At 29.9% G+C, this 230686-nt stretch carries 189 protein-coding genes, 5 tRNA genes, 2 pseudogenes and 1 riboswitch (2 of these 197 running past the window's edge); of the genes and pseudogenes, 90 read left to right on the top strand and 106 right to left on the bottom strand.

Annotated elements, in window-relative coordinates; genetic code table 11:
* From thrA to cysD, 12 genes are all read right to left on the bottom strand, one after another.
* Positions 1–838, bottom strand: partial view of a bifunctional aspartate kinase/homoserine dehydrogenase I gene (thrA, locus tag SY27_RS13155; protein WP_045971006.1) — the 5' portion only. 1574 nt of this gene lie to the left of the window's left edge; the window shows 838 of its 2412 coding nt (coding positions 1–838); the start codon lies at positions 836–838; its stop codon lies off the left edge, out of view.
* A 4-nt stretch (positions 839–842) separates the two neighbouring features.
* On the bottom strand, positions 843–1832 hold the full coding sequence (locus tag SY27_RS13150; RefSeq protein WP_045971177.1) for an alpha/beta fold hydrolase: 990 nt from the start codon (positions 1830–1832) through the stop codon (positions 843–845).
* Positions 1833–1900: 68 nt separating this feature from the next.
* Positions 1901–3193: an O-acetylhomoserine aminocarboxypropyltransferase/cysteine synthase family protein gene (locus SY27_RS13145; protein WP_045971004.1), complete on the bottom strand. Its 1293-nt coding sequence runs from the start codon at positions 3191–3193 to the stop codon at positions 1901–1903.
* A gap of 517 nt (positions 3194–3710) precedes the next feature.
* On the bottom strand, positions 3711–5165 hold the full coding sequence (locus SY27_RS13140; protein ID WP_045971002.1) for a TSUP family transporter: 1455 nt from the start codon (positions 5163–5165) through the stop codon (positions 3711–3713).
* Positions 5158–5970 (bottom strand): DUF2490 domain-containing protein, encoded by an 813-nt coding sequence (locus SY27_RS13135; protein ID WP_045971000.1) that lies wholly within the window; start codon positions 5968–5970, stop codon positions 5158–5160. Before SY27_RS13135 ends, SY27_RS13140 begins: the two co-directional genes overlap by 8 nt.
* Positions 5915–7555, bottom strand: coding sequence for an NADPH-dependent assimilatory sulfite reductase hemoprotein subunit (locus SY27_RS13130; RefSeq protein WP_045970998.1), 1641 nt, complete (start codon positions 7553–7555; stop codon positions 5915–5917). Before SY27_RS13130 ends, SY27_RS13135 begins: the two co-directional genes overlap by 56 nt.
* 53 nt (positions 7556–7608) lie before the next feature.
* Positions 7609–9309, bottom strand: a complete 1701-nt coding sequence (locus SY27_RS13125) for a sulfite reductase flavoprotein subunit alpha (protein WP_045970996.1) — start codon at positions 9307–9309, stop codon at positions 7609–7611.
* The gene (gene cobA / locus SY27_RS13120; protein ID WP_045971175.1) at positions 9299–10117 is read right to left on the bottom strand and encodes a uroporphyrinogen-III C-methyltransferase; all 819 of its coding nucleotides are present in this window, start codon (positions 10115–10117) and stop codon (positions 9299–9301) included. The genes SY27_RS13125 and cobA overlap by 11 nt, the downstream gene beginning before the upstream one ends.
* Before the next feature lie 81 nt (positions 10118–10198).
* The gene (gene cysK / locus SY27_RS13115) at positions 10199–11110 is read right to left on the bottom strand and encodes a cysteine synthase A (RefSeq protein WP_045970994.1); all 912 of its coding nucleotides are present in this window, start codon (positions 11108–11110) and stop codon (positions 10199–10201) included.
* 26 nt (positions 11111–11136) lie between these two features.
* Positions 11137–11964 (bottom strand): serine O-acetyltransferase EpsC, encoded by an 828-nt coding sequence (gene epsC, locus SY27_RS13110; protein ID WP_045970992.1) that lies wholly within the window; start codon positions 11962–11964, stop codon positions 11137–11139.
* A 21-nt stretch (positions 11965–11985) separates the two neighbouring features.
* Entirely contained in the window at positions 11986–13218 is a 1233-nt protein-coding gene (locus SY27_RS13105; protein WP_045970990.1) for a sulfate adenylyltransferase subunit 1, read from the bottom strand.
* A 52-nt stretch (positions 13219–13270) separates the two neighbouring features.
* The gene (gene cysD, locus SY27_RS13100; protein ID WP_045970988.1) at positions 13271–14176 is read right to left on the bottom strand and encodes a sulfate adenylyltransferase subunit CysD; all 906 of its coding nucleotides are present in this window, start codon (positions 14174–14176) and stop codon (positions 13271–13273) included.
* Positions 14177–14762: 586 nt separating this feature from the next.
* Between cysD and metK the strand changes: the two genes are divergently transcribed.
* Positions 14763–16013, top strand: a complete 1251-nt coding sequence (gene metK, locus SY27_RS13095; protein WP_045970986.1) for a methionine adenosyltransferase — start codon at positions 14763–14765, stop codon at positions 16011–16013.
* Positions 16014–16085: 72 nt separating this feature from the next.
* Here the strand turns inward: metK and SY27_RS13090 are convergent, their stop codons facing one another.
* The gene (locus SY27_RS13090) at positions 16086–18788 is read right to left on the bottom strand and encodes a TonB-dependent receptor (protein ID WP_045970984.1); all 2703 of its coding nucleotides are present in this window, start codon (positions 18786–18788) and stop codon (positions 16086–16088) included.
* Between the two features lie 101 nt (positions 18789–18889).
* Positions 18890–19726 (bottom strand): GLPGLI family protein, encoded by an 837-nt coding sequence (locus tag SY27_RS13085; RefSeq protein ID WP_045970982.1) that lies wholly within the window; start codon positions 19724–19726, stop codon positions 18890–18892.
* Between the two features lie 119 nt (positions 19727–19845).
* Here SY27_RS13085 and SY27_RS13080 point away from each other — a divergent pair, with 119 nt between their 5' ends.
* Both SY27_RS13080 and SY27_RS13075 read left to right on the top strand, forming a co-directional pair.
* Entirely contained in the window at positions 19846–21324 is a 1479-nt protein-coding gene (locus SY27_RS13080) for a sensor histidine kinase KdpD (protein ID WP_045970980.1), read from the top strand.
* The gene (locus SY27_RS13075; RefSeq protein WP_045970978.1) at positions 21314–21994 is read left to right on the top strand and encodes a response regulator transcription factor; all 681 of its coding nucleotides are present in this window, start codon (positions 21314–21316) and stop codon (positions 21992–21994) included. Before SY27_RS13080 ends, SY27_RS13075 begins: the two co-directional genes overlap by 11 nt.
* 4 nt (positions 21995–21998) lie before the next feature.
* Here SY27_RS13075 and SY27_RS13070 read toward each other — a convergent pair whose 3' ends face one another.
* Positions 21999–22883, bottom strand: a complete 885-nt coding sequence (locus tag SY27_RS13070) for a GLPGLI family protein (protein WP_045970976.1) — start codon at positions 22881–22883, stop codon at positions 21999–22001.
* Positions 22884–23017: 134 nt separating this feature from the next.
* Here SY27_RS13070 and SY27_RS13065 point away from each other — a divergent pair, with 134 nt between their 5' ends.
* The 3 genes from SY27_RS13065 to SY27_RS13055 all read left to right on the top strand — a co-directional run bounded on the left by SY27_RS13065 (position 23018) and on the right by SY27_RS13055 (position 25078).
* Complete coding sequence (locus SY27_RS13065; protein WP_045970974.1) at positions 23018–23803, top strand: hypothetical protein; 786 nt, start codon at positions 23018–23020, stop codon at positions 23801–23803.
* Positions 23803–24417, top strand: a complete 615-nt coding sequence (locus tag SY27_RS13060) for a deoxynucleoside kinase (RefSeq protein WP_045970971.1) — start codon at positions 23803–23805, stop codon at positions 24415–24417. The genes SY27_RS13065 and SY27_RS13060 overlap by 1 nt, the downstream gene beginning before the upstream one ends.
* Positions 24418–24487: 70 nt before the next feature.
* Positions 24488–25078, top strand: a complete 591-nt coding sequence (locus SY27_RS13055) for a carboxymuconolactone decarboxylase family protein (protein WP_045970969.1) — start codon at positions 24488–24490, stop codon at positions 25076–25078.
* A 36-nt stretch (positions 25079–25114) separates the two neighbouring features.
* Here the strand turns inward: SY27_RS13055 and SY27_RS13050 are convergent, their stop codons facing one another.
* From SY27_RS13050 to ruvC, 5 genes are read right to left on the bottom strand one after another with little or no spacing between them, the layout of a single operon-like run.
* Positions 25115–25618: a hypothetical protein gene (locus SY27_RS13050; RefSeq protein ID WP_152640764.1), complete on the bottom strand. Its 504-nt coding sequence runs from the start codon at positions 25616–25618 to the stop codon at positions 25115–25117.
* Between the two features lie 8 nt (positions 25619–25626).
* Positions 25627–25992: an MmcQ/YjbR family DNA-binding protein gene (locus tag SY27_RS13045; RefSeq protein WP_045970964.1), complete on the bottom strand. Its 366-nt coding sequence runs from the start codon at positions 25990–25992 to the stop codon at positions 25627–25629.
* A gap of 13 nt (positions 25993–26005) precedes the next feature.
* A complete protein-coding gene (locus SY27_RS13040) occupies positions 26006–26788 on the bottom strand; it encodes a cyclase family protein (protein ID WP_045970962.1) in 783 nt (260 codons plus the stop codon).
* A 12-nt stretch (positions 26789–26800) separates the two neighbouring features.
* Complete coding sequence (gene hemW / locus SY27_RS13035; RefSeq protein ID WP_045970960.1) at positions 26801–27934, bottom strand: radical SAM family heme chaperone HemW; 1134 nt, start codon at positions 27932–27934, stop codon at positions 26801–26803.
* Positions 27935–28489 carry a crossover junction endodeoxyribonuclease RuvC gene (ruvC, locus tag SY27_RS13030; protein WP_045970958.1) on the bottom strand — a complete coding sequence of 185 codons (555 nt, stop codon included), beginning with the start codon at positions 28487–28489 and terminating at the stop codon, positions 27935–27937. It lies immediately after the preceding gene.
* A 74-nt stretch (positions 28490–28563) separates the two neighbouring features.
* On the opposite strand from ruvC, the gene SY27_RS13025 reads away from it, so the two are divergent.
* Both SY27_RS13025 and SY27_RS13020 read left to right on the top strand, forming a co-directional pair.
* The gene (locus SY27_RS13025) at positions 28564–29463 is read left to right on the top strand and encodes a lysylphosphatidylglycerol synthase domain-containing protein (RefSeq protein ID WP_161794156.1); all 900 of its coding nucleotides are present in this window, start codon (positions 28564–28566) and stop codon (positions 29461–29463) included.
* 71 nt (positions 29464–29534) lie between these two features.
* Positions 29535–30560: a glycosyltransferase gene (locus tag SY27_RS13020; RefSeq protein WP_369793065.1), complete on the top strand. Its 1026-nt coding sequence runs from the start codon at positions 29535–29537 to the stop codon at positions 30558–30560.
* Positions 30561–30570: 10 nt separating this feature from the next.
* Here the strand turns inward: SY27_RS13020 and SY27_RS13015 are convergent, their stop codons facing one another.
* Positions 30571–31056 carry a hypothetical protein gene (locus SY27_RS13015; protein WP_317236313.1) on the bottom strand — a complete coding sequence of 162 codons (486 nt, stop codon included), beginning with the start codon at positions 31054–31056 and terminating at the stop codon, positions 30571–30573.
* 113 nt (positions 31057–31169) lie between these two features.
* Here SY27_RS13015 and SY27_RS13010 point away from each other — a divergent pair, with 113 nt between their 5' ends.
* Positions 31170–31670 carry a DUF456 domain-containing protein gene (locus tag SY27_RS13010; RefSeq protein ID WP_045970952.1) on the top strand — a complete coding sequence of 167 codons (501 nt, stop codon included), beginning with the start codon at positions 31170–31172 and terminating at the stop codon, positions 31668–31670.
* A 526-nt stretch (positions 31671–32196) separates the two neighbouring features.
* On the opposite strand, the gene SY27_RS13005 is transcribed toward SY27_RS13010, so the two are convergent.
* The 7 genes from SY27_RS13005 to SY27_RS12975 all read right to left on the bottom strand — a co-directional run bounded on the left by SY27_RS13005 (position 32197) and on the right by SY27_RS12975 (position 40181).
* Positions 32197–32270 (bottom strand) — tRNA-Asp (locus SY27_RS13005).
* A 270-nt stretch (positions 32271–32540) separates the two neighbouring features.
* Positions 32541–32614 (bottom strand) — tRNA-Asp (locus SY27_RS13000).
* An 85-nt stretch (positions 32615–32699) separates the two neighbouring features.
* Entirely contained in the window at positions 32700–33626 is a 927-nt protein-coding gene (locus SY27_RS12995) for a DUF58 domain-containing protein (RefSeq protein ID WP_045970950.1), read from the bottom strand.
* A gap of 138 nt (positions 33627–33764) precedes the next feature.
* A complete protein-coding gene (gene trxA, locus SY27_RS12990; RefSeq protein ID WP_026717477.1) occupies positions 33765–34082 on the bottom strand; it encodes a thioredoxin in 318 nt (105 codons plus the stop codon).
* Between the two features lie 109 nt (positions 34083–34191).
* Complete coding sequence (locus SY27_RS12985) at positions 34192–34776, bottom strand: peroxiredoxin-like family protein (RefSeq protein ID WP_045970945.1); 585 nt, start codon at positions 34774–34776, stop codon at positions 34192–34194.
* A gap of 68 nt (positions 34777–34844) precedes the next feature.
* Complete coding sequence (dnaE, locus tag SY27_RS12980; RefSeq protein ID WP_045970943.1) at positions 34845–39365, bottom strand: DNA polymerase III subunit alpha; 4521 nt, start codon at positions 39363–39365, stop codon at positions 34845–34847.
* A gap of 129 nt (positions 39366–39494) precedes the next feature.
* Positions 39495–40181, bottom strand: a complete 687-nt coding sequence (locus SY27_RS12975; RefSeq protein WP_045970941.1) for a DUF6252 family protein — start codon at positions 40179–40181, stop codon at positions 39495–39497.
* A 171-nt stretch (positions 40182–40352) separates the two neighbouring features.
* Here SY27_RS12975 and SY27_RS12970 point away from each other — a divergent pair, with 171 nt between their 5' ends.
* Genes SY27_RS12970 through SY27_RS12960 form a run of 3 tightly spaced genes read left to right on the top strand, consistent with a single transcriptional unit; the run spans position 40353 to position 42180 of the window.
* On the top strand, positions 40353–40883 hold the full coding sequence (locus tag SY27_RS12970) for a 30S ribosomal protein S16 (protein WP_045970939.1): 531 nt from the start codon (positions 40353–40355) through the stop codon (positions 40881–40883).
* A gap of 22 nt (positions 40884–40905) precedes the next feature.
* Positions 40906–41433, top strand: a complete 528-nt coding sequence (rimM, locus tag SY27_RS12965) for a ribosome maturation factor RimM (RefSeq protein ID WP_045970937.1) — start codon at positions 40906–40908, stop codon at positions 41431–41433.
* Between the two features lie 33 nt (positions 41434–41466).
* Entirely contained in the window at positions 41467–42180 is a 714-nt protein-coding gene (locus tag SY27_RS12960) for a tRNA1(Val) (adenine(37)-N6)-methyltransferase (protein WP_235270975.1), read from the top strand.
* 5 nt (positions 42181–42185) lie between these two features.
* Here SY27_RS12960 and dgt read toward each other — a convergent pair whose 3' ends face one another.
* Positions 42186–43526: a dGTP triphosphohydrolase gene (gene dgt / locus SY27_RS12955; RefSeq protein WP_045971169.1), complete on the bottom strand. Its 1341-nt coding sequence runs from the start codon at positions 43524–43526 to the stop codon at positions 42186–42188.
* Between the two features lie 197 nt (positions 43527–43723).
* Positions 43724–43916: riboswitch (cobalamin riboswitch) on the top strand.
* A 183-nt stretch (positions 43917–44099) separates the two neighbouring features.
* Here dgt and metE point away from each other — a divergent pair.
* A complete protein-coding gene (gene metE / locus SY27_RS12950) occupies positions 44100–46424 on the top strand; it encodes a 5-methyltetrahydropteroyltriglutamate--homocysteine S-methyltransferase (RefSeq protein WP_045970935.1) in 2325 nt (774 codons plus the stop codon).
* 77 nt (positions 46425–46501) lie between these two features.
* Here the strand turns inward: metE and SY27_RS12945 are convergent, their stop codons facing one another.
* From SY27_RS12945 to SY27_RS12930, 4 genes are all read right to left on the bottom strand, one after another.
* Complete coding sequence (locus tag SY27_RS12945; protein WP_045970932.1) at positions 46502–46726, bottom strand: hypothetical protein; 225 nt, start codon at positions 46724–46726, stop codon at positions 46502–46504.
* A gap of 117 nt (positions 46727–46843) precedes the next feature.
* Positions 46844–49231, bottom strand: coding sequence for a ribonucleoside-diphosphate reductase subunit alpha (locus tag SY27_RS12940; protein ID WP_045970930.1), 2388 nt, complete (start codon positions 49229–49231; stop codon positions 46844–46846).
* 217 nt (positions 49232–49448) lie between these two features.
* A complete protein-coding gene (locus SY27_RS12935) occupies positions 49449–50426 on the bottom strand; it encodes a ribonucleotide-diphosphate reductase subunit beta (protein ID WP_045970927.1) in 978 nt (325 codons plus the stop codon).
* Between the two features lie 267 nt (positions 50427–50693).
* Positions 50694–51260 (bottom strand): DUF3109 family protein, encoded by a 567-nt coding sequence (locus SY27_RS12930; protein WP_045970925.1) that lies wholly within the window; start codon positions 51258–51260, stop codon positions 50694–50696.
* Positions 51261–51395: 135 nt separating this feature from the next.
* Between SY27_RS12930 and SY27_RS12925 the strand changes: the two genes are divergently transcribed.
* The 3 genes from SY27_RS12925 to SY27_RS12915 are packed head-to-tail and all read left to right on the top strand — an operon-like array spanning position 51396 to position 52826.
* Positions 51396–51971: a MarC family protein gene (locus SY27_RS12925; protein WP_045970923.1), complete on the top strand. Its 576-nt coding sequence runs from the start codon at positions 51396–51398 to the stop codon at positions 51969–51971.
* A gap of 17 nt (positions 51972–51988) precedes the next feature.
* Positions 51989–52189: a hypothetical protein gene (locus tag SY27_RS12920; RefSeq protein WP_045970921.1), complete on the top strand. Its 201-nt coding sequence runs from the start codon at positions 51989–51991 to the stop codon at positions 52187–52189.
* Between the two features lie 28 nt (positions 52190–52217).
* Positions 52218–52826, top strand: coding sequence for an FAD-dependent oxidoreductase (locus tag SY27_RS12915; RefSeq protein ID WP_045970919.1), 609 nt, complete (start codon positions 52218–52220; stop codon positions 52824–52826).
* 1 nt (position 52827) lies between these two features.
* Here the strand turns inward: SY27_RS12915 and SY27_RS12910 are convergent, their stop codons facing one another.
* The 3 genes from SY27_RS12910 to SY27_RS12900 are packed head-to-tail and all read right to left on the bottom strand — an operon-like array spanning position 52828 to position 55435.
* Positions 52828–54408, bottom strand: a complete 1581-nt coding sequence (locus tag SY27_RS12910) for a S41 family peptidase (protein ID WP_045970916.1) — start codon at positions 54406–54408, stop codon at positions 52828–52830.
* A gap of 9 nt (positions 54409–54417) precedes the next feature.
* Positions 54418–54843 (bottom strand): dCMP deaminase family protein, encoded by a 426-nt coding sequence (locus SY27_RS12905; protein WP_045970914.1) that lies wholly within the window; start codon positions 54841–54843, stop codon positions 54418–54420.
* A gap of 1 nt (position 54844) precedes the next feature.
* The gene (locus SY27_RS12900; RefSeq protein ID WP_045971167.1) at positions 54845–55435 is read right to left on the bottom strand and encodes a HupE/UreJ family protein; all 591 of its coding nucleotides are present in this window, start codon (positions 55433–55435) and stop codon (positions 54845–54847) included.
* A 177-nt stretch (positions 55436–55612) separates the two neighbouring features.
* On the opposite strand from SY27_RS12900, the gene SY27_RS12895 reads away from it, so the two are divergent.
* Complete coding sequence (locus SY27_RS12895) at positions 55613–56044, top strand: TerB family tellurite resistance protein (protein ID WP_045970913.1); 432 nt, start codon at positions 55613–55615, stop codon at positions 56042–56044.
* A gap of 36 nt (positions 56045–56080) precedes the next feature.
* Here SY27_RS12895 and fbp read toward each other — a convergent pair whose 3' ends face one another.
* Positions 56081–57085, bottom strand: coding sequence for a class 1 fructose-bisphosphatase (gene fbp, locus SY27_RS12890; protein WP_045970911.1), 1005 nt, complete (start codon positions 57083–57085; stop codon positions 56081–56083).
* A 124-nt stretch (positions 57086–57209) separates the two neighbouring features.
* On the opposite strand from fbp, the gene SY27_RS12885 reads away from it, so the two are divergent.
* The 5 genes from SY27_RS12885 to SY27_RS12865 all read left to right on the top strand — a co-directional run bounded on the left by SY27_RS12885 (position 57210) and on the right by SY27_RS12865 (position 66859).
* Positions 57210–57677, top strand: coding sequence for a GNAT family N-acetyltransferase (locus tag SY27_RS12885; protein WP_045970909.1), 468 nt, complete (start codon positions 57210–57212; stop codon positions 57675–57677).
* Between the two features lie 32 nt (positions 57678–57709).
* Positions 57710–58963: an aspartate kinase gene (locus SY27_RS12880; protein WP_045970908.1), complete on the top strand. Its 1254-nt coding sequence runs from the start codon at positions 57710–57712 to the stop codon at positions 58961–58963.
* Positions 58964–59124: 161 nt separating this feature from the next.
* Positions 59125–62523, top strand: coding sequence for a hypothetical protein (locus SY27_RS12875; RefSeq protein ID WP_045970906.1), 3399 nt, complete (start codon positions 59125–59127; stop codon positions 62521–62523).
* A gap of 68 nt (positions 62524–62591) precedes the next feature.
* On the top strand, positions 62592–66101 hold the full coding sequence (locus SY27_RS12870) for a T9SS type B sorting domain-containing protein (protein WP_045970904.1): 3510 nt from the start codon (positions 62592–62594) through the stop codon (positions 66099–66101).
* Between the two features lie 2 nt (positions 66102–66103).
* A complete protein-coding gene (locus tag SY27_RS12865; protein ID WP_045970902.1) occupies positions 66104–66859 on the top strand; it encodes an enoyl-CoA hydratase/isomerase family protein in 756 nt (251 codons plus the stop codon).
* A gap of 13 nt (positions 66860–66872) precedes the next feature.
* On the opposite strand, the gene SY27_RS12860 is transcribed toward SY27_RS12865, so the two are convergent.
* On the bottom strand, positions 66873–67475 hold the full coding sequence (locus SY27_RS12860; protein WP_045970900.1) for a 2OG-Fe(II) oxygenase: 603 nt from the start codon (positions 67473–67475) through the stop codon (positions 66873–66875).
* 90 nt (positions 67476–67565) lie between these two features.
* On the opposite strand from SY27_RS12860, the gene SY27_RS12855 reads away from it, so the two are divergent.
* The gene (locus tag SY27_RS12855) at positions 67566–68015 is read left to right on the top strand and encodes a 6-carboxytetrahydropterin synthase (protein ID WP_045970897.1); all 450 of its coding nucleotides are present in this window, start codon (positions 67566–67568) and stop codon (positions 68013–68015) included.
* A gap of 53 nt (positions 68016–68068) precedes the next feature.
* Here SY27_RS12855 and SY27_RS12850 read toward each other — a convergent pair whose 3' ends face one another.
* The 5 genes from SY27_RS12850 to SY27_RS12830 all read right to left on the bottom strand — a co-directional run bounded on the left by SY27_RS12850 (position 68069) and on the right by SY27_RS12830 (position 74675).
* Entirely contained in the window at positions 68069–68743 is a 675-nt protein-coding gene (locus SY27_RS12850) for a hypothetical protein (RefSeq protein ID WP_052705329.1), read from the bottom strand.
* Positions 68744–68863: 120 nt separating this feature from the next.
* Complete coding sequence (locus SY27_RS12845; RefSeq protein ID WP_045970896.1) at positions 68864–70990, bottom strand: prolyl oligopeptidase family protein; 2127 nt, start codon at positions 70988–70990, stop codon at positions 68864–68866.
* Positions 70991–71094: 104 nt separating this feature from the next.
* Complete coding sequence (locus tag SY27_RS12840; protein WP_045970895.1) at positions 71095–71670, bottom strand: hypothetical protein; 576 nt, start codon at positions 71668–71670, stop codon at positions 71095–71097.
* A gap of 21 nt (positions 71671–71691) precedes the next feature.
* Positions 71692–74070 carry a TonB-dependent receptor plug domain-containing protein gene (locus tag SY27_RS12835; RefSeq protein WP_045970894.1) on the bottom strand — a complete coding sequence of 793 codons (2379 nt, stop codon included), beginning with the start codon at positions 74068–74070 and terminating at the stop codon, positions 71692–71694.
* Positions 74071–74336: 266 nt separating this feature from the next.
* Positions 74337–74675 carry a hypothetical protein gene (locus SY27_RS12830; protein WP_152640763.1) on the bottom strand — a complete coding sequence of 113 codons (339 nt, stop codon included), beginning with the start codon at positions 74673–74675 and terminating at the stop codon, positions 74337–74339.
* A 106-nt stretch (positions 74676–74781) separates the two neighbouring features.
* On the opposite strand from SY27_RS12830, the gene SY27_RS12825 reads away from it, so the two are divergent.
* Complete coding sequence (locus SY27_RS12825) at positions 74782–75417, top strand: hypothetical protein (protein WP_152640762.1); 636 nt, start codon at positions 74782–74784, stop codon at positions 75415–75417.
* Between the two features lie 71 nt (positions 75418–75488).
* Here SY27_RS12825 and SY27_RS12820 read toward each other — a convergent pair whose 3' ends face one another.
* The 4 genes from SY27_RS12820 to SY27_RS12805 all read right to left on the bottom strand — a co-directional run bounded on the left by SY27_RS12820 (position 75489) and on the right by SY27_RS12805 (position 80130).
* Positions 75489–76478 (bottom strand): aspartate-semialdehyde dehydrogenase, encoded by a 990-nt coding sequence (locus SY27_RS12820; protein WP_045970891.1) that lies wholly within the window; start codon positions 76476–76478, stop codon positions 75489–75491.
* A 154-nt stretch (positions 76479–76632) separates the two neighbouring features.
* Positions 76633–77031 carry a large conductance mechanosensitive channel protein MscL gene (gene mscL / locus SY27_RS12815; RefSeq protein ID WP_045970889.1) on the bottom strand — a complete coding sequence of 133 codons (399 nt, stop codon included), beginning with the start codon at positions 77029–77031 and terminating at the stop codon, positions 76633–76635.
* Positions 77032–77088: 57 nt separating this feature from the next.
* Positions 77089–79533 carry a bifunctional UDP-N-acetylmuramoyl-tripeptide:D-alanyl-D-alanine ligase/alanine racemase gene (locus SY27_RS12810; RefSeq protein WP_045970887.1) on the bottom strand — a complete coding sequence of 815 codons (2445 nt, stop codon included), beginning with the start codon at positions 79531–79533 and terminating at the stop codon, positions 77089–77091.
* Entirely contained in the window at positions 79534–80130 is a 597-nt protein-coding gene (locus SY27_RS12805; RefSeq protein WP_045970885.1) for a thymidine kinase, read from the bottom strand.
* A 102-nt stretch (positions 80131–80232) separates the two neighbouring features.
* On the opposite strand from SY27_RS12805, the gene SY27_RS12800 reads away from it, so the two are divergent.
* The 6 genes from SY27_RS12800 (at position 80233) to SY27_RS12775 (ending at position 86123) form a co-directional block, all read left to right on the top strand.
* A complete protein-coding gene (locus SY27_RS12800) occupies positions 80233–81054 on the top strand; it encodes a hypothetical protein (RefSeq protein WP_045970883.1) in 822 nt (273 codons plus the stop codon).
* 3 nt (positions 81055–81057) lie between these two features.
* Positions 81058–81417, top strand: coding sequence for a DoxX family protein (locus SY27_RS12795; protein ID WP_045970881.1), 360 nt, complete (start codon positions 81058–81060; stop codon positions 81415–81417).
* Between the two features lie 10 nt (positions 81418–81427).
* Positions 81428–82105, top strand: coding sequence for a 16S rRNA (cytidine(1402)-2'-O)-methyltransferase (gene rsmI / locus SY27_RS12790; RefSeq protein ID WP_045970879.1), 678 nt, complete (start codon positions 81428–81430; stop codon positions 82103–82105).
* Positions 82106–82637: 532 nt separating this feature from the next.
* A complete protein-coding gene (locus SY27_RS12785) occupies positions 82638–83066 on the top strand; it encodes an OsmC family protein (protein WP_045970877.1) in 429 nt (142 codons plus the stop codon).
* 94 nt (positions 83067–83160) lie between these two features.
* Positions 83161–84852: a single-stranded-DNA-specific exonuclease RecJ gene (recJ, locus tag SY27_RS12780; protein WP_045970876.1), complete on the top strand. Its 1692-nt coding sequence runs from the start codon at positions 83161–83163 to the stop codon at positions 84850–84852.
* A 2-nt stretch (positions 84853–84854) separates the two neighbouring features.
* Positions 84855–86123, top strand: a complete 1269-nt coding sequence (locus SY27_RS12775) for an MFS transporter (RefSeq protein WP_045970875.1) — start codon at positions 84855–84857, stop codon at positions 86121–86123.
* Here SY27_RS12775 and SY27_RS12770 read toward each other — a convergent pair.
* Complete coding sequence (locus SY27_RS12770) at positions 86120–86863, bottom strand: UDP-2,3-diacylglucosamine diphosphatase (RefSeq protein WP_045970874.1); 744 nt, start codon at positions 86861–86863, stop codon at positions 86120–86122. The two genes, SY27_RS12775 and SY27_RS12770, sit on opposite strands and share 4 nt — an antisense overlap.
* Before the next feature lie 172 nt (positions 86864–87035).
* Between SY27_RS12770 and SY27_RS12765 the strand changes: the two genes are divergently transcribed.
* The 3 genes from SY27_RS12765 to SY27_RS12755 are packed head-to-tail and all read left to right on the top strand — an operon-like array spanning position 87036 to position 95520.
* Positions 87036–92648 carry a gliding motility-associated C-terminal domain-containing protein gene (locus SY27_RS12765; protein ID WP_082084358.1) on the top strand — a complete coding sequence of 1871 codons (5613 nt, stop codon included), beginning with the start codon at positions 87036–87038 and terminating at the stop codon, positions 92646–92648.
* Positions 92649–92701: 53 nt separating this feature from the next.
* Positions 92702–93637, top strand: a complete 936-nt coding sequence (locus tag SY27_RS12760) for a type IX secretion system membrane protein PorP/SprF (protein WP_045970871.1) — start codon at positions 92702–92704, stop codon at positions 93635–93637.
* Between the two features lie 17 nt (positions 93638–93654).
* Positions 93655–95520 carry an OmpA family protein gene (locus SY27_RS12755; protein ID WP_045970868.1) on the top strand — a complete coding sequence of 622 codons (1866 nt, stop codon included), beginning with the start codon at positions 93655–93657 and terminating at the stop codon, positions 95518–95520.
* 98 nt (positions 95521–95618) lie between these two features.
* On the opposite strand, the gene SY27_RS12750 is transcribed toward SY27_RS12755, so the two are convergent.
* The 7 genes from SY27_RS12750 to SY27_RS12720 all read right to left on the bottom strand — a co-directional run bounded on the left by SY27_RS12750 (position 95619) and on the right by SY27_RS12720 (position 102461).
* Positions 95619–96419, bottom strand: coding sequence for a TIGR00266 family protein (locus SY27_RS12750; protein WP_045970867.1), 801 nt, complete (start codon positions 96417–96419; stop codon positions 95619–95621).
* A gap of 130 nt (positions 96420–96549) precedes the next feature.
* The gene (locus tag SY27_RS12745) at positions 96550–97509 is read right to left on the bottom strand and encodes a fasciclin domain-containing protein (protein WP_045970865.1); all 960 of its coding nucleotides are present in this window, start codon (positions 97507–97509) and stop codon (positions 96550–96552) included.
* A gap of 22 nt (positions 97510–97531) precedes the next feature.
* Positions 97532–98416: a hypothetical protein gene (locus tag SY27_RS12740; RefSeq protein WP_045970863.1), complete on the bottom strand. Its 885-nt coding sequence runs from the start codon at positions 98414–98416 to the stop codon at positions 97532–97534.
* A gap of 142 nt (positions 98417–98558) precedes the next feature.
* Positions 98559–99293: a monofunctional biosynthetic peptidoglycan transglycosylase gene (gene mtgA, locus SY27_RS12735; RefSeq protein ID WP_045970861.1), complete on the bottom strand. Its 735-nt coding sequence runs from the start codon at positions 99291–99293 to the stop codon at positions 98559–98561.
* A gap of 1 nt (position 99294) precedes the next feature.
* Positions 99295–100407, bottom strand: coding sequence for an FAD-binding oxidoreductase (locus SY27_RS12730; RefSeq protein WP_045970859.1), 1113 nt, complete (start codon positions 100405–100407; stop codon positions 99295–99297).
* 103 nt (positions 100408–100510) lie between these two features.
* Positions 100511–101197, bottom strand: a complete 687-nt coding sequence (locus SY27_RS12725; RefSeq protein WP_045970857.1) for a DedA family protein — start codon at positions 101195–101197, stop codon at positions 100511–100513.
* A 1-nt stretch (position 101198) separates the two neighbouring features.
* Positions 101199–102461 (bottom strand): dicarboxylate/amino acid:cation symporter, encoded by a 1263-nt coding sequence (locus SY27_RS12720; protein ID WP_045970855.1) that lies wholly within the window; start codon positions 102459–102461, stop codon positions 101199–101201.
* A 237-nt stretch (positions 102462–102698) separates the two neighbouring features.
* Here SY27_RS12720 and SY27_RS12715 point away from each other — a divergent pair, with 237 nt between their 5' ends.
* The 3 genes from SY27_RS12715 to SY27_RS12705 all read left to right on the top strand — a co-directional run bounded on the left by SY27_RS12715 (position 102699) and on the right by SY27_RS12705 (position 108892).
* A complete protein-coding gene (locus SY27_RS12715) occupies positions 102699–106334 on the top strand; it encodes a GEVED domain-containing protein (protein WP_052705327.1) in 3636 nt (1211 codons plus the stop codon).
* Between the two features lie 116 nt (positions 106335–106450).
* Positions 106451–108346: a S9 family peptidase gene (locus SY27_RS12710; protein ID WP_045970853.1), complete on the top strand. Its 1896-nt coding sequence runs from the start codon at positions 106451–106453 to the stop codon at positions 108344–108346.
* Between the two features lie 33 nt (positions 108347–108379).
* The gene (locus tag SY27_RS12705) at positions 108380–108892 is read left to right on the top strand and encodes a hypothetical protein (RefSeq protein WP_317236314.1); all 513 of its coding nucleotides are present in this window, start codon (positions 108380–108382) and stop codon (positions 108890–108892) included.
* Positions 108893–108928: 36 nt separating this feature from the next.
* On the opposite strand, the gene accC is transcribed toward SY27_RS12705, so the two are convergent.
* From accC to pdxA, 6 genes are all read right to left on the bottom strand, one after another.
* Positions 108929–110281, bottom strand: a complete 1353-nt coding sequence (accC, locus tag SY27_RS12700; protein WP_045970851.1) for an acetyl-CoA carboxylase biotin carboxylase subunit — start codon at positions 110279–110281, stop codon at positions 108929–108931.
* A gap of 80 nt (positions 110282–110361) precedes the next feature.
* On the bottom strand, positions 110362–110850 hold the full coding sequence (gene accB / locus SY27_RS12695; protein ID WP_045970849.1) for an acetyl-CoA carboxylase biotin carboxyl carrier protein: 489 nt from the start codon (positions 110848–110850) through the stop codon (positions 110362–110364).
* 25 nt (positions 110851–110875) lie between these two features.
* Positions 110876–111874: a beta-ketoacyl-ACP synthase III gene (locus tag SY27_RS12690; RefSeq protein WP_045970847.1), complete on the bottom strand. Its 999-nt coding sequence runs from the start codon at positions 111872–111874 to the stop codon at positions 110876–110878.
* A 163-nt stretch (positions 111875–112037) separates the two neighbouring features.
* Positions 112038–112232 carry a 50S ribosomal protein L32 gene (rpmF, locus tag SY27_RS12685; protein WP_045970845.1) on the bottom strand — a complete coding sequence of 65 codons (195 nt, stop codon included), beginning with the start codon at positions 112230–112232 and terminating at the stop codon, positions 112038–112040.
* A 9-nt stretch (positions 112233–112241) separates the two neighbouring features.
* Positions 112242–112775 carry a DUF177 domain-containing protein gene (locus tag SY27_RS12680; protein WP_045970843.1) on the bottom strand — a complete coding sequence of 178 codons (534 nt, stop codon included), beginning with the start codon at positions 112773–112775 and terminating at the stop codon, positions 112242–112244.
* 93 nt (positions 112776–112868) lie between these two features.
* Entirely contained in the window at positions 112869–113906 is a 1038-nt protein-coding gene (gene pdxA / locus SY27_RS12675; protein WP_045970841.1) for a 4-hydroxythreonine-4-phosphate dehydrogenase PdxA, read from the bottom strand.
* Between the two features lie 59 nt (positions 113907–113965).
* Between pdxA and SY27_RS12670 the strand changes: the two genes are divergently transcribed.
* Positions 113966–114556, top strand: coding sequence for a riboflavin synthase (locus SY27_RS12670; protein ID WP_045970839.1), 591 nt, complete (start codon positions 113966–113968; stop codon positions 114554–114556).
* 8 nt (positions 114557–114564) lie between these two features.
* Here the strand turns inward: SY27_RS12670 and SY27_RS18705 are convergent, their stop codons facing one another.
* From SY27_RS18705 to SY27_RS12645, 6 genes are all read right to left on the bottom strand, one after another.
* Positions 114565–114774, bottom strand: a complete 210-nt coding sequence (locus SY27_RS18705; protein WP_152640761.1) for a hypothetical protein — start codon at positions 114772–114774, stop codon at positions 114565–114567.
* Between the two features lie 444 nt (positions 114775–115218).
* The gene (locus SY27_RS12665; protein WP_045970837.1) at positions 115219–115578 is read right to left on the bottom strand and encodes a hypothetical protein; all 360 of its coding nucleotides are present in this window, start codon (positions 115576–115578) and stop codon (positions 115219–115221) included.
* A gap of 4 nt (positions 115579–115582) precedes the next feature.
* Positions 115583–115969, bottom strand: coding sequence for a hypothetical protein (locus SY27_RS12660; RefSeq protein WP_045970836.1), 387 nt, complete (start codon positions 115967–115969; stop codon positions 115583–115585).
* A 21-nt stretch (positions 115970–115990) separates the two neighbouring features.
* Positions 115991–116347, bottom strand: a complete 357-nt coding sequence (locus SY27_RS12655; RefSeq protein ID WP_045971159.1) for a DUF3127 domain-containing protein — start codon at positions 116345–116347, stop codon at positions 115991–115993.
* A 2-nt stretch (positions 116348–116349) separates the two neighbouring features.
* Entirely contained in the window at positions 116350–116847 is a 498-nt protein-coding gene (locus SY27_RS12650) for a hypothetical protein (protein ID WP_045970834.1), read from the bottom strand.
* A 7-nt stretch (positions 116848–116854) separates the two neighbouring features.
* Positions 116855–117562, bottom strand: coding sequence for a hypothetical protein (locus SY27_RS12645; protein ID WP_045970832.1), 708 nt, complete (start codon positions 117560–117562; stop codon positions 116855–116857).
* Positions 117563–117668: 106 nt separating this feature from the next.
* Here SY27_RS12645 and SY27_RS12640 point away from each other — a divergent pair, with 106 nt between their 5' ends.
* On the top strand, positions 117669–117893 hold the full coding sequence (locus SY27_RS12640; RefSeq protein WP_045970830.1) for a helix-turn-helix domain-containing protein: 225 nt from the start codon (positions 117669–117671) through the stop codon (positions 117891–117893).
* A 118-nt stretch (positions 117894–118011) separates the two neighbouring features.
* Here SY27_RS12640 and SY27_RS12635 read toward each other — a convergent pair whose 3' ends face one another.
* Both SY27_RS12635 and SY27_RS12630 read right to left on the bottom strand, forming a co-directional pair.
* Positions 118012–118446, bottom strand: coding sequence for a RadC family protein (locus SY27_RS12635; RefSeq protein WP_045970828.1), 435 nt, complete (start codon positions 118444–118446; stop codon positions 118012–118014).
* Positions 118447–118804: 358 nt separating this feature from the next.
* On the bottom strand, positions 118805–119200 hold the full coding sequence (locus SY27_RS12630; protein ID WP_045970826.1) for a hypothetical protein: 396 nt from the start codon (positions 119198–119200) through the stop codon (positions 118805–118807).
* A 281-nt stretch (positions 119201–119481) separates the two neighbouring features.
* Here SY27_RS12630 and SY27_RS12625 point away from each other — a divergent pair, with 281 nt between their 5' ends.
* From SY27_RS12625 to SY27_RS12590, 8 genes are all read left to right on the top strand, one after another.
* Positions 119482–119772 carry a helix-turn-helix domain-containing protein gene (locus SY27_RS12625; protein ID WP_045970824.1) on the top strand — a complete coding sequence of 97 codons (291 nt, stop codon included), beginning with the start codon at positions 119482–119484 and terminating at the stop codon, positions 119770–119772.
* Positions 119773–121239 (top strand): DUF2779 domain-containing protein, encoded by a 1467-nt coding sequence (locus tag SY27_RS12620; RefSeq protein WP_045970822.1) that lies wholly within the window; start codon positions 119773–119775, stop codon positions 121237–121239. It abuts the gene before it with no gap.
* A 5-nt stretch (positions 121240–121244) separates the two neighbouring features.
* Positions 121245–124007, top strand: coding sequence for a type I restriction-modification system subunit M (locus SY27_RS12615; RefSeq protein ID WP_045970820.1), 2763 nt, complete (start codon positions 121245–121247; stop codon positions 124005–124007).
* Between the two features lies 1 nt (position 124008).
* Positions 124009–125193, top strand: coding sequence for a restriction endonuclease subunit S (locus SY27_RS12610; RefSeq protein WP_045970818.1), 1185 nt, complete (start codon positions 124009–124011; stop codon positions 125191–125193).
* 27 nt (positions 125194–125220) lie between these two features.
* A complete protein-coding gene (locus SY27_RS12605) occupies positions 125221–128349 on the top strand; it encodes a type I restriction endonuclease subunit R (protein ID WP_045970816.1) in 3129 nt (1042 codons plus the stop codon).
* A 186-nt stretch (positions 128350–128535) separates the two neighbouring features.
* Positions 128536–130335 (top strand): DUF262 domain-containing protein, encoded by a 1800-nt coding sequence (locus SY27_RS12600; RefSeq protein WP_045970814.1) that lies wholly within the window; start codon positions 128536–128538, stop codon positions 130333–130335.
* A gap of 127 nt (positions 130336–130462) precedes the next feature.
* Positions 130463–130702 carry a hypothetical protein gene (locus SY27_RS12595; protein WP_045970812.1) on the top strand — a complete coding sequence of 80 codons (240 nt, stop codon included), beginning with the start codon at positions 130463–130465 and terminating at the stop codon, positions 130700–130702.
* 12 nt (positions 130703–130714) lie between these two features.
* On the top strand, positions 130715–131881 hold the full coding sequence (locus SY27_RS12590; protein WP_045970810.1) for a hypothetical protein: 1167 nt from the start codon (positions 130715–130717) through the stop codon (positions 131879–131881).
* Between the two features lie 47 nt (positions 131882–131928).
* Here SY27_RS12590 and SY27_RS12585 read toward each other — a convergent pair whose 3' ends face one another.
* The 8 genes from SY27_RS12585 to mce all read right to left on the bottom strand — a co-directional run bounded on the left by SY27_RS12585 (position 131929) and on the right by mce (position 138075).
* The gene (locus tag SY27_RS12585) at positions 131929–133017 is read right to left on the bottom strand and encodes a DUF3871 family protein (protein WP_082084357.1); all 1089 of its coding nucleotides are present in this window, start codon (positions 133015–133017) and stop codon (positions 131929–131931) included.
* Positions 133001–133867 (bottom strand): AAA family ATPase, encoded by an 867-nt coding sequence (locus SY27_RS12580; RefSeq protein WP_045970808.1) that lies wholly within the window; start codon positions 133865–133867, stop codon positions 133001–133003. Before SY27_RS12580 ends, SY27_RS12585 begins: the two co-directional genes overlap by 17 nt.
* 56 nt (positions 133868–133923) lie before the next feature.
* A complete protein-coding gene (locus SY27_RS12575) occupies positions 133924–135156 on the bottom strand; it encodes a site-specific integrase (RefSeq protein WP_045970806.1) in 1233 nt (410 codons plus the stop codon).
* A 69-nt stretch (positions 135157–135225) separates the two neighbouring features.
* Positions 135226–136119, bottom strand: coding sequence for a hypothetical protein (locus SY27_RS12570; protein WP_045970805.1), 894 nt, complete (start codon positions 136117–136119; stop codon positions 135226–135228).
* 2 nt (positions 136120–136121) lie between these two features.
* Positions 136122–136418: a helix-turn-helix domain-containing protein gene (locus SY27_RS12565; protein WP_045970803.1), complete on the bottom strand. Its 297-nt coding sequence runs from the start codon at positions 136416–136418 to the stop codon at positions 136122–136124.
* A gap of 124 nt (positions 136419–136542) precedes the next feature.
* A complete protein-coding gene (locus tag SY27_RS12560) occupies positions 136543–137427 on the bottom strand; it encodes a hypothetical protein (protein ID WP_045970801.1) in 885 nt (294 codons plus the stop codon).
* A gap of 114 nt (positions 137428–137541) precedes the next feature.
* Positions 137542–137615: transfer RNA gene (locus SY27_RS12555), tRNA-Ile, on the bottom strand.
* 58 nt (positions 137616–137673) lie between these two features.
* Positions 137674–138075, bottom strand: coding sequence for a methylmalonyl-CoA epimerase (mce, locus tag SY27_RS12550; protein WP_045970799.1), 402 nt, complete (start codon positions 138073–138075; stop codon positions 137674–137676).
* A 111-nt stretch (positions 138076–138186) separates the two neighbouring features.
* Between mce and rbfA the strand changes: the two genes are divergently transcribed.
* The 10 genes from rbfA (at position 138187) to SY27_RS12505 (ending at position 148542) form a co-directional block, all read left to right on the top strand.
* Positions 138187–138579: a 30S ribosome-binding factor RbfA gene (gene rbfA, locus SY27_RS12545; RefSeq protein ID WP_045970797.1), complete on the top strand. Its 393-nt coding sequence runs from the start codon at positions 138187–138189 to the stop codon at positions 138577–138579.
* 4 nt (positions 138580–138583) lie between these two features.
* The gene (locus tag SY27_RS12540; RefSeq protein ID WP_045970795.1) at positions 138584–139789 is read left to right on the top strand and encodes an ABC transporter permease; all 1206 of its coding nucleotides are present in this window, start codon (positions 138584–138586) and stop codon (positions 139787–139789) included.
* A gap of 334 nt (positions 139790–140123) precedes the next feature.
* Positions 140124–140196, top strand: a tRNA-Met gene (locus tag SY27_RS12535).
* A gap of 237 nt (positions 140197–140433) precedes the next feature.
* On the top strand, positions 140434–141639 hold the full coding sequence (locus SY27_RS12530) for a site-specific integrase (protein ID WP_045970793.1): 1206 nt from the start codon (positions 140434–140436) through the stop codon (positions 141637–141639).
* Between the two features lie 163 nt (positions 141640–141802).
* Positions 141803–142678: a hypothetical protein gene (locus tag SY27_RS12525; RefSeq protein ID WP_045970791.1), complete on the top strand. Its 876-nt coding sequence runs from the start codon at positions 141803–141805 to the stop codon at positions 142676–142678.
* 185 nt (positions 142679–142863) lie between these two features.
* Positions 142864–143730, top strand: coding sequence for an AAA family ATPase (locus SY27_RS12520; RefSeq protein ID WP_045970789.1), 867 nt, complete (start codon positions 142864–142866; stop codon positions 143728–143730).
* Positions 143708–144391 carry a DUF3871 family protein gene (locus tag SY27_RS19205; protein WP_255350303.1) on the top strand — a complete coding sequence of 228 codons (684 nt, stop codon included), beginning with the start codon at positions 143708–143710 and terminating at the stop codon, positions 144389–144391. The genes SY27_RS12520 and SY27_RS19205 overlap by 23 nt, the downstream gene beginning before the upstream one ends.
* A gap of 22 nt (positions 144392–144413) precedes the next feature.
* Positions 144414–144764: a DUF3871 family protein gene (locus SY27_RS19200; protein ID WP_255350302.1), complete on the top strand. Its 351-nt coding sequence runs from the start codon at positions 144414–144416 to the stop codon at positions 144762–144764.
* Positions 144765–144867: 103 nt separating this feature from the next.
* On the top strand, positions 144868–145875 hold the full coding sequence (locus SY27_RS12510; RefSeq protein ID WP_045970787.1) for a Hachiman antiphage defense system protein HamA: 1008 nt from the start codon (positions 144868–144870) through the stop codon (positions 145873–145875).
* 9 nt (positions 145876–145884) lie between these two features.
* Positions 145885–148542, top strand: a complete 2658-nt coding sequence (locus SY27_RS12505) for a DEAD/DEAH box helicase (protein WP_045970785.1) — start codon at positions 145885–145887, stop codon at positions 148540–148542.
* Positions 148543–148612: 70 nt separating this feature from the next.
* Here SY27_RS12505 and SY27_RS12500 read toward each other — a convergent pair whose 3' ends face one another.
* A complete protein-coding gene (locus SY27_RS12500) occupies positions 148613–152284 on the bottom strand; it encodes a YecA family protein (RefSeq protein ID WP_045970783.1) in 3672 nt (1223 codons plus the stop codon).
* A gap of 468 nt (positions 152285–152752) precedes the next feature.
* Here SY27_RS12500 and SY27_RS12495 point away from each other — a divergent pair, with 468 nt between their 5' ends.
* The gene (locus SY27_RS12495; RefSeq protein ID WP_045970781.1) at positions 152753–153139 is read left to right on the top strand and encodes a hypothetical protein; all 387 of its coding nucleotides are present in this window, start codon (positions 152753–152755) and stop codon (positions 153137–153139) included.
* Positions 153140–153195: 56 nt separating this feature from the next.
* Positions 153196–153630, top strand: coding sequence for a JAB domain-containing protein (locus SY27_RS12490; protein WP_045970779.1), 435 nt, complete (start codon positions 153196–153198; stop codon positions 153628–153630).
* Between the two features lie 148 nt (positions 153631–153778).
* Here SY27_RS12490 and SY27_RS12485 read toward each other — a convergent pair whose 3' ends face one another.
* On the bottom strand, positions 153779–154009 hold the full coding sequence (locus SY27_RS12485; RefSeq protein WP_045970777.1) for a helix-turn-helix domain-containing protein: 231 nt from the start codon (positions 154007–154009) through the stop codon (positions 153779–153781).
* A gap of 82 nt (positions 154010–154091) precedes the next feature.
* On the opposite strand from SY27_RS12485, the gene SY27_RS12480 reads away from it, so the two are divergent.
* From SY27_RS12480 to SY27_RS18275, 3 genes are all read left to right on the top strand, one after another.
* The gene (locus SY27_RS12480) at positions 154092–154553 is read left to right on the top strand and encodes a surface-adhesin E family protein (RefSeq protein ID WP_045970775.1); all 462 of its coding nucleotides are present in this window, start codon (positions 154092–154094) and stop codon (positions 154551–154553) included.
* Between the two features lie 205 nt (positions 154554–154758).
* A complete protein-coding gene (locus tag SY27_RS12470) occupies positions 154759–155385 on the top strand; it encodes a hypothetical protein (RefSeq protein ID WP_045970771.1) in 627 nt (208 codons plus the stop codon).
* A 46-nt stretch (positions 155386–155431) separates the two neighbouring features.
* Positions 155432–155848, top strand: coding sequence for a hypothetical protein (locus SY27_RS18275; protein ID WP_052705325.1), 417 nt, complete (start codon positions 155432–155434; stop codon positions 155846–155848).
* Positions 155849–156229: 381 nt separating this feature from the next.
* On the opposite strand, the gene SY27_RS12460 is transcribed toward SY27_RS18275, so the two are convergent.
* A tRNA-Leu gene (locus tag SY27_RS12460) sits at positions 156230–156309 on the bottom strand.
* Positions 156310–156485: 176 nt separating this feature from the next.
* On the opposite strand from SY27_RS12460, the gene SY27_RS12455 reads away from it, so the two are divergent.
* The 4 genes from SY27_RS12455 to SY27_RS12440 all read left to right on the top strand — a co-directional run bounded on the left by SY27_RS12455 (position 156486) and on the right by SY27_RS12440 (position 159396).
* Positions 156486–157427, top strand: coding sequence for a ribose-phosphate pyrophosphokinase (locus SY27_RS12455; protein ID WP_045970768.1), 942 nt, complete (start codon positions 156486–156488; stop codon positions 157425–157427).
* Positions 157428–157486: 59 nt separating this feature from the next.
* Positions 157487–158095, top strand: a complete 609-nt coding sequence (locus SY27_RS12450; RefSeq protein ID WP_045970766.1) for a 50S ribosomal protein L25/general stress protein Ctc — start codon at positions 157487–157489, stop codon at positions 158093–158095.
* Positions 158096–158243: 148 nt separating this feature from the next.
* Positions 158244–158810, top strand: a complete 567-nt coding sequence (gene pth, locus SY27_RS12445) for an aminoacyl-tRNA hydrolase (RefSeq protein WP_045971152.1) — start codon at positions 158244–158246, stop codon at positions 158808–158810.
* A gap of 46 nt (positions 158811–158856) precedes the next feature.
* Complete coding sequence (locus SY27_RS12440) at positions 158857–159396, top strand: hypothetical protein (RefSeq protein WP_045970764.1); 540 nt, start codon at positions 158857–158859, stop codon at positions 159394–159396.
* Between the two features lie 44 nt (positions 159397–159440).
* Here SY27_RS12440 and SY27_RS12435 read toward each other — a convergent pair whose 3' ends face one another.
* The gene (locus SY27_RS12435) at positions 159441–162671 is read right to left on the bottom strand and encodes a reprolysin-like metallopeptidase (protein ID WP_045970762.1); all 3231 of its coding nucleotides are present in this window, start codon (positions 162669–162671) and stop codon (positions 159441–159443) included.
* A gap of 223 nt (positions 162672–162894) precedes the next feature.
* Here SY27_RS12435 and SY27_RS12430 point away from each other — a divergent pair, with 223 nt between their 5' ends.
* The 6 genes from SY27_RS12430 (at position 162895) to SY27_RS12405 (ending at position 170680) form a co-directional block, all read left to right on the top strand.
* The gene (locus tag SY27_RS12430) at positions 162895–165738 is read left to right on the top strand and encodes a T9SS type A sorting domain-containing protein (protein ID WP_052705323.1); all 2844 of its coding nucleotides are present in this window, start codon (positions 162895–162897) and stop codon (positions 165736–165738) included.
* 102 nt (positions 165739–165840) lie between these two features.
* On the top strand, positions 165841–166773 hold the full coding sequence (locus tag SY27_RS12425; RefSeq protein WP_045970760.1) for a bifunctional riboflavin kinase/FAD synthetase: 933 nt from the start codon (positions 165841–165843) through the stop codon (positions 166771–166773).
* Complete coding sequence (locus SY27_RS12420; RefSeq protein WP_045970758.1) at positions 166770–168068, top strand: HTTM domain-containing protein; 1299 nt, start codon at positions 166770–166772, stop codon at positions 168066–168068. The genes SY27_RS12425 and SY27_RS12420 overlap by 4 nt, the downstream gene beginning before the upstream one ends.
* Before the next feature lie 77 nt (positions 168069–168145).
* Positions 168146–168592, top strand: a complete 447-nt coding sequence (locus tag SY27_RS12415) for a hypothetical protein (protein WP_045970756.1) — start codon at positions 168146–168148, stop codon at positions 168590–168592.
* A 64-nt stretch (positions 168593–168656) separates the two neighbouring features.
* A complete protein-coding gene (bioB, locus tag SY27_RS12410; RefSeq protein ID WP_045970754.1) occupies positions 168657–169742 on the top strand; it encodes a biotin synthase BioB in 1086 nt (361 codons plus the stop codon).
* 74 nt (positions 169743–169816) lie between these two features.
* Positions 169817–170680: a cupin-like domain-containing protein gene (locus SY27_RS12405; protein ID WP_045970752.1), complete on the top strand. Its 864-nt coding sequence runs from the start codon at positions 169817–169819 to the stop codon at positions 170678–170680.
* A 32-nt stretch (positions 170681–170712) separates the two neighbouring features.
* Here SY27_RS12405 and SY27_RS12400 read toward each other — a convergent pair whose 3' ends face one another.
* Both SY27_RS12400 and SY27_RS12395 read right to left on the bottom strand, forming a co-directional pair.
* Positions 170713–172101, bottom strand: a complete 1389-nt coding sequence (locus SY27_RS12400; protein WP_045970749.1) for a dipeptidase — start codon at positions 172099–172101, stop codon at positions 170713–170715.
* Between the two features lie 117 nt (positions 172102–172218).
* Positions 172219–176184, bottom strand: coding sequence for a hypothetical protein (locus tag SY27_RS12395; protein ID WP_045970747.1), 3966 nt, complete (start codon positions 176182–176184; stop codon positions 172219–172221).
* 105 nt (positions 176185–176289) lie between these two features.
* On the opposite strand from SY27_RS12395, the gene SY27_RS12390 reads away from it, so the two are divergent.
* Both SY27_RS12390 and thiL read left to right on the top strand, forming a co-directional pair.
* Positions 176290–176760 (top strand): regulatory protein RecX, encoded by a 471-nt coding sequence (locus SY27_RS12390; protein ID WP_045970745.1) that lies wholly within the window; start codon positions 176290–176292, stop codon positions 176758–176760.
* Between the two features lie 68 nt (positions 176761–176828).
* On the top strand, positions 176829–177878 hold the full coding sequence (thiL, locus tag SY27_RS12385; protein WP_045970742.1) for a thiamine-phosphate kinase: 1050 nt from the start codon (positions 176829–176831) through the stop codon (positions 177876–177878).
* A 72-nt stretch (positions 177879–177950) separates the two neighbouring features.
* Here thiL and SY27_RS12380 read toward each other — a convergent pair whose 3' ends face one another.
* Positions 177951–179492 carry a glycine--tRNA ligase gene (locus SY27_RS12380; protein ID WP_045970741.1) on the bottom strand — a complete coding sequence of 514 codons (1542 nt, stop codon included), beginning with the start codon at positions 179490–179492 and terminating at the stop codon, positions 177951–177953.
* Positions 179493–179551: 59 nt separating this feature from the next.
* Entirely contained in the window at positions 179552–180382 is an 831-nt protein-coding gene (locus SY27_RS12375) for a hypothetical protein (protein WP_045970739.1), read from the bottom strand.
* 196 nt (positions 180383–180578) lie between these two features.
* Between SY27_RS12375 and SY27_RS12370 the strand changes: the two genes are divergently transcribed.
* Together SY27_RS12370 and SY27_RS12365 are read left to right on the top strand one after the other, a co-directional pair.
* The gene (locus SY27_RS12370) at positions 180579–181127 is read left to right on the top strand and encodes a ComF family protein (protein WP_235270972.1); all 549 of its coding nucleotides are present in this window, start codon (positions 180579–180581) and stop codon (positions 181125–181127) included.
* A gap of 66 nt (positions 181128–181193) precedes the next feature.
* Positions 181194–182807 carry an Ig-like domain-containing protein gene (locus tag SY27_RS12365; RefSeq protein WP_045970735.1) on the top strand — a complete coding sequence of 538 codons (1614 nt, stop codon included), beginning with the start codon at positions 181194–181196 and terminating at the stop codon, positions 182805–182807.
* A gap of 38 nt (positions 182808–182845) precedes the next feature.
* On the opposite strand, the gene SY27_RS12360 is transcribed toward SY27_RS12365, so the two are convergent.
* A complete protein-coding gene (locus SY27_RS12360; protein ID WP_045971148.1) occupies positions 182846–183613 on the bottom strand; it encodes a nitrilase family protein in 768 nt (255 codons plus the stop codon).
* Between the two features lie 100 nt (positions 183614–183713).
* Between SY27_RS12360 and SY27_RS12355 the strand changes: the two genes are divergently transcribed.
* Positions 183714–185987, top strand: coding sequence for an aminotransferase class III-fold pyridoxal phosphate-dependent enzyme (locus SY27_RS12355; protein WP_045970733.1), 2274 nt, complete (start codon positions 183714–183716; stop codon positions 185985–185987).
* A gap of 69 nt (positions 185988–186056) precedes the next feature.
* Here the strand turns inward: SY27_RS12355 and SY27_RS12350 are convergent, their stop codons facing one another.
* From SY27_RS12350 to SY27_RS12330, 5 genes are all read right to left on the bottom strand, one after another.
* Positions 186057–186818, bottom strand: a complete 762-nt coding sequence (locus SY27_RS12350) for a succinate dehydrogenase/fumarate reductase iron-sulfur subunit (protein ID WP_045970731.1) — start codon at positions 186816–186818, stop codon at positions 186057–186059.
* A gap of 6 nt (positions 186819–186824) precedes the next feature.
* Positions 186825–188834 carry a fumarate reductase/succinate dehydrogenase flavoprotein subunit gene (locus SY27_RS12345; RefSeq protein ID WP_045970729.1) on the bottom strand — a complete coding sequence of 670 codons (2010 nt, stop codon included), beginning with the start codon at positions 188832–188834 and terminating at the stop codon, positions 186825–186827.
* Between the two features lie 17 nt (positions 188835–188851).
* Positions 188852–189715, bottom strand: a complete 864-nt coding sequence (locus SY27_RS12340) for a succinate dehydrogenase cytochrome b subunit (RefSeq protein ID WP_045970726.1) — start codon at positions 189713–189715, stop codon at positions 188852–188854.
* A gap of 137 nt (positions 189716–189852) precedes the next feature.
* Positions 189853–190728, bottom strand: coding sequence for a hypothetical protein (locus tag SY27_RS12335; RefSeq protein ID WP_052705321.1), 876 nt, complete (start codon positions 190726–190728; stop codon positions 189853–189855).
* A 94-nt stretch (positions 190729–190822) separates the two neighbouring features.
* Complete coding sequence (locus tag SY27_RS12330; protein WP_045970724.1) at positions 190823–192304, bottom strand: helix-turn-helix domain-containing protein; 1482 nt, start codon at positions 192302–192304, stop codon at positions 190823–190825.
* A gap of 121 nt (positions 192305–192425) precedes the next feature.
* Between SY27_RS12330 and aceB the strand changes: the two genes are divergently transcribed.
* The 3 genes from aceB (at position 192426) to SY27_RS12315 (ending at position 195781) form a co-directional block, all read left to right on the top strand.
* Entirely contained in the window at positions 192426–194027 is a 1602-nt protein-coding gene (gene aceB / locus SY27_RS12325) for a malate synthase A (protein ID WP_045970722.1), read from the top strand.
* A 21-nt stretch (positions 194028–194048) separates the two neighbouring features.
* Complete coding sequence (gene aceA, locus SY27_RS12320) at positions 194049–195335, top strand: isocitrate lyase (RefSeq protein WP_045970719.1); 1287 nt, start codon at positions 194049–194051, stop codon at positions 195333–195335.
* Between the two features lie 197 nt (positions 195336–195532).
* Positions 195533–195781: a hypothetical protein gene (locus SY27_RS12315; protein ID WP_045970716.1), complete on the top strand. Its 249-nt coding sequence runs from the start codon at positions 195533–195535 to the stop codon at positions 195779–195781.
* A gap of 50 nt (positions 195782–195831) precedes the next feature.
* Here SY27_RS12315 and SY27_RS12310 read toward each other — a convergent pair whose 3' ends face one another.
* Positions 195832–198630 (bottom strand): sialidase family protein, encoded by a 2799-nt coding sequence (locus SY27_RS12310; protein WP_045970714.1) that lies wholly within the window; start codon positions 198628–198630, stop codon positions 195832–195834.
* Between the two features lie 119 nt (positions 198631–198749).
* On the opposite strand from SY27_RS12310, the gene SY27_RS12305 reads away from it, so the two are divergent.
* The 4 genes and pseudogenes from SY27_RS12305 (at position 198750) to SY27_RS12290 (ending at position 202841) form a co-directional block, all read left to right on the top strand.
* Positions 198750–199340 (top strand): Crp/Fnr family transcriptional regulator, encoded by a 591-nt coding sequence (locus tag SY27_RS12305; RefSeq protein ID WP_045971143.1) that lies wholly within the window; start codon positions 198750–198752, stop codon positions 199338–199340.
* Between the two features lie 67 nt (positions 199341–199407).
* A complete protein-coding gene (locus tag SY27_RS12300) occupies positions 199408–200700 on the top strand; it encodes an aminopeptidase P family protein (RefSeq protein WP_045970712.1) in 1293 nt (430 codons plus the stop codon).
* Positions 200701–201426: 726 nt separating this feature from the next.
* Positions 201427–202491, top strand: a pseudogene (locus tag SY27_RS12295) (hypothetical protein); the annotation flags it as partial.
* Entirely contained in the window at positions 202491–202841 is a 351-nt protein-coding gene (locus SY27_RS12290; protein WP_045970708.1) for a hypothetical protein, read from the top strand. The pseudogene SY27_RS12295 and the gene SY27_RS12290, both read left to right, overlap by 1 nt.
* A 684-nt stretch (positions 202842–203525) precedes the next feature.
* Here SY27_RS12290 and SY27_RS12280 read toward each other — a convergent pair.
* Complete coding sequence (locus tag SY27_RS12280) at positions 203526–204134, bottom strand: superoxide dismutase (protein ID WP_045970704.1); 609 nt, start codon at positions 204132–204134, stop codon at positions 203526–203528.
* Between the two features lie 106 nt (positions 204135–204240).
* On the opposite strand from SY27_RS12280, the gene SY27_RS12275 reads away from it, so the two are divergent.
* The 5 genes from SY27_RS12275 (at position 204241) to SY27_RS12255 (ending at position 213905) form a co-directional block, all read left to right on the top strand.
* Complete coding sequence (locus SY27_RS12275; protein ID WP_045970702.1) at positions 204241–207399, top strand: exodeoxyribonuclease V subunit beta; 3159 nt, start codon at positions 204241–204243, stop codon at positions 207397–207399.
* Positions 207400–207430: 31 nt separating this feature from the next.
* The gene (kbl, locus tag SY27_RS12270; RefSeq protein ID WP_045970700.1) at positions 207431–208627 is read left to right on the top strand and encodes a glycine C-acetyltransferase; all 1197 of its coding nucleotides are present in this window, start codon (positions 207431–207433) and stop codon (positions 208625–208627) included.
* Between the two features lie 101 nt (positions 208628–208728).
* Positions 208729–210132: an OmpA family protein gene (locus SY27_RS12265; RefSeq protein ID WP_045970697.1), complete on the top strand. Its 1404-nt coding sequence runs from the start codon at positions 208729–208731 to the stop codon at positions 210130–210132.
* 67 nt (positions 210133–210199) lie between these two features.
* A complete protein-coding gene (locus SY27_RS12260) occupies positions 210200–212986 on the top strand; it encodes a PD-(D/E)XK nuclease family protein (RefSeq protein ID WP_045970695.1) in 2787 nt (928 codons plus the stop codon).
* Between the two features lie 76 nt (positions 212987–213062).
* Positions 213063–213905, top strand: a complete 843-nt coding sequence (locus SY27_RS12255) for a mechanosensitive ion channel family protein (protein ID WP_045970694.1) — start codon at positions 213063–213065, stop codon at positions 213903–213905.
* 11 nt (positions 213906–213916) lie between these two features.
* On the opposite strand, the gene SY27_RS12250 is transcribed toward SY27_RS12255, so the two are convergent.
* The 5 genes and pseudogenes from SY27_RS12250 to SY27_RS12230 form a co-directional block, all read right to left on the bottom strand.
* A complete protein-coding gene (locus SY27_RS12250; protein WP_152640759.1) occupies positions 213917–214702 on the bottom strand; it encodes an alpha/beta fold hydrolase in 786 nt (261 codons plus the stop codon).
* A 326-nt stretch (positions 214703–215028) separates the two neighbouring features.
* Positions 215029–215568: a hypothetical protein gene (locus SY27_RS12245; protein ID WP_045970690.1), complete on the bottom strand. Its 540-nt coding sequence runs from the start codon at positions 215566–215568 to the stop codon at positions 215029–215031.
* A 275-nt stretch (positions 215569–215843) separates the two neighbouring features.
* On the bottom strand, positions 215844–216359 hold the full coding sequence (locus SY27_RS12240) for a hypothetical protein (protein WP_045970688.1): 516 nt from the start codon (positions 216357–216359) through the stop codon (positions 215844–215846).
* Positions 216360–216361: 2 nt separating this feature from the next.
* Positions 216362–216724 carry a hypothetical protein gene (locus SY27_RS12235; RefSeq protein WP_045970686.1) on the bottom strand — a complete coding sequence of 121 codons (363 nt, stop codon included), beginning with the start codon at positions 216722–216724 and terminating at the stop codon, positions 216362–216364.
* A 122-nt stretch (positions 216725–216846) separates the two neighbouring features.
* A pseudogene (locus SY27_RS12230) lies at positions 216847–217419 on the bottom strand (RHS repeat domain-containing protein); the annotation flags it as partial.
* A 468-nt stretch (positions 217420–217887) separates the two neighbouring features.
* Between SY27_RS12230 and SY27_RS12225 the strand changes: the two are divergent.
* The gene (locus SY27_RS12225; protein WP_045970682.1) at positions 217888–218883 is read left to right on the top strand and encodes an IS110 family transposase; all 996 of its coding nucleotides are present in this window, start codon (positions 217888–217890) and stop codon (positions 218881–218883) included.
* Between the two features lie 59 nt (positions 218884–218942).
* On the opposite strand, the gene SY27_RS12220 is transcribed toward SY27_RS12225, so the two are convergent.
* From SY27_RS12220 to gdhA, 8 genes are all read right to left on the bottom strand, one after another.
* Positions 218943–219506, bottom strand: coding sequence for a hypothetical protein (locus SY27_RS12220; protein WP_045970680.1), 564 nt, complete (start codon positions 219504–219506; stop codon positions 218943–218945).
* A gap of 63 nt (positions 219507–219569) precedes the next feature.
* Entirely contained in the window at positions 219570–220220 is a 651-nt protein-coding gene (locus tag SY27_RS12215) for a JAB-like toxin 1 domain-containing protein (protein ID WP_045970678.1), read from the bottom strand.
* Positions 220221–220841: 621 nt separating this feature from the next.
* Positions 220842–221690 carry a hypothetical protein gene (locus SY27_RS12205; protein ID WP_045970674.1) on the bottom strand — a complete coding sequence of 283 codons (849 nt, stop codon included), beginning with the start codon at positions 221688–221690 and terminating at the stop codon, positions 220842–220844.
* Between the two features lie 787 nt (positions 221691–222477).
* Positions 222478–224376, bottom strand: coding sequence for an amidophosphoribosyltransferase (locus tag SY27_RS12195; protein ID WP_045970672.1), 1899 nt, complete (start codon positions 224374–224376; stop codon positions 222478–222480).
* 83 nt (positions 224377–224459) lie between these two features.
* A complete protein-coding gene (locus SY27_RS12190) occupies positions 224460–225386 on the bottom strand; it encodes a PfkB family carbohydrate kinase (protein WP_045970671.1) in 927 nt (308 codons plus the stop codon).
* A gap of 206 nt (positions 225387–225592) precedes the next feature.
* Positions 225593–226306, bottom strand: coding sequence for a DNA repair protein RecO (recO, locus tag SY27_RS12185; protein ID WP_045970669.1), 714 nt, complete (start codon positions 226304–226306; stop codon positions 225593–225595).
* Positions 226306–228591: a two-component regulator propeller domain-containing protein gene (locus SY27_RS12180; protein WP_045970667.1), complete on the bottom strand. Its 2286-nt coding sequence runs from the start codon at positions 228589–228591 to the stop codon at positions 226306–226308. Before SY27_RS12180 ends, recO begins: the two co-directional genes overlap by 1 nt.
* A gap of 114 nt (positions 228592–228705) precedes the next feature.
* Positions 228706–230049, bottom strand: coding sequence for an NADP-specific glutamate dehydrogenase (gdhA, locus tag SY27_RS12175; protein ID WP_045970664.1), 1344 nt, complete (start codon positions 230047–230049; stop codon positions 228706–228708).
* A gap of 215 nt (positions 230050–230264) precedes the next feature.
* Here gdhA and SY27_RS12170 point away from each other — a divergent pair, with 215 nt between their 5' ends.
* Positions 230265–230686, top strand: the 5' portion of a protein-coding gene (locus SY27_RS12170) for a hypothetical protein (protein WP_045970662.1). 358 nt of this gene lie beyond the right edge of the window; the window shows 422 of its 780 coding nt (coding positions 1–422); its start codon is at positions 230265–230267; its stop codon lies off the right edge, out of view.

Raw genomic sequence — 230686 nt, 5'->3', positions numbered from 1 at the left:
CTTGATTATCTGGATTAAACGTATTCAATATTCTTAATGGAATATTTTTTTCAACTAATGGAATAATCGTTTTAGCATGTAATATATTAGCTCCAAAATTTGCCAACTCATTTGCTTCATTAAATGATAGTTTTTCAATTTTTCTTGCATTGGTTACAAGTTCTGGATTAGCTGTAAAAATTCCATCAACATGAGTGTAATTTTGAAATTCTTGAGCATCTAAATAGTTTGCTAACAATGAAGCAGTATAATTACTTCCATTTCTTCCTAATGTTGTCGTTTCTCCATTTACTGTTGAAGCGATAAATCCTGTAACAATATTAACTCCTTCTGGCTGATTATTAAAAAAAGTAATTACATTCTTTTTTGATATTGCATCTAATGGTTGTGCATTCCCAAAATTATTGTCTGTTTTTATAAGATTACGTGCATCAACAAAGTTTGCTTTTATGCTTTTTTCATTTAATAAATATGAAAGGTATTTTGCTGATATTAATTCACCTATTGCAATAACTTGATCTTTTATTCTACTACTAAAATCTCCCAATAAACTTACTCCTTCCAATAGTTTATCTAATTGAGAAAATTCATCTGTAAAAATAGTATTTGATAATCCGTTGTTTTGATATATTTTAAACGCTTCTAGTTCTACATTATAATTTACTCCTTTTTGTGCTTTATCAAGCAAATCTATTAATTCATTTGTAGCATTTGATCTAGCTGAAACCACAACCACAACAGCTTCATTACTAAAATATTTTTGTGCAATAATTTGAATTACTTTTTCTAAACCTTCTTTATTTGCAAGAGATTTACCTCCAAATTTTAATATTTTCATTCTTTTAATTATTTATATAAGTTATATTGAATACATTATCCAAAATCTCATTAAGTTGTTTATATTCAATCAAAAAAGCATCGTGCCCATGAATAGAATTTATTTCGTGATACTGTATGTTTTCTTTTAAAAATTTTAGTTTTTCATATGTTTCTCTATCCTCATTTGCTACAAAAAAATAGTCTGTATCGATTGAAATAATATGAATGTTTGATTTTATTTCTTTAATTATTGTTTCTACTTCTTTTCTTCCTCTAGTGATATCATTTGTCTTTAATAAATGATTCATCAGTTTATAAGCTTGTAATTGAAACCTACTTTCTAACTTTTCTCCATGATGATTTAACCAATTTTCAATTTCAAACAATGAGTTACCTGAGTTGATTTTTCTTTTAAATTTATATTTTAATGACTGAGGTGTTCTGTAAATCAACATTGCATGTATTCTAGCGTCATGTATTGGATTTGAAGAATTGTTTAGAATACTATCTTGTACTAAAACATTAGCAATCATCCAGTCAGTTGCTTTCCAATCGGTTGCAATTGGAATAACATTTTTAATTAAATTGGGTTCTATCACTGTCATTTCCCATGCTATTGCTCCTCCTAAACTTCCTCCAATAACTGCAAAAAGAGATTCTATATTTAACTGAAAAACAACTTTCCAAAAAAGTTTTGCCACATCTCTGATTGTATATTCTTTATAATCATTGATAAGGTTTTCACTGTTCCCATCAAAACCATTTCCTGGAATATTTATAGCTAAAATGGTATAATAATCAGTGTCGATTGTTTTACTTTTTCCTATTAAATCATTCCACCACCCTTTTTCACCTATAACATTTGAATTTCCAGTTAACGCATGATTCACAAGAACAACTGGTGCTGTTCCTAATTGTTGTCCAAAAGTTTGAAAAAAAACAGATGTATTATGTCGTACATTTTCATTTTCAAGAATCCAATTTTCAATTACTATTTCTTTTAACTCAGTCATATTTAAAATCATAAAATTCGTTTGGGATTATTTTTAAAATAAAAGAACAGAATCAATTCTTAAAAAAATTAAACAATACTTTCTATCGCAATTGTTTCAAACACGGCTTTTAAATCGGCTTTTAAATCTTCGATATCTTCTAAACCAACTGATAATCTGATTAAATCTTTAGATACTCCTGTTGATAATTGTTCTGTATCTGATAATTGTTGATGAGTAGTACTTGCAGGATGAATAATCAATGATTTTGTATCCCCTATATTTGCCAAAAGAGAAAACAATTTAGTATTGTCGGCTACTTTTTTAGCTGCTTCAAAACCACCTTTAAGTCCGAAAGTAACTATTCCACTTTGTCCTTCTGGCAAATATTCTTTAGCCAAATTATGATATACTGAATCCTCAAGTCCTGGATAATTTACCCAAGCAACTTGCTCTTGATTTTTTAACCACTTTGCTAGAGCCAATGCATTTTCACTATGTTTTTTAATTCTAATAGATAATGTTTCTAAACCTTGTATGGTTTGAAAAGCATTAAACGGACTCAAAGCAGCTCCAAAATCGCGCAGCCCTTCAATACGCACTTTAGCAATATATGATGCAGCTCCTAATACTTCATAATATTTTAGTCCGTGATAACCCGCAGAAGGTTCTGTAAATTCAGGAAATTTACCATTACTCCAATCAAATTTACCAGCATCAATAATAACTCCTCCTAATGAAGTTCCATTACCTGTTATATATTTTGTTAAAGAATGAATTACGATATCAGCACCGTGAGCAATTGGATTTAACAAATATGGAGTAGCAACTGTATTATCTACTATAAAAGGAATTTTATTTGATTTTGCGACAGTTGAAATTGCTTTTAAATCTAGCACATCTAATTTTGGATTACCTAAACTTTCTGCAAAAATCACCCTTGTATTTTCTTTGATTGCATTATCAAAATTTTCTGCTTTTGATGGATCAACAAACGTGGTTGTAATTCCAAGTCTAGGAAGTGTTACGCTTAATAAATTATATGTTCCTCCATATAAACTACTTGATGCTACAATATGATCACCTGCTTTAAGCAATACTAATAAAGCTGTAGAAATTGCTGCTGTTCCAGAAGCTGTAACAACTGCACCTAAACCTCCTTCTAACTGCGCTAATCTTTGCTCTAAGACATCATTTGTAGGATTATTTAATCTTGTATAAATATAACCTGCTTCTGTAAGTCCGAAAAGATTAGCTGCATGATCTGAATTATTAAACACATAAGAAGTTGTTTGATAAATTGGCACTGCTCTAGTTCCTGCATTTGTTGAAACATCGTGTCCGGCATGAAGTGCATTTGTTGAAAATTTTTGTGTACTCATTTTTTTATTTTTTTATTTATTATTATTTTGTGATTTGCGTCCCAAATAAAAAGTCCTTTGGGCAATTTTACCAAAAGGACTGTTTAAATATGGAACATAATTAAAATTAAGTCTTTCGCTTTTGGCAACGGGAAACCATAGTGCACATGCACATCATATTATAAAACATATCCATATTCTTTATTTTCATATTTGTTAATTATTATTAATAAAAATTTATTTTTACTTTTCAAGTACAAAAAAGCCTCCATTTAAAACAGAGGCTTTTGTACTTTTAAATTTAAAAACTATACAATACATTGCCTCTGCGAATTTCTCCACATTATCATCAACATATTACACATTTTAAAACTCATCTTTATCCTTTAAATTATCTCTGCAAAAATAGATTGTTTTTCTAATATAAAAAAATAAATAGATTATTTTTCTAAATTTTGTTATATTAAATAATTTTAAATGAAAAAAAATCTAAAATAACAATGATAAACAATTTTTAATTCTAACAGATTAACATTCTTTAAATTATCTTAACGAACACCCTTATACTAAACACTATAACCAAGAAAGCAACCAATATTAACGCTGCTTTTTTAGGCAATTTCCCTGCTAATCTTGCTGCAATAGGAGCTGCAACAATTCCTCCGAGAATTAGTCCTAAAATAATATACCAATGACTAACTCCCAATGATGTAAAAAATACAATTGAAGCAGACATTGTTACAAAAAATTCAGCTAAACTAACTGTTCCAATGACATATTTTGACTTTCTCCCTTTTGCTAATAATGTAGATGTCACAATAGGTCCCCAACCTCCTCCACCGAAAGCATCCATAAAACCACCTGAAAATCCTAAAAATCCTAAAAATTTTATTTTTTTCTTCAATTGAATTTTTTTAAAAGCCAAGACTAATAATCGAATTCCAATAATAAAAGTATAAGATGAAAGAACTACATAAGCTATTTGTTCGTATTCATTTCCTAAATATATAAGCAAATACGCTCCTAGAACAGCTCCTAAAATTCCAAAAATAGCTAACCAAACAAGCATTTTCTTATTTACATTACCGAATTTATAATGTGAATATCCACTTATTGCACTGGAAAACATTTCCGCTGTGTGAATACTACCACTTATTGCTGGCAATTTAACCCCAAGAAGCATCATACTCGTTGCACAAGTTACACCATAACCTAATCCAACAGCTCCATCTATTAATTGGGCAATAAAACCTATTAAAAGCATATAATAAAACTCATTTGGGATATAATTTAATCCTTCTTTAAAAGACGAAAAAGACACATATGTAGACAATCCGAAACCAACAAAAAACATAAGAAAAGACAGTGCTAATGTGAACACTAATCTTTTGTATTTTTTCTGACCACCTTCTTTTTTAACACCTTCAAATCCTTGTGTTAATTTATTCAAATCGTTTAACTTTTCTTGAAAACTCCCTTTATGATTTGCTCTAAACTTATTTAAACTTTCCACACTATTTTCAATATCATCAGGAATTATTTCTGTAAAATATTCTCTCATTCTACGAGCTAGAACTGGCGACTTTCCATTAGTTGAAATTGCTATCTTAACACTTCCTTTATTCACAATTGAACCTAAATAAAAATCACACAAAGCAGGTTGATCAGCTGCATTAACTTTTATTCCTCTTTCTTTTGCTAAGTTTCTAACTTCCAAATTCACTTCTGAACTATCTGTTCCAATAATTACAAAATCTATATCATTAAGATCATCCTTCTCAAAAGGTCGTTCAAATGATTTAATATTAGAATGTTTTTCTATAACTGCTTTCAATTTTGGATATATAATAGTTCCCACTATAGTTATAGCAATATTAGAATTTTGCCTCAATAATGTTTCTGTTTTTTCTAAACCTACGTTTCCACCACCTACTATTAAAAAATGAGCCGTTTCAGTTTTAAGAAATACTGGAAATAATGTATTATTACTCATGTTTATTATTTTTAAAAGAAAGTTTATGAAACAATGAAAACCTAACAATATCTCTATTATAAAAATCAACACTTGACGATTGTTGTTGAAACCAATTCATATATCCAATTTCTACTGAAATTGACGGATTAATAACATAATTCAATCCTAAATAAATTCTATTCTGATCAAATGTGTTTTTCACAATTTTTTTCCCAACGTTTAGCATTACTTCGTCCTTTATTTTTAAAATAACTTTATCTGATTTTTCTTTTTCAAATAGTAAAAAATCTAAACCTAACTGATATCTAAATCTGAAATTAGAAAACTTATACTCATTTGTTCTATGATCATCTTTTAGAACATTAAAGAATCGTGCTTCTAGTTTATACCTTTGTAAAATTGTAAAAAATGAAACTTTTTGCTTATTGCTAATTCCAACATCTGGTCTTAATTCGGGAATTACTTGTTTACTTTCTGAATTTGGATTATGTGAACTTTGCAAAAAAAATGTAAGTCCAACAGATGAATTCCATTTATCTATTAATTTTCTTTCTAGATTAGTTCTAAAAACCAATTGATGTTGGGCTGTTGGTTTTACAAATTGCCTTTCTTGTATTTCACTTTTTAAATTCCAGTTATCATTTATGTTTAAAATATTATAATATCCGTACCAAATTAATTGCTGTTTTGTTATATTTTTTTGAGCTTGAACTGCTTTTTGGGAAAGTAAAAGCATGAGTATTACTTTCCCAATTAGTTTTATTTTTTTAAAGAATTGCTCTAAATGCAAAATCCCCAAAGGTTTCGCCTTGATTTCTTTCATTTACGTATCTCCCTAACAATGAGTCTACTTCTTCTAAAATCTGAGACTCTGTCTGCTTTTCTTTGTATAATTTATTCAATCGTTCGCCATATCTATCTCCTCCTAACATAAAATTATACTGTTCTGGTCCTGTCCCAATGAATCCTAATTCAGACACATACGGCCTTCCACATCCATTAGGACAACCTGTCATACGAATAGTAATTTCATCATTTTGTAAATTATATTTTTCTAAAATAGGTTCTATTTTTGTAACCAAAACAGGCAAGTATCTTTGTGCTTCTGCTAATGCTAATGGACATGTAGGCAAAGCAACACAAGCCATGGAGTTCTTTCTTAAAACACTATCTTCTTTTGCAATATTAAATTGCGTAATTAATTGCTCAATTTTGACTTTATTTTCATTTGAGATTTCTCCTAAAATTAGATTTTGATTCCCAGAAAATATAAAATTAGACACATTCAATTTTGCTACTTCATATAAAAATTCTTTCTGATATGGTTTAATTACACCATGTTCTACAAAAAGAGTATAGAACCATTTTCCTTCATGATTTTGTTCCCATCCGAAACGATCTGAGCGTTCTGTAAATTCAAATGGTTTTTCTGGAGCTAATTTAAATCCGATTCTTTTTTCCAACTCTTCTTTAAATCCTTCTACAGTTAATTTATCAACTGTGTATTTCAAACGAGATAATTTTCTATCTACACGATTACCAAAATCTCTTTGAACTGTTAAAATCTCATAAACCGCTTTTAATGTTTTTTCTTCCGTATCAGTAAATCCAATAATACTTCCTAATCTTGAATATGTATTTGGATTTCCGTGTGTTGTTGCCAAACCACCTCCTATAGCAATATTAAATCCTTTTAGCTCATTGTTTTCTACGATTGCAATTAAACCAATATCATTTGTAAAAACATCCACATCATTACTAGGAGGAATAGCAATTGCTATTTTAAATTTTCTTGGCAAATATCTATCTTCATATAATGGATCTGCTTCAGATGAACGTTCATATATTTTTTCACCATCAATAAAAACATCATAATATGATTGTGTTTTAGGCAACAACAAAGTCGAAATTTTGTCAGCATATTCATAAATTTCTTTATGTAACGGTGATAATTGCGGATGAGAACTTGCAATAACATTACGATTCACATCTCCACAAGCTGCTATTGAATCTAATTTTGCAACATTAAAAGCTTGAATAGTTGGTCGTAATTGATGTTTTAAAAGCCCATGTAATTGTAACGTTTGACGCGTCGTTATTTTCAATGTTCCTGTTCCGTATTCTTCGGAAATATCATGAGTTGCAATCCATTGTTCTGCATTAATAACACCTCCAGGAATTCTTAAGCGAATCATGAAAGAGTATAATTTATCTAATTTTTTCGCTGCTCTTTCTGCTCTACGATCTCTATCGTCTTGAACATACATTCCATGAAACTTCACTAATGTTTCATCATCTGGACGAACATTTCCTGTGTGATTATCTAAATCAATACTTTCTTTTAACGTACCTCTAAGTCCGTCACTTTTTGTTTTTATAGCTTCTATTGGTGACAATTTTTCGCTCATTTTGTTCTATTTTAAGTTTATTTTTTTTGGTCTTATTGAATCTTAAACCAATATTAATACACGTCTTTTTGATATTTTCCAGCAACTTCTAAGTCCTCCAAAACTTGTTTTGCTTCTTCTAATGATATATTTCTTTCCTGAACTAAAACATCAAGAATAGCATTTTCAACATCAGTACTCATTGGATTTTTTTGTCCACAGATATACAAACTTGCTCCATTTTCAAGCCATTTATTGAATTCATTTGCTTTTTCACGAATACGATCTTGTACATAAATTTTCTTTTCTTGATCTCTTGAGAACGCAGTATCTAATTTTGTCAAGACTCCTGTAGTAATCCATTCCTGAATTTCAGTTTGGTAATAAAAATCTAAGACAAAATGTTGCTCACCAAAAAACAACCAATTCTTTCCTTCTGCTCCAGTAGCATCTCTGTGCGCAATAAAACTTCTAAATGGAGCAATTCCTGTTCCTGGACCAATCATGATTATGTCTGTTTCTTCGCTTGGTAATCTAAAATTCTGATTTTTATGGATGTAAAAATCTATCTCTGTATTAATAGGATAATCTGCTAAAAACTGAGATGCCAATCCTGTTTTAAGAACTTCACCAATTTTAAATTTATTAAGATTTACGGTTAAATGTACTTCTCCATCGTGAGCTTCGGCCGATGATGATATTGAATACAATCGTGGAGCAATCGGTAATAAAACTGATATTAAATCTTCTATTTTTATTGATTTTGCATTAGGATATTGTTTTAAAACATCAATTAAATCTGCTTTTTCAAACTTAATATCTTCTTTTAAAAGTACCGACAATTGTTCTATAGAACGTTTACTTAATCCTTTTATATTTCTTTCTAAAAACCAGTTTTCAACAGTATTCTTTTGATCTTTTACTGTGATTTCTGTAGAAGAATTAAGTTCAAAATAATCTATTATAAACTGAACATCATTTTTACTGTTTTTTGGAATAATTCCAAGAGCATCACCTGGTTCATAATTAATTTCATCTTCAGATGACAACTCTATATGATATGTTTCTTTTTTAGAACCTACATCATTCAGGATAATTTTAGTACTTATTATTCCTTTGTAATTTTTTTTATGTTCGGTTGTGTCGCCTTTTACAACAGAAGCAACGTTAGTAGCCACAACTTCTTTCTTAAAGACAGATTGTAACTCTTTTTCCCAAACTAGAACATCTGGAGCAAAATCTACATCTGCTTTCACTAAAGGCAATAACCTTTTTGCTCCTTTTTGAGACAATACCTCATCGAGTAATACTCCTGCATTACAAAAAAGAGGATAAGAAGAATCTCCTAATCCAAAAACGGCATAAGATGTTCCACTCAAATCTAATGAAGTACTTTTTATATATTCATAAAATTCAACTGCATTTTGCGGAAACTCACCTTCTCCTTGTGTACTCATCACAAATAAAACTAAGCTTTCCTTTTCTAATTTAGCTTTGTCATATTGAAACACATCGATCGATTTAGCTTGTATTTTATTTTTCTTAAAAGCAGCTAATAACTGAGAGGCTATTTTTTTAGAATTACCTGTTTCTGTACCATAAATAATTAAAGGTTTGACTGCAACACTTTCAAGAACAGGAATTACAGGAGCTTGCGTTCCTATAAGATTCTTGTCTAAATATCCTGCTAAATATCCTTTTGTCCAGATAATCTCTTCTTTAGATGCACTTTGCACCAATTGTTGTAATAAGTTTAGTTTAGTATCAGATAGCATTTTGAAATAATATTTTATGATTATCGAAATAGGATTCTGTATTGTTTTTTTCAGAAAACCAAGCAAATTTTTGATGTAGGTTTACCACATTTCCTACAATTAATAAAGTAGGTACATATTCAAATTCGGGAAGTTCTTTCGTTTTCAATTCTTCAAATGAAAAAACTGTTGTTCTTTGATCTGGTGTTGTTGCTTGTTGCACAATTGCGATTCCTTTATTTTTATCAATTCCATTATTTAACAATTGATTTGATAGAGAGTTCAAGCGTTGTCCACTCATGTAAAAAACAAGCGTATCTTCTGTATTTGCCCAGTCTTTCCATTGTTCGTTTTTTACATTTTTAAGATCATACAATGTTAAAAAGCGTACACCTCTTGAGTATTCTCTAGCAGTCAAAGGAATTCCTGTATAAGCCGCAGCACCAAAAGCCGCAGAAACACCAGGAACTATTTCATAAGGAATACCATTTTCAACTAGCACATTTAACTCATCCAATACATTAGAAAATAGCGACACATCACCTCCTTTTAATCTTAAAACCAATTTCCCTAATTGGGCAAACTCAACCATTAAATCATTAATATCTTTTTGTGGTGTATGAATTCCTTTTGAACATTGCTTTCCTACATAAATTACTTCTGCATCTTTTCTTGCGTACTCGTCAACTAAAACAGGAGAAACAAGTCTATCTGTTAAAACCACATCAGCAATTTGAAGATATTTTAATGCTTTTAAACTGATTAAATCAGGGTCACCAGGACCAGCACCAGCCAATATCACCTTTCCTTTATTTGAAATTTGTATCATATTTTCATTAGAATATAATTCTATTACTCTATAGAACAAGTAGAGTAAATAGCACTATAAAATTTAAATTATTAATTTATTTTAGAACAATCCTTCTACTGAAAGGTATCGCTCACCTGTATCATAGTTAAATGTTAAAATAATAGCATTATCTGGTAATGATTCTATTTTTTTAGCCACCGCTGCCAAAGAAGCTCCTGTAGATATTCCTGCTAAAATCCCTTCTTTTAGGGCAATATTTTTCGCGAATTCAAAAGCATCTTCTTTTGTTACTTGAATAACTTCATCAATAAGATTAGCATCATAATTTCTTGGGACAAACCCAGCTCCAATTCCTTGCAATGGATGTGGTCCTGAAGCACCTCCACTTAAAACAGGAGACAATTCTGGCTCAACTGCAATTACTTTTAAATTTGGAAATTTTTGTTTTAAAACCGAAGCTACCCCAGTTATATGGCCACCTGTTCCAACCCCTGTAATAATATAATCTAATCCTTCTGGAAAATCTTGAATAATTTCTACCGCTGTTGTTGTTTTATGTGCTTCAACATTTGCTGGGTTTTCAAATTGCTGAGGAGACCAAGCGTTAGGTATTTCTTTTACCAATTCATTTGCTCTTTCAATAGCTCCTTTCATTCCTTTTTCACGAGGAGTTAATTCAAATTCAGCTCCATAAATTTCCATTAACTTTCGTCTTTCAATACTCATGGATTCTGGCATAACTAGAATTACTCTATATCCTTTTACCGCAGCCACTAGAGCTAATCCGATTCCTGTATTTCCAGAAGTAGGCTCAATAATAACACTATTTTCATTCAACAACCCTTTTGCTTCTGCATCTTCAATCATTCCTAATGCAATACGATCTTTTATACTGTTTCCAGGATTAGTTCTTTCTAACTTTATCCAAACATTTTTATTTTCACCATATAATCTATTAATCTTTACTACTGGTGTGTTTCCAATGGTTTGCAAAACATTTTCTACTCTCATAATTATTTATTTTTATTTTTACTTATTTATATACTAAAATTAATAGGCTCTGGAAATTGATTTTTTGATTTTATAACAATTTCACTTTTATGGAATACTAATGATTGAGAAGGTATTGATTCTGTTATCCAAACATTCCCGCCAATAATTGCTCCTTTTCCAATTGTTGTTTTTCCTCCTAAAATTGTTGCATTTGCATAAACAACCACTTTATCTTCAATAGTAGGATGCCTTTTCTCCTTTGCTTTATCTTTACTTACACTTAAAGCTCCTAATGTTACTCCTTGATAAATTTTCACATCATCTCCTATTACTGTTGTTTCACCTATAACAACTCCTGTTCCATGATCTATAAAAAATCTTTTTCCTATTGAAGCTGCTGGATGAATATCTATTCCTGTTTTACTGTGTGCATATTCCGAAAAAGACCTAGGCAATATTGGAATTTCTTTTTTCCAAAGTAGGTTTGCAATACGATAAATTACGATTGCAAAAAAACCAGGATAAGTTAAAAGAACTTCATCTTTTGATTTTGCTGCTGGATCAAATTCAAAAACAACTTTTAAGTCTGATAAAAAAGTTTCATGCAAAACAATTACATCTTCAAAAAAATCAGTCGCAGTGGATACAGCTTCCGTTGAAGATAATCCGACTTGTGTTAAAAATTGTGTCATTTTTTCTTCTAACTCAACTTTTTGCCTTTTAAAAAAAGCATACTCCTTATATTCTTCGTTGATGCAAAAAATCCAAGAAAAAAAACTTTCTATCCAATATTCCACTTCTTTTTTATCAAAACATATTCTTGTTTGTAAAAAATTAGATTTGTATAATAATTTTATTCTATCATTTTCCATTTAATCTTTATTTCTCAATTTTTACAGAAACATTAAAGCTCCAACAGTATTAAAACTTGTTTCATCTATTAAAATCGCATTTCCTGATTTTGGATTATCTGTGAATGAATCATAGAACAAAGGTTGATTTGTTTTTATGGTTATTTGAGCTATATCATTCAGTTTTACCTCATCTGCACTAACAAATTCCCAATCATTTACATTCCATTTTTGATTAATCGATTGAATTTTAACTCTAACATTTTTAAAACGATGTTGTAAAATATACGTTTTTCCTATTTGAAGAGATGTATCATCTAGCCATGAAATCCAAGTATTAATTTGATTAGACTCAATTGGAGTTTCATCAACTTTTACGATAGTATCTCCTCTACTAATATCTATATTGTTTTCAAAATGAAGCACTACATTTTCTCCTGCTGAAGCTTTTTCAACAACATTGTTGTTTTTTTCAATATTTACGATTGTTGTTTGAATATTTGCAGGCAAAATTGAAACTTTATCTCCTATTTGGTAAACACCACTCAATACTAAACCAGCATAACCTCGATAATCATGATACACTTCATCTTTTGGTCTAATTACCCATTGTACTTGAAAGCGAGAAACTAAATTTTCTGTTGAATTTATTTGAACTTCTTCTAAAGTTTCTAAAAGAGATTTCCCATCATACCAAGGTGTTTCATTTGATTTAACAACAACATTATCTCCTGCCAAAGCACTAACTGGAATATAATCTATTTCATTATAATTTAACTGTTCTTTTATAATTTCAAAATCAGACTTAATTTGATTAAAAACAGTTTCCGAATAGTTAACCAAATCAATTTTATTTATAGCTAAGATAGCCTTTTGAATTCCCATTAAAGAACCAATACTAGCATGACGTTTTGTTTGTTCTGTAATTCCTTTTCTTGCATCAATTAAAATAATAATCAAATCAGAATTTGAAGCACCTGTTATCATGTTTCTAGTGTATTGTTCATGTCCAGGCGCATCGGCAATAATAAATTTTCTCTTCTTGGTTGAGAAATATTTATATGCAACATCAATTGTAATCCCTTGTTCTCTTTCTGCTCTCAGTCCGTCTGTTATTAATGACAAATCAATATCAACACCTTCTTGTTTTGTTTGTTTTTGTAAAACACCCAATTGGTCTGTATGAATACTATCTGAATCATACAATAGACGCCCTATTAATGTACTTTTCCCATCATCTACATTTCCTGCTGTAATAAATCGTAATGTGTTCATTTATATACTTTTTTTAAAAGTTTACTAACTTTAATTTTTACTTCCTTTTCTTTTAAAAATACCCTTGTTTTTTACGATCTTCCATTGCAGCTTCTGAAAGTTGATCGTCTAATCTGGTTTCTCCTCTTTCACTTAAACGTGTTTTAACAATGTCATCTATTATATCTTGTATTGTTTCTGCTTTTGAAGGCACAGCAGCCGTACATGTCATATCTCCTACTGTTCTATATCTTACATTTTCCACTACTACCGTATCTCCTTCAAGCGGCTGAATAAACTGTGATGTTGCTACTAGTCTATCTTGATACACAATACATTCTCTTTCATGAGCGAAATATAAGTTAGGTAACTCAATATTATATTTTTGAATATAATTCCAAACATCTAATTCTGTCCAATTACTAATTGGAAAGACACGAACATTATTTCCTTTTTGGATTTTACCATTAAGAATGTTCCATAATTCTGGTCGTTGTAGTTTTGGATCCCATTGTCCAAAATCATCTCTTACAGAAAAAATACGTTCTTTAGCTCTTGCTTTTTCTTCGTCTCTTCTTGCTCCTCCAATACATGCATCAAAATTATTATCTTGAATAGCATCTAAAAGTGCATACGTTTGTAAAGAATTTCTAGACGGGAACCTTCCTTGTGTTTCTTTCAAATTATACTTTTTAATACTATCTTCTACAGATGCAACTATTAATTTTTCTCCAATTTTATTTACTAGATAATCTCTAAAAGCAATAGCTTCAGGAAAATTGTGTCCAGTATCTATATGCACTAAAGGAAATGGAAATTTTCCAGGACGGAATGCTTTCAATGCTAAATGAACCAATACTATTGAATCTTTTCCTCCTGAAAATAGTAATGCAGGATTTTCAAACTGTGCAGCCGTTTCTCGAAGTATGTAAATTGCTTCACTTTCTAATTGTTCTAAATAATTACTATTGTTTGTCATTTCTTTATCTAAATATTATTTTATTAATCAGTGTAAATGAGAGTTATAAAAAAAGCCTCCACAAAATGCAGAGGCTTCAATTGGCTATTTTAAATAATTAACTTTTAGGCAATAGAATGTCTCTGCGGATATTTCCACATCATACAACACATATTGCAAAAAAATATTTCCATTGTTCTTTATTTACGGAGCAAATTTAGAATTATTTTCTTTATAAAAAAAATAAATAGATTAATTTTCTAAACTTTGTTAAAAATAATACTAAAAAAAGAATTTAAAACAAATATCCAGGCTAAATTTAGAATTATTTTTTACAAAACTACTTTTTTTTAGATTCTAAAAATAAAATTTAAATTAAATTAAAAAAACACTTGATATTCAATTCGATTACTTAAATTTGCACTCTATAATAAGAGGAGAAATTTGAACTGATTGCAACCTCTATTCTTTGCTTAACCAAGAATTTAATAAATTCTATATTGTATTAAGATAAGGAATAAAAAATGCTAAAGCAGTACAATTACTACTACTTTAGATTTTCTGCAATTTAATTTTTCTTCATTTAATTTTAAAAAATATATAGAATATGGCTTATTTATTTACGTCAGAATCTGTGAGTGAAGGACATCCAGATAAAATAGCTGACCAGATTAGTGATGCATTAATTGACAACTTTTTAGCATTTGATTCAGAATCTAAAGTAGCTTGCGAAACTCTTGTAACTACAGGACAAGTAATTTTAGCTGGTGAAGTAAAATCAAAAATTTACTTAGATGTTCAACAAATTGCGCGAGATGTAATTAAAAAAATTGGTTACACAAAAAGCGAATATATGTTTGAAGCTAATTCTTGTGGAATTTTATCGGCAATACACGAGCAATCGGCAGATATTAATCAAGGAGTTGACAGAGCTACAAAAGAAGAACAAGGAGCAGGTGACCAAGGAATGATGTTTGGTTATGCAACTAATGAAACTGCTGAATACATGCCTTTAGCACTTAAGCTTTCACATGAAATTCTTCAAACTCTAGCAGAATTAAGAAGAGAAAATAATGAAATTACTTATTTAAGACCAGATGCTAAATCTCAGGTTACATTAGAATATAACAACGAAAACAAACCTGTTCGTATTGATGCTATTGTGGTATCTACACAACATGATGAATTTGCTGATGAACCAACAATGCTTGCAAAAATTAAGAAAGATATTATTGAAATTTTAATTCCAAGAGTCATTGCAAAAAATTCTCAGTATGCACATCTATTTAATGATGCTATTAAATATCACATTAATCCAACAGGAAAATTTGTAATAGGTGGACCTCATGGAGATAGTGGATTAACAGGTAGAAAAATTATTGTAGACACTTACGGAGGAAAAGGTGCTCATGGTGGCGGTGCTTTCTCTGGAAAAGACCCAAGCAAGGTTGACCGATCTGCTGCTTATGCAACAAGACATATTGCTAAAAACTTAGTAGCTGCTGGTGTTGCTGAAGAAATTTTAGTACAAGTTTCTTACGCAATTGGTGTTGCTGAGCCAACAAATGTATATGTAAACACTTATGGCACAAGCAAATTATCGTTATCAGACGGTGAAATTGCTAAAAAAGTAGCTGAAATTTTCGATATGCGTCCTTACTTCATTGAGCAACGTCTAAAATTAAGAAATCCTATTTATAGTGAAACAGCAGCTTATGGCCACATGGGAAGAACTCCTCAAGTTGTTACTAAAACTTTTAAATCGCCAAATGGTGAAGAAAAAACAGTTGAAGTTGAATTATTTACTTGGGAAAAACTAGATTTTGTAGACAAAGTAAAAAGTGCTTTTAACATCTAATTTTTAGAGAAATATATAACACACAAAAGACCTGCAATTGCAGGTCTTTTTTTTATCTATATAGATTAATAGCTATAAATTATACTTCATACTCAATATTATATATCTTGGCTGAACAATATAACTTGAAAAACTATTTGTACCTCCTAATTGATTGAAACTATTACTATTTAGAGCTTTTGTATTTAATAAATTTGTTCCTGAAAGTTTCCATTCAACTTTACTATCTTTTTTTTGATAAGTTAAACTTGAAGACAAGAAATCATATTCTGTATCTATTGTTTTTGCTCTATTTCTATTATGATAAAAACTATATTCTGAAACAAAAGAAAAAGCATTCAAAAAATAATATTCTAATTCTACTGAGGGATTATCTGTGTAAAAAACGCTACTTGAATTATCATTTATACCGTACGTGTATTGTAAACTTATATTTGGTATCTTTTTATAATTTGTAGAGAAGCGTACATTATAATTTTGAGAAAATGATTCTGTTGTTTGAACTTTTTCTTCTGTTGAAGACAACACTCTAATATTATTAAATTTACTCCAGTTTAAATTAAATCCTGCTGAAGCTTTATAATATTTTGCAAAAGACCTTCCATAATTTGCAGATCCTGAAAATGTTTCATCTGCAAAATTAGAATCTATATTTACTGAAGATGTTACTTGATTTGCACTTGTAAGCAATGCTTTATTTTTAATTGCATCTACCTGTCTTGTATATGATATATTTGCAAATATATTTTCAAAATTAAACATATTGTATTTGAAATAGCGAAGACTATGCACTTGTGATAGTGAGTTTTCTAAAAGACGGTTTCCGCTAAATAAATTATTATAGTTAGAAAAAACTAACCCTTCTGCAAGCTTCACAATGTCTGTAAAATTATTTGACAATGAAAAATTATACGTTAAGTTTTCTGATTTTTTAATTTGATACTGCGCATAAAAATCGGGTAAAAATCGATTAAAACTTTGTTTATTTTGACCTCCTAATTGAATATCTTTTGTATTATAATTATGTACACTAAACCCTGGATTAAAAGTAAATTTTCCTGTTATAAATTTATAATGAAGTCCTAAAAAAACATCATTAAACGCATAACTTACATCATTATTACTTTCTTCCGAATTTAAATCGTTTACTGCTTGATTATCTAAAACTTGAAAAATATGCGAATCAAAATTCTGATATGAATATGTATTTCCAACTGTTACGTTTATATTGCTTTTTGGTGTAAGCATATAATAATAATCAAACTTAATGTCTGTTTTATTTGTTTTCACAAAACGCTTTTGAGAAACATCGTCACGTACTTGCATGGTATTGTATTCTGACCCTAAATTAAATGCCAAGTTTTGCAAATTTGCATTATAAAAAGGATCTTCTTGTTGATACAAATGCTGAGTTTCAAATGCAAAAACATTCTTGTCATCAAGTGTATAGTAGTAATTTAAATTTTGATTTATACTGAATGGTTTTTGTTTTTTATTTGTATAAATATCTCCTAACTCGGTTGAAGTTACACTTTGATTCTCTTTTTGATTAGAAAACTTCACAATTGCATCATAATCAAAATGTGTTTTTGCAGAAGGAATATAACTAGAACTTAATTTAAAAATTCCTAAATCGCTTTTTTGTCTTGAAATATCTTCTTTTTCTTCCACACTATTTGCAGAAGCTCCTTCTGGCAAATCATTTACAGAATTTGTTTGTACATCTGTTTTATTTCCTAAAAAAATTCCAAAACCACTTAGAGTCCAAGATTTTGAAGGATTATAACTAAAATTAGCTGCTCCAAATTTAGTATCAATATTTGCTGCTTGATTATTTCTTAATCCTAAAATTCCTAAATCATTTGAAGAAACATTAAAACTAGAACCTCCTTTTCTCATCATACTTCTAAATCCACCTGTAAATTTAAAATAATCGCGCATTGTAAGAGGAAGTTCTCCAATATTATTAATGTTACCAATAACATTTATACTATATTTTGGACTATAATAAAACAATTTTGGGTTTACAATATATCTATCTTCTTTATGCCCAACTCCAATTCCTGCTGTGAAATCGCCAAACCAAAAATTCTTTTTGCCTTCTTTTAGCTTAATATTTATAGCAATATTTTCGTCATTATTTTCAAGTCCTTTTAAATTAGACACTTCATTGTAATTTCTTAATACTTGAATTTTATCTAATGCATCTGCTGGAATATTCTTTGTAGCAATTTTTGTATCTCCATCAAAAAAATCCTTTCCTTCAACCATTACTTTCTGAACTGTTTTCCCTTCCACTTGAATTTCTCCATCTTTATTTACTTCTACTCCTGGCAATTTTTTCAAAACATCTTCTAATTTACGTTCTGTTCCATTTGTAAAAGAATCAGAATTATAAATAATCGTATCGCCTGATATGGAAACTGGCATTTCATATACTACTTCCACATCATTTAACTGCACACCTTGAGCCATTGAAATATCATAAGTCATATTACTGGATGTTGTTGAGACATTTTTTTCAAAAGACTGAAAACCAATATAGCTTGCTTTTATTTTATACGATGTATTCGTTTTTAAGTTTAAAATAAATTTACCATTTTCATTAGTAATTGCATAAGCATCCATAGCTTTTGTATCGTTGTTAATAGCCATAACATTTGCCATTTCCAATCCAAGTCCTGTACTATCTTTAACAATACCTTCAAAGCGGATATTTTGAGAAAAACCTATTGAAGTAATAAGTAAAAAGGCAATTATAAGATTATTATTCATTTTTATAGTATTCGTTTATCATATAAGAAGAAGTCGAGAATTATATTATTTTGTTACATCATAAAACCTATTTTAGTTAGACAATTACAAACTAATAAGGTTTAATTCATTTTAATTTCGATAACTCCATCTTCATTCATCATACTTTTTATTTTTTTCTCTTGTATTTCATCAAATTCTTTTTGATTTACTTTCTTGCCATTTTTCGGAGCTTTTATTTCAATTTTATCACTTGGATTTAATACAATTTTTGAACATAAATATGTTGTATTTGATTCATGAAGTTCTAAAATTAATCCTGGTAATCCCCAATATTTACCTGGACCATTTGAAACTGGAATTTCCATTGTGTACCAAGCTTCAATTATTTTTTCTTTAGGTTCACTTAAACTAAAAAAACTAGTTTTATCTCCTTCTTTCTTTTTCTTAAACTCTTCATATTCCTTTATTTCTTTTTCTGTTACAGGAAAAATAATTTGGGCTTTAAAGCATGTATAATTTCCTATTTTTTTCTGTTCATTTGTTATCTTCCAATCGAATTTTTCCAATGAATCAATTACTAAAAATTCTTTTCCAAAAATATCTTTATCTGTTATATAATACTTTTTTTTAAAATCTTTGTAAAACTTAGAACCATTACCACCAGAAAAACCCACATCAACTCTAATTCCTCCTGAAGAAGGATTAGTAACCGCTAATTTTTCTTCCTCTTGATAAATTGACTCTGTGCTTGTAAATTTTAGTTCATAAGTCTTTTCAAATGCTTTCTTCATTTTTTCCATCATTCTTTCTTTTACATCTGGTGTAATATCATCCCCAGAAATATTAAAGTCTTTCATTTGAGTTTGAGAAGAGTAAAAAGCAATTCCTTGAAAGTTTTGTGCAAAACTATTAGTTACAATAATTAATAATACTATTCTAAAAAGTAAATTTTTCATTTTGATTAATTTAAAATTATGTAAGCAAATTAAGTTCATTGACTTTTAATAATGCGTTAAACTTTGTTAACGTATGTTAACGCAAAATTTTATACTCATATAGTTGTTATTTTTGAAAAATGAAACTGAATACAAAAAAAATATTTGCATTTATCTCTATAATAGTCATATCTACTATTTGCTTACAATTCTATTGGAATTATAAAAATTTTACAGCTAATGAAGAAAGGCTAAAAAACGAGATACAAATTGCTTACGACAATTCATTAGAAATATATTTTGATGAAGCTTCAAAAGAAACCTTCATAAGTGTATTTAGTACAGATTCTACTGTTCAAATTGAAGACTTTATTGAAAAAATTAAGACTGATTCCTTCTTTGGAAAAAAATTAAAAGAACAAAAAAAATCTTTTACCCCTATAAAAGAAAGCACAACGGATATGTCTTTTAAATTTGAAGAGACAGAAAACAACATTAAAAAACCAATCACGCCTAAAGACGTAAAGGTGAAAGACATAATTGTTTTAAAAGGTAAAAAAGCTATAGATTCCATTGGAGGAATAGAACAATTCCCTAACAAAATAACTATGTCTTTTGTGAATGACACTATAAAATATAAAACTTTAGATTCTATTTTCAAGACTGAATTACATAGAAAAAATATAGTTTTAAATTATGAATTTAATCATTTAAAAAAAGACTCTTTATTTTACATCTATTTAAAAAAAGAAGAAAAACTTCCTTTTAAAATTAAACCAAATTCAACTTATCTCAAGCCAAATGAAACAATTAATCTTAATTATAAGTATTCCAATAAGATATTAATAAAGAGAATGAGTGGTGAATTAACATTATCTATTATATTTTCTATAGCTGTAATTGGATGTTTATTTTTTCTTCTTTATATTATTAAAAAACAGAAAAAAATTGACGAAATAAAAAATGATTTTATAAACAATATTACTCATGAATTTAAAACTCCCATTACAACTATAGCTGTAGCCTTAGAAGGCATGAGTAAATTTAATCCTGAAAATGATACTATTAAAAATGAAAAATATATTTCCATGTCATTTAATCAACTAAACAAATTGGAAAACATGGTTGAAAAAATACTTGAAACAGCTACTTTAAATACCAATGAATTACAATTAAACTTAGAAGAAATAAATTTGATTCCTTTTGTAAAATCTATAATTAAAAAATATCAAAATATCACAGACAAGCAAATTGATTTTATTTTTAATACTGATAAAATTTTATTTAGAGCGGATCTATTCTATCTAGAAAATGCTATTTCAAATTTAATTGATAATGCTATTAAATATGGTGGGAATTTTATTGAATTAAATTGTTATGTAATTGAAAAAAATATAATTATTGATATAAAAGACAATGGAAATTCAATTTTAAAGTCACAAGAAAAAAAAATTTTTGAGAAATTTTATAGAGTACCTAAAGGCAACATTCATGATGTAAAAGGATATGGTATTGGGTTGTACTACACTAAAAGTATTATACAAAAACATAATGGGACAATTGAATTAATTAGAAATAACAATACAATATTTAGAATAACTTTACCAAATGAACACTAAAATTAAAATACTTTTAGCAGAAGATGAAGTTTCATTGGGCATAATTATCAAGGAAAGTTTAGAAAGCAGAAACTTTATTGTTACTTTATGTGAAAATGGTGAAGTAGCGCTAGAAAAATTTAAAAAATCAAATTTTGACGCATTGGTTTTAGATATTATGATGCCTAAAAAAGATGGATTTAATGTCGCAGAAGAAATTAGACAGATTAACAGAACAATCCCAATACTATTTTTAACGGCTAAATCTCAAACAGAAGACGTTGTAAAAGGGTTTAAAATTGGTTGTAATGATTACATTAAAAAACCTTTTAGTATTGAAGAATTAATTGTTAGAATAATTTCTCTAACGAGTAGACAGCAACAAGTTTCAAAGAAAACAAATTATACTCTTGGAGAATATCAATTCAACATAGAGAATCAACTTTTGACACATAAATCGGCAACATTTAAATTAACAAACAGAGAATCATTACTTCTTGAATTATTAATCCAGCATAAAGGTGAGATCATTAATCGTGAGATTATTCTAAATACTGTTTGGGAGAATGACGACTTTTTTAGTGGAAGAAGTATGGATGTTTTTATCACTAAACTGAGAAAAAAATTAAACCTCGACCCAACCGTTGAAATTATCAATAGTCGTGGTCGAGGTTATAAATTGATTGGATAATATTTTAATGAAATCCTCCTCTACTTCCTCTGCCTTGACCGCCATACATTTCTCTCATCTCTTCTATTTTTTTCTTTACAATTTCGTCATATTCTTGTTGACTTACTTCTTTTCCTTTTGAAGATGCTTTTATTTCAACTTTATCTTTTGAATTTAAAATTATTTTAGAACACAACAAAACAGTTGTTCCATCATTAACTTCTAAAATCAATCCTGGCAAACCCCAATATTTATCTGGGCCTTGATTAATTGGAATTTCTGGACAATACCATGCTGTAATTGTTTTTTCTTTTATTTGCTCTATATCATCGCTCATAAAATTTGTTTTTTTGCTAGACGCTATAGAATCTTTTTTCTTCTTTTCTTCTTCTTTATTCCCTCTCATTCTAAAATTTCTGAAATCTGTAGCATCTGTTTTAACAACCGCAGTAGCTTTAAAACAAGTGTAATTACCTATCATTTTTGTTTCTCCAGACATTTGCCATTTGTATGTTGTTAAAGTATCTTTTATTAAAAATTCTTTACTAAAGAATTCTTTATCTACAACATATGTTTTTTCTTTTACATTTTTATATTGCGTTCCACCACCTCCCATCATTGAAGACATGATTCTTCCACCACCTTGTTGTCCAGGAGCATCTAATTTTTCTTCTTCTTTATAAATTGAAGCAGTTTTGTCAAAATTTAGTATAAATGTTTTTTCAAACATTCTTTTCATTCTTTCTTCAATGTTTTTCTGCATTTCAGGAGTAATTTCTCTATTTCCTCCAAAATTTTTCATCATTTCTGCTGTACTTGTTTTTGACTCATAAACAGCAACTCCTTGAAAATTTTGAGCATTACTAAACATTGAAACAAGCAATAACGAAGTAATAATTATTTTTTTCATTCTAACTAAATTAAATTTATCATAAATATAGACTAACCTATTTTACATTTGTTACAATCCTCTTCATTAATTATAAAGTAAATATATTATCTTTAGACATCATTTTTATATTAAAGTTTAATTTAAACACTGAAATGAAACTTATTTTTTCCTTATTTTTTCTCTCATCTTGGTCTATCTTTTTCTCTCAAGAAAGAATTCAAACAACAATAATCGACTCAATAAGCATCACTGCTAAAATAATATACGAGTTCGATAACAATGTTACATACTATACTAAAGAAAATGTATTCTACAAAAAATCTGAAAAGAAAGAATATGAATATAATAATTTTTCATTGGGAACTATTTCAAAAGTAGACTTATATAATCCTTTACAATTAATCTTATTTTATCAAGATTTTAATACTGTGGTTTTATTAGATAATCAATTAACAGAAATATATAGAATAAACGGAAATAATTTAGATACTCCTATTAGTTTTGGAGCAACAGGTCAAGCAAGTCAAAATCAAATTTGGTTTTATGATTTCTTTACACAAAAAATAGGATTATACAATTTCAATATTAATACTATAAAATATATTTCAACACCACTTTCTAAAGCTATTAAATATTATCAATCAGATTACAATAATTTTTATTGGATAGATGAAGAAAATAATTTTTATCAAATTTCTTTATTTGGGAAAATCACTTCTTTTGGAACAATTCCGCTATATGATAAAATACAAATAACAAACGATAAAAACATTTTGTATAAAAAATCTCATGAATTATTTTTTCTAAACCTTAAAGAAAATAAATCTTATAAAATTGACATTTCTAAAAATTCATTTGATAATTTTTATTATAAAAATGGAATTTTATCTATTTTTACAACAGATAAAGTTATTAACTATAAAATACAATTACCGTAATGCATATAGCTGTTGCTGGAAATATTGGAGCTGGAAAAACTACACTAACAAAATTATTGGCTAAACATTTTAAATGGGAAGCTCATTATGAAGATGTTGTAGATAATCCTTATCTAGATGATTTTTATCATCAAATGGAACGTTGGAGTTTTAATTTACAAATCTATTTCCTAAATAGTCGTTTTAGACAAGTATTACAAATTAGAGAAAGTGGAAAAACAACAATACAAGACAGAACAATTTATGAAGATTCGCATATTTTTGCCCCTAATCTTCATACTATGGGATTAATGACAAATAGAGATTATAAAAACTACAAGTCTTTATTTGATTTAATGGAAGGATTGGTTGGTTCACCTGATTTATTGATTTATTTAAGAAGTTCTATCCCTAATTTAGTTAACCAAATTCATAAAAGAGGTAGAGATTATGAAAACACTATTTCTATTGATTATCTAAGCCGACTTAACGAACGATATGAAGCTTGGATAGAGACTTATGACAAAGGAAAACTAGTTATAATTGATGTAGATAATATTAATTTTGTAGATAATCCAGAAGATTTAGGAAATATAATTAATCGAATTGACGCTGAGATTAATGGATTATTTTAACATATTGAACAAAAAATTAAATATAACTTATAGCATTATTTTATTATTTTAGCAAAAAGATAAGAAAAATATGCCATTAGTAACACCATTATCACCAGATCACGATAAAGAAACTCAAGAATTAGCAACTTTTTTCAATGAAACATTAGGCTTTTGTCCAAATTCAGTTTTAACAATGCAGCATAGACCTGCCATTTCTAAAGCATTCATCAATTTGAACAAAGCAGTAATGGAAAACAAAGGAAGAGTAACATCTTCTCTAAAAAGAATGATTGCATGGGTAAGTAGTAATGCAACAGGTTGTCGTTATTGTCAAGCACATGCAATAAGAGCAGCAGAACGATATGGAGCAGACCAAGAAAAACTTGATAATATTTGGGAATACAAAACACATAGCGCTTTTTCCGATGCTGAACGAGTTGCATTAGATTTCTCATTAGCAGCATCTTTAATTCCAAATGCAGTAACTGAAGATATAAAAACAGAGTTATACAAGCATTGGAACGAAGGAGAAATAGTAGAAATGCTAGGTGTTATTTCATTATTTGGTTACTTAAATAGATGGAATGACTCTATGGGAACAATACTTGAAGAAGATGCTATTGAAAGCGGCAATCAATATTTAGAAAAGACAGGCTGGGAAATAGGAAAACACAAATAAAGCAAAAGGCTATTCAATTAATAATGAGTAGCTTTTTTATTTTTTCCTAATTGGAATATTAAAGGTAATCGACAATTGATGTTTACCAACATTGGGAAAAGGTTGATTACGAATTGAAACATTATATCCATAAGATAAAAACACATAGCTAAGTAATCCGAAACCTATTTTTGGAGTTAGTACTACATCTTTCTCATTGAAATCTGTTTGATATTTTGCTTCTAAGCCTATAGCACCAAGCATAGTTATAATTTCATACCCTGTTTTCAAAGCATATACATTGTCAAAATTTGAAGTTTCAGGTAACCATTCTAACGCTACATAATATCCTTTTGAAAGATATCCTGTACAACCGACTCTTGTAATATGTTTAGCATAGCCTAATTCTGAATAAAAAGCATGATTTACTCCAAGACCTAAACGAATTTCATTTGTTTTTGTAATTTTCACTTGAGTATTTATATTCGCTACAAACGTACTATCTTGTGAAAAACAGTATATTGAAAAAACAACCAAAAGCAACACCATTATTTTTTTCATCAAATCCTTTATTTTGATTCTATTTCTTCTCGATTTTTTTTTGTTAAACTAGCAAAAACTAGTTCATAAGAATGATTAATTAGTTCAATCATCATTTTATTAGAAACATCCGAATTAAAAAACACCGTATTCCAATGTACTTTACTCATGTGATAGCCTGGTTTTATTCCTTCATATTCTGCACGAAGTTCTAACGCTCTTTCTGGGTCACATTTTAAATTTAAAGAAGGATTTCCTGCTTCCCAATTTTTTAGTGAAGTTAGACAAAACATTTTACCTCCAACTTTAAACACCAAAGTATCTTCATCAAATGGAAAGTGTTCAGTTACTCCCTTTTTTGACTGACAAAATTCATATAATTGTTGAATATTCATTTGTTAAGAATGTTTAAATGTGAAATATTTCATATAAAACAGGTTTACTCGGTGAAGCATCATTTTCAAAAGAAGCTATTTGTAAATTCAACATGTAATTCCCATCCAAGATACTATCATCAACATAAATCATTTCAGTAATTGTACATTCAAACCTAGCATCTTTATTAACTTCGTTTATGTTTTTTAAATTCCAAAAAGCTTTATGGGCTACTAACTTTCCTTCATCATGTTCTCTATCTACACTTGGTAAATCAATTAATAAATGCTGAATTCCTTTTTCTTTTATAAAAACAGCAGCTTCTTCTAACAAATATGGTGGATTTGTATTAGAATATTTCAAATGTTTTTTGCTTTCTAAATTAGGTAAGGTTCTAATTATAATTGCTTCTGGAAACTCTTCCTTTGACTCATCGAATGCTCCTGAAATACTATCTTTTGTAATAACAAAATCTTCTCCTTTTTCTTTTGGAATTATAGAAATAACTTTAGCTGTAAAGAAAAACTGTTTCAAACATTGATTTATACTATAAAAATCGCGAGTAATATGTCCCAAACATTCTGTGTGCGTTCCATGCGCATGCGGATTGAAGAATATATTGTTAAAGTTTGTTGAAGATTTTCCTTCTGAGACTTTACCTATCCAATCTCCCATTTCCACAGGTTTAATCTCTGGAATATTTTGATACCAAGCAATAGGATTTTCTTCATCATTTGTTAATGGAATCGAAATATCTAATGGTTGAGACAGATTAATTTGTAAAAGCTGATTTTTATAAGAAATTGTAGTTTTCAATTTAGAATAATTTTATTCCAAATTTAGCAAAAACAAATCACTTGCAATTCCATCACATAAAAACTTTCCTTTTTTTGTAGTTTTCAAAATTCCATCTTGAACAATCAATAAACCATCTTCTAAAAACCTTCGCATTTGTTGGTTTAAGTAATCAATATAGGTTTTTCCGAACTCTGTTTCAACTTTTATTAATGAAACACCCCAAATTGTCCTTAATCCAGTCATGATATACTCATTATAACGATCTGTTACAGTCAATTTCTCTGTTTCTATAGGTAATTTATTTTCTTGTATTGACTTAATATAAAGTGAATTGTTAGAGATATTCCAACCTCTATTTTCTCCATCATAACTATGCGCTGATGGTCCAATTCCTATATATTTTTTACCTAACCAATAACTTGAATTATTCTTAGAAAAGTAGTTTTCCTTACCAAAATTAGAAAGCTCATAATGAATAAAACCATTCTCCTGAAGCGTTTCGACTAAAATATGAAAATGTTCTTGAGCCACTTCGTCATCAGGTTGATTAATGATTCCTTTTTTGATGAATTTTTCTAGAGCTGTTTTAGGTTCAACTGTTAAAGCGTAACTTGATATATGTGGAATTCCAAAGGAAAGCGTTTTCTCTATATTTTGTTTCCATTTTTCATTGCTCATATTTGGAACACCATAAATCAAATCTAAAGAAATATTATCAAAATATTTTGTTGCAATTTCTAAACATTTCTCAGCCTCACTAGCATTATGCGCACGATTCATTAGTTTTAAATCGTCTTCAAAAAAAGATTGAATCCCTATTGATAGTCTATTTACTTTATTCTTAGACAATTCAATTATTCTTTTTTCTGTTAAATCATCTGGATTAGCTTCTACTGTAATTTCAGGATTTTCAATTACTTTGTAATTCTTATAAACTTCATCAATTAAGAATTTTATATCTTCAATCGGCAATATACTCGGAGTTCCACCACCAAAATAAATGGTTTCAATAGTTTCATTTTTTGCTTCATTTTTTCGCAAAACAATTTCTTTTGCTAATGCCAAAATCATTTCGTCTTTTTTCTTTAACGAAGTTGAAAAATGGAAATCGCAATAATGACACGTTTGTTTGCAAAAAGGGATATGAATATAAATTCCTGACATTTATTTTTTAATTCTTGATTCATTTTGTTTCACAAAAGCATCCCAACCTGAATAACTTTTACCAACTTCAACTTTGCCCGAATTAAAGAAATGACAAACTGCTGCTGCTAAACCATCTGTAGAATCGAGGTTTTTAGGCAATGTTTTTAAACCTAAAAGTTGTTGAAGCATTTTGGCAACTTGCTCTTTACTTGCATTTCCATTTCCAGTGATAGCCATTTTTATTTTCTTTGGCTCATATTCTGTAATTGGAATTTGACGTGATAAACCGGCGGCCATTGCAACACCTTGAGCTCTTCCTAATTTTAACATTGATTGTACATTTTTACCAAAAAAAGGAGCTTCAATTGCAATTTCATCTGGATGATATGTTTCAATTAGTTCAATTGTTCTTTCAAATATAATTTTCAACTTTGTATAATGATCATCATATTTATTTAGAATTAATTCATTAAGTTGAAGAAATTCCATTTTTTTATTGATTACTTTAATCAATCCAAATCCCATAATGGTTGTTCCTGGATCAATTCCTAATATGATGCGTTCGTTTGCCAATTTTTCTTTTCTTTGTAGTGATGATTACAATTCCAGACAAAGCTAAACAATTCTTGCTACTTATACTCAAACTTTTGATTGTATGTACTGCTTTCTATTACATATTTTCTCACTTTCAAAATAAAAAAACAGATTGGAATACTTTAATAAGCTATTTAGATTTTACATCAATTATAATCTTATTACTATTTTCTATCTCAAATTGGACTTTAGAAATATTAAAGTGGCAAAATTTAATTTCTTATTTTAAAACTATTTCATTTTTAGAATCAACTAAACAAAGCTTAGGTTCTTTAACCGCTTCCATTTTCACTCCTAATAGAATAGGTGAATATGGCGCAAAAATGTTATATTATCCAAAAGAAAACGCTAAAAAAATTATGTTTTTAAATTTTATTAGCAACGGCTCTCAAATGGTAATAACTTGTTTTTTTGGACTTTTTGGTTTTTTAATTTACAGCCTTAATTTTACCTTAACTAAGAGTAGTTTCTGGATAAACTTTAACCTTAATAATACTCTTTTGGCTTTTCTAGGAGTATTGACATTCCTTTTTATACTCTTTTATATTTTCAGAAAAAAAGAATTTTATGGTCTTTCAGTTCAAAAACTCTTTACAAAAACAAAGGAATTTCCAAAACAGTTATGGATAACAAACTTTCAATTATCTATTATGAGATACTTTGTTTTTTCTCATCAATTTTATTTTTTGTTAATCATTTTCAATTGTAACATTTCTTATTCTTTAGCCTTAGCAACTATTTTTATAATGTATTTGTTCGCATCTATTATCCCTAGCATTCAGTTTATGGATATAGCAATAAAAGGAAGTGTAGCTCTTTTTTTATTTAATAATTTCAATATTGAAAGCTGGAAAATAGTAATTATAACCTCTTTAATGTGGATTTTTAATTTAGTCATTCCTGTTTTAATAGGTAGTTATTTTGTTTTACAATTTAAACCTCAAAAAACATGATATCCCTTCTTTTTATAATCCTTTTTACTTACGTATTTTTCATTGTTGCGCTAATTTTTGGATTTACCAAAATGAAACCTATAATATTTTATGACAGTTCTATAAAAACTAAATTTTCTATTGTAGTCCCTTTTAGAAATGAGGCAGAAAATTTACCAAAACTACTTGCATCTCTTTCGTTTTTAGATTATCCTAAAGAATTATATGAAGTGATGCTTGTTGATGACGATTCTGATGATGATATTTTGATTACAAATTATAATTTTTACTTTACAATAATTAAAAATGAAAGAAAATCTAATTCTCCAAAAAAAGACGCAATAGAAACTGCAATAAAAACAGCTAAACATGATTGGATTATAACTACTGACGCTGATTGCTTAGTTGAATCGAATTGGTTAAAAATTTTAGACAACTACATTCAGCAAAGTCAGAAAAAGATGATCGCTGCTGGTGTTTATTACTTACCTAAAAAAGGTTTTCTACATGCTTTTCAAAATTTAGATTTTTTGAGTTTACAAGGAGTTACTATTGGAAGTTTTGGAATTGAATTACCTTTTATGTGTAATGGTGCAAATTTTGCTTATCGCAAAGATTTTTTTTATGAATTAAATGGTTTTCAAGGGAATGAAAAGATAGCTAGTGGTGATGATGTTTTTTTATTACAAAAAGCAATTGAAAAAGAAAAAAATGCTGTAGGATTTTGCATGCATTATCAAAGCACTGTAAAGACACATAGTGCTGATAAATGGTCGAATTTGTTTTTTCAACGAGTAAGATGGGCTTCAAAAAGTACGGGTTATTCTTCTTTTTTTGGCAAAACAATAGCGTTACTTGTTTTTGGAATAAACCTAATCTGGGTTTTATCTTTTATGTTATGTGTTTTTAATTTATTTCCTTTATATTCTTTTTTATTTTATGCTGGAATAAAATTTTTAATCGATTCTATATTATTATTTCAAGCTTCATCTTATTTCAAAACCAGAATAAGTTGGCTTTTATTGAGTTCTTTTTTATATCCTTTTTTTAGCACTAGCGTAGCTATATACTCTTTGTTTGGAAAATACAAATGGAAAGGCAGACAATTTAAGAAATAAATCCTAAAAGCTACTCTGCTATATTGATAACAACTGGTAAAATAAATTGTGATTTTACTTTTATCCCTCTTTTTATAGCTGGTTCTATTGGTGGAAAATCAGATAAACGAACTTGAAGAATACTATCAATTACTTTTATATCGTATGATATACTGTCATTTGGTTTTTGGATTTCAAATTTCAAAGTAGCATCTGGATTAATCGTTACTTTTACATCTATAGTATCTATCTCTGGATATAAAATTTGTAATGTATCAGCACTTATTCTTTCTTGAATACTTTGTATTATATTTTCAAAAAAGCATTGTTTTTGTAATTCTTTATCCATAATAGAATCGCAAGAGAAAGCAGTTGGAAATTGATCTACTTCTTTCCAGTTTATCTTTTCTAATTCTTCTTGCAATAACTCATCTTTATCAGGAACTTTTTTATCAAAAAGCTGACAAGAGGTTACGATTAAAGCTAAAAATAATACTATTCTATATTTTTGCATCATCTATCTAAAACAGTTCTTTATTGTATTACTAAATAATATTTGTAATAATAATTATTTATAATTGAAGGATAAAAACAAAGTTATAACTTTGTTAGAGATTAACTAAACAATATATGGAATACTTTTTCTTAATTACAGGTTTTTGCTTTATGATCATAGGAATATTAGGTAGTTTTTTACCTGTATTACCTGGACCACCTATTAGTTGGATTGGGTTACTATTACTTTATTTAAGTCCTGAAATTGAAAATAATTATTGGATTTTAAGCATTACATTAGTCATCGCAATAACAATTACTGTCCTTGATTATATTATTCCTGCTAAAGGGACAAAACGTTTTGGAGGAAGTAAATACGGAATTTGGGGAACTAATATTGGATTAATTATTGGGCTAATAGCTCCTATTCCATTTGGATTCTTAATTGGTCCTTTTTTAGGCGCTTTTATTGGAGAGATGATTTATGACACAAAAGATCACAATAGAGCCCTAAAAGCAGCTACTGGTTCTTTAATAGGCTTCTTAGCAGGTACATTTATTAAATTCGTTATAACAATCGCTTATCTTGGTTTATTTTTAGGATTAGTATGGGATAATTGGCATGTTTGGTTCTAACAAGCAATATTAAATACTCAAATCCTATTCGTATGTTTCTTATAATAGTTTAATTTCAAGAACTTAATAAGCTTATATGTTATCTCTAAATTTTGATTATTTAATTTTACTTTTATTTTTTTGTCCTTACAAAACAGTGTCGCATTAGTGTCGCATTCCCTTTAAGAGCGCTTAATTGAAAAAATAAAATGCAATACAATCCAAAAACATACATAATCATTAAATATAATGATATGTAGATAGATTAGAAAAATAGTAAAAAACATGAATAAATAAGTAAATTCTAATTTTACTCTTTTTGACATTCAAAGCAACTGAATCTATTACGTTAGTAGTTCTACACACATAATATTTGTTTTTATTATAGTCTATCTATAAAGCTAATAGGAATGCTAAATAAATTTTAAAGAGTTACAATTTACAATAGAGTATAAAAAACAATTCTTATATTTAGGTTATGTGATATTTCTTGAAGTATCTAAAAACAAAAAAAAGCACTTCATTTCTGAAGTGCTTTTTCATTAAGCGGTCTGGACGGGACTCGAACCCGCGACCCCATGCGTGACAGGCATGTATTCTAACCAACTGAACTACCAAACCAGTGCTTTATTGCAGTGCAAATATATTTAAAAATTTACTATTTCATAACATCTTTTATGTTGTTTTTTTGGTATTTTTTTATAGACTAATTCTTTTAATCAAAAAAGCCATCCAAATTCTGAAACAAATCAGAATATATGGAAAGCTTTTCATTGGTCTAACTACTAAACCTGCCATGCGTTACAAAGGCATGACTAAACAACACAACTATTTTAGATACTTTTATGGGGCAAAAAAGCACCTCATTTCTGAAGTGCTTCTCCCATTAAGCGGTCTGGACGGGACTCGAACCCGCGACCCCATGCGTGACAGGCATGTATTCTAACCAACTGAACTACCAAACCATTGCTTTATTGCGGTGCAAATATACAACGCTTTTTCATTTCTCCAAATGTTTTTACAAAAAAAATAAAAACATTTTTACAAAAACTAACCAAACTTCTGTTTTTCAGCTAAATAAGTCGAAATTATTTTTTCAAAATTTTCTCCTACAGAAACAGGCACATATTGAATTCTATACTGCATACATGTATTAGCAATATCATTGAAATATTTTAAAACTTGTTTCTCATACTCTATTTTAATATTTTCCGAAAATAAATTTACCGTTTCCCCCGTTTCTACATCAACAAATTTTTTAGGTGTATTATCAAAATCAAATGTTAGCTCGGTCTTTTTATCATATACATGAAAAACTACTACTTTATGTTTATTGTGTTTTAAATGTTGTAGTGCTTTAAAGATTTTTTTTTCATCTTCACTCTGAAACATATCCGTGAATAGGATTACCATTGATCGCCTATGTATATTTTCTGCTATTTGATGTAAAAAAGAAACAGTATCGGTTGTTTTAGAATCTTCTCCTTTTTTTAAAGTATTTTCTAATTTGTCTAACAACATTCTATGATGTCTATCACTTCCTTTCTCTGGAGAATAAAACTCGTATTCATCTGAATAAATACTAAGTCCTACTGCGTCTCTTTGCTTTTTTAAAATATTCATTAAAACGGCTGATGCCAAGACAGAAAATCCAATTTTGTTTTCATAAAAAAGTTGATCTTTCTGAAGCACAGGATAATGCATTGAAGAAGAATTATCTAAAATAATATGACACCTAAGATTCGTTTCTTCTTCATATCTTTTTGTGTACAATCTGTCTGTTTTTGCAAAAAGTTTCCAATCTATATGCTTAGTACTTTCTCCCGAATTATAAATTTTATGTTCTGCAAACTCCGCAGAAAAACCATGAAACGGACTTTTATGCATTCCCGATATAAATCCTTCTACTACTTGATTAGCTAGTAATTCAAGATGTTTAAAACTAGATATTTTTTCTAACTGACTTTCTATCTTCATATACCAAAGATATTGAAAAGATTATTACTTTTAAAGCATCAACTAAAAATAGACTAGTACATTTTTATCATTAAATCATAATAATAGAAACAAAAAAAGCCCAACATGAGTTAAGCTTTTCTTCATTATAATTATTTATTACAATAATGCATCAATTGCATCTGTATAGGTCTTCTTAGGAGCAACTCCTACTTGACGACCTACTACTTCTCCATTTTGGAATATTAATACTGTTGGAATATTTCTAACTCCGTATTTTGCAGCAAATTCTTGATTTGCATCTACATCAACTTTACCAACTACTGCTTTTCCTTCATATTCTGAAGAAACCTCATCAATAACTGGCCCAACCATTCTACATGGTCCACACCAAGCTGCCCAAAAATCTACTACTACTGGTTTATCTGATTTTAATACTACTTCATCAAAAGTAGCATCTGTTATTGCTAATGCCATATTTTCTTTTTTTAAAAATTTAATTTGAAAAAACAAATTTAATCAAATATTTGAATTTGAACGCACTGATTAAATTAGTTTTACTTATAGGACTATATAAAAAATTAATCTATAAAGATTTCAAAACCGATAATAACAATTCTCCTTTTAATCTTTTCGAATAGTCTGGATTTATATATAAAAACTCTATTTCTTTTTTATCATTAATAACATAAACCGTTGGAACAGGCAACCAATTTGTGTTTTTCCCGTCTGAAAATTTACCTAACATTTTCCCGTATTTTTCAGGAGCTGAAAACGCAATACCTACAGCTTGAGAAAATTTACCTTCACTATCAGAAACTAACTTATATGACAATTTACCTTTTTCTTCTGTCTCTTTTAAAAATTCAGGAGCATCTGGACTAACTGCTATTATCTGATATCCTAAATCTATTATTTCTTTTTCTATTCCTTGCATGTCTGCTAATTGTGCATTACAATAAGGACACCATCCTCCTCTATATACAACAATTATAGATTTTTTAGAAAATAACTTATCTGTTTCCAATGCTTTACCTTCTAAATCAACCAAAGTAGTGTTAGGTATTTTTTCTCCTATCAATAACGGTGAAATATTTTGTGGAGAATCTGCTACTTGAGCATTAATTGAAAATGACACACATACCAATAAGGTCGTAATTAAATTTTTCATTTTTGTCTTTTTTATTTCAAATACAAAATTAACAGTTCCTTAATCAACATAGTGTTGTCTGCCTAACATTAATTGAGTTTAAAATTAATTTGTCTATTTTCTAATTCTTGTAATAATTCGTTAGAAATTTTAACTTTCATTTTTCTACTTGCCATACTCAATTTGGTCACAACTTTAACTTCTTCAACCTCTGTAATTGTTGGTGCAATTTCCATTTGTTCAACCATTTCATCTGATTCTATTTCATCACTCACATCAACAATTTCATTTTCAACAACCTCAACAACTTGCCTTTTAACTTTTTCTAGCTCCATTACTTCTATAGATATTGGATTATCGCCTGCTTCTCTTTTAAAAAGTTCAAACAAAGACTGAATCATGTTTTCCTGAAGTTCTAAAACATTAAACTGAAGAATTATTTTTTTAGCAAACGTAGTCAAAACATCTTGAAGATATTGAATAGCTACAAACTGAACTCTAGGATCTCCTTTCTTTCCTTCTTGATTAGTCCAACCATCTTTAACCACTAATTTTAAAAAAGTAAAATTATTTTGAATTAAAAAATGACGAAACTTCAAATATTCTTCACCAAAAATTCGAAATTCAAAACTTTCATCATAGCCTTCTAATGTAAACATTGCCCATCCTTTTCCGTTTTTAGCAACACGGTGTTCTACTTTAGTAATAATTCCTCCTATACTTATATTTTTTCCCACAAAAGCCGTTAAATCTTTTAAATCTTCTAATTTAGCATTACAGAAATATTTCATCTCATATTTATAATCATCAAGTGGATGTCCTGAAATATAGATCCCTACAACTTCTTTTTCTTTTGCCAATTTTTCCATTGTATTCCACTCATCACATGGCGGAACAATTGGCTCTGGAATTTGCACTTCTGAAGACTCTCCAAACAAACTTACTTGCGATGAATTTTCATTTTCTTGAAATTTAGCACCATATTTTACTGCTTTTTCTAAAAAAGTAATTCCATCTCCTTCATCATGAAAATATTGTCCTCTATGTGTTTCTCCAAATCCATCAAATCCTCCTGCTAACGCAAGGTTTTCAAATGCTTTTTTATTGGCTGCACGCAAATCAATTCGTTTAGCTAAATCAAAAATTGATCTATATTTTCCTTCTTTTCTATTTTCAACAATAGTATTTACAGCTCCTTCTCCAACCCCTTTAATCGCTCCCATTCCAAAACGGACTGCATAATCTTCATTTACTGTAAATTTATAATATGATTCATTCACATCGGGTCCAAGAACTGCTAAGCCCATTCGTTTACATTCTTCCATAAAAAACGAAACTTGCTTAATATCATTCATATTATTAGAAAGTACCGCTGCCATATATTCAGCAGGATAATGCGCTTTAAGATAAGCTGTTTGGTAAGCAATCCAAGCATAACAGGTAGAGTGTGACTTGTTAAATGCGTAACTCGCAAAAGCTTCCCAGTCTTTCCAGATTTTCTCCAAAACCGTTGCATCATGGCCTTTAGCAGAAGCTTGTTCTACAAACTTAGGTTTCATTTTATCCAAGACATCCTTTTGTTTTTTACCCATTGCTTTACGCAGTACATCGGCTTCACCTTTTGTAAAATCAGCTAACGACTGCGACAAAAGCATCACCTGCTCTTGGTAAACTGTAATTCCGTATGTTTCAGCTAAATACTCTGCACAAGCTTCTAAATCGTATTTGATTTCTTCTTCACCATTTTTTCTACGAACGAAAGAAGGAATATACTCCAATGGTCCTGGACGATACAATGCATTCATCGCGATTAAATCACCAAAAACAGTTGGTTTTAAATCCTTCATGTATTTTTGCATTCCAGGTGACTCGTATTGAAAAATTCCAACTGTTTCACCTCTTTGGAATAACTCATACGTTTTCTGATCATCAATCGGAAAATTATCAGGATCAAGTTGAACTCCCGTTCTATATTTAACTAACTTAACAGTATCTTTTATTAATGTTAAAGTTTTTAACCCTAAGAAATCCATCTTCAATAACCCAGCACTTTCCGCAACCGAGTTATCAAACTGAGTAACATATAAATCAGAATCTTTTGCTGTTGTAACCGGCACGAAATTAGTAATATCAGACGGTGTTATAATAACTCCACAAGCATGAATACCTGTATTTCGCATAGATCCTTCTAACACCTTAGCCTGCTGAATAGTTTCTCCTGCTAAATCTTCTGCTCCTGCAATTTCTATTAATTCTTTAACTTTATCAAATTCTTCTGAACGCAAAGCTTTTTTAACTTCACTTTCATCTTCTGCTAAAAAACGAGCCAAATTCCATTTAGAAGGCATCATACCAGGAATCAATTTCGCAATTCTGTCTGCTTCAAATAAAGGCAAATCTAACACACGAGCTGTATCACGAATTGCTGATTTCGTAGCCATTTTACCATAAGTAATAATTTGCGCTACTTGATTCGCTCCATATTTTTTAATTACATAATCCATTACACGACCGCGACCTTCATCATCAAAATCAATATCAATATCAGGCATAGATACACGATCTGGATTTAAGAAACGCTCAAAAAGCAAATCATACTTGATTGGATCTATATTCGTAATTCCTAAGCAATAGGCAACCGCAGAACCCGCAGCAGAACCACGACCTGGTCCTACCGAAACATCCATTTTTCGTGCTTCGGCAATAAAATCTTGTACAATTAAAAAATAACCCGGATAACCTGAATTTGAAATTGTTAACAACTCAAAATCCAAACGTTCTTGAATTGCTGGTGTAATTTCACCATACCGCTTTTTTGCACCTTCCATAGTAAGGTGTCTCAAATAAGCATTTTCACCACGAACTCCACTATCAGCTTCGTCTTCAATCACTATAAATTCTTGTGGAATATCATATTTCGGAAGTAATACATCACGATACAACGAATACGTTTCCACCTTATCTATAATTTCTTGAATATTGATAATCGCATCAGGTAGATCAGCAAAAAGCATTTTCATTTCCTCTCCTGACTTGTAATAATACTCCTGATTTGGCAATCCGTATCGATAACCCCTTCCACGACCAATGGGTGTTGCTTGTTTTTCCCCATCTTTTACACATAATAAAATATCATGTGCATTAGCATCTTCTTTATTTAAGTAAAAAGTATTGTTCGTTGCTATTAATTTTACTTTATGTTTTTGAGCAAAAGCAATTAAGGTTTGATTTACCCTATTCTCATCTTCTTGATTATGACGCATGATTTCAAGATAAAAATCCGCACCAAATTGTTCTTTCCACCAGATTAATGCTTCTTCAGCCTGATTTTCACCAATATTCAGAATCTTACTAGGAATTTCACCATATAGATTCCCTGATAAAACCATTATATCTTCTTTATATTTTTCTATAATTGTTCTATCAATTCTTGGCACATAATAAAATCCAGCAGTATAAGCCAATGAAGCCATTTTTGCTAAATTGTGATATCCTTTTTTGTTTTTAGCCAACAATACTATTTGATAACCATTGTCTTTTTTAGTTCTATCTAAATGATTTTCGCAAACATTAAACTCACATCCTACAATAGGTTTTATTTCTACTTCATTAGATTCTTCTCCTGCTTCTATTGCAGCTTCTATTTTTGCTTTAGCAGCTTTATTATGATTCATTACAGCGCTCACAAAATGAAAAGCTCCCATCATATTTCCAGTATCGGTCATTGCAACAGCAGGCATCTTATTTTTTGCTGTAGCAGATACTAAACTTGAAATAGCAATAGTCGATTGCAAAACGGAAAACTGAGTATGATTATGCAAATGTGCAAACTTAGCCTCTTTTAAATCGTTTTTATCCGATTCTGAAATGGTAGTTTGCGTATTTTCTTGTTCAATTTTTTGAAGCTTTCTTCTAATTTCATCAGAAGCTGCTTTTAAATTAATATGTTTTAATCCAACAAGTTGAATTTCTCTTGGATTATTTTCTTTAAATTTATTAAAATAATCAGGCGTTACATCAAGCTCTTCTTTTGTAAATACCTCACGCTTGATTAATTCGAGAAAACATCTTGTTGTTGCTTCTACATCGGCTGTTGCATTATGCGCTTCCGAAAAAGGAACTCCAAACAAATATTCATGCAATTCTGTTAATGTTGGTAGTTTGAATTTACCTCCTCTACCACCAGATAATTTTAATAATTGCGCTGTAACTTCAGTACAGGTATCTAAAACTGGTTTTTTAGACATCTCTGATTCTGTATTCATTCGATGAAACTCACATCCCATAATATTGACATCAAAACCTACATTTTGTCCTACAACAAATTTAGCCTTAGACAAAGCAATATTAAATTTTTCTAAAACCTCACTTAGAGCAATCCCATTTTCTTGCGCTAATTCTGTAGAAATACCATGAATACGTTCTGCATCATAAGGAATATTAAACCCTTCTGGCTTCACTAAATAATCTTGATGTTCCACTAAATTCCCCATATCATCATGTAATTGCCAAGCAATTTGGATACAACGAGGCCAGTTATCTGTATCAGTTATAGGAGCGGACCAACTACGAGGTAGTCCAGTAGTTTCTGTATCAAAAATTAAGTACATCTATCTAATAATTAGGTAAAAAACAAAGATACGGTTTAAAAGAAATTGACACAATTTTAGTTGTTAACAAGAACTAAAAAAACCATCTGAATCCAGATGGTTTTTAAACTAAACATTTTATATATTTTATTAATTCAAAGGAATTTTAAAGAAAACTCCTTGAGAAAAAGTAACTACATCCCCATCACTATTTACTGCATTCAACTTAAACTTTCCTGTAAAAGTTCCATTTTCAACTTTCTCAATTACAACTTCACCATTACTTTGTTGCACATTTAAAACTCTAAAAGTAGCATTGTTATTACCTCCTTGAACAGTAACAAGATCTCCAGATCTATAATCTGCTCCTCTTGCCTTTATTGAATCACTTGAAATAGACCCATTTGAATTCACTTTGATTTTAAAAACTAACCCAACTCCTGTTCCTCCTGTAGTTTGAGCAGAGTCATCCAACACATAACCTGTTCCAGAATTCATTTTTTTAGTACTAAATACAGGTCCGGAAACCACACTTGTTTCATATTCTTCAACATTATTTGCTGTTCCTATTGAATAACTTGCTGAATTAGCCGAATTAGTTGTACCTAAAATATACGTCCCAATTCCTGTTGAGCTTGTTTTTAAGATTAATTCTTCAGCTCCTCTATACGCTTTAATTATCAATCCACCATTACCATCCATCGAAACACTAGTTTCTCTAGCTTTCCAGTGTGTATCATTTAATTTTGCTTGAAAAGCTGGAGTGTTATCTTGTGTTTCATTAACACATGAGGTTAATAAAACAACACTCATTAAAATTGTTACTATTTTCTTCATTTTATATCTAATTTTTAAGCAGTAAGAGACAAAAATAATTTTTTTAATTTAAACTACACCTAAAAAACAAAAAAATATTTCCAATTAAGATAGAACATTGTAAAACAAAGTTTTGTATATTTGCGCCCTTAAATAACTGAGGTCGGGAACCTCTAAATTAATCAAAAGATTATGCCTGTAAAAATTAGATTACAAAGACATGGTAAAAAAGGAAAACCTTTTTACTGGATTGTAGCGGCTGATGCTCGCTCAAAAAGAGATGGTAAATTCCTAGATAAAATAGGAACTTATAATCCAAACACTAACCCAGCTACTATCGATTTAAATTTAGATAGCGCTGTTCAATGGTTACACAACGGTGCTCAGCCAACTGACACTGCAAGAGCTATTTTATCTTATAAAGGTGCTTTACTAAAACACCACCTAGATGGAGGAGTTCGTAAAGGTGCTTTAACTCAAGAACAAGCTGATGCTAAATTAGCAACTTGGTTAGATGAAAAAGCAGGAAAAGTTGATGCTAAAAAAGATGGTTTAAGCAAAGCGCAAGCTGACGCTAAAGCTAAAGCTTTAAAAGCTGAAACAGAAGCAAACGAAAAACGTATTGCTGCTCAAGCTGAAGCATTAAAAGCTGAAGAAGTAGCTGAGGCTACAACTGAAGAAGCTCCGGCTGTTGAAGAAAACAATGAAGAAACTGAAGCTTAATTTTTAATATTAGATCGTAATCATGCATAAAAAAGATTGTTTCTATTTAGGCAAAATTGCGAGAAAATTTAGCTTTAAAGGTGAAGTCTTACTCTATTTAGACACAGATGAGCCTGAATTGTATCAAAATTTGGAATCAGTTTTTGTTGAATTAAACAAAACACTGGTTCCTTTTTTTATTGAAAAACGATCACTTCACAAAGATAAATTTTTACGCGTTAGATTTGAAGATGTAAAAAATGAAGCTGATGCTGACGCAATTATGAATTGCGAAGTTTATCTTCCTCTTTCTATGTTACCAAAACTAGAAGGCAATAAATTTTATTATCATGAAATCATTGATTTTGATGTAGAAGATGTTCGTCTTGGAAACATTGGAAAAATGAAAGGAGTAAATGACAGCAATGCCCAACCTCTTTTTGAAATTACTAAAGGAGAAATTGACATTTTAGTTCCAATGATTGATGCTTTTATTGTCAAAATTGACAGAGCTAATAAAAAGGTTATCTTAAACACACCTGAAGGACTAGTAGACCTTTATTTAGGCTAAAAACACAATTCCAAACTATTATTATATCTATAAATGAGCACTACTTTTAATTTTAAACAATTTAAAATAGAGCAAGATCGTTGTGCTATGAAAATAGGAACTGATGCTGTTTTATTAGGTGCCTGGACACCTATAATAAATAATCCATATAACATTTTAGATATTGGCACAGGTACTGGAATTTTATCTTTAATGCTTGCTCAAAGGAGCAATGCAGAACAAATTGACGCCCTTGAAATTGACGAAAATGCTTATGAGCAAGCTACTGACAATTTTGAAGAATCACTTTGGAACGATCGTTTATTTTGTTTTCATGCTGGATTAGATGAATTCATGGATGAACCAGAAGACGAGTATGATTTAATTATTTCAAATCCCCCTTTTTATTCGGAAGATTATAAAACCGAAAATGCACAAAGAGATTTAGCTCGTTTTGAAGAGGCAATGCCTTTTGAAGATTTAGTAGAAGCTGCCGATTTATTACTTTCAGAAAACGGAATATTTTCTGTTATTATTCCTTTTAAAGAAGAAGCTCGTTTTTTAGCTTTGGCAAACGACTTTGAATTATACCCTTTAAAAATCACTCATGTTAAGGGAACACCAGCAACTGAAATCAAAAGAAGTTTAATAGCGTTTACTCGTATTAAACAAACTACTTTAGTAGACGAACTTGTTATTGAAACAGCGCGCCATCAATATACCTCTGAATATATAGAATTAACTAAAGATTTTTATTTAAAATTCTAGATAATTTAATTTCTATTTCCTTCAATAATATTATACATTTCTAAAGCCTTTCCATCGGTTAAAAGAGACACGAAATGACAAATATGCAACAATTGATCGTACACTTTTTCTTTTTGATGTAAAAATCGTTCTGGCAATAATTTTAGAATAATAGTATCATAATTTGAAGCTTTTCCTCCAATTTTATTATGATATGCTGTACAAAATTTATCCAATAACGTATTGATAATTTTATATCCTACTACTTCTTTCTGAACTACTTCTCTACATTGATACACATTTTTGACACTAATTTGAATAATATCATTCATTTGAGCTATATATTGACTTTTATCCATCAAAGAATAAGGAAATTCCCCTTTTAGAATAGCTTCTTCATTTTCCATAAAAACTTTTACAGCATCACTGATTAAACTACCAATTGCCAGAGCCCTTAAATAACTGATACGGTCTTCTTTAGTCGTTAATTGGTTGTATTTTTTAGTATCAATTCCATTTTTAACCAATTTTATTAGGTATTCCAATGCAAATTCTTCCTGAATGAGTCCAAGATTAATTCCATCTTCAAAATCGATGATAGTGTAGCAAATATCATCCGCTGCTTCAACCAAATACGCTAAGGGATGACGTTCAAAACCGATATCATTTCCTGTTTTATTTGAGATCATACCTAGTTCTTTTGCTACATCACTAAAAGAAGCTTTGTCTTGTTGGAAAAAACCATATTTTTTATCACAAATTCTAAAAGTTGGTTTTTTGGGTAAACTTTCTTTTGGATATTTCATAAAAGCCCCCAAAGTAGCATACGAAATACGCAAAGAACCTTCAATACCTTCTCTAGAAGTGGCCAAAACCGAAAAACCATTGGCATTTCCTTCAAAATCTATTAAATCTTGCCATTCTTTGTCGGTTAACTTGTCTTTGTATTGCAATCCATTTCCAGTTTTAAAATATTCACCAATAGCTTTTTCTCCAGAATGTCCAAAAGGAGGATTTCCAATATCGTGAGCCAAAGCAGCAGCAGCTACAATGGCTCCAAAATCGTTCATATGATAACCCGATTCTTTTAAATAAGGATGTTTTTCTATGACTTGTTTTCCAACTAAACGTCCAATCGAACGTCCTACTACAGAAACTTCCAAACTATGTGTCAAACGATTGTGCACAAAATCAGTTTTTGAAAGCGGAATTACCTGTGTTTTATCTTGCAAACTTCTAAAAGCAGATGAAAAAATAATTCTATCATAGTCTACCTCAAATCCTAAACGCGTATCATCTTGTTCCTTTCTCAGTCTTTTATTTGTATCTCCTTGACGTTTTAAAGATAATAACTGCTCCCAGTTCATTTTTTTTATCATACTCTTATAAAAGTTTAACCTTAATATTTCAGTTTCAAAGATACTGAAATAGATATATTTTTAAAGCAGCTTTAATAGTGTTATTATTTGTAAATGTTATAGAAGTAACAAATTCGCAAAAACAAAAACATTTTTCTAATTAATTTTATAATACTTTTGTGCAGAATTTAAGTTCTTAATTTATTTCTTCATCAACCGATAGAGGTTTTACTTAACTGTAGATTAATAGGGAATCGTGTGTAAATCACGAACTGTCGCGCAACTGTAAGTAACACAAAAAGTTTTTATCTGAAATAAGATCCACTGTTTGCTTTGCAAATGGGAAGGACGGTAAAAATGTTACAAGTCAGGAGACCTGCCTTTATTGAATTGACAATGCTTTCGCGATTTGAAGCAATAGTCTGGATTGATACATTCTCACACGACAATATAATTATATTCTATTTTGTTGTGCGTTTACCTATACATGTATTTATTCTATCTATTTCCTTTATTTCAAAAAACATTTGAAATGCATCAAGAGCTTTTTTAACTGATTTATTCATTTTAAAAGCAAAAAAAATGCTAACAAACAATCTAGGTTACCCGCGAATTGGTAACAACAGAGAATTAAAAAAAGCCTGTGAAAATTATTGGTCAGGAAAAATCACATCTGATGCACTAATAGCTGTTGGAAAAAGTCTCCGTAAACAAAATTGGCTATTACAATCAGAAGCTGGAATAGATCTTATTCCTTCTAATGATTTTTCATTTTACGACCAAGTTCTTGATTTATCACTTACACTTGGAGTTATTCCGGCTCATTACTCAGAATTTGAACAAAGAAACACCGAGTTAGACTTGTATTTTGCTATGGCAAGAGGTGCACAAAAAGACGATCAAGATGTTAAAGCGATGGAAATGACAAAATGGTTTGACACAAATTACCATTACATTGTTCCTGAATTCACAAAAGATCAAGAATTTAAGTTATACTCTGAAAAAATAATAAGTGAATTTATCGAAGCTAAAGAATTAGGAATTACAACCAAACCTGTTCTTATTGGTCCCGTTTCTTATTTACTTCTTGGAAAGGAAAAAGAAAAAGGATTCCACAGAATTGATCTCCTAGATAAATTACTTCCTGTTTATTTTGAAATTTTAAAAAAACTTGAAGATGAAAATGTAGAGTGGATACAATTTGATGAACCTTTTCTAGCGTTAAATTTAACGAATATTGAAAGAGCCGCTTTAATTCATACTTACAAAGAAATAAACAATCGCTTTCCAAATATAAAAATCATCCTAGCTAATTATTTTGATTGTTTTGGAGACAACTTAGAGACAGCTCTTTCTCTTCCTGTACACACTCTTCATTTAGACTTGGTTCGCTGTCCATTACAATTAGATGATATTTTAAAGTCTACTTTTATTTCTAGTAACACCTTCCTTTCATTAGGCGTTGTTGATGGACGAAATATTTGGAAAAACGATTTCCAAAAGACATTATCTCTTATTAAAAAAGCATCCAATTTATTAGGCAAAGAAAGATTACTAATTGCCCCTTCTTGTTCCTTAATACATTGTCCTTGTGACTTAGATCTTGAAACAAATGAAACCTCTTTAACACCAGAAATCAAACAATGGCTTGCTTTTGCAAAGCAAAAAATAAATGAAGTTGTTTTACTCAAAAAATTTGCATCTGGCGAATTAGAAACAACAAACAACACTCATTATAATGAGAACAATAAAGCTAATCAAAATCGTAAAACAGCCACAATTATACACAATGAAACTGTTAAAAACAGAGTAGGAAAGATTAACGAAAAAGACTCTCAAAGAGAAAACCCTTTCTCAATAAGAAGACAAAAACAAATAGAAGTATTAAATCTACCTTTGTTTCCGACTACTACGATAGGCTCATTTCCACAGACCACAGAAGTTCGTAGTTGGAGAGCAAAATTTAAAAAAGGAGAAATAACCGCTCAAGAATATGATAATTTAATTAAAATAGAAACAGAAGAAACTATTCGCTTCCAAGAAGAGTCTGGAATTGACGTTTTAGTTCATGGTGAATTTGAGCGTAATGACATGGTGGAATATTTTGGAGAACAACTAGATGGTTTTACTTTCACTAAAAATGGCTGGGTTCAAAGCTACGGAAGCAGATGCGTAAAGCCTCCTGTTATTTATGGTGATGTTTCTCGTCCGAATCCAATGACTGTTAAATGGGCTGAATTTGCTCAATCACTAACTCCTAAATGGGTCAAAGGAATGTTAACTGGTCCTGTGACTATTTTACAATGGTCATTTGTTCGTAATGACCAACCTAGATCAACAACATGTACTCAAATAGCTCTTGCTATCCGTGACGAAGTAGTAGATTTAGAAAAAGCAGGTATTAAAATAATTCAAATTGACGAACCTGCTATAAGAGAAGGACTACCATTACGAAAAGAAGATTGGGCAACTTATTTAGATTGGGCAATTAAAGCTTTTAGGATTTCAGCAAGTGGTATTAAAGATGACACACAAATTCATACACACATGTGTTATAGTGAGTTTAATGATATTATTCAAAATATTGCAGATATGGATGCTGATGTAATTACCATAGAATGTTCTCGTTCACAAATGGAATTATTAGATGCTTTCGCTAATTTTAAATACCCCAATGAAATAGGCCCAGGAGTATATGATATTCATTCTCCTCGTGTTCCGTCTAGTAAAGAAATGTCCCATTTATTAGAAAAAGCAGCAACAGTTATTCCTGCTGATCAATTATGGGTAAATCCAGATTGCGGTTTAAAAACACGTCATTGGGATGAAACTAAAAAAGCTTTAATTGAGATGGTTGCAGCTGCTAAAGAGATGCGATTATTGATAAAAAAAGAAGTTCTTTCTTAATAACTATGAACAACACAGCCAAACAAGTTAATTTATGTTTGGCTGTGTTTTTATTTCTAATAATATTCAATTCCAAATTAAGGTTTATCATTTGCCAAAAAGAAATCTTTTGATTTTTTTGGATATTGAGCATAGTTGATATCACTAGGATTTTCTATTATTGATTTGATATTTATTTCATCTCCTATTTTAAATTTTGCAATTGTGTATTTATAGTCTAACAAATATTCTCCACAAAAGAAATTTCCTTTTTCATCTTGTTCAATAATCCCTGTATACACTCCTTTACTTTCTTTAGACATGGCGTTTTATTTTTTGACAAAGGTACGAATTGTAATGCAACTTTTATTATAAAAGAAAACAGCCATGTGTTGATGGCTGTTTTCTTTACTCTATTATCTTTATTCTTAACTCTATAATTAAGAACCACACATTTCACAATCATCTGGTTCAGCATTCTTAGAACGTTCTAACATTGCTTTAAACTCATCTGTTGACATTTCAGATTTTACTTCAACTGGAACTTGTTCTGGTTTTTTGTCATTATTTAAAGTAAACTTAATTGCATCTACCGCAGATTTTGTTCTTAAATAATACATTCCTGTTTTTAAACCACTCTTCCATGCATAAAAATGCATTGACGTTAATTTTGCCATTGTTGCTCCTTCCATAAATAAATTTAAAGATTGAGATTGATCTATAAAATATCCTCTTTGACGAGACATATCTATAATATCTTTCATACTCAATTCCCAAACTGTCTTATATAAATCTTTAATATCTTGTGGAATAACATCTATATTTTGAATTGATCCATTATTACGCATGATTTCTTGTTTTAAATTATCATTCCATAATCCTAAACTAACTAAATCATGTAATAAATGTTTATTTACAACTATAAACTCTCCTGATAACACTCTTCGCGTGTATATATTTGATGTATATGGCTCAAATGCCTCGTTATTTCCTAATATTTGCGATGTAGATGCAGTTGGCATTGGTGCTAATAATAACGAATTACGAACTCCTTTTTCCATTACTTCTTTTCGTAAAGAAGCCCAATCCCATCTTCCTGATAAATCTTCGTCTTTTAAACCCCACATATTGTACTGAAACTCTCCTTTTGAAATTGGAGATCCTTCAAAAGTAGAATACGGTCCTTCTTCTATAGCTAGTTCCATTGAAGCTGTAACCGCAGCAAAATAAATTGTTTCGAAGATTTCTTGATTTAATTTTTTTGCTTCATCACTTGTAAATGGCATTCTCAATAAGATAAAAGCATCTGCTAAACCTTGAACTCCTAAACCAACTGGTCTGTGACGTAAATTTGAATTTTCAGCTTCTTTTACAGGATAATAATTTCTATCAATTACTTTATTTAAGTTACGCGTAATTCTTTTCGTTACATCAAATAAAAATTGATGGTTAAATTCCCCATTCTCAATAAACATTGGTAATGAAATAGAAGCTAAATTACATACTGCTATTTCATCTTCAGAAGTATATTCTAAGATTTCAGTACATAAATTTGACGAACGAATAGTTCCTAAATTTTTTTGATTTGATTTTCTATTTGCTGCATCTTTATACAGCATATAAGGTGTTCCTGTTTCAATTTGCGATTCTAATATTTTTTCCCAAAGCTCACGTGCTTTTATTGTCTTTCTTCCTTTTCCCGCCTTTTCATAATTCGTATACATTGTTTCAAACTCTTCACCATACACATCATACAAACCTGGGCATTCATTTGGACACATTAACGTCCACGTTGCGTCTTCTTCAACGCGCTTCATAAACAAATCACACATCCACATTGCAAAAAACAAATCTCTTGCACGCATTTCTTCTTTACCATGATTTTTCTTCAAATCTAAGAAATCAAAAATATCAGCATGCCATGGTTCTATGTAAATAGCGAAACTCCCTTTCCTTTTTCCTCCTCCTTGATCTACATAACGTGCTGTATCATTAAACACTCTCAACATAGGTACAATTCCATTTGAAGTACCATTTGTTCCACGAATATAAGAACCTGTTGCTCTTACATTGTGAATAGACAAACCTATTCCTCCGGCAGATTGTGATATTTTAGCCGTTTGTTTTAACGTATCATAAATTCCATCAATACTATCATCTTGCATAGTTAGCAAGAAGCATGATGACATTTGTGGTTTTGGCGTTCCTGCATTAAACAATGTAGGCGTTGCATGTGTGAAAAATTTCTTCGACATTAATTCGTACGTTTCAATTGCCGAATCAATATCATTTAAATGTATTCCAACAGAAACACGCATTAACATGTGCTGTGGTCTTTCTGCTATTTTACCATTTATTTTTAATAAATAAGAGCGTTCTAACGTTTTAAATCCAAAATAATCATAATTAAAATCGCGATTATAAATAATGGTTGAATCTAATTTTTCAGCATTCTCCATGATTACATTATACACTTCATCAGAAAGCAATGGTGCTTCTTGACCTGTTCTTGGATTCACATAATGATACATCTCTGTCATTGTTTCAGAGAAAGATTTTGTTGTATTTTTATGTAAATTTGAAACTGCAATACGAGCTGCTAATTGTGCATAATCTGGATGTGCAATTGTCATTGAAGCGGCTGTTTCTGCTGCTAAATTATCTAATTCAGAAGTTGTAACACCATCATATAATCCTTCAATTACACGCATAGCAACTTTTACAGGATCTACTAGTTCATTTAGCTCATAGCATAAAAATCTTATTCTATCAGTAATTTTATCAAACATTACTGGCTCTCTTCTACCGTCTCTTTTTACTACATTCATTTTACAGCTTTTATATATGGTTAATTGCCAAAACTATATTTATTTTCCAGTTTTGATGGAAATAGAATTTCATCATTAAAAAATATATTATACTATATATTAACAATGATAAACTCACCTTCATTAGAAAAAAGGTTTTTCTAAAAGATATGTTTCTAGATATTCTAAATTATTGTTTCGTAAATAAACAATAAGAAATTAATAAATTAAATTGATTTTAAAAATCTGCGTCAAAACTAATTTTTCCAGATTCCGTATCATTATTCATTACTCCCGCTTTTTGATATTCGGCTACTCTTTTTTCAAAGAAATTAGTTTTTCCTTGAAGTGATATCATATCCATAAAATCAAATGGATTTGAAGAATTATATACTCTTTCACAACCTAACTCAACTAGTAATCTATCAGTAACAAATTCTAAATATTGAGTCATTAAATTTGCATTCATTCCAATTAAGCTAACTGGCAATGATTCTGTAACAAATTCCCTTTCGATATTTAATGCATCCACAATAATATCTTTAATTCTAGTTTTAGGGACTTTATTTATTAAATGATGATTATGTAAATGCACGGCAAAATCACAATGCACACCTTCATCACGAGAAATTAATTCATTTGAAAATGTTAATCCAGGCATTAACCCTCTTTTTTTCAACCAAAAAATAGAACAAAATGCTCCAGAAAAGAAAATCCCTTCTACGGCAGCAAATGCAATTAATCTTTCAGCAAAAGAATCTGACTCAATCCATTTTAAAGCCCATTCTGCTTTTTTCTTAATTGCAGGAAACACATCTATTGCATGAAACAATTTATCTTTTTCTACTTCATCTTTAACATAAGTATCAATTAATAATGAATACGTTTCACTATGAATGTTCTCCATCATAATTTGAAAGCCATAGAAAAATTTTGCTTCCGCATATTGCACCTCATTAACAAAATTTTCTGCTAAATTTTCATTAACAATTCCATCAGAAGCTGCAAAAAAAGCTAGAATGTGTTTAATGAAATACTTTTCATCATCATTTAATTTAGTATTCCAGTCTGTGATATCTTGATGTAAATCAATTTCTTCAGCAGTCCAAAAACTAGCCTCCATTTTCTTATACCATTCCCAAATATCATGGTGTTTTATTGGAAAAATAACAAAACGGTCTTTGTTTTCTTGTAAAATTGGTTCGACTACCGACATAGTTGTTTGATTTAAACGGATTTAATTTTTAGATTTATTACTTTAACTTGGGACTACAAAGTTTGCAATTTGTAATGGAAAATAAAAGTCAAACTTATTCACAATTAGAGTAAGTTTTTAACAACGAGTAAAATTTTTCTTACTCAAAAATAATTTCATAATTAATTGAAAATCAATTTATTATATTTTTAAAAAATCATTAACAAATAGACGTTAACAGCAGTAAACACATTTGCTAAGAGGTTTTTTTTACAAAAAAAACAAGCCTTATTTTTTCAAATCTAAAGCCACTTTTTCTAATTCGTCATACCATTGTTGCCCAAATTTTCTCACTAAAGCTTCTTTAACAAATTTATATATTGGAACTTCTAATTCCTTACCTAAAGAACATGCATCTGAACAAATGTGCCATTTATGATAATTTACGGCTGCAAAGTCTGAATATTCCTTTACACGAATAGGATATAAATGACAAGAAACTGGTTTTTTCCAGTCTATCAACCCTTGATTATATGCTTGTTCAATTCCACAAAGAGCTGTTTTCCCATCAAAAATAACATAAGCACAATCTTTACCTTCGATCAAAGTTGTTTCAAACTCCCCATCTTCAGTAGTTATAAATGTACCTTGTGCTTCAATGGCTTCAATTCCTTCTGGGCGTAAAAAAGGCTTTACCTTTGGATAAATTTCTTTTAATATCTCTGTTTCACTTTTATCTAATGGAGCACCTGCATCTCCATCAATACAACAAGCTCCTTTACAAGCAGAAAGGTTGCATACAAATTCTTTTTCTAAGATTTCTTCCGAAACAATTGTTTTATTAAGCTGAAACATAATAATATTATTAAAGTTGCAAAGGTACACTTTTGAATTTAGATTTTATATTGAAACAAGAATAATACCATTATTGGAAATATCCATATATTTTTCTCATACATATTCTCTATCTTTGCAAAAACTAAGAGAAACATGACCTTTGACTGGAAAGAAATTTTTACTATAAGCATGATTTTATTTGCCGTAATTGACATAATAGGAAGCATTCCAATTATAGTTGACTTACGAAGTAAAGTTGGACATATTCAATCTGAAAAAGCTACAATAGTTGCTGCAATTATAATGATTGCTTTTCTTTTTGTAGGTGAAGAAATTTTAAAACTAATTGGAATTGACGCAAATTCTTTTGCTGTTGCAGGAGCTTTTGTTTTATTCTTTTTAGCATTAGAAATGATTTTAGGAATACGATTATATAAAGAAGATAATCCTACAACCGCCTCAATAGTACCGATTGCTTTTCCTTTAATTGCTGGAGCAGGAACAATGACTACTATATTGTCGCTAAGAGCAGAATATGAAAAGATAAACATTATTATTGCAATTATTATAAATGTAATTGTTGTGTATTGTGTTTTAAAATTATCTGGCAAAATTGAAAAGTCGTTAGGTCAAAATGGATTAGGCATTATTCGAAAGATTTTTGGTGTAATCTTATTAGCTATTGCGGTTAAATTATTTGCTGCGAATGTAAAAGGGTTATTTACTTAACAATAAATTTATTAAACATGAAAATATTCAGCATCATCGTAATTGTTTTAGCAGTAATACTTATTGCTTTCAATCTTACAAAAGTTAATTTTAATAGCCCATTTGAAGGAAATAGTTCTGTAGCGTTAATTGGAATTGTATCTGGTTTCTGTGCTATTATTTTAATGTTAATCTATTTAATTTCTAAAAAGATAGAAAACAAAACAAAAAATCATTAAATCTTTTTTTTCTTAAAAATCACATTTCATGTATGACGTTTTAATAATTGGTGGTGGTGTTTCTGGCGTTTCCTGCGCTTTACTTTTAGGTTCTGCTTCCAATAAACCTTTTGCTTCTGATAAAAAAATAGGAGTAATTGCTCATCAAAAAACTTCCTCATTACAAAATGCGGTTTTTAATAATGTTTATGGAATTCCTGTTGGAAAACTAGGTTCTGAATTATTAACAGAAAGTTTAGATCACCTAACAACAGTTTACCCACATGTTGAACAAATTTTAAATGAGAAAGTCTTTAAAATTTCAGGTGAAGCTGGAAATTTCCAAATAACAACTAACTCAAAAACTTATAATTCAAAAATTATTGTTATTGGAATTGGCTCAGGAAGCCCTTTCATAATTGAAGGACTAGAAAAATATGTCATTTCGCATAAAAAAGCAGCTCCAGAAAAAAATAGAATTCAACTAAAGAATGATGATCATTTCGTAACAGAAGGGATTTACGTTTGTGGTACTTTAGCTGGACAAAGAAGTCAGTTAGCTATTGCTTCTGGAAGTGGTGCAAGTGTAGCTGGTGACATTTTAACTTTATGGAATAATGGAAATCACGCACAGGTTCATGATGCATTAGGAAAATAGTTTATTCTATTTTTTCAGATTCTATTTCCAAAACTTTTTTAATCATAGCATCTTCAGAAAGAATAATTTCATAATAACTATTTTCATCAAAAACTTGCCTTACAAATTCTGCATATAGGTATTTTAAAATTTTCTCTTTTTGGCTATAATTAATTAGTATTCCACTATCAGAAACATATTTTTTAAACGCATTTAAATATTTATCTGTATCCGTTACTTCTTTTTGGAGTTCTTCTTTAGTCAGAGAATTAAAGAATTTTCTATCCCTGTCTAATTGCTCAAAAACAAAATAACTAACAATTCCTGATCTCATTATCATGAATGTTGCTTCTTCTCCATGTTTTGCCTGAAAGGGTACAAAAATATCTGGTGTTATTCCGCCACCACCATAAACAATTCTTCCTTTTTTAGTTTTAAATTTTAAACTATCTGCTACTTTAATACTATCTGCTTCATAAAGTTCTCCACTTTGAAAACGTTTTTCAAATTCATTAAAATAGCCTTCTGCTTTGTCATCGTATGGTTTTTGAATAGAACGTCCTGAAGGAGTGTAATAACGAGCAACTGTTAAACGCACAGCAGAACCATCTCCAAGAGGCATTTCTCTCTGAACTAATCCTTTTCCAAAAGATCTACGTCCCACAACAATTCCTCTATCATTATCTTGAATTGCTCCAGCTAAAATTTCACTTGCTGAAGCACTATTTTCATTAATTAAAACAAACACTTCTCCTTTTTCAAAGTCTCCTTTTTCAGTAGCAAATGTTTTATCTTCTCTTCCTTTTTTGTTTATTGTTTTAACAACTAATTCTTTATCTTTTAACAATTCATCCGCTATTTGAACAGCTACTTCAAGATATCCTCCTCCATTATCTCTTACATCAATAATTATTTTCTTAATTCCTTGCTTTTTAAGAGCCATTAATCCTTCATGAAACTCATCATAAGTTGTTTCTGCAAATCTGTTGATTTTAATATAACCAACATCACCAGAAACCTTTAAAGCGACGTCTACACTTTTTATCGGAATAACATCTCTTTTTACTTTAATTTTTAATTTTTGATTTGTTTCTTTTCTATAAAGTGTAATTACAACTGTAGAACCTCTCTCTCCTTTTAATCTAGAAAACAAACTGTCATTTTGAAGTTTTTTATTAAATAACTGATGATTATCTGCAAATAACAATCTATCTCCTGCTTTTATTCCTGCTTTTTCAGAAGGTCCATTCTTTATGGTTTTTATGATAGCAACGGTGTCTTTGTACATATAGAAATTGACTCCAATTCCTACAAAATCGCCTTTCATGCTTTCTGTTACTGCTTGTAGCTCATTTCTACTTATATAAACAGAATGCGGATCTAAATTTTCAAGAATACCGTTTACTGTTAAATCGACTATTGAGTCTGTATTAATCTCGTCTACATACTCTCTCTCAATAAAATCGATTAATTTATTAAGTTTATTTCTTTTAGAACTTTTACTTAAAAAATTATTCTGATTAGATGAGTTTAATTTACTTCCCAATAACAATCCTATCGCAACAGCCATTGCAATAATAATAGGGAAATATATTTTACTCATTTTTTTCACTTAACTAAGGTCTTCTAATAATTCTACTTCAACACCTGCTTTTTTTAAAAAATCCACACCCGAAGTGTCTTTATATTCTTCATGATACACTACTCTTTTTATTCCTGATTGATGTATTAATTTACTACAATCTTTACACGGAGAGAGTGTTATATATAATGTTGCATTTTCACATGATTGTGTTGACCGAGCCACTTTTAGTATTGCATTCGCTTCTGCATGAAGCACATACCATTTTGTAGTTCCGCTTTCATCTTCACAACAATTTTCAAATCCTGTTGGAGTACCATTATATCCGTCAGAAATAATCATCCTATCTTTTACAATAATTGCGCCAACTTGTTTTCTTTTACAATATGATAGTTGTCCCCATTCTTTTGCTATTCGCAAATAGGCTTTATCATATTTGTTTTTTTTTTGTTTCATATTAACTCCAAATTTCACTTTCTATTATCATTGGTAAAACTACTCCAATTATAAAAGCAGACATTACTAATGCCCAATCTCTTTTAGAGAATCTAAAGAAAGTTTGCACAATATATGCCAATATTAACACTATAAAAACTACTATTATTTGAGCTGTTTCAATTCCTAAAGCAAATTCTAATAAAGGTAGTAATTTATCCGATGCTTTTCCTGGAAGGATAGTCTTAAAATAATTTGAAAAACCTAATCCATGTATAATTCCGAAGAATAATGTAATTATTGCTACAAAAGATATACTTTCACTTTTAGAAGATTTACCAGCAGTAAATAGATGAAATAATGCTGTAACCAATATTGTTATTGGAATTAAAAACTCGACTAATGTCGGTTTAATATACACTACTCCATATACTGACAAAAGCAAAGACAATGTATGCCCGACTGTAAATAAGGTAACTAATAAAAAAACACGTTTCCAATCTTTAAAAGCGTAGGGCACCATTAAAGCAATTAAAAACATAACATGGTCATAAGCATGAATATCTAAAACATGATTGAGACCTACTTTGAAATATAACCAAAATTGAGACATAACTATTATTTTTTTTGGGGAACCCAAACTTACAATTTATTTTATAAAAATAGAATTGCTTTACAAACAACTTACCATTTATTTTTAATGTTTTAATTGTTAAATCATAAAATTTAATTTTTTGGATATGCTAAAAATAAAATAATGTGTAATTTTGCACAACTTAAAACAAATATTATGTCATTTTCAGATTTATTTGATAACGAATTTAAAAATAGAAATAAAGGTCATTTTTCTGCAATTGTAAGAGTTGCGCTTTCAGACGGAGCTCTAACATCTGAAGAAAAAGAATTCTTAGACAAATTAGCTATTAGACTAGAGATTTCCAGAGCAGAATATGAAGAAATTTTAGAGAATCCTTCAAAATACCCAATCAATCCTCCTGTTCTTCATATACAAAGACTTGAGCGTTTATATGATTTAGCACGTATGGTTTATGCCGACCATGTTTTAGGACCAAAACAAAAACAAATTTTAACTCGTTTTGCATTAGCTTTAGGATTTACACCAAGCAATGTAAATTATATTGTTGACAAAGCACTATCATTGTTAGTATTAAACGTAGATTTAGATACTTTTATTTACGAAATGCAGCACATGAACAAATAAGAACAAAAAAGCTCCAAAATTTTGGAGCTTTTTTATTTATACATTTTTCATAAATTCTTCTGCTTTCGCAACCATATTTTTACTACCACAGAAAAAAGGAACTCTTTGGTGTAATTCTGTAGGCTTTATTTCCATTATTCTATTATATCCATCTGATGCTTTTCCTCCTGCTTGCTCCGCCAAAAATGCCATTGGATTACACTCATACAACAAACGCAATTTACCATTAGGTGCTTTTGAACTTGTAGGGTAGATATAAATCCCTCCTTTTATCATATTTCTATGAAAATCAGACACTAAACTTCCAATATATCTAGAAGTATAAGGTCTATCTCCTTCTTCCATCTGACAATATTTCAAATAATTTTTTACCCCTTGAGGGAAATGAATATAATTCCCTTCATTAATTGAATAAATTTTTCCATCTGGTGAAAATTGCATATTAGGATGTGACAAATAGAATGTTCCTATAGCAGGATTTAAAGTAAATCCATTAACACCATGTCCTGTAGTATAAACAATCATTGTAGAAGTTCCATAAATAACATATCCTGCTGCTACTTGATTAACACCTGGTTGTAGAAAATCTTCTAATTGCACAGGAGTTCCTACTGGAGTGATTCTTCTAAACACTGAAAAAATGGTTCCTACAGAAACATTAACATCAATATTAGACGAACCATCTAATGGATCCATTAAAACAACATATTTATTATTATGGCTTTTATCTCCTCCTGCTACTGTAATAAAATCGTCATTCTCTTCAGATGCAATTCCACAAACGATTTCTCTATTTATTAATGTTTGTATAAAAGTATCATTAGCAAAAACATCTAATTTTTGCTGATCTTCTCCTTGAATATTTTGTTCGCCCGCAGCTCCAACTATATCAACAAGACCAGCCTTGTTAACTTTATAGTTTACTACTTTAGCAGCTAAGCGAATTGAATTAATGATTCTTGATAATTCTCCTGTTGAATATTGAAAAGATTCTTGATTCTCAATAATAAATTCTCCAAGGGTTGTATTTCTTTCTTCCATTACGAATAAGATGTAGTTGTGTTTATCGCACAAATATCGGTTTTTTTGTGAAATGAATAAATAATTTCTCATTATGTTTTTCTTAATCTTATTTTTGCACTGTTTTCATTCTAAATTAAGACTCATGATTATAAGACAAGGAAAAAAGGAAGATATGGCTAGCGTACTAGAACTCATTCAAGAATTAGCCGATTTTGAAAAAGAACCCGATGCTGTAGTTATTTCTGTCAAAGATTTAGAAAGAGATGGCTTTTCAGAAAATCCTTTATTCAAAACTTTTGTTGCAGAAGTAGATAATGAAATTATTGGGATTGCATTATATTATTATAGATACTCTACTTGGAAAGGAAAAACAATACATTTAGAAGATTTAGTAGTAAAAGCGAACAAAAGAGGCACTGGAGCAGGATTTGCTTTATATTCAGAAATTATAAAACAAGGAAAAAAAGACAATGTTAGACGAATAGAATGGAATGTTTTAGACTGGAACACTAATGCAATTGATTTCTATAAAAAAAGTGGAGCAAAAGTTTTAGATGACTGGAAAGTAGTGCAAATGGACGAAAAAGGAATAACTGATTTTTTAAAATAAAGTATAATACTAAAATCTTAATACTCTTAAGAATGAAAATTTTTAAATTTGGTGGTGCATCGGTAAAAGATGCAAATGGCGTAAAAAATGTAACTTCAGTTCTAGAACAAGTAGGTTATGAAAACACATTAGTTATTGTCTCTGCTATGGGAAAAACAACTAATGCTCTTGAGGTTGTAATTAAAAATTATATTGAAAAGTCAAATGAATTAAATGCATCTGTTCAAGAAGTAAGGAAATACCACAATCAAATTTTATTAGATTTATTCGAAGACGAAGATCATGAAGTATTTTTCGCCGTGAATGCCCATTTTGATGATTTAGAATATTTTTTAAGAAGCAATAAATCTCCAAATTATAATTTCGTATACGATCAAGTTGTAAGTTATGGTGAAATCATATCTACCACAATTGTAAGCTATTATTTTAACTATAAAGGATTAAGCAATACTTGGCTTGATGTTCGTAATTTTATTAAAACAGACACTAATTACAGAGACGCTAATGTTAATTGGGAACAAACTCAAGTATTAATTACAAAAAAAATAGAAAAAGGAACATTATATATTACGCAAGGTTTTCTAGGATCCGATCCAAATAATTTCACTACTACATTAGGCCGTGAAGGTTCTGATTATACTGCCGCTATTTTTGCTTACTGTCTAGGCGCAGATAGTGTAACGATTTGGAAAGATGTTCCTGGTGTATTAAATGCTGATCCACGCTATTTTGAAAATGCTGTATTATTAAACCAAATATCATATAGAGAAGCAATAGAATTAGCTTTTTATGGTGCTAGTGTAATTCACCCTAAAACATTACAACCATTACAACAAAAAGAAATTCCTTTATTTGTAAAATCATTTATAAATCCGCTTTTACCAGGAACAAGTGTTTCAAAAGGTTCCGATTTAGAACCACATTTACCTTGTTATATTATCAAGAAAAACCAACTTTTACTTTCGCTTTCATCTTTAGATTTCTCATTTATAATGGAAGAACATATTAGTGAGATTTTTGCGCTTTTCCATCAACATAAATTGAAGGTAAACCTAATTCAGAACTCTGCTATTAGTTTTTCTGTTTGTATAGAAGATAAATTCAATAATTTTAATGATGTAAAAAGTATATTAGCTAAAAAGTTCAAAATCACTTTCAACGAAAATGTATCACTTTATACCATCAGACATTTTAATGAAGATGCAGCTCAAATAGTTGAAACAAACAAAACTGTTTTATTAAAACAAATTTCAAGAGAAACATTACAAATAGTAACTAAAGAATAATATTTTATTTTTTTAAATACTCTTAAAAACACAGTCTCTTATTTTAAATATTTAAAATAAGAGACTGTGTTTTTTCAATATAACATTAACAGAAATTAAATATAGAATCAAAACTTTCCAACAATAAGTACTACTTTTGAAAAATATGAGTTATAGTATTTATGATACGGAAATGGATTTTATGGTTTTTTCTATTTATATTTTCAAGCACTTTTGCTCAGGAAATACAAACACCATATAAATCTAAAAAAATTATTGCATCAAGGGATACTATTTCAATTGAGAAAGTCAGTATTAATAAATCCTTTTTTAAGATTTTAGACAAAAAAGGAATAGCTATAGATTCTACTTTTTATAAAGTAAATTTTCAAAAAGCAACACTTGTATTTAATGAAAATTTTACTTCTACCGACACTTTAGAAATAAAATATTTAAAATTTCCAGAGTTCATTACAAAAGAATATTCTATCTATGATGATTCAAAAATAGTTCCAAATGAAGCAGGACAACTATACACCATAAAAGAAATTGACAGACAACCTTTTAAACCATTTGATGGATTAAATACGTCTGGAAGCATTTCTCGCGGAATAACTATTGGAAACAATCAGAATACAGTTGTTAATTCTAATTTAGATTTACAAATAACTGGGAAAATTTCTGATAAAGTCAGTTTACGCGCTTCCATTCAAGATAGCAACATTCCACTTCAAGAAGGTGGTTACTCTCAAAAACTGGATGAATTTGATCAAATCTTCATTGAATTATTCTCTGACAATTGGAACATTAGAGCTGGTGATTTATTCTTAGAAAACAGAACTTCTCAATTTCTCAATTTTAATAAAAAAGTACAAGGTCTTTCCGCTCAATTTACACTTGGTACACCTGAAAAAAAGACATCTATTTTTGGTTCCGCAGCTTTAGTTCGTGGACAATACGCACGAAGCACTTTTACAGGACAAGAAGGAAATCAAGGTCCTTATAAATTAAAAGGAAATAATGGAGAACTCTTTGTTTTAGTCATTTCAGGATCTGAAAGTGTTTATGTAAATGGTATTCTTTTAGAACGCGGAGAAAACAAAGATTACGTTATTGATTACAATGCAGGAGAAATTATTTTTACATCCCTTTTCCCTATTACTTCAGAAATGAGAATAAACATAGAATATCAATTTACAGATAGAAATTTTACTCGTTTTTTAGCTTATTCGGGTGTAATGCACGAACAAGAAAAATTTAAAATAGGCGGTTATATTTATTCTGAAAATGATGTAAAAAACCAACCTTTACAACAAAATTTATCCGAAGACCAAATTGCTATTTTAAAAGAAGCAGGTGATAATCAAAATTTAATGACAGCTCCTTCAGCTTATGCAGATTCTTTCTCCGAAAATAAAATTTTATATAAAAAAATCCTTTTTGGAACAACCGAAATTTTTGAGTATTCCAATAATCCAGAAGATGAATTATACAATGTTCGCTTTTCATTTGTAGGTCAAAATTCAGGAAATTACATTTTGATTAACAATAACGCTATTGGAAAAATATACGAATATGTTGCTCCAATATCTGGAATTCCACAAGGAAGTTTTGAACCCATAATTACTTTAGTTGCTCCAACAAAAATTCAGATTGCAACTGTTTTAGGAGCATATAATCCTTCTGAAAAAACAAATATAGACTTTGAAATAGCAGTAAGTAATAATGATAAAAATCTTTATTCTTCAATTGACGACAATAACAATCAAGGTGTTGCAGGAAAAATAAATGCAGCACAAAGAATATTCACAGGAAAATATAATCTTAATGCTTTTGCTAATTTTCAATTAGTCAACAAAGATTTTAAAACAATAGAACGTCTATATAATATTGAATTTAACAGAGATTGGAATTTAACTACTCCATTAGGAAATCAAACCTTATTAATTAGCGGGTTAAACCTAGATTTAAAGAAAAATGGATCTGCTAAATATCAACTTGAAAAATTAGATTTTTCGGATAATTTTTCAGGCACAAGACACATTATTCAATCAAACTTAAAATTTAACAAAACAAGAGTAAATACCGATTTTAGCACTTTAAATAGTTCAAGTAAACTTTCCAACTCTAATTTTATCCGAAATCAATCTCTTATTAAGCATCATTTCCATAAAAACTGGATTGGTGGTTCATTTAGATATGAAAGCAATAAAGAGAAAACAATCTTAACAAATGAATTAAGTAATTTAAGTCAACAATTTACAGAATATGGAACTTTTATTGGCAGAGGAGACTCTACAAGAGTTTATATAGAATTGGGTTATCTAAACAGAACTAACGATAGCATTCAAAATGGAATATTAAAAAGAGTGAATCAATCTGACTCTTACTATTTAAAGTCGCAATTAATTAAAACCGATAAAAGCAATTTAAGTCTTTTTCTAAATTATAGAAACTTAAAATATGATGATCAATCTAGAAAAAACGAGCCTTCATTAAATTCTAGAATTCTATACAACGATTCTTTCTTTAACAATTTACTACAAAGCTCATCTAGTTACGAAACGACTTCTGGAACAATTGCCCAACAAGAATTTACCTATTTAGAAGTAGAACCTGGGCAAGGTGTTTATACTTGGAATGACTACAACAACAATAATATTCAAGAATTACAAGAATTTGAAATTGCACCCTTTCCTGACCAAGCAAAATATGTAAGAGTGTTTTTACCTAATCAAATTTTCGTAAGAACACATCAAAACAAATTTTCGCAATCATTAAATTTTAATGGTTCCGTTTGGCAGAATGAATCTGGTTATAAAAAAATGCTTTCTCATTTCTATAATCAAACTTCTTTTTTAGTAGAAAGAAAAATTACTCGAAACGAAAGTAGTTTTAATCTAAATCCTTTTTCTAAAAACGAAAATATTGTTGGGTTAAATAATAATTTCAGAAATAGCTTATTTTACAATAGAGGTAAACAAAAACATTCTATTACTTATACTTATTTAAACAATCAAATTAAAACATTATTAAATATTGGTTCACAAGAAAATAAAATTTATTCACACCAAATTCAATATGCTCACTTAGTAAATAAAAGTTGGTTAATTCAATGTAATTCAAACACAGGTAATTCAAAAAGTAAATCTGAAAATTATAACAGTAGAAATTTCAACATCAACAGCCTCAGTCTTAATCCAAAGTTATCTTATCTATTTTCAAAAAACGCAAGTTTAGATCTCTTTTTTGAATATAAAAATCAAGAAAACACTATAAATGCATTAGAAATATTAAACCAAAAGCAAATGGGAACATCTTTTTCTTTCAATAGCGAAAAAGGATTTACTATGACAGGAGAATTCTCTCTTTATAACAACAATTTTTCTGGAAATCCATTATCTCCAGTTGCTTTTCAAATGCTACAAGGATTACAAGCTGGAAAAAATAGTGTTTGGCGATTATTTCTTCAAAAAAACATTACACAATATTTAGACATTAATATTAACTATCAAGGAAGAAAATCTGAAAAAAGCAACACAATACACAATGGAAACATTCAATTAAGAGCTTACTTTTAACATTTTTACTAAAAATAATATCTTAAAGTTGTTAACTTTACGAAATTTAATTTTTGATCCCAATTCAAATGAAAAAATTACTACTGCTAACTATTCTATTAACTAATTTTATCTCATATTCTCAGCTTAGTAATAAGCATTGGTTACCTCCTTTACATGCTAATGAAGATCAAGACACGAATTTAATACAAGACCATTATGTGTACTTGTCAACACCAGAACCGACCCCTTTTCTGGTTACAATAACTGATGGTCTTGGAATCCCAATTAACGGATCTCCATTTACAATTTCTCAAGGGAATCCCATAAGAGTATTAATTGGTAATAGTCAACCTTCAATAATGTTTCTAGATAAATCAGAGGTTGGATCTGTCAGTTCTAAAGGATTAATATTAGAAGGGATTTATGATTTCTATGTTAGTTTTAGAGTTCGATCGACAAATCATGCAGAATTTTTATCTTCTAAAGGGTTAACCGGAGCTGGAAAAATATTTAGATTAGGAAGTTTACCTCAAACGGATTTTGGAGGAATTAGAAATTTTGTATCTAGCTTTATGGCAACCGAAGATAACACTTCTGTTTCTTTGTCTGATTACGACCCAAACATTCTATTTATTAATGGAAACAACACATTAGTTACGCCTAATCAAAGTTTTAATTTAAATAAGGGAGAAAGTGTTGTTATATCTGGATATTCTATATCTCAAGCTAATCTAAATGGCTTTATAGGGGCTTTACTTACTTCTGACAAACCAATAATTGTTAACACAGGAAATCTGGCAGGAGGAATGTTAGCACAACAAGATGGTCAAGATTTCAATTTAGATCAAATTGTTCCTTTAGAACAGGTAGGAACTGAATATGTAATAATGAGAGGGAATGGCAGTAATGATTCTGAACAACCTCTAGTCATTGCTCACGAAGATAATACAGAAGTTTTTGTTAACAATCTCCCTTTCCCTATTGCAATTTTAAATGCTGGTGACTATTATCTAATCCCATCAAGTAATTTTCAAGGTACAAATTCAAACAGAAACATGTACATCAATAGTAGTAAACCTATTTTTCTTTATCAAATTGTAGCAGGTAGTATAAGTGACGCTACAAGTGGGTTTTATTTTATCCCACCTTTAAATTGCTTTTGGCAAAAAAGTGTAGATTTAATTCCAGATATTGAAAGAATTGGCCCTGTTGATAACTTTAATGGAAATATTATAATTGCTACTGAAACAGGATCAATTATAACAATTAATGATATTGTTAGCACCGCGACACCTATTCCTGTTTTAGGTAACCCAAATTGGATTACATATAAAATCCCTAATTTAACAGGAAATGTGAAAATTGAATCAACTGGAGCATTAGCAGTAGGTGTATTTGGAGCAAGTGGAAATTCTGGATATGGCGGTTATTTTTCTGGTTTTGGTAGCTTACCTAGAGATAGTGAAACAATAATATGCAGTAATGCAACTGTCGATTTGTTTGATAGAATTCCTGGAAACCCTGATACAGGAGGAACATGGTCATATAATAGTATTCCAAGAATTCCCAATAACGGACTTTTTGATCCTTTAACAGATCCTATTGGCAACTATGTATATACTTTCACTAAAACTTGTAATGGAGACACTAGAATTTTCCCTATAACTATTTCAGTTACAGAGATTCAAATAGCTCCATTTGCAGGAAACAACACTACAAAAACATTTTGCGCATCTGAAAGTCCGTTTGATTTATTTGCTCTTCTCGGCACAACAAATGCTTCTGGGAATTGGACGTTAAATGGATTACCTAGAGCAAACGGGATTATAAATCCTAGTATAGATCCAGCAGGAGATTATGTATACACAATCCCTGCAACTTCAGCTTGTGAAGCTGTTTCTACAACAGTTAATGTAAATATATATAGCTCACTACAATTAACAAATACTATTACCAACATTGAAACGTGTGATGATACTATAGATGGAGACACAAGCGGAGAATCTTTATTTACTCTAACAGACAAAGACAACCAAATAACAAATAATGCAACTGGATTAACCGTCAAATACTATGAAAATGAAATAGATGCTGAAAATGAAGCGCTAAATAATATAACATCAATAAGAGCGACAACAAGTAAAACTATCTATTTCAGATTGACAAATCCAAATGGATGTTACATCGTTTCTTCATTTAATCTAATTGTAAATCCATTACCTGTAATATCAAATGAAGTAACATTAAGTCAATGCGACACAAACAATGATGCCATTACCGATTTTAATTTAACTGAAGTAAATAGCATTATATCAACAGACACAAATTTATTTTTTAGCTATCATTTATCACAATCTGGAGCAGTCAATAACACTGCTTTAATAACTAACGAAACAACTTACACAGCTTCTAATGGTAATACCGTTTGGGCTAGAATAGAAACCACTAAAGGCTGTTTTAGAACAGCAAAAGTAAACTTAGTTGTTTCTGCTACAACTCTTACTTCAAATGATCATCTAGACATATATGAATGTGATAATTACATAAACACCAATGACCCTGAAAATGATGGCTTTGATTATTTTAATTTCAATAATACTAATGGCTCAATAAATGTAATCAATTATTTTAAAAATTTATTCCCTACAAATCAACGACCAAATCTAATTGTTACATTTTATGAGAATGAAACAGATGCTTTAGCTGAAGAAAATCAAATAACAAACATAAGTAATTACAGGAATAACACAGTTAATACTCAAACAATATGGGTAAGATTAGATAGTAATTTAAATAATGCCTGTTTTGGATTAGGACCATATTTAACTTTAAATGTAATTCCAGTTCCTGATGTTGATTTAGGCTCAAGCTTTGTATTGTGTGTAGATCCAATCACTAGCTTAGGCTCTCATATTGTAGATGCAACACCTACAACAAATGGAAGTTATTCATACACTTGGAATCCTTCAAATCCAAATACAGATAACTTAGGAAACGAAAATCATTTATTCAATATTACTCAAGCAGGAACCTATTCAGTAATTGTTACAAATAATACTACGGGTTGTCAGAATTCAGATACCATTCAAGTTATCATTTCTTCAGAACCTACCCAATTTGAAGCGAATATAATAAACCCTATTCTTTCAACAGGTCTTTCAACTATAGAAACATTCGCTTCTGGTGGTTTTGGAATTTATGAATATAGTTTAGATCAAATAGAATGGCAAACAAGCCCTATTTTTACAGATATTCCAAATGGAAGTTACATTGTATATGTAAGAGATATTCAAGGCTGTGGTATATTATCATCGAGTTCTTTGTATGCAATAACCTATCCTAATTTTTTCACACCAAATGGAGATGGATATAATGATTTTTGGAATATTTCAAATCTAGCTGAAACATTTGAACCAAAAATTTATATTTTTGACAGATATGGTAAACTAATTAAACAAATTAACCCTTATGGTAATGGATGGGATGGGACATTTAATGGACAAAACTTACCATCTACTGATTATTGGTTCAAATTAGAATACGTAGAAAATGGCACAAATAAAGAATTTAAATCACATTTTAGTTTAAAACGTTAATCATGGAAGGAACAATAAACACCGAGATAAAAAATAATATTGCTACTATTTCTTTCTTTCATCCAGCAGGAAACTCCTTCCCTAGTTCCCTTCTAAAAAAACTTTCAGATGAATTCAAAAGCTTAGGAAACTCTAACAAAATTTCAATAATTATATTAAAAAGCGAAGGAACAGGAGCATTTTGTGCTGGTGCATCTTTTGATGAATTATTGGCCGTGTCAAATCTTACAGAAGGAAGTTTGTTTTTCTCTGGTTTTGCAAATGTCATAAATGCTATGCGAAAATGCCCAAAACTTATTATTGGAAGAGCACACGGAAAAGCTGTTGGTGGTGGTGTAGGACTTTTGGCTGCTTGCGACTATGTATTTGGAACACATTCCGCAGATATCAAACTATCAGAGTTAGCTATTGGTATTGGTCCTTTTGTAATTGAACCTGCTGTAACCAGAAAAATAGGAAAAACAGCCATGTCTGAAATGACTTTAGAGCCTACAGCATGGAAACAAGCTACATGGGCATTAGAAAAAGGTCTTTTTGCTAAAATCTATCCTACTATTGACGAATTAGATTTAAACTTAAACACTTACACTAAAACACTTTCTAGCTATAACCCTGAAGCTTTATCTGAAATGAAAAAAGTTTTATGGGAAAAAACAGAAAACTGGGACACTTTGTTATTAGAAAGAGCAGCCATTTCAGGCAAATTAGTCCTATCTGATTTTACAAAAAAAGCTTTATTGCAATTCAAAAAGCAATAAAGCTTTTTGAATTTTATAACTTCCTCGTTTTTAACCAACCCGTAATACTCACTCTCTTTTGTTCTACAGGTTTTACTTCGTGTTCTAAAACATGGCTTTCAAAAACAACAACTCTCCCTTTTAAAGGGTAAATAGTAATCTCTTCATTAGGTTTATAGATAACCAATTCTCCTCCAAATTCAGGACTCCAATCTTCATGATTTAAATAACACACAATAGACAAACGTCTACTATCATCATTCTGAAAAGTATCCAAATGTCTTTTATAAAAAGTCCCTTTAGGATACAATGCATAATGAAATTCGCGCTCCCTAATGCCTAAAAAACAAGTTCTATTTAAATAGCTAGTAAAATCAGAAATTCTATCAAAAAAAACTTTCTCTGCTCCTACTGCTTCTTTTTCATCAATCCAAGAAATAAAATCACCTCTAATAGATTTTACAATTTGTTCATTAAAGACATTCCCTATTGCCGCTTTCTTAAATTCATCTTCTTCATACTTTAAAAGCAGAATATCCCTAAGATTTTCAACTTCTTTTTCTTCAAAGAAATCATCCACAATACTATATTGTTTTTCTAATAAATCTTGAACAATTTTCTCAAATACATCTTCCATTTAATGGCTTATTTTTAGAGCTACAAATATAACAGGAATTAAGTCTAATAGTTCCTTAAAATAATTATTACCTTTGCTTTTTTATATATTATGAATAAAATAAGAATTACGAAGCAATTTTCATTTGAAACAGGTCATGCTCTTTATGGGTATGATGGTAAATGTAAAAATGTTCATGGTCATAGTTACAAACTTTCTGTTACAGTAATAGGAACTCCTATTGCTGACAAAAGCAATGTAAAATATGGAATGGTTATCGATTTTGGAGATTTAAAAAAAATTGTAAAAGAAGAAATAGTTGATTTATTTGATCATGCTACTGTTTTTAACAAAAATACTCCACATATTGAACTTGCAAAAGAACTAGAAGACAGAGGTCATCATGTTATCCTTGTAGAATATCAACCTACAAGTGAAAATATGGTTATTGATTTTGCAGAAAAAATAAAAAGTAGACTACCAAAGGAAATTAAACTCTTTTCACTGAAACTTCAAGAAACAGAAACTTCTTTTGCAGAATGGTTTGCTTCTGATAATTAACAAAAATCCCTTTCAAAATTTGAAAGGGATTTTTTATTAATATGATTTTTATATTAGAATTGATATCCTATTCTAATTCCTCCAAAAATATCCGTAACGAAATCAGAACCTTTACTACCTGGATTAACAATTGTATCTAAATTATTTCCCTGTTTTGTTGATGTTTCACCATCTTTAACTTTAGTAGAAACAAAATTTAATCCTGCCTCAACACCTAAATATACTTTTTGAGCAATATAATAATCTGCTCCTGTAAAAATAGCTGCTCCAAATCTAGAATTTTTTTGTTCTGTTTTAATATAATTACCATTATCAGCAACTATTTCATCTGAATCTTTACCAAAACCAACAATCAAATCTACACCACCATAAGTAGATAGCCTATTAGAACCTGCAAAATGTTTTTCAACACCTACCTTAAAAGAATTATTGTTATTATTAGTATTTCTAATACCATTCACAACAAAAGGATTATCAACTGTAGAAGTTAACTCATCTTTTTCATTATCAATGCTCACGCCTAATCTAAGACCTATATCTTCTTTTAAAAAGTATCTAAACTTAAGAAGTCCACCTCCTAAATTAAAATTAGCATTATTTAAACCACCTGTCAAACCTACTTCAGTTGTTACAGTTCCTTCTAAAGGTTTGTAAGATGTCGATTCCTCTTGAGCGTTTATAAAATTAAACACTGTCAACGCAAAAGCGCATAAAACGATTTTTTTCATTTAGATTTTAAGTTTTAAATATTGTTTGTCCTGCAAACATACTTTATTCTCTAATATTATAATAATTTTATGCACTTTTTTTTCAAACTACATGTTTTTTAGTTTCTTATCTGTTTAAAATTACTCCTTTAATTCTCTTACTCCCATGTTATACAAAGTAAACACTTGCATATCAACATGTTCTTGAATAATTGCACTTACTGATTTCCCAGCACCATGCCCAGCATTTACATCAATACGAATTAAAACAGGATTATCCCCTGTTTGTTTCGCTTGTAGTTCCGCAGCAAATTTAAAACTATGCGCTGGAACAACTCTATCATCATGATCACCAGTCATTACCAATGTAGCTGGATATTTTGTTCCTGCTTTCACATTATGCACAGGAGAATATGCTTTTAAATAGTCAAACATTTCTTTACTCTGCTCTGAAGTTCCGTAATCATAAGCCCAACCAGCTCCTGCTGTAAAAGTATGATAGCGTAACATATCTAAAACACCAACACCTGGCAACGCTACTTTTATTAAATCTGGACGTTGAGTCATAGTAGCTCCAACAAGCAAACCTCCATTTGATCGTCCAGAAATTGCTAAATAATCAGATGTTGTATATTTTTCTTTTATTAGATATTCTGCAGCAGCAATAAAATCATCAAAAACATTTTGTTTTTGCATTTGAGTTCCTGCATCATGCCATTTTTTACCATATTCACCACCACCACGTAAGTTTGCAACAGCATAAACACCTCCATTTTCTAACCAAACAGCATTAGCAATACTAAAACTAGGTGTTAAACTAATATTGAATCCTCCATAGCCATATAACATTGTTGGATTTTTACCATTTAACTCAATTCCTTTTTTATATGTAATAATCATAGGAATTTTTGTCCCGTCTTTTGAAGTATAAAAAATCTGCTTTGATTCATAGTCTTCCGATTTAAAATCCACATTTGGTTTTTGGTATACTACTGATTCTCCAGATTTTGGATCAAAAGAATAAATTGTTCCAGGAGTTGTATAATTTGTAAAAGAAAAATATAAAGTAGCATCTTCTTTTCTTCCACCAAAACCACCAGCAGAACCTATTCCTGGTAATTCAATATCTCTCACTAATTTTCCGTCGTAATCATATTGTTTAATATATGACACTGCATCTTTAATATATTTAGCAAAAATATAATTACTCCCTGTTGAAATAGATAAAACATTTTCAGTTTCTGGAATAAAATCAACCCAATTAGCTTGTTTAGGGTTTGACAAATCAAAAGTCACTACACGTTGATTAGGCGCATTATAATTAGTAGACAAATAAAATTTTGTTCCTATATTATCAATTACACCATTATCACTATCAAAATTATTTACAATATTTACTATTGGACCATTTTTTACTAAATCTTTATAGTACAACTCATTTCCTGAAGTTGAATTAGATCCTGAGATAATTAAATAGTTTTCATCCTCGGTAACATATCCACCAACATATCTTCTTTTTTCATTTTGTCCAAAAATCAACTGATCTTCTTTTTGAGAAGTTCCTAACTTATGAAAATACAGTTTATGCTGATCTGTTTTCGCAGATAGCTCACTCCCTTTTGGTTTATCATAACTTGAATAATAAAATCCTTCATTTTTATACCAAGAAACACCACTAAACTTAATATCTACAATAGTATCTCCTATTATTTCTTTTGTTTCTGCGTTTAAAACAACTACTTTTCTCCAATCACTTCCGCCTTCAGAAATAGCATAAGCTACTAAAGAACCGTCTTTTGAAAAATTAACACCTCCTAAAGATGTAGTTCCGTCTTTTGAAAACGTATTTGGATCTAAGAAAATTTCTTCTTTTCCTGCCTCATTCTTTCTGTATAAAACAGATTGATTTTGCAAGCCATCATTTTTATAAAAATAAGTGTAATTCCCTTCTTTAAATGGAGCTGAAATTTTTTCATAATTCCATAATTTTTCCATTCTTTCTTTCAATTCTTTTCTAAATGGAATTTTTTCTAAGTATCCGAAAGTAACTTCGTTTTGAGCTTTTACCCAAGCTTCTGTTTCTGCACTTCTATCATCTTCAAGCCATCTATATGGGTCTTGAATTTGTTCTCCAAAATAAGTGTCTAAAGTATCTACTTTTTTAGTTTCAGGATATGTAACACTCATGTCTACAATTTCTTTAGGTTCTTCTTTCTTACAAGCAACAAAAGCAGTCGCGACTAAGAGTAAGGTTAAGCTTTTTTTCATTTATTAATTTTTAAGTTGTTTTACAAAAATAAGGGTTTTAAATGTTAAGTTATGTTAAAAAAAACCTCTGAAAATTCAGAGGTTTAAAAAGGGTGTTCTAAAACTTAATCTACCACGACCGGAAAACTCACTTCAGCATCAGTAGAGCCACCTGCATTTGTTATATCTCCATTTGAAACTCCATTTGCTGACTTATTTGGCAGATGTCTTAAAGTCACTGTTAGATTTCCAGTTGAACCAGATGTTCCTGCAACAAGACTAAACTCAAGACCTATTGGTTTTCCATTTGCATCAACATTTAATGCATCATACGTTATATTCCCAATACTTGCAGGTAATTGATAAAAAACCTGATGATCTTGTCCTTCTGCTTCTACCTCTTCTGTTATATTTCCTACTGGATTCTCTAATTCGTTTAAAAACTCAACACTTCCAGTATAACTTTCACCTGCAACTAAATTCCCTCCCGTTAAAATATATTCTGGAGGATTTGGACCATCTCCGTCTAAATCGGTTGATTTCATAACAATACTTGACGAGTTACTACTTAATAAAGTTATTTGAACAGTAGTTATAACTTCTTCTTCATTTACAGGCGCAGGAGAATCATCATTTGAACACGATGTTAGAAATAAAAATGATGAAATAAAAAGTGCTGAAAATTTTAAATTATTTTTCATAATTTGATTCTTTAATGTTTTTTAAAAATTTAATTTAATTTGAAATTGAAAATTCCTACCTAACTCGTCAACAAAAAAACGTTGCCTATTTAGATAATCTCTATATGTTGTGTTTAATATATTTTGAACAGAAAATGTAGTTGTTAAACTATTTTTTTTACTAATTTTAAAAGTCATTTCATTAGAAAAATGCAATAAATGATACCCCTTTGGAGGAGAGCTTATATCTACTAAAACAGGAGTTAGTACATCATCAACAATAATATTAGTATTAAAATTATTATTTGGGTATTGAGTTTGACGAAAAACCAATTCGCTTTTTAACTCCATAATCCAGTTATGCCAATCTTCTTTTCTATATTGAATTTTATTATTTAACGAAAAAGGAGGTATATCGATTAAATCTTCTTTATCCGATAAATTTCTTCCGCTTACATAAGCAAAACTAGCTTCATGAGAAAAATGTTCAGAAATTTTCCAATCTGAATTAAAATCAATCCCTACTAGCAAAGCATCAGATTGCTCAAATTCCCAAACAGGAAAAGCACCCCTAATTGTCGTTTCAAATCCTATAGGTCGCAAATACATAAAATTTGAAATATGATTTACAAATGGATTAACCTGAAAAACAAATGATTTCCAATTTTTCTTTAAAGTTGTATTCACTTTAAAAGCTTGCTCTCTCTTTAAACGTAAATCTCCTAGTTCAATTTGACCAGTAGAATGATGCAATCCATCACTAAACAACTCTGAAGGATTTGGATTTCTAGACGCTAAACTCAAATTAACCAACCACTCAATGTCATGATGGAATTGCTTTCTTAATCCTATACTACCTGTCAAATTATGATAATTAAATCGTGGCTTAGTCAACCATTGATTTCCTTCTTCACCAACAATAAAATTTGAAAACATAGCATTATATCCACGTTCTTCCCATCTAGATTTTAAATAATATTTGGTTGCTTCAATAGTAGTAAAATCATATCGCAAACCTGATTCTAAAACAAGAGAATTATTAATCGAATAACTAGCAATTCCATAATATCCAAAATCTAATTTTTCATAACTTGGAATAAGTGGACGAATTCCTGTATTTGGATTTGCAAAATTATTTTGATACCCAAAATTAACCCCAGTTTTCAATTTCCAATCTTCGAAAGATGTTTTATAATCAATTAGAAAAGTATGTGTTGCTAGCTGTAAGTCTAAAGCTGCCTTATTATTAGCGCTACCCCTTCTCACATCAAATTCTAATCTATTATTAAATTGAAAAGCATATTGAAAATCTAAAGAACTAGCATCATTTATCCATTGTTGATAATTTAACTTAACTAAATGATGTTGTACTTCTTGTTTCGGAGCATCTAAATCATAAGTAAAATTACCTTTTACACTAGGAACTTTATTCGTAATTGAATTGTACAAATCATTTACATTACCAATATGAGATGCCTTTATAATCCCAATTTGTGCATTGTAAAAACTATACATAACATTGAAATTATATTTTTCTTTAGCATATCGAATACTTCCTGAAAAATTTTGTTCTCTATTACCTGAATTTGAAAGAATATAATTTGGTGTTTCTCTATCTCCTAAATACTTAAAAGTCCCTAAGGCATTCCAACTCCATCCATACACATTCCCCTTTTGAATGTTTGAACTTATGCTTCCTCCTCTTCCATTAGATGCTACACCTAAAATTGTTTTTCCTACCAAAGTATCTTTTCGGATTATTTGAGGTTCAACAATAACAACTCCTCCAATAGCATCTCCTCCATATTGCAAAGCAGAAGCACCTTTAATGACGGTAATTTTACCTGCGGAATTTACATCAAAATTTGGAGCATGCTCTGTTCCCCACTGCTGATCTTCCAAACGAACATTATCATTAATAATTGGCACTCTAGTACTATGCAATCCATTAATAACAGGCTTTACAATTGTACTTCCTGTTTTCAAAATAGAAACTCCAGAAATCTCTTTTAATGCATCACCCAGTGTTTGACTACTATATTTTTCAATAATTTTACCTTTTATAACTTGCTCATTACTACTTTCACTCTTAGTATTTTTACTTTGTTGAACAGAAATAGCATCAAGTTTAACAACATCAGGAAACAATTGACGATTAATAGTCAAACCTATTGTAAGATTTATCATTTCATCAATAGGCTTATAACCTATATATGAAATATACATTTTTTGATTTCCTTGTGGAACATCTTTTAAAACATAAGTACCATCAATAGATGTTGAACTTGTTTTATTAGCAATATGGATATGGACATCTCTTAAAGGCAAACCATTTTCATCAGTAATAACTCCACTGATAGTCAGTTGAGAAAAACTTAAATAACTTACAAATAAGAAAAATAAGATATAATTGAATCGCATTTTCTTAGTTTAAAAATATAAACACACCGTATTATTTTTAATAATACTATTAAGAACACATTTTAAGGTAAAGTCTTTTTAATGACTACCTTCTATAAGTTGCTATTATAACAACTTAATAACTATAACCATTTAAATATTGTTTTTGAAATCTATTAAAGATAAACAAAACAGATTTAAAAGTATACCATGATGAAAAACAAGCTTTTTTACTTGAATTGTCATTTGCATATCATCAAAATATTGGTTAATAGGGTTTTAGTATATTAAATTAATGTGGGAGGACCTCTTAAATAGAATGAGTTTCTATTAAGAATAGTAATATTATTATTATTACTATATAGGTAAGGAATTTCTAAAACAGGAGGAAATAACGAGTATGTAAAAATTTCAGGAGAAAGAAAACTTGCAAACTTGAAATCACAAACAGGACAACTTTCTTTATCTGAAATAATTTTAGCAAATACACCTTTCGATTCTTCAGAAGAAATCGATTTTATTTCTTTATGACTATGATGAGAAAAAGTATGAAGTGACTGATAGCTAACAGCAAATAAAACTGACAGCATCAATATAAAGTTCACTATTACTATTTTTTTCTTCATTAACGACAAATATACTAAGTTTTATTGAAGAGTTTGTTTTATAAAAATTTTTTATGAAATAAAAATGAGATATTTTTGTCATACAACAATAAACACAAAAATTATTATGAAAAAATTATCTCTCCTAGTATTAGGCTTACTTTTCTTCTCTTGTAGCAGTGACGATTCAAATGACACTCCAGATGACAGTTCAAATACTGTTGCATTTTTCAAGGCTAATCTTACCAATTTAAGCGTAAACTACACTCAAGACAATAGCAATTCACCATCACATTTCAATCAATTTATTGTTGGATACAGTGGTAATGGCTCAAACAAGTCATTTTATTATAGTTCAACTATGGAGCCTTTGGGTCTTAACGACTATCCTTCATTAGACATTACATTACATCATATGTATCAATCAACAGATGAAAGCACAGAAACAACCAGTTTTAACACTATTTTTAGTAACAAACCAACTAACTTCATTACATCAGACCAAGACTTTAACTGGACAAAAGGTGTTAGTGTTACTTACACAGACAACAATGGTGACTCATACTCTACCCTAAGCGGAAGCCAAACTGGAAGTACTATTAATTATACTTCAACCGTTGCAGGAACAAATAGCCTTACAGGATTACAAACACAAACTGTTTCTGGAACTGTAGCTTGTAAATTATACAAAGATAGTGACCCCTCAATTATAATTAACCTAACATCTGGTTCTTTTAAACTAGTTTTTCAAGAATATGATTAAAACTTCAATAGACATTAATAAAAAGAGGCTTTGTTTAAAAAAACAAAGCCTCTTTTTATACAAGTTTTAAATTACACCAAACTATTTGCCACTAAATATTCTGCAATTTGAATAGTATTTGTAGCTGCGCCTTTTCTTAAATTATCAGCAACAATCCACATATTTACAGTATTTGGTTGGCTTTCATCTCTACGAATTCTTCCCACAAAAACATCATCTTTCCCTTCTGCATACAAAGGCATTGGAAAAGTAAACGTATCCGTATTGTCTTGAACTGTCACCCCTGAAGTAGCATGCAAAATCTGACGAACTTCAGCAACATCAAAATCATTTTCAAATTGAACATTAACTGCTTCACTATGACCACCAACAACAGGAATTCTAATAGCAGTAGCTGTTACAGCAATAGTTCTATCATTAAGAATCTTTTGAGTTTCACGCACTAGTTTCATTTCCTCTTTTGTATAACCGTTTTCTTCAAAAACATCACATTGAGGAATTGCATTTCTATGAATCTGATATTTATAAGCCATTTCACCCTTAACATCAGAATACTCATTTTCTAACTGTTGTACTGCTTTAACACCAGTTCCTGTAATTGACTGATAAGTAGACACCACAACACGTTTAATTTTATATTTTAAATGTAATGGAGCTAAAGCCATTACCATTTGAATTGTTGAACAATTTGGATTTGCAATAATTTTATCCTCTTTTGTCAAAGAACTTGCATTTATTTCAGGAACCACTAATTTTTTTGTAGCATCCATTCTCCACGCTGAAGAATTATCTATAACAGTTGTCCCTACTTCGGCAAACTTTGGAGCCCAAATCAAAGAAGTTTCTCCGCCTGCAGAAAATAGAGCAATCTCTGGTTTCATATCCACAGCTGTTTGCAATCCAACTACTTTATAAGTTTTCCCATTCCATTCCACTTCTTTACCAACAGATTTTTCTGAGGCAACAAGAATTAATTCAGTTACTGGAAAACCTCTTTCTTTTAATACTTTAAGCATTATTTCGCCTACCATTCCGGTAGCACCTACTACGGCAACTCTCATTTTTTTAAAATTTAATATTACAAAAGTATATAATATTCTTTTGTTCTATCCTTGAAATTACAAATTTCACAAAATTTAAACAAAACAAACTATTTTATAAAAAAGAACCCCGAAAATATCGGGGTTTAGTTAGAATATATAATGTAGCGGTAATCTATTTTTTTAATAAATCTCTAATTTCTGCCAACAATTCTTCTTGAGTTGGACCTGCTGGAGCTGGAGCCGCTTCTTCTTTCTTCTTCATTGCATTCACTCCTTTAACAATCATAAACATCACAAAAGCAACAATAACGAAATCAATTACATTTGTTAGAAACTCCCCCCATAAAACAGCAACTTCTCCTTCTAAAACACCTTCTGCATTTGCAACACCTTCATGAATAACAAACTTCATTTCTTTAAAATCTGATTTAAAAATCAAACCAATTAACGGAGAGACAATTCCTCCTGTAAAAGAAGAAACTACTTTATTAAAAGCAGCACCCATAACGAAACCTACAGCTATATCAACTAGGTTTCCTTTCATTGCAAAATCTTTAAATTCTTTTAACATACCTAAAAAATTTTTTGGATTAATTATCACGAAGATAATAATTTTTTAACATTTCATTTAATTTTTATAATAGACTCTTTTTACCCGTTTTGAAATTCCTGTTAAAACTTCATAAGCAATTGTGTCTATTGCCTTTGCAATCTCAGTCACTTTAAGATAATCTCCAAAAACAATTACTTCATCACTCGGTTTACAATCTATATTTGTTACATCAACCATCATCATATCCATGCAAATATTACCTAAAATAGTAGCTTTTTGATTTTTTATCAAAACGTATCCTTTCTCATTTCCCCAAGCTCTTCTAATTCCATCAGCATAACCTATTGGAATTGTAGCCACACGTATTTCTTGATCCACTCTATATTTCCTGCTATAACCAATACTTTCTCCTTCTTTAATTATCCTGATTTGAGAAATAACACTCTTCAGCGTACTCACATTTTGAAGATTACTATTTTCAATTTGAGAATTTCCAACTCCATATAACCCAATTCCCAAACGAACCATTTCTAACTGCATATTACTATAATTAAAAATCCCTGAAGTATTCAATATATGTCGAATAGGTTTTATTTCTAATGCATTAATAACTTCATTAGAATAATCAGTAAAACGACTAAATTGTAGCTTTGTAAAGTCATCAAACGAAGTATCATCTGAAGCCGCTAAGTGAGAAAAAACACTTTTAATTTGAACAAAATTATTATTTTTTAAAAGAGAAATTAATTCTGGTAATTGAGCTTCTTCAAAACCAAGTCTATGCATTCCTGTATCCAACTTAATATGTATAGGATAAGACGCAATATTTTTCTCTTTCACTAATTTTAAAAAAGCTTTCAATCCTGTAATTGAATATATCTCTGGTTCTAAATCATAAGCAATCATAGCATTAAAACTACTATTTTCAGGATTTAAAACCATAATAGGCAATTTTATTCCTGCTTTCCTAAGTTCAATTCCTTCATCTGCAAAAGCAACTCCTAAATAATCTACTTTATTATGTTCTAAAAGCTTTGCTATTTCAAAACCTCCATTGCCATAACCAAAGGCCTTAACCATAACCATTATTTTAGTTGTTGACTTCACCTTCGATTTATAAAAATTAAGATTGTGAACTATTGCATCAAGATTTATTTCAAGTACTGTTTCATGATTTTTTTCTTCTAACAAAACAACAATTTCATCGAAGTTAAAACTACGTGCACCTTTAATTAATATTGTTTCATTCTGAAATGATTCCGTATTAAATTGCTTTAAGAATTTAGCTGTTGAATGAAAAGAAATCACATTTGGTAATTCTTTTAAATATTTAGAAATAGTCTCTCCAATAACAATAACCCTATCAATTTTATTGTTTTGAATAGCTAATGCTACTTTCTTATACAACTGTTCAATTGGCAAACCTCCTTGAAAAATATCTGAGAGAATGATTGTTTTTTTCTGATATTGCTTTTGCTGTTCTAAAAAATCCAATGCCATTTTCAAAGACTGATAATCAGAAGAATAAGAATCATCAATCAAAACACAATTATTTATTCCTTTTTTAGCCTGTAATCTAATCTCAACAGGATATAGATTCTGAACACTGTTAATAATAGTTTGAACATCAACATTTAAATATAACAAAACAGAAATACAATGCATTGCATTTGACAAAGAAACAGCATCTTCAAATGGAATTGTAACACAAAAAGAATTACCGTTATAAAAAACATTCAACTTCGTTACACCATCATCCTTTTCTGCAATTTTTTCAGCATACACAGTCGCTTCATTATCAATAAAACTCCAAGTAAAAACAGCATTAACAATGTGTTTTTCAACTTCTTCATTTTTTTGAAGTACAACAACTTCACAATTTTTAAAAAGCCTTACTTTTTCAGCTATTTTTTCAGATTGATTCTCAAAGCCATCATCATGAGCCGTTCCAATATGAGTAAAAACGCCTATATTGGGCTGAATAATTGCTGCTAATTTTTCCATTTCTCCTTTTTGAGAAATTCCTGCTTCAAAAATTCCCAAATTATGATTTTCATTAGCTCCAAAAATAGATAATGGAACACCTACTTGTGAATTATAACTTTTCGGACTCCTTACTATTGAATAATGTGAACTTAATAAAAAATTCAACCATTCCTTCACTATTGTTTTCCCATTACTTCCTGTAATACCTATCACAGGAAAATGAAACAACTTTCTATAATATTTTGCTGTTTGTTGTAGTGCTAATGTTGTATCAGAAACAATTAAAAAAAGAGCTTTATCTTTAACATCATTAGGAATATGATCTACAACAAAGCACCTAACACCACTTTCTATAAGTTCCCCAATATAAGCGTGAGCATCATGGTTTTGACCTTTCAAAGCAAAAAACAATGTCCCAGAATTATTTTGCATAGATCTACTATCAATTGAAATATTCTCAATGATAAAGTCTTCAAAATCACCACTAATTTGTGCTGTAATTTCGGTAATTATACTTAAAATAGAAAAAGTCATTTATAATTTCCCTTCTTTATTTTCTTTCATTGCTTTAAAGAAAGCCGCACGACTCAAAGGTTCATACTCTTCCGTTTCACCTAACAAAACCAATTTACTATCTTGTGATTTTCTAAAACTATAATTAGCCAAGTTCCCTGTTCTAGTACAAACAGCATGAACTTTAGTTACATATTCTGCAGTTGCCATTAAGTTAGGCATTGGCCCAAAAGGATTCCCTTTAAAATCCATATCTAACCCAGCTACAATTACTCGTATACCACTATTTGCCAAATCATTACAAACTGAGACAATCTCATCATCAAAAAATTGTGCTTCATCAATACCTATAACATCACAACCTTGTGCTAAAATACGAATATTCCCTGCAACAGGAACCGGTGTAGATCGTATTTCATTTGCATCATGAGACACAACCAATTCGTCATGATAGCGAGTATCTACGGCTGGTTTAAATATTTCTACTTTCTGTTTGGCAAATTGCGCTCTTTTTAAACGTCGAATTAATTCTTCAGTTTTTCCTGAAAACATAGACCCACAGATAACTTCTATCCAGCCAAATTGTTCAGATTGATTTACGGTATTTTCTAGAAACATTTTGTATCTTTCGGTCGATTAATATTATTTTCTGTTACTTTTGTAAACAGAACAAATTTATTAAAAAACCAACCATATATTCAATTTCTATTCTATAAAGTTATGAAGAAAAAATTAGAAGCCGAATTAATCAGCATAGCACATCGCGTTTTAAAACTAAAAAATCGTTCTGAAACCAAACAATTACAGTTAGAAGCCAAGAAGATATACGAAATGTTAACTGTTCTCTCTTTTTATGAAGATAATTTTGAAACTCTAAAAAATGAAATTTCACAAGAAGAACTTGAAACAAAATTAGAAAACCCTATTGTTTCTAACAATATAGAAGTCCACACAAAAGCAGAAAACGACATTATACCTGTTCAAGAAACAGAAAACAATACGACAAAAAAACAATTTGAAGAACCTAAACCTTCTGAAGAGAAAAAAGAAGAAATTCAAAAAGAAGAAAATAATGGAACCGCTCAGCCAGCATTATTTGATGGTGTTCTTATAGAAGATTACAAAGAAGTCGACTTTGTAAAAGTAGAAGAAGTTCCAAAAGAAGTTGAAAAAATAGCCGATTTAACTTTTGAAAAAGCAGTAGAAACAATTGCAGAACCTGTTCAAGAAGAAACAAAAATCATAGAAAAAGAAAAAACTTCTAACGTTGTAAATGAAGAGCCTAAAACTATGTCTCTAAATGATCGACTTACAAGAGGAATCAATATTGGATTAAACGACAGGATTGCCTTTGAAAAAAAACTATTTGGCGGAAATCCAGACGATCTTAATCGTGTTCTTTCACAATTGAATACATTTGATTCTTTTGAAGAAGTAAAAGGATTCATAAATGATTTTATAAAACCAGATTACAACAATTGGGATGGAAAAGAAGAATATGAAACTCGTTTTTTAGAAATAATAGAAAAAAAATTCAACTAAAAAATGAATAAATATCTAAGAATAGCATATTGGATTTTTACAGCACTATTTTGTGCTTTAATGCTATATTCTGCTAATATGTACCTTAGTAATTACGAAATGGTAAATGGCTTTTTTGTAAATTTAGGCTACCCTACATATCTAATATACCCACTAGCTATTTTAAAAATAATTGGTGTAATTACAATACTTACAAACTTTAATAAAACATTAAAAGAATGGGCTTATGCTGCTTTCTTCTTTGAAATCATTTTAGCATTTTTTGCACATTATATGATAAAAGATGGAGGGCAAAAAACTGCACTTATTGCAATGATTTTATTATTGACTTCCTATTTTTTATATAAAAAAACAAGAAAATAAAGAAAAGAAAATGGGTAAATTATTCCTTGTACCTACACCTATAGGTAATCTAGACGACATGACTTTTAGAGCGATTAAAACACTCAATGAAGTCGATTTAATCCTAGCAGAAGACACGCGAAATAGTGGAAAATTATTAAAACATTTCGAAATTACCACACAAATGCATAGTCACCATATGCATAACGAACATAAAACAGTAGAAAACTTAGTCCAAAGAATGCAAGCAGGCGAAACCATCGCTTTAATCAGTGATGCTGGAACACCTGCCATTTCTGACCCAGGCTTTCTATTAACCCGAGCTTGTGTAGAAAATGGAATTGAAGTAGAATGCTTACCCGGAGCAACAGCCTTTGTTCCTGCTCTAGTAAACAGCGGGCTACCAAATGATAAATTTGTTTTTGAAGGATTTCTTCCCGACAAAAAAGGAAGACAAACTCGTTTTCTAGCCTTAGCTGAAGAAACTAGAACCATGATATTCTACGTTTCTCCTCACAAACTAAATAAAACACTAGCAGAATACATTCAATATTTTGGAGAAGACAGACGTGTTTCTGTTTCTCGAGAAATTTCAAAATTACACGAAGAAACAGTTCGTGGAACAGCAGTAGAAGTACTACAACATTTTGAAACAAAACCAGCAAAAGGAGAAATTGTAATATGTGTTGCAGGAAAGAGCATGAAATAATTATATTATCATTTTACAAAATTAAAGAAAAGAGGCTTAACTTTTTTTGTCCATTCAAAGGTCATAACTCCAAACCAGATAAAGCGAAGTATTAAAGGCTATATGACATAAGACCACATTCTAATTATCATTATCTAACCCCAAATCAAGCTCATCTATAATCAGAGAACTTGAAGAAAAGATGGAAGAATTATAATAAAAAAGATAACTATGAAAAAGTAGTTGTATAGTAAATTTAGGATTAAAAATTATATTTGTATAGCTAAAGCAGGATTAATTTAATAATCTGTATAGTTATTTTAGGACGAGTCAAAGACGGTGATACTCCCTATCAACCCCGTATATACCCCTTATCAAAGTCGTAGTTGTGGTACCCCATGACTTATTTTCTTTTGCGGTTTTTAGTAAAAAATAAGTGAATGACAACAAAAAATTAAACTTACAATAGACATTCTCCTCACAAAACATTCAGAAAAAAATAGTCCTATACGACCAGTTTCTGTAACTTTGTTTTCAAAAAAAAAAACAAAATATGACAACACACAATGTAATAACAACCTGGAAAGGAAAAATGCAATTTGAATCCACTAACCCAAGTGGAGAAACCATTACAATTAACGCTAGTCAAGAAAATGGAGGAGAAGGAGAAGGCTTAAGACCAAAAGCATTAATGCTTTCCGCTCTAGCAGGTTGCTCAGGACTAGATATTGCATCATTAATTGAAAAAATGAAACTAAAGGTAGACCATTTCAAAATAGAAACAAATGCAGATCTTACAGAAGAACATCCTAAAACATACAGTAAAGTATTGGTAGAATACCATTTCTTTGGGAATAATTTAAATGAAGTCAAATTAAAGAGAGCAGTAGGTTTATCCGTAGATAAATATTGCGGAGTTATGGAAATGTTTCGTCAGTTTACCACTGTTGAAACCAAAATTCATTATCACAACACTTTATAAAAATTCAAAAAAAGTGCTATTATTACATCAATTCATATTTATTTGTAATAAACAAATCCACATATAAGCCAAAATAAATTTAAAATTCAAAACCATGCGCTGGAACCTAAAATCAAAACCACAAAAAAACAAAATACAAACCTTACAAAAAGCACTTCATGTTGATGAAATTATTGCAATCCTACTACTTCAAAGAGGTATTGAAACTTACGAACAAGCCAAAGCTTTTTTTCGACCTACACTAAACGATTTACACAATCCATATTTAATGAAAGACATGGATAAAGCTGTTGAACGAATAGAAAAAGCAATTACAGATAATGAAAACATCATGATATTTGGCGATTATGATGTAGATGGAACCACAGCCGTATCACTAGTATCAAGCTACCTAAAAACATTACAACCCAACATTGCAACTTACATTCCAGATCGTTATACTGAAGGATATGGAATATCATACAAAGGAATTGATTTTGCAGAAGACAATAACATTACACTAATTATAGCATTAGACTGCGGCATTAAATCTATTGACCATATAAATTATGCTAAAGAAAAAAAAATAGACTTTATAATTTGCGATCATCACAGACCTGGAAACACACTACCCGATGCAGTAGCTATACTAGACCCTAAACGCGAAGACTGTTTATACCCTTATGACGAACTTTGCGGTTGTGGCATCGGCTTTAAACTCATACAAGCTCTTGGACAAAATCGCAATCAAACCATCGAAAATTTCATACCATACCTAGACTTAGTTGCAACAGCAATTGCAGCCGACATTGTTCCAATGACAGGAGAAAACAGAATCTTAGCAAAATTTGGAATGGAAGTCATAAACACAAATCCAAGACCAGGAATTAAAGCCTTAATTCAAAACAGAAAAAAACAAACACTAACCATAACAGATGTAGTTTTTATTGTTGCTCCCAGAATTAATGCAGCAGGGAGAATAAAACACGGTAATTATGCTGTTCAATTACTAACAGAATTTAACTTAGAACAAGCTACAGAATTTGCATCAGAAATTGAAGAATTCAACACAAACAGAAAAGGACTAGACAAACAAATCACAAAAGAGGCCTTGTCACAAATTGAAGAAAACAAAGAACAAGATCGATTTTCTACAGTTGTATATCAAGAAAATTGGCATAAAGGTGTTATTGGAATCGTAGCCTCTCGTTTAGTCGAAAACTATTACCGCCCCACTGTAGTTTTTACAAAAAGTGGAGATAAATTAGCCGCATCCGCACGTTCTGTTCGCGATTTCGATGTCTATAATGCCTTAGAAGCATGCTCAGAACATTTAGAGCAATTCGGCGGTCACATGTATGCTGCTGGAATGACCTTAAAAGAAGAAAATTACAAAAACTTTAAAGAAGCATTTGAAAAAACAGTTAAAAACACCATACACCCCAATCTACTGATCCCAGAAATAACAATTGATACAGAAATTAACTTTTCAGACATTACACCAAAACTCATTCGTATAATAAAACAATTTGAACCGTTTGGTCCACAAAATATGCATCCAGTCTTTATGTCTTCCAATTGTCACGACACAGGTTATGGTAAAACTTTAGGAAGCGAAGAAGAACATTTAAAACTATTTGTTAAACAAGATAATGAAGAAGCTATCGCAGGAATCGGCTTTGGATTAGGAAAACACTTATCTTTGACACAAAATAAAAAACCATTCCAAATAGCATATATTTTAGATGAAAACGAATGGAACGGAAAAACTAGCTTACAAATAAACATAAGAGCAATAAAAGCTTAAAAATGAAGAAAAAAGATCCGTATGCAGCATTACGTTTTAAAGAATTTCGCTTTTTTTTAAGCATGCGTTTTGCCATGGTTTTTGCATGGTCAATGCAATTTGTTATTATAGAATGGGAAGTATATAGCCTCACAAAAAACCCTTTATCATTAGGAATAATTGGCTTAATGGAAATCATTCCAGCCGTTTCAATGGCACTATTTGCAGGACATATTGTTGATCAAAGTGAAAAAAAAGGACTCCTAATAAAATGTCTTTTAGGATTTTCCATAATTAGCTTAGGTCTATTTTTAATAACAATTCCCAGTATTGTTAATTCACTTTCCATAAACAATATATTAACAATAATTTACATTTTAGTCTTTTTTGGCGGACTAGTCAGAGCCTTTATTGGTCCAACTGTGTTCTCTTTATTATCTTTAATAGTTCCAAAAAAAAATTACCCAAATGCTGCCACATGGAGTAGCTCCACATGGCAATTAGGTTCCATGTTTGGTCCAGCCTTAGCTGGAGTTTCTATTGGATTAATTGGAGTACATTGGTCCATGTGTTTAGTATTTACTTGTACATTATTTGCATTAATTAGTCTAATACAAATTTCAAAAAAACCAATCTTAAATCCTAAAATTGGAGAACCAATCATGCAAAGCTTAAAAGAAGGCGTTCGCTTTGTGTTTAAAAATAAAACAATATTAGGAGCTATTTCATTAGACATGTTTGCAGTATTATTTGGAGGAGCTGTTGCTCTATTACCCATTTTCGCACAAGACATTTTAAAAGTTGGCTCAGAAGGTTTTGGAATACTTAGAGCAGCGCCCGCAGTAGGATCTATTCTTACCATGATTATTGCAGCTTATGTGTCTTTGAATAAAAATGCAGGAGTTAAGTTACTAACTTCCATATTCATTTTTGGAGTAAGCATTATCGTTTTTGGAATATCCGAAATATTTTGGATCTCTGTAGTTGCCTTATTCTTAAGCGGTGTTGCCGATGGTGTATCTGTTGTAATAAGAAACACTATACTACAATTACACACGCCTGACAATATGAGAGGAAGAGTTTCATCTGTAAACTCTATTTTTGTAGGTTCTTCAAACGAACTTGGCGCTTTTGAAAGCGGACTTACCGCAAAATTAATGGGAGTAGTTCAAGCAGTTGTTTTTGGAGGTTGTATGACTATTGGAACAGTAATAACAACAGCATTAATAGCTCCTTCTTTTAGAAATTTAGATTTAGAAAAAGAAGTAGAAGAATTAGAAAAAGAAAACTAGCTCTTATTATATTCTTTCAACTCAAATATTTCCCCATCAAAAACTCCATATGTAAAATAACCAATCCAATCGCCTAGATTAGCATATTTAGATTTTTCACCAACATCAACAATCATAGGCAAATGACGATGTCCAAAAATAAAATAATCATAATGTTTGTATTCCAATTTTCTTTTTGCATATTGAACCAGCCATTCATTCTCCTCTCCAAGAAACTTAACATCCTCAGCTCCCGAAATTAATTTGTTTTTAACAGAAAGATATTGAGCTAATCGGACACCAATATCAGGATGCAACCAACGAAACAGCCATTTTGAAAAAGGATTAGTAAACACCTTCTTCATCCTCTTATATCCTTTATCTCCAGGACCTTTACCATCTCCATGACCTATTAAAAAAGTTTTCCCATTAAAAACAAATTCTTTATTATCATGATAAACAGGAATATTTAATTCTTTCTGAAAGTAATCATCCATCCATAAATCATGATTTCCAACAAAAAAATAAATAAGAATTCCAGAATCTCTTATTTCAGCTAATTTTCCTAAAACCCTAATAAATCCTTTTGGAACAACTGTTTTATATTCAAACCAAAAATCAAATAAATCACCCAACAAAAAAATAACATCAGCATCTTTTTTCACTTGATCTAACCAAGCAATAAACTTCAATTCTCTTAAAAAACTTTCTTCAGAGTTAGGTGCACCAAAATGTTGATCAGAAGCAAAATAAATCTTCATTTTTTTGTCCAATGGTTAGGCTATTTAAATTTCATACAAAAGTAATGAAAATAAACAATCATTAAACTGCATTTTATCGATGTTATTATACATTTTATCGACAGATGTTTAATAGCATCAATTAATTGTTAACTTTGGATTATTAATCAAATTTTAACTAAAAAATTATAGAATGAAAAAATTATTACTTTTTTTCATGTCGATGTCTACTTTACTTTCCTTTGGGCAACTATCCGAAGGGTTTGAAGGGACTTCGTCACCAGCACCACCTCCTGGTCCAAGCACGTGGACATTAACATCGGGAGATTGGTCTGTACTTGACAATTCGATAGGAACCGCTGAAAGATGGAGATTAGCTCCCGCTACACAACAATATGCTGGCACAAGAGCCGCATATTTAAATAAAGAAACTGTTGTGTCTGGAACTACAGCTGAAGATTGGCTAGTAACCCCACAAACAACCATCCCTGCAAATGGACAAATTCGTTTTTATACAAAACTTACTCAGCCCGGGAATCAAGGAAGTATATATACTATTAGAATTTCAACTACATCACAAACCGATAGGTCAACTTTTACAATTGTTCAAACATGGGATGAAGCTCAAATAATGGGAGGAATTCTTATTGGAGAGCAGACAACTTATACACAAAAAATAATTGACTTATCAGGTACTATTTATGAGAATCAACCTGTATATGTTGCTTTCGTAATGGAAAACAACAATGGAGATAGATGGTTTATAGACAACGTAAACATTGATGCTAAATGTTTAGACAATACAAATTTAGATGCTACACCATTTGGTGATCATGCAGAATTAAACTGGATAAGCCCTTCAGGTGCTACACAATGGGAAATAGAATATGGTCTGGATGGATTTACTCAAGGAACAGGAACTACAATTACTGTAAATACAGCTCCACCTTATGACTTAACAGGTCTAGATCCTTTAACAGATTATTGTTACTATGTAAGAGCAGTTTGTAGTTCAGACAATATAAGCGAATGGACGGGGCCATTTTGTTTTAGTACCACCGAACTTCCTCCTGGTTGTGGAGGTAATTTTGTTGACCCAGGTGGCACAACAGCTAATTATGGAAATAATGAAGACTCCATTATCACTATATGCCCAGATAACATTGGAGATTATATAACTGTAACATTCAATTCTTTCAATACTGAAGAAAATTGGGATGCACTATATGTATTTGACGGAACATCAATAACTTCCCCTCAAATAGCAAGCACAAATGGGCCAGGAAATGTCCCTGGAGGCTTAGCAGGAGGGTACTGGGGTACAACAATCCCTGGTCCTTTTGAAGCAACAAATCCTGACGGTTGTTTAACCTTTATGTTTAAAAGTGACGGAAGCGGAACTAGAACAGGATGGGTAGCCGATATTGTTTGTGCCCCTATCCCAACCTGTCCTAAACCAACTAACGTTACATACACTTCTGTTTCTCCTTCAAGCGGAAATATAAATTGGGATCACGCTATTGGAGCTACTGCTTGGGATATATACGTAGTCCCATCTGGCTCTCCTGCTCCTGATCCAGGAACAACTCCAACATACTCAAATATAGCCTCAGCAGGCCCTCCATATTCGTTTTTAGCCACTGGGTTAGATTCATTTACAACTTATGATGTATATGTAAGAGCAATATGTAGCCCTACAGATACTAGCAATTGGTCAAATACTTCCACCTTTACAACTGCACCCGATTACTGTGCTGGAGATCATTTTTATGATCAAGGTGGACCAACAGGAAACTATTTACCAAACCAAAATGTCACAACTACAATTTGTCCTGACACCCCTGGAAATGTTGTAACTGCATTTTTCAACTCTTTTAATCTTGCTACAAACGACATACTAACCGTATACAATGGAGATAATACGTCTGCCCCAGTATTAGGTACTTTTACAGGAACTACTTTACCTCCAATATTAGTATCAAGCGCTGCAAATGGATGTTTAACATTCGATTTCACTTCAAATGGATTTACAAATTTAGCAGGTTGGGATGCAACTATTCAATGTACACCACCTCCAACTTGTCCTGCTCCAACTGACTTAATTACAACTTCAATTTCAGAAGAAGGAGCTACATTGGAATGGACTGAAACAGGAACATCTGGTACATGGCAAATAATCATACAACCTGTTGGAAGTGGATACCCTACTCCTCCTTACACAAATGCATTACCATCATATCCTTTAACTGTAACATCAAATCCATACACAATAACTGGTTTAGATGCAAATACAGAATATGAATACTATATACTATCAGATTGTGGAGGTGGAGACTTTAGTTTTTGGACTGGACCTAAAAAATTCACAACGTTATTCCCTGGTTGTGGTGGATCAACTCCTGCAGGAGATGTTATTCCAGAAGCTGCTCCCGTATGTAATTTAAATGGATATTGTGGAAACACGTCACTAGCATACAATGACGAAGGAGATTGGCCTGAATTAGATACTGCATTTTGTGGGTCAATTGAAAACAATTCCTTCCTAACTTTCCAAGCAACATCTACTTCAATTTCTATGGATGTTCTAGTAGGAAACTGTATCAACGGAAGTGATATTCAATTTATGATATTCAGTGCCGCAACTCCAGGTAGTGGACCAATCGATGTTATTGATTGTTATTTTCAAATGACTGTTGGTACAAATTCACTAAATTTTAATGGATTAATTCCTGGTCAAAACTATTATTTAATGATCGATGGTTTTGCTGGAGCTCAGTGTGACTACTCTGTTACTGTAACATCTGGAGGCTCTACAACTACTGATGTAGACATAACACAGGAAAACACAACTATATGTATAGACGAAACTTTAACACTTGATACTACCGGAGGGAACGGAGTATATAATTGGTCACCAGCAACGGGACTAAGTGCAACAACAGGAACTTCAGTTATATTCACACCTACGGCACCTGGAACATACATAATTCAAGTTGAGTCAACAGATCAAAATTCATTATGTGCTACTTCAGATTTTATTGAAGTAACCGTTTTAGAAAAAACAATTCCTACATTTGCTATACCAGGACCATTCTGTCTTGGAGCAACACAAGAAATATTACCAGACACTTCTAATAATGGAATTCAAGGTACATGGTCTCCTTCTGCTACAATTGACACTTCAACAGCAGGCGTATTCCAATATACTTTTACTCCTAACGCTTCATTTCAATGTGCAGAAGTTGTAGTTATCGAAATAGAAATAATAGCAACATGTACATTTAATAGTATTGCTACAGCAGTTCATATCCAAAACTGTGAAACGCCAGCAACTGGAGAATTTTATAACGTTACAGGTTCTGGATCAGTAAGTATTGGCCCTGCGTCAAATATTTACACTAATAATGATTATGGAACGTACGTACAAGGCTCAGCAAATCTAATACTTCAAGGTGCTGAATTAAAATCTTTTAAAACATCAACTTCAAATGTTTGTAATGCTAATCTATATTACAAGGTATATGAATCATCAGTAGATCCTAATACTATACCTTTTTCAAGTATAGGATTAACTTTATTTGATGATTGTATCGCAGGGACATTCCCAACAGGAGGAACTTGTAATTCAGGAGATCAAAAATGGAGAAATATTTCTTCATCTATTGATTTAACAACTTCTCCTCCTGGTAATTATATTATTGAAGTTTACTTTGATTTAGTAGGAGACCACAATAGTACAACTGACTGTGATGATACTGTTTTGGTAAACAATGGAGGAAATAACTTTATTGCAACTTTCTCTATTCAAAGCGCTCCAAGTTTTACTACCACAAATGAAGAATGTAATAGCTCAAATGCTACAATTATAGCTTCTGGATTTAATCCTGGAGAAGTATATAACGTAACTTATGATGATGATACAGTTACAGTTGGTCCAGCAAACTTTACAGCAAATCCTAATGGAGAAATCATAATTACAGGTTTAAATGCTGGAACATATACAAATTTCAATTTTGAAATTAATGGATGTACAACAACAGATGTGAGTTCACTAACGATAACTAATTTTTCTCCTTCTATTTCTCAAATAACATCAAATTCTCCAATTTGCTTTGGTTCAGATGCTATTTTTGTTATTGAAGGAACACCAAATTATTCTTTAGACTATACAATAAATGGAGGAACAACACAAACATCTGTTTTTGATGCTTCTGGAAGTTTAACAATTACAGTTGTAAACCCTGCTGTAGGAAATGTTGATTTAGGATTATCAGCCATTTATAACTCTGCTTGTAATATAACTTTATCTGATATTAGCACTGTTATTGTTAACCCATTACCTGTAATCAACAGCATTACACCTGCTAGCGAAACAACTTGTATTGGCAGCGATGCTACATTTATAATTGATGGCACACCAGATTCAACTGTTACTTACAACATTGACGGTGGAACTAATCAAACTTTAGCACTAGATGGAACAGGATCATATACATTAGTAGTTCCAACACCTTCATCAACAGTTGAGGTTTCAATAATTAGCATAACAAACACGACAACTAATTGTACAAATACACTTACAGGTATCAGTGCAAGTGTAGCGGTAATAACAGTTCCTGTCCCTACTGCTGACTTCCCACTTTGTACTAATTCTACAACGACTATTGAAGTGACTTCACCATTAATCGAACAAATAAACACTACTTCTGACTTATTTATATCTGAGGTTACAGATTCACAATCTGGATCATTAACTTATGTTGAAGTATATAATGGAACAGGAGCTTCAGTTGATTTAAGTAATTATAAGTTAAAAGTTTATACTAATGGAAACCCTTCTGTAAATTGTGATCTTCCATTAAGTGGTACATTAGCAAATAATGATGTTGTTGTTATTAAATTAAGTAATAGTGCAAACATTCCTACAATTACTCCTGATTTATCATTTACTACATGTTCAGGTGTTAACAATAATGACAATATAAGACTTGCTACAATTGCAGATGTTGACATTGATATGTGGGGAACAACAGATGGTTCTATATTTACACCTTCAAATGGTGTAGGATATACTTATAGAAGAAATACTACAGGAACCATATTACCATCAACCACATGGAATTCAAGTGACTGGAACACTCTAGACCCTGAAGACTATTCAGATGTTGGTAATTATACTTTATACGTTACTAATTATGAATATATTTTAAGTGATGGTACTAATACAACAACAGAAACATCAACTACATTTACTGGTGTAACTGCTGGAACATATACATTAATCGCACATGACCTTACTAATGATTGTTTCTCAGAACCTTTAAACATAACTATTAATGCTGCTGTTCCTGTAACATTTGCAGAGATTGAAGATTTATGTTCTGGCTCAAACGACACAACGTTACCTACATCTTCTTTAGAAGGTATTAATGGAACATGGTCACCTGCATCAATTAATACTTCATCAATTGGAACCTCAACATATACATTTACACCTGACGCTAGTGAGTGTGCTTTAAGTACTGACATTGAAGTTACTATAATAGCTTGTACAATACAAAAAGGTATATCTCCTAATGGTGATGAATTTAACCAATCTTTTGACTTATCAGGATTTAACGTAAAAGAATTACAAATCTTCAATAGATATGGTAAAAAAGTGTACAGTAAAGCAAACTATACTAATGAATGGGAAGGACAAACTGAAAATGGAGATGAACTTCCTGATGGAACTTACTATTATGTAATTGATTTTACTGATATGGAATCAAAAACAGGTTGGATATATATAAATAGGCAACAATAAAAACTAAATATACTGCCTTCAAATGAAGGCAGTATTTAAAATTTAAAATAAAAATGAAGAAACTATATTTAGTAGCTTTAGGCATAATGTCCATATTTGTAGATGTTAACGCTCAACAAGACCCTCATTATACACAGTATATGTATAATATGAATGTCATTAATCCTGCTTATGCTGGAAGCAAAGAAAACCTAGCAATAGGATTATTATATAGAAAACAATGGGTAGACATTGAAGACGCTCCAACAACAGGAACATTATCTGGTCACATGCCTGTAGGCAAAAATGTTGGCTTAGGATTATCTGTTATTACTGACAAATTAGGACCTGTAGAAGAAAATAATGTCTATGGAGATTTCTCATATACATTAAATTTAGGTGATGAGCATCGTTTAGCTTTTGGTCTTAAAACGGGACTAACTTTTCACAAGGTAGGTTTATATAGTGATATTGGAAATGGAAATGTTCCAAATCCTGGAGATCCAGCTTTTTCGCAAGATATAAGTAATACTTATTTCAACATTGGTTCTGGGTTATTCTATTATACAGACAAATACTACTTAGCATTCTCTGTTCCGAATATGTTAAAATCAAAGCATTTAGATGTTAGAGAACAAGATGATCAATTAGAATTTGGTTCTGAAACTAGTCACTATTTTTTAACCGGTGGTTATGTTTTTGATCTAAACGATAAGGTAAAATTCAAACCTTTCTTCATGTTGAAATCAGCATTTAACGTTCCTGCATCATTAGACTTATCAACAAACTTTTTATTCAATGAAAAATTTGAAGTAGGTGCTACATATAGATTAGATGATAGTTTCGGAGCCATGTTAAACTATGCTATTACGCCAAACTTAAGAATTGGGTATGCTTATGATCATATTGTATCTGATTTAAAAGTAACGACTCCGTCATCTCACGAGATAATCATGTTATTTGATTTGAATTTCCCGAAAAAGGTATCTCGTTCACCTCGATATTTCTAATTTAAAAGCGATAAAACATGAAGAAGCTATATATAACCTTAAGTTTTGTAATCGCTAGTGGAATACTAAGTGCACAAAACAGACAAACCAAAAATGCAGACAAACTATTTGATAGATTTGAATATGTTGAAGCTGCAAATGAATACCTTAAACTAATAGACAAAGGACAAGGTGACAACTATGTTAATCAACAATTAGCAGAAAGCTACTACAATGTCTTCAATACTAAAGAAGCAATAAAGTGGTATACCAAATTAGTCGAAGAGAAGCAAGATGCTGAGACATATTATAAATATGCTCAAATGCTAAAGGCAGAAGGCAATTATGACGAAGCAAACAAACAAATGCAGCAATTTGCTTCAATGAAACCAAATGATGCAAGAGCAGCCGCATTTAAAAACAATCCTAATTACCTAAATAAACTTAAGTCTCAGAGACCTTTATTTGAAATAAAACCTTCTGACATTAGTAGTGATAAGTCAGATTTTGGTGGTATTTTAACAAATGACAATGTTCTTTATTTTACAAGCGCTAGAAATATCGCTAGAAAAACTCATGGATGGAACGAAGAGCCTTTCTTAGATTTATACCAAGCAACTTATAATGAAAACGGGACTCTAAGTGAACCTACATTAGTTGATGGAATAAACACAAAATGGCACGATGGTCCTGCAACTATTACTTCAGATGGAAATACAATGTATTTTGTAAGTGAAAGTTTTAATGAAAATAAATTTGAAAAAGTTAAAACCAAGAATATTAAATATGGTAGAATATTCCTTTACTCTGCAACTAAAAAAGATGGAAAATGGGAAAATATAAAAGCACTACCTATTAATAGTATTAATTACTCAATGCGTAATCCTAGTATAAGTAATGATGGTAAAACTTTATATTTTTCATCAGATATGCCAGGCGGAATTGGTGGAGAAGATATTTGGAAAGTTAGTGTAAACGGAGATGAATATGGAACACCTGAAAATCTTGGAGAAAACATCAATACTATAGGAAACGAAAGTTTTCCATTCATTACAGATGACAATATGCTTTATTTCACTTCAGATTCAAGACAAGGTTTTGGTGGATATGATGTATATCTGGCAGATCTAACAAAAGGAACTGAAGCAATTAATGTAGGTGAACCTGTAAACTCTGAAAAAGATGATTTCTCTTTTACTTTTAATACAAATAAAAAAGTTGCTATTTTTTCAAGTAATAGAGAAGGTGTTGATAACATATACTTAGCTAGTCCTGTTTGTGGTGTGAACGCTATTGTCTTAGTTAAAAATGCTACAACAAGAAAACCAATTGAAACAGCAATCATAAATGTAGTAGATGATACTAATAGTGTTGTGGCAACAGGTGAAAGTAATGATGTTGGTCAAAAGATCTTTGAAATTAAATGCGAAAAAGAATATGTTTTTAAAGTTTCAAAAGAAGGATATGAAGATGGTATTTTTACCTTACCAGCATCTGGAAATGGATCTGCACTAGTTGATGCATATTTAGAACCTATTAAACCTATTATTACAGAAAAAGAAGTAATATTACAACCTATATTCTTTGAATTTAACAAAAGCAACATAACAGCATCAGGTGCTGAAGAATTAGACAAACTTGTTGTTGTAATGAATGAACATCCTAATATGGTAATTTTTGCAAAATCACATACTGATAATAGAGGTAATGATAAATACAACCTAAACTTATCTGAAAGAAGAGCAAAAGCAACTGTTCAATATATCATTTCTAAAGGAATAGATAAAGATAGAATAAGTGGACAAGGTTTTGGTGAAAGTGAACTAAAAGTTCAATGTGATGAATGTACTGAAGAAGAACATTCTCAAAATAGACGTTCTGAATTTTTAATTATTAAAAAATAATATAGCATAACGTTTCTAAAATCTAAAATTTAAAACACGAGCCATCAAATAATTATTTGATGGCTCGTTTGCTTATTTGCTTACTCTAAAAAAATATCTTAAAAACGATTATCACCATCTAAAAGATTCCCTAAGCCTCCTAGCAAGCTTCCTTCTCCTTTATCTTTTCCTCCCATTTGGGGAGCAGACTGAATAACTCTATCAGCTAAACGACTAAAAGGCAAAGATTGAATATAAACATTTCCAGGACCTCTTAATGTTGCAAAGAAAACACCTTCTCCTCCAAAAATAGTATTTTTTATACCTCCTACAAATTCAATATCATATTGTACATCTTTAGTAAAACCTACAATACAACCTGTGTCTACTTTAAGTATTTCACCTGCTTGTAATTCTTTTTTTGCTAATGTTCCACCAGCATGAATAAAAGCCATTCCATCTCCTTCAAGTTTTTGCATTATAAAACCTTCTCCCCCAAATAATCCACGTCCTAATTTTCTAGAAAAATCAATTCCAACGGCAACTCCTTTTGCTGCACATAAAAAAGCATCCTTCTGACAAATAAATTTTCCCCCATACTGTTGCAAATCTATTGGCACAATTTTTCCTGGATATGGAGAGGCAAAGGATACTTTTTTCTTTCCATAATCAATATTTTGATATGCCGTCATAAACAAACTCTCTCCTGTTAACACTCTTTTTCCTGCTGATAATAATTTACCAAAAATTCCACCTTCTTGCTTACTACCATCTCCAAAAATAGTTTCCATTTTAATTCCATTATCCATCATCATAAAGCTTCCTGCTTCAGCAACAACAATCTCTTGCGGATCTAATTCTATTTCTACGTATTGCATTTCTTCACCATAAATATGGTAATCAATTTCATGTGCTTGCATAATTTTATAGTTTTTAATTCTTATTTATTAGTCTAAATCGTTTATAAAATGTTACTTAAAAAAAATCAAAAAATAAAGTCTCGTTATTTACGAGACTTTAAAGTGGTTAATTGCAAATAAAAACATTCTACTATGGCAAAAGAATTTTATCTATAAGATGCACAACACCGTTACTACATTGAATATCTGGAATTACCATATTAGCAGGAGACGTAATCCCGTTACTAACAATAGTAAATACTCCATTTTGGAACACACTATATGTTAATGTTCCTCCTCCAGCAGTTGTTACTGTTGTACTTGTTTGTTCCGATGTAAATGAGCCTCCAACAATTGCGTGATTTAATAAAACTTGCTGTAAAACAATAGGATCTGTATTAGCAACATCTTGAATAGTTGCAAAACCAGCTTCTTTAAATGCTGCGTCTGTTGGTGCAAAAATTGTAAAATTATTATTCGGATCAGATAATACTGGTGCTAATCCTGAGGTTACAACAGCTTGAACCAAAAATGTTAATTCTGGACTTTTGAACACTTTGGCTGTTTGCAATAATTGTGCTGATTCAACAATATTAACTCCTGTAGCAATCATTACTTTATCAATTGCATGAATCGTTCCATTACTTGCATTAACATTTGTTGCAACAATTTTTGAGCCATTAATATACAAATCTCCATTTCTATCTATAAAACGTCTATCTACTCCTAAAACAGATGTTGAAGCATTTCCTCCTTGAATTTGATTTACTAATAAATTCCCATTTGAAACATGATATAATAAAGTATTCGTTAAAAATCCATTTTGCAACACTCCTAAACTTCCTGCATCCACTAAACCTAACTTTGCAAAAGCAGCATTTGTAGGAGCAAAAACAGTGTATTTCCCAGATGGATCATTCGGATTACTATTACTCAATACAACTGCAACTCCACCTTGAACAGCAGCAGCTTCCAATGTACTAAAATTCGGATTTGAAACAGCTATTGAAGCTATAGATGGCGTTTCATCTTCATAATTATTATCACACGATATTAATGTTATTAACAATGTAAGAACTAAAATAGTACTTTTTATATTTATATTTTTCATTTTATTAATTTTAGAGTTGTTATTAAAATTTGTAAACTAAAGCTCCATAAAAACCAGTTGCTTTTCCTATATTTCTCCCATCAACTAAAGTAGATGCTCCTGCAGCAACTCCCAAACTATTATAAACTGGAACATATAAGTTCAATCCAATTTTTGTGTAATTTACTTGTGTTGCAGGAAAAAAACCTTGAAAACCTTCTCCCAAAATATCAACACCACTTGTAGAGGTTTGATTTGCTACAAAAGCATCACCATAAAACCCTTTAATTGCATAACCTAATTTAATTTCTGAAATATATGAATTTGGCACATCGTTAGAAGCTAAATTTCCTCCAAACTGTCCTGAAGCAAAAAAGCCCGAATTCATTTTAAACATAGCTAATCCAATTGCACTAAGCGTTGTGCTTCTGTTACCAATTGCTATAATAGATTGAAGTCCTTCGTTTTCTTTGTAATTCCCAACTGGAGTTTTTAAACCTAATGCTCCTATAAGTCTTAATGAAGAAGATCCATAGTCAAAATAAAATGGATTGTATTTCACAAACACAGAAACATCTTGAATTCCTTTTCTTTCGTTAGAAAAATTTAAATTATTTAAAACATCTTGTGAAGCATTTCCTTTTGAAGCAATATATGGTAAAGAAAGAACAACGTCCAACTGATCTGTTATACCATAAGTAGCATAAAGTGACGTACTTGAAATTTGAACCTCATTAAATACTGGAACGCCATCTACTTGTTCTGGTACTAAATAGACTTCATCATATTTTTCAGAACTGTAAGAGATAGATACATTTCCTTTACCCTTTCCTTGCATGAAACCACTTATTGGACTTTGTGCATTGGCTGTATTTATATAACCCAATGTTGTTACAGCGATAATTAATAGTAATTGTTTTTTAATCATGATACTATATGTTTAGTTTTACATTTAGTCTCATTTACGTAAAATACTCCTTACTGGTTTTAAAAAAACAAAAACTTTTTTGTACAAAAAAACCGAAAACATTTATATGCTCTCGGGTAAAATAATTTGTAAAGGAAAAAGATTAATATTTCAAATCAACATATCCAATATATTTACTAATCTTAGCTTTCCTTCTATTTATATATGCAGATGAATTTGACGCTTTAAATTTTCTAGGGTTTGGTAGAATAACAGCAATTCCCGCAGCTTCAATTCTAGATAAATTTTTTGCTTCTTTATGATACCAGTATTTTGAAGCCGCTTGAGCACCATAAACCCCATCTCCCATTTCAATACTATTTAAATAGACTTCCATTATACGCTCTTTACTCCATAATAATTCTATTAACAAAGTATAATAAGCTTCTAACCCTTTTCTTAAATAACTTCTTCCTTGCCAAAGAAAAACATTTTTTGCTGTTTGTTGAGAAATTGTACTTCCTCCTTTTATCTTTTTCCCTTTTTGATTCCCCTCATACGCTTTTTGCATTGATTTAAAATCAAAACCATTGTGTTCTAAAAACAATCCATCTTCACTAGCAATAACTGCTTTTTGTAAATTTGGAGAAATATTTTCTATGGAAACCCAATCATGTGAACATGTCATCTCTTTTCCATTTGCTTTTTGTTCAAACGCTCTAATAATCATTAAAGGTGTAAATGGAACGGGTACAAATTTATATAGAAGAACAAAAAAAACACTTACAATATTGAACCACAGAATCAATTTCCAAACAAAACGAAATATTTTTTGACCTGCAGTTCTTTTTACTGGTGTTTTAGTGGTTTTCTTTTTTGAAGTAGTTTTTTTTGCCATATTATATTAATTCTGCTAATTCTTTTCCTATTAAACTACCGATCGCAATACCCATGCCTCCTAATCTCACGCCACAATAAACATTATTAGATAATTGTTCTACAATTGGCTTTTTATGATTTCCAACTCCCATAATACCACTCCAACGATGTTCAATTTCAAATTGATAGTTTGGCAAAATTACTGTTTTTAACAATTGCTCCAACTTGTCTTGAATAATTTTTGTCTGACCTAAATCTGTTGTCGTTTCACCTTCAAAATCGAGATTCCTACCACCTCCAAAAAGAATTCTATTTTCTATATTTCTAAAATAATAATATCCTTTATCTAAATGAAAAGTTCCTTTTATATCTAAATTTTCAATTGGCTTTGTAATTAAAACTTGTGCTCTCGCTGGCTTTACTTTATTATTAGTTAATTTTGAAGCAAAACCATTTGTAGTAAACAGCAATTTATTGGTTTTAAACACTATTTCATTTGTAGCAACTTCAACTTGACTCGCTAATTCTTGGTAATTAGTTACATTTTGTTGATTTAGTATTAAGATATCTTTTGAAATTGCTTCTTTTAACAAAGCTTGCATCATATTTCCAGTATCTATCTGACCTTCAAATGGATTAAAAATTAGATATTTAAAAGTATTATTAAAGTTAAATTGATCTCTTTTTCTAACAAAAACTTCTGCTTTAAAAAGTGGTCTTAGAAGATCATTAATAAAGGGTAAACTTTGAATACATTCATCATAAAAATCTTCATCATTTTTCAAAAACAACTCATAACCTCCATATGGCTTATAATCAATTATATTATTACCTAATCGATTACGCAACAATTTTAACCCTTGTACTCTTTTTTTAATCAGTTCAATAACATCCTCCTCAGAATAATTTTTTAAATCATCTATTATTTCTGATATACTTCCGAAACAGGCAAAACCTGCATTTTTTGTACTAGCTCCTTGTGGTAAAGGACCTTTTTCTAAAATTAATATTTTGCTGTTTGGAAATCGTTCACGAAGCTGTAGCGCACAATGTAACCCTACAATTCCACTACCTACAATTGTATAATCAACATTTGTAAACCAATTTTTTAATTCCCAATAACTTAGTTGCATATAACGCATATTATAAGGAGTAAATATAATAATTTACTTTCTTTAATTTAAGTGCGTTTTTGGAGGAAGATAGAATAAGTTCTAAAAAAATGAGATTTACATATTAATCAGTAGTTTCCTTTTTTCTAGATTTAATTGCCTTCATCACTAAAGGAAAAGTAGTTACTCCAATAAGTATTAGTATAATTTTTTCAATATGCTTTTTCAAATCAATATCAAGTTCATCTAAAAAGAATCCATAAAGATAATGACCTGCAAAAACTAAAGTAAATGACCACATAATAGAACTTAGTATGTTATAAAACATAAATTTAGCTTTCTTCATGTGTACGATTCCAGCAATAATTGGTACAAAAGTTCGTATTATAGGTAAAAATCGCGCAAAAATAATTGCTTTACCTCCGTGTTTTTCGAAAAAAACTTGTGAATCAATTAAATATTTTTTCTTAAAGAAAAAACTATCCTCTTTAGTATATAAATAATTACCACTTCTAGAGCCAAACCAATAACCAAAAATATTTCCTAAAGTTGCTGCGATTGCTATTAAAACAGCTAAAATAATTACATTTGAAAAGTCACTTGGAATAATAAAAAAAGTCTCTATTAACTCTCTATTATAAATTCCTGAAAGAAACAACAAACTATCTCCTGGTAAAAAGAAACCTGCAAACAATCCCGTTTCTGCAAAAACAATAAATAGAACCATGTAAATTCCTATTGGAACTCCATTTATCTCCATTGTAATATAAAACTCTGGATTAAAAAGCTTTGTCCAGTGAAAATCTTCCATTTTATGCTAATTTATCTACTGATTTAGCCACTACCATAGAAACTGCTGCATCTCCAGTTACATTGACTGTGGTTCTACACATATCTAAAGGCCTATCTATTGCAAAAATTAGGGCTAAACCTGCTTCAGGAATTCCAGCTTGAGCTAGTACAATTACTAACATTACCATTCCTGCTCCAGGTACTGCTGCACTACCTATAGATGCTAAAGTAGCGGTAGCAATAATCCCCAATTGAACTCCAAAACTAAGATCCATTCCAAAAGCTTGCGCAATAAATACAGCAGCAACAGCCTGATAAAGACTTGTTCCGTCCATATTAATCGTTGCTCCAATTGGTAAAACAAAACTAGCAACTTCATCATCTACACCAAGATTATCTACAACTCTTTCCATTGTAACAGGTAAAGTAGCAGCACTTGAACTAGTCGAAAACGCTAATAATTGAGCAGGAGCAATTCCATTAATAAAAAATTGAGGCTTTTTCCCTGTTATTATAAATACTATTAAAACATAAAATCCTAACATTAGAGATAAACCAATGATTACACACAATCCATACCAAAAAAGCGCTTCAAATAAATCTAAACTTGGAGATTCAGCTACTAGTGATGCTAAAAGTGCAAAAACCCCAAAAGGTGCCGCTAGCATAATAATATCAATCATTTTCAAAATAGCTTCATTAAATCCATCAAAAAAAGCTTTTACAGGAGTAGAACTTTCAACAGGAATGAGAATTAAAGCAATACCAAAGAAAATTGCAAAAAAGATGACTTGCAACATATTGCCATTATCAGAAGCAGCTCCTATGATATTACTTGGCACAATATCTTCCAATGCTTGAAGTGGACCTGCTTTTTTTTGATTTTCAGCAGCTTGAATCTTTGAATTCGCATCATTTGAATAACTTCCTACAAGCTCTATTCTAGTTTCCTCAGAAATAAATTTCCCAGGTTTTATAATATTAACTACAGCTAGTCCTATAGATACAGCAAAAACAGTTGTCAATAAATATATCCCTATCGTTCTCCCTCCCATTTTGGAGAGCTTAGAAATATCTTTTAAATCTGAAACTCCTTTTATCAATGATGCTAAAATCAATGGTACTGCAATCAATTTCAATAAATTGATAAAAATATTACCAAATGGCTTTATCCAATCAATTATAAATTGCTTACCCCAGTCAAATTGTATAAAAAGAAATGCAAACAAAACTCCCAACACCATTCCTAGTAATATTTGCCAATGCAATGCTAATTTCTTCATTTTTTTTACACTTTCTATTTTAAAGCGTGAAAATAGGGATATTTTTTCAAAAAATAACACTCAATATGAAATTTTAAAACCTCGTAACTTTTGCAATCTTATTTAATTTTGTACAAAAAATAATACTTTTAATTAAAAATGATTTATTTTTTTAACTTTTTTTATATTAAATCTGTAAAATACTTGAGTATAATTTATATATATTTGAAACGCTAAAATTCAAAACTATAACTAATTATGAAACAAAAATTTCTTTTAATTGCTTTAATTGCAATTTCAAGTTTCTCTTTTGCTCAAAACAGAGAAACTTTTTGGAAAAAAACCACGAAGAGCGACGCTCCCATTTTCGAAAACAAAAACTCACTCTCACAAACCAACCTCTTCACTTTAGACATAAACAGTCTTAAACAAACCATTAAAAGTGTTTCCAAAAGAGTCAATTTCAATGAAAATTCAAACACTATTATTTCCATTCCAAATAGAGACGGTAAAATGGAACGATTTTCTGTATTAGAAAATTCAAATATGGATCAAGATTTAGCCAATAGATATCCAGAAATCAAATCTTATATTGGTTATGGAATCGACAATCCAACTGCAACAGTATATTTTAGTATATCTCCTCTAGGCTTTCAATCAATGACTTTATATGCAGATAAATCTGCTGAATTTATTGAACCATATACTAAAGATTTAAAAACATACACAGTATACAGAAAAGCAGATCGAAAAGCAGCATTTTCAAAATTTGAATGTAATGTTGTTGAAAGTGTTAATAACAAAATAGCATCAACCTCTACTTTACGTCCTAATGCTGATGATTCTAAATTAAGAACATTCCGCCTAGCTATGTCTGTTACTGGAGAATACACTTCCTATTTTGGAGGAACAAAAGCTCTTGCGTTAGCCGCTATAAATACCACCATGACTCGTGTTAATGGTGTTTTTGAAAAAGACTTTAGTGCTAGAATGGTATTAATATCTAATACTGATGATGTAATTTACACTAATGCATCTACTGATCCTTATACTACAAGTTATAACAGTCAACTACAAAGCACTCTGACTTCAGTAATTGGAGATTCAAACTATGACGTTGGTCATTTACTAACAAAAGCTGGAAACAATGGAAACGCAGGATGCATAGGATGTATCTGTAATTCTGGCAAAGGAAGCGGCTTCACATCAAGCACAATACCAGAAGGTGATAATTTCGACATTGATTATGTTGCTCATGAAATTGGGCATCAATTTGGAGCAAATCACACATTCTCTATGAACAATGAAGGAACAGGTGTAAATATGGAACCTGGTTCTGGTTCAACCATTATGGGATATGCTGGGATTACCTCTCAAGATGTACAACCTCATTCTGATGCCTATTTCCATTCTGCGAGTATTCAACAAGTAACAAATAATATTAAAACAAAAACTTGCCCAACTGTTACTAATACAGGAAACTCTGTGCCAACCGCTAATGCAGGAAGTGATTTTACAATTCCTAAAAGCACTCCTTTCATTCTTACTGGTTCTGGTACTGATGCAGATGGAGACGTCTTAACATATATTTGGGAACAATTTGATAATGCTGCTTCATCTGCAACAGGAGCTAGTTCTGCTGCTAGTGCAACTAGAACATCAGGTCCAACTTTTAGGTCATACAACCCTACAACCTCGCCAACAAGAATGTTTCCTAGACTAGAAAGTGTTTTAGCAAACTCATCTACTACATCTGGAGCAGAAATTACAGTTGAAGCACTCCCTTCAGTTGCAAGAACAATGAATTTCAGATTTACTGTAAGAGATAATAGAGCAGGTGGATCAGCAAATAACAGTGATGATATGGTAGTAACAGTAAACTCAACCGCAGGCCCATTTACCGTTTCATCTCCTAACACTGCTGTATCATATCCAGGCGGCTCTTCTCAAACAATCACTTGGAATGTTGCAGGAACAACTGCTAATGGAGTAAACTGCGCTAACGTAGATATATTACTTTCAACTGATGGAGGAAATAATTTCAACACTATTTTACTATCAAATACTCCAAATGACGGATCTCAAAGTGTAATCATTCCAAACACACCTGGAACACAAAACAAGATAATGGTAAAAGGAACAAACCATATTTTCTTTGATATATCAAATTCTAATTTTACAATTACAACTGGTTCTAATGACACTACTGCTCCTACAGCTCCAACAAATCTAACAGCTTCTGGAACGACACAAACAACCACAAATCTTTCTTGGAATGCCTCAACCGATAATGTAGGAGTAACGGGATATAATATATACCAAGGAAGCAACCAAATTGGAACTTCAACTACAACTACATACAATGTTACAGGATTAACCCCTGCTACAGCATACAATTTTTCAATAAGAGCTAAAGATGCGGCTGGAAATCTATCTTCTTCAAGCAATACCGCAAACATCACAACACTTCCTGGATCAACAACCCCTACATATTGTAATAGCAACGGAAATAATGTTTCTGATGAATACATAGGTAGAGTTCAGTTCAACACAATAAATAATGCATCAACAGGAAATAATGGCTATACCGATTTCACAAGTATTTCAACCTCTGTAAACAAAGGAACAGCATATACTATCACAATAACCCCTACGTGGACAGGCAGCGCATACAGCGAAGGTTATGCTGTTTGGATTGATTATAATCAAAATGGAAGTTTTGACGACGCAGGAGAATTAGTGTGGAGTAAAACAGCAAGTACAACAACACCTGTTTCTGGAACATTTACCATTCCTTCTTCTGCTTCAAACGGAGCAACTAGAATGAGAGTTTCGATGAAATACAATGGCATACCAACATCATGTGAAGCTTTTTCTTATGGAGAGGTCGAAGATTATACTATAAATATTGGTTCTGGAACACCAGACACAACACCTCCTTCTTCACCAACTTTATCTGCTTCTGGAACAACTCAAACCTCAACTAACCTATCATGGACAACTTCTACAGATAATGTTGGAGTAACTGGTTATGATATCTTTAGTGGGACAACATTAATCGGAAACACTACAACCGCAACAACATATTCTGTAACTGGTTTAACTCCTGCAACAACATATACATTTAGCGTAAAAGCAAAAGATGCAGTAGGTAATGTTTCTTTATCTAGCAATACAGCTAATGTAACAACACTATCAAACACAGTATCATATTGTAACTCACAAGGAAACAACACTAATGATGAAAGAATCTCCAAAGTTGAATATGGTAACATAAACAACACATCTACTGGGACATCTGGTTATGAAGACTTCACTTCAATATCAACAAATGTTTCAAGAGGGTCTTCACAAACAATCACAATTACACCTTTATGGACAGGAACTGTATATAATGAAGGCTATGCCGTATGGATTGATTTTAATCAAGATGGAGATTTTTCAGATTCAGGAGAACAAGTAGTAACAATTGGAGCAACAAAAACAACTCCTGTTAGCGGAACTATTTCTATACCTTCTAACGCATCTATTGGAACAACTAGAATGAGAGTTTCGATGAAATACAACGCTACCCCTACTTCATGTGAAACATTTACATATGGACAAGTGGAAGATTACAGTATAAACATTACTGGTTCTAGCAAAGATGAGCAAGAAATAACCTCTTTAGATCAGGAAATCATTTTATACCCCAACCCAGCTATCACTTTACTAAACATAAATTCAGTCTCTGACAAAGCAACTTTTAAAATTTATAGCTTAATTGGTAAAGTTGTATTAAATGGTAATATTTCAAATAGTTCTATTGATATTTCCACATTAAATTCTGGAAATTATATCATTGAAATATCTGATCAAAACACAATAACAAACAAACAATTCATTAAACAATAATTTTTCTATTCTTTCAAAAAAGACCTTCAAATGAAGGTCTTTTTTATTTTATTACATATTTACAGTAATTTATTTTAAAATATTTATTTTTAACCTTTCTAATAAAAAAATGAAAAATGAAAAAAATCGCATTAATACTTATTAGCATGAGTGGATTATCAGCAATGTCCCAAGAAATAATGACTCCAGAATTATTATGGAAGTTAGGAAGAATATCTCCTTTAGGAATATCAAATGATAATAAAAACATTATTTATAAAGTCAGCACTCCTTCCATAGATGAAAACAAATCAAATTCAAAATATTATAGTATTCCAATAAATGGAGGAAAAGCATCTGAATTAAAAGAATACACTAGCTTAATTTCTGATAAAAATAAATCTTCTGATGGAAAATGGACCGTTTCACACAAAGAAGTCAAGATCAACAATACACTTGGAAAAGACTACTATCCAACATTAGATAAAAGTGATGTTTTAATATATGATGGACTAGATTATCGTCATTGGGATACATATAATAATGGAAATCATAATCATGTAATAATCACAGATGACAAAAACAAAGAAATTGACATCATGAAAAACGAACCTTTCGATTCCCCTCAAAAGCCTTTTGGTGGAGATGAAGATTACATTTGGTCTCCAGATGGTTCAAAAGTGATTTATGTTTCTAAGAAAAAAGAAAAAACAGCTTATGCAATTAGCACAAATACTGATTTATATGAGTATAATTTAAAATCTGGAATAACTGAAAATTTAACCAAAAGTAATTCTGGTTACGATGTAGCCCCTCAATTTTCACCAAACAGCGATTTATCTTGGTTACAAATGAAACGCGATGGTTATGAAGCCGATAAAAATGATATCATTGTTCGTCATAAAGGAACAGATATTAATCTAACTTCTAATTGGGATGGAACAGTTGATAGTTTTACATGGAGTAATGATGGTAGAAAAGTGTATTTTTTAGCACCTATTAATGGCACAAAACAATTATTTGAAGTAAACTTTCCAGGTTTAACTAAAATAGCAATTCGTGTTAAACAAATTACTGAAGGACAATTCGACATAAATCAAATTATTGGTTTCCATGAAGAAAAAGTTTTAGTTACAAGAAGCGACATGAATCATGCTAATGAAATATTTAGCTATAATCTAAATAAAAAAGATTGGAAACAATTAACAAACATCAATACCGAAATCTACAACAACCTTTCTTTACCTAAAATTGAGAAAAGAATTGTAAAAACAACTGACGGAAAAGACATGCTAGTTTGGGTAATTTTACCTCCAAATTTTGATGCAAAAAAGAAATACCCAACACTTTTATACTGCCAAGGTGGTCCACAAGGAGCTTTATCTCAATTCTATTCATTCAGATGGAATTTTCAAGTTATGGCTTCTCAAGGATACATTGTAGTTGCCCCAAATAGAAGAGGTATGCCAGGACATGGCGTAAGCTGGAACGAAGAAATCAGTAAAGATTGGGGAGGACAAGCAATGGATGATTATTTAAGCGCAATTGATGATATTTCACAAGAAAACTATGTTGACAAAACAAGATTAGGAGCAGTTGGTGCTAGTTATGGAGGTTATTCTGTTTTTTATTTAGCTGGAATCCACAAAAACAGATTTAAAACATTTATAGCTCACGCTGGAATTTTCAATACTCAAAGTATGTATGGCACAACAGAAGAAGTATTCTTTACAAATTGGGATATGGGTGGTGCTTATTGGGAAAAAAACAACAGCTTAACACAAAAAGCTTATAATGAATTCAATCCTATTAACTTAGTAAACAACTGGAATACGCCTATTTTCATTATTCAAGGAGCTAAAGATTATCGCGTTCCTGTAGGACAAAGTCAAGAAGCATTTCAAGCTGCTCAATTAAAAGGAATAAAAAGCCGCTTTATGTTATTTCCTGAAGAAAATCATTGGATATTAAAACCTCAAAATGGACTAGTTTGGCAACATGAATTTTTCAAATGGTTAAAAGAAACATTATAAAATTTTAATAAAACAAGAAGCCCCCAATTACTTATGATGCCATTTGACGAAATAGAATTTACTATTAAAAAATTCCATGAATTAGAAATGACTATTGAAGCCGCTGAATTCTTACTTAAAGTTTATAGATTAAGCCATCACAACTTTAAAGGATTTGAATTAACAGAAGAAGCTAAACCAGAATTTATTTTAATGGTTACAATAGGAGCTTTAGGAAAACCACAAAAAGTACAAATTCCTAAAAATGTATTTCAATTCCCTCTCGTTCTAATCTTAAACCTACTTGCCCATGAAATGCTCCATGTAAAACAAAAAGCTCCAGAAAGTCTAATTAAAGATAAAAACGAGCGAGAATGGCAAGCTTATTACGAAATGCTATTCCATAAAGAATTCCCTTTAATTCCAATTGCATCAAACTATTATTTAAAACACTTTGCATCAAAAGGAATGGAATACTATCACAGAATGGGTAGAAATTCAGAACTCCAATTAAAATACTTAGCTCAAAAAAATGAAGTAGATGAATTAATTAAAAATTTAACCTAATAAAAAAACTCCCAAGTTTGGGAGTTTTTTATTTTTTTATTCTTCAACTTTATCTTTCATTACAAAAGATTCCATGAATTTTGTAGTATAATTTCCAGCCACATAATCTGGCTCATCCATTAACTGTCTATGGAATGGTATTGTTGTTTTAATTCCTTCAATTACAAATTCATCTAAAGCTCTCTTCATTTTACTTATTGCTTCTTCTCTTGTTTGAGCAGTAGTAATTAATTTAGCAATCATTGAATCGTAATTTGGTGGAATTGTATATCCTGCATACACGTGAGTATCTAATCGAACTCCGTGTCCTCCTGGTGAATGCAAAACAGTTATCTTACCTGGAGATGGACGAAAATCATTATATGGATCTTCAGCATTAATACGACATTCTATTGAGTGTAATTGCGGAAAATAATTTTTTCCTGAAATTGGCACACCTGCTGCAACCAAAATTTGTTCACGAATTAAATCATAATCAATAACTTGCTCTGTAATAGGATGTTCCACTTGAATACGGGTATTCATTTCCATAAAATAAAAATTCCTATGCTTATCAACAAGAAATTCTACTGTACCAGCTCCTTCGTATTTAATAAATTCCGCAGCTTTTACAGCAGCATTACCCATTTCATTACGTAAATCGTCAGTCATAAAAGGAGAAGGAGTTTCTTCTGTTAATTTTTGGTGACGACGTTGAACTGAACAATCTCTTTCAGATAAATGGCATGCTTTTCCGTATGAATCACCTACAACTTGAATTTCAATATGACGTGGCTCTTCAATTAACTTTTCCATATACATTCCATCATTACCAAAAGCAGCTCCAGCCTCTTGACGAGCACTCTCCCAAGCCTTCAATAGATCTTCTTCTTTCCAAACAGCACGCATTCCTTTTCCACCACCACCAGCAGTTGCTTTCAACATCACAGGATATCCCATTTCTTTTGCTAACTTCTGAGTTTGCTCAAAAGATTCTAATATTCCTTCTGAACCAGGAACACATGGAACTCCTGCCGCTTTCATAGTAGCCTTTGCAGTTGCCTTATCTCCCATTTTATCAATCATATCTGCAGAAGCACCGATAAATTTAATACCGTGTTCTTCACATATTTTTGAAAATTTAGCATTTTCTGATAAAAATCCATAACCAGGATGAATTGCATCTGCATTAGTAATTTCTGCTGCTGCAATTATATTTGACATTTTCAAGTAAGATAAATTACTTGGAGGAGGACCAATACAAACTGCTTCATCTGCGAATCGAACATGTAAACTATCAGCATCTGCTGTTGAATAAACAGCTACTGTTTTAATTCCCATTTCTTTACAAGTTCTAATCACACGAAGTGCAATTTCCCCTCTATTTGCTATTAATATTTTTTTAAACATCTTTCGGAAATTTTAAATTTTTGAAACTTAAATCATTTAAATCATGAATAAACATTCACTTACAATTTATAATTTCTTACTTAAGATGGATCTACTAAAAATAATGGTTGATCAAACTCTACTGGTGATGAATCATCAACTAATACTTTAACGATTTTACCTGATATTTCTGATTCAATTTCGTTAAATAATTTCATTGCTTCTATTACACAAACCACATCTCCTTTTGAAATTGTTGAACCAACTTCAACAAAAACTGGTTTATCAGGTGCTGGTTTTCTATAAAATGTACCTATTATAGGTGACTTAACTGTAATATATTTAGCATTTTCGTCTACTTCAGGTGCTGCAGTTGGTGCAACTGGTGCAGTTGGTGCAACTGGCTGAGGAGCTGAAGCTTGTGGCAACGCTGTAGAAACAGGAACTTGTTGAACATAAGTTGTAGTTGATTCTGCTTCTTCATTTGTTGTTTTTATGGTGATTTTAAAATCATCCATTTCCAACTTTACTTCAGTAGCTCCAGATTTTGCTACGAATTTAATTAGGTTTTGAATTTCTCTAATATCCATACTATTTGAAATTTGGTTTAGTTTGTTAATTTTTGTTATATGCCCATTTTAGATAAATAGCTCCCCAAGTGAATCCTCCTCCAAATGCGGCAAAAATAATATTATCTCCTTTTTTAAGTTGACTTTCAAAATCAGCCAACAACAAAGGTAGTGTTGCAGAAGTAGTATTACCATAACGATGGATATTTACTAAGACTTTGTTTTCATCCAATCCCATTCTATTTGCTGTGGCATCAATAATTCTCTTGTTTGCTTGATGCGCAACTAACCAGTTTACATCATCATGTGAAAGATTATTACGTTGCATAATTTTCTCACTGACATCAGCCATTCCAGAAACAGCATATTTAAACACTGTTTTTCCATCTTGAAAAACAAAATGTTGTTTATTCTTTATTGTTTGTTCAGAAGCTGGCAAAATTGAACCTCCCGCATCTATTTTTAGAAATTCTCTTCCAATTCCATCACTTTTCAATAATTCATCTTGAAGCCCTAATCCTTCATTATTAGGCTCAAATAAAACAGCACCAGCACCATCACCAAAAATGATACATGTTGCTCTATCTGTATAATCTATAATTGAAGACATTTTATCAGCTCCGATCAATAGTACTTTTTTATATCTTCCAGATTCTATATAGGCAGAAGCTGTAGAAATTCCATATAAAAAACTTGAACAAGCGGCTTGTAAATCGTATGCGAATGCATTTGTAGCCCCTATTTGTGTTGCTACGTATACCCCTGTTGAAGCAACAGGCATATCTGGCGTTGCGGTTGCCATAATAACTAAATCAATCTCTTTTGGATCAATTTGAGCTTTCTCAATTAAATTTTGAGCAGCTTTAATTGCTAAAAAAGAAGTTCCTTGACCTTCTTCTTTTAAAATTCTTCGTTCCTTTATTCCAGTTCTACTGGTTATCCATTCATCATTGGTTTCAACCATTTCTTCTAATACTTTATTAGAAAGAACATAGTCAGGAACATAAGAGCCAATTGCTGTAATTGCGGCTGTAATTTTATTCATAAAAATAATTTTTCCTCTATAAAATAAAAACTTCTTAAAGAGTGGTGGAAATTACAAAAAAAAAATCAAACCTGTAAAAAATAGAGTCAGTTTGAATAAGTAAAAATCTTATTAACAAAAAAACTCTCACACTGTGAGAGTTTTTCTCTATTTTTTAAAAGCATTAAGCAACTGCTTCTGCTTTATCAATTACAACTTGACCTCTGTAATACATTTTACCTTCATGCCAATAAGCTCTGTGATACAAATGTGCTTCTCCTGTTGTAGGACATGTAGCAATTTGAGGTACAGATGCTTTGTAATGTGTTCTTCTTTTATCTCTTCTTGTTTTGGAGATTTTTCTCTTAGGATGTGCCATTTTACTATATTATTTATCCGTTAATAGTTTTTTTAAATTTTCCCATCTTGGGTCAATATTTTCTTGTTCTTCTTGTTCTTCTTTTGGAGAAAGTTTCTCTAATGTTTCTAGTGCATCTGTTTTCAATGTTCCATCCTTTATTCCTGGATGAATTCTCTTAACAGGAACAGAAAGCACAATTCCTTCATAAATATATTGAGAAACATCTACTTGAAACTCACCATGAGGTAAAACAAGTAATTCTTCATTTTCATTATTAAATGTATTTCCAAAATTAACAATCAATTTTAATTTTCCTTTAATTGGCAAATCAAACATTTCATTTGTTAAATCACAAGGTACATTTACAATTCCTTTATATTTGAAATCGAGCTCAAGCATCGTATTCTTCTTCTCTAAAATCAAATCTACTTTGATATCAACAGCATTAAACTCGCTATAATCAAAGCACTCAAAGAACGAATTATCTAATTGATATTCAAACTGATGCTTCCCCAATTTCAATCCAGCAAACTGAATCAAATATTCTTTTAATTTTTTCATAACAACAGTCAACCCATCATTAATGGGATGCAAAGATATAAAATTATTATAAATTAAAACCAGTTATAAACATTTTTTTGTTTACAACTATATTTACCTAACCTTCAAAGGCTTTTTAGTTAATTCTTGATATTCTTTTCTTTTATTAAAAACGTCAATTGCTAAATAAACAGCTTCTTTAAAAGAATCATAATTCGCCAACCTTTTTCCTGCTATTTCATAAGCAGTTCCATGATCTGGCGATGTTCGTATTTTATCTAATCCTGCTGTATAATTTACTCCTTTTCCAAACGATAATGTTTTAAATGGAATAAGTCCTTGATCATGATACATAGCTAGAATGGCATCATATTTTTCATATTGATATGACCCAAAAAAACTATCTGATGAATACGGTCCAAAAACCATTTTACCAGAATCAAACATTTTTTTAACTACAGGTTTTATAACTTTCTCTTCTTCATCACCAATAACTCCATTATCACCACTATGAGGATTAAGTCCTAGCAAAGCCACTTTAGGCTTAACAACTCCAAAATCTTGCTCAAGTGATTTTATAATTGTATTTATTTTTTCAACCAACAAATCTTCCGTTAAATGCTTAGAAACTTCATTAACAGGAATATGATCTGTCAATAAACCCACACGAAATTTATCATGAACCATCAACATTAAAGCATCTCCATTTAATTGACTATTTAAATAATCCGTATGTCCTGGAAACTTAAATTCTTCGGATTGAATATTATATTTATTTATAGGAGCCGTAACTAAAACATCTACAAGCCCCTCCTTTAAAGCTTTAGTCGCTGACTGAAATGATTTAATAGAATATTTCCCTACGACCTCATCATTCTTCCCGTACTCTATATTAACTCCTTCTTTCCAAACATTTAAAACATTTATTTTCCCTAAAACCATCTGACCTAGATTATCAATACCATGCAAACTAGAATCTAATCCCAAATTTTTCTTTAAAAAAGAAACTATTTTAATATTTGCAAAAATAACAGGCGTACATAATTCTAGCATCCTATTATCTTCAAATGTTTTAAGCACTACTTCAGGACCAATTCCATTCAAATCACCTATAGATATTCCTACAATTATATTTTCTGTTCTTTTTACCATAATAAGTTCCTATTAATTACTTACTTTTGAATTGCAAATTTAGTAAAATAAAATTAGTTATGTTTACCGGAATCATTGAAACATTAGGAACAATAAAAGAAATTACCAAAGACAAAGAAAACCTTCACATCAAATTAAATTCAAATATTACAAATGAATTAAAAATTGACCAAAGTGTTGCTCATAATGGAATTTGCTTAACTGTAGTTGCAATAAAAGACAGCGAATACACCGTTACTGCAATAAAAGAAACCATTGAAAAAACAAACATTTCTTCTTGGAAAGAGAACGACGTCATTAATCTTGAGCGAGCAATGAAACTCGGAGACAGACTTGACGGACACATAGTTCAAGGCCATGTAGACCAAATAGGCATATGTAAAGAAATAACCGAAACAAACGGAAGCTGGTATTTTACTTTTAAATACGACGAAGCAAGTAACAATATAACTATAGAAAAAGGATCTATAACAATTAACGGCACAAGTTTAACAGTTGTAAACTCAAAACGAAACGAATTCAGTGTTGCTATAATACCTTATACTTACGAGAATACAAACTTCAAGCATTACAAAGTTGGAACCATTATTAATTTAGAATTCGACGTACTCGGCAAGTATATAAAAAGAATTCAGGAATTACAAAAATAAAAAAAGCTCTATATAGAGCTTTTTTTATTATAAAAATATCTTGAAATATAATATCCAAACAGTATTGCTACAAAAAACATTAGCACTATTCCACCATCTATAGGCACAGGATCACCAGGAGGAGGAGTTGGAGGAGGAGGRGTTTCTTGAGAGAACCCATTATAAAAACTCATCAAAAATGCAACTATGAAAACTATTCTATTTATTACTAACTTCATGGTTATAAAAATATAAATTTTCCCTTTCTTGCAAGAAGAAAAATCCCTTGTTAATGTTTTAATTATTATTTAGTCAAAAAAATTAATTAACCGAGTACTAAAATAAGAATATTTTTGCACTAAACAATCATTTTTAAAAAAAACTTAAAATTTTCTTAACTAAACAAAAAAAATAGCCATTTCTGGCTAATTTTTTTTGTGGTCCCACCTGGGCTCGAACCAGGGACCACCTGATTATGAGTCCTTAACTTTTAGTTAACAAATGTTTGCTTTTATTTGCAAATACTTGAAAACAAATGAGTTGCATTTTTTAATGTTTGCAGATGTTTTCAGATTTTTACCTCTTTTAGCAAAAATGTTTAACCTATGTTTAACCCAAAACCAAATTGTCATCTTTTGAAGCCTTGTGTTTCCGAGTGCAAATGTATTATAAAATTCTATTTTTCAAAACTTATTTTTTAAAATACTACTAATAATTTTTTCCACTTCTTCTTTTTTCAAGTTCTTTTTAGCTTTAAACCTCATCATTTTACCTTCTTCATTTACAAAACAATACGCACTCAAAATATCACAATTATAAAACAAGTAAACATTGTGCTCTTTACTTCTATGCTTGTAAACTTCATACGCAAAACTATTCTCTGACTTAACTTCTCCCAAAGGAATTAAATCAAATTCATGCAACTCATATTCTTCCCCTATCTTAAATCGCAAAGTTTTACTCTTACCTTCAGGACAAATAAATATTCCTCTAAACACTAAAAGCCACCTTTTGAGTGACTTTTTGAAATTTACCGTATTCATAAACTTAATTAAAAGTGTACTGATATTGATAGGTTTGCTGATTGATAGTTTCCTGATGAACTGTATTGTTATTTATTGCTCCATAAAATCGCATTTCTGCTTGAGAAGAATCTTCTATATAAAACTCTAATTCAAAACTCGCTGTATTTTCTGGAATTAAAACCGTAAGCTTATTTGCTGTATAGTCAAAATCTGAATTTATTGTCGACTCTGAACCATCTTCCAATGTTAATGTTGTAGTTGCATAAACTGAAACCCAATCTTGTAATGTTCCTGTTGTAAATTCCACAACATGAGATTGACTAAATTGTTGTTCTTGTTTGTCATCATCATCTTTTGAACAACCTGTAAATGCTAAAAGGGCTATTAATGCTAAAAATGTATTCTTCATAATTTAATTATTTATTTGTTTTTAAAATGGTAAGTCATTATCTGGATTGTCGATAAAACTTACTTGTTCTTGTTCTGTGAAAGTTGTTGTAGGTTGTTGGCTCTCTAATCGTTCAATTCTCCAACCTTGTATTGAATTAAAGTATTTAATAATTCCTTCTGGATTGACCCATTCCCTACCTCTTAAATTGATATTTATTTTTACTTTTTGTTCTAAATTAAAACCGTTTAGCAATTCACATTTATCTTGTGTAAATTCTACCAAAATATGCTGTGGATATTGTTCCTGCGTAGTAACTACAACTTCTCGCTTTCTAAAACCACTATCTCCTATTGTTTGAGTTTCATTTAAAACTTTTATTTTTCCTATTATCTCCATAGTTAGTTTTTTAGCAGGTTTATCAATTGTATTGTATGGCAAAAGTCTGATTCATTAAACTTTATGGTTACAGGCAACGAAAATGGATAACGAATTACAAACTCATAACCTGATGCAATAGATGTGTTTTGAAACATCATTTTAAACTTGGTTTGTATTTCGCCTTCATCTAATTTATGTAGCTGTAACCAAGAGTTTACTTCAAACTCATCATCTTTTACTTTATTATAGTATTCTATTTGCCCTTTGTAATAAAGTTCATTCTTATAGCACTCTAAAACTTCTTGCAGCACTTCATAAGTGTCTAAAAATTGAGCTTCCTTTTGAAGTCCTTTATGACTCCTTACATAATCATCTTGAAACTCATTCGCCAAAGCATCAATATCTTTCTTTAGTTTTTCAAACCTTAATTTATGTTTGTCTAACCACCAAACAATCTTGTCTTTTGTGTAAAAACCGTTATCTGATAAATTTTCTAATTCTTCATAAATTTTGTTCATAATCTCGCTAGTTTAAAAATTCAATAACCCAATTATATAAGTTACTAACAGCAAAGATAAGTCCCACAATAACTAAATAAACCATTAAATTAGGGATTATAAAATTTCTAATGAATGCCAAAACATTAATCTTCATTTCATCATTTGTAGCAAAAAGGTACAACGATGAAATTATAATCAATATGACATATAAAGTGTAAATTTCACTTTCAATATCTTGATAAGTAAAAAAACTTCCATATTCAATTAGTAAATACTTTGTTACATAAAATGTTGTCAACAATATTAATATTGAGAAGGAACCCAAACTTTTTATTAGTCTGACTAGTTCATTATCTATTCTTTTAAATAGAGAAGCTGTAAAATTATCAACTAAACCTAACTTATTTTCTAAAGCTGTATTTCTAGTTTTTTTACTTTCATTTACCTCAACTTTTGAGTTCGCAGTAAACTTATCGACTACCTCTATATTATTGTTAATTTCATTATAGATTTTTTTCCAATCACTCCTGCCAAGTTTAGCCCCACTCCAAGCTAGAGCATGTGCTCTCATTTGACTTTCTAGGTTATCCATAGAGATAATACCATCTTCAATCATTTCATTAACATAGTCTTCAAAAGTTGGCTTAACTCCCTCTCTTTCTTCCATATCAGAAATCTTTACTTTGATTACTTCTACTAGTTTTAGAAATGGTTCTTCTTGTTCTGAATTCATATTTTAAATAAATTTTATTTTACAAACATACTTATTTTATCATTTATGATAACCAAAACAGCATGCTTAATTGTCATTTTTGATAACTAAACAATACAGGGTTATAATGGATGATAAGACAAAACTTCAACTAGCAATTGGTAAACGAGTTAAAACATTAAGAGAAGATAGAAATATACCTCAACAAGATTTAGCTGCTAAATGCAACATTGAAAAATCAAATTTTAGCCGTTTAGAAGCTGGTGGAACCAACCCTACTATTTACACTTTAAAAAAGATTGCCGAAAACCTAGATATTAGTCTTTCTGAATTAGTAAACTTAGAAGCTTAATTTTAAAATTTAGCTATTAATACCTATATAGTAAGATAGTAAACTTCTAAAATTAGCTCAAAAAGCCTGTTCTCTTGCTCCTTTGCAAATAGATAAAAGATAAATTGGAAATTAATAGCTACAGCAATCCTTCATCTAAAAAACTATAAAAGTTTTCTTTAGTTACAATTAAATGGTCTAGCAAAGCAATATCTAAAAGTTTTCCTGCTTGCTTTAATTTATTAGTAATTGTTTTGTCTGCTTCACTTGGTGTAAGATTACCACTTGGGTGATTGTGTGCAATTATAATACTACTTGCATTACATTTTAAAGCTACGCTAAACACTAATTTTGCATCTACTACAGTGCCAGTTGTGCCTCCTCTGGATAAATTATAAATTCCTAAAACGTTATTTGCTCTATTTAACAGCAAAATTTTGAATTCTTCTTGTAATTCTATGGTGTTTTTATTCCAAGAATCTAAAAAAAGCGCATAACATTGTTTKCTGTCTTTTGCTTTTAGTTTCTCTTTCTTACTGTTTGAATATGAGACACTTATTTCTGATATTTCCATGCTTTTTTCTATTAAAATCTATTGACTATGTCATTTATTTTATATAACTTTGCTCAAAGAAAGTTTCTTTCTGAAACACTTCCGAGAAATTCTTTATCAAACTTTTATAAGTATAGTGGAAAAGGGAAAAACCAAAGTTTCTTTCTTTTTGGTTCTTTTTCTTTCTTAAGCAGATTTAAAACCTATTTACACTTACCTTCATGATAATAAATATAGCCTTGTTATACCGTTTACAAAAAGCATAAACTGACACTCTTTAATTTTTGAAGGTTTGTATAAACCTAGAATTAAATTGTAAGGGTATTTTACACTTTTTAAAAAAGCAACCTAATCTAATTGACTAGGTTGCTTTTGCTTTTTACTCTGCATGTGCTAAAATTCCATTTTTGGAAAACACATTTTCATTTGCAATTACATTCTGCTCATACTTAACAGCTTCTTTCTTTTGCTGTACAGCTTCATCTGTAACATACACCCACCTGTGATTCATCGTGATTTCTTCACCCGTTTCTTTTACCACATATTCAAATGGCTCACAAGCTTCTTTAGTAATGCTTCCTGCCATTTCTGTACCAATTAAAGCAGTACAAGTTTGTTCATCAAATGTTGAAGGTAAAAAAGCACGTTTAGCAGTTGCGTAAAAGCTTCCTGTAATTTTGCTCATTACCATTTCAATTCCACCTTGAAGTTCCAAAACAAAAAAGGAATCTCCGTTCTCCTTTTGTCGTTCTTTGTAACCAATAATTCTTACCATTTTTTTTGAGTTTTTGGGTTGTACAATACCACATAACAAATCAACATTCTACAGTATATAAATTACAACTATCACCTTGAATTTATTTATCCTGCCAGAAAGTTTTCTTTCATATATAATGTGGTGGGGATGTTTCCTTCCCCAAAAATGGGTGGGGGTTTCGAGTAAGGTAGCTCACTCTCTCACAAAGCTTCCAAAAAAATAATTTTTCTGAAATTTTTTTAATCCAAATTTCTGACTAATTTTAGACAATCTTTGACAAGATATAATTTGACTACCAAATGATACTATCAGAATTACTAAAAACTAAACGAGAAACTAAAAACCTATTACTTCGTGAAGTAGCTTCTATGATTAATGTAGATACTGCTTTAATAAGTAAAATAGAAAAAGGAGATAGAAAACCTACTAGGGAACAAGTAGAAAAACTTGCAATTGCACTAGATATTGATTACCCAAAACTATTAAAATTATGGTTAAGCGAAAAAGTATATGATGATGTAAAAGGCGAAGAATTAGGGATAACAGCTGTAAAATTAGCTTTAAAAAGATTAACTTCAGAAGAAGAATAAATGCATCAACTAACTAAAACAGATTTTACACAATATCGTAATTGCCCTGAATCATTATGGCTTTTAAAAAACAAACCTACGGATTACCCAAAAGGTAAATTTTCCCTGTTTTTAGAAAAACTTATCAAAGAAGGCTATGAAGTAGAAGAGTATGCTAAATTATTATTTCCTAAAGGTATTAACTTACCAGAACATACTTCCCCCAATTATACAAAACAACAATTAGAATCAAAAAACACCATATTCTTTCAACCCACATTTTTAACACAAAAAGGTTTATTTGCAAGAATTGATGTTTTAGAAAAATTAAATAATAATAAGTACCATATTTATGAAATTAAGTCTGCTTCAAGTGTTAAAAAAGACAAGCTTGAAGATGCCTGTTTTCAGAAACATGTATTAGAGGAATGTGGCTTTACTGTTTCAAAAGTTTCCATTATCCATCTCAACAAAAACTATGTTAAACGAGGAGTAATTAATCCATTTGAATTATTAGAAATTACTAATGTAAACGAACAAATAAATAACATATATGCTACTGTTGTTAATGATATTAATGCAGCTTTTAATTTTATTAATAAGAAAGCAATTAACGAAAATCAATGTTCGAGTAGATTCAAGACTAAGGCAAACCATTGTGATAGCTTTAAACACTTTAATAAAGATGTTCCTGATTTTAGTATTTACGAAATTGCAAGAATTTCAGCTAAAAAAATTGGTCTATTGGCAGATAATAATCAATTAGGAATTTTAGATATTCCTCTTGATTTTGAGTTAAGCGAAATTCAACAAGCCCAAGTAGAGTCTGCAAGAAAGGAACTTGTTGTAATTAATAAATCCAAAATTGAGAAAACTCTAAAAAACCTCAAATTTCCATTACACTTTGTTGATTATGAAACTTTCCCAACAGCAATTCCAAAATTAGACAACATGAGACCTCACAACCACCTTGTTTTTCAAGTGTCTATACACACAATGCAGGAAAACAATGAGACAACTCATTTTGAGTGGTTAGGGTGCAAACTAGAACAACCTATTGAGATGCTAAAACAAATGCGAGATTTCACAAGTTTTACAGGTACTTTTATATCATGGAATGCTTCTTTTGAGATAAGTAGAAACAAGGATATGTTGTTTTGGGTTCCGCAATTTACAGATTACTTAAACTATATGAATACGAATATGTTCGACTTAATGAGCATTTTTAAAACAGACTATGTTGATTATAGGTTTCACGGATCAACATCTATTAAAAAAGTGTTGCCTATTTTATGCCCTCAATTTTCATATTCTGATTTAGAAGTTAAAGACGGGACAATGGCTCTTGATACTTGGGGAAGAATGGTAACTGACCCAAATTTTAATGAAGATATAAGCCAAACAAGGGAAAACTTATTAGCTTACTGCAAACTGGATACTCTGGCTATGGTAGAAATTTATAAAAAAATAAATAGTTTCAAACAATAATAAATATGAATAAACAACAATTAGCAGCTAAGATTTGGGAATCTGCAAACCAAATGCGATCTAAAATTGAGGCTAACGAATATAAAGATTACATATTAGGTTTCATTTTTTACAAGTACCTTTCAGACAAAGAAATACAATTCTGTAAAAAAGCAGATTTCACTGAAGAAGATATAAAAGCACTTTCAGAAGAAGATGAAGAAACAGTAAATTACATAAAAAAAAATATAGGTTATTTTATTGCCTATGATGATTTGTTTACCACTTGGATTGATTTAGGAAAAGACTTTAGTGTTGACAACGTAAGAACAGGATTGTCTGCATTTAATCGCTTAATTAGTCCTGCTCATAAAAAGCTATTTGATGAAATTTTTGACACTCTACAAACTGGTTTAAGTAAGTTAGGAGATACTGCCCCAAAACAAACTAAGGCAATCAGTGACCTGTTACACTTGATTAAAGACATCCCTATGGATAGCAAGCAAGGATATGATGTGCTTGGTTTTATTTACGAATATCTTATTGAAAAATTTGCTGCCAATGCAGGTAAAAAAGCAGGAGAATTTTATACGCCTCATGAAGTTTCAGTGTTGTTATCGGAAATTGTTTCCAACCATTTAAAAGACAGAAAAGAAATTCAAATTTACGATTCCTGTAGTGGCTCAGGTTCTTTGCTTATTAACATTGGTAATAGTGTCGCAAAACACATTGATGATAAAAACAACATTAAATACTACGCACAAGAACTAAAAAAGAACACATATAACCTTACCAGAATGAACTTGGTTATGCGTGATATTTTACCAAACAACATTGTAACTCGCAATGGAGATACTTTAGAAGATGATTGGCCTTATTTTGATGAAAATGATGCTGTACAAACTTACAATACACTTTATGTAGACGCAGTAGTTTCTAATCCCCCTTATTCTCAAAAATGGGACCCAACTAATAAAGATTCAGACCCAAGATATTCAAGATTTGGATTGGCTCCAAAATCTAAGGCCGACTTTGCTTTTCTTCTACACGATTTATTCCACATTAAACCAGACGGAATTATGACCATAGTGTTGCCGCATGGTGTTTTGTTTAGAGGTGGTGAAGAGGGTACAATCCGTAAAAGGTTAATTGAAGCAAATCATATTGACACTATCATTGGTTTGCCTCCAAGTATTTTCTTTGGTACAGGAATACCAACAGTTGTTATTGTTTTAAAACAAAAACGAGTAAATACAGATGTATTAATTATAGATGCATCAAAAGGATTTATAAAAGAAGGTAAAAACAATAAGTTAAGAGCTTCGGATATTAAAAAAATTGCAGATATAATTCGTGATAGACAAACCAAACCTAAATTTTCTAAAGTAGTAGAAAGAGATTACATTAGAGAAAATGAATACAATTTAAATATTCCTAGATATGTAGATTCTTCAGAGAATCCAGAAAGTTGGGATATTTATGCTTCTATGTTTGGTGGTATTCCTGTAAAAGAAATAGATGAACTTGAAAAATATTGGCAAGCCTTCCCTAATTTGAGAGAAGCCTTATTTTCTAAAACTTCAGAAGTTAATGCCGAATTAAAGGTTAAAGAAATTAATAATGCTATTAAAGAACAAGCAAGTGTGAAAGTATTTAAAGAAAAGTTTGACACTTCATTTAGTGATTTAGATACTTATTTAAAACAGGAATTATTAACGAATATGGAAACCGTTAATGTTCCACGAGAAAAAACAGTATTAAGTAATGATATTTTTAAAAGACTTGAAACAATAGATTTGATAGATAAATATGAGGCATATCAATTGTTGGACAATGAATGGGAAGCTATAAAGATAGATTTAGAAATTATTCAAACTGAAGGTTTTGAATCTGCTAAAGTAGTAGAGCCAAATATGGTAATGAAAAAGAAAGATGGTAAAGATGTAGAAGTTCAAGAGGGTTGGAAAGGTCGCATCATGCCTTTTGAATTGGTTCAAAAAACATATTTAAAAGAGGAATTAGATAGCTTACAAAAGAAAGAAAATCGTCTTTTAGAAATTGCTTCAGAATATGAAGAAATTATTGATTCTTTATCCGAAGAAGAAAAAGATTCTCCTGTATTAAATGATAGCAATGATGCTTTTGTAACTAAAGAAGTTGGTCTCGCTCTTCAAGATATTTTTGCTGATGTAGAGTCGGAAGAAATAAACACCTTAAAAACTTATCTAGATTTGTTAGTCAACAAAGCTAAGAAGCCTGAAAAAATTGATTTTATAAACACTAACAAGCAGGTACAATGGGCTAAAATAGAAGCTAGTAAAGATGGTACTTTTAGCAAAGCCAATGTAAACAAGCATTTATTTGCATTACAATCTACATTTACATTTCCTGAAGATTCTTATGAAAGTAAAATAGTAAAAACAGGTAAGCTTTTAGAAGAAGAAAAAGAACTTAAAAAACTAGTTAAAGTAGAAAAAGCTAAACTACACTTAGCAACAAAATACACTATTGAAAACCTACCTAATGAACAAGTATATGAGTTATTAGAGCTAAAATGGGTACAACCAATTGTAACCTCTTTAAACAATTTACCCAAAACTATTATTGATGAATTAACAAGCAGAATAATTAAACTTTCTGAAAAGTACAGCACTACATACTCAGATGTTGCCAAAGAAATTAAAGTAGCAGAAAACTCTTTATCTAAATTAATAGAAGACCTTACAGGTAATGAGTTTGACATGAAAGGATTGAATGAATTGAAGGTTTTATTAAATAGTGAAAATTAATATGGCTAATAAAAATAAAAATCCTGAAGTTCGTTTTAAAGGGTTTACAGAAGATTGGAAACACCTAGAATTAGGGAAAGTACTTACAGAACGTAAAACAATGCAGAAAATATCTGAAGATGCACCAATTTTAGCATTTGCTTCAGGACAAGGTGTTATAGATAGAAGCGAAAGAAAATCCAATAACAGAGACCATTTAACTTTAGACCAAGAAAACAAGGTTTATAAACTAACAGAACTTAACGATATAGTTTACAATCCTTCAAATCTTAAATATGGAGCCATAGATAGAAACAAACATGGTAGAGGTGTTATATCGCCTATATATGTAACCTTCACTACAGAAGAAGAACCTTCATTTATAGAATTGATTGTTAAAAGCGAAAAGTTCAAATTAAGAGCTTTACAGTATGAGGAAGGAACTGTTGTAAAAAGACAATCTGTTAGCCCTGAAAATCTTTTATCTTTAAAAGTAGGCATATCATCTTCACTTAATGAACAGAAAAAAATAGGGAAACTATTCGATTACATTGAGGATTTAATTAATCATCATCAAAAAAAATATGATAAGCTAGTTATTCTTAAAAAAGCGATGCTTGATAAAATGTTTCCTAAAAATGGTGCTTTAATACCTGAAATTCGTTTTAAAGGATTTACCGATAATTGGAACGAAAAGACACTTGGTAAGATTTCTGACATTTCAAAAGGAGCACAAATTAATAAAGTTGAATTAAAGGAAGAAGGAACATATCCAGTAATTAATGGAGGCATAACTCCTTCTGGATATACTGAAAATTGGAATACAATTGAAAACACAATAACCATTAGTGAGGGTGGCAATTCTTGTGGTTTCGTTAACTTTATTAAAACAAAATTCTGGTCTGGAGGACACTGCTATAGTCTAGGAAAAATTTCAAATGAAGTAATCCCTGAATTTCTTTACCAAATATTAAAATCTGAACAAATTAAAATTATGAGTTTAAGAGTTGGTTCTGGCTTGCCAAATATCCAAAAGGATCCTATAAATAATTTCATCTTTCTATTACCTAGTCCACAAGAACAAAAAAACATAAGTGATTATTTCAAACACATTGACGTATTAATATCCCAACATAAAAAAGAATTAAAAAAACTAAAAAACATTAAAAAAGCCTGTTTTTCAAAAATGTTAGTCACACAAGAGTAAGTTACTGGTTATATAAAATTAAAGAAAATGACATTTACCAAAGAATCTGAATTTGAAGAAGCCTTAATACTAGCACTTAGTAAAAAAGGCTGGGAAAATGAGGTTATTAAAAACCCAACAGAAGAAGACTTGCTTAACAACTGGGCAAATATTCTTTTTGATAATAACAGAGGTATAGACCGCTTAAATGACACACCATTAACCCATGGTGAAATGCAACAAATACTAGAGCAAATTACTGAATTAAGAACACCACTTAAATTAAACGGTTTCATAAATGGTAAAACTGTTGCAATAAAACGTGATAATCCTGAAGATAAATTACATTTTGGCAAAGAAGTAAGTCTAAAGATATATGATAGGCACGAAATAGCAGCAGGACAAAGTAGGTATCAAATTGTACAGCAACCAAAGTTTCCAACCAAATCTAAAATACTAAATGATAGACGTGGAGATATACTGCTTTTAATTAATGGTATGCCACTAATTCATATTGAGTTAAAAAGAAGTGGTGTATCTGTTAGTCAAGCTTATCATCAAATAGAAAATTATTCTCGCTCTGGTATCTTTAGTGGTCTGTTTTCTTTAGTTCAGGTATTTGTGGCTATGGAACCTAAAGAAACTGTTTATTTTGCAAATCCTGGACCAGATGGAAAGTTCAATAAAGATTTTTATTTTCATTGGGCAGACTTTAATAATGAACCTATAAATGATTGGGGAAACATTGCCTCCTCTTTGCTTTCCATTCCAATGGCACATCAATTAATTGGTTTTTATACTGTACCAGATAATAATGATGGTGTTCTAAAAGTTATGCGTAGCTATCAGTATTATGCAGCAAATGCTATTTCAGATAAGGTTGCCAAAACAGATTGGAAAAGTAAGCATGCTCTTGGTGGTTATATTTGGCATACTACAGGTTCTGGCAAAACTATGACCAGTTTTAAATCGGCTCAACTCATTGCAAACTCTAAAGATGCTGATAAAGTTATCTTTTTAATGGATAGAATTGAACTAGGCACACAATCTTTAAAAGAGTATCGAGGTTTTTCAGATGAAAATGAAGATGTACAAGCCACTGAAAATACAGGTGTTTTAGTCACAAAACTAAAAAGTACAGACCCTATCAATACATTAATTGTTACTTCTATTCAGAAGATGAGTAATATTAAAGATGAAGATGGTGGTTTAAATGCTAGAGACATCGAGATAATGAATGGTAAAAGAACAGTGTTTATTGTAGATGAAGCACATCGTTCTACTTTTGGAGATATGCTAATTGACATAAAAAACACGTTTTCATCAGCTATTTTCTTTGGGTTTACAGGTACACCAATACTTGATGAAAACCAGAAGAAAATGAATACAACTTCAACAGTTTTTGGTGACGAGTTACATAGATACAGTATTGCAGATGGTATAAGAGACAAAAATGTATTAGGTTTTGACCCATATAAAATTCTAACCTATAAAGATCGTGATTTAAGAAGAGAAATAGCCCTTGAAAAAGCTAGAGCTGTTGATGAAGCAGAAGCACTTTCTGACCCAGCAAAGAGAGAAATCTTCAATAGGTATATGAATGATGTGAGAATGGCTGGCTATTATGAGCCATCTGGAAATTATGTTCGAGGTATAGAAGATTTTGTACCTAAGTCTCAATATGAAATTGATACCCATCAAGAAAAGGTGGTTGAAGACATTATAGAAAATTGGATAGTATTAAGTCAGAACAATAAGTTTCATTCCATTTTTGCAACAAGCAGTATAAATGAAGCTATTGACTATTACAGGTTGATAAAAAGATTAAATCCTGAACTAAAAATAACCGCATTATTTGATTCTACTATTGAAAATATTGGCAATGCTGCATATAAAGAAGATGGGTTAGTTGAAATACTTGAAGATTATAACCATAGGTATGAACAAGATTACACCTTAGCAACGCACTCAAAATTTAAAAAAGATATTGCTGCAAGACTTGCACACAAAGAACCTTATCTAAGAATTGAAACTACACAAGAAAAACAAATTGATTTATTAATTGTTGTAGACCAAATGCTTACAGGTTTTGATTCTAAATGGATTAATACTTTATACTTGGACAAAGTTATTAAGTACGAAAACATTATTCAAGCATTTTCTAGAACAAATCGTCTTTTTGGACCAGACAAGCCTTTTGGAACAATACGTTATTATCGGTTTCCACACACTATGGAACAGCATATAAACAGAGCTATAGAATTATACTCTGGAGATAAACCAGTTGATTTATTTGTTGATCGATTAGAACAAAATTTAAATTCATTAAACTTTGTTTTTAATGAAATTTCTCAATTATTTATTTCCGCAGGTGTTCAAAATTTTGAAAGGCTACCTGAAAGTATTCCAGAACGAGGAAGGTTTGCTTCACTTTTCAAAGATTTAAATAACTTTTTAGAAGCAGCAAAAATTCAAGGCTTTAATTGGAGTCAATTAAAATACCTTTTTAGCAAAGGGAAAAAAAAGTCTGTGGTTGAAATGAATTTTAACGAAAATACATACTTAATTTTAGCTTTACGTTATAGAGAGTTATTTAGTGGTGATGGTGGTGGAATTGGAACAACTGAGGTTCCTTTTGAAATTGAAGGGCATTTAACAGAGATTGATACAGACAAAATTGATGCAGATTACATGAATTCTCGTTTTGATAAATATCTTAAAGAACTCAAAGGGGATGATATTGATAGCGAACAACTACAACATACTTTAGACGAATTACATAAGTCATTTGCATCATTAACTCAAGAAGAACAAAAATACGCTAACATTTTTATACATGATATTCAAAGTGGCATCATAAGTATTCAAAGCGGTAAGACCTTTAGAGAATACATTACAGAGTACCTTTTCAATGCTAAAAATGACCAGATATTTAGAATTTCGGAAATACTAGATTTAGATGAGTCAAAACTTCGTAACATGATGGACTCAAACATAACGGAGAAAAACATAAATGAGTATGGTCGTTTTGATGATTTAAAAAGTACAGTTGATAAAGACAAAGCAAAAGAATATTTTGAAAAAATAGAAGGCAAATCAATTCCTCCATTTAGGGTTAACATAAAGATTGAGGACTTACTTCAAGAATTTATTATTAGTGGTGGTTTTGAAATATAAGAATTTCAAATTTTACTAAAATGAGAAGCTAAAACTTTGAATAACTATTTAAATTAATATTGAGTAGAAAAAGTAACATTATTAAGCACAAACAAACTAAAAACACTTATACAGATAGAAGTGTAATTGAGGTAATTAGAGAATTGAAGCAAAACCTCATTTCTTTCTAAAATTAGAAATTAAATTATGATACAAAATACAGCAAACAAACCGCTTTCAGAATTATTTAGCACTGACAATGAAATAAGTTATTACATACCAAAATATCAAAGAGAATATGTTTGGGGAAAAAATAATTGGGAATCAATGTTTGATGATATTGAAGAAAGTGATGGAGGGCATTTTCTTGGTTCTATAATTTGTATAAATACCCAAAGTGATAGTTTAAAGCCTGGAGAATTAGAATTAGTAGATGGTCAACAAAGAATGACTACAATAAGTTTGTTTTACTTAGCTATCTATCAATTTTTATTAGAAAACAATCCAGATGTTGATGATATGGATATTTTAGTAGAACTAAGTTCTCTAAAGAAAAAAATAACACTTCGTAAAAATGAATTAAGACTAACACCTTCTTATTCAAATCATAATTTTGATGACTATAAATGGATTTTTTCTGAAGTTATAAAAGAAATAAAAGCTTCTAAAAAACCACGTTTTCTAGGCCTAAGGCAAATAGCCAGAGCTTATAATTATTTTTATAAAAGACTTACAGAAATTAGTGATGATGAATACAAAAACCCTAAATACACTTTTGAATCTGTAAAAACATTGTTAACAAAGCTCAATAGTGCAACATTAGTTAAAATAGATGTTGCTACACATGCTGATGCTTTTACTTTATTTGAAACCCTAAACAACAGAGGTGTTCCTTTGTCTGCTATAGACTTAATTAAAAACAAACTTCTAGGACATCTTGAAAAGATAGACAAAACCACTTCATTAGATGATAATTTTGATAGATGGAATGCTTTAATCAATAACTTAACAGATGAGTATAAAGTACAAGAAAGGTTTTTAAGACAATTTTACAATGCATTTCATTTAGATTCATTTATAAAGGTTGAAAAAAAACCAAAAGCATTAAGGTCAAATTTAATTACCATTTATGAAGAACTAATCAATAAAGATGTAAACAAATTTTTTGACAGATTAGAGTCTGCATCTTTAATATATTCTAAACATATTCAATATGAATTAGATGAACATGAACATTCAGAAAAGATGATTAGGGCGCTAAGAAATTTAGAAAATGTAAATGGTATTGATGGTTTTATGTTACTGCTTTTTGTAGATACTAAATTTGAAATTACTGAGTTAGAAAAGATAGAATTAATAAATTTATTATGTAATTATTCTATAAGAAGAAATGTTACCGACACACCCCCTACAAGAGATATTACTAATTACTTCATGGACATTATAGACGAAATCAATAAAATAGATTCATATTCTTATAGTAAAATCAGAGAATTCATTATAGAAAAAGGGAAACCTGCATCAGATGTCTTATTTGAAGAGAAATTGAAAGGAAACTTATATGATGAAAATGTAGGAGCAACTAGGTACATTCTTTCTTCAATAGAATTATCAGAAACAGAAACAAGAGAAGTATACTCTAATTTTTATTCAAGAGATAAAAAGAAATTTGTTTGGACTATTGAACATGTTTTTCCACAAGGAGAAAACATTCCTCAACATTGGGTAGATATGGTCGCAAATGGAGATAATAAAGACGCTGATGAAATTAGAAAAGAGTATGTGCATAAATTAGGTAACTTAACTTTAACAGGCTACAACTCTCAATTAAGTAATAAACCTTTAAAAGATAAGCAAGAAAAAAAGAAAGATGGAAAAAATGTAGGCTTTAGGAATGGGTTGTTTTTAAATGAGCAACTAAAGGACGCTTCAATGTGGACTAAAACAGACATAGAAAACAGAACTGATATGTTAGTAGAAAAGGCAATAGAATTATTTAAATTGTAGCTTTTCTGATTAATAATGAAGAAAAAAGGCACGCTGTTTGAATGTTATTAATGTGAAATATATACTAAAACATTTTTTTATCGTTAACTAAATAGATAATTTTGCAATAACAAATCAACTAATCAATATGGAAAACAATAAAAATACTTTCGATAGCATTTTGGGATTTCTTGGAGTTTTATCTCTTTTGATTATTGTTCATGATGTTTACAATGCATTGAAAACAGACACAGAAACCAATGTGATTTCTGATGATGCATTAAAAGCTATACAAAACCCTGAAACTGCTGATAAACTTAGAGAAGCTGTAGATGATTATCATGATACAGGTGAGTGGAGTAAAACAAAATTAGAGTCAATTTTATAATTTTTAGGCTATATGAATCTTACTTTAGGTTTTATAGCCTTTTTTATATCTATAGTAATCCCTGGCATCTTATTTAGAAGATTCTTTTTCTATGGCGAATTTTCTAAACAATTTAACACTAAAGACCCTGTATTACATTCCGTTTTTTTTAGCATAATACCTGGCATTGTAATTCAAATTATCGCTTTTATAATTTATAATTTATCACTTGGGTTTGAAACAAGCTATCTTGATGTCTTTACTATTTTTAGAGACATAACTTCAGATGGTGCAAATGGTACACAAACAGCTACCAAAAATTTCATTAATAATGACATAATAACTTTCTTTCTTTATTCTCTTGGAGTATTTGCTTTTGCCTCATTCTCTGGTTGGCTTTGCAGTAGACTAATTAGAACTTTAAAATGGGATAAAAAATATAAACTATTTCGGTATAACAATCAATGGTATTATATCTTTAGTGGTGAGGTTCTTAATATGAAAAAATTTGAAGATGCTCATAATGTATCTTTCAAAAACAATAAAGGACAAGAACAAGACACTCTGATGACTTATGCAGATATTTTAGTTTCTGTCAGTGAACAAAATGACAGAAAAGAGCTTTACACTGGTTATGTCGTTGATTATGACTTAAAAAGTGATGACATCACTCAGTTAGACAAAGTCTATTTAATTGACACGCATAGATATAAAAAGAAAGAAAAAAATATTGATAAAGAAGGGGTTGAAATTAAAGATGAAAACCCTACTCAATCTAGAAATAGGTTAAAAGTACCAGGTGATATTTTTGTTTTAAATGCTAAAAATATTGTAAATCTTAATTTAACTTATATTCCTTCAATAAAAAAGAAAATTGAAAAAGAAGCAAAAAAACAAAGAATATTTTCGAAGATTCAAATAGGATATTTAATTTCAATTTTAATAATAATTTTTGTTCATTTCTTTTATAAAATTCTAAATTTAGATGAATCTTTTCTATCAAATTACTTTGTTAAAACAGGCTTTTGGGGAAAACTACTCGTCATACTTTTTATCAATCAATTTATTGTCCTTTTTGTTCCTTTTGAAGGTAAAGACAAAAAATTGTGTTATGATTTTAAAAATATAGGTATTAGAATACTAAGCCTAATTCTTTGGGGAGCTTTATCATTTTGGTTTGTAATAAAACCTCTTTTATAATAAAGCTAAAATAAACCCAACCCCTAATTAAAGAGGCTGGGTTCTTCTCAACCCAAAAACCAATGGTAATCTCCATTACCAATTAGTGCTTTCTGAATACCTTGTGTAAAATCAAAAGCATTCACATTCCTGTCAAGAAAAGTATCTATATAACTGCTTTTATTAGCTTGTGTAAATAAGTTATACAGTTGCCAAAGGTTAATGTTGCCTTGTTCATCTCTACTAAAGCTTTCATCTTCATAATAATCTTTAGCAATAGTGTTAATATGACTATCATTAAACTGCATTTGTGGAATTCTTAATTTTTCACTTTTTGGCAAATGTTGGTACAACCTTGTTTTACCTAAAATTTGTGCAAATTGTTGTTCTGTAATGCTATGATTAGCCAATACCTTCATGCTATTAAGATGATTCTCTGCATCATAATTTTGTAACACTTGCATCATTTTATCCTGTAATTCATGGTAGGAACTCACACGCAAGTCATCTACAAATCCATCACTCCAAACACATAAATTCATACATACTTGGTTTTGGAAACCCACAAAAAATTTAAACTTTTCCATAGATTTTTTATTATAGAGGTTTTCTAAATTGTAGCTCCTAACTCCTCCAATAGTAAGAGCAACTGTATTACCATTTATTGTATCTGTAATGCTTGGAATTTTAATTACAAATGCCATTCTCTCAAAATACTGGGTTTTTTCATGGTCTAACAGTTCTTTTGCATTTTTGTAAATGGCATCTGGAGTTCTGCCTTTAATTTGATGAGAAACTCTAATTTCTGGACTTGCAATAATTTGATGTGGAAACACTTTTGAAACACAATCTTGGGCTAATTCTATAAACTCTTGGTGTGCTATAGTCTTTTCATTATCCTTGCTAAAAACAGGAATAATGCAATCATTTTTTAACTGCCTTAAAGCAACTTCTTGGGTATTTGCAACAATAAAAGGTTTGGCTTCATACGTTGAAGTTTCTGTATTTAACTTACTTTCTAATTCTATGTGTTGAGTAGGCTCAATAATGTTAATTACATTATCATCTTCATTACTTATTACAGTAGTAGAAAATACAGGTTTAAGCTCTAATTCAAAAGCTTCTTCTGGTGTTGCTGGTTTAATGATGCTTTCCATTTGTTGAGAAATTTTGAGGGTTAATTAATGCTTCTAATTGTAATTTTTTAGTATGAAATTGAGGTTTAAAAGCTTCTTGAAATGTTGGATTATCATTGTACAATTTTGTAAGTTCTGAAACCGACAAAGCACAATTTATTTTATCTGACATTTCTCTTGCATTCATTTGAGTTTCTGTACTTCCAGAATTACACCAATCTAAAATCTTTTTCCCTGTATGAGCTGCAATTTTAAACTCTGGCTTATCCATAAACAAGCCTGTTCTGTCTTTGCTTGAAACTGCGTAATGCTTAATATCTATATCAAAAACTAGAGTAAATTCGTAATCCATTCCATCTCTTTGTACTGCTTTTAACCCTACTTTTTCTGGTATGAATTTTCCATCTTTTTGTTGCAAAACATAATCTTGTTTTGTTCTCATAGTTGCTATAATATGAGTTGGAGATTGGAGTATTTTATCTACAAATAGCTTTTCTAAAGGTTTGATTTTAGCCCAATTTGTAAATGAATTTCCCGCTAAAGAACTGTGGTAATCTAACAAGTAATCCCAACAATGGCTTATGCTGTCTAATATGATGCACTCCATTCCTGCTTTTTCACATACCTCAATAGCTTCTACAAATTTTTGAGGTGTAAAAGGTGGAGTTAATGAAAGTACATTGTAATTACCTAAATGAGCATACAAATCAGCACTTCCATTTTCTGTGTCAATAATTGCAACTTTAGCCAAATTGTTATTGGTTAATCCTTGTGCTAATAGTAAACTTGAATAGGTTTTACCTGAGCCTGCTGAACCTTGTAAAGCTAGTTTTATCTTAGCCTTCTTTCTTTCTGATTGTCTTAAATTCATCGTTTTTATGTTTAATAGTTAATATTTATGTGAATAGCTTCATTTTACAGTACGATTTAAGAAGCATATTGAAATTGTGGTTCTTCTAAAAGTTTTTTCATTGCGTTATCAATAACCTCATCATCAAACTCTTTTAGATAAGAATTGGTAATACTAACATCTGTATGTCCCATTGATTGACCAATAAGGTCAGATGAAATACCTGCAAATTTTAAATTGGTTGCAAAACTATGTCTGATTACATAAGAGGTAACATTCTCACTCAGACCTTGAATTTTCGCAATTTCTTTTAATTGTTTATTGTATCTTCTCAAGGTTTTATGCTTCCTGTTTTCTATCTGCATTGGTGTTAATTCATCTTTTAGTAAAATGGGAAAAACATAGTCTGATGCTCTGTTTTGATTTTTATAGTAGTTTATAATCTGCTTGACTGGCTCTAGCATTTTAACTTTAAATCTTCCTTTAGTTTTAGAACGCGTGTAATGAATTACCTCTCCTTCTATATTGCTCCATTTTAACTTCATTATGTCTATAAAGTTCATACCACCCATGTAGTAGCTAAAAACCAAGTAGTTTCTAGTATTGGTTAAATGTGGATATTTAGTAGTATCAACATTTTCCATAAGTCTCATATCTTCTCTTCTTAATGCCTTTTTTATTCCTTTTGCTTTAAATTTTGAAATTTTAAAATCATTAAATGGATAATATTTTACATCTACAATTCCGCTTTTTATAGCATAATTGTAAAGTGCTCTAATGGTTCTCATTTTTATTCCAATACCTCCATTAGAATTATTATTTCCTCTTAAAAAAGTTTCATATTTATCTAAAGAATTAGGTGTTATCTCTCTAAAAACTAAACTCTTATTTTTACTAAACTTGTAAAATGAATTGTAAACATCTTTGTACACCTTTGCATTACTTGTTCTTCCAGCAGTATTAAAATCATCAATTTTTTCTAACCAAAATTGTGAAACTGTAATTTTTGATGATTTTCTACCTCTAAACTTTTCTTCAAATTGATTTAGTGTAAAGTCAATTTCATCTAAATAGAAATTATCAATTATCTTTAAAGCTTCTTCCTTCTTTTTAAGTAAGACTCTATTTCTTTGAATGTGATTTTTTTCGCTTTTTTTAAACTGACTATTTGCTGCATCCCAATCTTTTTTCAAACAACTAATTCCTAGCGTAATTACCTTAATTTGTCTTTCCTTAATGATTTTTAAAACCACAGGGTACTGACCTTCCTTATTGGGTTTATTTCTTAATAATATTTTTATACTTGCCATGTTTTCTGTATTTATGGTTAATGACAAATTCCTGATATAATAACTAAGGAATTTGTCATTCCTTTTTTGTTAACTATCTAGTAATTCATTAAACTTTTTGATTAAACTTGCTCTTAAAAAAGTCTTTGTTTTTAGTAAATCGTTTTTAACCAACAATTTTTCAAACTTTTTTACTTCTATACTTTTTATATTTCTATTCCCTCTAAGTGAAAGTTTGTCCCAGAAATTAAAACTTAAATAACTTTCTAGGCTTTTTCTATCTTCAACAGATATTGTTGAGTCTGAAGGTATGTTGTCTATGATGGTAAGCTCATCAAACCTTTTCAACATATCTCCAAACAGAGCTTTTAATACTTGTTTGTTTTTTAAATCATAAATATTAAAAGCACCTAATGGGTTAAAACCTTTATTCCGCTTATACTTAATCTCAAATCTGATAACATTTTCATTTAGATTGAATTGCTTTGCTTTGTCGTAAATCTTGAAATAGTAGTTATAATGGTTAAACTGTTTGTACTCACCTCTACCATTAAATTGCTCATTATGATTATGAATTTCTAGCTTGTGTAAACTGATATTCTCCTTAATAACAAATTCTGCTGGCATTGGTAATCTGATATTTAAACCAAACTCTAACTGTGTTAATCGTGTTTTTCTTAAATCTACTAGCTTGCTTCCCAAGTAATCTATTGTTTCACAAATTGCTGAATAGGAAAAATCATTATGGTTATGACTTTTATTTTCTTTTAACTCATTGTACAACTTGTGTATAGAATTCATAACAGACACCAATTTATCATTGATTCTAATTTCCATACTACCAATGTTTGCAGTAAATGGATAGCTAATTTCTCCTGAATGGTATTCTAAAACAGTGTACAATTCCTCAAAATTTTCTTTATCAGTAACAAAAGATTCAATCTTGTCTTTATCTAGGTAGTATTGTCTAACATAATCTATCATGACTAGACTTTTTTGTTAGTTCTACCTAAGTAGTTATCCAACTCATCATCTATATCATTAATAGATGCAACCCTACCACTAAGAATCCAATCTTCTAAATCTTTACGTTTAAAATAAATTACCTTGCCACCAGGCTTGTGATGAGCAATTTCTTTATTACTCGTAATTTTGTGAACTCTAGAAGGAGAAACACCTAAAAAATATGCTGTTTCACCAACTGTTAAAAATTCTTTCTGCTGAATAATTTGTTTTTTCAGCAATTCTTTAATCTCTTTTAATTCATTTTGGATAAATTCCATAACTTTAAATGTTATGGATAGTCGACTATCCTTGTTAATAATGAGACAAAGAAAAGCAACAAAAAACCCTTTGTTTCCATAGTGTAACAAAGGGTTAAGGTAAAGTGTAAGGTATAATGTAAGGTTATTCTAAATACTCGTTTTTAAGTTTTAAAATGTGTTTGTCAATTTTGGATTTTTCAGATTCATTTTTATTTTTTCCTCTTGATAAAGAAGCATAAATGTCATTGCTTTTTAGTGGTTTGTTTTGCTTGTTTAAGAATACTTCACTTTTTTCAATAGCAGAATGAGTAAAACCATTAAAAAACGGTTTTAAAGATTCTAAAAAGTAAGCTACAAGATAATTACTCTCAGTGAATCTAATTTTATTTTCAAGTATTTTGGGCGTTGGAGAAATGAAAGCCTCTATAAAATCTTGCTCATCAATTTCAACATCATCGATCAAATATAACGTATAAGCCAACTCATACAATTCTTTATAAAAAGAATACTTTAAATTTTTGCTTTTAAAGAATGTTGCATCTGATTCATTTATTAGATACCTAAAAGCATTGTGATACGTTATAAGTTGAGAATATCTGTCTTTTAAATTACTTATAATTTCAATAAGTTTTTCTTCAACTAACTTTACATCACCATCTTCAAGTTTCAGCACACGTTTTAAAAGTACTTGTATGTCATTGTAAACATTTATTAAATAAGTAGCTTTTTCTTGTTCAGCTACTACTTCTAAAATTTCATCTTGGATTTTTTTATAAATGAAGGTATTCTCAAAATTTAATAACTGTTCTAAAAAATCTTTTCTTTCAATAATATCAGTTACAAAAATTGGCATATTTCCATCATCTTCTACCATTTCTTCTTTCATAAAATAACCATGTTCTTGAATGTAAGAATATCCATTTTTCTGTAAAGTTGCATTACCAATAAAAGTGTCTTTTACAGATTGAATATTGTTGACAAATAACATGTCAAAATAGAATGAAAGAGGTGTGCTTTTAGATTGCATAAAACGGTTTTAGAAATACAAAGAAATACAAAGAAAGTAAAAATGTTTAACCTATGTTTAACCCAAGTACATAAAAAAAAGCCTCACATCTCTGTGAGGCTTTTATTTTCCTAGTGGTCCCACCTGGGCTCGAACCAGGGACCACCTGATTATGAGTCAGGTGCTCTAACCAACTGAGCTATAGGACCAGTTTTGAGGTTGCAATATTACTACTATTTTTTATTCAATGCAACATTTTTTATGTTTTTATTTTATTTCTTGACAAAGTTCTATCAAAACTCCATTTGTACTTTTAGGATGAAGAAAAGCAACCAACTTATTATCAGCACCTTTCTTCGGCAATTCATTCAAAACAACAAATCCTTCTTTTTTCAATCTTTCAATTTCGAGTAAAATATTTTCAACATCAAAAGCTATATGATGAATCCCTTCTCCTTTTTTTTCAATAAATTTAGCTATTGGACTATCCTCTCTAATCGCTTGTAACAATTCGATTTTATTAGGTCCATTCTCAAAAAAAGAAGTTTTAACCCCTTCCCCTTCTACCACTTCTTCTTTATATGACGATACCCCTAGAAGCTTTTCAAAAATCAAATTAGAGACTTCCAAGTCTTTTACAGCTATACCTATATGTTCAATTTTTCGCATTATTTCTGTTTTAGAAACATTAAAAACTTAATTAAACACAAAATAACAAAAAGTTTTACTCTAAAAAAATAATTCTATTTAGTTTATAACATTATTACGTATTTTTGCAAAATGGAAACGAACAGACAAAAAAAAATAGGCACATTATTACAAAAAGACCTTGTTGACATTCTTCAAGGAGAAATAAGAAAAAACGGAGTAAGTAATTTAGTGATTTCAGTTTCAAAAGTTAATGTAACTTCAGATTTATCTATAGCTAAAGTTTTTTTAAGTGTTTTCCCAACGGAAAAAGCAGGAGAAATCTTAAATGCAATAAAAACAAACACACCTTTAATTAAGCATGATCTATCCCAACGCGTAAAAAATCAATTAAGAAAAGTTCCAAATCTAATTTTCTACATTGATGATAGCTTAGATTATATTGAAAAAATCGACGACGCCCTAAGCGGAAAAGAAAACCCTGTCTTAAACCCTGATTTACTAGACAAGAGAAAGAAATCATAAATCATTGAATTTCCCATTCTACATAGCAAAAAGATACGCAGTAAGTTTTAGCAAAAACTCTACAATAAACATCATAACCATAATAGCAACAGTAGCTATTATTGCTAGCGCAATGGCACTATTTATTTTTCTTTCCGTATTTAGTGGCTTAAAAGAATTCACACTCAGCTATAGTAATTCTTCAGATCCCGATTTTACAATTGAAGCCATAAACGGAAAATCTTTTTTCATCACTCAAGAAGAAGAACTTAAATTAAAAGAAAGCAATTCAATCACAAATTACAGCAAAATAGTTCAAGACCGAGTATTATTCAGCTATAGCAACAAAGAACAAATAGCCACAATAAAAGGAGTTGATAGCATATTTACAAAAGTAAGCTCTATAGACAAATATCTATATGTAGGAAACTGGCTAGAACCAAATACAAATCAAGCAATTGTCGGAGCAGAAATATCAAGAAGATTATCTTTAGGACTATTTGATTTCACAAACTCCTTAGATATTTATTCACCAAAACCTGGTAAAGGATTAATTGAAAATAACGAAAATGCTTTTAATATTTCCAAACTTCAACCAACAGGAATTTTCAACATAAACGAAGATGTTGACAGTAAATATGTTTATTGCGATATTCTAGTTGCGCAAAATTTATTTGGATTCAAACAAAACCAAATCACTAGCATAGAACTAAAAGCATCCAAAAATATTCCAGAAGAAAAAATAATTGAAGAATTAAATGTTATTTTCAAAAACAATGTGAAAATAAAAACCAAAGCACAATTAAACGATTCTTTATACAAAATGTTAAATTCTGAAAATTTATTCATCTATTTATTTAGCACCCTTGTAGTGATTTTAACTTTATTTTGTTTAGCTGGAGCTATCGTAATGATTATTATCGACAAAAAAGAAAACATATATACTTTATACAACATAGGCTTAACTTTTAAAGAAATTAGAAAAATATTCTTCATTCAAGGAATAATTATCACCTCTTTTGGTCTTTTTTTCGGCATATTAATTGGCAGCATCCTAATCATCATTCAACAAGAATTTTCACTTTTAATGATATCTCAAAGCATTGCCTATCCTGTTTTATTTAAAATAGAAAACATAATTATAGTTGTATTAACTATTATCTCACTTGGCATAACATCCTCATGGATTGCTTCTGGCAGAGTAAATAAAGAAATTTTTGAGTCATCTTAAAAATAGATTGACAATTTTTACAATAAACCAGTAGATAAAATTTCACTGATTTTTTTGATCTTTTATTATTGTAACACTCAATAAATTCTTTAATTAACTCATTTTAAAACTAAACAACTTTTATAAAAAAGATAATTAAGATTTAAAAATCAAGCTCTTTAACACGCACACTAGAGCAAGAGCGCCCATTAATGTAGTTTTATTGTAAATATTTAAAAGCTGTCTTTATGTATCATTTATTTTGTAAAAGGCAGAACAGAAGAAATAAATCATTATTATTTTTTAAAAAAGACTTGTTTATTCCAATAAACATTGTAAATTTGCACTCACAAATCGCGGGATAGAGCAGTAGGCAGCTCGTCGGGCTCATAACCCGAAGGTCACAGGTTCGAGTCCTGTTCCCGCTACAAGGTAAGAGAATCAAGAAATTGGTTCTCTTTTTTTATGTGGTTAACTTACCTATTATATAAGGATTTACAATAAATCTGTATCTCTATTACAATTTCAATTTTTCAATTTTTGAGGTTACAATAAGGTACACATTTTTATTATTTGGGTACACTTATAGGATTACTCATTTTTTAGCCAGGTACACAATTGGGTACATATTAACAAAACATCAGGCACACATAAATCCAATATCTATGAAAAGTTCAACAGTAATTAAAATTCTGTTTTTATTAAATAAGACCAGGATTAATACAAAAGATGAAGCACCTATTAGGTGTAGAATCACTTTTAATGGAATTAGGAAAGTTTTCTCTACTGGATTATTTATAAATCCTGAAAATTGGGAAAGCTCATTACAAAAAGCAATTCCAAATGACACTAAGCACAAGCAAATAAATACTCAATTGAGCCTGATTAAACAAGAAATTAATCAGGCTTTTTTATTTCTACAAGTTCAAAAAGAACAATTTGATGTAGAAGATATTTATTTAAAATACAAAGGGGAAGATATTAAACCATCTAAAACCTTAATTGAAACTTTTGATTTACATAATTCAAGGATGGAAAAATTAATTGGTATTGAATACACAAAATCTACATTCTCAAAATTTGTTGAAGCTAAACAGCATATAATTGATTTTCTATTCTTTAAATTAAAAAAGAAAAATATTCTTTTAGAAGATATTTCATTAAAGTTTCTAAATGATTTTGATTATTACTTAAAAACAGAAAAGAAGTTTAAGCAGATTACAATCAATAAAAGCATTCAAAGAGTTAGGAAAATAATTAAATTGGCTATTTCAAAAGGTTTTATTGTCACTGACCCATTTTTACTTTATAAACCTAAAAAAGTAATCAATACAATAACCTATTTAACTTCTAAGGAACTTTATAAATTAGAAAATCATAAGTTTTCACAGAAGAGATTAGAGCAAGTTAGAGATATGTTTGTATTCTGTTGTTATACTGGCTTGCCTTATCAAGAAATGTCTGTTTTAAATCAAAAGCATTTGGTAAATAAGTTTGATGGTAAACTCTGGATAGATATGTTCAGACAAAAGACAAAAAGGCAATTTTCAATTCCATTACTACCTAAAGCCATTTCAATAATTGAAAAATACCAGGATGATAAAAGACTATTACCTGTAATTAGTAATCAAAAATTCAATTCTTATTTGAAAGAAATAGCTGAGATTATAGGTATTGAAAAGAAATTAACTCATCACATTGCAAGGAAAACTTTTGCTACAACTGTATTGCTTTACAATGATGTTCCAATAGAAGTTGTTTCAGAACTTTTAGGGCATTCAAAAATATCTACTACACAAGAACACTATGCTAAAGTAATTCAGAAAAAAGTTAGTGAGCAAATAGGTTTACTTCAAAAAAAACTAAAATAATTTAAAATATTTCCATTTTAGTTTTACCTTTGCAGAGGTTCAGTTAAAGGAAAACCACCTTTCCAAATTAATAATACTGAACTTCTGAGTTTTCTATAATCGAGTTTTTTAGAATTTACCTTGAAGGTTATTCAGCCTTCACTAATTTTAAATGTTATACTATATGGAAAACATTTTCTTAATTTCAGAAGAAGAAGTTATGGATAACTTCAAAAAACAAAATCCAACCAAAGAGGACTACTATGATATTATTTGTGAGTCTGAACCAGAGTTTTTAAAAAAGTATTTTTTAAGTATAAATCCTTCTATGACTAATGATGATATTGCTATGCAAACTTCTCTTGAGCATATCAGAAAAAAAGAAAAAAACAAGATTAAAAGGGATGATATTCGACTTCCAGAAGGGTTTGAAGAAATTGAGGTTTATGATGAAAATAAGACATTTGAAGAAAACTTTAAATCTGGAAAGTCAGTAAAGTATCTTTTAAACAAAGTGACAAAAGATGATGGCTTAATGATTGGCACTAATGATTATTTTTTACCAACTTCATTAAGTAAATGTGTAATTGATATTGAAAAAGTAGAGAAATATGGCGATTTGATTTTTGTTCCTGTTAATTATGATGCTTTTTTTAGTTATAATTTATTATCGTTTAAGAATTATAATAGTAATTTCTTTTTAGTTGATGAAAGAATTATGTTTGAAGCATTACTTATAAAGTTCAAAAGCTTTGATTATAAAGCCTTCTATTGGTCAAAAGAAAAGATTTTAGAAGAAGTGGGTATTAAAAAAGACAGGTCAACTAAAATTTTGGGAAAATTTATAAAACTGGGGATTGTTTCAAAAGAACTAAAAAAGAGCTTTATTGACAATAGACCAATGCAAATTAATTATTACAATTTAATCCCTGATAAAATTATAGATTTATTACCAGATATATATAAAGAAAAAGATGATAATGGTTTAGAAGCTAAAATGATAAAATATTTGATGCCTGTTCTTAATGAAAAAAAACACATTACTAAAAAAATACAATAGATTTTCATTGGAGAAATTCCAGGGATGTTAAATATCTAAAAAAACAAACATGTTACTTTTATTGAAGGTTTTTCTCCAATGGAGACCAAAATCAGAGCCAATCCTAATAAAATAGGATTGGCTTTTTTTATTTCTATTTAAAACCAGGAAATTAAAAGAACTTTTAACCAAAAAATTTACAAACTATGCAATTAAGACAATCAGAAAGGAAGAAAGCCAAGATAAAAATGGCTTTACAAGGTTCAGCAGGTTCAGGTAAGACTTATTCAAGTTTACTACTTGCACATGGATTGACAAATGGTGATTTTAGTAAAATAGCCATTATTGATACAGAAAATGGAAGTGCTGATTTATATGCTCATTTGGGTAATTATAATGTACTAACATTAACTCCACCATTTACACCAGACAATTATATTAAAGCAATTGATGTTTGTGAGAAAGCAGGTATTGAAGTGATAATTATAGATAGCATTAGTCATTGTTGGGATTATCTTTTAGATTATCACAGTTCATTAGCTGGAAACTCATTTACAAATTGGGCAAAAATTACTCCATTGCAAAAAGCATTTACAGATAAAATTTTACAGTCTGATGCTCATATAATTGCCACAATGAGAACCAAACAAGATTATGTTTTAAATCAAAAAGATGGTAAATATATTCCTGAAAAAGTAGGATTGAAAGCAGTACAAAAAGATGGGTTAGATTATGAATTCACTATTGTATTTGATGTAGATATTAAACATTTTGCTGTCAGTTCAAAAGACAGAACAGGCTTGTTTATGGGCAAACCTGAATTCATCATAAATTCTGCTACAGGAAGAAAAATTTTAGAATGGTGTAATAGTGGTACAAATCTGCAAGATGCCAGAGAAAAGATTAAAAGCACTAAAAATCTTGATGAATTAAAAGTATTGTACAATCAATATAGCAATTGGAGAGAACTTTTAGAATATGACTTCAAAGTTCAGAAGGACACTATTAATTCAAAAGAAATATTGTTAAACCCAAAATCATTCAGCACAAATGGAAGCACAAGTCATCATTGAATCCAAAATAAACCAGGAATCACATAAATTAATTCCTGTAAAGCAAACTAATAATATTATAAATCCTGGTACTACGCAAACAGGTAATGTTATAACTCCTGGTATTTCAAAGTTTCCAAACAAACCTTTTATTGAAGCTAACACACAAGAAATCAATTTATACAATTTAAAAAATGATTGTATAATTCCTGTGTTTAGCAAGGATAATGAAAGGACTATTTCACACCAGGAATTTATTGAAATTGCACAAGAAGCAGTTTTAAAAGTATTTCCACACCATACTTTTGAGAAACCTGAAATCAGAGTAAGTCATCAAATTAAAGGCAGAACCCCAGAAGCAATACATAAAAATGTAAAAGATTTGTTAGACCATGAAAGAACTCAATATTTTGAAAGAATGGCTTTTATAATTAGGATTCCAAGTATTGTAGATAATATCAATGGTAATGAGATTGCTCTTACAATAGGTGGGGTTAGAAGTTATAATTTAGAAAACTTGTACAATAAAAAGACTTTTGAAAAATTTAAGTTCTTTATTGGATTTCAGAATAAAGTATGCTGCAATTTATGTGTTTGGAGTGATGGTTTTGTAGATGATATGAAAGTAAGTTCATACCAAGAATTACAAACTAAAATTATAGAAGTAATTCCAAAATTATAATGCTGAAAAGCATTTGTTAGGAATGAAAGAGTTTGCTAAACATTCATTAACAGAAACTCAGTTTGCTCAATTAATAGGTAGAACAAGATTATATCAACATTTACCAAAAAAGGATAAAGCATTGATTCCAAATTTAAACTTTACAGATGGTCATATTAATACCATTGTAAAAGATTATTTTGAAGATGATAGCTTTTGTAGAAATGAGCAAGGGGATATAAACCTTTGGAATGTTTATAATCTCTTTACACAAGCCAATAAATCTTCTTATATAGATACTTTTCTTGACAGAAATGTGAATGCCTATGATTTTACAAATGGTATTCAGAAAGCACTGATTGGTAATGGAGATTACAATTGGTTTTTGAGTTAATTAAGAACCCAGTCAATAAAGATTATTGTCTGGGTTTTATTGTTTTTTTTAAGATTCTCAATTTATTTAATATTTTTGTTAATATATCTTAAGCAGTTGGTTTATGTCTATAAATTTTAGTGATTTAATTTCTATTAACAAAAAATGGTTTAATAAAGACTTTAATCATCATTATACTAAAAATATAAATGATAAATTAAAAGTACGTTTATATACAATTAAACCATCTGGAACTATAGTTAATAGTAACTCACTAGCTGAATCTCTTTTTGACATTTTGCCAGATTATTTTAAATCTAAATATGAAATTGAAAAAGAAATACAAAGAGAAATAGATAAAACAATTGATGATTATACTACAGCAACTGATATTGAACAGAGAGAAATTGCCTTAAAAAATGTATCTGTTAGGACATATAGACAAGCAAGTAATTTTTTTAAAACTAAAAGTGCAGATTCAAAAAGTGGAAAGTATGGTGAGCTATTATTATTTGGCATAGTTGAAGCATTATTGAATTGTAAAATGATAGCTCATAAAATTACCAATTTGACAAATGTTCATGATGAAATTAAAGGTGGAGATGGTATTTTTATGGGGGAATATACTTTAGCATCTGGTATTAAAAATACAGCTTATCTAATTGGAGAATCAAAGGTATGGCAAAGTTATTCAGGTGCTAAAAAAGATGCTTTAGATTCAATTAATAGATTTTATGATCCAAAAGTTCAATCAACATTTAACTCATTAGAGTTTTTTATAGCAAAAAAAGATATAAACAAAGTCTTTGATTCTGATAACATTGATATAGATGAACTTTATGACAGGCTTGACCCTAAATCAGAATTATTTAAAAAACAAATAGCTGTTCATCCAATATTAATAATGTATGACACTAAAGGTTATAATAACTTGATGGTAAAAGCTGCAAACAATGAGGAATTAATAAATTTAATAAATAATGATGTTCAATCTAAATTAGATAAAACATTAGATGGTATAAAAAATAAAGTAAAAGAGTATTCTGAGCTTGAAAAAATATATTTAGACTTCATATTAATACCAACAAATAGTGTGAAAAGTTTTAATCAAACAATGGATGAATTGATTTAAATTAAACTGATGGAAAAAAGTAATCTTACAACTCAAGCTTTTAAACATGCTATTTTAGATAAACTAATTTATAATTTAACTCTAAAATTATTATCAAAAACATTTAGCTCTGTAGTCAATATAAACATAGATGAAGATGAATTAAAAAAAGGTGTTTGGCTTGTTTCAATACTAGCAAATAGTGAAAACCAAATATATCAAAGAAAAGCTCAACTATTTACCTCATTGCTTTTTTTGAATAATCAAGAAAATATAGAAATCCTTAAGGTTTGTTATATCATATTTTCAAGACTAGGTAATTTAACAGCTACAAAATTTTTAAAACATTTATATGATCATGATGAATCAGATCCAATTGAATTAAAATCAAAGTATGATTTTGGAGATTTTTTGACAAAGGAATTAATTTATGAGAGAGAAAAAAAAATAATAGAATCACAGAATAAATCTTATCTAATAACAGAATTCCAAAAAGAGCTTTGGCAAGGTCTAAAATTAAATAGTGAAATTTCAATATCTGCACCAACATCTTCAGGTAAATCATTCATAATTAAAAAATTTTTAGTAGATAAACTTTTTAATGAAAAAAAATATAGGGTACTTTATATTGTACCATCTAGAGCTTTAATAAATCAAGTAAGTGAGGATTTTATTTCTGAAATTAACAATGAAATACACATTAAAACTACTTATGTAGAAGAAAATGAAATATTTGATAAAGAAATTTACATATTAACCCCAGAAAGGTGTATAAAAATATTATCAAGTGATTTAGAAATAGATTTTGTTTTCATAGATGAAATACAAGGCATAGAGGATATTGGAGGAAGAGGTCAAACATTTGAGTATGTTTTTAATGAAATTTCTAGTAAGTATCCAAAAACAAAAATTGTAACAGCTGGACCTAATATAACTAAACCTGAAAAGACATTCTTAGAAATTTTTGAAAGAGAAAGTTCTCCAATTTCAACAAAATTATCTCCAGTTTTTCAAGTAAAACTTACTTTAAAAAATATTGAAAAAGGAATTTTTGAAGTAATAGTTCAAAATGACATAAATAAAAATCAATCATTTAGACATGATTTTAATTTTGATTTTTCAAAGCTAAAATCACTTGGAGACCAAATGGCTCATTTAGTAGACAAAGTTGCTCCAGATGATTTTAATATAATTTATGTTAGTGATGGTGATTTGGCTCAACAATGGTCAATAAAGTATGCAGAAGTAAAAAAATCAGAGTTTAAATTAGATTATGAAGTACAAGAACTAATAGACTTTTTAAAAGAGGATATACATAAAAAATATTTTTTGATTGAATGTCTAAAAAAAGGAATTGCATATCATCATGGTAGTTTACCTGATATAGTTAGAAAAGAAATAGAGACACTATATATAAATGAAAAGATAAAAACATTATTTTGTACTTCAACACTTCTAGAAGGAGTTAATTTACCAGCAAATAACCTATTTACATTTCAACCTAAGAAGGATAATTCTCCATTAACTAAATTTGAATTTGGAAACCTTATTGGAAGAGCTGGTAGATTAAACTCTTCATTATATGGTACAGTTTATTATTTAGAAAGATATGATGACAAAATTAAAGCTTCAGAATACTTAAATGTTGAATATGAAAAAGAAATAGAAATTTTCTCATCTAATGCCTTTTCAGATTTTGAAATAGATGATTTAAAAGTTGCTATAAAGGATATAAATAAAAGTGATAAGTCAAAAACAAATAAAGTCAGACAGTTTTGTGTTTTTTTAAGATTAAAGTATTTAAAGGATAAAAGTTTTGTAGAAAAATTTTTAACTAAGAAGGGGTTTTCTTTGAATAAAATAGATGAAGTATTATCTGTATTAGACAAGAGTTTATCTAATATTAATTTATCTTATGATGTATTAAAGAAAAATCCAACTATTGACCCAATACTTCAAAATGAATTATATATTGCAATTTTAAATTCCAACATAACTGATTGGGTTATTAATAAAAACAGTAATTACAATGAATACCTTGATTCTAATGAAGTTAGCTTAATGCCAAATAGTGAAAAACCATTTTATTGGCAATTTATAAATCTTATTGAAAGATTAGATTCAATATTTGATATAAAAAGTGAAGCATTAATCAAGCACAATAGATGGGTTACTCCTAATTCACTGAGTGTTCAAGCAAAGAAATGGTTAGCAAGTTTACCCATTGGTCAAATAATTCAGGAAAACATAAAATATCAATGTTCTGAAAAAGTTAAGGAAGAATTCAGAAAAAATCAAGATAGTCTTAAGGATATTAATTCAATCATTAATGATACAATAAAATACAATTCTTCAATTACAACTCATCTTATTCCAAAATACACAAAAGTATTAGCTGATATTTTAGAAGTTATTTTAAGCGATAAACAAAAGGAAGAATATAAGCTAACATTGAGTTTACCAACTTTTTTAGAACTTGGTACACAAGAACCAATGGTTATTCAATTAATATCAGCAGGAGTTACAAGAAGTGTTGCAATACAATTAAATAAAATATATAAAAAGAATACAACTAAAGAATATAGAGATAATAATGATATTTGGAAATGGTTGTATAACAGAAATGAAATACCTGAATTAAAACCAATTTATAATAGATATTTAAAAAGATTAAAAATTATTAATTAGCTTCTAAATGTTTCTATCATAGAATACTCCTTTCACATCTTTTCTTCTGTATAAGTTCTATTTTATCCAACTAAAAAATTTTCTTTCTTTTAACCTCACTTATTGAAAAAATTTCTATATCCTCAATGCTTTTAATTAGTTTTATTGGTAATGAATATGAAGAAATTAAATATGGTTTAACCCTGAATTCTGAAAAATCAAATTTAAATCTTTCACTAATAAAAGTTAAATTATTTCTCAACCATAAGGTTCTATTTCTGTGTTTAGGTAACTGCTTTTCAATATAGTTTTTAGCATCTCTCTGAAACTCATAAATAATTTTAGCTTGCTTTGTGTTTTTACACTCAATTGAATAAATAATTTTAGCTCTCTTATCAAAAGCTAAAATATCTACATCTCCATAGTTCTTATCATTACCTTTTACAGGAATTTTAAATTCATAAGGTATTACTTCCAAAAGTGTATTGTTACTTAGCCAATCACAAACTTCATTCCTGAATTTTTTCCCTTTAATATTATTTCTTTCAGCAAGCAATGAATTAATTCCTTTTAATTCTTTATTAACTTTTAAACTACCATTAAAAAATAGTGCGAAGAAATTATCAACAGAAGAAACTAAATGTCTGGCACTAATAATATTTCTATGAATTTCATTTTCATCTTTAACTCTAAGAATAGGTCTTGATAAAAATGATAATCTTCTATTATATCTCCATGGAAATATATCTTGATATTCATAGTCTTTTGGAGGATTGCTAATGTTACCTCTAGAATTTAAAATAAAATTATTTAAGAATGAATCAATTTCTATTTTAGTTAACTTAAATTCATTTTTCAATAATTGTTCAAGTTCTTCATCTTCAAAAATCATATAAGATGTCTCATTCTCAAAACAAAAATGTGCAAGTTCATACATTAATTGTCTTAATTTAAACATCTCAATACCAAATTCATCTTTAAAGACAGAATCAATTTTATCATAATATTTTTCATTTTCAATTTGATTGTCATCTTTGTCTATATCATTAGAATTGTAATTTTCAATAAATTCAAAATGTTCATCCTTCTTAGACTCAATTGAAAAAGAGTTAATTTTATCAAAATATTCTTTATTAATACCCAATCTTCCTGATGGCAATTTGCCCATTTCAGGATTATCCAGGTCAAAACTTAATAAATCCTTAGTTGTGCCTAAAAAAATTAATTCATCAACTAATGCAATTAAAAAATCGACATCATCATCATTTATTTTTTTTTGTCCATAATAAGGTTCTGCAACAATAAATTCTACTAAACACCTAATGCTTAAAGAGGTTCTTACATTACTTGAATCTTCTTCAATATATTCTTTAACAGCATCGCCATATTTTTTAAAACATTCAAAATATGTTACAGCTCTTAATTGTTTAAATGCACTATCACTTAATAATGTTTCATTTCTAAGAAGAACATTTTTTAATAATTCAATAGAATTAAAATTTCTAATTATTTCCCTTATTTTTGAAATGATAGTATCTATGCCTTTTACACAAACATTTATTTTGGCTTCTTTATTAAGGATGCTTTCAGGTATATCTAAACTCATCCAATCTAACATATCTTCAAGAACTATTGATGAGTCTGCTTTATTTAATCTTTCTACTTTATTTAATAAAAATCTCTTTTCAAGTTTTAAGTCCTCAATTGTATTACCTGCAATAATCATTTTTGCCATATTTAAAGGCATATGATTATTTATAATGTTTTCAATTATTACTTCTTCCAAATTATAATTATAATTTAATCGTAGTAATTCTAAGATGCCTTTTAAAACTGTTTCCATAATGCATTGTTCCCCATAATTATCGTTTCTTTTAAGCATATTATGAATATTAGAAGGAACTATTATAGTTAGTTTATTGCAAATCTGATTAATTGTATAATTAATTTGAACTGTTTCTTTACTATTATTCTTTAAGTCAACAGTTGTGTAATTATAAAAACCTTCTTCAAGTGATACTTCAATATTAATAGGAACTGATTGAAGGTCTTCTAAGAATAAATTTAAAGTTTCATAAAATTCATGCAACCAATATGCTATTGCATCAATAAAATTCTTAGCTTCCAAATCAAAACTTTTTTCACCTGTTATCCAAAATGGAATTGTATATTTTGTTAAAACAACTTTTATCTCTCCATTTATATAAGTATCAGCTAAATAAATTGGAGCATATTGCAAAATATCATATTTAGTTACAGGCAAATACCCTGGAACTCCAGATTCATCAATAAAGGCAACAAGATGTTTGTCTTCTTTTTGTAATGATTCAATAACTTTATTCCCTTGAATATCATAAGAGAAGTGTAAATAATTAGGAGTTGGGTCATCACTATGAAAAAAAGAATTTTCATTTTGTTTATAATAAGAAAAATAAGTTAAAATTGAAAAAGCTGGGAATAAATTTAATCCTTTGTCATTTGCTCTTTTTTCTGCCTTTAAATATTTCCATAAATCTCTTTTATTTAAATTCCAATTTACAATTAATCTCTTAAGGTCATACAGACCTATTATCATTTGATATTTAAATTCTGATAAATCTGGTTGTCTGATAGAGTGATATTGAAATTCTAAATTAAAATAAGAAGAAACACCAATTAATATAAATGATTCTTCATTACCTTTTATACTATTGACAAAAGTTGAGATTTTATCAAATAATGACTTGTCATTTTCAGTTTGTAGGATATAGTAAACTATTGCAAACTTATTACTATCAAAACTCCAAATTTCAATATCAAAATCAATTTTGGATTGATATTCTGAAGCAATTCTCCATCCCATTTTCTTAAATATCAAATCTCCTTCATATTTTGACATTCTAAAAAATGATTTTTTGAACTCATATTCATTATTATTTTCTTTCAATTTATCATTAATAAATATATTTAAACAATACATTTGTGAAGAAGGTAACGCTAAATAATATTTCTCATCATTTAAAACAATAAATGGCTTCTTTAATAAGTTTGATTCATTTATATTTAATCTATTAACGTCTTTATAATAAATTGAAATATCGTTAATGCAATTATATTCAAGTTTAAGTTTTGTAATTAATCTTTGTAATTCACCCTTAGTAAAAGTAAACAGGTTTTTAAAATCGCTTTCATTTATTTTTTTTGGAAAAGTTATATTTCCTCTATAATCATCAATAAATTCATATCTTTTAATTTTTCTGGTTATCTTTTTAAATAAAAAAAGTATTAAAGTTATGCCTTCATCAATTTCAAGTTTACATTTATCAGATATTTCATTTGAACTTAAAAAAATTGAATTTATCATTAATTGATTTATATCTGTACTATCATGAGCTATACCAGGAAAAACTATATTATTTCCATTTTTAAACATCAAATTTTCTGAAAAACAAGATTCAGATGGGTCTTCATTTCTATCATAGGGAAATTTCTTAATTATAATTTCTTTAAGGATTTTATAATCAATTTTTTTCTCTTGAAAATTACTATGTAAATTATCAATAATTAAATGTTGAATTTCTTCTAATCTTATTATTTTAGAACTGTTTTCAGGGATTAATTGTAAATAAGAAATAAACTCTAAAATTTCAATTGAATTATTGTTTTTAATAAAATTGACAAATTCATCATTAAAAACTCTATCTTCTTTTTTAATATTAGCACAACACTTTTTAAATATTTTACCACTACCACATGGACAAGGTGTATTTTTATTTATCTTCATTTAAATGAATTTTAGTAAATATAACCCTTTTAAAATTTTTTTTAAAATTTTTACACACACAAACTACCCTAATAAAAGCACCCCCACTTGTTCAGAAAGAAAACTCCCCTGTCCAAGTTATATAAATAGACTTTTTTTGACCAGGATATTAAAAAAGTAATTTTTTTGAAGGATAAATTTTAACACAAAGATTGTTTCAAACTTATTTTTGTTCAAGGTTGTAAAAACACCAGGAATCAAACAAAATATGATTTTTTCAATTCCTGGTTTTTTTTCAAGTGTTTGTGAATAAATAACAGTTCATTTTAAATATTTTACATAAGCCAACCATCTTAAAAACCCTCACTTATACTTAGCAATGATGGTCATTGCATCAATACTTGTTGATTAAGGTATTATTTAAGATGAAAGCTGAATTTCTCATGACAGATAAGTATTGAATATAATTCAAATCAAAACTCAAAAACAATGGTAACAATTATCAATTTTAAAGAAAGAAACAAAGAAGATGGAACTTCATTTTTTGTTTTAGAAGTGCAAGGTGGTATTGAAATGGTACAAAGTAAAATAACAGGTAATTTTTATGCTACTGCAAAAAAGGCTTATTTGCCTTCTACTTTTGATGCAATGACTTGTCAAGCATTAATTGGAACTCAAATGCAGGGAAGTATTGAAAAAGAGGCATGTGAGCCTTATGAGTACACAGTAAAAGAAACAGGTGAAATAATCACACTAACTCACAGGTATTGTTATGTGCCAGAAGAAAATGAAAGGTCTAAATCAACTTATGATAATTTTAAACCATCTGTTGAAACATTCTCTTTGAATGATAAACATGAAATGGCAAATGCTTAACAATTATAGAAAGACCTGTTTTAAAATTGCAGGTCTTCTTTATTAATAATAATTTTATGAAAGTAGCAGAAATAAAAGTGTCCTACTCAAATATTCAATCAGTTAAACTAAAACTTACTGATAGTAATATTCTTTTTAAATTCCTTTTAAGTAAATGGAATATGGATATAATAGAGTTTCAAGAAGAGTGCAAATTAGTTTTAGTAAATAAAGCTAATATTGTTTTAGGTATTTATGATTTATCTAAAGGTGGAATTTCAGGTACAGTTGTTGATATTAAAATTGTTGTAAGTGTAGCTTTAAAATGTCATGCTTCTGGTATTGTCCTGGTTCATAATCATCCAAGTGGAAATTTAACACCCAGTGAATCTGATAAACAAATAACAAGAAAATTAAAACAGGCTTGTGAATTATTAGAAATTAGACTATTAGACCATTTAATAATTTCAAGAGAGAATTATTACAGCTTTTGTGATTCTGGTAATTTATAAATTATACTTTTTCCAATACCTTGTATATAGAAATGGAAAAAATGTATTTTTTTTAATGCTCTAAAGTGTGAATGTGGTTAAAAGTACTTGTTTTTGATAAATTTTTAATTGGTCTATTTTCTTTTAGATAGTATTAATAGCCAAAACTTTAATTATCAAGGGGTTTGAAATTTAAAAAATCAGATGCTTCAACACCTAATCTTTCAGCAAGTAAATAAAGTAAATAACTTGAAGGATTTGTATTTCCTGATTCAATCCTACTCATATTTGACCTTTCAATATCACATAGGTTGCCTAACTCAGTTTGAGAGATGTTTTTCTCTTCTCTTAACTGTCTAATTCTCTTACCTAATGCTATTTGAAATTCTTTTTTAGTCAACTTAAGATTATTAATTATCAAAAGTTGTCAAATTTGATAACAATGTATATTTGTATTATTACTAAACCTTATAATTAAAAAAATGAAAAGAATATTTATACTAATAACACTATCTGTTTTGAATACAGTGTATTCACAAAACAATATTGACACAGCAAATGAAAGTCAAAGTGTAGATTATCAAATTGAGAAGCTAAGAGAATTGTCAAAAAAAATATTTGTTATTGCTACAATAGATGAAGAAATGATATATAGTGTAAAATTTGATAATGAAAATTCATTTGGAAAAAGATTTTGGATTAAATCAACTTATAAAGTTAAAAGAGTGAAAAATAAGAGTGGGAACTGGGTTGATTACAAGAAAAATGAATATTCCATGACACTAATTAATATTAATTGTTCTGATAGAGAATATGAAATCTTAAAAATAATTAATTATGATGATAATGAAAAAGTAGTAAGTAGTATTGATGGAAATGGAACATCAGAATATATAGTTCCAAACTCTAATATGGAGATTTTTTCAAATATTATTTGTTACTAAGGTTATGTTGATTTTTATAAAAATTATTGTTTCTCTATTAGTATTACTTGCTGTACTAATTCTGTTTTTAAATCAAGATGATTTAGGTTATGATGAATTGAGTAAATATAAAAAATTAAAAGACAGAATAGGAATTATCTGTTATTTGGTTATTATCATAGGGTTTATTTGTTTATTTTTTATTGACAAAGTATTGAAGTAATTTATGAAGAATACTATCACCTTTTCAATGGTTGATTTAAAAAACATTGGAAATAAATTTATTTATTCCATAGACCAAATTAATTGGTGGTTACTAAAATATCGTGATTTGTATAAATCTGTTGTAAATAGCCAAAACTTGCTTTGTGATGAATGTTTAAAATTAAAAGAAGAAAACAATCCTATTAACTGTCATGCAAAGCCTGATTATTGTAATAAAAAAACAGAATTTGAAGAATTTATAAAATTTTACAATGATTTAGATATTGTAACAGAACTTCATAAACTTGAAGATAGATGCAATATGGCTATTGATGAATACATGACACTTAATTGTATTAATGAGGATTTAAGAGATTGGGTTATTAAGCATTATGATATTTATTATAAAATAGGTGGATACTTTTATCTCTATTTAAAATTTAATGAAAAGAATGTAAAAATATTACATATTGCTGAAACTCCAGATGAATCTTTTGGCATTGATATTAGGGAAGAGGATTTTAAAAATTCATTGAAATTTTATGATGTCTATTATGAATTATATGAAAATAAAAAATTGTATCCAGAAAAAATAAAGGAATGGGAAGAGTTATTTTCTAAAATACAATTACCTAAAGATGAATTATAAACAATCAAACCACTTTAAAGAGTGGTTTTTTTATACCAAGAATTAAATGAAACAGCTTAATTTACCTTTTAAAATAGACAAACAATATGAAAATTGGGAGTTTGAATTAGATGCTTTAGATGATAGGTTAAGTGGTTATCACAGCTATAAATATATAGGTAAACAACTTAATTATTTTCTGAACTTTATTACACATAAAACTGAACTGATATTTAATGGAGATTATTTAACAGCAGTAATTCTAACAATCAAAAAAACTGATGTAGAGGATTTGTATATTATCAATCAATTCCTGATACAAAATGCATCTAAACAGATTCAAGTTTATGAATTGAGTTCAAAATTTAAAGTATGGAGGATTATGTACTTTTCAAGCTATAATCCTAAAAAGAAACAAATAATAGTAATTTATGGTAAGCCAAGATTTATTCAAAAACATTTACTAATTTTGCTCAAATGTTGAGTAACAACCTTAGTGGTTTTGAGATGGTCAAGGCATACTTTTAGGCATACAAAAAATTATTAATCTTGTAAATAGTTGATAATTAAGTCAGAAGTGTCACAGGTTCGAGTCCTGTTCCCGCTACTAAAGAAAACCCTTTCAGCAATGAGAGGGTTTTTTACGTTTTGGTTTAATATTATAAATATCTAGATCAACAAGCGATTCTCCCATATCATTTCAATGATTATTACTAACATGTATCTTCTTGAGTAAATCCCTTAATTTTTTTCTCATTACTACAACCATCGCTTAAAAGAATTAAAAACAGATTTCAGTAATTAGTCAACAAAAAATAAAAAACCCTAACTTATTTAACATTAAATAAGTTAGGGTTTTTGTATGTACCTTGGGTGGGAATCGAACCCACACTCCGAAGAACACGAGTTTGAGTCGTGCGCGTCTACCAATTCCGCCACCAAGGCAAAATATAAAGAAATAAAAAACCTTTTATTCCTTTTGAGAGTGCAAATGTAATTATTTTTTAAAAAAATCACACTAAAAATACTTTAAAAATTACTTTCAGAGTTAAAATTTATTTCTAAATTTGCACCTCGTTTACACAACACAACACTAATCAACTACTAAACAATAAATTAAGATGTCATACAACGAGCCTGAAGCAAAGATTTTTGCATGTTCTCAGAGTGTGTACTTGGCTGAAAAAATAGCAAAGAGCTATGGAATGTCGCTAGGTAAAATTACGTTCTCAAAATATAGTGATGGAGAATTTCAACCTTCTTTTGAAGAATCAATTAGAGGTTTAAGAGTATTTCTAGTTTGCTCAACTTTCCCAAGTTCTGACAATTTGATGGAATTATTACTTATGATTGATGCAGCAAAAAGAGCATCAGCACGTCATATTACAGCAGTAATACCATATTTTGGATGGGCGAGACAAGACAGAAAAGACAAACCAAGAGTCCCAATAGGAGCAAAATTAGTTGCAAAACTATTAGAAGCTGCAGGAGCAACTCGAATTATGACTATGGATTTACACGCTGATCAAATCCAAGGTTTTTTCGAAAAACCTGTAGATCATTTATTTGCTTCTACTATCTTTTTACCATATGTAAAAAGTTTAAATTTAGAAAACCTAACAATTGCTTCACCAGATATGGGTGGATCAAAAAGGGCTTATGCTTATTCTAAGTTTTTAGAATCTGATGTTGTCGTTTGTTACAAGCAAAGAAAAAAAGCAAATGTAATTGACACAATGGAACTAATTGGAGATGTTACAGGAAGAAATGTTATTCTTGTAGATGATATGATAGATACAGGAGGAACTCTTGCTAAAGCAGCAGATGTAATGATGGAAAAAGGAGCTTTAAGCGTTAGAGCAATTTGCACTCATCCTATTTTATCTGGAGAAGCATACGAAAAAATTGAAAACTCTAAATTACTAGAGCTAATAGTTACCGATTCTATTCCTTTAAGGAAAGAATCTAATAAAATAAAAGTTGTAACATGTGCCGATTTATTTGCAGAAGTAATGCACATGGTACAAAACAACAACTCCATAAGTGGAAAATTTTTAATGTAAACAGAACATTTAAAAAAACAGATTAAGAATTATTTTTTTATTAATTATATATTTTAACAATGAAATCAATTACGATTAAAGGATCAGAAAGAGAAAACGTAGGCAAAAAGGCAACTAAAGCCGTACGTGATGCTGGAATGGTTCCTTGCGTTATTTACGGAGGAAATCAACCAGTACATTTTGCAGCAGATGAAAGAGCATTTAAGAACTTGGTATACACTCCAAACGCTCACACTGTTGTAATTGAATTAGAAGAAGGTAAAAAAATTGAAGCAATCTTACAAGATATTCAATTTCATCCAGTTTCAGACAAAATTTTACATATTGACTTTTTCCAATTAAACGAAGAGAAAGAAATCATAATGGAAGTTCCTGTAAAAGTTACTGGAAAATCTCCAGGTGTTATGGCTGGTGGTGTTTTACGTTTAAACCAACGTCGTTTAAAAGTTAAAGCTTTACCTAAAAACCTTCCTGATTTTGTTGAAGCAAACATTACTCCTTTAGAAATGGGTAATAAATTGTATGTTACAAAATTAGAGACAAACAACTTTAAATTAATGCACCCAGACAATACTGTAGTATGTCAGGTAAGAATTTCTCGTGCTGCAATGAAAGCTGCTCAAGAAGCTGCAAAAGCTGCAAAAGCTGCTCCAGCAAAGAAAAAATAATATCATTATTTATTGATTATTTAAAGCACCAGACTACTACTGGTGCTTTTTTTATAAACTACCACCTCATTTTTAAAATAAATTAAATTCATATGTTTGCAACATGAATTGGATTACTCATTTATTTAGAAAAAAAGAAACCCTTAAAATGAAAAAATTTTTAGTTATTGGACTAGGCAATATTGGAACAGAGTATGTCAATACCAGACACAATATAGGCTTTAAAATAGTTGATTTTTTTGCTAATAAAGAAAACATAAATTTTCAAACAGTTAAGTTTGGTGATCTCGCTGAGATAAGAATAAAAGGAAGAACAATTCTTTTACTAAAACCAAATACTTATATGAATTTAAGCGGAAAAGCTGTTAAATACTGGATGGAGAAAGAAAATATAGAAAAAGAAAACATTCTTGTGATTACAGACGATCTTAATCTTTCATTTGGCACTATTCGAATTAAAACAAAAGGAAGTGACGGAGGTCATAATGGATTAAAAAACATACAACAAACACTAAACACCTCAGAGTACCCAAGATTTCGTTTTGGAATAAGTGATGAATTCAAAAAAGGGCAGCAAGCAAACTATGTCTTAGGTGAATGGACTGATGATGAAAAAGAAAAACTAAAAGAAAGACTTGAAGTTTCAACTGAAATTATAAAATCATTTGCTTTAGCTGGCTTAAATAACACAATGAATTTATTTAATGGTAAATAATTTGGTTTGTTTTTTCTATCTTTAATTAAAATCAGCTTTTTAAGACATGGAAAAAATAGCCTTTGCATTTACTTTAACTTTATTAGCTTCTTGTAGTTCAATAAAAAATACAGATAAATTAGAAGAAATAAATAAATCCACGATAATTTCGGGCAAATTAAATCCTTCTTGTCCTCATGACGGTATTTGCACAATTGAAATTATAAAAAACAGAAGTTTAATTATAAAAAAAGATGAAATAAATAGCATTTATTATCAAACAGAAAGCAATTCTGAATATTCAATTATTAAATATAGCTATACAAAAAACACTGAAAAAGAAATTCAAGATACGAATTATGTTGAAGAAATTATTTTCCAAATAAACAATTCCAATTCTAATTTAGCATTAACTGATACTGAGTTACAAAACACAAAAATGCTTTTTGGAAGACATTGTTTCTGTAAAGGTCAAGCAGGATATTACTTAGTATCCAAAGGGAATCTCAATTTTAATAAAGAAAATGAAAAATATAATTTAGATTTAGATTTTATTGTTCTTGAAGTTCCTCAAATAATTAATACGATTAAAGTTTCTTTTAAATAAAAACCCCCTTTAAAAAAGGAGGTATTAAGTTTTTAACAATTAAATTATTCAATAATTATTTTCTTCATTACCTTTTTAGCTCCATCAATTATTGAAACCAAATAAATACCTGTTTGAACATCTTCTAAGTTTATATTTTGATTAAAACTCCCTGTATTAGAAAATGTCTCTTTATACACCTCTCTTCCACGAATATCAAAAACATGTACATCAATATCATTTGATGAATTAGACAAAAATGTCACAGTAAAACTTCCTTTATTAGGATTAGGATATAATGTAAGCTCCTCAAAATCAAACAAGTCATTTCCTAGTGGCTGAACAATACAAACATTTAAACTCCAACTATTTAAAACTCCTCCATCTTGATTAAAAGCATCTGAAACTGTTAAAACCCATGTTCCTGCAGAATCCTCACCATTAAACACTGACAATACTTGTTCTGGTAATACCGTTCCAGATATCCCTGGATTATTACCACAAACTAATGCTGAACCTGAATCATCAAATGTAGCTACTATATTTTCTATACTTGCGTTTGGATTACATTCATTAGAGAATAGCTGCACAATTGTCCCTGACGGACTTGTTAATGTAGCTGTTAAATCATTTATCCAAGTATGCGTTATATTCATTGTCACATTTATATCAGCTATTGACCCTCCAGAAGGAATATTCAAGGTCGAATTAATTGTTGGTGTTCCAGAGGCAGAAATAACAATTGGCACATTACTCGATGAAGTTGTTGTACAAGAGATACTTCCTGTTGTAAACCTATAAGAACTCCCGTAAACGCCAGTACAAGTAGCACTTTTTGGCAACACTCTCCAAAAGTAATTTGTCCCTTCACTTAATCCAGAAACACTATATGAATTTGAAGTCACATTTCCAGAACTTACAACAGTACTAAAAGTATTATCTGTAGCTACCTGAACATCATAAGACGTTGCATTAGGATTTAAGTCCCAAGTCAAATTTAAAGTAGTATTTTGACCAATTGCATTATTAACAGGAGCAGTCAAAACTACAGGGCTAAGACCAACAGACAAATAGAAAGGAACCGTTTTTGTAACAGCACCAGAAGTAGCATTAACTAATATTTGATAATCTCCACTTGCAACAGAAGTTAAATTACCTAAAGTCAAAACAACTGTCCCTGTAGAACTAATTTGGCTAGGGTTAAAACTTACCGTTGACCCTGAAGGATTACCAGTAGCAGTAAAAGATGTACTTGCACCAAATCCTCCTAAAGCAGAATAATTTATTATATAATCAACTGTATTTGAAGAACAAATTGAAGTATTCTGCGTCTCTTCAATACCTGAAAAAGAAACTGAAAAAGAAGAAGGAGCAGAAGAAATAGTAAAGTTTGTGTTTGATATATCATAAAAAATATGGCTATAACCTCTTACCATAATTCTATTTTGAGAACCTGGATTATTTGGCACTGTAATTATTTCAGAACCATCATTTGGCACTTTACTGGCTAAAAATATAGGATAAGTAAATCCTCCATCTGTAGAAAGTAAAATATCAACAAAAGATGCGTTAATCCCATTTTCCGTAGTTCCAGCCACATCCCAAGTAACATTTTGATTTGTTCCCGCCACCCACGAAACTGCTGTATTTGGAGTATTTACTAAAAAAGGACCCACTGATGCTGTAGTAACAACCATATCATCTCTTCCTGTTTGTCCTCCATTAGGACTTCTATTATCCCTAACAGTAAGTGCAAAATTCATTGTTCTAACAACATTAGGCACAACTTCCCAAGTTGGAGCCAAATTATTATTAATCACATCCTGTATTCTTGGCATATACCTATCAGGAGAAGCAACAGGTGGTCTAGATCTGAAATTTGGACCATTAGTAGCTGTTTGTAAAGGAGCCTGCGTAGAAATCTCATTATTTGTTTGCTCCCAACAATAGGTCAAAGCATCACCATTAGCATCTGTAGCTGCACCTTTTAAAACAAATGCCGTACCTTTTGGAATAATATAATCTGGACCTGCATTAACTACTGGAGCAATATTGCCATTAGGTGTTACAACTGCGCAAGAAGTCCCTAAGAACGTTCTAGTATTAGCCTCAGCAATACTAATAAAACTAAAATGAGCATCTGAATTACTTTGAACATTAGGAGAGCAAATTCCTGCGTACGCCATAATAGTAGACCCACTTCCTGGCTCTACTGCTGTACTTGAATTTCTATTACCACTACATGAATTATTAAAAGTATGATTACATCCAAACTGGTGCCCTATCTCATGAGCTACATAATCAATATCAAAAGGATCTCCAACTGGTGCATTTGCTCCTGTAACACCTCTCGCTTTTTGAGAATTATTACACACAACCCCTAATCCAGCAACACCTCCTCCTCCTGTACTCACAACATGACCAATATCGTAATTTGCACTCCCAATAACTGTGGTCACATTAGTTTGATTTTGCCCCAACATAGTTCCTCCATTATTATTTGTATAAGGATCAGTTCCTGCATTTGTGTAAATTATTAAATTATTATTTGCTACCAAAACCAATCTTGCTGATAAATCTCTCTCATAGATAGCATTAACTCTATTTACAGTTACAACTATTGCAGCTAAAGCCCCTGCAACGGTACCTCCATGAAAAGCAGCATATTCTCCAGTACAAGCCATTGCTAATCTATATGTTCTAAAGTTACCATCCCCTGTTCTTTGAAAACTCTCACTTGACACATTTTTTAACACTTCATGGTTTATTTCATCAAAATCACAACTAAAATTTCTTACATTTGACATATTAGATTTATCATAAACAATATAATTGTTTAAATCCGTAGTGTAAGTATCTATAAAAGTTGTTCCTGTTTTTCCTGACAAAATCATTCCATGAAATCCAAATTGAGTTATACTAAATCGAATAGTTGCAGTTGAATCATTAATTCCTTTTCCTAAATAAGTTTTCATTTCAGGAAATTTTTCAGCCAACTCTTTTTCCATAATCAAAGATTCATAAATTCTATAGTTTTCTAAACTCCCATTAGAATTAGGAAAAGCAACAATGATATTTGAAAAAACGCCACTTAAATCATTTGGAGCGAGCATTAAACTTGATTTTAAGTTTTGCATCTCTAATGAATAGAGTTCATATTTGAAAGGCATTGATATTCTTTCTGCTTTTTGAAGTGATTCCACTTTATCTAAAGAAGTTTTTTTCCATACCAATTTTTGACAATATATATTACTAAAAAATAACACAGCAAACATTGTTAATAGTATTTTTTTCATTTTATTTAAATTATTTACTTATTTAGAAGTCAAAAATAACAAATAATTTAAATAAAATCATAAAAAAATATAAATTCATAAAAAACAATCCATATAAAACATTAATATATTATTTTTTTAAAAAAAAATTAAAAAGCATTAATTATAGTTTTTATTTAAAAAATTAACATAAAATACCATAAAAAAAATTAAATTGCAGACCTATTCAATAATTTTATATTTTATGAAAAAAAATACCTTAAAAGGTATAGCATTCACAGTCTTTAGTTTATTATCTTTCACTGTAAATGCCCAAACCTTACAAAAAAAAGGAGTTCCTCAAAAATTTGGAAGACCTATCCAAATAACTGAACAAGCACTCACTCCTAGTGGTCATATCAGATGTTATACTGATGAAAACGAGGCTTATTTAAAAACACAATACCCAAACAGAAGTACTAATACAGAATTTGAAAACTGGCTAGCTCCCAAAATAGCTCAAATAAAAGCCGACAGAGCCGCTGGTAAAAATATCCAGCAAGTATACAATATTCCTGTAGTAATCCATATTGTACACAATGGTGACGCAATAGGAACAGGTGAAAACATTACAGATGCTCAAGCTTTATCTCAAATCCAAGTCATGAATGAAGATTACAGAAAATTAATTAACACACCCGGAGGAGCTAATTCTACTGGATTAGCTGTTGATTGTGAAATTAATTTCTGTATTGCTCAAACTGATCCTAATGGGAATCCAACTTCAGGAATTGTAAGACACAATATAGCTCCATATGCTAATGACGTAGCAAATGGACCAGGAGGAGCTGACTGGGAAAAAAGAGCAGATGTAGAGTTGCTAAAACAAAACACCATTTGGAATCCTGATAATTATTTAAATATGTGGACAGTTCGCTTTGGAGGATTACCAGCAGATCAAGGCGGACTTGATGGTATTTTAGGTTATGCGCAATTCCCTAGTAATTCTGGATTAGGAGGATTAAACAACAACGGTGGACTTGCTAATACTGATGGAGTTGTAGCTAGCTTCGATACTTTTGGAACAATTGACGAAAATGACGGAACATTTATTTTAAACCCATCATACAATAGAGGAAGAACTATGACACATGAAGTTGGTCACTGGCTAGGCTTAAGACATTTATGGGGTGATCCCAACACAAATCTAGGAGTAGATGGATGCACAGTAGACGATTATTGTCTTGATACTCCTAACACAAGACAACCAAATTTCACATGTGATCTAACTGCTAATTCTTGTCCAGCCCCAGGAAATGATATGGTTCAAAACTATATGGACTATACTAATGATGCCTGTATGGACACCTTTACACAAGATCAAAAAAATAGAATGATTGCAGTAATGACTAACTCTCCTAGAAGAAGCACATTAAATGCTTCTAGTGCTTGTCAAACTCCAACTCCAATAATTAGATTTCAAAACCCAACAGGTTCAGTTAACGAAAATACTAATTGTAATTTTACTGATTTCACTTTCCCTGTATTATTAGGCAAAGCAGCAACATCAGATGCAACAGTTACATTTAATGTTACAGGAGGGACAGCAATTTTAAATACTGATTACTCAATTGTTAATTCATCTGTTACCTTTCCAACAGGGACAACTGCAAATCAAAACTTAACTATTCGCATTTATAATGATGGATTAGTCGAAAATGACGAAACTATTGAAATTACTTTAACATTAAATGCTAATGGAGGTAATACCACATTAAATGAAAATGCTAAAACAATCACAATTACAATTGTTAATGATGATAACACTCCTTCAGCAACTCAAATAACAACCTTAATTACTGAAGACTTTGAAGATGCTACTGGATGGGGTATTATTGATGGAGATGGAGACGGAGAAAACTGGGGTACAGTTAATGGATTAGATGGATTTGGAGGAATAGTTGGAGTATGTGCTTTTTCAGAAACTGATTTAACAATTGTAGGAGGTACTGGAACCACAAACCCAAACAACTATATTATCAGTCCTCAATTCACAATAGCTGCTGGCTCAACAGCCGCTGAAGTTAATTACACAATTGGTGCTTATTCATTAGGTACAAATCCATATCAAGAACATTACTCTGTATATTTTACAACTAATACAAGTACAATTGGTTCAATTTTAGCAGGAACAGTTTTAGAAAATAACAGAGAAATCCCCGCAAAAAACACCGAGGAAAGATCTCATGATTTATCAGCATTTATCGGACAAACTGGTTATATTGTATTTAGACACCACAATACAGCTGGAAACGGTATATTAGTATTAGATAATGTTGACATAAACTCAACTATTTCAACTGATACACAAACTGAAATTAACACAGCAACATCTTACCAAGCCTTAATCCCTTCTACAGGAACAACTCATGCCACTGATTCTTCTACAGGAAAAATCATGTCTAGTATAATTAACAATGCAGATGCAAATTATGGTTGCACTAATGTTTATGTAAATAGAAGTCAAACTTCTGTTGGTAGCGGATCGGTTAACTATGGTTCAAATACAGCTACTAACCTAAAAGTGATGGCTAAAACATTTACTATAACTACAGCTAACAGCCTAAATGAAAATGTAGATATTATGTTCTATTTCTCTGAGGCAGAAATAGCAGCATGGGAAACTGAAACTGGAAACAACAGAAACTTATTAAAAGTTATACAAGACGGAAATTCAGTTACGCTACCAACAACTATTGGATCTTTTGGCTCTGATGTGACTCTTACCGGAACATCTGTAAATGGAATTGAAGGTATTTACTATTTCGGAGTTGATTCAACTTTAGGCTCTTCAAATTTTGAAATTATAGAAACTGTTAGTATTTATCCAAATCCAACTAGTAATGAATTAAATATAAACCTATCTGGTAATTTTTCTTCAACAACTAGATACGCTATATATAATAGTATTGGTCAAACTATAAAATCTTCAAAAATCACTACTCAGTCAGATTTAAAAATAAACACATCAAACTTTAGCGATGGTATTTATTTTATTCGAATTGAAAAAGATGGAGCTTCAAAAACTCTGAAATTCATCAAACAGTAATTTATTTTTAAAGAATATTTTTAAGAGGATTGATAAATTTATCAATCCTCTTTTTTATACCTCAACTTAAAAATACTTATTTTTGCCATAAACATTTTCATTTTGAACATTCATAACAATATTAATTTATTTCAAGCTAAAGGCAAAACCATAGTCACTATTGGTACTTTTGACGGTGTGCATCTAGGTCATCAAAAAGTATTAACTAAACTAAAAAATGCTGCTATTGTGAGAGAAGCAGAAAGCGTTTTACTTACTTTTTTCCCACACCCTAGAATGATTCTTCAACAAGATTTAGACATCAAGCTCTTAAATACTATAGAAGAAAAAAAAGAATTAATATCTTCTTTTGGAATAGATAATCTTATTATTCATCCTTTTGACGCAAAATTTTCTAGACTTACTGCTGAAGATTTTGTAAAAACAATTTTAGTGAACCAATTAAATCTTTGTAAGATAATCATTGGCTACGATCATCGTTTTGGAAGAAATAGAACTGCAACAATTGAAGATTTAATAGCTTTTGGAGAAAAATATAATTTTGAAGTAGAACAAATAACTGCAAAAGAAATTGATGAAATTTCAATTAGTTCAACTAAAATTAGAACAGCACTACTTGAAGGTGATATAAAAACAGCTAATACTTTCTTAGGATATAAATATAATTTAACAGGAGCAGTAATTGAAGGAAAAAAAATAGGAAGAACAATCAATTTTCCTACTGCAAACATTAAAGTATCTGAAAATTACAAATTAATCCCAAAAAATGGTGTTTACGTTGTATCTGCTAACATAGATAATGATGAGTATTTTGGAATGATGAATATCGGAACAAATCCAACTATTTCTGAAGGAAATCAAAGCATAGAAGTACATCTATTTGATTTTAATAAGTCTATTTATGATAAAGAAATAAAAATATCATTTTTAGAGAGAATACGAGATGAAAGAAAATTTGACTCACTTGAAGATCTAAAAATTCAACTTGAAAAAGACAAAACTCTATCTATCGAAAAAATAGAGCAATATAAATGATTCCTTTCTTATCCAAATCAGTTGATAACTCACCATTAATTGTATTCAGAATCTTTTTTGGATTCTTAATTGCTTGTGAAAGTTTTGGTGCAATTGCAACTGGCTGGGTAAAAAGAGTATTAATTGATCCTCAGTTTACTTTTGCATTTATCGGTTTTGAATGGCTTCAACCATTAAAAGGAAATGGCATGTATTTCTATTTTAGCATAATGGGAATTTTAGGTATTCTAATTATGATAGGTTACAGATATATTTTATCAATATCCTTATATACTATTTTATGGGCTAGTGTCTATTTTATGCAAAAGACATCTTATAACAATCATTATTACTTATTGATGATTATAAGTTTTATGATGATTTTTTTACCTGCTAATAAGTATAAATCATTAGATGTTAAATTAGGATATACAAAAGAGTCTTTAAAAATGCCTTATTGGGTTAATTTGATCTTCATTGTACAAATTGCTATAGTCTATTTTTATGCTTCAATTGCAAAATTATATCCTGATTGGCTTGACGGAACATTTACACGAAATCTTTTGCAAAGTGTTTCAACAAATCCATCTATTTCAAATCTCTTTTCTAAAAAATGGTTCTATTTATTTATCGCATATACTGGAATTTTATATGACTTATTAATTATTCCTTTATTACTAATAAGAAGAACTAGAACACTTGCTCTTGTAGCCTCTTTAATTTTCCATTTATTTAATGCTGTTTTTTTACAAATAGGAATTTTTCCTTTTTTTGCATTAAGTTTTGGATTATTTTTTTATCCAAATAATACTATTCGAAAAGTATTTTTTAAAAACAAAGAATATTATCCTAATGTAGAAGAATCACATATACACAATAAAAAACTTGTTTACTATTTATTTATTCCATTTTTAATCGTTCAACTTTTATTACCCATTCGACATTATTTCATTAAAGGAGATGTTTTATGGACAGAAGAAGGCCATCGATTAAGTTGGAGAATGATGCTTAGAGAACGGAATGGACATATCAGTTTCAAAGTAGTAAATAACAAAACAGGTCAATCTATCTATCATGATTACCACAAAGATTTATCATCAAAACAAATTAGACAAGTAGCAACAAAGCCCGATTTTATTTGGCAATATTGTCAGCTAATAAAAGAAAAGTATAAAGAAAAAGATATTTCTATTTTTATCAATTGTGAAAATGCCATTAATAGGAAAAACTACAAACCTTTCATTGACCCAAATTATGATATGGCAAAAGCTAAATGGAATTATTTCACACATAACGAATGGATTAAATTAGAATAATTAACTAATTTTTAAATATTGATTTTCAATTATTTACATTTTTATAAGTATCTTTATTATCTTAAACTTTAAATACTATGAAAAATTCAGTTGAAATCAAAAACGGCTTCCTGATATTTTTAGGAGTTGGTTTATTCTTCCTATTAATGGACTTGCTAGGCTTAGCAGACAAAAACTATTTAAGATTCTTTAATGCTTTTATTGTTCTTTACGGCATAAACAAAACAATTAAATTTAATTTCCATCATAATAATTCTGATTATTTAGAAAACTTATTATCTGGATTCAAAACAGGCATAATTGGAGTTCTACTTGGTATTATAGGATTGATTATTTTTATCTACATAAAAGGAGGAGAAACTTATTTATCTCGTTTATCTGACACTTTCTTTTTCACTGGTAAAACAAATATGATAAAATATTGTAGTGTTTTATTTTTTGAAGGAGTTGCATCAAGTTTAATTGGTTCATTTGTATTAATGCAATACTGGAAAGACATTATTATAAAAGCAAATATTAATTGAAAATACATAATTTTTTTAATCTTCTAAACTAATTCGTTACTTTTGAGCCATAAAAGAATTTGGCATGAATACTATTAGACATAATTGGACAAAAGAAGAAATAATTGCTCTATACAACAAACCATTAATGGATTTACTATATGAAGCTGCTTCAGCTCATAGACTATTTCATAATCCAAATGTAGTACAAGTTTCTACATTACTTTCTATCAAAACAGGAGGTTGTCCTGAAGATTGCGGGTACTGTCCTCAAGCAGCTCGCTATCATACAAATATTGAAGGAAATGATTTAATGACTGTTTCTCAAGTTAAGGCACAAGCTCTTAGAGCAAAATCATCAGGTTCATCAAGAGTTTGTATGGGTGCTGCATGGAGAAACGTAAAAGACGGACCAGAGTTTGACCAAGTATTAGAAATGGTAAGAACTATTAACAAACTTGATATGGAAGTATGTTGTACACTAGGTATGATTACTGAAAATCAAGCAAAACGTTTAGCAGAAGCTGGTTTATATGCATATAATCACAATTTAGATTCGTCTGAAGAATATTATAAAGAAGTTATATCTACAAGAGGATATGAAGATCGTTTACAAACCATTGACAATGTAAGAAAAACAAATGTAACAGTATGTAGCGGTGGAATTATAGGAATGGGAGAAAGCGTAGAAGATAGAGCAGGAATGCTTGTTGCTTTAGCTTCATTAAATCCACAACCTGAATCTGTTCCAATTAATGCTTTAGTTGCTGTTGAAGGAACTCCTATGGAAAATGAAAAACCTGTAGAAATTTGGGATATGGTTAGAATGGTTGCAACAACACGTATTGTTATGCCAGAAACTCAAGTTAGACTTTCCGCTGGAAGAACAGAAATGAGTCGTGAAGGACAAGCTATGTGCTTTTTTGCTGGTGCCAATTCTATTTTTGCTGGAGACAAATTACTTACCACTCCAAATCCTGATGTAAATGAAGACATGAAGATGTTTGATTTATTAGGATTACAACCTCAAAAACCATTTATTAAGAAGATGCAACCTGAAACTATTGAAGCTGAAAACTCTCAATATCAAACTTTAGGTGAAAAACCAAAATGGTCTAGACCAGGACATGTTATAGAACGAAATTTAGAAGCTTCGACTAAAAGAAAATAAAGTTTTCTTAATTTTTTAAAATTAAGAAAACATTTAAATAAATTTGCTCTAAGGAAACTTAGAGCTTTTTTTATATGTCAAAATTACAACTAACAGAAATTGAACGTGTAAGAACTATCTCAAAAGAAGATTTTTACACCAATTATGTCAAGCCTCAAAAACCTGTAGTTATTGAAAAGATTACGGAAGATTGGCCAGCTTATTCAAAATGGGATCTAAATTATATTAAAAAAATAGCAGGAAACAAAATTGTTCCTCTTTATGATGATAGACCTGTTACACATAAAGATGGTTTCAATGAAGCTCATTCAAAAATGAAAATGAGTGATTATATTGATTTACTACAAACCAAACCTACTAATTATAGAATTTTTCTATACAATCTAATGAAAGAAGTACCTTCTCTTCAAAATGATTTTAAATGGCCAAAAATCGGATTAAAACTAGTAAAACAGTTACCCATGTTGTTTTTCGGAGGTGAAAACTCAAAAGTTTTCATGCACTTTGACATTGATTACTCAAACATTTTGCATTTCCATTTTCATGGAAAAAAACAATGCATTTTATTTTCTCCAGACCAAACACCAAACCTTTACAAAGTACCTTACTCTTTAATATCAAGAGAAGATATCGATTTCGAAAATCCAGATTTTGAAAAATTTCCTGCTCTAAAAAAAGCAAAAGGGTTTATTTGTAATTTAAATCATGGAGACATGTTATATATGCCTGAAGGATATTGGCATTATATGAAATATGTTACTCCCGGATTTTCAATGAGCTTAAGATCTTTCCCTAAAAGGCCTCTACATCTAGCGAAAGCTTTTTATAATTTTTTCATTATGCGTCATTATGACAATTTTATGAGAAAAAGAAAAGGACAAGACTGGATTGATTATAAAAATGAGAAAGCGATAAGAGAAACAAATAAAAAATTATAAAAAAGCCATTCAATGAGAATGGCTTTCTATTATTATTTACTCATTTCAGTAAAATATTTATAAAATAGTGGAATTGTTTCAATTCCTTTTAAGTAATTAAAAACACCGAAATGTTCATTTGGCGAATGAATAGCATCACTATCCAAACCAAATCCCATTAATATTGTTTTACTTTTTAATTCTTTTTCAAATAAAGCTACAATAGGAATACTTCCTCCTGAACGTACAGGAATTGCTGGAACACCAAAAGTTTCTGTATAGGCTTTATTTGCAGCTCTATAACCAACACTATCTATTGGAGTAACATATCCTTGACCTCCATGATGTGGTTTTACAACTACTTTAACTGATTTTGGAGCAATACTTTCAAAATGTTTTTTAAATAATGCTGTTATTTCTTCCCAATCTTGATTAGGAACTAAACGCATTGATATTTTTGCAAAAGCCTTACTTGCAATAACGGTTTTAGCTCCCTCTCCTGTATAACCTCCCCAAATTCCATTTACATCCAGTGTAGGTCTAATAGAATTTCTTTCATTTGTAACATATCCTGCTTCACCATAAATATCATCAATATCTAAAGCTTTTTTATAATCTTCCAATGAAAATGGAGCTTTTGCCATTTCTGCTCTTTCTTCTAAAGAAAGTTCTTCTACATTATCATAAAAACCAGGAATTGTGATATGATTATTCTCATCATGAAGAGAAGCAATCATCTTTGTTAATATATTAATTGGATTTGCAACTGCTCCTCCATACAAACCTGAATGTAAATCGCGATTTGGCCCTGTAACTTCAACCTCAACATAACTCAAGCCTCTCAACCCTGTTGTAATAGATGGTTGAGTATTTGAAATCATTCCTGTATCTGAAATTAGAATAACATCATTAGCTAATTTTTCTTGATTACGCTCTACAAACCATCCTAGACTTTTAGATCCAACTTCTTCCTCTCCTTCAATCATGAATTTCACATTACATGGCAATGTATTTGAAGCAATCATATATTCAAAAGCCTTTACATGCATATACATTTGTCCTTTATCATCACATGCTCCACGAGCAAAAATTGCTCCTTCTGGATGAATATCCGTTGTTTTAATAACAGGCTCAAAAGGAGGAGAGGTCCATAAATTAATCGGATCTGCTGGTTGCACATCATAATGTCCATAAACCAAAACCGTTGGCAAACTCTTATCTATGATTTTTTCTCCATAAACAATTGGATAGCCTGGTGTTTCACATAATTCAACAAAATCACATCCTGCTTTTTCTAAACTAGCTTTTACTGCTTCTGCTGTCATTATTACATCATGCGCATAAGCACTATCAGCACTTACAGATGGTATTTTTAATAATTCAATTAATTCATTTATGAATCGTTCTTTATTATCTTGAACGTATTTTTTTATATTTTCCATTATACTTTTTTAGATTGCGACTCAAAGTTACAAAATATTATAGTCACAAAAAAAAGGAGTTGTTATTAATAACAACTCCTTTTAAAAAAGATTATTTTGTTCTTATATCTCTTCTTTTTAGTGAATAATTTTCTTTATTACTTGCGAATTTTTATTGTTAATTTTTACTTGAATAATAAGTGCAACATGGTTTTTCATTAGACTATCAATGATTAAAATTTCATTGTTTACATTTTTATTATCATATACTTTCCTTCCAAGTACATCATATATAACAACAGAGTCTATTTTATCCTTAAGTGATTTTATCTGTATATCCTCTTCTGATATAACAATTATTTCGTTTTCATCAATATCAAAATTATCATTGGATAGATTATTCTGCTTATATTTTAAAATAAATCTATCATTAAAATTCCCTAATGTTGAATGAAAACTATAAGGAGAACTCTTCAGGTCATGAGTAACATTTAAATATAAATCCTCTAAAAAAATGTCTTGATTATCAAAAAGACCATCGATTGCGTGTATTGCAATAGCATTTGTTCCTGCTTTAATAATTTTAACTCCTAAAGGAACTCTGTCTTCGTCTTCAAATGGCAATCCTCTACCTTGAATACACATTCTATCTTGATTAATAAGAGAATAAATTGTTGCAGTAGTTGATTCTATTGCAATAGCATCAAACATTCTGTCTTTTAAAATTGTAGCACCAGAAACATATCCAATTAAAGTTCTTACAGATTCATTATCTGCATCTATCAAATCTAACCAAATACGATGCTTTTCGTTTTCAGCTTCACTTCTATTTAGTAATTTTTCATGATTACTTGTTTTAAAAAACTGACTATTATCATACGTTCTGCTTCTCAATGAATTATTAAAAACAACATTCTCTGTTGTCACTGCTCCATCATTCATAATAACAAAAAAGCTTTGAGCTCCAGCAATTAAACCATTAAATCCACCTGGACCACTTATTGTTCCTAGACCATTATGTACGATATAATCGTTAATTGTGTAATTAGAACCAAAATCACCATAAAATGGATCAGGAATAGAGGAAGAAGGAAGTGTTCCATGTGTCCAAATTCTAACTGCTCCTTCAATATTTGTATTCAAATTAAGAAAATCGAGAGCATTAATCGAAGATGGATAAGGATTTCCTATTAAATTTAAATTATCATCAAATTTAGTAATTGTCATTCCATTTATTCCTAAATAATCTGCTCCAGTATAAGTTCCTCTAGATACAGGAACATTGATAACACCATTATGTGGTATTCCATTATTAAATGTAGCAGTAAATGTTTGAAATGAATTTGTAAATGCTATTGGCCCTCTTACAATGTAACCTAATCCAGCAGACATTGTATTACCAGAAGCATTAATCCAATTTCCTATTCCTGAATTTGAATTTGCTATGGTAGGGTTCCAATTAAAAATCAAGCTTGTAGGTGTTGTAATAGAGATATTGTTTACATTAAAATTACTAACAGGTGAAGACCAATAGACATAATCCATTTTTCGCATTAAAGCAGATCTTTCATAAGAAATATTTCCAGTATTAATTCCTAAATCATTAACTTGAATTAATGATCCGTTATTTAAAACATTTAATACTCCATTAACCGTTAAATCATTCTCAATTTGCACGTAATCTTGTGTAGAAACAACTAGGTTATGAGAAGGAGTCACTATTAAATTTCCTTTAGATATTAAATTATTTGATAATGCTGTTGTAAAATCATTATCAATAACTACATGATTAAAAATTTCCGTTCCTTCAGGAAGAACAGAATTTATAATTTGTGTGTTACTTCCTTTAAAATGGACAGTTCCATTTCCTTCTTCAAATGCAGACTCATCTCTGTTATTTGTCCAATTACCGTTTAAATAAATTTGTCCATCAATTGTTGCACTATTAGAATCATCCATATCTAAAATTCCTGAAGAATCTATCAATAAGTCTCCAAAAACCTCAAGTTCATTATTACTATTTCCTAAAATTTCCAATTTACTTCCTAATATACTAATGTTTTTACTAACTGCTAAATCATTATAATCATCTGAGTATATTGATAAATAATCTATTTGCGCAACATTTAAAGCTGAAGCATCAATAATTACATCCGTATTTGAATCTGGAACAGCTAATCCTTCCCAATTTGCACAATTAAACCAATTTGTATCTATTCCTCCAACCCATTGTCCTGCTGGATTACTAGCCCCTATTTGAAATGTTTTTCCTGCACTTGTTGTTAAATTACTAGAAGGGTTTAAAGTATATCTTCCTGTTCCTAATGTCCAATTATTAGAAACATCTGCAACTGCATTTATTATTTGATTAAGAGAAGCTATTCCATGTTCTTTATCGTTCTCATAATAACCACTTACAGCGTTTAAATCTACACTTTCCACATTAAAACAAGTTAACGCAGATGGCAATCTTGATTCTCTTGGATTTGAGGAGCTTGTTGAACTAGAACCACTACATGCATTTGCTAACGGAACCCAAGCGGCTCTATTTGTTAAACCATGTAATAATTTTCCAGTCAAATAATAATTAGCTTCATTTAAATCTATAGTCCCATCTGAAACAAAGCTTCCTTGAATTAAATACATTTGATCTGGCGAACTTGTTGAAATATTGGGTGTTCCTCCAATAATACTCCCCGAAAAATCAGAAGTTCTGTTTGTAGATGTTGTCCCTGTAATCACAGAAATAGATCCAAACCAAATTGGCGAGTTATTAGTTATTATTTGCAATACTGATCCGGCTGGAATACTTGTTGCACCATTATATGTTATAACCACTTCATATGGTGCTTCACTTGGATCATCTCCTCCTCCTCCCCATTTATCTGTTCTAACACCTGCCAAAGCACCTGCTTCATATCTAGAATTAACAATTGAGAATACAGTACCAGGAACAATATCAACTAAAGTTGCTATCAAATATTCATCATTTGCTCCACTCCCATTTATTTGACCATCAAATCCTGTAAAAATAAGCTCTCCAGGTCTAAAGGTTGTTCCATTTGTCACAAATAATGTTGCTAAATCAGATGTTATTGATGTACATGGTGATGTCCCAGAAATAATCACTTGATATTGATTTCCATTCATAGCTAACGTTGCAGATGGTGTCGTGTAACTACTTGAATTTGTTCCAACATTCATCCATGAACCACCTCCATCTGTCGATACTTGCCATTGATATGACGATGCGTTATTTGCCACAACACTAAAAGTTGCTCCTAATCCTGTTGTTGCAAACTGATCTGTTGGTTGAGTATTTATATTTACAGGGTTGGAAACTGTTACCATACTTGAAATGGAATTCGTTGACCAGCAAGTTCCATCAAATGTTCTCACGTAATAAGTCCCTGATGTTGACACATTATAAGAAGATGTAGTTGGAAAGTTTGTATCCATTCCATTTGCTGTTGCTTGCCAATATGCTGTTGCGCTTGGCAAAGAATAATTTAATGTTGATGTTCCACAATTTGGAGTTACTGCAATTACACCAGATGGATCTGTAGCAGGTACACAATTAGCCACAACACTACCTATCAAGGTAAAATCATCTAATCTAAATGTTCCTGTTCCACTAGCTCCAGATAAAGATATAACCACAGAAATTGTTCCTGTAAGATTTGAAACTGTATTTAAGACGTTTGTCAATCCAATTGAAGATCCTGATGTAGGAACAGTTCCACTACCAACGTTTATTCCATTAATAGACATACTCCAATTTTGAGCTCCAGTACTACTTCTTCTTCTCCAAAAATCAAATTGTGTAATTGATAATTGATACCCTGAAGCTACATTAAACGTTAATGTTATTGAAGGCGTACCGCTTGAGTTGTTTAATGAGATAGCTTCTCCTGTTGCGCCAGCAAAACTTGTCCAATTTCCTGTAGAATTTGACCAAGAAGAAGATGCTAAATTAGCATCTAATATGTTTGGTGCACTAGTATACGGATGTGTATTAATAGACGTTGTTCCAAAATCATGTTGATAGACTTGTGAAAACGCACAATACCCTATTAAAAGGGTAAATAGTAATCTTAGCTTCATGGTTAATAGCTTTTAGATTTTGATTAATAATTAAAAATAGCGACGAAATATATGCAAAATATTTCATAATATCCTATTTTTACAAGCTATTAAATTGTTATTAAATTGGAAAATAAAACTTTTACATTAGAACAAATACAGTCTAAACTAGAGTATTATTGCTCTTATCAAGAGCGATGTTACAAGGAAGTAGAAGAAAAATTATTTTCATTAAAAGCTTCAAACTTAGAAAAAGAAAAAGTGCTTATGTATTTAATAGAAAATAATTTCATTAATGAAGAACGATTTGCCAAAAGCTTTGTTAGAGGCAAATTCAATTATAAAAACTGGGGAAAAATAAGAATTAAAAATGAATTAAAATTTAGAAACCTTTCTAATAAATTAATTGAAATAGCTTTAAAAGAAATAGATGAAAATAATTATGTTGAAAAATTCCATTTACTTGCTGAAAAAAATTGGGAAACAATAAAAGAAAGAAAAGGACCTAAAAAAAATAAAAAGTTTGTCGATTTTTTATCTAGGAAAGGATATGAATCTCATTTAATCTATGAAAAACTAAGAGAATTAGACAATTAAAATAATAATACTTATTTCTAAATTCTCACTTATACTTTCAATAAAGTATCTTTGCAAAAAAAACATCCATGTTAGAAGATAAAAATCAAAAAAAAACAAGCATTGCCGAGCTAGGTGAGTTTGGTTTAATTGACCACTTAACAAAAAATATTCAGATAACTCAAGAATCTACAATAAAAAGCATAGGTGATGATGCTGCTGTTCTTGATTTCAACAACAAAAAAGTAGTTATTTCTACTGATTTATTAATTGAAGGAGTACATTTTGATTTAGCTTATATGCCATTAAAACATTTAGGTTATAAAGCTGTTGTTGTTAATATTTCTGACATTTGTGCAATGAATGCAACTGCAACCCAAATAACAGTTTCGATTGCAATTTCAAACAGATTTCCTCTTGAAGCTGTTGAAGAATTATATGAAGGAATTCAGCTTGCAGCAAAAACCTATAATGTAGATATTATAGGAGGAGATACTACTTCTTCTCAAAAAGGTTTGATTATTAGTATAACAGCTATTGGTGAATCTAATCTTGATGAAATTGTATATAGAAATGGAGCACAACCAAATGATTTATTAGTCGTAACGGGTGATATTGGAGCTGCTTATATGGGCTTGCAGGTATTAGAAAGAGAAAAACAAGTTTTTCAAGTTAATCCGAACAATCAACCAGATCTAGAACACTATTCTTATCTTATTGAACGTCAATTAAAACCAGAAGCCAGAAAAGACATCAAAGAGCTTCTATCAAAACTAGAAGTAAAACCTACATCAATGATTGATGTTTCTGATGGTCTATCTTCTGAAATACTACACATTTGTAAGCAAAGCAATGTAGGATGTAATTTATATGAAGACAAGATACCTGCTGATCCACAATTAATAAATGTTTGTGAAGAGTTTAATATAGACATTACAACCATTGCATTAAGTGGTGGAGAAGATTATGAATTACTTTTTACAATAAAAATGGATGATTTTGACAAAATTAAAGCTAACCCAAATTTTACTGTAATTGGACATATAACAGAAGAAAAAGAAGGTATTCATTTAATCACGAGAGCAAATACAAAAATCCCATTAAAAGCAAGAGGATGGAATTCTTTAAGTGAAGAATAAATTTATTTATATCTCATAAAAAAGCCCTAATTTATTGCAAATCAGGGCTTTTTATATTTTCTTTTGAAACTGCTACATTTTCATTAACCAGTTTCTCATTGAAACCTCATTATTAATAATTTCTCTTAATTCTGTAATTTCAACTCTATCTTGTTGCATAGAATCACGATGACGAATAGTAACCGTTTTATCTTCTAATGTTTGATGGTCTACAGTAATACAAAATGGTGTTCCTAATGCATCTTGCCTTCTATAACGTCTTCCTACCGCATCTTTCTCATCATAAGAAACATTAAAGTCCCATTTTAACTCTTCAATAATTTCTTTTGCTACTTCTGGTAATCCATCTCTTTTAATTAATGGTAAAATAGCTGCTTTAGTTGGAGCTAAAACCGAAGGCAAACGTAAAACTGTTCTTACAGAGCCATCTTCCAAGGTTTCTTCTTGTAAAGCTTTTGAAAAAACAGCTAAAAACATTCTATCTAAACCAACAGAAGTTTCTACAACATAAGGAACATAACTAGAATTTGTCTCGTTATCAAAAAACTGTAATTTCTTACCTGAATATTCTTCATGAGCCTTCAAATCGAAATCCGTTCTAGAATGAATTCCTTCTAATTCTTTAAACCCAAAAGGAAAATCAAATTCAATATCTGCTGCTGCATTTGCATAATGTGCTAATTTCTCATGATCATGAAAACGATAGTTTTCTTTTCCTAAACCTAAAGACAGATGCCATTTTAAACGAGTTTCTTTCCAAAATTCATAGTATTGCATTTCTTCACCTGGTTTTACAAAAAATTGCATTTCCATTTGTTCAAATTCACGCATTCTAAAAATAAACTGTCTTGCAACAATTTCATTACGAAATGCTTTTCCTGTTTGCGCAATTCCAAAAGGAATCTTCATTCTTCCTGTTTTTTGAACATTCAAAAAGTTAACAAAAATACCTTGAGCTGTTTCAGGACGCAAATACAGATCCATAGCTGTATCAGCAGATGCTCCAATTTTTGTAGCAAACATTAAATTAAATTGACGTACTTCTGTCCAATTTTTAGAACCCGAATCTGGACAAGCTATGCCTAATTCTTCAATTAGCGACTTTACATCTGCAAGATCATCATTTTCTAATGAACGAGCTAAACGCTGTAAAATTTGATTTTTTTGCTCTAAATACCCTTTAACACGTTCATTTGTAGTCACAAATTCTTCTTCATTGAATGCATCACCAAAACGGTTTTTTGCCTTTTCAATTTCTTTTTGTGCTTTTATATTAATTTTTTCAGCATAGTCTTCAATTAAAACATCTGCACGGTATCTTTTTTTAGAATCCTTATTGTCAATTAAAGGATCACTAAAAGCATCTACGTGACCAGAAGCTTTCCATGTTGTAGGATGCATAAATATTGAAGCATCAATTCCTACAATATTATCATGCATTTGAACCATTGATTTCCACCAATATTCTCGAATGTTTTTCTTTAGTTCTACACCATTTTGAGCGTAATCATAAACTGCGCTTAAACCATCATAAATTTCACTAGACGGAAAAATGAATCCGTATTCTTTTGCATGTGAAATTACGTTTTTAAAAATATCTTCCTGTTTTGCCATAGCACAAAAGTAAAAATAGGATTTTAATAAAGAAAAGAAATTATCGGAATAATTTACAATTAATCATATTGAAAAATTGTTGTACCAATTTTTGAAAAAGAATTATAAATATTTATGATGTATTTGCCTTTGATTGTCTTGTTTGGTTCTAAGTTTACATAAGAACAAACATCTACATCCTTTTGATTATACAGTGCTTCTGTTTTTGCACTATAAACCAGTTTAATATTATTAAAAATAATAGAAGTATCTTCCGCAGATATGATTTGGTTTTTTGGATTTACTACTTGAATATAAATATCTTTATTTCCTTGTCTAATAAATTCATTACCTTGAAGTGTGAAACACACTCGTATTTGTTGTATTTTTTTTTCTCTCTTTTTTGAATACAAATCAGATAAAATTTTAACTCCTCTTACTGTAACATTTATAGCTGATAATTTATCGTGCCTAATTCTTACATCATTGCTTTTAAGTGATTCTAATTGGGTTAATGTTTTTTTATCTTTTTGTATTTTTTCATTAATTCTAACAATTTCATCAGAATTATTATTTATATCTATTTTTATTTGATTTATCTGATCTTCTAAACTTTTGTTATTAGAGTCACTAAAATTAATTTTACTATTATCGTTCGTATTTTCTATTGCATCTTTTATAGCTTCTTTAACTTCAAGGGCTTCTTCATCTTCAATAGAAAGACTTAATGAATCATATTTTTTTAGAATCTCATCAAACTGATTCTGCAACAACTTATTTTCTGCTTGAGATTTTTTAAGAACAATATTATATTCTGAATAAAAATGATAATATCCTAAAAATGATAATGCTAATAAAACAGCCAAAAAAGCGAAGGAAATTCTTATAAAATTAGTTTTGTTAGTTGCCATTCACAATATTTTTATATAAATTAAATAAATTTGAATGTTTTCCTAACTTATAATCGTCATAATGCTTAAAAACCTGTTAAAATTATTATTTCCGACACTTTGTTATGGATGTAATTCACTTTTACTAAATAATGAAAAAATGTTATGTGCAACTTGTATACATAACCTACCTTACACAAACCACCATTTACTTGAAATGAATCATGTCAAAGGTAAATTTTATGGAATAATTGATATTCAATTTGCTTCTTCAATGCTTTATTTCCAAAACAACGGAATTGTACAAAGGCTAATTCATCAATTAAAATACAAAGGAAAACAAGAAATTGGCACCTATTTGGCAGAGAATTATGCTTTAGATTTAAAAGACATAGATAATAAGTATAAGTTCGACCTTATAATTCCCGTTCCATTACATCCTAAAAAAATAAAGAAACGAGGTTATAATCAAGTCGAAACATTTTGTTTAACATTATCTAAAGCATTACAAATCTCCTATAATTCAGAAATATTATTTCGAAAAAACAATTCAAAAACACAAACAAGGAAAAATAAAAATGAAAGATTTGAAAATACCGAATCATTTTTTGACGTTATATTTGATGAAACATTTCATGGAAAGCATTTTTTACTTGTTGATGATGTAATAACAACTGGAGCAACAATAGAATCGTGTGTAAAAGCTTTATTAAAAATACCAAATGCGAAAGTGAGTGTTATAACAATAGCTTACACACAATCATAATAAAAATAAAAAAATTATGTTTACACTAAATATAGTTGTTATTTTGTAGTGACATTTTTTAGAAAGATGAAAAAAACATATTTGACAATTCTTTTTATAGTTATTAGCACATTTATTTTTACAACTAGTTGTGCAAAAAGAGGAACTATAAATGGTGGTGCAAAAGATACTATTGCTCCAAGAATCACATCAAGTTTTCCTGATAATTTTAGTACAAATTTTTCAGGAAGAGAGATCAAGATTAATTTTAATGAGCTTATTAAAGTAAAAGATATTAATAAGCAATTAATTATTTCTCCTCCATTAGAAAAACAACCTACAATTATTCCACAAGGAAGCGCTAGTAAATTTATTTCGATTAAGATTTTAGAAGATTTAAAACCAAATACTACTTATAGTTTTAATTTCGGCCAGAGTATTACTGACAACAATGAAGGTAATCCTTATTCTCAGTTTAAATACGTCTTTTCTACTGGCAGTTATATTGATTCTCTGGCTTTATTGGGTAACATAAAAGATGCTTATGAACAAAACCCTGACAATTTTGTCAACATTCAATTATATGATGCTACAACCTTTAAAGATTCAACGGTTTTTAAAGAAACTCCTTTATATGTAACCAATACTTTAGATAGCTTAAAAGTATTTGCATTAGAAAATTTAAAAGCAGGAACATATAAAATAATTGCATTAAAAGACAAAAACAACAACTATAAATATGATCCAAAATCGGATAAAATTGGTTTCTTAGATGAAACCATAACTCTTCCCGTAGACAATACTTTATATGAAATAGAATTATTCAAGGAAAAACCTAAGTTTAAAGTTGAAAAACCTATTCAGCAATCAAATAATAAATTTTTTATGGGTTACCAAGGTGACATAAAAGATGTAAAGATTACTGCAAAAATGGGATTAGAAGAAATTCCTGTTAAAATGACGAAATTTCCAGATAAAGGAAAAGATTCTGTTCAATTATTTTTTCCTGTTTCAAAATTAGACACACTTGAAATATCTATTAAAAAAGACAATTATATTAAGAATTTTAAAACTAAAGTTAAAGAATTAAAACTAACGGACTCATTAAAAATTAATGCAGTTCAAAATACTCTAAACTTTAGAGACAAGTTTACATTAAAAACTAAAACACCAATAAACTCTATTGATAAAAACAAAATTACACTAACTAATAAAGATTCTATAGTAATCCCTTTTGAGTATAGCTATAATGAATATGAGGAAGAAATTCTATTTGACTTTAAAAAAGAAGAAAATCAAAAATACCAGATAGAACTACTTCCAGGAGCTATTACTGATTTTTACAATACCATTAATGATTCATTACGCTTTTCATTTAATACAAAACTGCTTTCAGACTATGGAAACTTGAAAGTAATAATTAAAAATGCTAATAGATTCCCTTATATTTTAGAAGTTTTAACTGCCAAAGGAGATGTAGTTGCTTCTGCAATTAGTAATGACGAAAATATTATTTATTTTGATGCAATTGAACCAAGTATTTATACTTTAAGAATCATATATGATGATAATAAAAATAATATTTGGGACACAGGAGACTATCTAAATAAAAAATATGCTGAAGAAATCGTCTACTATCCAAAAGGAATAGATGTTAGAGCAAATTGGGACGTAGAACAAGAATTCGATTTAGGAGAGTAAGCATTTTATTCTCCTAAGTTAAACAAACCGCAATCCTTTTAAAACTGAATTATAAAAGAGTCTTTATCGTTCAAGAAATTTAGTTTATTTCTTGTTTCGATCATTTCTTGTTTATCAAGCTCAATAATAAATATTCCTTGCTCATCATCACAATTTAATCTTTCATTTCCTAAATAGTCAACTACTTGAGAGCTTCCTACATATTCCATTTCATTATCATCAGCACCTATTCTATTTACTCCTACTAAGTAAGAAATATTTTCAATTGCTCTTGCTTTTAAAAGGGAGTTCCATGCTTGAATTCTTGGTTTAGGCCAATTTGCAACATAAATCAATAAATCATAATTTTCAACATTTCTACTAAAAACAGGAAAACGTAAATCATAACAAATAAATGGACAAATTTTCCATCCTTTATATTCAACTATTAATTTTTCTTTTCCTGCTTTATATACTTTTTCCTCTCCTGCTAAAGTAAATAAATGTCGTTTATCATAATACTGAATATTTCCATTTGGAAAAACAAAAACAAGACGATTATAGTAATTTTCACTTTCTTCAATAACCAAACTACCTGTTATCGCTATGTTTTTTTCTATAGCTACTAATTTCAACCATTCAATAGTTTCTCCATCCATTTTCTCTGCAACCCTCTCTGGATTCATAGTAAACCCAGACGTAAACATTTCTGGCAATACTAATAAATCGTACTCATCATCACATGAATTAATGTACTCTTGAATTAAACTTCTATTTTCTTTTGGGCGTTCCCAAATAAGTTTGGTTTGAAATAATGCTACTCTCATTTTAATTGAAATATTACTTGATAAAAGTAGAAAAAAATGTTCTAAATCAGTCTTAAAAAGTATATTTTTACTTACATAATTATGTTTTAAACCATTTCTAATGATTACATTCATTCAAGACTATATTCCCTCAAAAATTAAATCCATCACTAAACTTGGTGGTTATGACAACGCAAATTATTTGATTAAAACTACAGAAACTAAATATGTTCTAAAAACTTACCCATATACTGAAGACACTCTTGATTTAATAACAGCGGAAAATCATGTTTTAATCCATCTTCAAAATTTTAAAAATATTGAAACTCCAATTCCAATAAAATTTAATAATGGAGAAACAATATTAGCTTTATCTCTAAATAACAATAAAACATTATTCCGATTATTATCATTTATTCAAGGTGATTTTTTAGCAGAAGTAAGTCATGATAAAGACTTAATGACATCTTACGGAACAACAATAGGCTTGTTAAACCTTTATTTAAAAGATTTTAAAAATTATTACTACAAAAGTAGAAACTGGGAATGGAATATTGAAAATCTAAACTTAAACAAAAAATATTTAGTTAATATTAATGATCCTGAAAACAGACGAATAGCAGAATATTTTTTTAATCAATTTGACGAAATAGTACTTCCGAAAAAAGAAGAATTGAGAAAAGCAATTATTCATAATGACATCAATGAATGGAACATTTTAGTAAAAAACAATAAGATATCTGGGCTAATTGATTTTGGAGATTTAGCTTATTCTTTTCAAATAAATGAATTAGCTATTGCTATTATATATGCAACTTATAACAAAGAAGATTATTTAACAGATGCTTTAATAATCACGAAATCGTATCATGAAAAACATCCATTATTAGAAATTGAAATTGACGTTTTATATTACATCATAGCCGCAAGATTAGTAATTAGTGTATGTAATTCTGCACATGCAAGAAATGTAAATCCAAAGAACACCCACACACTAATAAGTGAAGAAAAAGCATGGAAAATGCTTCACTATTTAATTGCTACAAATCCAATTTTTATAACTAATGCATTTAAAGAATCATTAGGTTTTGAGATAAAAAAACCTTTAGAGGCAGAAAAAATAAAAGAAAAACGTCATGAACATTTAGCAAAAATTTTATCCATTAGTTACAACAATCCTATTTATGTGGAACGAGCAGCATTTCAATATATGTATGATGCATACGGAAACACATTTTTAGATGCATATAACAATATCCCTCATGTTGGTCATTCACACCCAAAAGTAGTAAAAGCAGGTCAAATTCAAATTTCAAAATTAAATACCAATACTCGATATTTATACGATATTTTAAATACTTATGCTGAAAAATTATTATCAAAATTTCCAGCTACACTTAATAAAGTATTTTTTGTCAATTCTGGTAGCGAAGCAAACGATTTAGCTATTAGAATGGCTAAAAAACATACATCCAATTCAAATGTAATGGTTATAGAACATGGATATCATGGCCATACTCAAATAGGAATTGACATTAGCGATTATAAATTTAGTAATCCAAAAGGACAAGGTCAAAAAGAATATATTATAAAAACAGAAATTCCTGATACTTATAGAGGCCGATATACACAAAATGATGGTACAGCTGGCAAACTATATGCTGAAAACACTATAAACGACATAAAAGCCAGTACTAATAAAATTGCAGCATTCATTGCTGAACCAATAGTTGGGTGTGCTGGTCAAATTCCATTAGCAAAAGGATATTTAAAGCCCGTTTACGAGGCCATTAGAGCACAAGGCGGTATTTGTATTAGTGATGAAGTACAAACAGGATTTGGAAGACTCGGTGAACACTTTTGGGGTTTTGAAGCACAAGGAGTTATCCCTGACATGGTTGTAATTGGCAAACCAATAGGTAATGGACATCCAATGGCAGCAGTAATTTGTACGGAAGAAATAGCATCTTCTTTTAATACTGGTGTAGAATTTTTCACATCTTTTGGAGGAAATCCCGTTTCATGTGCAATAGGACTAGCTGTTTTAGAAGTAATTGAAGAAGAAAATTTACAAGAAAACGCAAAAAAAGTTGGAGATTATTACAAAGAAAGGTTTGTTAATCTCAAAGAAAAATATCCTTGCATAGGTGATATTCGAGGTTCAGGATTATTTCTAGGTTTCGACATTGTTAAAGATGACACAAAAGAACCCGATACAAAGTTAGCACAATACATTAAAAATCAATTAAGAGAAAAAAATATTTTAATTAGCACAGATGGTCCTGTTGATAATGTTTTAAAGACAAAACCTCCTATTATTTTTACAAAAAAAGATGTAGATATTGTCGTAAAGAACACAGATACTATATTAGAAAATTACTACAAGAATCCCTAAATACTTTTCTAATAAAAAAACGCATTCATTAAATGAATGCGTTTTTAAAAATTTATATTCTATCTCAATTTAGATAATACTTGCTTTCAAATATTCTCTATTCATACGAGCAATGTTCTCTAAAGAAATACCTTTTGGACATTCTATTTCACAAGCACCAGTATTTGTACAATTACCGAACCCTTCTTCATCCATTTGGCGTACCATGTTTAATACACGTTGTGTTGCCTCTACTTTTCCTTGCGGTAATAATGCATATTGTGAAACTTTAGCTCCAACAAACAACATTGCAGAACCATTTTTACAAGATGCAACACAAGCCCCACAACCAATACAAGCTGCTGCTTCAAAAGCTTTATCTGCATCTGCTTTAGGCACAGGAATTGAATTAGCATCAATTGTATTTCCTGAAGTATTAACCGACACGAAACCACCTGCTTGCTGAATTCTATCAAAAGAAGTACGATCAACCACTAAATCCTTGATTACAGGGAAAGCTTTACTTCTCCATGGTTCAATGTAGATAGTATCACCATCGTTAAACTTACGCATGTGCAACTGACATGTTGTTGTTCCTGTTTCTGGTCCGTGTGCTCTACCATTAATATACAATGAACACATACCGCAAATTCCTTCACGACAATCGTGATCAAAAGCAACAGGTTCTTTTCTTTCGCTTACTAATTGTTCGTTTAATTGGTCCAACATTTCCAAAAACGAACTTGCTGTAGAAACATTATCTAACTTATACGTTTCTATACCACCTTTAGTTTTAGCATTTTTCTGACGCCAAATTTTTAAGGTTATATTGATATTTTTTGCTGTACTCATAATCTCTTATTTATAGTTTCTAGCTGCAATTTTAATGAACTCGTATTTCAAATCTTCTTTGTGAAGTTCGGCTTTAGTAGTATCTTGCCCTTTATATTCCCAAGCGCCTACGAATGCCATGTTAACATCATCACGAAGAGTTTCTCCTTCAGCATCTTGATACTCTTCTCTAAAGTGACCTCCACAAGATTCTTTACGTTGTAAAGCATCCATAGCCATTAATTGTCCTAGTTCAAGGAAATCTGCTACACGAAGTGCTTTTTCTAATTCTGGATTCATTTCATCTGCACTACCTGGAACGTAAACCTCTTTATAGAATTCTTCACGGATTTTTCCGATTTCTTCAATTGCTTCTTTTAATCCTTGTTCGTTACGCGCCATACCCACTTTATTCCACATTACGTGTCCTAATTTTTTATGGAAATGGTCAACCGATTTTGTTCCGTTATTATTCAAGAACATATTGATAGAATCTCTTACATTCTTCTCCGCTTCAGCAAATTCTGGTGCATCAGTAGAAATTTTACCCGTACGTATTTCATCAGCTAAATAGTTAGAAACAGTATAAGGCAATACGAAATAACCATCCGCTAAACCTTGCATTAAAGCAGAAGCTCCTAAACGGTTAGCACCGTGATCAGAAAAGTTTGCCTCACCTGCTACGAAACATCCAGGTATTGATGATTGTAAGTTATAATCAACCCAAACTCCACCCATTGTATAGTGAACTGCTGGATAAATTTTCATTGGTGTTTCATATGGATTTTCGTCAGTAATTTTTTCATACATTTCGAATAGGTTACCATACTTTTCTTCCAACCATTTTTTTCCTAAAGTAATAATTTCTTCTTCCGAAGGATTGTGATTTCCTTGAGCATACGCTACCTCTTTACCTTTACTCTTCACTTCAGAAGAGAAATCTAAGTAAACACCTTCGTTCGTATCGTTTGCTTCAATTCCATAACCTGCATCACAACGCTCTTTAGCTGCACGAGATGCAACGTCACGAGGTACTAAGTTACCGAATGCTGGATATCTTCTTTCTAAGTAATAATCTCTATCTTCTTCTGCAATTTGCGTTGGTTTTAATTTACCTGCACGAATTGCTTCAGCATCTTCTTTTTTCTTTGGTACCCAAATACGACCCGAGTTACGTAATGATTCTGACATTAACGTTAACTTCGATTGATTTGTTCCATGAACCGGAATACAAGTTGGGTGAATTTGTACGTAACATGGATTTGCAAAAGCAGCACCTTGTTTGTGAATTTTCCAAGAAGCTGTTACATTACTTCCCATTGCATTTGTAGAAAGGAAATAAACATTTCCGTAACCTCCAGAAGCGATTACAACTGCATGGGCAGAATGTCTTTCAACTTCACCAGTAACCAAGTTACGAGCAATAATTCCACGTGCTTTTCCATCAATTTTAACCAAGTCTAACATTTCATGACGGTTGAACATTTTAACACGTCCTAATCCGATTTGTCTTGATAAAGCTGAATATGCCCCTAATAATAATTGTTGTCCTGTTTGTCCAGCAGCATAAAAAGTACGTTGTACCTGTACTCCACCAAAAGAACGATTATCTAACATTCCACCATACTCACGAGCAAAAGGAACTCCTTGAGCTACACATTGGTCAATAATATTACCTGAAACCTCTGCTAAACGATGAACGTTTGCTTCACGTGCACGGTAGTCACCTCCTTTAATGGTATCGTAAAACAAACGGTAGATAGAATCTCCGTCATTTTGGTAATTTTTTGCTGCATTGATACCTCCTTGCGCTGCAATTGAATGCGCACGACGAGGAGAATCTTGAAAACAAAACGCTTTTACATTATATCCCATTTCTCCAAGAGAAGCAGCTGCTGAAGCACCTGCCAAACCTGTACCAACAACGATAATGTCAATTTTTGGACGGTTGTTTGGAGCAACTAATTTTAAATGATCTTTATAATCGGTCCATTTTTTTGCCAATGCCCCTTCTGGTATTTTAGAATCTAACTTCATATTGTATCTGATGTTGATTATTTAGTAAAGTGTATATATAAAGGAATAATCGCAAATAATAAAGGTACGATTACTGCAAAAGCTCTTCCAATAAATTTGATTGTTAGTGTAAACTTATTATTTATACCCAACGATTGGAATGCACTTTGAAAACCATGCCATAAGTGGAATCCTAATGCTAACATAGCTAAAACATAACCAATTGTAAATAATAAGCCATATTTTGCATCTCTAAAAAAGTCATACGTAATTTTATACAAGTCTTTATATCCTTCAAAAACAACATCATTATTATTTTCAACTGCTATTACTTTAGTAACATCTAGTACTTGTAATTTATTACTTTCCAGAATATTTTTATCTAGTTTCCCTAAAGAATCTAGAGGAAAAAATGGATTCTGAGAACCTAAAACTCCAATAGCCATTTTTGTTTTTCCCATTTGACTAACAACTTCTTTTGATGCTAATGGAATATTTTTGTCAAAATGCATTTTAGCCCAAAAATTCACCATATGTGTTACAATGAAAACTAAAATGATAGTTCCCAAAACTGCCATATTACGAGATGCAAAACTACTGTTTGCCGAAGGACTCGTTTTTGCATAATTAATCGGTCTTGCTGCTTTATTTTGAAAAGCCAACAAAATACCGTCAATTGCATGAAAAATAATAGAAATGTAAGTTAAATAAGAAAGTAATTTTACTGCAGGATTAGTGGTCATAAACAATGCATACTGATTAAAATTCAAAGCATTATTTGGTACTAATAACTGAAGATTTCCAGCTAAGTGACCAGCTAAAAACAAGCATAAAAATAAACCTGTAAGAGCCATCCAGTATTTTTTAGCAATAGATGACTTTAGAAGTGCTGATTTTGCCATAATTTTATTTGATTATTCTAGTTTTTAAAATCAAACAAAAATACTGCATATTAATTTTAACTACAACCTTTTAGTTGTTATTTATAATGAATTTAAAATATACCTTTTCAAACCTTATCCTTAAACCAAGTATAAAATCACTTTACATAGCTAGGAATCAAGCCTCTTAAACCCATATCAACAACATTTTCACCTATTGATGGCTCATATTTCCCATCAAAATTAACTTCTTCCCACTCAAAACTATTATTCACAGAAAGAGATAATGTTACTACAATATCGTCTGTTTCATTTCCATTTACAACTAAATTCTCTACAAATTTACCAGTTACCACGCATGATCCTGGTTGAATTGCCGATGTAGACGCAATAGGGTTTGGAACAGTTGTACTTCCTTGTGGAGCTTGTCCAGAAGTTGCATATGGAGCATCGTTCAATGCGAAAGCCCAATATCCTTGAAGGCGATTAACATTAACATTAAAAACATTATTCCCAATACTATGTGAAGTAATATAAGTATTAAATCCAACAAAGCTTTCTAATGTTCCTAAATAATCAATTCCATTATTAAAAACAGACACTTCATAGTTTTGATAAGACAGAGAAACTCTCACATATTCGTAATTTCCTTGATTTATTTGACTTAATGGTATTGACAAAAAAGGCTCTCCTTCTGACACAATTTTTGCTCTAGAAAAATCTATTGCTAAATCACCTCCATCAATTGTTTCAGAACCATGATACAAAACCAATCCATCTCCCAACTGAGTATATGCGTTTTGGGCTAACTCAAAATAATGAGCACTAATAAAATTAAACTTTGGAGATTGAGATGCGTTCCCTGTAGAAACAACAGAAGGCTGTCCTAAGTTATTCAATCTGGCTTGAGATTTATCAAATTTAAATTTCACAATTAATTGTGGTTCTTTATTGACCAAACTATCATCTCGATCACTACACGAAATCAGAACGAATATCATTAAAAAAACACCTAAAAAAACTTTCCAATTCATTTTTCTTTTTTATCAAATTTACAAAAGCTCTATCTAAGATTAACGCCAACATTCTAATTATATTGTAATTTTAAATTCGAAATCAAAAAGATTATTAACTATATTTTTGTATATAACTATTTACTATTAAATCTGTATTTTCATTACGTCTTTTTCGCTCTAATTGAATTGGAGCAGCAGCTCTTTCTAAGCAATTTTTAACAGCACAAGTTTCACAAGTAACACCTACTACTTGTTTAATTATCGATTCATTATCAATAAATTTAAATTTCTTTTTCAATGTTGGTGTTATTAAAATTCCAACAGAAATACTTCTTATATGATCCTTTTTAAACGGATCTGGTGTTGCCGAAGAAAAAACTAAATATTCATTATTACTATTTTCATAACGAGAAATTTGAGCATCAAAAAAATGATTTTTATTCTGTTTTATTGACTCTATTATTGTTTTAACAGAAACCCAACGTCTACAATAATGCTCATTCATTTCATTTGCATGAGGTTCTTGCTGATTTGTGATATGTAATTCTTTTTTAATTTTATAATTACCACTTCCTATCTTGTGAGACATTCTAAGAAAAAATAAATTCTTCAATTGAAAATCTTTTGGCAAAATATTAGTTAAACGCTGATAAAATGTTTCTGGAGACACTTTAAAATCAGATATTAATTGAACAAATTCTTGTGGCTTTGGAGCTTCTCTAGAAACAAATAAATTCAAATTACCAATTAACTTTTTCTTTGGCAAAAGCAACGCGCCAGCAAAATAAGAAGCGTAAAAATTATTCAATACCTGATCGAAATTATCAAATTTAATCCAACTAAAAGTATACAATCGTTCCTTTATTTCTAAATAATTATAAGCAATTTCTTTTGCAAATATAAATGCTTTCTGGAACTCGTCTACATCAGTAGAAATAAGCAATGTTTTACTCTTTGGAACAAAGATAGAGCGCAAATCTCCTAATTCTTCATGCTCTGAAAATACTAATTCTATAATCTTATAATTATATTCTTCAACTAAAATAGCTTTTAATTCATCCAATGAAATTTGCAAATCAAGATCAACGTGAAATGCCTTTGCGAAATGTTCTACTTTCTGCTCTAAATCTTCAAAATAATTATTTTGCGTTTCTTGATAAGATCGTAATGAAGCCAAAAAGAAACTTTCTCTTGACAAATTGTAATGCTGAGCAATTTCAATAATTGTACTAATAAAAGCATTTACTTTTGCAGGAGCATTTGCAATAATATCAATCAAATCATCTTCCTGAATACCAAACAACTCTAAAGGTATTTCTTTTAAAATTCCAGATTTTAATATTTCTCCTATTGGAGCCAAATTATTATCCAATTTCAAAGACACCATATTATCATAAGGCACTTCTAATTTTTCAGACAATAAAATAATTTTATCCGTTTTAGGATATTTTTTCCCTTTTTCAATTTCATTCAAATATGATTTTGACAAACCAGTAATTTTTGCCAAACCAAACAAAGATAGGTTTCTATTTGTTCTTGCCTGTTTCAGTTTCAACCCAAAAATCAGCTTAATATAATCTCTTTCTAAATTCATAGTTTCAAATATACGCTAATATTCAAAATAGTAAAAAAATAATTTTTTATAATTTTAGCGTACGTTCGCTTGTTTTGTAAAAAACTTTTTTATAATATTGCCTTATCAAAACAATTAAATCATGGAAAATCAAATAGAAACAAAAGAAAAAAGACTTCAATTTAAAATTGAATCAAAAGAATCGTTCCCAGATATTCTAACCGAAAATGCTATGTTTTTTTTAATAGAACTTCATGAAAAATTCAATAAAAAAAGAATAGCACTTCTTGAAAAAAGAAAAGAGCAACAACAAAAATTTGATGAAGGCGAACTACCAAACTTTCCAATAGAAACAAAAAAAATTAGAGAAAGCGAATGGATTGCTGCATCAACACCAGAAGAGTTGCTAGATAGAAGAGTTGAAATTACAGGCCCTGTTGATCGAAAAATGGTAATTAACGCCTTAAATTCTGGAGCTAAAACATTTATGGCTGATTTTGAAGATAGTACTTCTCCAACTTGGAACAATCTAATGAATGGTCAACAAAATTTAAAAGATGCTGTTGCCAAAACAATCTACTTATTTGACAAAAAGAAAAATAAAGAATATAAATTAAAAAATGAAACTACTGTTTTATTAGTAAGACCAAGAGGGATTCATTTAAACGAAAAACATATCTTAATCAATAATGAAGAAATTTCAGGCTCATTAGTAGATTTTGGCTTGTATGTTTTTCATAATCACAAGACTTTAGCAGAAAACAACACAGCCCCTTACTTCTATTTACCAAAATTAGAACATTATTTAGAAGCCAGATGGTGGAATGAGGTATTCAACTTTACAGAAGAATATTTAGGAATTAAAAACGGAACAATTAAAGCGACTGTTCTTATTGAAACCATAACTGCTAGTTTTCAACTGGACGAAATTATTTATGAATTAAGAAACCATATTGTTGGGTTAAACTGTGGTCGTTGGGATTATATTTTTTCTTATATCAAAAAGTTTAGAAATAATGAAAAATTTATTGTACCAAACAGAGATCAAGTTACCATGACAAGTCCTTTTATGAACGCCTATTCCCAATTAGTAATTCAAAGATGTCATAAGAGAAATATTCACGCAATTGGAGGAATGGCTGCACAAATTCCAATTAAAAATGATAATGCAGCGAATGAAATTGCTTTCAATAAAGTAAAAACAGACAAAGAACGCGAAGTTAAAAATGGACATGATGGAACTTGGGTAGCACATCCAGATTTAGTTGAAGTAGCACTAAAAGTTTTTAATGAAAACATGCCGACAAAAAACCAAATTCACGTGAAAAGAAGTGAATTAAACATTACTGAAGCTGATTTATTAGAAGTACCTCAAGGAAGTATTACTGAAGAAGGTGTTCGCAAAAACATCAATATTTCGGTTTTATACATTGCTTCATGGTTAAATGGTCAAGGTGCAGCAGCTTTAAATCATTTAATGGAAGACGCAGCAACAGCAGAAATTTCTCGCTCTCAATTATGGCAATGGCTACGAAATGGCGTAACTCTAGATAATGGGAAAATATTAACTGAGAAATATTATGACAAAATTGCCATGGAAGAATATGAAAAAATTAAAAATCTAGTTGGTGATGAAAATCACGAAAAACAACATTACAAATTAGCCGAACAACTATTAGATATTTTAGTCGTGAATTATAACTTCATAGACTTTTTAACAATTTTAGGTTACAAACATATTTAACACAACTTATTACAACACAAAATGAAAACAATTGAAACAAGAATTCAAGAATTAGTAACAGATTGGTTAACAAACGAAAGATGGAAAGGAATTGAACGTCCTTATACTGCTGAAGAAGTAGTTAAACTTCAAGGTTCTTACAAAATAGAACACAGCATAGCAAAATTGGGAGCTGAAAAACTTTGGAAAAAGCTAAATGCTCAAGATTATGTTGCAGGACTAGGCGCTTTAACAGGAAACCAAGCAATTCAAGAAGTTGAAGCTGGATTAGAAGCTATATATTTAAGTGGTTGGCAAGTAGCTGCTGATGCCAATGTGGCTGGAGAAATGTATCCCGATCAATCTTTGTATCCCGCGAACAGTGTGCCTCTTGTGGTAAAAAGAATTAATAATGCTTTATTACGAGCAGATCAAATTCAAGTGGTAAATCAAGTGTCTGAAAAAGACAGAAAAGACTATTTAGTACCAATTGTTGCCGATGCGGAAGCAGGATTTGGTGGTAATTTAAATGCTTTTGAATTAATGAAATCAATGATTGAAGCAGGTGCTTCTGGAGTTCATTTTGAAGACCAATTAAGTTCTGCAAAAAAATGTGGTCACTTGGGAGGAAAAGTATTAGTCCCAACACAAGAAGCAATTAACAAATTAATTGCTGCACGATTAGCGACAGACGTTATGGGAACTCCAACTTTAATTATTGCTCGTACCGATGCTGATGCAGCAAACTTACTAACAAGTGACATTGACCCTAGAGATGCTAAATTCATTACAGGCGAAAAAACAAGTGAAGGTTTCTTCCATGTAAAATCTGGAATTGAACAAGGAATCGATCGAGGATTAAGCTATGCACCTTATGCTGATTTAATTTGGATGGAAACCAGTAATCCAGACTTAAAATATGCAAAACAATTTGCAGATGCCATTCATGCCAAATATCCAGGAAAAATGTTAGCCTACAATTGTTCGCCTTCATTCAACTGGGCCGCAAAATTAACCATTGCAGAAATGGAAACGTTTAGAGAAGATTTAGCAGCAATGGGATATAAATTCCAATTTATCACTTTAGCAGGCTTCCATGCTTTAAATACAAGTATGTTTGAATTGTCAAAAGCCTATAAAGAGAGAGGAATGGCTGGTTATTCTGAATTACAAGAAAGAGAATTTGCTTTACAAAAAGATGGTTTTAAAGCAGTAAAACACCAAGGATTTGTAGGAACAACCTACTTTGACGCGGTTCAAAATACCGTTACTAACAATAGATCTTCGACTACAGCAATGAAAGATTCTACTGAAGTAGCGCAATTTTAATTTTTAAGCATAGTTTGGTTTAACAAAATGCCTTGGGAAAATTCCCAAGGCATTTTTTATGAGTATATTTTCAAGACATTTTTAATATCAAATAACTATTTTTGGATAGGTTATAAAATAAATATGATTATTGGATTAAAAATGTTTTTAGTCTCTTTAGAATAAGCTCTTCAATAATATAATTAGAAGCGTTAATTATGAAACATTTAGAACTATTAGGATGTGATGAAAAGATACATCGTACGAAAATCATGCTAACTATCAAAAATAACACGAAAGTTAATACTAAAGAAGCAAAAGAAATAGTCGATCTTCTATTTTTAAATAAATCAATTCATTTGATATTGAATTTTGAGATACAAAAGTGTAATGAATTTCTATGGTCTTTAGCAGAATTAGGTGTAAGAATAGGCAATATATCTTGGCATGAAGAAAATAGAAAGTAATAAAAAAGGATTTAAACTAATAGTTTAAATCCTTTTATTGATTATAAATGTTATGCTTTCTTATTTTCAACAACTTCTAAATTCGTGAAAACTGTTTCATTACCTTTCTTTATATGAATACTATATTTAGTAGGAAGTACGTATTGTTTTCCATTTCTAGCTTTTTCAAACACTGCTTTTTTATCTTTTTTCTTCCATTTAGCAATTACATCATCAGAAAGTGTATAGTCATAATTCACTAGGTTCAATCCTTTTTTTGCTGTTATTTTTTTAGAAAAAACAACAATTCCTTTTTCATTCTCTATAATCATTTCTACTTCTTCATTCGAATTAGAATAAAACCAAATTTCTGTTTTAGGCTCGTAAGGTTTTCCCCATTGACTCCAACTATTTCCCCATCGTTCTGATTTTTTTATCGAAGGTACTTCATAAACAAACAAAGATTTATTAAGAATATCTGATGTTAATTTTTGTAATTCATCAATTCCAACTTTATATAAAGAACGACCATGTGTTCCTACGATTAATTCTTTTGCCTTAGGCTGAATAACTAAATCATGAACTGCTACATTTGGCATTTCAGAAGAAAAATCTTCCCACGATTTTCCTTTGTTTAAAGAAACAAACAACCCATTGTCAGTACCTACAAACAATAGATTTTCGTTTTCTGTATCTTCTAAAATTACATTGACTGGACTTTGCGGTAAATTAACGCTTATATCTTGCCAAGTTATTCCATAATCATCAGACACATAAACATACGATTTAAAATCATCATTACGATAACCATTTAAAGTAACATATACCCTTTCTTTTTTAAAGGCAGAAGCTTTTACTCTTGAAACCCATAAATTTTGTGGTAAATTATTTGATGTTTTTTGCCAAGTTGCACCACCATCTTTTGAAACATGTATTAGTCCATCATCAGAACCAACATAGAAGAACCCAAACTGAAACTTACTTTCAGAAAAAGAAGTAATTGTTCCAAAAGCAACATTTCCTTCAACAGCACCTTTCGTCAAGTCTGGTGATATTTTCTCCCACGTTTCTCCTTGATTCATTGATCGGTGTAAAAAATTAGATCCCATATATAAAATATCTTGATTATGAGAAGATAATAAAATAGGTGTTTGCCAATTGAATCTTAATGGTTTTTCGTCTTTTTTTGCTTTTGGAGAGATAAAATCCATTTTATTTTTTGATCTATCAATTCTGTAATAGTTTCCAAATTGATATCCTGTAAAAACGATATCTGGGTTCCTATTATCAATTTGTATTTGCATTCCATCTCCTCCCATTAAACTTTCATAAGGGTATTTTCCGTCCTGATGCCAAGAAGTTGAAGGATAGTAATTATTATTTCCTACCCAAACACCATTATCCTGCAAGCCACCATAAACATTATAAGAATTATTATAATCTATATTAACAGCATAAAACTGTCCCACTGCATTATTATTACATTTTATCCAATGTTCACCATTATCATAACTAATATTAATTCCTCCATCATTACCATTAATAATATGATTTGGATTTTTTGGATTAACCCAAGTTACATGATGATCTGCATGAACATTATCTTTATTTATACTAACAATCGTTTTTCCTCCATCTTCTGAAAAAAGCAAAGGAACTCCTCCCATGTAAATTCTATTTTCATTACTAGGATCAACTGAAATAATACCAAAGTAATACCCATAACTATAATACATATCATCTATAAAATCATCATGCGTTCTTTTCCATGACTTTCCTCCATCAATAGATTTATAAATTTCACAACCTATAACTTCTGTCTCAAAAAGCGCTTTATTAGCATCTTGTAATACTTTTTTTACTTCAGATGGTTGCATTTCACCTTTTTCAACCCAATTTTTAATTGTTTGAGCTCTATATTTTTCTCTTAATCCATGCTTTTTTAAGTATGCATTAATCTCTTTATTTGATTTTTGAATAAAAACTTCACCAGGAGCACTAAACATTTCTGGCATTGGCAATTTTGATTTATCAGATATCGTCGATTGTGGTCTGTTATTTTGATTATCTAAAACTGCATAAATAACATTTTCATTAAAAGCAGCAAGCCCTATTCTACCAACACCCACGTTATTTGGAAAACCACTTTCCTTAGTTGAAATTAATTTCCAAGTGCTTCCAGCATCCTCACTTTTATAAATTCCAGAACTTTCTCCATTCCCTTTAAAATTCCATGCTTTACGCTCTCTTTCCCAAGCTGCTGCATACATTATATTAGAATTATTTGGAGCTACTGAAAGGTCAATTATTCCAGTATCTTTATTAATAAATAATGCTTTTTTCCAAGTTTTTCCACCATCAATGGTTTTAAAAACACCTCTTTCATCATTTGAAGTATATAAATGACCTAGAGCAGCAACTACAATTTCATTATTATTTTTTGGATTAACCCAAATTCTACTAATATGATGACTATCTTGCAAACCAATATTCGTCCATGTTTTCCCTTTATCAGTTGATTTTAAGACTCCTATCCCTGCATAAGACGAACGAGATGAATTTACTTCACCAGTTCCAACCCAAATTGTTCCAGTTTTCCAATCTACCGTTACTGATCCACAATTTTGCGTTAATGCTTCATCCATAACAGGTTCAAAACTCATCCCATTATTTTTAGTATACCATAGTCCACCCGAAGCATACGCTGCATAAAACTCAGTAGGATTTTCCGGATTCACAGCTAAGTCAACTATTCTACCGCTCATTATAGTAGGACCAATACTTTTGAGTTCTACATCAGAAAACATATCGGTTTGCGCCCAAATAAAACTTTGGAAAACAAGAAACAAGAGTACTATTTTATTCTTCATTGATTATTTTTTTGCTGAAAAATACTCAATATAAAAAGCGTTACAAAATTTTTATTTTCATTTTAACATCTTTCTTTTTTTATCTTTTTAATTTTGAAAGTTTATTACCTGCATTTACAATGAAAATTAAAAAGACAACAAACAGCTTAGTATCTTACATAAAATTGTTTATTGATAATGATATTTTTGAAAAAGACATTTTAAATGCCGCATCTCTATTCTCTAATATCCTATTAAATAAAAATAATTTTTTAGTAAAAGAAAACGATATTTGCAACTATTTTTGTTTTATAGAAAATGGTATTTTACAACATTCTATTACCGTTTTAGACGAGGAAAAAACAAGTTATTTGGCTTTAAAAAATTCAGTTACTACTTCATTAAGTAGTTTCTTAAATAAAGTTCCTTCTCGAAAAAGCATTAAAGCAATTTCAGATTGTAACTTATGGGTTATAGATTTTGAAACTTTTAGCGATTTAGTAAAAAATAACAAAGGGTTTAACCAGTTTTATTCCAAATTAATTGAAAAACAAATTTGTTTGATTGACGATTACCGAATTGATTTATTAACTTTAACTCCCGAAGAGCGTTATAAAAAGCTATTAGTAAACGAAACAAAACTATTACAAGAAGTTCCTTTACACTATTTAGCTTCTTTTTTAGGGATTTCAACTCGTCATATGAGTAGAATTCGAAAAAACATAAAATAGCGCCATTTGGCTATAACACTTAATATAAATAGTTTTTAATTTTGAAGAATAATAAAACCAAATTAGCATGAAATACCATCAAATAGATCGAGATTTATTCATAAAGAATCGTAAAAAATTTGTTTCACAAATGAAACCTAATAGTGTTGCAATATTTAATTCTAATGATATTTATCCAGTAAGTGCAGATAGTACACTTCCTTTTGCCCAACACAGAGATATCTTCTACCTTAGCGGTGTTGATCAAGAAGAAAGTGTTTTACTTCTTTTCCCAGATGCTCCATACGAAAATTTAAAAGAAATTTTATTCTTAAAAGAAACAAATGAGCACATTGCAGTTTGGGAAGGTGAAAAATTAACAAAAGAACGCGCTTTTGAAGTTAGTGGAATTAAAACCGTAATTTGGTTACAAGATTTCCATAAAACATTAAAAGAAATTATGGCTTATGCTGAAACTATGTATATTAATACAAATGAGCATTATCGTGCAACTATTGAGACTGAAACTCGTGAAGCTCGTTTTGTAAAATGGTGGAAAGAAAATTATCCGGGTCATAGGGTTGAAAAATCAAATCCTATTCTACAACGTATTCGTTCTATAAAAGAAAGCGAAGAATTAGATTTAATTCAAAAAGCATGTGATCTTACAGAAAAAGGGTTTAGAAGAATCTTGAATTTTGTAAAACCAAATGTAATGGAATATGAAATTGAAGCCGAATTTGCACATGAATTTTTAAGAAACCGTTCTAAAGGTTTTGCTTACACTCCAATTATTGCTTCAGGAAACAATGCTAATGTTTTACATTATATTGAAAATAATCAGCAATGTCATGATGGTGATTTGTTATTACTTGATGTAGGAGCAGAATATGCTAATTATTCTAGTGATATGACAAGAACGATTCCTGTTTCTGGAAAGTTTAATGACCGACAAAAAACTGTTTATAATGCTGTTTTAAAAGTAAAAAATGAAGCTACAAAAATGCTTGTTCCTGGTACATTATGGAAACAATATCATATTGAAGTTGGAAAACTAATGACTTCCGAATTATTAAGTTTAGGCTTATTAGACAAAGCTGATGTGCAAAACGAGAATCCAGATTGGCCAGCTTATAAAAAATATTTCATGCATGGAACTTCTCACCACATGGGATTAGATACACACGATTATGGTTTATTATATGAACCAATGCAAGCTAATATGGTTTTCACCGTAGAACCTGGTATTTATATTCCGAAAGAAGGTTTTGGTATCCGTTTAGAAGATGATGTTGTAATTCAATCTTCTGGCGAACCTTTTAATCTAATGCGCAATATTCCTATTGAAGTAGATGAAATTGAATCAATAATGAATAGTTAAAAGCAATCGATTTCTAATGATTAATTTAAAAATAGCGACTTATAATTGTGAGTCGCTATTTTGTTATAACCTCTTGTGAAACTAAATTTATTTCTATTCTTAATTTTCTAATTATTTAAATATTTTCTTATATTTGAGATATAGAAACGTTCTTACATTTAGAAAYRAAARRRRMYWWYTTWRGSYWAAAAAATGTCAAAAAAGACGAGAAAGTGCTATTTTTAGATACTTTTAATCTGGCATTAAGTATCAATATCATTAGTACTTAGCAAGTTTTGACTACTATCCTTTTGACACATCGATTCCTAGAAAATTACTAAATTTACTCATAGAAAAAGATTTTAATGTTAGCAACCAAACTATTGAATCTTCTATCGAAGCCTTAATAATAGTCCTTTAAGACTGAATAACTATTTGATGCTGATTCAATAAAACCGACAAAGTCCTGATCTGGGGATAAGCCTTAAAACTTTGCGGCGCGAATGGTTTACTTTGTCAGTTTTGGTTGTTATTAAATTTACGAATTTTTCAAAGAACAAATCTAAAGGCTGGCGCGAGCGTCTCTAAATAATCGGCATCGCTACCGCGAGCTTCTAGCTCGTGGACACAAAGAATAAAACAACAAAAGCAACTCTTTTAAAAGTTGCTTTTGTTGTTTTAAAAARCACTATATTTACAACACGTTCTTACAAATAATTTTGAGTTGCACATGACTACCTTTCTTTCGGAATGACCTTGCCAGGCCGCACCAGCACTRGGAATGACTACCGTTACGGCTTCCAAGGACAGGAAAAAGATGACGAGTTAAAAGGACCAGGAAATTCTTTGAATTATACTTTTAGAATGCATGACCCACGAGTGGGTAGGTTTTTTGCTGTGGATCCTTTGGCAGCTAAATATCCTCATAATAGTCCGTATGCTTTTAGTGAGAATAGAGTAATTGATGGAGTGGAATTAGAAGGATTGGAAGTAAAACTATTAAATGGCACTTCAGGACCTTACAGTACAGATAATAAAGATGTCGATACTTCTGAAGGTCTGTATACTAAACTCCATATTCATGATGTTACAATTACTTTAGGATATGATGAAAAAACAACAAAAGTGAGGATTCAAGATGAATTAGTTAAAGGTAATCAATATGGAATCTCTATACCTAATGGAACTTCAGAAGTGGTTTACAATAATACCGAAACACAAGAAGTATTTGGACCAAAATCAGGTACTAATGAAACACTAGAATCTTTTAATGTTACTTTGAAGATTCCTTTTATAGATTCTAGATTTACTGAAAACATTATCAGGTATAATGTTTTTACAGCAAAAGTTTCTTCATTGAGTGATATTGAGAATGCAAAATTTAAATTAGTAGATAATAGTCCTTATTTTATGAAAGTTGCTCGTGCCTTTTTTGGAGGTATTAACTTTGGTTTAAATACTGGATTGCTAGCAAACATGTCTTCTTTGAACTTTAGACCAAATCCAAAATCTTTTAATGATTTTGCAAATAATCCATGGTCTCTATACGGTCGAAGTGCATCCGACATACAAAAAGTATTAGGAAATAATTGGATTTTAGGAAAATACGGCAAGAGTGGTCAAGGATGGAAAGTCACCAATAAGAATCATCCTAATCAACAGATTTATTTTAATAGCAATGGTAGACATGGAGGAAGATATTGGGGTATAAAAGGTTTTAAAAATGGTGGTGGAGAAACCAAGATAACTAATAAAGATTACATTCATAGCTCAGACGACAAAGCAACTGTAATACAAACAATTTTTGAATAATGATTTATACGGAATTTAAAGATTTTTTAGAAATATGCTCTAGTTCTATTTTAGAAAGAGATAATGAATACATAGAATGGTGTATTTTTGAGAGACTAGAACTAGGTGCTTATTCATTTATATCTGATGAATTTATGGATAACCTATTAAATGAAAAGTATATTGATGAAAAAATATATTTTTTAGTTATAAAATTAGGGAAAAAGAGTATAAAGTTACTCAATTCAGATTTTGAAAGAAATGGAGAGTACATTAGAAATAATTCGGATTGGAAAAAAGTTTTTAAACTTTCTGATAAAATTTTAAAATTAATTGAGGAAAAAGAAAAGTTAAACTCCAGCTTCCCCTAGTATTCTATGATAAAAACAAGTAAAAAATGAATTATTTTTGTTAATAAAATTAAGTGGCAAACTTCATAGTATCTACATATGGAGTTTGTCTTTTAACAACGGCAAATACCCTTGCAATAAGTTTGTTTCTAATAATATTACCCCGATCGCGCAGATATGCACAAACGTTAGCGCAGAATTGCATTCTGTGCCCACAAAATATATAAAAAACACAAAGCCACATCATTGTGGCTTTTGTTGTTTTTTAGTGTAGGTGTAAGTTCTTAAGAAAACTGTTTTTGAATATCTTTTTGAAAGACAAAAGCTTTAAGCATGGTTTTAATACTATTTATTTCTTCTTGATTTAAATATTGTATTTTATGAAAAAGCTGTAAAAGTTTATTCCCACTCCCAGCGAATCTTTCACTCGACAGAGTTATAAACCTAAATAATAAACGTTTTACTAAAGGCTTATAAATATAAAAACAGAATACCATTTTAGTTTGATGTTCTGTTTTTGGTTTTAATATTGTAGATTTTATTTTTTTTCCTAGCTTACCAGAAAAATTCTAAGTAAAACGCACGCGCTCTACGATGGTCTGCTCCACCAAACCACTAGTTAGGTTTTCTGACCTCGTAGCACAATATAAAAAGCAAAAGCCACATTAATGTGGCTTTTGCTTTTCTATTGATTTTAAGAAAATCTTATTTTTCAACAGCAAATCGTCTAGTAACTTCAGTCCAATTAACAACATTAAAAAAAGCTTCAACATAGTCTGGCCTTCTGTTTTGATAATTAAGATAGTAAGCATGTTCCCACACATCAAGTCCTAAAATAGGAGTTCCTTCACACCCTATTCCTGTCATTAAGGGATTGTCTTGATTTGCAGAACTACACACTTCTAACTTTCCTCCTTTATGAACACACAACCAAGCCCATCCAGATCCAAAACGAGTTGCAGCCGCTTTTGAAAATTCAGCTTTAAAAGCATCAAAAGACCCAAAAGATTCGTCAATTGCAGCAGCTAATTCTCCAGAAGGTTTTCCTCCTCCATCAGGAGACATTACAGTCCAGAATAAATTATGATTATAAAAACCACCACCATTATTTCTAACAGCTCCGTTGTTTAAATCTAAATTTAAAAGAATGTTCTCAATTGTTTTTCCTTCTAAATCTGTTCCTGCAATTGCATTATTCAGATTTGTTGTGTAAGCATTATGATGTTTTGTATGGTGTATTTCCATTGTTCTTGCATCAATATGTGGTTCCAATGCATCGTATGCATATGGTAATTTTGGTAATTCAAATGCCATGATATTATTTTTATGATTAGTATTAGTGATTCCAAATTTATAAATTTAACTTTGGAATAAAAAATAGATTGTTCTTATAGAACCATAATTAAGACAAATATAACATTTGAAAAAAGCGGCTTTTACCCTATATGATGCTTCTGCTGGGTCTGGAAAAACATATACATTGACTAAAGAATATTTAAAAATATTATTTTTAGCCAATTCGGACGATGCTTATAAAAGGATTTTGGCAATTACTTTTACAAATAAAGCAGTGGAAGAAATGAAATCGCGTATTGTGGATAGTTTATATGAGTTCTCTAAAATTGATACATCAGAAAAAGCATTAGGCATATTAAAAGATATTAGTTTAGAAACAGGTTTAACCATTGGTACACTAAAAGATAAATCAAAAGCAATTATCAAAAATATAATTCATAATTATGCAGCTTTCGGCATCTCTACAATTGATAAATTCACTCACAAAGTAATTCGTTCTTTTGCTCAGGATTTAAATTTACCTCCAAATTTTGAAGTCACTTTAGATACGGATTCAATTCTTCAAGAAGCTGTAGATGTTGTTATTTCAAAAGTAGGAGAAGATGAATATTTAACCCAATTATTAATTGATTTTACAAGAGATAAAACAGATGAAGATAAAAATTGGGATATTTCAAAAGAGTTGATAGAAATATCTAAACTTCTTATTAATGAAAATGATGCGAATGAAATTAACGAATTTCAAGAAAAATCTTTTGAAGACTTCTCAAACATTAAAAAAATATTAAAAAATAAAATAGCTTTTTTTAATCAAGAGAATAATAATATTTCATTAAAATGTGAGAAAATTTTACATGAAAATGGAGTAGATTTGAACTCTTTTTCAAGAAAAACATTTCCTAATCATATTGAAAAAATAGGTCAGAATACACTTCCTATAAAAGATAATTACAAATATCAGTATTTTGATGACATTGCGATAAACAAAACTGCAAAAGATAGAGACCTTATTGAAAGTCTATCGGGAGAATTATTAGTATTATTGAAACAAGCTTATTATAATATTTCTAAAATAGCATTTTACGAAGCTTTTTTACAAAATATTAACCCACTTTCACTTTTAAATACCATTAATTTAGAGTTCAAGAAAATTCAAAAAGAGCAAAATATTTTATCAATATCAGATTTTAATAAAATTATTTTCAATGAAATTCAAAATCAACCAGCTCCTTTTATCTATGAACGATTAGGGGAAAAATATCGTCATTTTTTTATAGATGAATTTCAAGATACTTCCATAATGCAGTGGCAAAATCTTATTCCTCTTATCGATAATGCATTGTCAAGTGAAGATAATGGAATTAGAGGAAGTTTAATGCTTGTTGGTGATCCAAAACAGTCGATATATAGATGGAGAGGAGGAAAAGCAGAACAATTCATCGCTTTAAGCAAACCAGAAATTAATCCTTTTTCAAATAAAGAAAAAGAAACAATACGATTAGACACAAATTATAGAAGTTTTGAGCAAGTAATTCAATTTAATAACACATTTTTCTCCTTTTTGTCAAGCAAATTTGAAAATGAAGATTACAAAGAGCTTTATTTAGAAAATAGTTACCAGAAAGCAAATGATAAAAAAGGTGGTTATGTTAATATATCCTTTATTGATGCTTCTGAAGAAGATTCAATTTCTGAAATTGATGATAAAGAATACTCGTTAAAGGTAATATTATACTTAGAAACAACATTAAAAACCATTCAAAAAGTGTTAGAAGATGGTTTTTCTTATAGAGATATTGTTCTGTTAACGAGACGAAAGTTAGATGGTGTATATTTAGCTAATTTCCTTACAGAGAAAAATATTCCTATCTTATCATCAGAGACATTACTAATACAAAATGCAACTGAAGTAAAATTAATTATTGATGTATTACGCTATTTAAAAAACAATAAAGATCAGGAAGCAAAAGCTAGAATGTTGTATTTTATAGGAAAATACAATCAAAATAAAATTGAAATACACGATTTTATAATTCAAGCAAAAGACCTGTCAGAACTAGAATTAGAATATTATTTAAATAATGTTCAAATACAAATATCATTTAAAGATTGTAGAAAAAAATCATTATATGAAGCAGTAGAAATAATTGTTTCAACATTTATAAAAGAAAAAACAAACACATCTTATGTTCAATATTTTCTAGATTTAGTTTTAGAAAGAGATAATAAAACACAATCTGGAATTGCTGATTTTCTAGATTATTGGGATAAAACAGGCTATAAAAAAAGTATTCCATCACCAGAAGGAAATAATGCTGTTAGGATTATGACAATTCACAAATCAAAAGGCTTAGAATTTCCAATTGTAATTTATCCATTTGCCGAAGAAAATTTTTCTGCAAATAATAGAAATAAACTTTGGATAGATTTTGRTGATGATGAAAAAATCGACTTTCCAAAAGCATTAGTTAATCAAAAGAAAGATGTTACTAACTATGGAGAGAATGCTAAAAATATTTATGAAGAAAAAAGTCAAGAAGAAATACTAGACATTATAAATGTTTTGTATGTTGCGCTAACTAGAGCGGAAGAACAATTATATATTATATCAAATCATTTAATTACAAAAGCAGGATTGCCAAATAATCTCTCTTCTTATTTTATAGAATTCCTACAGATTAATGGTAAGTATGAAGAAGGAAAGCTAGAATACGAATTTGGAGAATCGAATAGAAAATCAAAAGAAAATTATTTTAAAGAAAATCAAAAATCAATAGAACTTGTTTCGGAAAGATTGCAAACTAAAAAAATTAAAATTGCTCAACGAGAATCTTTAATGTGGAATACGGAGCAACAAAAAGCAATTGAATTTGGAAATCTTTTACATGAAATTTTAGCATTTATAAAAACAAAAGAAGATGTTGAATCGGCAATAGATGTTGCTTTAGAAAATGGATTAATTACTATTTCTCAAAAAGATTATATAAAAGAAGTTATAGAAGAAATTGTAACACGTGATGAATTAGTTGATTTTTTTGATGGAGAAGGAATTGTTTACAATGAACAAACTATAATTAAAAAAGGATTTGGAAACACAAAACCAGATAAAGTTGTAATTAAACAACAAAATGCTTTTTTATTAGATTATAAAACAGGAGAAACTATAGATAAATATAAAATTCAACTTAATGATTATGCTCATGTAATTGAAGAAATGGGTTTTAAAATTGTAAAAAAAGCATTAGTTTACATTGGAGAAAAAATAGAAATAGTATTTTTGTAAGCAAAATAATAAAACAATATAAATAATTATAATGTACGGTAAAATTAAACAACACTTACAAGATGAATTAAACACTATTCAAGAGAATGGATTGTTTAAGAAAGAACGAATTATAACGTCTCCACAAGGAGCAGAAATAAAAATTTCTACAGGAGAAACTGTTCTGAATTTTTGTGCTAATAATTATTTAGGGTTATCCTCACATCCTGAAGTTGTACAAGCTGCAAAAGACGCTTTAGATTCGCATGGTTTTGGAATGTCGTCAGTACGTTTTATTTGTGGAACACAAGATATTCATAAAGAATTAGAACAAAAAATAGCTGATTTTTACGGAACAGAAGATACTATTCTTTATGCAGCAGCTTTTGATGCAAATGGAGGTGTATTTGAGCCATTACTTGGAGATCAAGATTGTATTATTTCAGATAGTTTAAATCATGCATCCATCATTGATGGAGTTCGCTTGTGTAAAGCAGCACGTTATCGATATGAAAATAATAACATGCAAGATTTAGAAGCACAACTAATAAAAGCTACAGAAGCAGGACATCGTTTTAAATTAATTGTTACTGACGGAGTGTTTTCAATGGATGGATTAGTAGCTCCACTAGATAAAATATGTGATTTAGCAGATAAATATGATGCAATGGTAATGGTAGATGAATGTCATGCCGCAGGATTTATTGGTGCAACAGGAAAAGGAACTCTTGAAGCGAAAGGTGTTATGGGAAGAGTTGATATCATCACAGGGACGCTCGGTAAAGCATTAGGAGGTGCAATGGGTGGTTATACTACAGCGAAAAAAGAGATTATCGAAATATTAAGACAACGTTCACGACCTTATTTGTTTTCAAATTCATTAGCGCCATCAATCGTAGGTGCTTCATTAAAAGTTTTTGAATTATTAGATAAGGATACTTCATTACGTGATAAATTAGAGTGGAATACAAACTATTTTAAAGACGGAATGAAAAAAGCAGGTTTCGATATTATAGATGGAGACTCTGCAATTGTACCTGTTATGCTTTATGATGCTAAATTGTCACAAACAATGGCTGAAGAATTGCTAAAAAAGGGAATTTATGTAATTGGCTTTTTCTTCCCAGTAGTACCAAAAGAAAAAGCAAGAATTAGAGTCCAGTTGTCTGCTGCTCATAGTAAAGAACATCTTGATATTGCTATAAAAGCTTTTACAGAAGTTGGGAAATCATTGAAAATTATTAATTAGAATAAAAATAGGCTCTACTTTTTTTAACAAAACTTTTTGTATTTAAAAAAAAATAGTATTTTTGTTCCAATTATAACGCATTGTAATTTAAAAAATAAAGTATGAAACATCTAAACAAATTATTTGCTGCTGGTTTATTGTTTGCTGGTTTAACATCGCAAGCACAAAACGGTGACAATCCATGGGCAGTGTCCTTTGGAGCAAATGCGGTAGATACCAAGGTAAGTGCCGACGGTAATTCTAGCCCACAATTTATCCAATTACTTAACGCTAGAGACAATTGGAACATTTTACCATCAGTATCTTATTTAAACGTATCTAGATATGTAGGAGATGGTTTTTCTGTTGGTTTAACAGGATCTGTTAACAAAATCGACAAATGGTTAGAAAGAGTTCCTGGAACTGATAATACTGACGCTATATTAAATCCTGGAGATTTATCTTATTATGCAGTTGATGCGGTTATAAAGTATAGCTTTCAAGATTTAATCAAATCTACTTGGTTAGATCCTTCTATTAATGTAGGTGGTGGTTATAATTTCTTTGGAGATGCTTCTGCTGGTACAGTAAATGGAGGTTTAGGATTAACATTTTGGGTTACAGAAGGAATAGGTATTCAATTACAGTCTACTTATAAGCACTCATTTGATGAAAATAGAGTTGCTGATGCTGATGTTCCAACTCATATCCAACACTTTGCTGGTCTTACTTTCAGATTTGGAGGAAAAGATACAGATGGTGACGGAGTTTATGACAAAGATGATGCTTGTATTAATGAGCCAGGTCTTAAAGAATTTAACGGATGTCCTGATACAGATAAAGATGGTATCGCTGATAAAGATGATGCATGTCCTGAAGTAGCTGGTACTCCTGAGCACAATGGATGTCCTGATACTGACGGTGATGGAATCATTGATAATGAAGATGCATGTCCTGAAGTAGCTGGTACTAAAATCATGAATGGTTGTCCAGATGCTGACGGTGACGGTGTAGCTGATAAAGATGACAAATGTCCTACAGTTAAAGGAGCTAAAGATAACGGTGGTTGTCCATGGCCTGATACTGACGGAGATGGTGTATTAGACAAAGATGACAAATGTCCTACAGTAGTTGGTACAGTTGCAAATAACGGTTGTCCTGAGGTTTCTGATGAAGCTATCAAGAAATTAAATGATTATGCAAAAACAATTTTATTTAATTCAGGAAAATCATCTTTCCAACAACAAACTTACCCAGTTTTACAAGCAATTACTGCTATCTTAAAAGAGTATCCTTCTTCTAAATTTAGTATTGAAGGTCATACAGATAGCCAAGGTTCAGATTCTTTAAATCAAAAATTATCTGAAGATAGAGCTGGTGCAGTTAAAACTTATTTAATTGAAAACGGTATCGATGCTTCTAGATTAACTTCTGCAGGTTACGGAGAAACTATGCCAATTGATTCAAACAAAACTGCAAAAGGTAGAGCTAACAATAGAAGAGTTGAAGTGAAATTAAAAAAATAATTTTCCTTAACTTATAATATTATTAAAACGCTTCGATTTATCGGAGCGTTTTTTTTATTTTTATGCAATGGAAAATGAATCTTTTTTAGACAAACTCTCAAAAGAAATTATCAAAAAGTATAATGATAATTTACAAAGCGTAATTATTGTATTACCAAACAAAAGAGCTAAAGTTTTTCTATTAGATAGCTTAAATAAATATACATCAAAGACTATTTTTGCGCCTCAAATAACGAGTATTGAAGATTTAATTCAAGACATATCAGACATTAGGACTATAGACTCTATTGCGTTGCTTTTTGAGTTTTATGAGGTTTATTACGAAATTACTAAAAAAGAGAACTTGCAATCTTTTGATGTTTTTTCAAATTGGGCAAAAACACTACTTCAAGATTTTAATGAAATTGACAGATACCTTTTAGATCCTAATTATGTTTTCTCTTATTTAAAAGACATTGAAGCATTAAAAAGATGGGATTTAGAAGCATCTGATACAACATCATTAATTGACAATCATTTAGAGTTTTGGAGAAAAATACCAGAATATTATAATTCACTATATAAATCTTTAAAAAACAAAAAGATTGGATATCAAGGATTGATATATAGAGAAGCTGTAGAAAATTTAATACCATACTCGAATAGTTTAGAAGATAAAAGGCTTGTTTTTGCTGGATTTAATGCTTTAAATCAAGCAGAAGAAAAAATAATTCTACATCTTCTATCTAGTGATCAAGCTAAAATATATTGGGATATAGATAGTTTTTTCATTAGTAATCCTTATCATGATGCGGGTTTATTTATAAGAAGATTTAAAAAACAATGGAAGAATTATTCTACCCAACCTTTTGAGTGGATTTCTGAGGATTTTCAGCAAGAGAAAAATATTAATATAATTGGAACACCTAAAACTATTGGACAAGCAAAAATTGCAGGTAAAATTATTGAAGATCTAGAAGCCAATCAGAAAGATGGAAGCAAAACAGCAATTGTATTAGGGGATGAAAATTTATTGATCCCTGTTCTATATGCTTTGCCAAATTCTGTAGAAGCATTAAATATTACAATGGGTTATTCTGGAAAAAATAATCCTGCGCAATTATTAGTAAATAAGCTTTTCAAATTACATTCAAACGCCATAAAGAGAAAATCTTCAAATTATACTTTTTATTATAAAGAAGTTTTAGATATTTTAAATCATCCTCTAGTAGAGCCCTATTTAGGAGTGAATGAAGTTATTCAAACCATTCATAATAACAATTTTACTTTTTTCTCTTTTGACACCTTATTTCGATTAAAACAGGAGAAATATCCTGATGTAGAAAATGAATATTTTGATTTATTATTTTCAAAGTGGGATGTGAGTACTATTGAAATTCTCAATAGAATTGGATCTATATTGCTTAAAATAAAAACTTTTTTAAATAATGATAGTGAAGAAGAAAAGGTAGTAAAAGCATTTGTCTATGCTACTTATAAAGTGATTAATAAACTAATAAATTATTGCGAAACATACCAAAGGATTGACACTATAGATTCACTTTATGAAATGTATAAGCAAGTTATAGATCTTGCAGAAGTTTCTTTTGAAGGAGAGCCACTTACAGGTTTACAAATTATGGGTGTTTTAGAAAGTAGAGTATTAGATTTTGATAATGTAATTATTACTTCTGTTAATGAAGGAAAATTTCCATCAGGTAAATCACAAAACTCCTTTATTCCTTATGATGTTAAGAAGGAATTAGGATTGCCTACATACAAAGAAAAGGATGCTATTTATAGCTATCATTTCTATCATTTATTACATAGAGCTCAAAATATTTATTTATTGTATAACACAGACAATGAAGGAATTGATGCAGGTGAAAAAAGTAGATTTATTACACAATTAGAGATTGAAAAGCAGCCTAAGCATAATATTACGCATAAAATATATAATGCCGTTTTACCGGAAAAAGCATATAGCATCATGAGAATTCCAAAATCTGATAAAATGATGGAAAGACTCGCTGAAATTGCAACAGTTAAAGGATTCTCACCATCATCATTAACTACATACATTAGAAATCCTATTCAGTTTTATTTTCAAAGAGTGCTTAGAATAAATGAAATGGATGAAGTTGAGGAAAACATTGCAATTAATACATTAGGAACAATTATTCATGAAACTTTAGAGGTTCTATACAAGTCTTATATTGATAAATTTTTAACTGTTCAAGATATTGATGAAATGATCTCAAAAATTGATAATACAACATTAGATCAATTTAAAATTGTTTACAAAGAAGGAGAAATTAAAAAAGGGAAAAATTTATTAGCTTTTGAAGTTGCAAAAAGGAATATTTTCAATTTTCTCCAACTTGAGAAGAAATTAATAGAAGAAGGTGATACAGTTAAAATTCTTTCTCTTGAAGAACGATTAGAAGTAGTTATCCAAGATGGAAAACTATCATATCCTGTTAAAATTTCAGGAAATGTAGATAGAATTGAAATAAGAAATAATACTATTAGAATTATTGACTACAAAACAGGCAAGGTAGAAGCCAACACGCTGAAAATAAACGAATTTAATGGTTTAACAAATGATATTAAAAATGAAAAGATAATTCAATTATTGTGTTATGCTTTAATGTTCAGAGAAAAACACGAATATAAAGATTATCCCGTTGAAGCTGGAATTATTTCATTTAAGAACATGAAAGCAGGGTTTATGTCTTTTGGATTAGGAAAAGGACGTGGAGTTGTTTCTCAAACATTAATTACCGATGAGATTTTGGAAGCATTTAAATCTGAAATGATAGTATTAATTAATGAGATTTTGAATGCTAATGTAGATTTCAAAGAAATATTGTAATTTACTAATCTTATTTATCCTTCATATCTTATCTAAGGATAAATTTATATAAGAGAACTCTAAAACAATTAATTAAATGGAAAAATTACAAGAAACTTTTCAGGTTATAATTTTAAAACTAGAGGCTAATTTACCGTCGGTTTTATTTGCTTCTATCTTTTTAATTGCTGGTTTTTTTGTTGCAAATAAGATAAAATCAATTATTAAAAGAAAAATATTGCCTACTTCAGAAAATGCTTTAACAACAATTTTTGTTTCACAATTTGTTAGCATTTCAATAAAAATATTATGTATAATTATTTTTCTTAGGATTTTAGGTTTTAGCGATTTAACATCAAATATTTTAGCTGGAGCTGGAATATTAACTTTTATTGTAGGTTTTGCTTTTAAAGATATTGGAGAAAATTTTCTTGCAGGAATCTTATTAGCTTTTAAAAGTCCATTCAAAATTAATGATCTCATAGAAACTGAAAATATTATAGGATATGTTGTTGATTTAACTATTAGGGAAACCAGAATAAAAACTTTAGATGGCAAAGATGTTTTTATTCCTAATGGTCAGATAATCAAGAATCCTCTTTTTAATTATACAATCGATGGATTTTTACGATATGAATTTATAATTGGTTTAGATTATGAAAGCAATATAAAAAAAGCAATCAATTTAATTTTAGAAACTGTTAAAAAAATTGAAGGAGTTATTAATGAAAGTAAACAACCAATAGTAGTTATAGATGAATTTGCAGCAAGTACGATTAACTTAAAAGTAATGTTTTGGATCGATACGTTTAAATCAACTTCAAAAACATATCATTCAGGAATAAAAACTGAAGTAATGCAGCAAGTATTACAGGAATTAATGAAAGGCGGATTTAGTTTACCCTCAGATATTGTTGAAATTAAACAGTATAAAGGATAATTATCTTATAATCATACCCTTTTTAAGAAATTTATAAGTACATTTTCTAACTCATCTTTATTCTCAAAATGACTCATGTGTCCATCATCAAAAGTGACTAATTCTACATTTGTATTTTCAATTTGCGTTTTATTGTCTTCATAATTTAAAACAGGATCTTTCTTTCCCAAAATAAGGGTTTTAGGAAACAATGTTGTGTGTAAAAGTATTTCCCTATCTTTTCTTGCTTTCATTCCTTCTTGAGCAGCTATAATGCCTTGTAGAGAAGTTTTTAAGGCTTCTTTTTTAGCCCATTCAATTTCTGAAGTTAATTTCATTCTGTTTTCATCACTAAATAAATTAGCGATAGACATGCTTATAGCAGCTTTGTAATTTTGTTTTACTGCCAAAATAGCCCTTTCACGATTTGATTTTCGTTCTTTACTATCTTCCTTAGATGTAGAATTGATTAAAACTAAACCTTTTACCATTTCAGGGTATAATTCTGCAAAAGCTAAAGCAACATAACCACCCATAGAATGTCCAGCTAAAACTACTTTTCTTAATTTTAGTTCATGTACTACATGGTGTACTGCATCTGCCATATCTTCCATAGTATGTACATAACTCAAAGAATCGGTTTTACCATGACCTAATAAATCGATACAAATTGCTCTATTTTTTTTAGATAATTCTGGAACTAAAGCATTCCACATATTACTATTTTCTAAAAAACCATGTAATAGAATAATAGCTGTTCCTTTTCCTTGATCTGAAAAAGAAAGGGTAATGTTTTTATAATAGGTTTGGTAATTCACAATTTTTACTTAAAAGCATTTTTGCAAAAATAGAGCTTAAAAAAATAATGGCAAGGTTGAGTTGTTAAAAAACATTTTAAAGATTATCTGTAAAACTTTACAACTACACTATAAAAAAACAAAAGCATCCTTTTTATAGAATGCATTTTATTGTTTTTATTCTTTATGTCCACAAGCTAGGAGTTTGCGGTAGCGTTACCGATTATTTAAAACTCTTCGGTGAGCCTGTGGGTTTAGATTCCTAATTCAGGGCTTGGATTAATATACCAATCATAAACTAAACCATTAACAAACATTATATTTGTATATTTAAGAGAGATTTTTTTTTAAAACTTTTTAAATTTTTCATTAAAATTAGATTCCCAATCGATTTTTTGTGTTTTTTTAAAATAAAATGTATTTGTTCGTATATCAAAATTAAAATTTTCAACAATATTTTCACAAGAAATATCTTTATAAAAGTCAATCGTTTCTTCAAACAATTCTTTTAATCGAATTGCCGTTAGAGGCTGCTCAAGTTTGTAACATTCCCACTCTGTAATAAATTTAGTCTCTTTTTCTTTTTTTAAAATATCTTTTATGTCTCTTTGATAAAACTTATTCTCTTTTATTAATTTAGAAAAAAGTAAAGTATCTACATCTCCTCGAATAGTTACATTAATAAATTCAAGTATATTAATTTTTAATGCAACTCTCCAATATTTTTCATGTTTAAGAATTTCCAATTCTTCATTTATAGTAATTTCAGGAATAAATTCATTTAAAGTATAGTATAGAATTAAATCATCAAAAAAAGGAATCTTATCCTTACTTGATGATAGAGGCTTAAGTGAAAATTTATTAATTGTTCCTAAATTTATTTTCATTTTTTTTATGTTTAATCTCATCACTTCAAAAATTGAAGTACTAGCAGACCATTGAAAAGATGCAATTTTGTTAATTGGTATAATTGTTTTAAACTAATCTTTAATTTAAAATCCTTTAATTTAATCTGTCATCATCAACTTTTAAATAAGTTATAAGACAACAAAAGCCACAATAATGTAGCTTTGTGTTTTTTATATTCTTTGTATCCACGAGCTAGAAGCTCGCGGTAGCGATGCCGATTATTTAGAGACGCTCGGACTAGCTGGGAGCTGGTTTAGTATTCTATAAAATCAAAGAATTCATGTGTAACTAAATATTCAATTATTTTCTCAGATATTATATAGTAATTTTCATTTATCTTCAATAAATCTATAGATTTCTCAAACTGCTTCAATAATTCTATATCTAAATTATTAGTAATCAAATAAAAATGATAATTCTCTAAGAATAACTGCTCTATATGTTTTAGTATAACATAAAGACTACCACAATCTCTTGACATACTGCTTATGTTTATCGAACATTTTGGTTTTTCAATTCTAGTAAGAGTTTCTTTCCAAAAAAGTTCAGAATAACCATAATTTTTTATTTGATCATTATACTCAACAAAAAAATTGTCATTAATATAAATATCCTTCCCTTCGATGCTTATTTTTTCATTTATTAAAAACTCGCAATTTAACGATGAGAAAAATATTTTCTCTTTATTAAAATTTAAATCAGAAAAGAAATTACTCTGTCTAGAAATTTTATTGTTACATACGATTAAAGTTAAAGTAAAACCAGACATATTTATTTAATTTTATCCATTAAATCTTTTGTATTATTAATTATATTCTCTTTTTTAACTCCCCAATCAGTTAAATTTTTAATTTGTTGCTTTGATAATTTATCTCCTGTATAATAAATATATTCCATTCCTTCTTCCTCTGAAGCTTTTAACTGTTTTTTTACTTGCCATTCACTTATTTTAGAACCTTTTTTAACTTCTATCCAAATAGCATTAGCTATATTTATATCAATGTCTGTTCTAGATCTTAGAGATAAATTTGTAATATCTGCATCTATTGCTTTTATTTTATTAGGGTGACTAAATTCAATTATGTTTGCTAGATTTGCAACGAATTTATCGCCTGAAGCTGTGGTTTTTGGCATCCAAAGCCTCACTGACTTAGAAATACCTTTAGCACCATATTTTATTACTACTCCACTTGCAAAAGGGATAACGCTTGCTACCGAATAAGAACTAGCACTAATTGCATCGTCTTGTTTTCCAGTTAAAGTGTACTTATATGAAAATAACTTGCCAAAATAGGATCAGCAGCAGTATCAACTCCTGGTACCGATCCGATCATTTCCATTCCAGCTTCTAACGGTTGAATAATTGCAAACTCAGCCAAATCAGAAATTCCATCTAAAACCATTAACATTTTTTCTTGTTCGGCTGTACGTCTGTTTTGAATATTACCTTCGGAAATATTAGGAACACCCATTTTATAGCCTGAACCCTCAATTACTTTTCTCATACCTGAAACAGCAGTACTCTTTTTCTTGGGTATTCCGTACTTAAATGCATAGTATATATTATTTATCCATATTTGAATAGTTTCCAAACCTTCCAGTTCCACTCCGTCAATAACCCTATTCTCACTAAATGCATATGGACTATTATGTGGATATTGAGGAGTCAAAGGGTCAACAGCAAAAAACCTACCCACTCGTGGGTCATGCATTCTAAAAGTATAATTCAAAGAATTTCCTGGTCCTTTTAACTCGTCATCTTTTTCCTGTCCTTGGAAGCCGTAACGGTAGTCATTCCTAGTGCTGGTGCGGCCTGGCAAGGTCATTCCGAAAGAAAGGTAGTCATGTGCAACTCAAAATTATTTGTAAGAACGTGTTGTAAATATAGTGYTTTTTAAAACAACAAAAGCAACTTTTAAAAGAGTTGCTTTTGTTGTTTTATTCTTTGTGTCCACGAGCTAGAAGCTCGCGGTAGCGATGCCGATTATTTAGAGACGCTCGGACCAGCCTTTAGATTAGCAAATAGAAATAATCACTTAAATTAAAATCATGATAATGATGATGAAATTTCTTTTTTTACTTCTTTTTTTCTTTGTTAATAACTCGTATTTTGTTGATAACTAAAAACACAAAAGAACGGAGTGAACTTTCGCGGCCAGCTAGCTTTTTAAGAGCCATCCCCCGTATTAGTCTCCGTTCTTTTTTCAAGTTACTTAGAACCATATAGAATTTCAGTTTCCGCCCTTATTAAAGGTCTTAGTTTAAGTAACTATTTTTTAACTTCTAAATACAAAATTATGAAAACTAAAGAAATTATTGGAATCGATGTCAGCAAATTATTAATTGATGTTTGTATCCACACAAAACAAATTGTTTCTCAATTCGATAATTCTAATAAAGGGTTTAGATTAATGCTAAATTGGATTAAAAACAATACTAATTTTTCAAACCAAGAAATATTATTTGTGTTTGAACATACAGGTATGTACTCGCATTTATTATCTGTCTTTTTAACTAAAGAAAACTTATCCTTTTTTATAGCTTCTGGATTGGAAATTAAAAGGTCTATAGGAATTGCCCGTGGGAAAGATGACAAAATTGACTCTAAGCGTATTGCATTGTATGGTTACAGGCTAAAAGAAGAACTAAACCCTTGTAAACTAAACCATAGCAGTATTCTGTGTTTAAAAAGTCTTTTATCATTAAGAACAAAACTTAACAAACAAAGGGCTGGTTTTAAAGCAACTTTAAAAGAACAGAGAACAATATACAAAACTAAAGACTATAAAGTCATATTTGAAATACAACAAAAAATGATTACAAATTTATCTAAAGAAATAGATAAAATAAATAGAGCTATGAAGGCTATTATTGACGACAATATCAAACTAAAGGAAACCTACAAACTTGTTACTAGCGTAAAAGGTATTGGTATGCAAACTGCCCTTATAATGATTGCTTTTACAGACAATTTTTCTAAGTTTGAAAACTGGAGAAAATTTGCTTCTTATTGTGGTGTTGCGCCTTTTCCTTATCAATCTGGAACTAGTGTTAAAGGAAGAACTAAAGTATCTCATTTAGCCAACAAAAAAATAAAATCTATTATTAATATGTGTGCCATTTCTGCTATACAACATAACCCTGAAATGAGACACTATTATAAGAAAAGAGTTCTTGAAGGTAAGAATAAAATGAGTACTGTTAATATTATTAGAAACAAACTTATTGCAAGGGTATTTGCCGTTGTTAAAAGACAAACTCCATATGTAGATACTATGAAGTTTGCCGCTTAATTTTATTAACAATAATAATTCATTTTTTACTTGTTTTTATCATAGAATACTAGGGAATATTATCGACTCAAACTTAAAAAAAGATTGTTTATTTCTTCATTTAATTCTAAATGCTTATCTCTAAGGTTAAACTCTCTCTCAACATCTATTATTTTACCGTCTTCATAAATTAAATGATATTTGCAAATAAAAAGATTTATAGGTTCTACGTCTAAAGTAAAACTACTTTTTAAATCATCCCTGTCAAAGGATAAAATAATTTTTAATAGCCTTTCTTTTTCTTCATTTGATAACTTAACAATTTTAGTTTTTCTTTCTTTTTCAGGAACTATTTTTAATGAAAATTCTCCACCTAAACTATCTTTATCATATAACCTTTTATTAAAATTACCTTCATAATCTTTTGGCGGTAAAAGATGAATAAACTCAATATTTATCATATATCTTATGATGTTGCCTTTATCAAAATCTATTGAATAAAAAAAAGCATACGGACTTAACCCATCATACATTTCAACACCTAAAAAAGATAACGAGGGCGTAGTATCCTTTTTTAAAACTGTTTCTTTTTCATTACAAGATAAAAAAGAAATTAATAATAAACATATAATAAATTTTTTCATTTCAAAAAAATTAGATTACAAACCTGAAGGTCCATTAATAGTTGTTGTTTTTATATTTTTTGATCAATAATTATACTCGGTCAAAGTTTTATTCTTAGTCCTTCCATGAAATACAAAATATTTAGCAGGAACACTCGAATCCAAAGTAGACTTATCCATATGCTTCATTCTAAACATTGCATTATTACTCGTAATTGTTACATCCATAGCCGATGGACCGTTTCTATAGTCTCCAGGGTGAGTATGATAATGCTTTTGCAAAGTGTTTACGCTTAACCCAAAGTGATTATAGCTTTCTGTAGTATATGTAAAATCTTTATGATGATTTGTTGAAAGAACAAACTTACTGCCCTTATGTTGTGTTAAACTCCATTCAACATCTGTTTCTGTTCCTGCAAAGTAAAATAAATTATATGCATCTTTTATATTTTTTGTTAATGCAGCGTTTAAATCCACTGTTTTATTAGGATTACTTTTTGAAGGCAGAATATTTTTCAAAGCAGCTATCGGGGCTTTAGATTGAGTCATTAATTTTAAATCTGAAATTTCAATAAAATTGCCAGATTCTGAATATAATCTATCAACTTCATTACCTTTTGCATCATAATACTTTTTATTATCAACCCTATTAATATTACTATTTTTATCCATTTTATAGGTATCATTCGTTTGTCCCCCGTCAGGGTCAATCAAACTAATTGGGTTATTGCCCATACTTAAATAAGGAGAAGGATATTCATCATCTTTTTCTTGTCCTTGGAAGCCATAACAGTAGTCATCTGTAACTCAAAACTATTTGTAAGAACGTGTTGTAAATATAGTACTTTTTAAAACAACAAAAGCAACTCTTTTAAAAGTTGCTTTTGTTATTTTATTCTTTGTACCCACGAGCTAGAAGCTCGCGGTAGCGATGCCGATTATTTAGAGACGCTCGGACCAGCTAGGGAATGCTATCATATATAGGCTCGCTAATACTTGAGTCTTCTAGATAATATCTTATGTAAATTTGCTTACCAATACATTTTTGATTATCCTCACAATCTTTGTAAAGATTTTTGGGTATAAATTTGTTAGTGTATTTTACATTTTTAACTATATATTCATACGTTAAGTAATAATTAGAAATACCAATCTCATAATAATCAATAATATTGGCTTTTGTAACTATATAGTTCGAATTTATTAATTTACTATTCTTGTCTAAAATTAAAGTTTTTCTTAAACTAAGGATTAAAACAACTATAATAATCAATCCAATTAATGTTTTTTTCATCTTTATTTAATGTATTTTAGGAAAATTAAAAATCTTAACAAATTGTTATTAATATTTAAAGGTTATTCGTCTTTTAATATTTCTTTTGTCTCATTAAGTTCTATTTTTTTAACCACATCTATAACGTATCTTTGTCCCTTTTGATCTTCATTAACTGGATTGATTTTATTAATAATGATCCTCAATCCAAATTCTCTCAAACCTACATTTAAATCTTTTATATTTAATCCCTTTTCAACAGATGTATCTAGAAACGATTTTAATACATCTCTAGCATATTGATTATTAATTAAAACAGTTGCAGTGATGTCAGTAATGTCAACATTTTCAACATCTCCTTTTACTGCAATTTGAGCTACAGTTTCAAAAACGGCTTTACCAACAGGAGTTTTTAACGCAGCTAATCCCTTTATGCCTAAATTCAAAGTTACCAAACCTTGACCAGCAAATGAGAGAGCAACAGCTTGTACATTTTTTACAGTACTTGAGTATTTTTCTGATCTATCTATTAAGGGATCTCCTTGTGGAGCTATCCAATTAAATGTTTTAATTGCTTTCCAATATATTGACCATTGTATCGAATCATCATTAGAATTTTTTAATAAATCACTATTATAAAAAGTAAATTTATAAACTGGATAACTTCCTGTCAAATCAATCATTAATGTTCCATTTTCAGGCACCATAAGTTTTTCACTTTCTGATACCTTAGAAGTATAATCACTGTAACCATAAAACACACACTTTCCTTTACTATATTCATCTGTTAAAATTTTAAGTAAAGCGTATTGATAATCAGTCCAATCTTTTACAGAAAAATCTCTTTTAATTTTACATTTCCATTCTTTCTTTTGATCATCATAAATTGCAATTTGTTCTTCAATTCCTTCTAATTCAGTAAAAGCAATCACTTTATTTCCACTAAATTAATAAGGAGTATAATGAGGATATTTATGCGTCAAAGGACCCACAACAAAAAACCTACCCACTCGAGGATCATGCATTCTAAAGGTGTAATTTAAAGAATTTCCTAGTCCTTTTAACTCGTCATCTTTTTCTTGTCCTTGGAAGCCGTAACGGTAGTCAGAGCTTGGTTTGTCTAGGTCTGGCAAGGTCATTCCAAAAGGATAGTAGTCAAAACTTGCTAAGTACTAATGATATTGATACTTAATGCCAGATTAAAAGTATCTAAAAATAGCACTTTCTCGTCTTTTTTGACATTTTTTTAGCCTAAAATAGTCTCTTTTGTTTCTAAATGTAAGAACGTTTCTATATCTCAAATATAACAAAATATTTGACTGTTTTTTGAAATATCTTTTTTAGATTTTCTAGTTGAACAATTTATAAATCAAGTGATTTTTTTTAAATAAAAAAAGGTGAAAATATTTTCACCTTTTTGCCCCAAATTTACCATAAAACTTAACCTACTAATTTTCTGGTAGTGCTAAGATATAGTAACATATATTCTATACATAAAAAAATTGTCAAACAACTAAAAAAAACGTTTAAAGGTTCTTTGAATCTTTAAAAATACTTTTATAAAATAAAAAAGGTGAAATATTACTTTCACCCTTTTTGCCCCAAATCTACCATAAAACTTAACCTACTAATTTTCTGGTAGTACTAAAGTAGTATAGATTTGATATGCTAGCATAAAATATTTGTCGAATGGTTAAAAAAATCGTCAAAAAGAGGCTTCTAATACGCTCTAGCGTCTTTTCCTTCATAAAAATTCATAAATGCCTTATTTACAACTCTATTGCCTCCATTTGTTGGGTAATCTCCTGTGAAATACCAATCTCCTAAATTCTTAGGACATGCCTTGTGTAGATTATCAACGGTTTGATAAATAATCTTTACTTCTGCATTTGTATTTTCTGGAGTAAGCATTTCAGCAATCTTATCTGAAATTTCCTGATCCGTAAATGGAGCGTAAATTTCATTTACATAATTTATTACATCTGCATCTTTAAAATCTTCTTGTGCTTTCGATTTCTTATAAATATCATCAACAATATGATATAAATTGCGCTCTTTTAATAATTCTAATGCTGCTCTAAAAGCAACTAGTCCTTCTAGTTTTGCCATATCAATTCCGTAACAATCTGGGAAACGAATTTGAGGCGCTGAAGAGACTACTACTATTTTTTTAGGTTGCAGCCTATCCATCATTTTAATAATGCTCTGTTTTAGAGTAGTTCCTCTTACAATACTATCATCAATAATAACTAAATTATCTGTTGGTTTAACAACACCATAAGTAACATCGTAAACATGAGCTACTAAATCATCTCGACTACTATCTTCCGTAATAAATGTTCTTAATTTCGCATCTTTAATTGCTACTTTTTCAGATCGTAATTTCACTGAAAGTATTTCCTGTAATTTTTCTTCGGATAATTTTTCTCTATTCTCTAATATCGTTTGTATCTTTCTTTGGTTTAAGAAATCATTTGCCGCTTCTACCATTCCGTAAAATGATGTTTCAGCAGTATTAGGAATAAATGAAAAAACGGTATTATCGGTATCGTTATCAATTGCTTTCAAAATGGAAGGAAAAACTAATTTTCCTAATTCTTTTCTTTCTCTATAAATTTCAGAATCGCTTCCTCTTGAGAAATAGATTCTTTCAAAAGAACACGCTTTCTTTTCTAAAGGTGTTCTGATTTCATTTATGGAAACTGATCCGTTTTTCTTAACAATAATTGCATTTCCAGGATTTAACTCTTTAACTTTTTCAAAAGAAACATTAAATACTGTTTGTATAACAGGTCTTTCTGAAGCAACAACTACAATTTCATCATCTTGATAATAAAAAGTTGGACGAATTCCGGCAGGGTCTCTCATTACAAAAGAATCACCATGTCCTAGTAAACCAGCCATTGCATATCCTCCATCCCAATTTCTAGAAGCTCGTTCTAAAATTCTAGGAATATTTAATCTTTCGGCAATTACAGGAGAAGCTTCCTGTTTTGTTAAACCTTCATTCTTACACTCTTGATATAAAGCTGTGACTTCATCATCTAGAAAGTGTCCTATTTTTTCCATTACAGTAACTGTATCTGCTAATTGTTTAGGATGTTGACCCAAATTAACTAGATCTTGAAATAATTCTTTAACATTTGTCATGTTAAAATTACCTGCAACAATAAGATTACGATGCATCCAATTATTTTGACGTAAAAAAGGATGAACACTTTCAATACTGTTTTTGCCAAATGTTCCATAACGAACATGTCCTAAAAATAATTCTCCTATATATGGAATGTTTTCTTTTTGTAATGATACGTTATTTTGATATTCAGGATTCTCATCAAGTTCATTGCTAATTCTTTCGTTTATCTGCGAAAAAATATCTTTAATAGGTTGTGAATCATTTGAACGAATTCTACTTATATACCTTTGCCCAGGATCAACATCTAACTTTATACTAGCTAAACCAGCCCCATCCTGACCTCTATTGTGTTGTTTTTCCATAAGAAGATACATCTTTTGCACTCCATAAAATGAAGATCCGTATTTCTCCTTATAATATTCCAAAGGTTTTAATAATCGTAAAAGGGCAATGCCACATTCATGTTTAATAGCGTCGCTCATAAAGTTGTTGTGTTGTGTGTTATTATATAGTTAAATCAATGAATTTTATATTAAAAATGCCTCGATTTTCGAGGCATAATTATTTAATCTAATTTTATTTCAAATTGTGTTAGCGCTTTAAATTGTTGCAAACGAGAAATAACTTCGTTTTTTTCTAGATTTTCCATTCTCTCTGTACCAAATTTCTCTACACAGAAAGAAGCCAAATTAGAGCCATAAATAACCCCGTTTTTCATATTGTCAAATGATATATTTTCACTTTGAGCGATATAACCTGCAAATCCTCCTGCAAATGTATCTCCAGCTCCTGTTGGATCAAACACTTCTTCTAGTGGTAAAGCAGGAGCAAAGAAAACTTCTTTTTTATGAAACAATAATGCTCCATGTTCTCCTTTTTTAATCACGACATATTTAGGTCCCATTGTGTGAATTTTTTCAGCAGCTTTTACCAATGAATACTCTCCTGATAATTGACGAGCTTCTTCGTCATTTATTGTGATAACATCAACACGTTCAATTACACTTTTTAATTCTGGTAAAGCACAATCCATCCAAAAATTCATTGTATCTAAAACAATTAGTTTAGGTTTTTCTGCCATTTGATCTAATACTCCTGCTTGAACTAATGGATGTAAATTCCCTAATAAAACCACATCAGAATTTTTATATTCTTGGGGCACTATAGGATTAAAATCTGCTAATACATTAAGTTCTGTAATCAATGTATCTCTTGAGTTTAAATCGTTGTGATATTTTCCACTCCAAAAGAAAGTTTTTCCTCCTTTTACAATTTCTATTCCTTCAATATTAATTCCTTTTTTTTCTAATAAATCTAGATATTCTTTTGGAAAATCATCTCCAACAACAGAAACAATCGCAGCATTAACATTAAAAAAAGAAGAAGACAAACCAATATAGGTTGCTGCTCCACCTAAAATTTTATCCGTTTTTCCAAAAGGTGTTTCAATAGCATCAAAGGCTACCGTACCTACTATTAGTAATTTATTCATTTATATCTTTTTTGAAATAAGTTGCAAAGATAAAACTTTAGATTTAAAGATTAAAAGGTTTGACTATTTAAAAATAACATCGTTAGCAAACAATTCAATTTTCTTTACCTACTGAAATTCCTAGAAAAAATAGACAATTCACCTTATTCTATGCCTAGCAACAATTTTTATAAATCATTTTTTACTCTATTTATTTAAAAACATTTCTACGAGAATACTTCTTTCAAAACTTGCAAGGATTTAGGAGTTTTAAAATTTTCAAAGTTTAAATTATAATATTCAATCAAAATTTTCAACAATAATTGTCTTTGAATAGATGTAAACACTTTTTGATTATCATCAAACTTAAGATTAAGTAACTTTTTCAAAAGTAATGTATTTTCTGCAGACAAAGAGGTTATACTTGGTGAAGAAACAAAAATCCCTTCAGTCATTTCAAAAAAAGTATTCTTTTCTGTGTTTACTTGAGGATAAAATCCTAAATATTTAGTTATTTGAAACAGTAAAATCAAATGAAAATTTGCAATTTCATCATGGTTATCAAACCACTGAAGAGCTGTTTCAATATAAACAAACAAATCTTCATTTTTACCCTCTTCTTTTATTACGCTTTGCAATATTTCAGATAAAAAAAGAGCTATTGCTGTTTTTTCAATATTAAGATAAACTGTTTGATACGGATAGATTATTTTAACTTCTTTAAATCGTTCTAGTGTTCCTTTATTTTTATGATATGCTTCAACCTCAATCTGATTTAGAGGTTGAAATAAAGAAATTTTATATTTATTATTCTTACCTGTATAAGCATTATTAACAAAATACGTTTTTACACCCTCTAACTTTGTTAAACATTTTACTATTAAACTTTTCTCTTGATATTTTGTAATTGAAATTACAATTGCTTTTGTTTTAACAATCATTATCTAACAATCATTATTTTCTTAACAGTAGAATCTAATCCATCTTGTGAAGCTACAAAAACCATATACACTCCTGAAGAAACCTTGTAACTACCAAAAGCTTTTGTATCCCATTCTATTGTACCGCCAGCAGATGTTGTTTCATATACTAAATTCCCTTCAATGTCAGTAATTTTAACATTTGCTTTATCAGTCAGTCCTGCAATTTTTACAGTTCCTGAGAACTCAGGCCTTACAGGGTTTGGGTAGACATAAACATTTGCTAAATCATCACTAGATTTCGTTGATGTTCCTAAAAATGAAACCATTCCTTTATCGGTCACAAAAAACACTTCTCCTGTTATTCCGTCTACTTCAACATCAATTACACTATTAGTAGGTAAAGGAGAATTACTATTTGTAAATCTATAAATTGTTTGTTGGCCATTTGGAGAAACTAAAAAAACACCTCCTTCTTCAATCGAAATCCACTTCCTATTTGCACCATCTACTTCTATATCAAGTATGTTCTGTTGATAAAATAATTCTTGAGCCAAATCTCCCTCTTGAATAATAATAGAAGATGTTGTTAATTCATCTTCTGCAATAAATTGATCTACACTAGACAAAACCCTAAGTCCTTTAAATGTTCCTATCCACAACTGATTACGATTATCAATTGCTACACAATTTACTACACGATCTGGCAAATTTCCATTTTCAGAATTAACAACAATGAATTTATTATTCATTTGATCGTTAAAAGCAATTATTCCTTCATTATAAGCAGGAATCCATTTAGTATTATTTTTATCAATTTTTATTGAGCCATACCTTCCTGTTTCATAAGTTGATGAAATCCCTTCTAAGCTATATGATTGCCACTGACCTGTTGCTTTTAAAACTTTTATCCCATTTTTCACAAATCCATTGGTTAACCAAAGATTATTATTCTTATCAAATGCCATTCCATTAATCCTAATATCCACATAAGAAGGATTTGGTGGAGATAAAATCAATGATTCTAATCCATTTACTCCTGTATTTGTATTATTAAAAATCGATACTTCATCTCCTTCAATTTTCAATAACCCTGAAAAATACGAAGATGCGTAAACTTGGTTTTGGTTATTAGGATTTATAATAATATCTGAAATAGATTTAGCTTGATATAAATCATCATATAAAATATTTTCCCATCCATTATTTAATGAAAACTTACTTATTGGCAATTCGTCTAATGGATAAGGGTTAAATTCTTTTGAATAATCTCCATACACTGCCCATAAAAAATTTGCTGCTTTTTTAACTCTAAAAATATAATTCCTTACAGGTCCGTCTGGAGAAATATTTTCAAAAACAGTTGGATTTGAAAGAAACGTTTGAAATAATCCGTTTTTATCTGTTCCAATATACAACTGACCATCTACTACATTTGCTGCAGAAAAAGAAACATTAAAACCTGGAATTGAAGTAACATGAGCTATTTGATTAAACTGATCATCTAAGACAAAAATATTGTTTTGAGTAGTTACTATCAATTCGTTTCCATTTGTTTTTATTTTCTTCCCAAACTGATTTTGATTTAAAATTTGCTGAAACGAACCATTATATTGATACGTTATATTATTTGTATTCATTGCAACAATTTTATTATTTAACGTTACAATTCCTAGCCAATATCCAGCATCAAAAGTTTGCCATTGATTAAAATCATATAAAAAAGGATTCGACAAATTTCCTTTTCTTATTCCATATTGTCTAGTCACTGCATATATTTCATTATTTAAAACAGTAGTCTGCAACACTTCTGTTTCTTCTCCAGATGTTCCTATAAAATAAGTCACTATAAACTCATTTGTCATAACATCTAGCACTGAAATTCCATAATCCGTTGCAATAAATATTTTACCCTCATATTCGTAAAAATCATTTATTTTTTTCTTATTTGGTGGCACCGGAACTTCCTCTATAATATCGACTTTAGTAATTATACTTCCATCATCATTTGCTATAACTATTAAACCGTTACTATTTCCCGCTATTGTTTTATTATATAATTCCGAATAATGGATTGCAGTAATAGATTCTGGTTTAAACCCATTAATTGAATTTAATATATTAACATCTTGCTGAGTATTCTCTTTATTAAAAATACTATTTTCTGTTGCAGCAAATACTTTAGTAGTAGAAACTTCAACATCAACAATTTCATTATATGAAAAATATCCTTTCCAAAGAAGATTTCCTTGCGCTATAATCAACTGACTAATGAAGAATAATATGAAAACTATTTTTAATCTCATCTATCTTTTTATTTATACAAATATACTATAAACGTTTAAAATTTAATTTAGGTATAATTTCACAAAAAAAGGCTTACAAAATTGTAAGCCTTTTTTTGTTTTATTTTAAAAAGATTAAACTACTCCTTGTGCTAACATTGCATCTGCAACTTTAACAAAACCAGCAATATTAGCTCCTTTTACATAATCAACATATCCATCTGAATTTTTACCATATTTAACACATGCTTCATGAATATTTGACATAATTCCTTTTAATTTTTCATCTACCTCTTCTCTTGACCAGCTTAAACGTAAAGAATTTTGAGACATCTCAAGTCCAGATGTTGCTACACCTCCTGCATTAGATGCTTTTCCAGGTGCAAACAATATTTTTGCATGTTGAAAAACTTCTATTGCTTCTGGAGTAGATGGCATATTTGCTCCTTCCGCAACACAAATACAACCATTTGCAACTAAAATTTTAGCCTCTTCTCCGTTCAATTCATTTTGTGTAGCACAAGGTAATGCAATATCACATTTAACTTCCCAAGGACGTTTTCCTGCAACAAACTTAGCATTTGGGTACTTAGTTATATAATCTCCTATACGGCCATAATTAACATTTTTAATTTCCATTATATATGCTAATTTTTCAGCGTCAATTCCAGCTTCATCATAGATATATCCTGAAGAATCTGAAGCCGTAACTACTTTTCCTCCTAATTGAATCACTTTTTCAATTGCATATTGCGCAACGTTTCCTGATCCAGAAACAACTACGGTTTTTCCAGAGAAACTTTCTCCTTTTGTTGCCAACATATTTTGAGCAAAATACACGTCTCCATAACCTGTTGCTTCAGGACGAATTAATGATCCTCCGAAAGTAATTCCTTTACCTGTTAAAACTCCTGTAAATTCATTTCTTAATCTTTTATATTGACCAAACATATACCCTACTTCTCTTCCTCCTACACCAATATCTCCTGCTGGAACATCTGTATCTGCTCCAATATGTTTTGACAACTCAGTCATAAATGCCTGACAAAAACGCATAATTTCCACATCTGACTTTCCTTTTGGATCGAAATCAGATCCTCCTTTTCCACCACCCATTGGCAATGTAGTTAAACTATTTTTGAAAACCTGCTCGAAAGCTAAAAATTTCAAAATACTTAAATTTACTGATGGATGAAAACGAATTCCTCCTTTATATGGTCCAATTGCAGAATTCATTTGAATACGGAAACCTCTATTTACCTGAGTATTCCCTGCATCATCAATCCATGCAACACGAAACATGATTACACGTTCTGGCTCCACCATTCTTTCCAAAAGCATTTTGCCTTGGTATTTTTTATTCTCTTCAATGAAAGGGATAACAGTTTCTGCTACCTCTTGAACTGCCTGCATAAATTCAGGCTCATTTGAATTTCTTTTAGCTACTGCTTCAATAAAAGATGATACACTTTCTTTCATGATTATTTTGGTTTAATTACACTTTCATTTTACTTAATGAAAACGTTTTCGTTTTTGCGCAACAAATATACATTTTATTAAATCACCTGCCTTTTTTTTGAATAAAAAAATATGCCAATTAACTTGTTTTCACTTTTTTTAACTAAAAAAATAAAAAAAATTTCACAGTGCAATTAGTTTTTATATATTTGTCCTAGTAATGAAACTCTTTAAAGATGTCTAAAATAATTAAGCACCTACTTTTTTTAAGTATTATTGCGCCATTCACATCAAATGCACAGCGCGGTTTTTCTCACGAAATTGGAGCTTTTGTAGGTGGTGTTGCCTTTCAGTCAGATTTTGGTGTTAGAAATGATTTTGATACTAATAAAGGAAACACAGGTTTTGCTATAGGTCTTGTACATTATCTTAATTTCTCTTATGGTGCAGAATGTAACTGTTACACTCCTGACTCTTATTTTAATGATCATTTCAAATTACGTTCAGAATTATCATACAATAGCACAAAATTAGAACACTTTGGAAAATGGGCTGAAAAAAATACTCTAGGAGGAATTCAACTAAATGCCATGAAAGGAGAAGCCAAAGTAACTGATATTGGTATGCAGTTAGAGTACTATCCATGGAGCATTAGAGA

Source organism: Flavobacterium sp. 316 (assembly GCF_000967805.1).
In the GTDB taxonomy this organism is placed as follows: Bacteria; Bacteroidota; Bacteroidia; order Flavobacteriales; family Flavobacteriaceae; genus Flavobacterium; species Flavobacterium sediminilitoris.
Note: the sequence above shows the minus strand (reverse complement) of the source record. Positions and strands in the feature narration are given on the sequence as shown.

What these genes read in the sequence shown, in the direction of transcription:
- SY27_RS13150 (WP_045971177.1), bottom strand. Translation starts at nt 1,832, where the DNA reads ATGACTGAGTTAAAAGAAATAGTAATTGAAAATTGGATTCTTGAAAAT.
- SY27_RS13145 (WP_045971004.1), bottom strand. Translation starts at nt 3,193, where the DNA reads ATGAGTACACAAAAATTTTCAACAAATGCACTTCATGCCGGACACGAT.
- SY27_RS13140 (WP_045971002.1), bottom strand. Translation starts at nt 5,165, where the DNA reads ATGAGTAATAATACATTATTTCCAGTATTTCTTAAAACTGAAACGGCT.
- SY27_RS13135 (WP_045971000.1), bottom strand. Translation starts at nt 5,970, where the DNA reads ATGAAAGAAATCAAGGCGAAACCTTTGGGGATTTTGCATTTAGAGCAA.
- SY27_RS13130 (WP_045970998.1), bottom strand. Translation starts at nt 7,555, where the DNA reads ATGAGCGAAAAATTGTCACCAATAGAAGCTATAAAAACAAAAAGTGAC.
- SY27_RS13125 (WP_045970996.1), bottom strand. Translation starts at nt 9,309, where the DNA reads ATGCTATCTGATACTAAACTAAACTTATTACAACAATTGGTGCAAAGT.
- cobA (WP_045971175.1), bottom strand. Translation starts at nt 10,117, where the DNA reads ATGATACAAATTTCAAATAAAGGAAAGGTGATATTGGCTGGTGCTGGT.
- cysK (WP_045970994.1), bottom strand. Translation starts at nt 11,110, where the DNA reads ATGAGAGTAGAAAATGTTTTGCAAACCATTGGAAACACACCAGTAGTA.
- epsC (WP_045970992.1), bottom strand. Translation starts at nt 11,964, where the DNA reads ATGGAAAATGATAGAATAAAATTATTATACAAATCTAATTTTTTACAA.
- SY27_RS13105 (WP_045970990.1), bottom strand. Translation starts at nt 13,218, where the DNA reads ATGAACACATTACGATTTATTACAGCAGGAAATGTAGATGATGGGAAA.
- cysD (WP_045970988.1), bottom strand. Translation starts at nt 14,176, where the DNA reads ATGACAAACAATAGTAATTATTTAGAACAATTAGAAAGTGAAGCAATT.
- metK (WP_045970986.1), top strand. Translation starts at nt 14,763, where the DNA reads ATGGCTTATTTATTTACGTCAGAATCTGTGAGTGAAGGACATCCAGAT.
- SY27_RS13090 (WP_045970984.1), bottom strand. Translation starts at nt 18,788, where the DNA reads ATGAATAATAATCTTATAATTGCCTTTTTACTTATTACTTCAATAGGT.
- SY27_RS13085 (WP_045970982.1), bottom strand. Translation starts at nt 19,726, where the DNA reads ATGAAAAATTTACTTTTTAGAATAGTATTATTAATTATTGTAACTAAT.
- SY27_RS13080 (WP_045970980.1), top strand. Translation starts at nt 19,846, where the DNA reads ATGAAACTGAATACAAAAAAAATATTTGCATTTATCTCTATAATAGTC.
- SY27_RS13075 (WP_045970978.1), top strand. Translation starts at nt 21,314, where the DNA reads ATGAACACTAAAATTAAAATACTTTTAGCAGAAGATGAAGTTTCATTG.
- SY27_RS13070 (WP_045970976.1), bottom strand. Translation starts at nt 22,883, where the DNA reads ATGAAAAAAATAATTATTACTTCGTTATTGCTTGTTTCAATGTTTAGT.
- SY27_RS13065 (WP_045970974.1), top strand. Translation starts at nt 23,018, where the DNA reads ATGAAACTTATTTTTTCCTTATTTTTTCTCTCATCTTGGTCTATCTTT.
- SY27_RS13060 (WP_045970971.1), top strand. Translation starts at nt 23,803, where the DNA reads ATGCATATAGCTGTTGCTGGAAATATTGGAGCTGGAAAAACTACACTA.
- SY27_RS13055 (WP_045970969.1), top strand. Translation starts at nt 24,488, where the DNA reads ATGCCATTAGTAACACCATTATCACCAGATCACGATAAAGAAACTCAA.
- SY27_RS13050 (WP_152640764.1), bottom strand. Translation starts at nt 25,618, where the DNA reads ATGAAAAAAATAATGGTGTTGCTTTTGGTTGTTTTTTCAATATACTGT.
- SY27_RS13045 (WP_045970964.1), bottom strand. Translation starts at nt 25,992, where the DNA reads ATGAATATTCAACAATTATATGAATTTTGTCAGTCAAAAAAGGGAGTA.
- hemW (WP_045970960.1), bottom strand. Translation starts at nt 27,934, where the DNA reads ATGTCAGGAATTTATATTCATATCCCTTTTTGCAAACAAACGTGTCAT.
- SY27_RS13020 (WP_369793065.1), top strand. Translation starts at nt 29,535, where the DNA reads ATGAAACCTATAATATTTTATGACAGTTCTATAAAAACTAAATTTTCT.
- SY27_RS13015 (WP_317236313.1), bottom strand. Translation starts at nt 31,056, where the DNA reads ATGATGCAAAAATATAGAATAGTATTATTTTTAGCTTTAATCGTAACC.
- SY27_RS13010 (WP_045970952.1), top strand. Translation starts at nt 31,170, where the DNA reads ATGGAATACTTTTTCTTAATTACAGGTTTTTGCTTTATGATCATAGGA.
- SY27_RS12995 (WP_045970950.1), bottom strand. Translation starts at nt 33,626, where the DNA reads ATGAAGATAGAAAGTCAGTTAGAAAAAATATCTAGTTTTAAACATCTT.
- trxA (WP_026717477.1), bottom strand. Translation starts at nt 34,082, where the DNA reads ATGGCATTAGCAATAACAGATGCTACTTTTGATGAAGTAGTATTAAAA.
- SY27_RS12985 (WP_045970945.1), bottom strand. Translation starts at nt 34,776, where the DNA reads ATGAAAAATTTAATTACGACCTTATTGGTATGTGTGTCATTTTCAATT.
- dnaE (WP_045970943.1), bottom strand. Translation starts at nt 39,365, where the DNA reads ATGTACTTAATTTTTGATACAGAAACTACTGGACTACCTCGTAGTTGG.
- SY27_RS12975 (WP_045970941.1), bottom strand. Translation starts at nt 40,181, where the DNA reads ATGAAGAAAATAGTAACAATTTTAATGAGTGTTGTTTTATTAACCTCA.
- SY27_RS12970 (WP_045970939.1), top strand. Translation starts at nt 40,353, where the DNA reads ATGCCTGTAAAAATTAGATTACAAAGACATGGTAAAAAAGGAAAACCT.
- rimM (WP_045970937.1), top strand. Translation starts at nt 40,906, where the DNA reads ATGCATAAAAAAGATTGTTTCTATTTAGGCAAAATTGCGAGAAAATTT.
- SY27_RS12960 (WP_235270975.1), top strand. Translation starts at nt 41,467, where the DNA reads ATGAGCACTACTTTTAATTTTAAACAATTTAAAATAGAGCAAGATCGT.
- dgt (WP_045971169.1), bottom strand. Translation starts at nt 43,526, where the DNA reads ATGAACTGGGAGCAGTTATTATCTTTAAAACGTCAAGGAGATACAAAT.
- metE (WP_045970935.1), top strand. Translation starts at nt 44,100, where the DNA reads ATGCTAACAAACAATCTAGGTTACCCGCGAATTGGTAACAACAGAGAA.
- SY27_RS12945 (WP_045970932.1), bottom strand. Translation starts at nt 46,726, where the DNA reads ATGTCTAAAGAAAGTAAAGGAGTGTATACAGGGATTATTGAACAAGAT.
- SY27_RS12940 (WP_045970930.1), bottom strand. Translation starts at nt 49,231, where the DNA reads ATGAATGTAGTAAAAAGAGACGGTAGAAGAGAGCCAGTAATGTTTGAT.
- SY27_RS12935 (WP_045970927.1), bottom strand. Translation starts at nt 50,426, where the DNA reads ATGTCGGTAGTCGAACCAATTTTACAAGAAAACAAAGACCGTTTTGTT.
- SY27_RS12930 (WP_045970925.1), bottom strand. Translation starts at nt 51,260, where the DNA reads ATGTTTCAGCTTAATAAAACAATTGTTTCGGAAGAAATCTTAGAAAAA.
- SY27_RS12925 (WP_045970923.1), top strand. Translation starts at nt 51,396, where the DNA reads ATGACCTTTGACTGGAAAGAAATTTTTACTATAAGCATGATTTTATTT.
- SY27_RS12920 (WP_045970921.1), top strand. Translation starts at nt 51,989, where the DNA reads ATGAAAATATTCAGCATCATCGTAATTGTTTTAGCAGTAATACTTATT.
- SY27_RS12915 (WP_045970919.1), top strand. Translation starts at nt 52,218, where the DNA reads ATGTATGACGTTTTAATAATTGGTGGTGGTGTTTCTGGCGTTTCCTGC.
- SY27_RS12910 (WP_045970916.1), bottom strand. Translation starts at nt 54,408, where the DNA reads ATGAGTAAAATATATTTCCCTATTATTATTGCAATGGCTGTTGCGATA.
- SY27_RS12905 (WP_045970914.1), bottom strand. Translation starts at nt 54,843, where the DNA reads ATGAAACAAAAAAAAAACAAATATGATAAAGCCTATTTGCGAATAGCA.
- SY27_RS12900 (WP_045971167.1), bottom strand. Translation starts at nt 55,435, where the DNA reads ATGTCTCAATTTTGGTTATATTTCAAAGTAGGTCTCAATCATGTTTTA.
- SY27_RS12895 (WP_045970913.1), top strand. Translation starts at nt 55,613, where the DNA reads ATGTCATTTTCAGATTTATTTGATAACGAATTTAAAAATAGAAATAAA.
- fbp (WP_045970911.1), bottom strand. Translation starts at nt 57,085, where the DNA reads ATGGAAGAAAGAAATACAACCCTTGGAGAATTTATTATTGAGAATCAA.
- SY27_RS12885 (WP_045970909.1), top strand. Translation starts at nt 57,210, where the DNA reads ATGATTATAAGACAAGGAAAAAAGGAAGATATGGCTAGCGTACTAGAA.
- SY27_RS12880 (WP_045970908.1), top strand. Translation starts at nt 57,710, where the DNA reads ATGAAAATTTTTAAATTTGGTGGTGCATCGGTAAAAGATGCAAATGGC.
- SY27_RS12875 (WP_045970906.1), top strand. Translation starts at nt 59,125, where the DNA reads ATGATACGGAAATGGATTTTATGGTTTTTTCTATTTATATTTTCAAGC.
- SY27_RS12870 (WP_045970904.1), top strand. Translation starts at nt 62,592, where the DNA reads ATGAAAAAATTACTACTGCTAACTATTCTATTAACTAATTTTATCTCA.
- SY27_RS12865 (WP_045970902.1), top strand. Translation starts at nt 66,104, where the DNA reads ATGGAAGGAACAATAAACACCGAGATAAAAAATAATATTGCTACTATT.
- SY27_RS12860 (WP_045970900.1), bottom strand. Translation starts at nt 67,475, where the DNA reads ATGGAAGATGTATTTGAGAAAATTGTTCAAGATTTATTAGAAAAACAA.
- SY27_RS12855 (WP_045970897.1), top strand. Translation starts at nt 67,566, where the DNA reads ATGAATAAAATAAGAATTACGAAGCAATTTTCATTTGAAACAGGTCAT.
- SY27_RS12850 (WP_052705329.1), bottom strand. Translation starts at nt 68,743, where the DNA reads ATGAAAAAAATCGTTTTATGCGCTTTTGCGTTGACAGTGTTTAATTTT.
- SY27_RS12845 (WP_045970896.1), bottom strand. Translation starts at nt 70,990, where the DNA reads ATGAAAAAAAGCTTAACCTTACTCTTAGTCGCGACTGCTTTTGTTGCT.
- SY27_RS12840 (WP_045970895.1), bottom strand. Translation starts at nt 71,670, where the DNA reads ATGAAAAATAATTTAAAATTTTCAGCACTTTTTATTTCATCATTTTTA.
- SY27_RS12835 (WP_045970894.1), bottom strand. Translation starts at nt 74,070, where the DNA reads ATGCGATTCAATTATATCTTATTTTTCTTATTTGTAAGTTATTTAAGT.
- SY27_RS12830 (WP_152640763.1), bottom strand. Translation starts at nt 74,675, where the DNA reads ATGAAGAAAAAAATAGTAATAGTGAACTTTATATTGATGCTGTCAGTT.
- SY27_RS12825 (WP_152640762.1), top strand. Translation starts at nt 74,782, where the DNA reads ATGAAAAAATTATCTCTCCTAGTATTAGGCTTACTTTTCTTCTCTTGT.
- SY27_RS12820 (WP_045970891.1), bottom strand. Translation starts at nt 76,478, where the DNA reads ATGAGAGTTGCCGTAGTAGGTGCTACCGGAATGGTAGGCGAAATAATG.
- mscL (WP_045970889.1), bottom strand. Translation starts at nt 77,031, where the DNA reads ATGTTAAAAGAATTTAAAGATTTTGCAATGAAAGGAAACCTAGTTGAT.
- SY27_RS12810 (WP_045970887.1), bottom strand. Translation starts at nt 79,533, where the DNA reads ATGACTTTTTCTATTTTAAGTATAATTACCGAAATTACAGCACAAATT.
- SY27_RS12805 (WP_045970885.1), bottom strand. Translation starts at nt 80,130, where the DNA reads ATGTTTCTAGAAAATACCGTAAATCAATCTGAACAATTTGGCTGGATA.
- SY27_RS12800 (WP_045970883.1), top strand. Translation starts at nt 80,233, where the DNA reads ATGAAGAAAAAATTAGAAGCCGAATTAATCAGCATAGCACATCGCGTT.
- SY27_RS12795 (WP_045970881.1), top strand. Translation starts at nt 81,058, where the DNA reads ATGAATAAATATCTAAGAATAGCATATTGGATTTTTACAGCACTATTT.
- rsmI (WP_045970879.1), top strand. Translation starts at nt 81,428, where the DNA reads ATGGGTAAATTATTCCTTGTACCTACACCTATAGGTAATCTAGACGAC.
- SY27_RS12785 (WP_045970877.1), top strand. Translation starts at nt 82,638, where the DNA reads ATGACAACACACAATGTAATAACAACCTGGAAAGGAAAAATGCAATTT.
- recJ (WP_045970876.1), top strand. Translation starts at nt 83,161, where the DNA reads ATGCGCTGGAACCTAAAATCAAAACCACAAAAAAACAAAATACAAACC.
- SY27_RS12775 (WP_045970875.1), top strand. Translation starts at nt 84,855, where the DNA reads ATGAAGAAAAAAGATCCGTATGCAGCATTACGTTTTAAAGAATTTCGC.
- SY27_RS12770 (WP_045970874.1), bottom strand. Translation starts at nt 86,863, where the DNA reads ATGAAGATTTATTTTGCTTCTGATCAACATTTTGGTGCACCTAACTCT.
- SY27_RS12765 (WP_082084358.1), top strand. Translation starts at nt 87,036, where the DNA reads ATGAAAAAATTATTACTTTTTTTCATGTCGATGTCTACTTTACTTTCC.
- SY27_RS12760 (WP_045970871.1), top strand. Translation starts at nt 92,702, where the DNA reads ATGAAGAAACTATATTTAGTAGCTTTAGGCATAATGTCCATATTTGTA.
- SY27_RS12755 (WP_045970868.1), top strand. Translation starts at nt 93,655, where the DNA reads ATGAAGAAGCTATATATAACCTTAAGTTTTGTAATCGCTAGTGGAATA.
- SY27_RS12750 (WP_045970867.1), bottom strand. Translation starts at nt 96,419, where the DNA reads ATGCAAGCACATGAAATTGATTACCATATTTATGGTGAAGAAATGCAA.
- SY27_RS12745 (WP_045970865.1), bottom strand. Translation starts at nt 97,509, where the DNA reads ATGAAAAATATAAATATAAAAAGTACTATTTTAGTTCTTACATTGTTA.
- SY27_RS12740 (WP_045970863.1), bottom strand. Translation starts at nt 98,416, where the DNA reads ATGATTAAAAAACAATTACTATTAATTATCGCTGTAACAACATTGGGT.
- mtgA (WP_045970861.1), bottom strand. Translation starts at nt 99,293, where the DNA reads ATGGCAAAAAAAACTACTTCAAAAAAGAAAACCACTAAAACACCAGTA.
- SY27_RS12730 (WP_045970859.1), bottom strand. Translation starts at nt 100,407, where the DNA reads ATGCAACTAAGTTATTGGGAATTAAAAAATTGGTTTACAAATGTTGAT.
- SY27_RS12725 (WP_045970857.1), bottom strand. Translation starts at nt 101,197, where the DNA reads ATGGAAGATTTTCACTGGACAAAGCTTTTTAATCCAGAGTTTTATATT.
- SY27_RS12720 (WP_045970855.1), bottom strand. Translation starts at nt 102,461, where the DNA reads ATGAAGAAATTAGCATTGCATTGGCAAATATTACTAGGAATGGTGTTG.
- SY27_RS12715 (WP_052705327.1), top strand. Translation starts at nt 102,699, where the DNA reads ATGAAACAAAAATTTCTTTTAATTGCTTTAATTGCAATTTCAAGTTTC.
- SY27_RS12710 (WP_045970853.1), top strand. Translation starts at nt 106,451, where the DNA reads ATGAAAAAAATCGCATTAATACTTATTAGCATGAGTGGATTATCAGCA.
- SY27_RS12705 (WP_317236314.1), top strand. Translation starts at nt 108,380, where the DNA reads ATGATGCCATTTGACGAAATAGAATTTACTATTAAAAAATTCCATGAA.
- accC (WP_045970851.1), bottom strand. Translation starts at nt 110,281, where the DNA reads ATGTTTAAAAAAATATTAATAGCAAATAGAGGGGAAATTGCACTTCGT.
- accB (WP_045970849.1), bottom strand. Translation starts at nt 110,850, where the DNA reads ATGGATATTAGAGAAATTCAAAACCTAATTAAATTCGTAGCAAAATCT.
- SY27_RS12690 (WP_045970847.1), bottom strand. Translation starts at nt 111,874, where the DNA reads ATGAATAAAATTACAGCCGCAATTACAGCAATTGGCTCTTATGTTCCT.
- rpmF (WP_045970845.1), bottom strand. Translation starts at nt 112,232, where the DNA reads ATGGCACATCCTAAGAGAAAAATCTCCAAAACAAGAAGAGATAAAAGA.
- SY27_RS12680 (WP_045970843.1), bottom strand. Translation starts at nt 112,775, where the DNA reads ATGAAAAAATTAAAAGAATATTTGATTCAGTTTGCTGGATTGAAATTG.
- pdxA (WP_045970841.1), bottom strand. Translation starts at nt 113,906, where the DNA reads ATGGTAAAAAGAACAGAAAATATAATTGTAGGAATATCTATAGGTGAT.
- SY27_RS12670 (WP_045970839.1), top strand. Translation starts at nt 113,966, where the DNA reads ATGTTTACCGGAATCATTGAAACATTAGGAACAATAAAAGAAATTACC.
- SY27_RS12665 (WP_045970837.1), bottom strand. Translation starts at nt 115,578, where the DNA reads ATGAATACGGTAAATTTCAAAAAGTCACTCAAAAGGTGGCTTTTAGTG.
- SY27_RS12660 (WP_045970836.1), bottom strand. Translation starts at nt 115,969, where the DNA reads ATGAAGAATACATTTTTAGCATTAATAGCCCTTTTAGCATTTACAGGT.
- SY27_RS12655 (WP_045971159.1), bottom strand. Translation starts at nt 116,347, where the DNA reads ATGGAGATAATAGGAAAAATAAAAGTTTTAAATGAAACTCAAACAATA.
- SY27_RS12650 (WP_045970834.1), bottom strand. Translation starts at nt 116,847, where the DNA reads ATGAACAAAATTTATGAAGAATTAGAAAATTTATCAGATAACGGTTTT.
- SY27_RS12645 (WP_045970832.1), bottom strand. Translation starts at nt 117,562, where the DNA reads ATGAATTCAGAACAAGAAGAACCATTTCTAAAACTAGTAGAAGTAATC.
- SY27_RS12640 (WP_045970830.1), top strand. Translation starts at nt 117,669, where the DNA reads ATGGATGATAAGACAAAACTTCAACTAGCAATTGGTAAACGAGTTAAA.
- SY27_RS12630 (WP_045970826.1), bottom strand. Translation starts at nt 119,200, where the DNA reads ATGGTAAGAATTATTGGTTACAAAGAACGACAAAAGGAGAACGGAGAT.
- SY27_RS12625 (WP_045970824.1), top strand. Translation starts at nt 119,482, where the DNA reads ATGATACTATCAGAATTACTAAAAACTAAACGAGAAACTAAAAACCTA.
- SY27_RS12620 (WP_045970822.1), top strand. Translation starts at nt 119,773, where the DNA reads ATGCATCAACTAACTAAAACAGATTTTACACAATATCGTAATTGCCCT.
- SY27_RS12615 (WP_045970820.1), top strand. Translation starts at nt 121,245, where the DNA reads ATGAATAAACAACAATTAGCAGCTAAGATTTGGGAATCTGCAAACCAA.
- SY27_RS12610 (WP_045970818.1), top strand. Translation starts at nt 124,009, where the DNA reads ATGGCTAATAAAAATAAAAATCCTGAAGTTCGTTTTAAAGGGTTTACA.
- SY27_RS12605 (WP_045970816.1), top strand. Translation starts at nt 125,221, where the DNA reads ATGACATTTACCAAAGAATCTGAATTTGAAGAAGCCTTAATACTAGCA.
- SY27_RS12600 (WP_045970814.1), top strand. Translation starts at nt 128,536, where the DNA reads ATGATACAAAATACAGCAAACAAACCGCTTTCAGAATTATTTAGCACT.
- SY27_RS12595 (WP_045970812.1), top strand. Translation starts at nt 130,463, where the DNA reads ATGGAAAACAATAAAAATACTTTCGATAGCATTTTGGGATTTCTTGGA.
- SY27_RS12590 (WP_045970810.1), top strand. Translation starts at nt 130,715, where the DNA reads ATGAATCTTACTTTAGGTTTTATAGCCTTTTTTATATCTATAGTAATC.
- SY27_RS12585 (WP_082084357.1), bottom strand. Translation starts at nt 133,017, where the DNA reads ATGGAAAGCATCATTAAACCAGCAACACCAGAAGAAGCTTTTGAATTA.
- SY27_RS12580 (WP_045970808.1), bottom strand. Translation starts at nt 133,867, where the DNA reads ATGAATTTAAGACAATCAGAAAGAAAGAAGGCTAAGATAAAACTAGCT.
- SY27_RS12575 (WP_045970806.1), bottom strand. Translation starts at nt 135,156, where the DNA reads ATGGCAAGTATAAAAATATTATTAAGAAATAAACCCAATAAGGAAGGT.
- SY27_RS12570 (WP_045970805.1), bottom strand. Translation starts at nt 136,119, where the DNA reads ATGATAGATTATGTTAGACAATACTACCTAGATAAAGACAAGATTGAA.
- SY27_RS12565 (WP_045970803.1), bottom strand. Translation starts at nt 136,418, where the DNA reads ATGGAATTTATCCAAAATGAATTAAAAGAGATTAAAGAATTGCTGAAA.
- SY27_RS12560 (WP_045970801.1), bottom strand. Translation starts at nt 137,427, where the DNA reads ATGCAATCTAAAAGCACACCTCTTTCATTCTATTTTGACATGTTATTT.
- mce (WP_045970799.1), bottom strand. Translation starts at nt 138,075, where the DNA reads ATGCGAAAAATTGAACATATAGGTATAGCTGTAAAAGACTTGGAAGTC.
- rbfA (WP_045970797.1), top strand. Translation starts at nt 138,187, where the DNA reads ATGGAAACGAACAGACAAAAAAAAATAGGCACATTATTACAAAAAGAC.
- SY27_RS12530 (WP_045970793.1), top strand. Translation starts at nt 140,434, where the DNA reads ATGAAAAGTTCAACAGTAATTAAAATTCTGTTTTTATTAAATAAGACC.
- SY27_RS12525 (WP_045970791.1), top strand. Translation starts at nt 141,803, where the DNA reads ATGGAAAACATTTTCTTAATTTCAGAAGAAGAAGTTATGGATAACTTC.
- SY27_RS12520 (WP_045970789.1), top strand. Translation starts at nt 142,864, where the DNA reads ATGCAATTAAGACAATCAGAAAGGAAGAAAGCCAAGATAAAAATGGCT.
- SY27_RS19205 (WP_255350303.1), top strand. Translation starts at nt 143,708, where the DNA reads ATGGAAGCACAAGTCATCATTGAATCCAAAATAAACCAGGAATCACAT.
- SY27_RS19200 (WP_255350302.1), top strand. Translation starts at nt 144,414, where the DNA reads ATGAAAGAGTTTGCTAAACATTCATTAACAGAAACTCAGTTTGCTCAA.
- SY27_RS12510 (WP_045970787.1), top strand. Translation starts at nt 144,868, where the DNA reads ATGTCTATAAATTTTAGTGATTTAATTTCTATTAACAAAAAATGGTTT.
- SY27_RS12505 (WP_045970785.1), top strand. Translation starts at nt 145,885, where the DNA reads ATGGAAAAAAGTAATCTTACAACTCAAGCTTTTAAACATGCTATTTTA.
- SY27_RS12500 (WP_045970783.1), bottom strand. Translation starts at nt 152,284, where the DNA reads ATGAAGATAAATAAAAATACACCTTGTCCATGTGGTAGTGGTAAAATA.
- SY27_RS12495 (WP_045970781.1), top strand. Translation starts at nt 152,753, where the DNA reads ATGGTAACAATTATCAATTTTAAAGAAAGAAACAAAGAAGATGGAACT.
- SY27_RS12490 (WP_045970779.1), top strand. Translation starts at nt 153,196, where the DNA reads ATGAAAGTAGCAGAAATAAAAGTGTCCTACTCAAATATTCAATCAGTT.
- SY27_RS12480 (WP_045970775.1), top strand. Translation starts at nt 154,092, where the DNA reads ATGAAAAGAATATTTATACTAATAACACTATCTGTTTTGAATACAGTG.
- SY27_RS12470 (WP_045970771.1), top strand. Translation starts at nt 154,759, where the DNA reads ATGAAGAATACTATCACCTTTTCAATGGTTGATTTAAAAAACATTGGA.
- SY27_RS18275 (WP_052705325.1), top strand. Translation starts at nt 155,432, where the DNA reads ATGAAACAGCTTAATTTACCTTTTAAAATAGACAAACAATATGAAAAT.
- SY27_RS12455 (WP_045970768.1), top strand. Translation starts at nt 156,486, where the DNA reads ATGTCATACAACGAGCCTGAAGCAAAGATTTTTGCATGTTCTCAGAGT.
- SY27_RS12450 (WP_045970766.1), top strand. Translation starts at nt 157,487, where the DNA reads ATGAAATCAATTACGATTAAAGGATCAGAAAGAGAAAACGTAGGCAAA.
- pth (WP_045971152.1), top strand. Translation starts at nt 158,244, where the DNA reads ATGAAAAAATTTTTAGTTATTGGACTAGGCAATATTGGAACAGAGTAT.
- SY27_RS12440 (WP_045970764.1), top strand. Translation starts at nt 158,857, where the DNA reads ATGGAAAAAATAGCCTTTGCATTTACTTTAACTTTATTAGCTTCTTGT.
- SY27_RS12435 (WP_045970762.1), bottom strand. Translation starts at nt 162,671, where the DNA reads ATGAAAAAAATACTATTAACAATGTTTGCTGTGTTATTTTTTAGTAAT.
- SY27_RS12430 (WP_052705323.1), top strand. Translation starts at nt 162,895, where the DNA reads ATGAAAAAAAATACCTTAAAAGGTATAGCATTCACAGTCTTTAGTTTA.
- SY27_RS12420 (WP_045970758.1), top strand. Translation starts at nt 166,770, where the DNA reads ATGATTCCTTTCTTATCCAAATCAGTTGATAACTCACCATTAATTGTA.
- SY27_RS12415 (WP_045970756.1), top strand. Translation starts at nt 168,146, where the DNA reads ATGAAAAATTCAGTTGAAATCAAAAACGGCTTCCTGATATTTTTAGGA.
- bioB (WP_045970754.1), top strand. Translation starts at nt 168,657, where the DNA reads ATGAATACTATTAGACATAATTGGACAAAAGAAGAAATAATTGCTCTA.
- SY27_RS12405 (WP_045970752.1), top strand. Translation starts at nt 169,817, where the DNA reads ATGTCAAAATTACAACTAACAGAAATTGAACGTGTAAGAACTATCTCA.
- SY27_RS12400 (WP_045970749.1), bottom strand. Translation starts at nt 172,101, where the DNA reads ATGGAAAATATAAAAAAATACGTTCAAGATAATAAAGAACGATTCATA.
- SY27_RS12395 (WP_045970747.1), bottom strand. Translation starts at nt 176,184, where the DNA reads ATGAAGCTAAGATTACTATTTACCCTTTTAATAGGGTATTGTGCGTTT.
- thiL (WP_045970742.1), top strand. Translation starts at nt 176,829, where the DNA reads ATGTTAGAAGATAAAAATCAAAAAAAAACAAGCATTGCCGAGCTAGGT.
- SY27_RS12380 (WP_045970741.1), bottom strand. Translation starts at nt 179,492, where the DNA reads ATGGCAAAACAGGAAGATATTTTTAAAAACGTAATTTCACATGCAAAA.
- SY27_RS12375 (WP_045970739.1), bottom strand. Translation starts at nt 180,382, where the DNA reads ATGGCAACTAACAAAACTAATTTTATAAGAATTTCCTTCGCTTTTTTG.
- SY27_RS12370 (WP_235270972.1), top strand. Translation starts at nt 180,579, where the DNA reads ATGAATCATGTCAAAGGTAAATTTTATGGAATAATTGATATTCAATTT.
- SY27_RS12365 (WP_045970735.1), top strand. Translation starts at nt 181,194, where the DNA reads ATGAAAAAAACATATTTGACAATTCTTTTTATAGTTATTAGCACATTT.
- SY27_RS12360 (WP_045971148.1), bottom strand. Translation starts at nt 183,613, where the DNA reads ATGAGAGTAGCATTATTTCAAACCAAACTTATTTGGGAACGCCCAAAA.
- SY27_RS12355 (WP_045970733.1), top strand. Translation starts at nt 183,714, where the DNA reads ATGATTACATTCATTCAAGACTATATTCCCTCAAAAATTAAATCCATC.
- SY27_RS12350 (WP_045970731.1), bottom strand. Translation starts at nt 186,818, where the DNA reads ATGAGTACAGCAAAAAATATCAATATAACCTTAAAAATTTGGCGTCAG.
- SY27_RS12345 (WP_045970729.1), bottom strand. Translation starts at nt 188,834, where the DNA reads ATGAAGTTAGATTCTAAAATACCAGAAGGGGCATTGGCAAAAAAATGG.
- SY27_RS12340 (WP_045970726.1), bottom strand. Translation starts at nt 189,715, where the DNA reads ATGGCAAAATCAGCACTTCTAAAGTCATCTATTGCTAAAAAATACTGG.
- SY27_RS12335 (WP_052705321.1), bottom strand. Translation starts at nt 190,728, where the DNA reads ATGAATTGGAAAGTTTTTTTAGGTGTTTTTTTAATGATATTCGTTCTG.
- SY27_RS12330 (WP_045970724.1), bottom strand. Translation starts at nt 192,304, where the DNA reads ATGAATTTAGAAAGAGATTATATTAAGCTGATTTTTGGGTTGAAACTG.
- aceB (WP_045970722.1), top strand. Translation starts at nt 192,426, where the DNA reads ATGGAAAATCAAATAGAAACAAAAGAAAAAAGACTTCAATTTAAAATT.
- aceA (WP_045970719.1), top strand. Translation starts at nt 194,049, where the DNA reads ATGAAAACAATTGAAACAAGAATTCAAGAATTAGTAACAGATTGGTTA.
- SY27_RS12315 (WP_045970716.1), top strand. Translation starts at nt 195,533, where the DNA reads ATGAAACATTTAGAACTATTAGGATGTGATGAAAAGATACATCGTACG.
- SY27_RS12310 (WP_045970714.1), bottom strand. Translation starts at nt 198,630, where the DNA reads ATGAAGAATAAAATAGTACTCTTGTTTCTTGTTTTCCAAAGTTTTATT.
- SY27_RS12305 (WP_045971143.1), top strand. Translation starts at nt 198,750, where the DNA reads ATGAAAATTAAAAAGACAACAAACAGCTTAGTATCTTACATAAAATTG.
- SY27_RS12300 (WP_045970712.1), top strand. Translation starts at nt 199,408, where the DNA reads ATGAAATACCATCAAATAGATCGAGATTTATTCATAAAGAATCGTAAA.
- SY27_RS12290 (WP_045970708.1), top strand. Translation starts at nt 202,491, where the DNA reads ATGATTTATACGGAATTTAAAGATTTTTTAGAAATATGCTCTAGTTCT.
- SY27_RS12280 (WP_045970704.1), bottom strand. Translation starts at nt 204,134, where the DNA reads ATGGCATTTGAATTACCAAAATTACCATATGCATACGATGCATTGGAA.
- kbl (WP_045970700.1), top strand. Translation starts at nt 207,431, where the DNA reads ATGTACGGTAAAATTAAACAACACTTACAAGATGAATTAAACACTATT.
- SY27_RS12265 (WP_045970697.1), top strand. Translation starts at nt 208,729, where the DNA reads ATGAAACATCTAAACAAATTATTTGCTGCTGGTTTATTGTTTGCTGGT.
- SY27_RS12260 (WP_045970695.1), top strand. Translation starts at nt 210,200, where the DNA reads ATGGAAAATGAATCTTTTTTAGACAAACTCTCAAAAGAAATTATCAAA.
- SY27_RS12255 (WP_045970694.1), top strand. Translation starts at nt 213,063, where the DNA reads ATGGAAAAATTACAAGAAACTTTTCAGGTTATAATTTTAAAACTAGAG.
- SY27_RS12245 (WP_045970690.1), bottom strand. Translation starts at nt 215,568, where the DNA reads ATGAAAATAAATTTAGGAACAATTAATAAATTTTCACTTAAGCCTCTA.
- SY27_RS12240 (WP_045970688.1), bottom strand. Translation starts at nt 216,359, where the DNA reads ATGTCTGGTTTTACTTTAACTTTAATCGTATGTAACAATAAAATTTCT.
- SY27_RS12235 (WP_045970686.1), bottom strand. Translation starts at nt 216,724, where the DNA reads ATGCCAAAAACCACAGCTTCAGGCGATAAATTCGTTGCAAATCTAGCA.
- SY27_RS12225 (WP_045970682.1), top strand. Translation starts at nt 217,888, where the DNA reads ATGAAAACTAAAGAAATTATTGGAATCGATGTCAGCAAATTATTAATT.
- SY27_RS12220 (WP_045970680.1), bottom strand. Translation starts at nt 219,506, where the DNA reads ATGAAAAAATTTATTATATGTTTATTATTAATTTCTTTTTTATCTTGT.
- SY27_RS12215 (WP_045970678.1), bottom strand. Translation starts at nt 220,220, where the DNA reads ATGGGCAATAACCCAATTAGTTTGATTGACCCTGACGGGGGACAAACG.
- SY27_RS12195 (WP_045970672.1), bottom strand. Translation starts at nt 224,376, where the DNA reads ATGAGCGACGCTATTAAACATGAATGTGGCATTGCCCTTTTACGATTA.
- SY27_RS12190 (WP_045970671.1), bottom strand. Translation starts at nt 225,386, where the DNA reads ATGAATAAATTACTAATAGTAGGTACGGTAGCCTTTGATGCTATTGAA.
- recO (WP_045970669.1), bottom strand. Translation starts at nt 226,306, where the DNA reads ATGATTGTTAAAACAAAAGCAATTGTAATTTCAATTACAAAATATCAA.
- SY27_RS12180 (WP_045970667.1), bottom strand. Translation starts at nt 228,591, where the DNA reads ATGAGATTAAAAATAGTTTTCATATTATTCTTCATTAGTCAGTTGATT.
- gdhA (WP_045970664.1), bottom strand. Translation starts at nt 230,049, where the DNA reads ATGAAAGAAAGTGTATCATCTTTTATTGAAGCAGTAGCTAAAAGAAAT.